Here is a 230686-nt window from a genome sequence, read left to right on the forward strand (position 1 = left end):
TGGCTCTATATCCAAATGACCATTATTCTGATTCTTTCAACATCGTATAATCTTAATCACTTTTATTTAGGCTTTTTTCCGGCTAATTTTATCAGCTGGTATCATGAGAAGCGACTATTCCGGATGGCGATGCTATACTTAGCCTTTTGTATCATCACTCCAATAGTCGTTTTTTATGAAGTAGTAGCGGACACGATTATGTATTTATTACCTTTTCTCATTCTCATTCTTTTTTCCCCATTTGCTTATCGATCCATGTATTCAAAGATGGAGCTTGAAGAACAGCTTAATCAAGCTAATGAACAAATCGAAGAGCTCGTTAAACGAGAAGAGCGCTTAAGAATTGCCCGTGACTTACATGATATACTCGGTCATACCCTTTCTTTGATTACGTTAAAAAGTCAATTAGTTGCAAAATTAGCAGATAAGGATTCTGAGAGGGCCATCAATGAAGCGAAAGAAATCGAAAGAACCTCCAGAGCGGCTTTGTCACAAGTACGTGAACTAATTGATGATATGCGGATGATGACGATTCCAGAGGAATTAATAGAAGCAAAAGCATTATTGGAAGCAGCTAATATATCTTATTCCCATAAGGCAAACGTGAATTTTAACGAGGTACCACTCCTTACCCAAAATATACTCAGCATGTGTATCCGTGAAGCAATCACCAATATCGTAAAGCATAGTCATGCTAACCATTGTGAAATTGAGATTACGGAAACAACGGGGGAAATTCGCTTGAGCGTTAAGGATGATGGGAAGGGCTTTCCCGTCAATGAAGGCAAGGGGAACGGAATAAAGGGCATGGAAGAGAGATTAACCATCATTGAAGGAACATTAAAGAGAATGAATTTGGATGGTGCATACTTGTTCATCTCAGTTCCAGTTATTTCACAAAGTAAGAAGGAGGGATGGGTTCGATGATCAGAGTCATGATTGCGGAAGATCAGCGGATGCTCCGCGGAGCGCTCTCTTCTCTTCTTGATTTAGAGGATGACCTAGAGGTTATTGCACAAGCTGGAAATGGAGAAGAGGCTCTAAAGATGATTTTAGATTTGCGGCCGAATATATGCTTGATGGATATCGAAATGCCAATTAAAAGCGGTATAGAGGTTGCAGAAGAGTTAAAAAGAATCGGTTCTTCTTGTAAGTTGGTTATTCTCACAACCTTTGCCCGGCCTGGTTATTTCGAAAGAGCGGTTCAAGCGGATGTATCTGGATATTTACTGAAAGATGGTTCTAGTGATGATTTAGCCGATTCCATTCGCCAAGTCATGAAAGGGAAGCGGGAATATGCTCCGGAACTGGTACTTGCAAGTATGAAAGCAAGGAATCCCTTAACCGAAAAAGAGAGACAAATCCTCCGGTTAATTGAAGGCGGTATGACATCAAAAGAAATTGCCGCCTTGCTTTTTCTATCACAAGGAACGGTGCGCAATTACACGTCTGAAATCATCAATAAACTATATGCAAAAAATCGAATAGAAGCCATATCAATTGCCAAAGAAAAAGGATGGCTTTAAGCCGATATCTATAGGGAATATTTCATAATCAATGAGAGCTAGAGGTGAATAGATCAATGTTTGATAAATTTCGGAATAAATGGAAGGAATTAAGTGAAAACGGTGTTACCATCCCCATTAAGCCGAGGATGCTTGAACAATTGATTACAAGGCAATCAGAGCTAAAGGATATAAAGGTTGAAATGACATCTGAGCATGTGGTTATTAGAGGCACAACTGATGTGAATAAAGTGATGATAAAAAAGAACATTGCGTTTGAAGTAACGATAAAGCCGGTCCATATTGAAAAAAGAGTTATTGTATTTGAGTTGGTAAAGGTAAAGCCTGTGGATTTACATGTGATCAATACAAGATTATTTAATAAGCCACCTTTTGCCCAATATAGTGAGCGTATGGTTAAGATTGATTTTAACTCTTGGGATATCGTAAAAAAAGTTCCAGTCGGAAATATCAAAAATTATGAGATGGTTAATGGTGCTATTAATCTTACTCTTTCTTTGTAATACCAATCTTCCTTTCTACCATCCTTCCCTGATCATATCATTCCAAAAGGAGTCGAAACGCCAAACTTTTGACCTAAATGGAGCAAATGCAAGAAAAATCCATCCTTTCGACAAAATTAGAGGTTCTCTGCATCAGATTTTTACAGAAAATGTATACTATTTTGTCTATAATAGATGCAAAGGAATAGGAGGGACAGTATGCGCACATATATTATCTATTTAATTGAAAACCAATTCGCCAATCATTTTTATGGCCGTGAATATATGTTTTATAACTTATTCCAGGATTTCGAGGAAGCTGAGGGGGATGACAAACGGATTCTCCGCCGGCAGATCATGTGTGTGACAAAACGAATCCCTGCCAATCTGTTCAACTCTTATATGAATGAAAAAATCAAAAGTAAACAAGGATGTTTTGAAGAAAACGGGGTATATTATATCCGTAAGAATAGAAATGGAGCGTTCAGTGAAGCCTCTCTCGGCTACCGAAACCACTCACTGATTCTGCACGCTTCAGGAAGCTATGAGAGTGAGACGATTTTCTTTGAATGGCTCAGGCAATGGAATCCTTACTTCCTGGCACTCGACACAGGGGAAGGACGCTGCGCATGGCTCAGACCAATCAAGCAGCCGAAATTCATTCTTTCTTGAGCATGGAAGCCATAACCTTTCCTCTCTAGCGCTAAAATTGCTACTTTTCAAGCGATAACAGCATAATACGCCAAAATCTGATAGAAATATCACCCCACATATGGTATTATTACTCTTGGTTTAATAATGTCTGTTAGACAGCACGGAGGAGGTTATTAAGGATTATGTTATACTATATTCTAACAGGAATCATTGCCTTGCTTGCTGGTGTAGCTTTAGGATTCTTCATCGCACGTAAATACATGATGGACTACCTAAAGAAAAACCCGCCAATTAATGAGCAAATGATTAAGATGATGATGACACAAATGGGAATGAAACCTTCCCAAAAGAAAGTAAATCAAATGATGAATGCGATGAACAAGCAACAAGGGAAATAATTCTTTGTTCGTTCTGCGCATGAATCCATCCAACTAGGTTAATGATCGTCTTTTACATAAAAGATTTTCAGGCAATAACCTCGTGAACTTTCATGACTGAAATGACAAAACCACTTTTCTGATTGAACAGAAGAGTGGTTTTTATTTTTATCAGAGGGAATATTGTCGAAAAGTAAAACTCCAAAATTTAACATTTCGATGCTACCATTGGGGTATAGAAAATATACATATTACCAAAGATAAAGAGATGTGGGGGTGATATGTATGAAAAAGGAGGACAAAGAAATGGGTACTCAAATTCAAGATAAAGAAAAAACGCTTGATTTTATGGAGAATATTCAAGACATTATTAATAAAACGATTAAAGAACAAGGATTAACGAAAAGGGAAATTGAAAAAGCATTGAACTATCATAGAAGGTGATATGACTAAAAGATATAAAGTTGTTTTAGACACGAATGTATTTATCCATGGGTGGTTTTATGGGGATGAAGATTGTCAAACAATCCTAAAATTAGTGAAGAAACGAAAAATATATATTGGTTTTTCTCAAGATTCAATTGGAGAACTTATGTATGTCTCAAAAAATTTTGCGAGGAATTTTATACGAAAAGAGCAAGATCGTTTATCTTTTATGTCAGATATAGCTAAGCTCTTTTATTATGGCAGCTCGGCTAATATAAGCCAGATGCCGGATATAGATAAAATTAAAGATAAAACCGATTTAATGTTTGTTAAGTGTGCGTTCGTTTATGAGGCTGATTTTTTAGTATCCAATGATTATAGGAGTGGGATGTTTGATATAGATGGTCAATCATTTCATGTTGTTAATACTTCTGATTTTCTTAAAGTATATAAGGAGAGTTAGAATGAATGACAACAATATATTACATACAAATTTTATAAGATAGATAGATTTTCAGAAGTGACTCTTATAGAAGAGTCTTTTTTATTTATTGTTTTATCAAGATTGTTCTTTGTCTAACCTACTTGAAAAAGGGGGAGTATCGTGAAAAATCTACTGGCCATCATTTCGGTATTTATGATTCTGCTCGCCATCTTTGCCCCAGCAGGAATCATTTATGCGTTCCTTATTCATTTCACAGGGCAGGATTACGCCTCAATCCCATATTTGCTCCTATTTCTCATCTTGTTTTGCGTGATTGATATGGGCGTCGGTACATGGATAGATTCCTTGTTAAATGCGGTGAAGGATCGATACAAAGCGTTTTATACCAATACATTCCTTCGTACATTGCTGGAATGGGGCGGAACGTTGATGGTATTGAGCATGCTTGATTTCTTTATGGATGGAATAGAAATTTCTTTGCTGATGAAAGTGGTGATTACCATTATTCATGGGGTGACAGGCCTTTTCTTAGAGAACATAGAGATGGATGAGGAGGAAGGAAGGGGATTACCTCCGGAGGTTGAGGCAGATATTCAGCGTCTTCTGCAGGAGGAGAGCTGGACGGATTGTGTGAAAAGAATCCAGGCTAAATACCCGGAGATACCAAAAAGTGAGATTATCAAGGCTGTCCGAACGATACATAAACAGAAATAAAGGCTCCAGCTTTTAACAGCTGGAGCTTTGGTTTTTATAGGGCCTTCTTTATCAAATTCTTGTAGTAGAGCACAGAGAGAAGGCCGAATATTGAGTAGAGAACGGTGTAAAGAACCATGACAATCAGCATTGGTGTCCATAGCTCAGTTCCGAATAAGAACCAGCCGGACTGAACGGCAAAATAGCCATGGGAAAGGCCAATGATCAGCGGGATGCCGAAATTGAAGATTTGCTTGGCAATGACGCCTTTTAATAAATCGCCTTCCGTGAAACCGAGCTTGCGCAGGATTGTGTAGTTCGGCAGTTCTTCTTCGCCTTCATCCATTTGCTTGAAATAAAGAATACATCCGGATGTAATCAAGAACGTGAGCCCGAGGAAGGCAACAATAAAGAGCATCAAGCCCATCGTGTTTTTCATATCATGGACAAGCTGTGGGCGGGAGTCATTCATGTACTCTTTATCCGGGAGCTCCATGAACAGGTCATTCGCTTTCTTGAGATTGGCTTCATGATTAATCGTAATACCCGTAAAGATAGTAGCTTCCTGTTGGATAGAGGAATCAGGATTCTCAGCAATCTCGTTAAAAACGGTCTTGTCGATGAGAGCTAGAGGCATATCAACAGTAAAATAACTGGAAACAAGAGATTCTTTCTTCAATCCCGTCAAGGTTTGCTTCATTGAGCCATTTGGCCCTTCAAGGATTAACGTACCTGCTTCATTAAATTGATAAAGGCTGGCATTTGCATCACTGAATCCAGCCATGATGACCTCATCCTTGGCTAAATTTAAGCCTTCCACGGCTGTTTCACTTGCGACGGGTATGGTTTTACGGTTTGGATTATAGTCCATTACTTCAAAAAAACTGCCGTTTACGATATCGCTTAGATCTGCGTAGACATGGATGACTTTAATTTGTTTCTCGGAGTAAGCGATTTGATTTTCTGTTAAAAGATTGATGAATATTTCATAATCATCCTGGTTTGCAAAGGAAAAATCAGCCGCCACTCTATCCTGAGCGCTCTTTTCGATCGAATAATACGAAATATAGCTTAACGATAAGAGGGCGATGGCAAGGGCAGAAACGGTCGTGATGATGGTCAGCAAGAGTGCATTTGACTTCATACGAAACATGATGGAAGACAAGGACAGGACATCATTGATGGTTAGATAGCCATTCTTCTTTTTCCGTATAAGATTGAAGAGGAAGCGGATAGAGCCTTTATAGAAGAAGTAAGTCCCGAGAATGACCGATGCGAGAATAAAGACCATCCCAAACAAAAATTCATTGGCTGTTTGGAAATCTCCCCCGAATAGCTTAGACGAAACATAATAACCACCTGTAATGAACAGGATTCCGATAAGTCCCATTAGGATTTCCCATATGGAGATTTTCCCTGCCTTCATCTCTGTGGTTGTTTCCGTATGGAATAAGGCCAGAATGCCTTTTCTCTTGATATAGAAAAAATTAATCAATAAGGTAAGCAGGAAAATCCCGAAAAAGACGATGAGCGTCTGGATAAGTGCAGCACTGGAAAACCTCAAGGAAGCGATGTCCTCTGTCCCTGTAATATTAAGTAAAATCAGCAGCAATAATTTAGAGGAGGCAAAGCCGAGGAATATCCCTCCAATCAAGGAGCCGAAATAGAGAATGCTGTTTTCGGCAGAAAGGATCCAAAAGACCTTCTGCTTGTTCATTCCGACTAGTTGGTATAAAGCGATTTCTTTGCTGCGCCTTTTCATGAAAAGATTATTCGCATAGGCTAAAAATACGGCAACGATAGCAATCAGCAGGATGGAGCCTGTAAGAATGGCCGATCCCCCTTTAATGCCGCCTTCTACCTCATCCATGGCAGGATCGTATTGGAGCGTGACAAAGGAGAAATATAGAGCCGAACTGAATACGAGAGCAAACACGTACAGATAGTAATTTTTCAGATTCTTTTTAAGGCTTTGCCTAATCAGCTTGCCGATGCTCATACTTGAACACCGCCTAGAATTCCTTGTGTTTTCATCAGATCCTTGAAGAATTGCTGTCGATTCTCATCCCCCTTGTTCAACTGCGTATAAATCTGTCCATCCTTAATAAAGATGACGCGGCTGCAATAGCTTGCTGCAAGCGGGTCATGGGTCACCATGACGATGGTCGCTTTAAGCTCGTCGTTCAGCTGTCCGAGTTTGTGCAGCAGGTCTGACGCTGATTTGGAGTCTAAGGCACCTGTTGGTTCATCCGCAAAGATGATACTTGGTTCATGGATGAAGGCTCTGGCAGCGGCTGTTCGCTGCTTCTGTCCGCCAGATATTTCATTCGGATATTTATCCTTGATATCGTTTATTCCAAGAGTCTCGGCTATTTCCTTGAATCGGCGCTCAGCCTCTTTTTTGTTTGCCTTCTGAACGGAGAGGGGGAGGAGGATATTCTCCTTGACGGTTAAGGTATCCAGTAGATGATAGTCTTGAAAGATAAAGCCTAAATGATTCATGCGAAACTGGGCCAGTTTCTTGTCCTTCATTTTCGTCATTTCTTGTCCTTCGATATAAATGGTTCCACGGCTTGCCTTATCAATGGAGGATAGGACATTAAGAAGGGTGGTCTTCCCTGATCCGGAGGCTCCCATAATGCCGATAAACTCTCCCTTAGCAATGGTTAAATCCACGCCCTGTAACACTTCCTGTTTATTAAACTTATTGCCATACATTTTATGAACTTTCACTGCTTCTAATATATTCATCTGTCCGTCACTCCTTTTATCGATTAATACAAGTGTACAGGAATATTCTGGTTAACCTCCTGTTATTTGGCGAACAAATAAGAAAAGCATGTGACATTATTGTCACTCGAATCAAACGACCAATGTAGGGGGAAGGGGAGGCTCATTCATCCTCGTGAGCGCACATAGAATAAAAAAGCCTCCAGCCATTGAATGACTGGAGACTGCTAAGGATTAAAGGGCCTTCTTAATTAATTTCTTGTAGTACAGCACGGATAGAATGCCGAATATGGAGTAGAGGCCTGTATATAGAACCATCACAATCAGCATCGGCGTCCATAGGTCAGATCCGAAGAAGAACCAGCCGGATTGCACGGCGAAATAGCCGTGGCATAGACCGATAATCAACGGGATGCCGAAGTTGAAGATTTGCTTGGCAATGATGCCTTTTAGTAAATCACCTTCCGTGAAGCCGAGCTTGCGCAAAATCGTATAGTTTGGCAGCTCTTCTTCGCCTTCATCCATTTGCTTGAAATAAAGGATGCAGCCGGAGGTAATCAGGAAGGTGAGTCCTAGGAACGCGACGACAAAGAACAATAATCCCATACTATTTTTTTGATCCAAAATTTGTTGATAACGGGAATCGTTCATGTCACTGTCAAGCGTTTCCAAGAAGACCTCATTCGCCTTTTCCAGATTGGCTTCATTTTTAATCGTAATCCCCGTATGAACGGATGATTCCAATTGAATGGATGGGTCTGGTTTCTTGGCTAGCTTCTCATACACGGACTCGTCCACAATCATGACCGGCATTCCTCCGCCTGTAAAGTAGGAGGAAACAATCGGTTTCTTATCAATACCCACATAGGTTAAGGGAATATGACCGTCTGGACTTTCTAGTTGAACCGTGCCTGAATCCTTAAATTGAACAAGAGTGGCGATCATGTCACTATAGCCAGTAAACTTGATTTCGTCCGGCTTCAAATTCAACCCATCAACGGCTGTGTCACTTACTAGTGGCATAGGCATATGATCAGTCGTGTAGTTGACTTCTTCAAAGCTTTTTGCCGTAATATCTTCGAGGTCAGTATAGACTTGAATCACATTAACTTTTTTCTCCTCGTAGCCAATCTTCTTCTCCTGCAGGGCTTCTTCAAACAAAGGTACTTCCTTCGTGTTGGCGATTGAAAAGTCTGCTGTCACATTTCGCTCAGCCTGCTTCTCAACGGAGTAATAGGCGATATAGCTTAAAGAAAGCAGCCCGATGGACAAAGCCGATACCGTCGTGATGACCGTTAAGAGCATGGCGTTTGATTTCATCCGGAACATAATGGATGAAAGGGAGAGCACATCCTGAATGGTTAGATAGCCATTCTTCTTCCTGCGTATCAGGTTGAATAAGAAGCGGATAGAACCCTTATAGAAAAAGTATGTTCCAATAATGACGGAAGCTAGGATAAAAATCATCGCCATAAATAACTCATTGATTGTGCCGAAATCTCCATCAAACAGCATGGAGGAGACATAATAGCCCGTGATGATCAGAAGGAGGCCAAGCAGCCCAATCAATACCTCCCAAACAGAAATCTTTTTTGTCTTCATTTCGGTTGAGGAGACCGTATGGAATAGATCCAGGATGCCTTTTCGCTTAATGAAGAAGTAATTGACAAGCATCGTAATCAGGAATATTCCGATAAACACCGCAGCCGTTTGAATAAGGGCTTCTGTTGAGAAATTCAGTTTTGCTAAGTTGTCGACATTGGTGATTCTGATAAGAATGAGCATCAATAATTTCGAGAAGGAAAATCCTACGAAAATTCCCGCCAATAAAGAGCCGAAATAGAGAATACTATTTTCGGTGTTCAAAATCGTGAATACCTTCGACTTATTCATCCCAACTAATTGATACATGGCGATTTCCTTGCTGCGTCTTTTCATAAAGATATTATTGGCATACACAAGAAAGATCGTCACAATCGCAATCAAGAGAATGGAGGCTGACCGGATGGACGCTTCTCCCTTAATGGTCCCTTCCATCGGATCCATCGATGGATCGTACTGTAAGGTAACGAATGAAAAATACAAAGCGACACTAAAGACAAGGGCAAAAATGTATAGATAATAGTTTTTAAGATTTTTCTTCAGGCTGCGCCAGATGAGAGAATTGACACTCATACTTGAACACCGCCCACAATGCCCTGCGTTTTCATGAGGGCCTTGAAGAAGGTTTGACGGTCTTCCTCGCCTTTATTCAGCTGTGTATAAATTTGTCCGTCCTTAATGAAAATGACACGGCTGCAATAGCTTGCTGCAAGCGGATCATGAGTGACCATGACGATGGTTGCACCGAGCTGTTCATTGAGCTGGCCCAATTTCCCGAGCAGATCGGAGGCAGATTTCGAATCAAGTGCACCTGTCGGCTCATCGGCGAAAATGATGCTAGGCTCATGGATGAACGCTCTAGCAGCAGCGGTACGCTGTTTTTGCCCGCCAGAGATTTCATTTGGATATTTATTCTGGACCTCAAGTATGCCTAATGTTTCAGCGATTTCATTGAATTTCTGTTCGGCCTCTTTCTTATTCACCTTTTGGACAGAGAGGGGAAGAAGGATATTTTCCTTCACGGTCAATGTGTCAAGCAGGTGATAGTCCTGAAAGATGAAACCTAAATGATTCATGCGGAACTGGGCTATCTTGCGCTCGGACATTTTCGTCAGCTCCTGCCCTTCAATCAGGATGGACCCTCGGCTTGCTTTATCAATGGATGACAGTACATTGAGCAGGGTTGTTTTACCGGAGCCGGAAGCACCCATAATCCCAATGAACTCACCCTTTTGAATCGTGAGGTCAATGCCTTTTAATACTTCCTGCTTATTAAATTTATTCCCGTAGTATTTGTGAATCTTAACTGCTTCAAGAATATTCATCAGTCGTTCACTCCTTTCGTTCTTATTATTAGTCTAGAATAATAGCAGAAAGGATTCCTGCTATTTAGCGAACAAACAAGAAAAGCATGTGACATTATTGTCACACACTTATCACAGACTCAAATTCATTTCGTTTCGGGAAGCGGAGCGTGAAGGTCGTGCCTTCCCCAAGTGTTGATTCCACGCTGATCTTGATGTGCAGGGAAAGGGCTGCCTGCTTCGTTAAATAAAGCCCCATTCCGCTTGAGGAACGATCTTGATGCTCCGTTGTTGATGTGAAGCCTTTATCGAAGATACGGGGCAGGTCCTTCGGGTCAATTCCGCGTCCATTGTCAATGATTTGCACATATGTGTGACTGTCATCCCGAAAGCTTTTCAAGCGAATCTCATCCTGCTCACTGTATTTGACGGCATTGGTTAACAGCTGGCGGATGATAAAGGCGGCCCATTTGGCATCCGTTAAGACGACATCAGCCTCAAGTTCTAAATCAAAGCCAATGCCTTTTTGCAGGCACCAGGACTGGAGCATCTTAATCTCCTGAATCATTAGCGGCTTCAAGCTGACCTGCTCAATGTAGAGATCATTATGCATGAAGGGCATCCGCTTTTGATGGAGCTGTGTATCAAGTAATAAATGAATCCTAAGCCATTCGTACATGAGCTGAGCCTTCATCTCCTCATCCTCGGTACGGTCGATAATCAGCTTCATCGCCGTAAGCGGGGTCTTCACCTCATGAATCCATGCCAGCAAATCATCCTTTTCATATTCAAGCATGGCGGTATTCTCATACGTCTCATTCCGAAGCGAAGTGGTCTGCTGAATGAGTGTATCCGCAACTATTCTCTCAAATGGATTCGTTGGTGTCGGGAGCGTGTCCGTATCAAGATCTGCTGTCCAATTATCCAACTCCTGATAAAACTTCGTCTCCTTTATATAGCGGAAGCAGAGAAAGGCTAGAGAGAGAATTGTTGTTAAGAAAACAGCGTACAGAACAGGTGTAATGGGAATGGAATGATCAAGCCAGGCAATCAAAAGGATAAGTCCCTGTATGGCGACAATCAAGAGGATCCAGCTTAGACGCTCCTTCAGGAATTTTGCCTTCATATAGGTGACTCCTCTTCCTTGGCGATATAGCCTTGTCCAACCTTCGTCTCAATCATGTGGCCAAGACCAAGCTGTTCGAGCTTTTTGCGAAGACGATTGACGTTCACCGTGAGCGTGTTATCGCTGACAAAGCGCTCATCCTCCCATAAAGCACGAATCAAGGCATCCCGGCTGACAATCTTGTCCTTATGCTCAAGCAATTGCTTGAGGATAAAGCATTCATTCTTCGTCAGTTCAATCTCTATCTCATCCTTGCTGATACTATTTCGCTCAAAATCAATCACTGCACCGCACCATGTCTTAAGGGCAGCTGTTTCTGCATTGTAATTATACGTGCGTCTGAGGATTGCTTGAATCTTCGCAAGCAGCACATCGAAATGAAACGGCTTTTGCACAAAATCATCCGCCCCAAGCTGCATAGACATGACCATATCGGTTGGATGGTCCCGTGAGGACAGGAAAATAATCGGCACATTCGAATAGTTACGGATCATTCGGCACCAATGAAATCCATTATATTTAGGAAGCTGAATATCAATGATGACCAAATCAGGCTTCGCTTCTGTGAACTCGGCCAGCACATTGGAAAAGTCAGTAATTCCGTTAACCTCATAAGACCAATTGGAAAGTCGGTCCCGAAGCTCCTGGAACAAGGTCTGGTCATCCTCAATCACTAATAATTTAAACAAGACTCTCACCACACTTACTAGGTATCTATGAATCAAGCGTATCATAAAATAGTGGATTTGAATAAGGAATCGTGAGGAAGGCAGGAGGGATATGAAAAGTTTTGGAGAATAATATATGAACGGATGTCTTTATGAGTATTTTGGACCGGGAGTATAAATGATTAAAGAGAATGATATTGTTTAGACCATAAAGGAGTATGTACATGAAAAAAATGCCATTAACAATTCCGCAGATCTTATTATCTACAGCGGTTATTGTGACAATTACGACAGTGACTGATTCATTCATTGAGTGGGAGAATAAGATTTATGAGTGGATTTTTTCTTTTATTATCGCACTAAGTGTATTTAAGATCGTTAGGCGGCTATTCAAAGATTGGAATTCAGAAAATTCAGATTAATCTGTTGAAGAATAGTACGCGATAAACCAAACGACATAGGAGGAAGTGAAAGATGGACTATACTTTCACGGTTATGACACAAGAACAGGCAGAATGGATTGCCTATTCATGGCATTATGATGGAGAATACAGCTTCTATGACATGGAGGCCGACCCGGAGGATCTGGAGGAGTTCTTAAACGCGGAAACAAGAGGCGATTCGGTATTTGCGGTAACCTATGAAGAGAAATTAGCTGCCTTTTTAACGGTTGAATTGACCGGTAGCCAGACGGCGGATATTGGCTTAGGAATGGAGCCAGGCTTAACCGGTCAAGGGAAAGGAATGGACTTCCTGCAGGCTGTGATTGAATTTGTCACATTTGAATATGAGGTTGAAAGAATGACCTTATCGGTCGCCGCTTTCAATGTCAGAGCGATAAAGGTATACAGGAAAGCCGGGTTTAAGGATGCTGGGACGTTCCTGCAGGAGACAAACGGGCGTACGTATGAGTTTTTGAAAATGGAGTTAGCTGTTTAGAACTCACATGTGACCGGCATCATGAATAATTCATTCTCAACAAGGATATTGCCTCTGACCATTAATTTAGTCTGTGCTTCACATTCAATCGGTCTAAGATTAGGCGATGGAAAGGCTTCTGGATGAAAGTGATATTCGATTGACGTAAATTCATAGGGAATAAAAGAGCATAGCTGTTCGATTGGAGGAATCGTTTCTCCCATTACATCATATAAGTGCAGGATTCCATTGTTTACCTCAAAAACAAGGATTGTATCCAGTTCCTCTATAAGGTAGAGATTCTCGTAGATTGCTGGATTATAGAAATTGAAGTACAGACAATTCAAATAACGAATAGGAAAGAAAGTGGTGGATAAGATTTTACTGTGTTGAGCGATTTCGTTGAGAAGATCTAAATCTGCCGGATTCGTTAATGGCTCGAGTTTACGTAAAGAGGATGATGAAGCGATTGTCGTATGGGCAAAATCCATTTTAAAGGAATACTGGTTAACCGTTTTAAACCCAAAAGGGATGTAAAGCTCGGGACTGCTCGTATAGAGGATGGATCCTTCATACGTTTGATCTGCATCGTCCAGCATTTTTTGAAACAAAGCCTTCATGAGTCCCTTCCTTCGATAGTCCGGATGCGTCATGACCGATTGAATCCCAATACAATGGATGGATGCACCGTTAATCATCATCGGGAGCGGAAAGGCCGAAACATTTGCAATCGCTTGTTCCCCGTCAAAGAAGCTGTAAGGCATATACTCGTCATTCCACAATCCTTTATCAGAGAAATCGGTCATCAAATTCGGACTGATGCCGAAGACTTGCTCAAATAACGGATATAGCTTCTCGCGCATGCGGATATCATGCGTGTATTTTTCGGCAAATAGGAAGCCGTCTTTTTGAATGGACAATTTGGACACATCCTTAAACTAGTCATTTATGAATACGCTTTGATGGATAGTAAGCCTCTTCATCCTCAAAGGCAGGAGATGAATGGTCCCTCGTCACCCGATCCAAATGGTCGGGAGAAGGAGAATAGAACCAATAGGGTGGTTTTATTTGATTATAGCATCTGAAGCCTGATGGTATGGAATTTTATCCCGTTGTGAATGCCATTGGTCAATTCATGGTTAGGGGAGATGTGAAATGAAATCATTTGTTCTACATTTTCAGGAAATCGATTGGACGAAGCTTCCGCTTGTTGGCGGGAAGGGTGTTCATTTGGCGGAGCTATCGAAAATACAAGGATTATCTGTTCCGGCAGGCTTTTGTGTAACGACGGAAGCTTACCAAAAAGCCTTTGAAAATCATGACACTTTCCATCAGTTATTGGAGCAGTTAACAAAGTTGAACGGGGAGGAGCACACGCAAATCCGTACCCTCAGTAATCAAATCCGTCAGCATATAATGAAAGCTGAGATTCCTCCTTATGTTGAAGAGGATGTCACTCATGCTCTTGCCCAGCTTGGAGCTGAACATGCCTATGCGATACGCTCCAGTGCCACGGCGGAGGACCTCCCGTCTGCCTCCTTTGCCGGGCAGCAGGACACGTATTTGAATATCATCGGTGTTTCGTCCATTTTGCGGCATATCCAGAAATGCTGGGCTTCTTTATACACGGAACGCGCCGTTATTTATCGGCTGCAAAATGGGTTTGATCAAAAAGACGTCTCGCTATCTGTAATCGTTCAGCAGATGGTCTTCTCAAATGCTTCAGGCGTTATGTTCACGGCTGACCCGATGACCTCCAATCGAAAGATTCTCTCCATCAATGCGAGCTTTGGAATGGGAGAAGCGCTTGTTTCCGGCATTGTCTCACCTGATTCCTATCAAGTGAGGGGAACCCAACTAATCGACAAGATGATTGCGGACAAAAAGAAAGCGGTCTATTGTTTGGAGGAAGGGGGCACGAAGACACAGCCGATTGAGCCTGATTGGCAAAAAGTGCAAACATTAACGGACAGCCAGATTATCGAATTAGCACAAATCGGAAGGCAGATAGAGGACCACTTCAGCTGTCCTCAGGATATCGAATGGTGTCTTGTAGATAATACCTTTCATATTGTCCAAAGCCGGCCCATTACCACTTTATATCCAATACCTGAAGCAGCAGACCAGGAAAACCATGTGTACGTCTCGGTCGGCCATCAGCAAATGATGACCGCCGCGATGAAGCCGCTCGGCTTATCCTTTTACCTATTAACGACTCCTGCCCCGATGCGAACGGCTGGCGGAAGATTATTTGTCGACGTCACCCAGCAGCTGGCTTCAAAAGAAGGCAGAGTAATGCTGCTAAACACATTAGGAAAGTCTGATCCGCTCATCAAAGATGCCCTCATCACAATCGTTGACAGGGGAGACTTCGTTAAACTGCTCCCGCAAGACTATTCAGCAATAGCTCCGCTTAGAAAAGGCCCTATGCCAGCTGCGCAGCCGCCCATTGAACCTGGCCCCTCCCTTATTTCAGAACTAATCAATAAGAGTCAAGCATCGATCGAATTATTGAAACATCAAATCCGAACAAAATCAGGGATAGATTTGTTTGATTTTATACAAGAGGATCTCAAGGAATTAAGGAGGGAGTTATTCGCTCCAGAAAGCTTGGCGGTGATCAAGGCGGCGATGGATGCTTCGGCATGGCTGAATGAGCATATGGCCAAATGGTTAGGTGAACCGAATGCTGCGGACACCCTTTCACAATCCGTTCCAAACAATATCACATCAGAAATGGGGCTTGCCCTCTTGGATGTGGCTGATGCGATCCGTCCTTATCCAGAGGTGATAGATTACCTGCAGAACGTAAAAGAGGACCGCTTTTTGGATGAGTTGTCGGAGTTTGAAGGAGGGGCAACGATAAAAGAAGTGCTGGATGATTTTCTCCATAAATATGGAATGCGATGCAGCGGCGAAATTGATTTGACAAGGACGCGATGGAGTGAGAAACCAAGTGCCTTAATTCCGCTTATTCTAAGCAATCTCAAAAACTCCGCTCCCCATGCTAGTCAGTTGATGTTTGAACAAGGAAGAAAGGAAGCTGCTCGAAAAGAGAGGGAGTTATTGACGAGACTGCAGTCATTACCTGATGGGGAACAAAAGATGAATGAAACAAAACGAATGATTGATTTGCTGCGGAATACGATCGGCTACCGTGAATATCCGAAATACTTCATGGTTAATCGCTACTTCATTTATAAACAGGCATTGTTGAAAGAGGCGAAAAAGCTTGAACAGGCGAAGGTGATTCATCATCTGGAAGATGTCTATTATCTTACTTTTGATGAACTGCGTGAAGTGGTTCAAACGAAAGAAATGAATGAAGAAATCATCCGGAAGCGGAAAGAGGAATATACGCTATATAAGAAGTTAACGCCACCACGTGTTATTACATCAGATGGAGAAATCATAGCAGGAGCGTACAAGCGGGAAAGCTTCCCGGTCCATTCTATCCCAGGTCTTCCGGTATCTGCTGGAGTCATAGAAGGCCGCGCCCGCGTTATCTTCAGTATAGAAGAAGCTGATTTGGAGGCCGGAGATATATTGGTGACGGCTTATACAGACCCGAGCTGGACTCCTTTATTTGTCTCCATCAAAGGGTTGGTCACCGAAGTAGGCGGGTTGATGACCCATGGCGCGGTGATAGCACGTGAATATGGGCTGCCGGCGGTGGTTGGAGTGGAGAAGGCAACAGCGCTTATTAAAGACGGACAACAAATCCGCTTGAATGGGACCGAAGGGTATATTGAAATCCTATAATAGTATTTTAAATGGTCAAGAGTAGAAAATTCATTTGTTCATTGCAGCTAAAAGCTAAGGAGTTAGTCTATTTCAGGTTAATATGGCCGATTTTCAATAGGGGAAAATCGGCCAGAAATAATGATGATGGATTTAACGGGTAAAGCCTAGTTTGCTTTTCTAATAGGCGTAAGAAAGTTTCAAGCATTTTCATCTCGATCAACTATTTTCCTATATTCCGACTTCGGTTCGCTTTGCTTCCAAATTAGGTTTTGCAAAAGGATTCCGGACAACCCTATACAAAACAATCCAATGCCAATTGCTTGGAAGGTATTCAGGACGCCAAAATGATGAATCATAAGACCACCAAGGAGCGGGCCAGCAATAAAAAGGATGCTTAAAATAGAATCAAGAATACCAGCGACTCTGCCTACAGCATCTTTAGGCGGTTCAATCTGGATAAGAAAATTGATGGCTGTAACAATCATTCCATTTCCTATTCCCCCGATTAAGGCAAGAATGACCGCTAAAAATATCATGTTGTACTCTTGTAGATAGCCATAACCTCCTGTCATAATCCCAATCAGAAGACTGCCTGTTCCAAAGAACCAACCATACTTGCGGATGCGGCTTAATCCATGCAGAAGCATGACAACCAGGAGAGAACCTAATCCGATAGCTGCAATTGCCCATCCCGTAATTTCTGGGGTGTTAGGAAACACGGTGCTAAATAAAGTGACTATTTGTGTATCAATCATTTGAATGGTGAGTGTACTAAAAATACCAAAAAGGATGCTTGCTCTTAAAGTTTGGTTATTGATAACAATCGTCCAGCCCATCTTCCACGATAAGAAAAAACTAGTCTGTTCGGTAACCTCAGACGCTTCATCATTATCGCGTCCTTTTATTTGAACCCGGCTGAGAATAATCCCAGAAATCGTAAAGGACAAGGCGTTCATGAGGATGGAGAGTTTGGGGGAGAAGATTCCAGCTATAGAACCACCTATAAGTGGTCCAACTACCTTCATCAGCTGAAATAGGCTTCCATTAATGGTGATTGCCTTCATTATGTCTGTATCTCCAACAATATTTCTAATCAATCCTTGCTGGGCAGGCAAGCTAATGACTCCTGCAGTGTTACGTAACAAAAGAATGGGCAGAGCAATAAATGGAGAGGGGACGAAAACGAGACATAAAGTGAGCAGCGCCCGAAACCAGTCAGAATAGATTAAGATTTTCCGTTTATCCATGCGATCGGCCAATACACCAGCAAATTGTCCGAACAGAATGCTTGGAATCGCATAGGAGATGGATATAAAAGCAATCAGGAGCGGGTCTGCATTCCAGGAATAGCGGAATAAAATAAGCATCCCCACGTAATCAAACCAATTCCCTAAATTGGCAAGAGCATTTGCCGTAAAAAATTTCATAAAGTTCCTGTTATGCCATATTGATGCGTGCTTGTTCATCGATTTCCCTCCACGTCATGTTATTTCTTTCATCATAACGAGGGAATGTCAGAGGAATATCAGAGGCCAATTTAGGAATCGTTTATTGAAAATGTGATTTTAGCTGGAATTCAATCTTCGTCTTTAAATCAGGTAATTTGTATTCTCTGTGATACTTGGCCAGCATCTCCTGATAATGCGTATATAAACGGCCATATAGATTGAATTCTTCTAAAAAGAAAAGGATAACTTGGAGATTGATTAGTATACCGGGTATATATTTGGCCTTATGGGACAGTTGGAATCCTTTGTCCACATACTTTTCTCCATTGACGAAATCATTCTTAACAAAGCAGAAGATACCTTGTAGAACAGTGCAGCTTGCCTGTTCCCTAGCATACGGATATGTGGAAAGGGTTTTACTGATATCAATCATCGTATCCTCCATCAAACGACTATCCTTCTGCAGAAGGACAAGGTAGCCTTCTAGAAGAGCAAGAATGGGTAGAAAGCCAACTAGTCTTTTTTCATGAATTTCCTGTTTGGATTGGATAAGAAGATGGAGGGCTTCATCTGTTTGTTTTGTGAATATCAAGAAGGATAAGCGATTCAACAGTGTGATCTCCAGCCTATGATGTTCGGGAAGCTCTTTTGATGATAAGGCACGACAAAAGTAATCGAGACATTTCTGCTTATCCAGCTCCGCAAATGAAAAGATATGAAGATAGTAATAGCATTTTTCCCAAAAAGGAATGTTCTCTTTCTCAAGAAACCAGGCGAAATTTCCCTTCATGAACTGCAAATACATCTGACTGGGTAAATCAAGTTCAAAGCCAAGCAGTGTTTGATTATCTTCCAAAAGCTTTAAGGCATCCCCTTGACCATAAAGATGATACTTATGATAGAGACTGAGGAAATGTGAGGTAATGTCTTTTTCGTGGATTAAGGGATTATCCGGTTCCTTTTTGGTTACAAGGCGATATCCTTGTCCCCGCACCGTTTCAATAAGTATAGCCGGTGCAAGAGGCTGGATTTTCTTTCTGACCCTATATATATGATCATCAATTGTTCTGTCAATCGGTGTTTCTAAGGACCAGACAGCATCTAATAGTTCATCTCTTGTAAAAATCCGAGAGGGGTTCTGATATAAAAATTTAAACAATTGAAATTCCTTCGGTAAGAATACGATCACTTCGGAATGATAATTCACTTTATAGTCGTTTGGTGAAAATTTAACTGTATCCATTTTTTAACCTCTTCAGGATGGTATATTTGTACAACGTTCATTATAGCAAAAAATGGGAATGCATTTTCAATCAAGATAGAATATTTGATTGCATTTTTAGTAGAATCTATTTATGAAGGATGGAAGAAAATGTGTATATTGAATGTGAGGTGTAGAAATGGAAATCATTGATTTCGGAAAAGCGAAGGCTAAGGAGATTACAAACTTTCACTCTTTGAAAGCCTTCTATACAAAAATCACGAAAAGCGAAGCTCCAATAACCATAGGGTTTATCCATATAGAGCAAGGTGGGGTTGTTGGTTATCATCTAGCACCAGTACCCCAGTTATTCATTGTGGTGGAAGGAGAAGGCTGGGTTGAGGGGGAAAATCAAAAAAGGGTGAATGTGAAAAGCGGTGAGGGTGTCCTTTGGAAGAAATGGGAAGGTCATACAAGTGGAAGTGATAGCGGTTTGACAGCACTTGTTCTTGAATCGGAAGAATTAAAACTGTAAATAGAATGGGGTAAAAGGAGGGAGGTAGGAGCATAATGTCGAATTAACTAGCTATAAAGAATAATCAAGGGGGAAATAGGATGGAAGAGAAAGAATTTTGGCGGTTAATAGAAGAGGCGAAGGAACAGGGTGAACAAGAGGAACAAGCTGAGTGGTTATCCGAGCTGCTGATGGAAAGGGGCATAGAGGAAATAGTCGATTTCGAGGCTATCCTGCAGCAGTTCATGAATATGAGCTATACATCCCGCCTATGGGGTGCGGCGTTTGTCTTAATGGGCGGCTGCTCGGATGATGCCTTTGATTATTTCCGTGGTTGGTTAATCGGGCAGGGGGAAGAAATCTTTCATAAAGTAATGGAAGACCCTGAATTTCTAGCTGAATACATCGATGATGATCATCTTGATGAAGAAGGATTTCCTCAAAATGAAGAATTGATTTCTCTTGGCCTGAATGCTTATTTCCTGATTAAAACAGGTGACGATGATTGGGATGATGAGGTACATGATGAGTATCTTCAGGCACTAGAAGAAAAGGGAGTCAATCCTATACCTGAAATAGAATTTGATTGGGAAGAAGAAGATTTGGAAGAGTTATTCCCGGCTCTATGGGAACGATTTGGCGAGGATCCGCTGCCACAGGAATAACCGTCAGTTTAGGAGATATTCGCATACATACCGGAGGTGACAGGATGGAAATTACCCAGGAATGGAAGCAGGAAAATCGTGATTTTATCCGTAAGAAACTAATCGAATATAATCTATCAAAGCTTCCTGATGAGATTAAACAAGCGGTGAATACGATCCATTTTATCCTTCGAGATGAAAGCGGAAAAATAGTTGGCGGTATAACGGGAGACATGGTTTGGTACCGACTGCATATTGATTTCTTATGGGTGGATGAATCGATCAGGGGAAAAGGATACGGGAAAGAATTGCTGGATAGCATGGAGAACTTTGCAAGGGAAAACCATTGCAAACTTATTCAACTGGATACATTCAGCTTCCAAGCGCCTGACTTCTATCAAAAGCATGGCTATGAAGTGATAGGTGTCATTGAAGAGTTTCCAACGAAAGAGCATCAGCAGTATTTTTTCATCAAAAGACTAGATTGAAGCCTATCTGCAGAGGTGTTGAGCTTGAAGATTATCGAAACCGAAAGATTATATTTAAGAGAATTAACAATAGAAGATACATATGATTTGTCGAAGGTACTATCTGACCCAGAGTCCATGAAATATTATCCGGCGCCATTCAGCAAGGAAAAAGTGGAGCAGTGGATTCAATGGAATCGGGAAAACTACATCAAATATGGACATGGTTTATGGGCAGTTATCAGAAAAGAGGATGAACGATTTATTGGGGACTGTGGAATCACGATGCAAACGATTGAGAACGAAACAGTGCCTGAGATTGGCTTTCATATCATGAAGGAATTCTGTAATAAAGGCTATGCCACTGAAGCAGCTAATGCCTGTATAAAGTATGCTTTTTCTGTTGTCGGCTACCCGAAAGTATATGTATATGCCGCATTAACAAATCTTCCGTCACGAAGGGTAGCAGAGAAGATGGGAATGCATGTTTACAAGGAATTTCAGAAAAATGGAGCAAAACAAATGGCGTACGTTACCATCAATCAACCTATGTTCCATTAGCAAGATTCTGTAAAAAAGAACCCAGATACTATTAAAAGGACGAAAGTATAGTGAAAAATAAGTTTGTCATCATTTTATTGATTGTCAGCCTAGGGATAAATATGTATCTGCTGGCGAAGTGGCTGCTCATCGACCAATGGTATGAACCGAATGGAGAAGAGAAGATTATTTTAAGCGAAATGGTACAAAAAACGATTGAAAGTGAAGATTATCAAAAAATAGCGGAGCAAGAGAATATTGTGGCAGTGGATACGAGTATGGATAAAAACAAAGGTGGAGTCTTTCCATACTATTTCATGATAAGTGTCCGTACCGATAAGCAAACCTATCTTTTTTCTTGCCGTAATGAACCATGTACACAAATGGAAAATATAGGTGAAACCTATTCGATTTATCAAGATGAAAAACCATATTTGCCTTTCGGGGATTAGCAGGCAGCTGTCTAGCATGAAGGAAAACCGGTGCATGGATTCTTAATCCCATTGCACCGGTTCTTCAGGATTCTTAAGGCTTCTAAAGGCCATCTCTATTTGAGATCTTGTATTTCGAGCAATTGATAATGCGGGCAGCTCATCTTCCGGGAAGAAATCAATGGCACTTGTTTCAATGCCCTCTGTTGGCTTGCCGCCAATGATTTCACATTGAATAAATAGTTTGTACACATGATAAGGGGAAGGGGGATGCGGATGGCACTTCTTGTCTAGTACACCTAACAGCTTGACGGGTTTCACCTCAAATCCCGATTCCTCTTTAACCTCTTTAACCGCAACTTCCCTCGGTGTTAATCCAATATCAGCCCATCCGCCAGGTAATGCCCAGCGGCCATCCGTGTTTTCCTTCACTAATAAAATCCGATTATCTTTAAAAACGACCGCTCTTATGTCCACTTTAGGTGTTGCATAGCCAGTCTCATTGGCAAATAATTCTCTAATGATGGGTGTATCCATTTCAGTATAGGTAGACATCATTTCAATGCTAATTTCCCTGATCTGTTCAAACCGTTCCATATCATAAACATCCTTTGAGTAGGTCAAGCCAGCCTGTGCAATCGATTGAAGCTGCTTGGCCCAATCCAGCCAATTCGAATCCATTTCTAATCACCGCCATCATAGAATAAACGCAATATTAAGTGTAAATCGTGTGCGATTGGGTGTTCGTCCTCCTATGTATCCATTATAAATGAAAAACAGCTAATGATGAATTTTATCCTTCACCCCCAAATTGACTGAAATATGATAAAATTAACTAAATTAAGAAAAAGGAGGTGCGCCTATGTTATCGATCATTGCTGCTGACCTTCACTCACACCTGTTTAAGGCATGTATATAGGGGGAAGCTGCTAGATCTTTATTGCTTGCTGACCCCTAAATAATTATTTTAGGGGGATTAAAAATTGATTGAACCATTTAACGAGAAATGGCTTAAAGGGAGTTTCGTCACCCTTCGCAGGATGGAAAAGGACGATCGTGAGGCATTTATTGAAATGGAAAGCAATATGGAAAATAGATTATTCATGAATGATGCTATCCCATTTCCTCCGACAGATGATGATCATGATCAATTCCTGAATGGAATCAGCGCTGATAAGGAAGAGTATCTATTTGCCATTGAGCGGATGAATGACCAAGCTTTTATAGGCACAATCTCACTCTACGCCATCAATTGGGTGAATGGCACATGTCATGTGGGGATTTCCATTGGCTCTCCACATCAAGGAAAAGGTCTTGGAACAGATGCCATGAATGCCCTGCTTGATTTCATCTTTCATTATCTTCGTATCAATAAAGTAAAGTTAAGTGTCTTTAGCTTTAATCAAAGAGCCATTCGCTCCTACGAGAAATGCGGTTTTCAGCATGAGGGTGTGTTGAGGCAGGAAATCTTTCGTTTTGGCGACTATCATGATTTAAACGTGATGGGGATTCTTCGAGAAGAATGGAAGAAGAAATAAAGTCGATCTGGCGTCTTCTTTACGGTTTTCGCATCGTTTGTCAATAAGCAAAAGCCGCTTCACAAAAAGGAGCGGCTTTGTTTTTATTCCTTATGCCCCTTCGTTCCATGGACTGATTTAACTGTTTATTTCATACACTAACAAATCAAATAACTCTCCGTCTGTATAAAGCAAAATGGCCCATTCTCCTGCCTTAGGTATTTTCACCGTAGAAGGTATATGAGCATCGGCTCCATTATTGGGCCCGCCAAGATTGATAGTCCAGCCATCCTTTAAAATCTTGTGCACCGTTTTGGATTCTTTATGATAACCAACAACAGTCAAGCTGGTATTTGCCTGTTCATTTCCCCAAAGATGCCACATCCACTTTTGGCCATCTAAGCTTGGCATATCAGCTCCAATGACACCAGATTTATTTTCGTTTCCAATGATCCCTTTGTCGCCAAATTCACCCGCTTTTCTTTCCCAATTGATTTGTTCCAGATCGCTTTCTTGGACATAATCGGGCATATCATCCGGTAAGACAGTCTTACTCTCAACCGTTTTATCACTTGAACATCCGACAACCAAAAGAAGAACACTGAACGAAACAATTATCATTGTCCCTATTCTTTTCACGAAATCCCTCCTTGAAATGAGCTTATTGGCTGATTTTCTGGATGAATCCTATTGTGGATTTTTCATCGGTTGACTGATCATAAATCCTTCTTGTTCATAAAAGGAATCGATGTTTTAAGGGGCAAACTCGATTTGGCCGGTAAACAATAAAAGAATCGTTATGATCCAGAATAGTATGAGAGATAACGAGAGAAGTAAGGAAAGAATGAGGATGGCCTTTTTCTCCGTTTTCTTAATCAAACCTATTATGGATAAAACAATGCCTGCACCTGTTAGCAGCATGGTCATATAATCACCGGCCGCATTCCCAATGTTCGCTATTCTTGTCTGCGGGACAAAGACGGATAAGAAGCAAAGGATTCCAATGATAATCGTTATATAGCTAAGGATGCCATACTTCTTCTTCGGCAGTACTGTTTGAATCTCCAACGATTAACCTCCTTTCGGCTATACTGTCGTCATTCCATCCTATTAGTTATTCGCTTTAGTATGTCAAAAACCTCCTGCTTGTGAAGGATTCATGATCGTTAACGGTTACCGAGTATACTTTTTTTAAGAACATATAAAAGAAGGAGAGGATGGAGCTTGAGGAATTGGGTGGTTATTCCGTATGAACCCCAATATGCACACGAGACAATCAGAATGTGGCGAGATAGCAAGGAACGGGCCATAGGCCAGAAGGAGATTCATGATCTTGATAGTCATCTTTATTTCTTGAATCATATTCTAGCCGATCGCTTTCAAATTGAATTGGCTATAGTTGATGGGAAAGTAGCTGGCATGATTGCCTATAATGAACGCGAGGTGAATCAGCTCTATATTCATGTTGATTGTCAAGGAATGGGAATTGGACAGTCCTTGCTTGAAAAAGCGAAGGTGCTATGCTCTGGACGACTTACCTTATCGACATTTGAAGTGAATGAAAAGGCGAGGCGGTTTTATGAACGGAATGGATTTGAGGTGATAGGAAGAGGTTGTGAGAATGAAGAGAATTTACCGGATATCCAATATGAATGGACCGTGCCTTTACACAATGAAGGTACTTAATTGCGACTGTCTTCGATTTCTTTACATGTATCCCTGCCATCCGGAATAGGGTATTCCTAAGAGACATTCAGATGGGGGAGTGGGTATGGGGTACTATGTGACGGTAGAAAGAGATGTCAATTTATATGTGGAGGATTTAAATCCAAGCGGAAACCGGACGATTGTGTTTCTGCATGGCTGGCCATTGAGCCATAAGCAGTTTGAATACCAGTTTACGATCCTCCCTTCGTTGGGCTATCGCTGTATCGGGATTGATTGGCGGGGATTTGGACAGTCGGACAAACCTGTACACGGGTATCATTTCTCCCGATTGGCGGATGATATTCGGGCCGTGGTGGAGGCGCTAGGCTTAGAGAATGTCATCTTGCTAGGGCATTCAACTGGCGGGGCAATCGCCATTCGCTATATGGCGAGGCATCATGGGTATGGTGTGTCAAAGGTCGTGCTGGTCGATGCGGCGGCACCTGTTGGATTTACGGCTGAAACAGCCCATAGCTTCCTGACTTCTGCTTTGAATGATCGGCCAAAAATGATGCGGGAGGTAACGGAAAGCTTTTTCTTTCAATCTATCACGCAGCCATTTGCGGAATGGTTCCTTCATTTAGGACTTGAGGCAGCCGGATGGTCAACGGCGGCAGTCATCCGAATGCTGAGGGATGAGACACTTTATGAGGATTTAACAGCCATCCAGGTACCGACACTAATCATTCATGGGGTTCACGATAAGGTCATTCCGTTTGCTCAAGCTGAGGAAATGGAACGCTCCATCCCCCATTCAACGCTCGCACCACTTTACTACAGCGGACATGGGGGATTCTGGGAGGAGCGTGCCCATTTTAACAGCCTGCTTCATGAGTTTATCGAGAAGTCATACGCATGAATGGCGGCTGGGACATCCGTATTTCAGCCAATGATAAACCCGAATGATTAGATGATAAAGGAATGAATCTATCGTCTAATTATTCGGGGTTTTTAGTGTTTTCCGTGCATTAGTTGATTGTGAATTTCTATGATTGGTGACTGGTGAAAAGGAGCGTAATGCACTCGACTCCTGGGGAAAGTAGAGGAAAGGATGAGACCCCACAGGCGTAAGTGCCGAGGAGACTCAAGCCTTCCTCCCCACGGAATGGAACGTACCTTTATTTCCTACTGCTATTAAATAGGTGGATTAAGTGACCATTATTCGATTTTTTGTTTTTTCCCAGCCTCCATGATCTTACTCATAATTCTTTCTTGTTCCTCTATGCTTCTTAACGGTTTTCTTCCATTCCTTGTATTCCTCATCCATTTCCTCCGTCGTCGGGAGAAAGTTTTCATCGTTATAGTCCACTCGTTTCCCATACCGGAGCATTTCGTAAATAATCATCCCATTATTCGGTTTCCCGTTGATGGTAATCATCGGGATAGCGTCAAATAAGATGTAGTAAAAGGAATAAAAAACAAAGCGGTCCCAGAATGTCTTATACTCAACGATTATGCCATTAGATATCAATAGATTGATTGTGAAGGCAACGGTCACATTGGCAAGAATAGGACCGGCATAAATACAGACGTAGGCAAATTTATTCTTAATTCGTAAATCATCGTACGAAAACCAACTGTACACATGATAATATTTACGGATATCAAACAGGCCAATCTTAACTATCCTTGGTCCTGAGCCAATCGTCAGTCTAGGATTCACAACACCAAAGAATCCGCTGACGACAAAATACCCGCTCTCACGCAGAAAGATGACGACAGGAAGGATGATGAAGGCCGAAATGATCAGTGAAAGTAAATCAGCTATTCCAAACATTCTATTCACATCCCTTTGTTCTATCCTAAGGCTTATCTACTACTACCCTCCTATAAAACCCTTAATCATCCATACGAGTAAGTGTTCTAATCTCTGAACCTTCTTGTCATAAATGATACACTAGTGAAAGAAAGGCCAGAGATTTGACTGGATACATAAGCACGATGGATGGTGGTGAGAGAATGCTGAAAGGACTTACAGCTCTTAGTTTAGCTGCCCTGCTTTTGGCAGGCTGTAACGATCCCCAATCAGAAGGTCGGGAATATCCTGAGTATGAATTTGTGGAGGAGTATATACAGTACGGCGACTATAAAGCAAAGGAACAGGAGGATGGGGATGGCACACGTGTACTCCTATGGACAGATGAAGATGGGGAACCAGGGTATAAAACGATATTGGTGAAAGAGACAAACCGGCTGAAAATTATCGATGTGAAGACAGAAGAAGTATTATTTAATAACGTAGTGAAGATGCCATAAAAAAGAAAGCACCTTTTCCGAGAGGTGCTTTCTTCATGTGGATAGATTAATTTTGTACAGCATCTAATTTTCCGGCGCATAAAAGTCTAGCGCAATTAGGACAATAGACAGATTTATAGATAAATCCAGTAGATTTAATCCATACAGTCTTCTTGCAGTCAGCACAATGAAGCTTGACTAAAAATCTGTTATTCATTTTACCTTCTCCCCTTTAAGATCGTACCTTTTCTCTTTTTAACAAATGTTTATGTCGAGTAAATGTTAGGTTATTTTTGGTAGACTACAGTTAGAACAGAGCAGACAGGGGAAGGTCGTCCTGTGTTTGATCCCCTGCTTGGTGTCGTTCATCTATACCCACATTAACAAGGATTGGAAACGCATTTTAACATTATAGAAATAAAAAATGACTTTTATTGGGAGTTGAGTTTGATCCATGAGAAAGGAGTGACGACTTTGGAGGTTTCGGATGCATCACAGGAGCAAGCGAGGAGAGAATTGAATAAAGAGGCAGCCTATTCTCTATCCTTAAATAGAAAAGAAACAGACCCAGAGGGATATGGGCGAATGGCGGAAAAAATGATACAGGTAAGTGAGCGGGATGCCGATGGAATAGCCGCCCTCGTTCACGTCTTTCTACAGGAAGACCCGACCTTAACGAATGGAGAAGTGGCGGCAAAAGTGTTGAAGGAGCTGGCCAATTCTCATCCAAATCGTTTCATTAAAAAGCTTGCGAAACGGATGGTGCCAAGGAAGCGGGGGACAGAGAGATGAAGGGGAATGACTATTATGAATGGATAAGGTCAATCGTTTTAAAGGTGACAGCAGACCCGCATGTTCAGGAAAAGTTTTGGGCGTTTTTGATGGCAACGGTTGAGAAGGAACGAAATAAATAAGGGGATGCTTTAGTCAAAGAATATGGCGAGAAAGTGGTACCAAAAAGCCGCCTTCGGAATGAAAGCGGCTGACTGTGTAAGAAATGATTGATATGTATGGTCTTAGCGATTAGGAGTCTTCCTAGTCGTTTTTTTATCAATCAAGTCCGATAAAAGATAGGCTAAGGTTGCGATTGATAAAGCCGGCAGCAAGGAAAGGCTAGATCGCAGTTCAAAGAATACCGTTTCTTCACTTGGATGATGGCTCATAAAATCAGGAATATAAAGTGCCGTTAAAACGATCCCTGAAACGAATTCATAGGCTAGATAGAACAGAACAAAGCAAATAAAAAATAGTAGATATTTTTTCAACAATTTCCACCCCTTTCTTATACTCATACGGAATACTAAGCATAATGTTTCACTATGTCTTTTTCATTCATAAGATAGAACCTGATTGTCTGTCTTATGAGCTTAAAGAGGGGGAAGGTTAGCTCAATAAGTTCAGCTGCATATGATTTATTTAGACTACATCTCGAGCAAAACAATATACATCATTATCGCTCTAACTCTATTGAATGAATTTAGCACTTATAACTGTGTTTGCTGTGTCATAAACGTAGATTATGTGTAAGTATATCAATCCTTTTCTTATGTCACGTCTTATTGCGTAGGCGGTTGTTTTCACATCTTTACGATAAAAGCCTATAGAAATAACTTCCTTCACAGGAAGGCGGTTAACACATTGAACAATTGAGAAACAAGCTGACACAGATTAATACGAGATCATCTGTCCTCACGGATGATTTTCTCCATTCGGTCCAGACGCTGTTTAATCTCCTGTATATCGGTTTGTTCCATTTTTAGTTTTTGCTCAGCAATTTTACCGTTAGCTAGATACCGTTTAATAATCTTAACGATAAACACAATCGTAATAATGATGGCAGCCAATATGGCCAAAAGAATAAATGGCAAAACGGTCGTAAAGACCTCTACAAAAAGAGAAGTCTCACCCTTTGTCTCTATTGTTTCCATTTCCATTATACCGTCACTCCTTAAAATGGTTCTATTGAGTTCTGTCATACAAACAAGGGGAGCTTGTTCAATGTCAAGCTAATTCAAATATTGAAGAATGATTTGATAGATTGCTAAGCATAGTCCGAGAATGGATGCTTTCATTTTTGCTGGGTGATATCTATCATGGCGAAACAAATAAAAGAAGATGATAAGAAAACCTAACGGAATCCACAGTTGAAAGAATCCTGTTTGAGTATCCAGCGTTAAAATAGGAGTTATGTAGCTGCCAATCAGAAAGTAAAAGAAGATGGTAAATCGGCGTGTCTTTAATTGCTTGCTCCACTTAACTAAAAGGGCAATAAGAATGATGGCGAAAAGGGTGACAGGCAGGGATGGCAGCATAATAGAAAAAGAGCCAAAATTGAATTCCAATATAAATGAACCTCCTTTATGTTAGTTTATCATTGTTGAATGATTTTTATGGATATTTTTAACAGAAATTCTCCGCGAATATCTCCATGACCAATTCCATTCCCCGCAAGCCCGAAGAAAGGCGTACGATGAATTTTCTTTTGAAGAAGATGTTCCGGTACTCAAAAATGTAAGGGAAGACAATTCACTGGCATAGATAAATTCTGAAGGTTTAAAATAATCTTTATATAGTACATTCTTTTTGCTACACTTATGAGGCTGAAGATAGAGAGAAAAGAGGGGGCGTTTATGGAGATTTTTCGGAAGCTTGGCTGGTTTTTTAAGCAAGAAAAGAAATCCTACATAATCGGAATTATTTTGCTTTTAATCGTCGCATTGTTGCAGCTTGTGCCTCCGCTGGTCATCGGGGTTGTGGTAGATCTCATTAATGATGGGACTGTAACAACACCGCGCTTAGTCCAATGGATTGGCTTCTTAATTATCGCCGCTCTTATCGCGTATGTGTTCCGCTATTTGTGGCGTATCAAAATCTATGGGTCAGCCGTGAAATTATCAAGACAGCTGAGGAGCAGGCTGTATGAGCATTTCACGAATATGCCGACCTCCTTCTATCAACGAAAGAGAATTGGGGATTTGATGGCCCATGCGACGAATGATTTGAGTGCTGTGCAGCAAACCGCAGGCAATGGAGTGCTTTCCTTCGTCGATTCCTTGACGACGGGGGGATTTGTCATCATTGCGATGTCCTTCATTGATTGGCGCCTGACTATTCTGAGCTTGCTTCCGATGCCTTTTATTGCGCTGTCAACGAGTTATTATGGAAAGCTGATTCACAAGCGTTTCAAACGTGCTCAGGCAGTCTTTTCTGACCTGAATGATAAGACACAGGAAAGTGTGACAGGCATAAAGGTTATCAAGACATTCGGCCAAGAAGAGGAGGACATCGAGTCCTTTCGTCAAGCCTCTCATGATGTGGTCAATAAGAATATTGCCGTGGCAAGGATCGATGCCCTTTATGATCCGACAATCGGGCTGATGGCGGGAATCTCCTATTTCATCACCATTGGGGTCGGAGCGACATTTGTTCTGGATGGAAGCCTGACGATTGGTCAGCTCGTATCCTTTACGACCTATTTGGGACTCCTAATTTGGCCAATGCTTGCTTTTGGCTGGCTGTTTAATATTGTTCAGCGGGGAAATGCCTCGTATGACCGGATCATGGAGCTCCTTCAGGAGAAGCCGGAGATTATCGATGAAAGCCAGGCTATCCAGAAACAGGCCTCTGGTGATATTGAGTATGATTTGAAGTCATTTTCCTATCCGAATGAGGATGAACCTGCCTTGCGTGATATTCATTTGACGATTCATAAAGGGGAGACATTAGGGATCGTCGGCAGAACTGGTTCTGGCAAAACGACCTTGCTGAAGCTGTTGATCCGTGAATTTATCCATTTAGAGGGAGATATCCGTATTGGAGGTCATTCAATCGCAGATTATGCGCTCGCTAGTCTCCGAGCGGCAATCGGCTATGTTCCCCAGGACCATTTCTTGTTCTCGGCCACTGTTGGGGAGAACATCGCCTTCGCGACACCGAATGCCAGTCAAAGGGAGATTGAGCGGGCGGCTTATTTGGCGAATATACACGAGGATATTTTAGGTTTCACGAATGGCTATGGAACGATTGTGGGAGAAAGAGGAGTCTCCTTATCAGGCGGGCAGAAGCAAAGACTTAGTATTGCCCGTGCTTTGATCATGGACCCGGAGATTCTCATCCTGGATGACTCCCTTTCAGCGGTGGATGCAAAAACGGAGGAAATCATCCTTCAAAACTTGAAGCAGGAGCGTTCATCAAAGACAACCATTATTACCGCTCATCGGCTCAGTGCCGTCCAGCATGCGGAGCAGATTATTGTGATGGATGAGGGAACGATTATCCAGCACGGAACGCATGAAGAACTGATGAAAGAGGAAGGCTGGTATCGGGATATGTTTAATCAGCAGCAATTAGAGGAGCTTGTTGAGCAGGGGAAAATGGACTAAGCGTGTACGATAAATCAATCTTGTTGGATATCTGACAAAGGGTATAAATCCTCCCACCTAATATCATAATGGAGCTATAGAATCTATTTATAGCTCGGGGGAATTCTTTTTGGATGAGGTGAGTTTTGGGTTAATTGCCCTGAAGATCATTGTTGGATTCATTAGCTTATTTTTTGTCCTGACCATTACAGGAAGAATTGGGGTATCCCAATTAACACCTATCCATTTTGTCTTTGTCTTACTATTGGATGATTTTTTAGGGCACATCATTTATGAAAAAAGCGAAAACATCATGGAGTACTTATTCGCTGTGGGCCTTTGGACACTTTTTATGCTGCTGATCCAGGTAGTCTCAATGAAATTTCCGAAGTTCAGGACCTTTCTGCAAGGGAAACCGATTTTTATTATTCAGAAAGGCCAATTAGATCGGGACGCAATCAGGAAAGCAAAATTAGATGTGAATCAAGTACGAAGTTTATTAAGGCAGCAAGGGATATTTTCCATGCGTGAGGTTGAGTTTGGTATCGTGGAGCCAGATGGGAAGCTAAGTGTCGGGTTAAAAGCACCCTATAAAAACCCAACAATAAAGGACTTGAATGTAACAGGGAAAAATATCACTTTGCCCGCTATCCTCGTTATGGATGGAATCATTATGCGTCCTGCATTGGCTGAGCATGGTCTCGATGAAAAATGGCTTAAACAGGAGTTGGAGCAAAGCGGCTATGGTGATGTGAAAAGGGTGTTTTATGCGGAATGGACAAAGGATGGCGGTTTATACGTAGCGCCTAAATAAGGAATCGGGGCTGTTTGAATGACAGAACGCCCCATTCCTACTATTTGACCAGGAAGCTTTTATGACATCTTCCTGTTCAACAGTTTTCAAGATTAATAGGGCATTCAACTAGGCGGCCATGAAAAAGAGATGAATGTAAAAAAGGGGGGAGCAGGATGGAGGCTAGCAAGGCATTAACTGGCAAGGAGCAGAAGAAGGTCTTATACCGACTGCTATCCTATGCCAAGCCGCATAAAAAAGAAATATCGATTGCATTCTTGCTATTGTTTTTGGCGACTGCTGCAGACATCACAGGCCCTGTGCTGGTGAAGATTTTCATTGATGATTATTTGACAGCAGGAGAGATTGCGGTGAGCCCTGTCATATGGCTTGCCGGAATGTATCTTTTCTTAATTGTGGCGAAAGTTATAATTCAGTATTTCCAATTATTCAGCTTTCACAAAATTGCGCTTGCCATCATTCAGCAGATTCGTGTTGATGTGTTCTCGAAAGTGCATCAGCTCGGGATGCGCTATTTCGACCGGACACCGGCTGGAGCCATTGTTTCCCGTATCACGAATGATACCGAAGCCATTAAAGAGATGTTTGTCGGAGTGATTTCCTCCTTTATCTCTAGTGGATTCTTCATTATCGGGACGATTATCGCGATGTTTATTCTAGATGTAAAGCTCGCCCTCTTTTGTTTGCTCATTCTGCCGATATTATATGGGTTAATGAGATTGTACAGGAAGCTTAGCAGCCGTTTCTACCAAGACCTGCGGGAGCGGCTGAGCCAGCTGAATGCGAACCTAAATGAATCCTTGCAGGGGATGTCGATTATTCAAGTCTTCCGTCAGGAGAAACGGCTGCGGGCAGAGTTTGAGGACATTAATGAAAAGCATTATATGGCTGGGATGAGAAATATCAAGATTGACGGCTTATTATTGCGGCCGGCGATTGATCTGGTATACACCTTTGCCCTTATTCTTATCTTATCGTATTTTGGAGTCTCCTCCATGAACTCACCGATCGAGATTGGGGTCCTGTATGCCTTCGTCAATTACATCGACCGATTCTTTGAGCCGGTCAATGATGTCATGCAAAGACTCTCTATTTATCAACAGGCCATTGTCTCCGGTTCCCGGGTGTTTGCCGTCATGGATGAGGAGGAAACAGCCCCCCATCCAGAGCTGGAGCGGAATGCATCCATCAAAGAAGGGAAAATCGAATTCAGGGATGTCAGCTTCTCCTATGATGGAAAACAAGACGTGCTCAAGCATATTTCCTTTGAGGCAAAAGCAGGAGAGACGGTCGCACTGGTCGGGCATACAGGGAGCGGGAAAAGTTCCATTATCAATCTCCTCATGCGATTTTATGAGTTTGATAGGGGCGATATCCTGATTGATGGGACATCCATTAAGCAATATCCGATGAGGGAGCTGCGTGAGAAGATGGGGCTCGTTCTGCAGGATGCCTTTCTCTTCTATGGCACCGTAAACGATAATGTGCGCCTGCACAGCTCGAGAATCAGTGACGAGGAGATTGTGAAGGCAGCTAAGTTTGTTCAGGCTGATACCTTCATTGAAAAGCTGCCGAATACCTATGAGGATCCTGTCGTTGAACGCGGATCTACCTTCTCAAGCGGACAGCGGCAGCTGATTGGCTTTGCGCGAACGATTGTGAGAAACCCCAAAATTCTAGTGCTGGACGAGGCGACAGCCAATATTGATACGGAAACAGAGGAAGCCATCCAAGCGGGCTTAGCCAAAATGAGAGAGGGCAGGACGACAATTGCCATTGCACACCGGCTTTCAACGATTCAGGATGCGGCGCTTATTCTTGTTCTGCATAGAGGGGAAATTGTTGAGAGGGGGACCCATCAAGAGCTGCTCGCTCAAAAAGGTCTTTATTACAAAATGTACCTTCTCCAAAATGGATTAGGAGAGGAAATTGCCCATGAGGTAAGCTGAGTAAGAAAAAAAGATCACAAAACTACTGTTCGGTTCATTGCAGAGGCTGTGATCTTTTTTGTTTATTCGGCTTTTGATTTAAAGGGTTAGACGATGATTCTAAAGGGAGGCTTCTGGAGTATAAATTACTTAGTTATAAGCAACCTTCTTTTGTACGTAGAATGGAAGAGGAGAATATTCGTTTAAAAGGTTATCAAGCTCTTGGCTATATTTAATCGTGTTTTTGGACGTTAAGCCGTACTTCAAGGCAATGTTGATGAGCTCAGCTCGTTTCAACTCAATTTGATTTTCTAATAGTTCTCTGTCCATCTTCATTGGTCCCTTCCTAAGATATGATTAGAAAATTATAACATAATTTTACAGTTTGGGTATATCTAAATAACGAATCTTTTTATTTAATTGTAAACTTTCCCGTGTTTGTCGTTTAAGGCGGGAAGCTTTTTGAAGAATGGAGGGTAGGGTGATTCCTTGTATTTCACGAGTAGGGTACATGTTTAAGAAAAAACTGTATGACCTAGAAGGGCAGAAATAAGCCGGGGCATATGAAAGAAGAGGACAACTTGAATCCACTTGGTTACCATATGATGGTTTATCTGGTAAAATGGGTACGTGTTCAGCTCAGTTTTAGGGGGGTTATCATTTTTGGAAGATATTAATCTATTTCTTGCCTTCGGAGCAGGCTTTCTAAGCTTCATTTCTCCATGCTGTCTCCCGCTATATCCGGCTTTTCTTTCTTACATAACGGGGATGTCAGTATCTGAAATGAAGAAGGACAATGCGATGCTTCAGAAAAGGAGCATATTCCACACATTATTCTTTCTCGTTGGTTTTTCGAGTATTTTCATTGCTCTGGGCTTTGGCTCCTCTTTCTTCGGCAGCCTGTTTACAACCTATCAGGATACAATCCGGCAGTTAGGAGCTATTGTGATTGTGTTCTTTGGACTGGTTATTATCGGTGTGTTTCGGCCATCGTTCATGATGAAGGAACGACGACTAGAATTTCAGAATAGACCTGGGGGCTATATCGGCTCGATGTTAATCGGAGTAGCCTTTTCTGCTGGCTGGACGCCGTGTACCGGTCCAATCCTCATGGTTGTTCTCGGAATGGCTGCGACAAATCCAAACTCAGCGATGCTTTATATGATTGCCTATATCCTCGGCTTTGCCATTCCATTCTTTTTGATGTCCTTCTTTATTGGGAAAATGGGATGGATCAAGCGCAACTCAGCAAAGGTAATGAAGGTGGGGGGAGTCATTATGATTCTGATGGGGATTGTCCTATTCTTTGATTGGATGACGATGCTTACCTCCTATTTTGTGGCTTTGTTTGGGGGCTGGACAGGATTTTAGAGGGATGAACAGATGAAGCTTTCATTCTGAGGGAAGATGATTTATGATAGAGAAATAACAGGAAGAAAATGGGGTTGTTAACCAATTGAAAATCCTGATTATTGCCGGCTGTTTTAGGACTATGTTTGAATAGGTGGTCCTGTAAAATGAAAATCACCATTAAAGGAATGATCCATTATGATACTAGCTGTATCGACCATTGCTGCTATTGTCATGGCGCTTGCTGTGTTCGCCATACGGATGAAAGCATCTAAGAAGCCAGCAACCTTAAAGAAGATAATTCTGCCGCCGTTTTTTATGAGTACCGGCGCCCTTATGTATGTATTTGAGCCATTTCGTTTGTCAGGAACGGAAATAGTGGAAGCGGTTTTGCTTGGGATGTTTTTCTCGATTTTCCTCATTATGACCTCCCGTTTTGAGATTAAGGAGGAGCAGATCTATATCAAACGCTCAAAGGCATTCGTGTTTGTGCTGCTTGGGTTAATTATTGTTAGGACCTTGCTTAAATTTATTCTTAGCTCGTCCGTTGATGTGGGGGAAATAGGGGGCATGTTCTTCTTGATTGCCTTCTCCATGATTGTTCCTTGGCGTGTGGCGATGTATGTCCAATATAAGAAATTGGAGCGGAATCTTATGAAGCCTAAGGAGACTGTGGCGATGTAATGAAAATGGACCGGAGTGCAAACTCCGGTCTTTTTTGATGAATAAACCAATATGGCAGGTTATCTCCGCATACACTGTTTGTAAAAGGAAGCAGCGAAGGGGTGAGAGAAATGAAAGGGAAATGGATTGTGGCCTGCCTGGCAGTTGTGCTATGCCTGCTTCCGATTGTGATATCTGAGCCCATTAGCGAACAAGAGGCTAATTTAAAGGAAATGGAAGGTATAAAGGAGAGATATGAAAATCATGTTCTTGATATGGCTGAAAAAGGGATGCTTGAGGGCCAGCCATTTCATCTTAGCGGCCTTAGCATAGAGGATGTGATCAATGAATGGGGAGAGCCGAGTGAGAGCGTGTTTGAAGATGGCTCGTTCTATGCATCCTATCCAAGGCGGCATATCGTGATTGGTTATAACCGGGCAGGTGTGTTTGAACTGCGCTCCGAGCACCCTGAACTGCAACAGCTTTCTGGCGCCCTTATCTTATCCGAGTTAGGGCCACCAGCAGAAATTCGGCAAACAAAGCTGCATAGACAATATATTTACCGAGCAGGTGAATATGAATGGACCATTCTCATCGATCAGGAGGATGACCATATCCTCCATCAGGCTGTTTATAACAGTATAAAAAAGGATAGGGGAGAATACCTCCTTGACATTAAGGGTGATTCATCTTCCCTAATGGAATCTGCTCGTATCCAAATGGATAAATGGCGCAAAGAAATACTGCCCTTTATCGAAAAGAATCCTTTCTCTATTTCAGCCAATGGAGAGAATCTTAAGCAGGTCGCTTTAACCTTTGATGATGGCCCTGATGAGCGTGTAACCGAAGAAATCATTGATATACTCCGTGAATATGACGTACCAGGCAACTTTTTCTTCCTCGGCAGCCAAGCTGCCCTTTATCCTCGAATTGTCCAAAAAGCCTATCTTGACGGGCATTTGATTGCCAGCCATTCTGATGAACATCTCGACCTTACCACATTGACCGAGGAACAAATGCAAGCACAAATAGACCGCTCCTCCCGTCAAATTGAGTCGATCATTGGTAAGTACCCCAACTTCTTTCGTCCACCCTATGGAGAAATCAACGCTAAATTATTAAATATCCTTTCAAACGAAGGTAAGCATACAGTCCTTTGGTCCATTGATACGCTGGATTGGTCTGTCCATACAGCTGCTGAAGTGTCGGAAAATGTGAAGCGTTATGTGAGAAACGGTGACATTATCTTAATGCACAGCAATGCTGAACAGGCCAAAACAGCACAAGCGCTTCGAGAGATATTGGATTACTTAATTAATAGGGACTTTGAAATCGTGAAACTTGATGAAATGCTGAATAGAGAGGCTTATGAGAATTGAGTAAAAAAATACATCTCCAGAAGGGGAGATGTATAGGTGCTACAAGGGCACCAAGTTGCTAAGGTTTGAAAAATCAAAATGGCGGAATGATCATTATAACCATTTATAATATTATTCTACCTTTTTCGACTAATTTTTACAAGTATCTTTTTCACATTTTGAGAAAAAATGGGTTGTCAGACAGAAATAATAGGGTAAAGAAAGGGAAAAACATAGGAGCTGCAGACCCATGGGGAAAACAAAGACAGAATTAACATTATCAGAGCGATTTGAAACAGCCTTTAATCGAATTCATAAAGTATTGAAACAGACCGTGAAACAGGCGGATTCAGATAAATTCACAGAACTGGTGTATAAAGGTCATAATCATGTGCTTATTCGCCACTATAAAGAAGATTTATGCCAATATGCTAAATTACGAAATGCCATTGTGCATGAAAAGATTGAGGTGGATTATTATATTGCTGAGCCTCATCTGGATGTGGTGGAAGAAATTGAACGGATTGCGGATGAATTTGAGGAGCCGAGGACGGGTTTATCTATTTCAACCAAGGAAGTCTATTATTTCTATGAGGAAGATCATTTGAAGGACGTTCTATCGTGTATGAAGAAAACCGGTCATACACGGTTTCCTATCTATAATAAAGAGGACAAGTATCGCTGGCTATTGACGACGAAGGAAATAATCAGCTGGCTGACGAATCAATTTGATAATCCGAAGATGGATCTAGAGAAGGTGAAGGTGAAAGAGCTTTATCAGAAAGACGAGAAACGGGTAGTATTTGTTTCGCAGAATACAACCGTGTTTGAAATTGAAGATATTTATGATGAGGACGAGGGAAATACAGATAAGATTGAGGCCATTATTATAACAGCGACAGGGCAAAAGACAGAAAAGCCAAACGGCATCATTACTTCATGGGATTTGCTGGAGGTTGCGCTGGCTGAGGAATAACCCTTTGCTTCATTCATAAATGGTAAGGCAGGAATCATGATTCCTGCCTTTTTTGGTTTGAATTGATAGGAGAATAGATGAAATTCCAAGGGAGGCACCTGCGGCGATCTATCACTCTAATTAAAACATAAGACAATCTTTAATCGTTTGAACACAGTCCAATTCATTGAATAATCAGCTAATGATTACCTGTGGAATGGAAATAATCCACCAATTCTTTTTTGTCCAGCTAGTGTTGACAATCCAGCTTCTGTTCCTAAAATAGTAAGGTAGGCAAAATCATCGCTCCCTTTTTACATATTATCAGTAAACAACACAACAATAAGAAAAATCAGCTCATGTTTAATCTAAGGGAGGATGCATGGATAAAATTAAGCAAACGAATCGTACATTTAGGCATTCACCAACACTGAGAATTATGTTAACTGCTCTCCTATTGGCATTTCTCATTTTCATTCCATTTATGGGAGTTGTTATGTGGGGGAAAATTGCTGCTGATACAGCCTCTGAACGAATTCAGACAGAGAAAATTGTTGACGACATAAAATATATTCTCATAAATACAGCGAATCCCTCTCAAGATGATGAAATTACAAAAGTATTTGCCCATTACGCTGTGTTTGCCGGTGATAATTATGAAATACGCAATCAAAACAGAGAGCCTTATCTCGTTCAGTACAGTAATATACCTTCCTATATTAAGTCACCATGGATCGAAAAAGCTGCTAACCTAGTTGCGCATTTTCAATCTGATCACTATCTCAAGGACTGGGCATCACCTGCTAGGGTTTATGAAAAATCTGAAAATGGTCATCATATTTACGAAACAAAGCATCGAGTAATTCATCATAATCATTCGGATGAAATTATTATTAGAAGGGATTTGACAGAGCTTTATGCGAAAACCGTAAGGAACGGTTTGCAGCATGGGGCAATGACATTAATTCTCTTGTATGTGGTGATTTTTTTATTATATATATTTTTCTCAAGGAAAAATATCGCTCTCATAAAAAACGTGGTTGATGAACAGCAAACGATCATAGCACAGGGCGATTGGAAAACCAACATAGGGAAACGACATAATAAAGAACTTGGTGAAATTAGTGACATCATCATCAAATTACATAAGGAAGCTAATGAAGCATATAGAATCAATAAGAATATTCTTCAAGAGGTCTCTCATGAAACCGCTTCGCGATTAACAGAGATTAAACAGTCGATTGACTTAATAAGGTACTATGGGACTGAAGATAAGGAGAGAGTAATAACCTTACTTGAAAAAGCAGACAAAGCTGTAGCAAGCATTAGCGACACACAAGCAGCGTTTACTGATTTGGCAAGGGTGGATAATTTGAAAACATTAGCTCCTGCCGATAGTTATCCAGTCAAAGAACTAATCAATTACGCCATAAAGCAAGCACAAAATGAGCATCCGGATTACGAGTTTGTTCAGGATGAGCCAGGCTCAGACAAATGTCTATACATTCGCCGGGAGCATTTCTTTATTATTATGCGAATCCTGCTGAATAATGCCGTTAAGTATTCCGAGAATTCACACCTGGTTGTGGTAAGCATTCTGGATGGCGTCTATAAAGATCAGGTAGCCATAAAGGTCACGAATTGGGGGATTCATATACCTGATGATGAAAAAACACGGATATTTGAAAGATACTACAGAGGACGTAACACACGAAACATATCGGGTACTGGTCTTGGTCTTCATATAATCAGCAAAACAATGAAGCTATACAATGGAGAAGTATTTGTTGAAAGTGAGTACACAGGAGAAACAAGTTTCTTTGTAGTCTTTCCGAAAGAAATAGTGTTGGAAAATAACCAATAAGCCATACCATACTGGAAAGGAGAGCCATTTATGACGTACTCCATTTTATTTTTAGATGATGAAAAGGATATAGGAGAGCCGCTCTCTGAGATTTTGCAAAGGGAAGGGTACAATGTGGATTATTTTCAAACAGGAGAGGATGCCGTGAAAGCCGGCATGACAAAGCAGTATGACCTCTTGCTGCTTGACATTATGCTAAAGAACTTCAATGTACCCGCGGTCAATCAAGTTACGAGTGGTATTGAAGTGGCGAGAATCATTAATCAAGTCAATCCAACTCCCTATATCTTTTTAACCGGCCGGGGTGACACATTCGATGTGGTTGCCGGTTTAGAAACTGGAGCTGCCCATTACATTACGAAGCCCTATGATTTGTCCGTATTATTGGCCACATTACGAGCGTTTTTCCGAGAGTATGAGCGTGTACTTTCTATGAAAAAGATGCACGAAATAGCTGAGATTGTTGCTGGAGACATTCGAATTGATCTGATTAATCGTGTGACGTTCTTAAAAGGAGAGAGAGTATTTCTTCCAGATAAGCCATTTGCTATTCTGGCATACTTAGCGAGAAACCAAGATCGTCCTATTAAAAAAGAGGAATTATTGCAAGAAATCTGGGGTTACTCACCCTCGGACGGTATCCCAACAAATACGGTGGAAGTCAATATCAGCCGATTGCGAAGTTCAATTGGCGAACAATATATTCGAACAGCCCGAGGTGAGGGCTATTATCTGCAGACAAAAACAAGCAGGTAGAATCCGGTGTTTTGTCTATTTAATTAGTGATAAGCTTATTTTTTTCCTCCATAACAGACAATCACAGACTGAACATGGAACATATCTACTTTTCTTTAGATAGGAAAGTCATTTTCAATGAATCGCCATAGTGGCGATTCTTTTTTTATGTCAAATGCTTTAAGGTATAGGCTAGCTGCCTTCCTAATCATTAAGGAAAAGAGTAAAAAAGTCGAAAAAGAATGGAATTTTCTGTTTTTTCCCTATATGATAAAAATAGCTTTTAATGAAGATACAGGGGTGTACATACTGATGTTGGAAAATGTAAAAAAATCAATAAGCACGGTGTTTGTAGGTAAAGAAGAGACCATTGACTTACTAATGGTAGCCTTATTAAGCAATGGACATGTCCTATTGGAGGATGTTCCAGGTACGGGGAAAACCTTACTGGCAAAAACGATCGCCAAAAGCATGGGAGGTACATTTTCGAGAATTCAATTTACCCCAGATGTATTGCCAAGTGATGTCATTGGTTTGGAGTATTTCAATCCGAAACATGGAGAGTTCGAAAAGAGAATGGGCCCCATTTATGCCAATATCGTATTGGCAGATGAAATTAATCGGGCCATGCCAAGAACACAATCAAGCCTTTTAGAGGCAATGGAGGAAAGGCAGGTAACGATTGAGAAGCAAACAGATCCATTGCCAACACCATTTTTAGTGATTGCTACTCAAAATCCGGTCGAATCGCATGGTACGTTTCCGTTGCCTGATGCCCAATTAGATCGTTTTCTCCTTAAAATGAATCTAGGCTACCCATCTCGACAGGATGAACGAAAGATCATGAAGCGCTTTCGGGCGGAGGATCCTTTACGTGGTGTTACCCCGGTCATCACGATGGAAGAGGTGCAGCAATTACAGGAAGAGACAAAGCAAGTGCATATTTCAGATTGTATAGAAGATTATGTCCTTGACTTAGTCGAATCAACTAGAAGCCATAAGTGGATTGAGATTGGTTTAAGTCCAAGGGCAACCCTTGCGATGCTCCGGGCTGCACAAGCAAAAGCCAAAATGGAAGGACGTACCTATTGCACACCAGAAGATATTCAATTTGTTTTTCCACCTATCAGTTCACACAGAATGATGCTTTCAATGGAAGGAGCCTTACATATGACAAAGAACGAAGTCATCCGGTCCATCTTAGACAATACGGATGTTCCTGTGGAGATGTCTTATGAAAGGTAGAGAAGGTGTGCCAGTTTACACTTTTCTATTTGATTCCTATTTTTTGAGGATAATCCTGCCGATCTCCATTCTCCTGTTAATTTATATATCCTTTATCCCGATGACGATGATAATCGTCGTCTATTTCTTATATACATCGTCTATTCATTTTTATACGAAGAGAATAGCTAAGCAGGTTTATATCAATCGAGAGAAAGAGAACAGGAAGCTGTTTATCAATGAAACAGATGAATTAGCGATTGACATTCATAATGATGCTCCTGTTACGATTGCCCATGGGAAGCTGCATTTTGTCCTGGATAGAAATATCGAAGTCATGGAATCAGATTTTTTTCATAAAAGCTTAAATGATACTAGGTACACAGTCAATTTCGAACAGAAAAAGAAGACAATTAATCGAATGAGAATTCCTTTTAAAGCTAAAGCGAGAGGCGTTTATTCTATTGAGGAGCTGGACCTTATTATTCATGATTCATTTGGAACCTCCTCTGTACACTTCCCAACAATCAATCATGGTGATACGGAAATCATCGTGTATCCAGAGCGGCTGGAGGTCCAGAATCTCGCTATTCTCAATCTTGATCGAATTGGGGAAGAAGAGGTGCCGCATTCTTATCTGGCTGATGAGACATCTGTTATTGGGATTAAACCATATGAAAAGGAATCATTCCGCCAGATTCATTGGAAGGCAACGGCCAAGATGCAAAGTATGTATGCCAAACAATATCAGCCTATTACAAATAAACGATATACAATCATGTTATACATAACCGAACCGAATGGTCTTACGATTCATCAAAAGGGAGAAAAGCTGATTTCTCATACCGCCTTTTTGTGCAGCTATTTAATTTCGAAGAAGTTCTCCTATGAATTGTATGTGAACGATCTGACCAAGGAAGGTGTTTTTAAATTACCGCTTCATACAGGAATTGACCATTTACAAAAGACACTGGAGAAATTGGCTAGACTGCACGATGATTTGCGGTTCGTAAGAGAGGATTATTTCCTATCCATCGCCAAAGAAAGTATGGAACGTTCTAATGAGCTGATTTATGTGAATGGAGATCAACCGCCTAATATAAGAATGGGAACCAAGTATTTTTATATAGGGGGAGAAGGGGAGCTGAGGAGAGTTGGAGGCATGGAAAAGAAACCTAACTAGCACACTTGTATTAAGTTATCTCTTCTTATTGTTTTTTCCGTTGTCCCAATGGCCCTTGCTAGCTGCATTTATCATTGTAAATGGGGTCCTTGATTCCATTAATCAAAAAAGAAATCTGCACACCTTGGTGATACTAGGTGTCCTTCTTATTATCTCTGCGGGTTTATTTTATCCGAATATCGTGATGATACTGTGCATGTGTTTATGCTCCTTCATCCTTCAGACCCTAAACATGGAACCTGGCAAGAAACTGATCATGGCAAGCGGATTATTGGGAATTCACCTATTGAAAAGTCCTTCTCTAGGGCTGTTGATTGTATTAATGACGCTCTTTCTTTCTCATTTGTTGATCACCATCATGATGACAAGCCGCAATCAGGTTCAGCTGTCTCAGCGTTTGAAGGTGATTGCGGCTTTAGGAATTGGGGGCACTCTGCTAGCAGGGATCATTCCCTATTTGACATATGGAATACGAAACCTGCTAAGTATAGCGGTATTTGGGTTAACGAGCCTATTATCTGAAGGTTTATATAAGGGATTCTCTCTTTTTGAGCCTGATGAGACGAATCCGAAGCAACAAGAACGGATGACGGCCATAACCTCTTCAAAAGGCCAAATGGAAACATTTGAGTATAAAGAATATACGACACCCTCTTATTTTTATCCGATTTTACTATCGATCCTATTGGTTATTTTTATCGGAGCTATTGTTTTTATCGTAAAGAGAAGAAGGGCCATTCAGGCAGAATTGAATCATCATCGATTGAGTGAGTTAACGAAGTCCTCTCGGGAATTGACTAAAGGTCAAAGGGGGCGAAGAGCAATTAACTCCAATCCCCCGTCAAATATGCCGATCAGAATGCTTGTTTATCAATTTGAAAAGGGCATGAAGGGGACGCATGGAAGAAATCCTGAAGAAACCTTCCAGGAGTGGCTTAATCGCATACAACTCGATAGAAATGAGCAGAATAGCAGATTGAGTGAAATCTATGAAAAGGCTCGATATGGGGAAGAAGAGATACCGAAAGACGACGTGAGGTTTTTCAGTGATCGATTAAAGCAAATAAAGAAGCAATTAAAACATCCTAAAAGATAGGTAAATAAAGCAGATTTAGGGGAATAGCTAGTCGTGGATGATGGCAAGTACGCTAGTATCATCCTGTGAATCAGTTGGAATGATACGCAGGAATCAAGACGGCAATAAAAAAGAGGGCAGGGATGGTTGACGTAACAACCAGCTTCTGTCCTCTTTCATAGGATTCTATCTTTACATCATTGATTTATCTTTATCAGCAGGCAATGTATTATGAGTGGATAATGGAGCTGCTTTCAGCATTGGAATGGAGCCTTCGATTGGCGGAGTGGATTCATAACGTAGTTCTCCTTGTCCATCCAGTGCTTGACCATGTGCCCAAGATCCTTCACTGCTATATTCGCCTTCTGAATGATTATAGAGAGAGTAAGCGAGGTCTAGTCTTTCCTTCTCACGCGGGAATGTGCTAGGAACGAGCAAGCCTTCTTTCTCCTCGAGTTCAGCGATAGCGGCAGCCCACAGGTTTTGATGGTAAGAATCACGTGCAATCAAGACGGATAATAAATCTTTGACACCTTTGTCAGTTGTCATCTCATAAATACGGCATGCTTGCAAGCGGCCCTGTGATTCTGCATTAAGGTTTGCACGGAAGTCAGCAAGCAGGTTTCCGCTTGAGATGATATAGCTTCCTTGCCAAGGATTCCCGACACTGTCCGCAGGACGAGCGCCTAAACCGGATACGATTGCATGCTGAGGGTTCATCCCTGATAAGGCAGCTCCAATGACAGGCATTTTTGCTGCTGCTTCTTGATCTTCAACTGGCGCGTCGTCAAGAAGACGAGCAACTAGTGTTGCCAGCATTTCAACATGGCCGATTTCCTCAGTGGCAATATCAAGAATTAAGTCCTTGTACTTTTGATTCCCTTCTCCTCGTACACTCCATCCTTGGAATAAGTACTGCATCATAACGGACATTTCACCGAATTGTCCTCCGATGAGCTCTTGGATTTGTTTGGCTAATAACGGATCTGATTTCTCTGGTTTTGCTTCGAACTGCAATTCTTTCTTGTGTAAAAACATCGACAAATCCCTCCATAAATGGTTTGTGTTGGCGTGAATGGCCTCACAAGCATTAATACCCCTCCATGCTGGTTGGAAACATCCATTTCTGTTATTTCCTTGTTAAAGGAGGGTGATTGGATTTACATTTCATGGTATTTGGTCAATTATTACTACATTTTTTAGAAGGGGTAGAGGAAAAGAGAAAGATGATTTAATGGTCTTTACGGATATCGGCAGCCGCATTGCTGCTTTTAGACAGAAAGGGATTAGTTTAGAGGCAATGGAGCGGAGAGGAAGGTAATCCAGATAAAAAAAGAGGCTTCCGGTTTATCGTGTACCGGAAGCCTCTTTGCTCTGTTAACTTTGCTATAAGCTGATTTTTTCATTCCCTAATGTCGAAATTTGTTCGTTAGGAGAATGTTTTGTAAGAGAATCCATTTTCTTTAATTCTTCCCGCAGTAATCGTCTGACTTCCCGGCGTCTGTGGACTTTTTTACCCATTATTTGTAGCCTCCTTAAAGATAGTGGATTCCAATAATACATTGATACCGACAACCAAAGGCTTCCTTTCCGGTGAAAATCATCCTGTCTGCATATGGTTAGAAAAAATCTACCTTATTTATATCAAAGACAGACCGGATTGACAAAAGGGAGAATGGGCAAGTTTTAGCCGTTTTCTTAGATTAATCATGAAAAATCTTGTCTTTCGTCTTATTTACTGATTATTCCGACAAATTTTACGAAATTTTCACCAAGCTCGCGATTATGCTCTGTTATCAGTCTATGCTAGAGGACTTTGTCTATATGATTCTTTTTCTTTTATATTTCTATCTGCTATTATTTGGTGAATTTAGTTGAAGCTTGCCAATCCTTTGCTATAATAATGGTATCCTATTCAATTTTCTAGAGGTGAATGAACGTGCTTGAGGGATGGTTTCTATGGTTCATCCTGTTTTGGATTGTCTTTATGGTGGTCTTTATGGGCATTGGCGGGTTCTTCATGTTCAGAAAATTCCTGAAGAAGCTTCCCAAGGAAGATGGTAAATCAGACATGGATTGGGAAATTCATTATGTAGAACAAACAAAGCATTTGTGGGGAAGTGACCAAAAAGCGTTTCTTGAGGAGCTTGTTAGTCCCGTACCTGAGCTGTTCCGGGATGTAGCAAGACATAAGATTGCTGGGAAGATTGGGGAAATCGCCTTACAAGAGGGAGCGACTGCCATCACGATGGATATCCTCATTAAAGGGTACATATTAGCCACACCAAAACGGGATCATAAGTTTTTGAAGAAGAAGCTGGCGGAGGAAAAGATTGATATACGCCCATATGAGCAATATTTTCTTATGTCCAATCAGTAAGAGGCAGAACATGAATGTTCTGCCTCTTTATTCATGCATGGACTGAATTAACTGGTTTTCAAGATCGTCATAATTCAGGCCGGTTGAGCGATGAATCGCTTGTTCAAATGAATCGGCCTGGTCTGCTTCTTTAAGAATGGCCAGGATGATTTCATCGCCAAATTCATCAATGATATACGCGATCGCCTCCTGGCTCTGCCGGTAGATATCAATGACCCCAGCTGTTCGTAAATGCTTCCATTGCTCTGATTTCTCGAGGTTATCGAAAGGGATGATGGAACCAGCTGTTTCAGCCGTGTTAAAGGGACTGGAATGAATAAAACTAAGATATTCTGCATAACCTTCTAGGAACCATTCTGGAATGGGATTATTTACGTCCATTGCCTGTATTTTTTGAAGAAGGGCATAATGACTATATTCATGCTTGACCATATAGCGGATTGTCTCTTTACGGTAGTCATCGTTGTCGGTATAGACAGGAAGGATGCCGATAATCTTGTCAAAATCGGAATAATAGCCATTCGTATAGCTAATTTGGGCGTATTGAAGGAATTGCTCCTCATTTTGAAAGAGAATCAAATCAACCGGAGGGGCAGGGTATTGGCCAATCAAACGATTATTATCCATACGTGCTTCTTTAAGAGCAGAAATCGTGTGAGAGAGAAGCGTCTTTTGGTCGGAACCATAATAGATGCGGATATGGTGATAGGCTGATTTCTCTAATTGGTTTTTTAAGACGATTTCCTCTTCAGAATCGTAATTCCTTGTGGTCAATATTTTCAGGGCATCTATATATCCGATCTCCAACTCGTTTCTTGACTCGAGCATATCATGGATTTTCACCGTGAAAACGACTAGGACGATAAAGCAAAGGATGAAAATAGACCCGATGATTCTCCAAATAATATGGTTCATTAGCCACCTCCAAGTAGAGAATGATGATAAAGTGTATATTTCACCTGAAAAGGGACGGTTTTAGGTGAAAAGGATGAAAAAGGTGCTTTGACTATTAAATGGAATAAATATGCCTATTATAGCATAGTAAATGCAGCATTATGAGGAATAATCATAAATATGGATGAGATTATCTATATCATTTATAGAAAAAACAAGGTAAAATTAGATAGAAACTTTCTATAAGAATTATATAAAAGGGGTCACAAACAATATGGAACTTATCAAGGAGATCTATGATGATGGTTTCGAGCAAAATGCGGACCAAGCTTACCGTATTAGAAAAGCAGCTAGAGCAGTAGTCATTAATGACCGTGATGAGATAGCACTTTTATTTGTTTCGAATGGAAATTATCATAAATTGCCGGGCGGCGGTATTGAAAACAACGAGACCATTTATGATGCCCTAAAAAGGGAAGTAGAAGAAGAAGTCGGTGCCATGATTGAGGATATTGAGGAACTCGGGATGACCATGGAATACCGCGGAGAAATCGGACAGCTCCAAATCTCCTACGGATACAAAGCAAAAGCAACAGGAGAGTTAAAGGAACCGATTTATACAGAAGAGGAAATTAATGACGGTTTTGTGCTGAGATGGGTTCCAATGCATATTGCCATTGAAATCCTTAAACAAGACCAGCCTGCCAATTACATTGGGAAGTTCATCCAAAACAGGGATTTAGAGTTTTTGGTAAGAGCAGATGAACTATTCTTCTAGGAACATAAACAATAAGGAAACCGAACCATTAAAGAAGTTCGGTTTTTGCTTATTTTATCGTTAAAAGTGGTGATATAGGTCATCCTTTGTATAGTTTTCCCGCACACCTCTTTTGGTGGTTAAATAATCAATGATCCTCTGCGGCTCTAATTGAAGGGCCAATAACCCTCTATATAGATTCCGGAGGTACGGGATGGACGGGGAAGTAATCTCTTGTTTCTTCATTTCACCATTCGCTGTAAAGGTGAAGATTGGATACCCATCCCTTTCCCCAAGATAAAGAATATTTCCATACCATGAATCATTAAAGGAGTAGGTATGAACCTCCTTGGCCAGGTTAAGGTCAATCATCATGTCATGATGTCCGTTTTCTTGCTGGACGATTTCTTGAAACTGCTCAGATGTAATTAAATACATCTTGCCATATGTTCTGGCAGATGGGTTTCTTACCGTATCTATAAAGGCTACTCCGCCCTTCCATCGTTTTGAACATTTGGAGAAGTACAGCTCATACGGAATTGTAATCGTCTCTGACTTCAAGGGCAGAGCAGGATTGGTGCATCCTTTTTCCGTAAATGTAGAACCCTCAGGCATTCCCCCGCTAATATAACAATGAAATCGGTCCTCAAACAAATTCGAACCATAACTCGCATACCATACATAATCCAATCGTTACACACTCCTATGAAAGATTAGTTGGTATTTAGTTACCACTTTTTCTAACATTTCACACATTAATGCTTGTTGTTTTCATAAAAGGGCAGCCAGATTGAAAAAGGTCCTTTTTGGAGCGGGTTCGTTTGACTGTTTATATATACCTGAACGAGATCTGCCTCCACCTCCACATGGATAGAGAGGTTCTCTAAACAAAACGGGAAAAGAATTTTCCGTTCCTTTCTTCCGGAAGGCTGTTCCAGCACAATAACGCAAAGGTCTTCCTGAATTTGAATGAGGATACCGTTCTTTGGCGTTTGTTTTCTTTCTGCCTCGATTAAATAGCCTTCATCCACCTCAAATAAATCCACTCGAAATTCTGTCTCATCTAAATAGGTCGTGAATGGATCTAAATAAAACAATCCCAAAATAGCTTTTTCTTCTTCATGACCCCAGTCTGAAGAACACATGAAATAACCCCCATTTACACGGTGTTATTTCCAATCTATTCAAGCTGCTTTCAAACGGTGATAGAGAAAAAAAGCCGGAGCAGGGGAACTGCCGGCTTTAAAGGCTACATATCATGATGGGAATGATTCTTCTGGCGACTGTGATTGCGGTTTTTCACCTTATGTGACCCGCTCATTGGTTTTGGCTGGCCTGATTGCTTATCCGGTTCGATGGCATGCTTGCGTTTATTCGTCAATTCTCATCCCTCCTTTTCGTTTTAGTATGAGTTCGAATGGGAAAAACGATTCGACTGGCACATTTCCAAATCCTTCACGAGAATAAGGTGCCTTTAAATAGTGCACCATAAATGTCGAGATAAAGGATTGGAGGACATAAAAATGCCTTATCATAAGAACAAGATGGCTGCCTTCGAAGCTGCCCAAAACGGGATGAGAAAGGTGACCGATGTATACGTGAATCTGCAGGCAATGAAGCATGATCCCGAGTTTGGCAGGGAAGTAAAACGTTTCTGGGAAGAAATCAATGAAGCCTATCAGCAGGTCGAGAATGCAGATGAGGTAGCAAGCGAGCATCAGCGTGAGCAGCTCGTAGAATTTCGTGATACGCTCAAGCAATATGTTTCAGAGCTGAATGCCTATAATGAATTGCGCTGACAAAGCCGGCTGGGAGGTTTTCCTGCCGGCCTTTATTTTAATTTTCTGAAAAAATTATACTGCGATAAGTATAACTTATAACCCTCTATAAATTACTTATATTTTACTTTATGAAAAGGTTATATTACTATTAAATTGTTAGAATATTTGGATTGGAAAAAGTTCATAACCTTTTCTGAGTATGTATTCTTATTATCTTTTACCTAGAGGGGGTAATTTGATTTGGGGAAAAATGATGTGTTTAACTCACGAAAGCATTTTGAAGTAAACGGTAAACGCTATCATTACTACAATCTGAAAGCTTTGGAAGAAGCTGGAGCAGGGGAAGTAACGAAGCTGCCATACTCAATCAAAGTGCTGCTTGAAAGTGTTCTGCGGCAGCTAGATGGAAGAGTCATCACTAAAGAGCATGTGGAAAACTTAGCGAAATGGGGAACAGATCAGCAATCAATCGATGTTGATGTTCCATTCAAACCATCCCGCGTAATCCTACAAGACTTTACAGGTGTTCCTGCGGTTGTTGACTTGGCTTCCTTGCGTAAAGCAATGGCTGATATCGGCGGCAACCCAGATAAGATTAACCCGGAAATTCCGGTTGACCTTGTTATTGACCACTCTGTACAAGTTGATAAATATGGTACAGCTGATTCCCTGCAAGTGAATATGGATCTTGAATTTGAACGAAACGCTGAGCGTTATCAATTCCTAAGCTGGGCTCAAAAGGCATTTGACAATTATCGTGCCGTTCCGCCTGATACGGGAATCGTTCACCAAGTCAACTTAGAATATTTAGCGAATGTGGTACATGCGATTGAAATGCCTGACGGCGATTTCATGGCATTCCCAGATACGCTGGTTGGTACGGACTCTCATACAACCATGATCAACGGACTTGGCGTCCTTGGTTGGGGTGTAGGGGGAATCGAAGCAGAAGCAGGCATGCTTGGCCAGCCTTCTTATTTCCCAGTACCTGAAGTAATCGGTGTCCGCTTTGTTAATTCCTTGCCAAATGGGGCGATGGCGACTGACCTGGCGCTCAAAGTAACAGAAGTTCTTCGTAAGAGCGGTGTTGTTAACAAATTTGTGGAATTCTTCGGTCCAGGAATGAGCGATCTATCCCTTTCAGACCGTGCGACAATTGCCAATATGGCACCTGAGTACGGTGCTACATGCGGATTCTTCCCAATCGATGATGAAGCATTGAAATACATGCGCTTAACTGGCCGTACAGAAGAGCATATTGCGCTAGTTGAGAAATATTGCAAAGAAAATGATTTATTCTATACAAAAGATACACCTGAACCAACCTACACAAAAGTGATTGAAATCGACCTTTCTGAGATTGAAGCCAATCTTTCCGGTCCGAAACGTCCGCAGGATTTGATTCCTCTATCTCATATGCAAAAAGCCTATCGTGAAGCGTTGACTGCACCAGTCGGCAATGCTGGATTTGGCTTAAGCCAAGAGGAAATCGATAAGAAAATCACGGTTGAATTCAAGGACGGCCGTCAAGCGCCGATGAAAACTGGTGATATCGCCATTGCTGCGATTACAAGCTGTACAAATACATCTAACCCATACGTCATGCTTGGGGCAGGTCTTGTTGCGAAGAAAGCAGTTGAGCTCGGTCTTCAGGTTCCTCACCATGTAAAAACATCCTTGGCACCAGGATCCAAGGTCGTAACAGGCTACTTGCGTGATGCCGGCCTGCAAACGTATATGGATGAGCTCGGCTTCAACCTTGTCGGCTATGGCTGTGCTACTTGTATCGGTAACTCCGGTCCATTGATGGAAGAGATTGAAGCAGCTGTTGGCGAAGCTGACTTGCTTGTGACTTCTGTTCTATCTGGTAACCGTAACTTTGAAGGACGTATCCACCCGCTTGTGAAGGCAAACTACCTTGCATCTCCACCGCTTGTAGTGGCTTACGCGCTTGCCGGTACAGTGGATATCGACCTTGAAAACGACCCAATCGGCGTCGGCAAAGACGGCAAAGAAGTGTTCTTCAAGGACATTTGGCCAACTAGTGAAGAGGTTAATAAACTTGTCCAAGAAACCGTTACATCTGACTTGTTCCGCAAAGAGTATGAGCGCGTATTCGATGACAACCTTCGCTGGAATGAGATTCAAACAAGCAATGAACCGTTATATAGCTGGGACTTTGATTCTACTTATATTCAAAACCCTCCTTACTTCGAGAACTTGGATCCAAATCCATCCGAGGTTAAGCCATTATCAGGCTTACGCGTAGTTGGTTTGTTCGGTGACTCTGTCACAACTGACCATATTTCCCCGGCTGGTTCAATTGGCAAAGATACACCAGCAGGTAAATACTTGCGTGAAAATGGTGTTGGAATCCGTGACTTTAACTCTTATGGTTCCCGCCGTGGTAACCATGAGGTCATGATGCGCGGAACTTTCGCTAACATCCGGATCCGTAACCAAATCGCTCCTGGAACAGAGGGCGGATATACGACTTACTGGCCAACAGGCGAAGTCATGTCCATCTATGATGCATGTATGGAATACAAGAAGGATGACACAGGTCTTGTCGTTCTTGCCGGTAAAGACTATGGTATGGGAAGCTCTCGTGACTGGGCTGCGAAAGGGACAAACCTTCTCGGTATCAAAACCGTTATCGCAGAAAGCTTTGAGCGTATTCACCGCTCCAACCTTGCACTTATGGGCGTCCTGCCGCTTCAATTCAAAGAAGGCGAAAACGCGAAGGTACTTGGTCTTACAGGTAAAGAACGAATCTTCGTTCCAATCGATGAAAATATCAAACCTCGTCAGTTGATCACCGTAACAGCTGTAGCTGAGGATGGTACAGAGAAGAAATTTGAAGCACTTGTGCGTTTCGACTCTGAAATTGAAATCGATTATTACCGTCATGGAGGAATCCTGCCAATGGTTCTCCGTGAGAAACTAGAAGAAACAACATCTGCACAATAATAGCGCAGAATAAAGGGCTGGCCGTCTGGTCAGTCCTTTTTCTCTTTCTTGATAGTGGGATCATTGGTACAATTTGAGATAAGAGATGCATGAAAGCAGGAGGACGGGATTGTGAAGAAGACTATAGGCATACTTTTGTTGTTTGGACTGATTGGCGGGGCCTTTTATCAAATCATGAATCAAGAGGAAAAGCCTGTCGGGGCGAAGGTGGGAGCAAGCGCAGCTGATTTCACCCTAGAGGATACGGAAGGGAATAAGGTCACATTATCAGATTATAAAGGAAAGAAGGTCATCTTAAATTTCTGGGCAACCTGGTGCAATCCATGCAAGAAAGAGATGCCTGAGATGGAGAAAATCCATCAGAAATATGAAGATGTCGTTATCCTGGCCATTAATTTGGATACAGAAAATGATATCAAAGGATTCATGAATGAATATGAGTTAACCTTCCAAGCCTTATTAGATACGGAGGAAAAGGTGAATGACCAATATGAGGTAGTTTCCATCCCGACTTCTTTCTTTATTGATGAAGAGGGAATTATTCGCAAAAAGATTGTAGGGATTCTCGATTATGAGAAGATGGAAGACAATTTAGAGGCTTTATAAAGGGACATGTAAGCTTTTAACCAAGGTTGAACCATTATCTTTCTAACCTGATTGTTCATACTCCGTATTATTTTCAAAAAAGTGCTATAAATTCACGAGAGAGTGGGCATGCTAGAGGAGGACAATATTTATAGCGGATGGTGAATGAAGATGAACAAAAGGAAAAGAATGTCTCTGGCTGATTTGATTTTGGAGAACAAGCGTCAGCTATTAAATGATAAACAAGCGATGGAAAAACTTGAGGACCGCATAGACCGCCGTCATATCGAGAAGGCAGAATAGCGTTGGCAGGAATTGCCCTCATAATAAAGCTATCTGATAAGCATCCTAACAAGTATAAGGGAGGATGATAGTAATGGGCAATCCAAAACGAAACTCAAAGCCTTTCCAGCCGAATCATATTGGCACTCAGCCAAGAGCGGCCGGCGGAAATAAAGGCAAGCAAATGCAAGACACATCAGGAAAACACCCTGATGTCATACAAACAAAAGGTGAGTAACTCACCAGAAATAAAAAAGAGCCGAATGATGTTCATTCGGCTCTTTTTATGGTGAATTTAATCGGTATAAAAGACTCCCTAATAAAAGAGTCCATTCTTCTTGAGGAGTGATTCATAAGATATGACAGCGGTTATTCTAGGTACAAGCCAAATTCAGTCTAAATCATTCTTGTATATGATAGGATGGTGGTATTGACTAGAATAAAGGATGAAGGAATAAATGAACCAATCTAATAGCTATCTCCCAGAGCTAATAAGTGAATGGGAGTCATTGTATAAAACAAAAGGAGAGCTTCCCTCACAGGAATCTTTATTGAATGCTCTCTCAGAGGCAGCAAATATGGGGGAGGGCAAGGAAAAATGGAAAGGCATCCTTCTCTATTTTCTTGCCTTGAATCGTGCTAATAAGAAGGAGGAAGACTCCTTCTACTATTTATTACTAGAACAGGCGGCCGTTTTATGGCCAGAAATGACTGATATACACACAAGACTCGAGAAGAAAAGCTTGAATCAGCTCAAAGGACTTCTTGACGGCTTAACCATGCCTGTTTTGCGCGAAACAGATAACAGGACGGCTAAGCGCAATGTCGTGATGGAAATCCTAGAAAAAGCTGAGCGGTATGGGCAAAGAGTTCATGAAGCCATTAAGGGCCTGCCAAAGGAAGAAAATTCCCCTTCGGTTCAGGAGGTCCGGACCGCTCTTGTGGCAGTCGATGAGCACTTGCAGCTTGTGAAGAAACAGGCTCAAGCCTATCAGGATACCTTGAGCGGAAATTTCCATACCATCACGGTTTATGAGGAATTAAAGCGATCCATCCTCCAGCTCAATGAAAGCAGGGACAGCTTTGATGCCATTCTGAGCAAACTGCAGCCATTTCAGGAATGGGAGCTCTCACCACTTGATCAATTAGAGCGAATGGTTGGGCTTAAGGATATTAAGACACGCATTAGTCAGCTGTATGATTTCCTGACCTATCAGAAATCTAGACTTGAAATGGGCTTTACGAAAAGCAGTGATCTTAGCTTGAACATGGTTTTGACCGGAAATCCTGGCACGGGGAAAACAACACTCGCAAGATTATTAGGGAAGATTTATTATGAGCTTGGCATCCTGCCGAAGGAAACCATTATAGAAGCGGATCGCTCCAAGCTCGTTGGTGCCTATGTCGGTCAGACGGAGGAAAATGTCCGCAACCTCGTTGAAGAGGCCATTGGCGGTGTGTTATTTATTGATGAGGCTTATAGTCTAAAACGGGACGGTCAGCAAGGCAGTGATTATGGCCAAACAGTCATTGATACCTTGGTTTCGTTAATGGACAGTGCTGATTATGCAGGGAAATTCGCTGTCATTTTGGCCGGATATCCGGATGAAATGAGACAGTTTCTAGACAGCAATCCTGGACTCAGAAGCCGATTTCCACAGTTCAATTTCATGGAGCTTCCCGATTATTCCATGGAAGAAATGAAGGAAATTGCCTGCCGCTTCGCTGAAGATAACGGCTATTTCATTACGCCGGAAGCTTTTCCTGCTCTGGAGAAGAAGATCGAGCATGAGATGGTCGATCAATCCTTCGGTAATGCCCGAAGCGTTAAGTCAATTGTCACGGATGCTATTTTCCAAAAGGGCTCAAGGCAAATAGCCGATACTGGGCGTTCCTTCATCGATTATCTCCTTTTACAGGCAGAGGATTTTCATGAATCAGATACAAAGGAAGAGTCTAACCCGCCCATTGAAGAGCTGATGAATCTTGTAGGACTTGAATCCATTAAGGATGAAATCAAGAAATTATCAGCCTTTGTCCGCGTGCAGCAAGCTAGAAGGAATGAAGGGAAAAAGGTTGTGCCCATCCAGCTGCATGCAGTTTTTACCGGAAATCCTGGGACTGGGAAGACAACCATCGCCAAGCTGTATTCTGAGATTCTGCGTGATTGCGGGTTGCTGAAGCGGGGACATCTTGTCGTGGCAAGCCGTGCGGATTTTGTCGCGGGATATGTCGGCCAGACGGCTATCAAAACAAAACGGAAGGTCCAGGATGCACTTGGCGGTGTTTTATTCATTGATGAGGCGTACTCCTTATTAAGTCAATCCAACAGTGATTTTGGAGCAGAGGTTGTCAATACATTGGTGGATGAAATGACAAAGCATAATGAAAACCTGGTCATTATTTTGGCCGGATATCCGAAGGAAATGGATGAATTGCTTCAAAGCAATCCTGGCTTCTCTTCACGGTTTAAGAAGTTCATGCATTTCCCTGATTATTCGGTTATGGAGCTCCTGCAAATTATGAAGAACTATCTTGATTCCTACCAATACAGCCTTGATGAAGAGGCAGAGGAGTATTTGAAGGGGCGGTTAGAGGAGATGGAGATTGACGGGAATGGCCGCTTTGCCATCAATCTTGCTGATAATGCCATCCAATACCAGGCCCAGAGGTTGATGAATGCCGGCGAGAATGCAAATGCTTCAAACTTAATAAAAGATGATTTCAAACTTGTGTTAGAATGAATAAGGAATAGGAATTAGGCGCAGCAGGTAAGGAGTGTTTAGCGGAATGTTTATCTCAAAGGAAGAAATTCAACTGTTTTATGCAGACACGGACATGATGGGTGTGATGTATCACGCCAACTATTTAAAATGGTTTGAGCTGGGTAGGGCGGCCCTTATCCGTGATTTAGGATTTTCCTATACCGATATGGAGGATGCGGGCTACTATGCGCCTGTTTACGACATACAGGCTACCTATAAAACACCTCTCCGATATGGCGACCAGGCATTTGTGTATACATGGGTAGAGGAAAACACGGGTTTGAAGACTGTCTATGCGTATGAAATTAAAAATCAGCATGATGAGGTATGTGCTGTTGGGGCAACCACACATATTGTCGTGAAGAAGGAAAATTTCCGTCCGGTTCAATTCAAAAAAGCATTCCCGGAATGGTTTGCTAAATACGAAGAAATTAAAAAGAAATAGCCCAATAGAAAGGAGAAGGGATGTCCCTTCTCCTTTCTTTATTATGGTTATTTATGATAATGGAATGCAGGCTCGGCCTTCTTCTCATCGAATTGAACTTCAAGATCATGTCCGTCAAAATACCACAAATCGTCTTCCTCAACAAAGAACGATAATCCGCCCTTTTCGGTTAAAGCCTTTGCTTCCTTGGCAGGTTCAGGAGAGATGCCGAGGGAAAAACCTGATTGTATGGGGCTGTATCCACCATAACGCGGGAAGAACCGAATGCTATCGCCATCACCTAAATCTAATTCTTCCCGATACCAAGCCACTGATTGTTCATCTATTATTATTTTCATCGCTATTCCTCCTATTTCCATACCGTAAACATGTTGTATCTTTCATTATCGCATAAACATAGGAAAATATCATTTGATTCCGCTTGGATTACATATCGGGAAAGAAAAATAATGGTGGAAGATTTCCACCTCATTTGTCAGCTGATTCAAGCATGAACTCGGTTAACTCATCCAAATCTGTCTTTGGTGAACCGAAAACGGTTGAATCCTCAAATGGCTTGACCTGATAGTTTTGCTCGTTTGAGCTAGTGACATAGGTCGGTGTGAAGCTTGGGTTAAGTACGGTTGTCTCTGTTCCTGCATCGCTCTTTGTCTGTTCGATTTCTATGGTAACCATGCCGCCGATATCCTTATAATCCCTCACCTGCCCAGATAGGAAATTTCCAAGTGAATAGACAACAAGCGTTTCTCCATCATCATGCTCGAGCCACTCAATCGGCTGAAGGACATGGGGGTGATGACCAATGATGATATCCGCTCCATTATCTGCCATCAGCTGGGCGAGGCGCCGCTGTTCGTCTGATGGATTGCGCTCATATTCATTGCCCCAATGTGCATTAATAAGGACGATATCCGCTTTCCCTCTAATGCTCTTTAGGTCAGAAATGATTTTCTGATCCTCAAGGTAATTGACTAAATAATCCTTGCCGTCTGGAATCGGAATGCCGTTTGTTCCATATGTGTAGGATAAGAAGCCAACTTTCATTCCCTCAATCGTTAAGATGCGTTCTTGTTTGGCATCCTCTTGATTCTTATACATGCCGACATAGGGCATCCCGATTTTTTCATAATAGGATAAGGAGCTTAGGATGCCTTTTTCTCCTTTGTCCAAGGAATGGTTATTGGCAAGGGTCACTAAGTCTATGCCTGAATCTTGCAGGGTATCAGAGATCTCATAAGGTGAATTGAAAGCTGGGTAACCGGATAGGCCCAGCTTGCTTCCTCCAGCAATGGATTCCTGATTGGCAATCGTAAAATCAGGCTCCCCAAGCATTTCCTTCACCGGAGCAAACATACGCTCAAAATCATAACCGTCCTTTGTTTTAGCATCCTCATAGACCGGTGTATGAATTAAGATATCACCAATAGCACCAATTGTAATCGTCTTTGTGTACGTTTTGCTGTCTAAAGCTAGAGGTCTCGCGCTTATTGACACACTTTCTTTTGGCTCGGTCGTAGCTGTTTCTATCCCTTGCCAATAGAGTAATCCTGCACCAAGGCTCCCAGTTAATAATAGAATGATTATGACTTGAATAAACGATGGTTTTTTCATGATAACCGCCCTATTCTTATGAATTTTCACTCAATATTATGGTGACATTATCCCGGGATAAATGCAACGGAAAATTTCCTTTTTTACCCTTGTTAAAAATAGGCAAAAACAAAAAACTGCTGATCCCTGTAAGGGAGTCAGCAGCAGCTTATTTCTTGAATATATTGACTTTAGGCTCTGTCTTATTGATAATCCGCTTAATATTTGCCCGATGGCGGTAAAAAATGAAAGCAGCTAAGCAGAAGATCAATAGTTGAAGAGATAAATCATTCGTAAACATAACATAAATAACAGCAACAATGGCAATAATCATCGAAGATAAAGAAACAATGCGCGTCAAATAGAGGGAAAGCAAGAAACAAACTAACAAAATTACGAATAAAGCAGGTTCATACCCTAGTATAATTCCTCCGGAGGTTGCAACGGCTTTTCCGCCTCTGAATCCCGCGAATACAGGATACATATGTCCAACTACAGCCAGTAGTCCGCATACAAGCGGCAAGGCAATCCAATCAGGCCAATTGGGTGTTTGCACCGTGAATATGTATGGAAGAAACGTTGCAGCTGTTCCTTTCAGAATATCCAGTAAGGTCACCACAAATCCTGCTTTTTTGCCCAGTGTCCTGAAAGTATTGGTTCCGCCAAGATTGCCGCTGCCATGTTCACGGATATCAGTGTTGTAAAACACCTTTCCGATAATGAGACCCGAAGGTATGGAACCTAGCAGATAGGCCAATAAAAGCATCAAGTATAACATCATCCAAACCCTTTCTAACCCATAGTGTCACTATATTTTAACACGATTGTCAAAAGGGGCATAGAAATTTAACAAATTAGCACATATATCCATTTCCGGCATGTTCGACTGTTCATTCTGTTGATTTTGATTCGTATATATCAAAAATGTTATGTGGAAGAGTCTATATTAAAGTGCCATCCGGGTATATAATAAGAATGAGTGTATGGAAGGTAAGAGAAGGTGGGAGGAAGAAAGATGATACAGAATCCTAGCAGGGACGAGATCGGAAACATCTTAAAAAACGCAAAGAAAATTGCGGTTGTAGGGCTTTCTGAGAACCCAGAGCGAACTTCTTATATGGTATCGAAAGCGATGCAGGACAGCGGCTATGAGATCATTCCTGTTAATCCGGCTGTCAAGGAAGTGTTAGGTGTCAAAGCGATTGGCTCCTTGAAGGAACTTGATGAGCATGTGGATATTGTGAATGTGTTTAGAAGGCCGGAATTTGTCATGGATTTAGCAAAGGATTTCCTGGATATTGATGCGGATGTATTCTGGACTCAGCTTGGTGTAGTGGATGAAGAAGCTTTTCAGCTGCTGCAAGAGAAGGGCCGGAAGGTAATCATGGACAGATGCATTAAAGTCGAACATGCTTTGACGAAATAAGTCGTTTTAGACTGGCCGCCTGGAAGCAAAGGCGGCTTTTGCGTGCCTGCAGAAAATCCTTTTGAAATGCAAAATTTTGATTTCAAATCCTGCTCATGTGTTACGATATGAAGAAGGGACGATAAATGAATCGCTTTGTTCTGAATGGTTCAGGATTCGGATCCGATTTCCGCGGTCAGGTCAATTGCTATTTGCGAAACGGCCAAGAATCTGTAAGAATAGAGCAATGAACGCACAATCCTATTTGAATGAGAACGTTTGTTCTTAATGATAAAAAAGTATATAATAGTTTTTGGAAAGTATAGAGAGGGGTACATAAGTGGCTAAGAATTTGAATCAATTTGATTATAATGAAGATGCCATCCAGGTACTCGAGGGATTAGAGGCTGTCCGGAAAAGACCGGGCATGTATATTGGCAGCACTGATACTCGAGGCTTGCATCATCTAGTCTATGAGATCGTAGATAATTCAGTCGATGAAGTACTAGCTGGGTACGGTGATGAAATTATCGTAAAGATTCATAAAGATAACAGTATTAGCGTGGTTGATAAAGGACGCGGTATGCCGACAGGGATGCATCGCTCCGGCAAACCAACACCAGAGGTCATTCTCACTGTTCTTCATGCCGGCGGTAAGTTCGGACAAGGCGGCTATAAGACGAGCGGCGGCTTGCATGGGGTTGGGGCTTCTGTCGTGAACGCGCTTTCTGAATGGCTTGTCGTCACCATCAAGCGCGACGGATTTATCTATGAGCAGCGCTTTGAGAATGGAGGAAGACCGGTAACGACGCTTGAGAAGATTGGGAAGACCAATCAAACCGGAACAACCATCCATTTCAAACCAGATCCATCCATTTTCTCCACTGTGGTCTTTAACCGTGAGACATTGAGCGAGCGCTTGCGCGAGTCTGCTTTCCTTCTAAAGGGATTGAAGATTGAGCTGCATGACCTGCGCTCCGATGAGAAGGATGTCTATCATTATGAGAATGGGATTGAGGCCTTTGTCAGCTATTTAAATGAGGAGAAGGATACTCTTCACCCGGTTGTCAGCTTTGAAGGGACCCAATCCGATATTGAGGTCGAGTTTTCCTTCCAATTCAATGATGGGTATTCCGAAAATATCCTATCCTTCGTCAATAATGTCCGGACAAAGGACGGCGGCACACATGAGGTAGGCATGAAAACGGCCATGACACGTGTGTTCAATGATTATGCACGGAAAGCCGGCTTATTGAAGGAAAAAGATAAGAATCTAGACGGTTCAGATATTCGGGAAGGTCTTGCAGGTGTCGTCTCTGTCCGTATTCCTGAGGAGCTTCTTCAATTCGAGGGACAGACAAAGAGCAAGCTTGGAACAAGCGATGCCCGCTCAGCAGTTGATTCGGTCATTTCTGATAAACTAGCTTATTATTTATTGGAGAACACCGATATTGCCACCCTGCTCGTTCGTAAGGCCATTAAAGCGGCACAGGCACGCGAAGCAGCGAGAAAAGCACGTGAGGATGCGAGAAGCGGAAAGAAACGCAAGAAATCAGAGGCGCTTCTCTCCGGTAAGCTTACTCCTGCGCAATCCCGTAATCCGCTGAAAAACGAATTATATCTAGTGGAGGGGGACTCAGCTGGAGGTTCCGCAAAACAGGGGAGAGATAGACGCTTCCAAGCGGTTCTGCCTCTGCGCGGAAAGGTTATCAATACGGAGAAGGCGAAGTTAGAGGATATCTTCAAGAATGAAGAAATCAATACAATTATTCACGCCATTGGCGGCGGAGTCGGTGCGGATTTCTCCATCGAGGACATCAACTATGACAAGATTGTCATCATGACAGATGCCGATACAGACGGTGCTCATATTCAGGTGCTGCTTCTGACGTTCTTCTATCGTTATATGAAGCCTTTAATCGAAAATGGCAAGATCTTCATTGCTCTTCCGCCGCTTTATAAGGTCAGCAAGGGCTCAGGCAAGAGAGAAGTCATTGAGTATGCCTGGGATGATGATGAACTTGACAGTACTATCAAGAAGGTTGGAAAAGGCTATATGCTCCAGCGTTATAAAGGTCTCGGCGAGATGAATGCCGATCAGCTTTGGGAGACGACGATGGACCCGGCTCAGCGTACATTGATTCGTGTGCGCATTGACGATGCTGCAAGGGCTGAACGCCGTGTGACAACATTGATGGGCGATAAAGTCGAGCCGCGCCGAAAATGGATTGAATCCAATGTGGCATTTGGCTTGGATGAAGATAATAATATATTGGAAAATGAGAATATTACAGTCGCCGATGAGGAGGAAGTGATATGACTTCTACAGAAAAATACCGCGATCTTCCCCTTGAGGAGGTTATTGGCGACCGTTTCGGACGCTATAGTAAGTACATCATTCAGGACCGTGCCCTGCCGGATGCAAGGGACGGGCTGAAGCCTGTTCAGCGCAGGATTCTTTATGCGATGCATGCTGACGGGAATACAAATGAAAAGCCATACCGTAAGTCAGCAAAGACGGTCGGTCTCGTTATTGGTAACTACCATCCACATGGTGATAGCTCTGTTTACGAAGCCATGGTTCGGATGAGTCAGGACTGGAAGCTGCGCCGTGAATTAATTCAAATGCACGGAAATAACGGGAGTGTAGACGGCGATCCGCCGGCTGCTATGCGTTACACAGAAGCAAGATTGTCCTCAATCGCAGGTCAATTATTAAGCGACATTGACAAGCATACGGTTGATTTCGTACCGAACTTCGATGACACGGATGAGGAGCCGGTTGTTTTGCCGGCAAAATATCCGAACTTGCTGGTAAATGGTTCTACCGGAATTTCTGCAGGTTATGCTACCGAGATCCCTCCGCATAATCTCGGGGAAATTGTCGATGCGACCATCATGCGTATCGACAAGCCAAATTGTTCGGTTGAGGACTTAATGGAGGTTGTCAAAGGACCTGATTTCCCAACAGGCGGAATCATTCAAGGCGCTGACGGTATTAGGAAGGCCTATGAAACCGGCAAGGGAAAAATCGTTATCCGCAGTAAGACTGAGGTTGAAACTTTGCGCGGGGGGAGACAGCAAATTATCATCACGGAAATTCCGTTTGATGTCAATAAAGCTTCTCTTGTGAAGAAGATTGATGAGCTTCGGTTAGATCGCAAGCTCGAGGGTATATCTGAGGTACGTGATGAAACGGACCGGACAGGTCTTCGTATTGTGATTGAATTGAAGAAGGAAATTGATTCTGAAGTTATCCTTCAATACTTATTTAAGAATACTGATCTTCAGGTTACATATAACTTTAATATGGTCGCTATTTATAAGAAGCGCCCGCAATTAATGGGACTGCGCAGCATGCTGGATGCCTATATCGATCATAGGCGCGAGGTTGTTACGAGACGTTCTGAATTTGAGCTGAAGAAAGCACGTGAAAGAGAGCATATCGTTCAAGGTCTTATCAAGATGATTTCCATTCTTGATCGAGTCATTGCCACTATTCGTGCCTCTCATGACAAGATGGATGCGAAGAAGAATCTCGTGGCTGAATTTGGCTTCTCACAGGCTCAGGCAGAAGCGATTGTTTCCTTGCAATTATACCGTTTAACGAATACGGATATTACAGCGCTGGAAAATGAAGCAGCAGAGCTTCAGACGAAAATCGCCGAATTGACTTCCATTCTTGAAAGCGACAAGAAATTAATGTCTGTTATCAAGAAAGAATTAAAGGAAGTCAAGAAAGTCTATGCAGACGCTCGCCGCTCTCAAATTGAAGCGAAGATAGAAGACATTAAGATTAATCTTGAAGTCTTAATCCCGAGTGAAGATGTCATCGTCACGGTTACGAAGGAAGGATACATTAAACGGACAAGCCTTCGTTCCTATACGGCAAGCGGCGGCCAGGATTTCGGCATGAAGGACGGGGACCGCATCCTGCACAAAATGGATATCAACACGACGGATACCCTCCTGCTATTTACGAACAAGGGAAGCTATATTTACTGCCCGGTTCATCTTCTGCCGGATATCAGGTGGAAGGATGCCGGCCAGCATATTAGCAGCATTGTTCCAATGGATAAAGATGACTGCATCATTAAAGCCATCTCTGTCCGTGATTTTGAAAAACCAGGATACTTATTATTCATCACCAAGAATGGTATGGTAAAGAAATCTGAGCTTGGTTTATATAAAGCAACCCGTTATTCAAAACCATTGGTTGCCTTAAATCTTAAGGGCGATGATTGCGTTGTGGATGTCCATCTTACTGACGGAACATATACAGTCTTCCTGGCGACATCACATGGCTATGGTCTCATGTTCAAAGAGGAGGATGTTCCTGTCATTGGTGCAAGAGCGGCGGGTGTGAAGGGCATCAATCTGAAAGACGATGATCATGTCGTCAGCGGAAAAGTATTCGCAGATGATAGTTCCTCTATGATTGCTCTTGTGACACATCGAGGGGCAGTCAAGAAAATGAAACGCTCTGAATTTGAAGTCGGCTCCCGCGCAAAAAGAGGAGTAGTCATGCTTCGTGAGCTCAAGAAAAATCCTCATAGAGTTGTTGGCATTGAAATGCTTGATGACCTAGATCAGCTATATATTGAATCGGAAAAAGGCAAGATTGAAGAAATTGGCTCCTTCCAGCTTCGTCCGAGTGATCGTTATTCGAATGGTTCCTTCTTTATGGATGAAGCGGAAAACGGTCCAATTATCGACAATTGGATTGTCAAAGCAGAAACAACAGACGAAGCTCCCAACTAAACCTTTTAAGGAAGAGGCTGGGAAATAAGTTTTTCAACCAATGATAAACCCGAATGATTAGACAATAATGGAATGAATCTATCGTCTAATTATTCGGGTCTTTTTTTGTTGTTTTCCATGTATGAATTGATTGTGGCTTTTGGCTATTCGTGTCTAGCGGAATGGAACGGACTTGTCTTTCCAACTGCGATTGAATAGGAAAAATAAGTGAGAATCATTCGTTTTTGAGGATCTTTTATTTCGTCTTTTCCAGCCTCTTTTTCTGTTCTTTTTGAACAAACAGCCCCGCATAAATAACGAATGGCAAGGAAACAGTAAGGGGAGGTATCAAGTGAATAAAGGAGCTGAAATGATGAAGGCCGTAAAATATCTCATTCTTTGCGCTGTTTTATTAGTCATAAATTCCCCCGTGCAGGTGAATGCTGCAAAGAAAAGCGGGGAGGTTAAACTGAAATCCTATTTGATTGATGTCACGGGAGATGGCCAGAAAGATCAGCTGACGTTATACGGAATCCCTTTTGGAGAGAGAACAAAGTATTATAAGGAATTCAAGCTGGTTCTAAATAATCAAAAGGGCAAAGCAGTTTATCAAATCCCTGGGGGATTCAGCCCGGAATTAATGTTAGCCGATGCAAATTCAGACAAAGTACTCGAGGTCATACTGGAGGTTCCGACAGGGGGAAGTGCCGGGGCCTGTGACTACTATGCCTTTAATGTTTATAATCAAGCAATTGAGGAACTGCCGCTGCCTGAGCCGCTTAATTTGAATGGATCGTTCAAAAATAACTATCGTGCGAGTTTCATCATCCCAGAAAATAATCAATCCTTTGTGCTGGACTTGAAAAAGCACAAACCAGTCTATGACAGGCTGGGGATGTATAAAAAAGGCAAATTAAATGAACCGCAGGAAACATTGATTGGAGAATTTTATTCCTTAGCGGTTAAGGATACGAACAAGGATGGGATTAATGAACTGGTTGCAAAGCAAACCATCTCAGGAGCCTCGATATCGGATATCATTGCAGAGGTAAGCTCAATCTGGGTATATCAAGAAGAAAACTGGATCTTAAAAAACGTGGAAGTTGAGACAAAGTAATCACCAAAGCTGGGCTGATGACATAAGATGCCGTATAAGATCACTTTAATGGAGTGAGGGCCTTATGTCAGCTTTGTCAAATCGCTTGACTGTTATATTTATCCCCCCTTATGTTACCGTAGGGCCAGTGGAGGGCCGTACGTATACACTGACCCATTCAGATGAAACAGGCGAGTTATTCCTAAGTGTTGGCGGCGGAATTGACTCCTCGAAAATCGACTGGAAGATGCGTGATGAAGTGATTGGGACCTGGCAAATCAGAGGAGGGCAATACTATCTGGTTTGTTCAGTCCATATTAGCGCAGGGGAATTCGATGAGAATAAAGCGCGTGCACGCTATTCAATCTTTAAAGAGGAGATGCCGCTTGCTTTGAAAGGGATCATCAATGGAGATAAGGGGTTATTTGGATACTATCCTTGGCTTTTGAATGCCCCTGTTCAAGTTGAGTTCTGCTCCATTTACCCTGAATTTAATCAAGTGATGTATTATGGATTGGCAAGGCATTATCAAGAAGGGTAGCTTAGGCTATCCTTTTATGTTTATGAAATTTACTTTACATAACATTATTATGTTACCCCACATGCATAACGTCGTTTATGCTTGGGCAGCCTTTCTCAGCGAAGAAAATCAGGTAAGATTTATGTCTTCTGGCTGCTTGCTTTCTTCTTACTGTTGTAAAATAAAAGGGAGGAGAGCGATTTGTTATGAAATTTCACTACGAGGTAAGGCTTGAGGACATCGTCCAATATTATATACATATGAGTCATACATCACCGCAGTTTAGATTTGTTGTAAAGGGGAGGCAGGTTCGCTTTTTCATCGTGCTCCTCCTGCTGGGAGCTGCAGGATTCTTTGTTTGGCCTCCCTCTAATTGGCTGATTTATTACGGGATCTGGATTATTCTATCTTTCCTTTTGTCTAAGGGTTATTCCTTTTTTATTTATCGCTGGATTGGCAGGAGGCTCCGAAAATTCCACGCTAAGGGAAAAAATGAGGGTGTTTACGGCGAGAAAAAGATAGAAATCAATCAAAATGGAATCACGGAGCAAACGGATGGAATGAAAGACATCACTTATCAATGGAGTGCGGTTAAAGGGGTTTACGTAACTTCTTTATATGTGTTTATTCATGTGAGTGAGTTTACAGCCATTATGATTCCAAGGAGAATCTTTGAAGACAAGGAAGCTTGGGAAAACTTCCAATCTGACCTTAAAGACTATCAAGGGAAGGAGAGGGGAGGCAGGTGAAGGAAATGAAGATCATTGCTCTATCAGACACACATATGCCGAGGATGGCAAAGTCCCTGCCAGGAAGGCTGGTCGAGGAGCTAAAGGATGCTGATTATATTTTGCATGCAGGTGATTGGCAGACGATGGATGTCTATGAGGAGCTGGCGAAATTTGCCCCAGTCGATGGCGTTTGCGGAAATGTGGATAGCGGAGAGCTGGTCGGAAAGTTTGGTCTTCAGAAAGTACGGACGTTTGAAGACTTTCGAATCGGAATCGTTCATGGTCATGGCAAAAAAGGAACAACCGAGCAGCGGGCACTGGCCGCATTCGCAGATGAGGAAGTAGACTTGATTCTATTCGGTCATTCCCATATTCCACTATTAAAAGAGGTCAATGGAATCCTTCTCCTTAATCCAGGTTCTCCTACGGATAAGAGACGGCAGGAGCACTATTCCTTCGCCATAATCCGCCTTGGAAGCGAGATGGCTGTTGAGCATGTTTTTTATTCAAGCAAGCTGTAAACCTTTGAAAATAGGAAGGCCGAGGCGGAGTGGACCATGGAGCATATTAGAGCCGTCATTAAAGGGAGTCAGACCCTAGCAGGACCATTTCCTGAATGTAAGGCCAATGAAGCCGGCGGATGACCGTACATTCTTTTTTTTAGAATGGTTTCAGTCAGCTGTTCAATATGGCATCTATGAGCCGCATGCGATGACATTATCGACCATCGATCAAGATGGGTTTCCTGATACAAGGGTGTTAATCTTGAAGGACGTAGAGGAGGAAGGCTGATATTTTGCCTCTAATTCGTCGAGTAAAAAAGGGCAGCAGATCAGGTAAATCCAAAGGGTTCCTCACCATTTTATTGGTCTGAAATAGGCCGGCAAGTAAGGATACGCGGGAGGATTGAAAGAATGGATGAGGCTATCAATAAGGCACACTTCTTGCATAGGGGAAAGACTGCAAGAGCCGTTCCATTGCTGGATAAACAAAGTGCGCACTTGCATGATCCTCAGCTCCTTAAAGAACTTTTAACAGAAAAGGTAAAATGGCTGGAAGATAATCATGAGGCTATTTCTCCAACTTGGACTGTCTATTCTGGCTAGCTTAAACAGACCGTAAGCATATAAGGCTTACGTTTTATCGACAGAATCATAGCTGGATGAAGAACCAGTTATGGCCTTTAACAGATTTAGTAAACTAGCATTGAGTCTGAAAACCGATTCGTTTGGAATCGGTTTTTCTCTTGTCCAAAAGTATATTATTACACCGATTATATATAATTTACAAGTTTTCACCTTTTATTTAATTCATTGTTATATAGATATATCAGAAAAAACAGATAATAGATTGCCATTAATAAATATTTAGTGATACGCTTATGTTAAAGGTAAATGCAGGTAAAAGTTTTACCTGCACCAAATGAGGTGGTTTTAGGAATGGTGACAATTAAAGGGATTGCCAAGCATGTTGGTGTATCACCTGCAACCGTTTCAAGAGTGTTAAATCACGATCCATCCATCACGGTGAAGGAAGCAACAAGAGAGAAAATATTTCAGGCGGCAAAGGAGCTCGGTTATCGGACGGTTTATGAGCGCCGGGCGCTGGAACAAGAAATAACAGATAGTGAACAAGCAGAGGAAATCATCTTGATTGTGCTCGCCCTCAGTGTAGAGGAAGAGGTTAGAAATCCATTCTATTTATCTGTGCGAAAGGGAATTGAGCAGGAATTAACACGTGTGGGGAAGAAAAAGATGTATATGCTCCGTTATGAGGAGCATATGGATGTTCCTTTCCCTGTTAAAGGGGTTATCGTAATAGGTCCGGTTGCAGAAGAAGAGGCAGCTTATATGAGAGGACGGTTTGAACAGATTGTCTTTGTTAGCGGCTGTCCTGATCAAACGCGTTATGATTGTGTGGATATTGACCATGAGAGAGTCATAGAGTTTGCTGTTACTTCATTCATTACAGCAGGTTTAACCCGTATTGCCTATATGGGAAGCGACGGCTCTCATAAAAGGAGACAGTATTTTCAGGAGACGATGCAAAAGAAGGGACTGCTGGAGTCAAGGACCTATTTATGTGAGGACAGAATAGAGGCAGGATACGAGCAGATGAAGGGCATGATTGGATCTTCTCAGCTTCCGGAAGCGATATTTGCCGATGGAGACCTATTGGCTCTAGGAGTTGTACAAGCCTTGCAGGAAGAGAGGGTATCGGAAGTGTCTGTGTTCTCTTTTCCTGGCCAGCATGAAGCTGCTTATTCCGAAAAACCATTAAGGGTTATTCAAATGCCTGCGGAGGAACTAGGGGAATGGGGGGCGCGATTGCTGATGGAGCGACTTCGCGGAAAGCAGGGAAGTTCGGTCAGGATTTTACTGCCTGTCCATCACTCCGTTTAATTCGATAGTGGAATCAAAAGCTGCCACAGCGGGTAAATAGTATAGCCAAACAAAAAAACAAAAAGTGGGCGGTTCAAAATGAAGAAAAAAGGGCGATACTCAAAAGCCGTGCTTTGGAGCGTTGTCGCGGTTGGGCTGCTCGTTGCCGGGGGAGCAGGAATATATATGTACTTCAATCATATTAAGCCCCAGGAAGACCTGAAGGCCCAATTGGAGAAAGACCCTCCAACAGGTGTGACAGATGATCTTGCTGCCATGATTGCGGATACCCATGAGCAGTACAATAATCTTACCGGCTATGGCAATATTGATGGGTTGGACCAGGACAAGGCGATCACACTCTCTAAACGAGTGTTTAAGGAATCAGAAGAGGCACTTAAGAAAGGCATTGTCGACAAACAGCTTGAAGGCGATATGAAGACGATTCATCAGCTGGCGAAAGAAACATCGACCAATCCGGATAAGGAGCAGGTGCGGCTCCTGCATCGCTATTTTCATGATTTGGACATCGCGGTCAATCAGTATAAGGAAACCGATACAGTCTTCGGTGTAACAGAAACGTTAGGGAAACCGGAATAATGCATGAAGGAAGTGCTGCAGACTATGGCTGCGGCACTTTTTTTGAATCTGGTGAGTTGATAGGCTTACCGGCAGGTCCGATAGAGAATTTTCTCATGTGACTGCCCCATGGAAGACTGAGAGAATAAAGTTTCGGTCAGGAACCTGCAGCTTTTCGTAGGAAGCGAGGAATGTGGTCTTATCGTAAGATACCTCTTCAAATTGGATGCTGAATGGCTTTTTTGTAAAATCGATCACCGCATAACGCGCTGCGGCCTTTTGGCTGCAGCCGAGAGAGCCGGGATTTACGTAACAGGCAAGGTCATTGATTGTCTGTCTATGTGTCCTAGGCAACCCTTTGAGTAATGGGATGAACGATGGGTCAAGATGCTTGGCAATCCACTGATGGTGCAGCTTTGTTTCGGCATGGCTCTTAGGATATTCCGCTCCGGTTAGAAGGGCTAAAACAGCCTCATCATGATTGCCTGTCACCATTGAAACATCCGTTCTTGAGAATAAAAGTCGGAGAACTTCATTTGAATCAGGACCGATGCCAATCATGTCTCCTGCACAATAAATATGGTCAATATCCTTCTGCCCATCGATAGATTTAAGCACCGCTTTTAGTGCGGGAGCGTTTCCATGTACATCTGCAATGACGGCGGCTTTCATTAATCGTTTCTCCTTTTTCGCTATTTTTTCTGCTACCATTATACCTCATTGGATTTTAATCAAGACAAGAGTCTAGCCGATGTTTAGTTATAAATCCGCCAATCCCCGTTTTCTGCTGAATGAAAAGCAAGCGCTTCCCTTCAAGCATATACTGCAAAAAGGAGGCTTGAGAACAATGTCTTTTTTGGGGATTTTATTTGTCGGCGGATTTATTGGCTGGTTTGCGGGCTTGTTAGCTGAAGAGGATATCCCAAATGTTCGGATTGGCAATTTCTTGGCTGGATTGATTGGCGCGTGGTTCGGAAATGGCGTAATGGGGGAATTCGGACCGGAAACGGGCGGATTTTTCATTCTTCCGTCGTTGATCGGAGCGGTTGCCACATGTATATTAGTGAGCTGGATTATGTCTGTAACAAATAGATCTTAGACAGGTATTCCCCTTTAGAGGGGATTTTTTTATATTTTTTTCATTCGTTCAAAGGGTGCTGTAGTCTGCAAAATATACATAAATTCGACATAAAATGACTTTGTGCCTATTTATTCATAGGTATAAAGTCATATGGTAAAAAATACTGCTTCTCCCTTATAATTATAAAATAAAAAATATTCAGACGATAGGGGTGTTAGTTTGGAAGAATTCATTAAGTTTCTAGCAAATGATGTTTTTTGGAGTACGCCGGTTATTTATATTTTATTAGGGGTCGGTCTCATTTTCTCTATTTTAACGAGATTTCTGCAGGTGAGGCATTTGAAGGATATGGTCAAGTTAATGTTTGAGGGCAAAAGCTCAAGCGCTGGGGTGTCCTCCTTTCAGGCGTTAGCCATTTCCCTTTCTGGGCGTGTCGGAACAGGGAATATCGCTGGGGTTGCCTCGGCCATTTATTATGGGGGGCCGGGAGCGGTATTCTGGATGTGGACGATTGCCTTCATTGGCGCCTCGAGTGCCTTTGTGGAATCAACGTTAGCTCAAATCTACAAGGTAAAGAAAGATGGCGTCTATCGCGGGGGGCCAGCTTATTATATTGAAAAAGGCATAGGCTGGAAATGGTTTGCTGTATTATTTGCCGGTGCAGCGATTATCGCTATGGCAATCTTAATGCCGGGTGTTCAATCAAATGCGATTGCAGGCAGCTTTAAGGAAGCCTTCAATATTCCTACATATATTACAGGTGGCGTGATTGTTCTTCTCTTGGGCTTTATCATTCTAGGGGGCATTAAGCGGATTGCCCAAACAGCCCAGCTCGTCGTTCCATTCATGGCTATCGGGTATATTCTCGTATCACTAATTGTTATTGCCTTTAATATCACGGAGGTTCCTGGGGTTATTTCTCTTATCGTCAGCAGTGCCTTCGGAGCGGATTCTGTCTTTGGCGGCCTATTAGGAAGCGCCATTGCATGGGGCGTTAAACGTGGCGTTTATTCCAATGAAGCAGGACAGGGTACAGGTGCCCACCCAGCTGCCGCTGCGGAAGTATCCCATCCAGCTAAACAAGGACTTGTCCAAGCGTTCTCCGTTTACATTGACACCTTATTTGTCTGCTCCGCTACAGCCTTTATGATTCTCTTCACAGGAATGTATAATGTCACGGCAGAGGATGAACAATCCTTGATTGTTAATAATCTTGGAGACACGGCTGAGATTAATGAGAGCCGTCCGTTTACTCAGATGGCAGTCAGTGAGGTTCTGCCTGGATTCGGTTCCGGATTCGTGGCGATTGCTTTGTTCTTCTTCGCTTTCACGACGATCATGGCTTATTACTATATTGCAGAGACCAATATTGCCTACTTGCTGAAGAAGCGTAAAGGGGATGTACCAATCTTCCTGCTGAAGATTGTCATCCTGGCTGCCACCTTCTATGGCGCTGTCAAGACGGCGAACCTTGCTTGGGCATTAGGAGATATCGGCCTAGGAATCATGGTCTGGCTGAATATCATCGCTATCGTGATTTTGGCGAAGCCGGCTTTAATCACACTTAAGGATTATGAGCGCCAGAGGAAAGAAGGCAAGGACCCGGTATTCAATCCAAAGGAGCTTGGCATCAAAAATGCTGATTATTGGGAGCAAGAGGATAAAGAAAAGAAATCGAATATATCCTGACGGTTTGGACCTGACTTTTCGTATGAAAAGTCAGGTTTGTTTTTTGTTGGTGTTTATAAGAAAATAGAGTATGGTGATTTCTGGGTAAGTTACCACATTTTCTGACTACTTTTTTTTATACTGGATTGGTTTAATGGTAGTATCTGTGTGATTTTGCTTCAAAGATCAGAAGGAGGAAGGAATGAAAGACAAACGTTTTAAAATCGCCAACCGGGAAGCCATCATCGGCATCATCCTTGTGTTAATAAACTTTATATGGTGGTATGCCTTTGCCTATGGCATGGGCGGCGGCGATCCGAAATCTTATACATACATATTAGGCATGCCTGCCTGGTTCTTTTACAGCTGTGTCATCGGCTTTATCCTTATGGTTGTGCTGGTTACATGTGTCGTAAAATTTTTATTTAAGGAAGTATCATTTGATGATGAGGAAGGCGGGGAAGAAGAATGAATTGGGAAGTCATCCTGCCGCTCGCCATCTTTTTGGTCATTATCTTTATCATTGGTTTTTATGCGAATAGCCGTGTCAATCATAGCAATTCCTTTCTTCAGGAATACTTTCTTGGCGGCCGCCAGCTAGGAGGATTTGTACTCGCCATGACGATGATGGCGACATATGGAAGTGCTTCTAGCTTTATTGGAGGGCCGGGGGTTGCATACACGAGAGGACTTGGCTGGGTGCTTTTATCGATGGCCCAGCTGGCAGCAGGTTATTTTGTCCTCATGATCCTTGGAAAGAAATTTGCCATTATGGCGCGCAAGTACAAGGCCATTACGATGGTGGATTATTTAAAGGGCCGTTATAAGAGTGATGCTGTTGTCATTATTTCATCGCTCAGTATCATTATCTTCTTATTCGCTTCAATGACCTCTCAATGGGTGGGAGGAGCGCGCTTAATTGAGTCTCTTACTGGACTGCCTTACAGGACAGCGTTATTTATCTTTGCGGCATCGGTCCTTGTTTATGTGATTATCGGGGGCTTCCGAGCGGTTGCTTTGACGGATACGGTGCAAGGAATTGTCATGCTGGTGGGTACCATCATTTTGCTTGTTGCGACAATCATTGCCGGAGGCGGAATGGAAAATATCATGTCAGATCTCGTGGCAGAAAATCCGAATCTCGTCTCACCTTTTGGCGCTGATCAAGACCTGACACCTCTTTATGTATCCTCCTTCTGGATACTGGTCGGGGTAGGTGTTGTCGGTCTCCCGCAAATTAGTATGAGGGCTATGTCATATAAGGACTCAAAAGGCATGCATACAGCAATCATCATCGGTACGATTGTGATTGGTGCGGTCATGCTTGGCATGCATCTGATTGGTGTGCTCGCCCGGGCCGTTCTGCCAGGGATTGAGGTAGCCGATACAGTTATGCCGACGCTCGCGATGGATGTTCTGCCTGCCTTTGTGGCAGGAATTGTCCTTGCTGCTCCAATGGCAGCAATCATGTCGACAGTGGATTCCCTCCTTATCTTAGTGAGTGCGACTGTCGTGAAGGATTTGTATGTCAATTATATAAAACCAGATTCATCTGAGAAACAAATCAAGACCATTAGCTTTTTTGTGACAACCATTGTTGGTTTATCCGTTGTCCTTTTTGCTATGACGCCGCCCGATTTAATTATCTGGCTCAATCTTTTCGCCTTTGGCGGACTTGAATCGGTCTTCATCTGGCCGGTTGTCATGGGATTGTACTGGGAAAAGGGAAATAAATATGGCGCCATTGCTTCAATGATTGTCGGAATGGGATCATTTATTATCATTGATCAATACTATCCAACCCCCTTTGGCATGCATTCCGTTGTCCTGCCAATCGTCTTCTCCTTCTTGGTCTATGTGGCAGCAAGCTTATTGACTGCTCCAAGACAATCGGGGAGATCATTACAGAATCAGTAAGGATCTTATATCAACAGAAACCGTCCTATCTTTATCGATAGGCGGTTTTATTTTTAATTGAGATAATGGATAGAAAGGAGAGGCTGCTATGGAGACAACGCTTATTATCCTTCGAGGAAATTCGGGGAGTGGAAAGACGACCATTGCGAAACATCTTCAAAAGCAATGGGGAGAGGGGACTTTGCTCGTATCACAGGATGTCATTCGACGAGATATGCTGAATGTGCGGGACAGAAAGAAAAATCTTTCGATTGAATTAATCCGTCAAATCACGAAATATGGGAAGGGCCAATGTGAATATGTCATTTTAGAGGGAATTTTGAGCAAGGAACGATATGGAGATATGCTCTGCGATTTGATTGACTATTATCAAGGAAAAGCCCTTATCTATTACTTTGATTTGCCATATGAGGAAACAGTTAAGCGGCATCAAACCCGTTCAAAAAAGTCGGCATTTGGAGAAACGGAATTGAGGAAATGGTGGAATCCACATGATTATCTAGGCGATGAAAGGGAAAGAATCATTACGAAAGAAATGTCAGAGCTTGAGATTGTGAAAACAATCGTAGAAGACAGTTCAGTCATACCAACCAGATAGATTATTCAGCTTCCCTAAACTATGACAAATTTGAATAGTCGAATACCGTTGTATTCATTTATTTCATGAAAGAATAGAAAGTTTATTGTCGAAATAGAAGGAAACGACAAGCCTGCTAAATAAATGCTATAATTAGGCTAGGAATATGGAAAGGGGAAACTCATTATGTTAAAGAAAATCGCTTCTGATGCATTAGGCTTGTCCGATGTTGGTACGATCATTTCAAAGTCGGATTATGACAAGACTGAAGCCGACGATTACGTCATGCATGAGGACGGGGAACAGATTTATTTTCTTATTAAAACGAAGGCAGATGAGTATTGCTTTACGAACTTAGCTGTCATTCATGTGGATGGAGACAGTGCCGTTTCATCGAAGAGAGTACTTAAGCGCTATCCATATGCCCAACACAAGATTTCGAATGTGATGCTTGAGACGGCAGGCAAGATTGACCTTGATGTTGAGATTAAATTTACGATTGGCAATATTCCGTTCGATATTGACGTGAAAAAGAGCCAAATAGAACAACTGAAAGATTTGTACAAGGCACTCGTTCGCATTTCAGAAATCAATTATGAAAACGAGCTTGCCCTTGGATTCTCCAATCAAAGCTTAGACAGAGCGGTGCAATCCATTCAAAGCTCCCGTTCAGAGGAAGCCTCTGTTTTCGAATCCTACAAGGGAATTACGGAGTTTACCTTTGAATGGCTAAAAACGAATAAAGAGAACTATTCTGTAAAAGACTTTGGCGAAGTATATGAGAAGTACATCAATAACTAAATCATAGACGAGATATAGTCAGAGAAACAAAAACTAGTCTTTCTGCAAAGACTAGTTTTATTTATAAATAAGCAGCAATCACGGGACTGGAGAATAAGCACGGTAATGAGGAGGAGTAAAATGGAGGATAACCAAAAGAAAAAGCCGCAGCTTGGTCAGGGCATAACGGTTAAATGGCTGTCCTTGGTTCCAAAAAGGCTACGTTATTTATTGCTGTTTGCCGGATTGTTATTGTTGGTATATATGGCGAACAAAGGGATCTGGTTATGAGGATAGGCCAGAGCGAATGGCAGCAAACCCTTTTTTGGTTTTATGACCAAGTTTCTGATAATTGTAGAATGGGATTAGTATCAGATTAAATGACCATGTTGGCTAGAATTATTAACGCCCTTTTCTGTTAAATTTCTTATATAGGATACAGGATGTACGAAAGGATCAGAGTTGAGAATCATGATACTGAAGGATGAACTGCTTATTCGATTAATGAACTCTAATGATTTCGAGATTATGGTCAAATGGCTAAATGATGAGAAGCTACTAGCATTCTACGAAGAGCCACCGTCAAATATAGATAGAGTCATAACAAAGTATGGCCCAAGAGTCGAAGGAAATCATCCTGTTATTCCCTGTATCATCGAACACAAAGAAAATCCAATCGGTTATATACAGTTTTATGAGATACAAGATAGTGAATTAATAAAATACGGCTATACACCAAACCAAAGTATCTATGGAATAGACCTGTTCATTGGAGAAAGCCAATTATGGGGGAAGGGCATCGGCAGCTCGGTGATTCTAATGATGTTAGATTACCTGAGTATCAATAAAAACGCTTCTAAGGTTTTGTTAGAAGTAAAAAAGACTAATGGTAGAGCGATTTCAAGTTATAAAAAATGTGGCTTTAGGGAAATTAAAGACATTAACAATGAGCTATGCTTAATGGAATGGGAAAGATAATGGACTTATTGTGAAAACAAAAGGTATATCTAGAAGCCAATAGAGGTTACCATCCGGCATCTAAATGATTAAAATGATGAATTGGAGGAAAAAAGAATTCTATCTATTCAATCATTCAAACAGAATAATCGGAAGAACCGGATTTTTATAATCTTTCCGTTGAGGAGGCTCATCTAAAGGCTGTAAAGTATGATAAAAAAGAGGAAAATGAAATTAAAAGAATGTTATACATATCAATTTATACTTCCCTATCAAGAGCTGATTGTTCAGCTCTTTTTTTCATGCGACAAATGGGAAAGGACGGAAGAAAATGAAAGTCCTATTAATATTGAACATCGTATGGCAAAGCGGAAAAAAGAGGATATAAGCAGTTTTATTTGAGGTTAACTTTACAAATCTTCCAAGGGAACAATGTGAAGCCGGATAAGATGGAATAAGCGATAAAAAAAGTATGTGATTACTCACTTTTTTATTGAAAAGGGATTAACATAGACTTATAATAAATCCAGGTGAGTAAACACTCACTTTTTTTGAAGGAGGGACCGTATTATGAGTGAAACGAATACCATTCACGTTCAAAAAGTAACGAAAAGTTTCAGCAAAAAAGTGGTCGTAAAAGATGTCAACATCGATATTAAAGAGGGCAGTATTTATGGTTTTATCGGGCCTTCTGGAGCTGGTAAAACAACTCTAATCAAGATGATGGTTGGAATGGATACCCCAGATGAGGGTTCAATATATTTATTAGGTGAAAAAATGCCTAACTTGAATATCCTGCAGCAGGTCGGATATATGGCACAATCAGATGCTCTATATACGGCTCTTACCGGTAAGGAGAATCTTATGTTTTTTGCATCTCTATTTAAATTAGACAAAACGGAAAAACAGAAGCGTATTGCCTATGTGGCAGAATTAGTCAACTTAACCGAAGATCTTCATAAAAGAGTGTCTGCCTACTCCGGAGGCATGAAGCGCCGGCTATCTCTTGCCATTGCTTTAATTCAAAATCCTCAAGTGTTGATATTGGATGAGCCTACTGTTGGAATAGATCCTGAATTAAGACTGAGTATCTGGAATGAGCTAGTACGATTGAAAAGGGAGGAAGGGAAAACCATCATTGTGACCACTCACGTAATGGATGAAGCAGAAAGATGTGACTGCATCGCAATGGTACGAGATGGGTCCATTATTGCTTCTGGAACCTCTCGTCAATTAAAAGAAAAATACAAGGTTAATAGTTTAGATGAGGCCTTTTTGCAAGCTGGGAGGCAATCAAAATGAGGATAGCAGCACTGGTTAAAAGAATATTCATACAAATCATCCGAGATAAGCGGACAATGGCGCTTTTATTTGTGGCTCCATTATTCGTTTTAACACTGATGAATTATGTCTTTGATGGTAAAACGATTGAACCTACATTGGGAATTGTGGCTGGGGATCAACAACTAATCGAAAAAATGCGGAAGGCAGATATTGAGGTAAAAGAATATGCCAAAGTATCTGATAGAGAGGATACAATCCTAGGGGATGAGTTAGATGGACTTTTACAAGTATCAGATACCAAATCAACCTTAACATTACTTAATAACGATCCATCATTAACAAAAAGTTTAGAAATGAAGGTTAAGCAAGTCTATGGCCAAGAAGTTCAAGCCCAAATGCTAGGACCAGCCAAAACGCCAAGCAACGCCTCTACACAGGACATAATGAAAACAGAGTATGTATACGGGAGCAGCGATACGGCGATTTTTGATACGATTAACCCTGTTTTAGTTGGCTTTTTCGTCTTCTTCTTTGTCTTCTTAATTGCTGGAATTGGGCTGTTAAATGAAAGAACAACCGGTACGTTAGATCGATTATTGACAACTCCTATTCGAAGAGGGGAAGTAGTGACCGCCTATCTCATCGGTTACGGCATTCTAGCCTTGATACAAACGATCATCATGGTATTGTTCGCGATAGCTGTGTTAGATATTGTTATGGTTGGCTCCATATGGACGGTTATTTTAATCAATATCGTTATCGCCCTTGTCGCCTTGTCTCTTGGCATCCTGCTATCCTCCTTTGCGAGTTCTGAATTTCAAATGATTCAATTCATTCCGCTCGTCATCGTGCCGCAAGTATTCTTTTCAGGAATCTTCTCCATTGAGGCGATGGCTGATTGGTTACAAGTATTTGCGAGATTTATGCCGATGTATTATGCAGCGGACGCATTAAAAGGAGTCATGTATCAAGGATTAACATTAGCAGACATTAGTCATGACGTATATATCCTCTTGGCTTTTGCAGCAGTGTTTATCGTATTGAATTTGTTTGCTTTGAAAAAGTATCGTAAGCTATAATACGAAAGCGATATAGTCTTATGCAAAGATGGTGATTTCAATGAAACATAATAATCTACTGGATGAAATGGCTAAAATGCTTGAAAAATCCAATAAACAAACGGTTAAGCAACAGAAAATTATTGAAGTTGCTATTACATCTTTTGCGGAAAAAGGATATTCAAATACATCGACAGCTGAAATAGCTAAAAAAGCAGGCGTAGCTGAAGGGACAATCTTTAAACATTATGGCACGAAGGAAAATCTATTATTGTCGATAATGGTTCCATTTCTAAAAGATTTTTTCCCTTTGAAGGTAGATGAGCTTGTTGGACATCTCATGAATGATAAATGCACATTTGAAGAGTTTTTAAGAGCTTTAATAACGGATCGCAGCGCATTTCTCGCTGAAAACAGAGAAATATTTCAAGTGTTCGTTAAGGAAATGTTTTATAAAGAAGAGCTTAGAAACGAATTACTTCCCTTTGCCGTAGAAGTTGGGTCAAATCATCTAACAAAAGTGATTGAACAATTTAAACAAAGGGATGAAATGAAAGACGTACCGAATGAAATCATTCAAAAAATGCTCATTACCGTCATAGGTGGAATGTTTGTCACAAATTTTGTTTTATTAAATAAACAATCCATAAGCGAAAATGAAATCGAACAAGTGATCACTTTCATTCTAGAGGGACTTGGAAAATCCTCTTGATAGGGTCATTATGGAGAAAAAAGACTGAGAATAAATATATTCTCAGTCCTTTGTTTGATTTTTTGATCGTTCCTTCACAGACAAATCTCTCCTGCTCTCTTTTATAAGCCTTTTCTGCAGGATGGGCGGGACTCTCGGTACGGAGAAGTAGGCAGGCTGAAGGGAGCTCTTGCCGAATGAGAGCTGGCGAAAGCAGCTTCCCCCACGGTTCGCCCGAGTCCATTCTGCCCCTACAAATGAAGCGCAAGATTAAAAAACATTAGAACAAATACTAAATGGATTTTGTATACAATCTGAAGCGGCTATTCTTAGCTGCTTTTCTTTTTAAAGGAATAAGTAATTTTACTGGTATTCATCCATAAAGGACAAAGAAGCGGTCTTAGGAGCACTGTCATGCTTTTGTAAAATTTGTCATAATCGACGGTCATTTCAATAAACAGATATGGATTTAAAAGGGTTTATCAGCTTCATAGAGAAGAATTTGATAAAAAGCATACATTCCCCTTGCCTGTTAGCAAAGAACCCATTTTGGTGTGTGAATGGGTTCCTACGGCTATGTTTTCATCTGTTTTCAGATATGGGTTTACGATTGAAATAATCTATTTTTAATCATCGCTTAACAATGCGTAAAGGAGATATTGATACAATTATGAGGTAGATGAAAAGGGGGATGTTTAATGGAAACGATCCATACTTATGATGACTTATTAATGATGCTGGATCAGTTATTAAAAGAGAATGCCCGCTTTAATTGGGATGATTTTTATTCCAATCGTGATCGAGAGATTCCTTTTTTTCCAAACCATCCGGATGAAAACCTAGTTAAATACTTCAGGAATAAGTGGTTTCAGTCAGGAATGAGAGTGCTTGAATTGGGCTGCGGCCCAGGAAGAAACGCTATTTATTTTGCTGAAAATGGATGTTCAGTTGATGCCGTAGACCTATCAGAAGAGGCATTGAATTGGGGCAGGGAAAGGGTGAAGGAAAATAATTTGCCCGTAACTTTTATCAAGAAAAACCTTTTTGAATTGGACATCGAGGAAGGCTCATATGATATTGTTTATGATTCGGGGTGCTTCCATCATATAGCACCGCACCGCAGAATGAGCTATTTACATTTAGTGAGAAGGGCTTTAAAGCCTAATGGCTTTTATGGATTAACTTGTTTTACTGTGGGAGGAAAGTATGGAGGGGCGGATTTGACAGATTGGGATGTATACAGAATACGCAGTCTTAATGGCGGGCTCGGATTTACCGAGGATAAACTTCGAGCAATCTTTCATGATTTTAAAAAGATTGAGATAAGGAAGATGGAGTCAACAAATCAAAATGATGTCATGGCGATTGAAGGGTTATTGACAGCTTTATTTCGCTTGGAGTATTAGTGAATCCCTTTATAATGGTGAAAAATAAACTGTGCCGCTTTCCTTCTGAAGGTAATACCTATCCTTATATTCCATACCAGCTGCCTGATTGACAGCTGGTATGATGAAATATTCAAGATGTCGGTATCATTTCATCTGATCAATCATAATGCGTTGTGACTTGTTATGATGAATTTACCTAGATCGTTCATCACTTCCAAAGTGAGTCATTGTTGATTTATGTATGTAACACTAAATGTTCAGTTGAAGCAGGCATCTTTAATAGTCCCTCCTGTAGAAATGCTGGATACACGGTTAAAGAGGAAAGCTCCTCAAGCGGTACCCATTGATAGATCAGCCGTTCACCCTCAAGTCCGAAAAAGGGACCATGCTTTAGAATAGAGGATCCTTTTCGCGTGACGGAATAATAAAGGCCTATCTCATGAAAGGGGGCATTTTTGTATACAAAGAAATTCTCTGTAAACCATACCAGTTGATCAACTTCAGCGTCGGCTCCGAGCTCCTCCTTCAATTCTCTTTTCAAGGATGTCATGGAATCCTCTCCAATCTTGACTCTTCCTCCTGGCAATGCCCAATAGTTATCGTCAGCTTGCCGGTGTAATAGTATATGCCCATCCTCAATCCAAACAGCGGCGGTTCGGTAGTTAAAGACAGCTGATTTTGTTTGAAATACGGCATCCATCCTAAAAAGCCTCCTCTATGTATGTATAATCATTCCAATGTTAAAAGTTTATCGTTATTTTTTTCCTTGTCAAGGTTTTCCATTGAGGATGAAAGGGAATCACCATACATATACCCGGTGGATAATTCAAAAGGGTATGGGAGAAACGAATGAAGCTAGTGTACAACTATTTTATCCGAAAGAAAAGGAGAGAATAAACATGGCAAAAATCGTTTACGGAAAATATGATACGCAGGAAGAAGCTTTACAGGCAGTGAATGCTCTTAAGTATAAAGGAGCGGATGGATCTGATATTACCATCTTGGCAGATAAGGCTGACCGCCTTCGCTTTACGAAGGAAGCACCGAATAGTGATGTGGATACCGAAGCAGCTACTGGTGAATCCTTTATGGACAAGATTGCCAGCTTTTTCTCGGTAGATTCAACTGAACGAATTGAGGACAGGTTAATGGCGAAAGGGATTCAAGGTGTAGAGGCAGAGCGCCTTGCGGAAGATGTTGATAATGGCAAGATCCTTATCCTTGTGGATGAAGGGGCTGCAAGCATGATGGAGACAGGTCTGAATGACCAAACGACTCATAATAGCGGCTTATATGCCAATCGAAATGAAGAGAAAGCACGTGAAGAGGAGCGAAAAAGTCAAACAGTCGGGAATATGAGCCGGGCTGATGATCTTTCCGTGACGGCTGATACACGTTTAGATGATTCTAATTTACATGAAAAAGACGATTTGGATAAGAAGAGAACCTATCCAAAAAATCGAATTGACACAGATAATCTATAATAGGTAATTCGCAAAACCCTCGCTGAAAAAATCAGGCGGGGGTTTTGCATGGAGTACATGCCCACACAGACAAAAGCCCCGGTTTCTAGATCATCTAGCAAACCGGGACTTCTATCGTTTGTTAAGCTTCTACTGTGTCAGAGGAAGAAGCATTCTTTTTTTCTTTCTTTCGTTCTTGCTGGTCAATCATCACGGCGCATGCTGCATCACCGGTAATATTGACAGAGGTTCTTGCCATATCAAGCAAACGGTCAATCCCAAGTATCAAGCCGATTCCTTCGACAGGGAGGTTAACCGATGTCAAAACCATCGCAAGCATGATCAGTCCGACACCAGGCACGCCGGCCGTTCCGATACTCGCTAATACAGCCGTAATGACGACGGTAATAAGCGCTGTAAAGGTAAGGTTCACATCATACACTTGTGCAATAAAGATGGTCGCAACCCCTTGCATGATAGCCGTTCCGTCCATATTAATCGTGGCACCTAAAGGCTGAACGAAGCTTGAAATCTCTTTCCTGACTCCAAGATTATCCTGAGCCGTTTCCATTGATACAGGAAGAGTGGCGTTACTGCTGGAGGTACTGAATCCTAATGTCATTGCCGGTGCGAAGCCTTTAAAGAACCAAAGAGGGTTTTTCTTGGCAACAAATAGAATCGTGCCGCCGTAGACAACGATTGTATGAATAACAAGAGCAATCACAACGACAATCATATAAAGACCCATGGCTTTCATTGCACTGTAGCCTTGGCTTCCGACTGCAGTGGCAATCAGACCAAAAGTTCCATATGGCGCCAATTTCATTACCCATGTGACGAGGAACATGACGACATCGTTTCCTTGTTCAATCAGCTTAACAATGCCTTCCGTTTTCTTGCCTAAGGCTGTCAAAGCGAATCCAATCAAGGCGGCGAAGAAGATGATTTGAAGCATATCTCCGTTAACCATGGCTTGAAACGGGTTGCTTGGAATAATTCCGAGCAGGGTCTCTGCGATAGATGGGGCTTCTTCTGCTGAGAACTCAGCTTTAGAAGTATCGAATTCTCCTTTCGTTCCTGGTGAGATGACGGTAGCCAGCATCATCGCACCCATGATGGCCATGGCTGTTGTAATCAAGAAATACGTAATCGTCTTAAGACCGATGGAGCCAAGCTTTTTGGGATCTCCTAAACCGGCTACACCTAAAATGATGGAAAAGAGAACGATTGGAACGACGAGTAATTTAATTAGATTGATGAAGATAGTCCCGAGTGGGCTGAAAAGATACATATCAAGTTGCGTAAATAAGGAAGGGGAGTAAATATTTAGGATGAGACCAACGGCAGCACCCAGTACCAAGCCAATAATAATTTTTTTTGTTAAGTTCATTTTTAACCTCCTAAAATTGATGTCGATTCCTAGAATAATAGCTTTGAGGGGTCAGCCATTTAGGAAAGAACTCTACCATTAAAAGGGGGATAATGATAGTTATTGCTATCTTACCATAAAGTAGGCTGTTGTTTCATATATTAACACTCGAGGATAAAAATGGCTATATGAATATATGACTATTCACATCTACCCATTTTATGGGAGAAGCTAACGCGAAGAGATTATTTTCAAGTGAAAGACTGCAGAAAAAAGAAACACTCCACCGGAAAGTGTATTTCCGGATGGAGTGAATGTTTTGATGCCTTATTTACTATGAGGCAGCTGCTGTTTTTTTAGCGCTTCTTCAATGCCTTGATAATACTGCTTGCTGTAGAAGTTTGCTACAGCCTCTGTCCAAGTACCGCTGCGGCTGCCTTTGGAACGCTCTTCTAAATAGGCGCGATAGGTAGTGTTGTAATTCTCTAGTGCTGGCTTTAGATCCTGCTGATACTGTTCTTCATGAACGACAGCCTCTTCTGGAAGACGCGGTTTAAGACCCGGGTCTTCGGCAGGGTGGCCGATGCAAAGACCTGCTACCGGAAGGACATAAGGGGGCAGATTTAACTCTTCGATGACCTCCTCAAGGTTCCGTCTAATACCGCCGATGGCAACCGTGCCTAAACCAAAGGATTCAGAGGCGGTAACGGCAGTACCTAAGGCAATGCCGACATCTGTTGCCCCGACAAGCAATGTATCGATGTTATTGCTTATTTCAAATGAGGTTCCTTCCATTTGGCTTGCTAAATAGGTACGGTAGAAATCGAGACAGAAGACAAGAAATACAGGTGCCTCCTCGACATATTTCTGGTTACCACATAACATGGCGAGCTTCTGTTTACGCTCAGGTTCTTTAACGGCAATGATAGAAACCTGCTGACCGTTAATCCAGCTAGGTGCCGCTTGAACACATTGGATGATATGTTCTAGCTGACTTTCATCCACTCGCTTGTCTAGATAGGAACGGTAAGAACGATGTGCCTGCATTGTACGTATAACCTCATTCATGGTAAATCCTCCTTATGATGTTATCTAACTAATTATTATATTACAAAAAAGAATATCCATTGTACAAATCGTCTTGCATGACGTATGTAAGGGTTTTTTTATATACCTAGTATGATGGTTCGATGGTTCTATGTGCAAACATTGTGTTTAATAGCGTCGAAATTTATTGATTAATCAGACATTAAACTTGTATTCTGGTGGTAAATGGAAGTTAAGGCGATTTGTACTAAGTTACCGAAACAATCAACGCAAGGAGTGGTGAACGTGACGTATACATTTTCTCCTTTAGGAGACAAGGCTGTCATGATTAAATGCGGCTCTGCAATAGGTCAGCAAGAATATGAAAAGGTCATGAAAGCTTCCAGGCGGCTTGAACAAGTCGAGGAGGATTGGCTGATTGAAATCGTTCCAAGCTTTGCCTCAATCGCCGTTTTCTATGACCCTGTTCAATTAGACTGGCCCCATAATGATGGTCAATCTCCTTATGAAACAGCCAGGATGAGGCTTGAAGATATCCTATCTGACAGACAAGGACCAGAAAGTAAAAAAAAGAGGTTCATGGAGATTCCAGTTTGTTACGGAGGGGAGCTCGGGCCGGACCTTGCTTATGTAGCACACTATCACAAACTATCTGAGGAAGAGGTTATTGAACTGCATGCGAGCGGAGAGTATGTCGTCTATATGCTTGGATTTGCTCCTGGGTTTCCCTATATGGGCGGCATGAAAAAAGAAATCGCAACACCACGCAAAGAAACTCCTAGGCTTAAGATTCCTTCAAGGAGTGTCGGAATAGCCGGTGAGCAGACAGGGATTTATCCGATTGAATCCCCTGGCGGCTGGCAATTAATCGGCAGAACCCCTTATTCTCTTTTTCTCCCTGATAAAGAACCTCCTGCCTTGCTGCAAGCAGGCGACCAAATCAAATTTAACCCCATTAGCTATGAAGAATATCTTTCGTTGGGAGGGGAGCATTCTTGATTATTGAAAAGCCGGGATTATTAACGACGATTCAAGATTTAGGCAGGACTGGCTACAAACAGTATGGGATTATTGCGAGTGGAGCGATGGATCAGACTGCACACCGGATAGCCAATATGCTAGTGCTCAATCCAGAGGAAACAGAAACAGTCGAAATTACGATGGGCGGGCCTGTTATACGCTTTCAGGAAAAGGCAGTCATCGCAATGACTGGCGGTCATTTCTCTCCTGCTGTTAATGGACAGCTGGTTAAGATGTATCGTCCGTTATTGGTGGATGATGGGGATGTACTGTCGTTCGGTCATCCAAAAAACGGGCTGAGATGTTATTTAGCGGTCCATGGCGGATTTTCCATTGAACATGTCATGCATAGCAAGTCCACTTACCTAAGGGCCGGAATTGGGGGCTATAAAGGAAGAGCACTTGAAAAAGGGGACGAAATCCAGCTTAAGGCTGCCAAACCAATCAGATGGACTGGACCAATGAAGTGGTCAGCAGAGTCATTCCGCCTGCATGATGGCGGGACAAGGAAGAATGTTCGGGTCCTTCCTGGTCTCGATTATGATGCCTTTACAGAGGAAAGCAGGGCTGCCTTAATCAAAAAGGAATTCATCGTAAAGCCTGAATCCGATCGCATGGGATACCGGCTTGAAGGGGAGCGTTTAAGCTTGAAAAAGCAAACTGAATTCATCTCAGAGGCCGTATCATTTGGGACGATTCAAGTTCCGGCAGACGGACAGCCGATTATTCTAATGGCTGACAGCCAGACGCTTGGCGGTTATGCGAAGATTGCTCAAGTGGCAACGGTCGATCAGGCGGTTGTCGCCCAAGCAAAGCCAGGAGATCGATTGACCTTCGAGATGATTAGTCTAAAGGAGGCACAGCGACTGTTGCTTGAACAGGAGCGGGAGCTGAAAATTCTAAAGAGGGCCATACAGATGAAGTACTCATAAGGGGGATTTAATGTGTACGTGATTGACATTAATTGTGATATGGGAGAAAGCTTCGGAAATTATCAAATGGGATCAGATGAAGCCATATTAGGATATATTACGTCTGCCAATATTGCTTGCGGCTTTCATGCGGGAGATCCGGCCACGATGAAGAAAACCGTTCGTCTGGCATTAGAGAGGAATGTTGGAATCGGCGCTCATCCGGGTTTTCAAGACCTAGTCGGGTTTGGAAGAAGGGAAATGCAGGTCAGTCCGGAGGAGGTGTATGACCTCGTCATCTATCAGATTGGCGCCTTGAATGCATTTGTCCGCTCAGAGGGCGGGACGCTTCAGCATGTTAAGCCGCATGGGGCATTGTTTAATATGGCCGCTATTGACGCGAAGCTTTCAGAGGCGATTGCTGAAGCGGTGTATAAGGTTGACCCTGAGCTGATTTTATTTGGGTTATCAGGAAGTGAACTGGTTAAAGAGGGTGCGAAAATCGGTCTTCGGACAGCAAGTGAAGTATTTTCAGACCGCACCTATCAGCAGGATGGGTCGTTGACTTCTAGAAGGACGTTTGGCTCGGTCATCGAAAACTCGGATGAGGCGATTGCTCAAGTTGTCCGAATGGTGAAGGAAAAAAAGGTCCAAACCAGGCAGGGATCAGATATTGAGATCATCGCCCAAACGGTTTGCATCCATGGAGATGGAACAAGCGCACTGCGATTTGCGGAGCAAATTAATCAAGCATTGCGAAAAGAGAATATTGAGATTAAGAGAATAGCAGAATTTATCTAATAACGAGCCTAAAGATACTCAGGGGGGTGAGGAATGAATGGAAAAGAAGGAATCACGCTTAAGTATCTTGCTTGGAGCAGCTTTCTTAATGGCCACGTCTGCGATTGGACCAGGCTTTCTTACACAAACAACCGTGTTCACGGAAACCTTGCTAGCAAGCATGGGATTTGTCATCCTTGTTTCTATTATCATTGACCTTGGGGCTCAGGTGAATATATGGCGGATTATTGCCGTATCCAAGAAGCGGGCGCAGGACATAGCGAATGAATTGCTTCCTGGATTAGGTTATTTCCTTGCAGCCATGATTGTTTTGGGCGGCTTGGCATTTAATATCGGCAATATAGCTGGTGCAGGACTTGGTTTACATGTCATCGTTGGTGTTGACCCCCGTTTAGGGGCCGTGTTAAGCGGTTTCGTTGCAGTGGGCATCTTTTTCATTAAGGAAGCGGGCAAAGCAATGGACCGCTTTGCGCAAATCATGGGGTTTGTCATGATTTTCTTAACGCTATATGTGATGTTTACTGCCTCTCCTCCTGTCGGTGAAGCAGCTGCGAGGACCTTCATGCCAGAGGAAATCGATTTATTGGCGATCGTTACCCTTGTGGGCGGAACAGTTGGCGGGTATATCACATTCGCTGGCGGACACCGCTTGATTGATGCAGGGGTGTCGGGAAAGGAACATGTATCAGAAGTGACAAAAGGGGCGGTCAGTGCGATTGGACTCGCCTCTATTATGCGAATCTTTCTATTTCTTTCCGTACTGGGGGTCGTCTCACAAGGATTGGTGTTAGACGCGGAAAATCCCGCCGCTTCCGTCTTCCAGCATGCTGCAGGAGATATTGGCTACAAGATATTCGGGATTATTATGTGGGCGGCAGCTGTGACAAGTGTCATAGGAGCGGCCTATACATCTGTTTCCTTCATTAAGACATTCAGCAGCACTGTATCGCGGAATCAGAATTGGGTTACAATCAGCTTCATTGTCATTTCAACAGGTGTATTCGCTTTAATTGGACAGCCTGTAAAAGTATTAGTCCTTGCCGGGGCACTGAATGGGTTAATTCTGCCGATTGCTCTTGGGGTTATGCTGATTGCCAGCTATCAAAAAAGGATTGTTGGTGATTATCAGCAGCCGATATGGATGACTTTTTTAGGTGGTATAGTTGTGGCGGCTATGTCGGTCATGGGCATTTATACCTTAATAAAGGAGCTTCCTAGATTATTTGTTTAGTTAAGGAGATAGCTATATTACTATTGAAGGGGATAAAAATATGGTACGATACACAAGAAGAGGGAAAAACGACAAAGTTTTACAAAATACTGTATATTTCTTTTCCTGATAACATCTTAGGTGAAATCATCCTTTATAGAAAGGGGGATGCAAATGGATTGGATTGCATTTTTCGCATCAATTGTCATCCCGGTGTTAACTGTTTTACTGCTGGCCCTATGGGCTTCCAATCATCGTGAAGATCCTGCCAAAAAAATCATTTTTGCCGTTGTGATTCTGCAGATACTCTTTATAACTGGATTTGTCGTTGTATTTACAGCAAAAATGATTACATGGCTGGCCATCGCCTCAATCATTTTGATCATTTTCGGTGCATTGACGTATAAATCATTGAGGAATGAGAAATCTATTGCTGGTGTATTGCTGATGCAAGGGATTTTGGTGCTGCTATTACTCGTTGCTTGATAAAGGCTCAGATTACTAGCATGAAGGTAGATTTTGAAACAATTGAAGTAAGCTAACCTAAAGTCTCCTGATCGGGAGGCTTTTTTAGATTCTATTGATTGGCGTGTTTCAGCTAAAGGCTTATCGACTGGTATATAGGAGCAGATTGTACGGGGAATTTCATTATGCTAAGATTATATTGTCTGAATATTTTTATATTGTCCGTTTGCTTGTAAGAGATTTAGTGCAAGGATGAAGATGGTGAATAAAGCGAGAAAGATGACATATAGGGAAACCAGGATTTTGGATGTTTCATGTTTTGATTCATTCCAATAGTCATGTGAACAAGGTTTTTCCTATAAAATGATGTAATGACTGATGAAGCATATGGGGAGGTCAATCATGAGGAGAGTGCGAAAAGCCATCATACCAGCAGCTGGCTTGGGAACCCGTTTCTTACCGGCCACAAAGGCAATGCCAAAGGAAATGCTGCCGATTGTCGATAAACCAACGATTCAATATATCGTAGAGGAAGCAATCTGCTCAGGTATTGAGGATATCATTATCGTTACGGGTAAAGGAAAACGGGCTATTGAAGATCATTTTGACAATGCCTTCGAGCTTGAAGCCAATCTTGAGGAAAAGCAAAAGTATGAATTGCTTGAGAAGGTTCAAGCACCGTCAAAGGTAGACATTTATTATATTCGTCAGAAGGAGCCGAAAGGATTAGGCCATGCCATTTGGTGTGCCCGGAAATTTATTGGGGATGAACCATTTGCCGTCTTACTCGGAGATGATGTAGTCGTTGCTGAGACTCCGTGCTTGAAGCAATTAATTAATCAATATGACCAAACTCTATCCTCCATTATCGGTGTTCAGCATGTCCCGAATTCAGAGACACATCGGTATGGAATCATAGACCCAGGTAAGCAAAGAGGAAACAGGCTATACGAGGTGAATGATTTTATTGAAAAACCAGCCTCGGGCAAGGCACCTTCCAATCTTGCTATCCTAGGCCGATACATATTGATGCCAGAGATCTTCATGTTTCTTGAGAATCAGAAGCCTGGAGCGGGCAGTGAAATTCAATTGACCGATGCGATTCAAAAGCTGAATGAAATCCAGCGTGTATTTGCCTATGATTTTGAAGGAACGCGTTATGATGTCGGGGATAAAATCGGCTTTATTAAGACAACGATTGATTTTGCCTTGAGGAATCCATCATTACGTGGTGATGTTTTGGACTTTATGAAAGAAAAGATTAAATCTTTTGAAGACAAGGAATGATTTAGATGAATCGTTAATCAAATATATTTGACTAAAAAGGTGGTTCAAGAGAGGAAGAATCACCTTTTTACATGCTAAAACAAGGCGTGAATGATTTTTTTATTTGACAATTATCTCGAATTTGAGATAATAAATCCAATAAAAGATTTGATTCAAAGGGAGTTGGCAGGCATGTTTAAAACAATGGGTATCCATCATATTTCTGCTATCGTAGGAAACGTTCAAGAAAATCTTGATTTTTACGGTAGTGTTCTTGGTATGCGGCTAGTGAAAAAAACGGTTAACTTCGATGACCCAGGTACGTATCATCTTTATTTTGGCAATGATCAAGGATCACCAGGGACGGTTATGACCTTCTTTCCTTGGAACAAAGGATTTAAGGGCCGCATTGGCACAGGACAGGTCAGCGTGACAAGCTTTGCGATTCCTAAAGGGGCCATGCCATTCTGGGAGGAGAGATTTCAACGATATCATGTCAAATCCAGGAAGCATGCACGTTTTGGAGAGACTTATCTAGCCTTTCGGGATCCACACGGTCTTCAATTGGAATTGGTCGAGCGCGCAGAAGGGGAGAAATCAATTTGGCATTTCAATGGCGTGGGGCCAGATACAGGAATAAAGGGCTTTGCAGGTGCCATTCTTTTATCAAGTTCTCCAAGTCATACGATGGGGCTGCTTAGGAACGGATTGGGCTTTGAGGTTGTCGGCAAGGAAGGGCATTATGTCCGCTACCGCAGTGAAGCAGAGTATGGAAATACGGTTGATGTGGATGTGTCAGAGCATGAGCGCGGGAGGATGGGAACAGGAACCGTTCATCATATTGCCTGGAGAGCAATGGATAATGAGGACCAATTAAAGGCTCGTGAATCCATTATCAGCAAAGGCTTTGCGGTGACTCCCATCAAGGATCGGAAATATTTCAAGGCTGTTTATTTCCGTGAGCACGGGGACATTCTTTTCGAGATTGCAACCGATTCGCCAGGATTCCTGATTGATGAAGATATACAGCATCTTGGAGAGTCATTGATGCTACCAGAGGAATATGAACCTAGAAGATTAGAGATTGAAGGCAACCTAATGGAGATTCACTTAAGAGAAATGGATTGATGGTCGAGTTGATGCTTGTAAAAGGAAAAAAAGGGTAGATAAATAGGAAAGCAATGGATACACAACCGTATTAAACGGTGGAAAGGAGAAGGTGTCATATGCCTATCAAATTGGCCATTATCTATTACAGCGTGGGCGGAACGAATTATCAGCTTGCCAAATGGGCAGAGGAAGCCGGAATAGAGGCTGGTGCTGAGGTGAAAGTCATGAAGGTGCCTGAGCTTGCTCCGCAGTCGGTCATTGAGGCAAATCAGGAGTGGAAAGCCTTTATCGAATCGACAAAAGAAGTGCCTGAGGTTGCTCTTGATGATTTGGAATGGGCCGATGCCATCATCTTCAGTGTACCGACCCGGTTTGGCAATATGCCATCCCAGATGAAGCAATTCCTTGATACGACAGGAGGGCTTTGGTTTAATGGAAAACTGGTCAATAAGGTGGTCAGTGCCATGTCATCCGCTCAAAACCCTCATGGCGGTCAGGAGGCGACCATCCTATCCTTGTACACTACGATGTATCATTGGGGTGCGATCGTAGCAACACCGGGATATGCCGATCCTTCTACCTTCAAAGCAGGAGGAAATCCGTATGGTACAAGCGTAACGGTCGGACAGGATGGAAAAATGATTGAGGATGTTCAAGAGGCTGTGAAATATCAAGCCAAACGTACCATCACTGTTGCTGAATGGGTGAAAAAAGGAAATGAATAAACGAACGAAAAAGAGCCTGTTTGATTGGGCTCTTTTTTCCTGGTTCATCCTCTTTTCTTGGCAAGCTCGCTGTACACATCGCCTAGATTTTTATATCCCTCATCGATAGCCTTCTGCAAATAATAAGCCCATATAGACCCTGTCATGATGGCATCTCCAAGGGCATGATGCCGGTTCTTTATCTCAATCCCGCATTCCTCGCATAGTTGATCCAATGTACGTATTGTTTGCGGTCCAGGGGTCAGCAGATTGGTCAGAAAGGAGGTGTCAATCATTCGATGCTGAAACCTTTTCTTCATGAGATTCCAAGTGATCTTTTGCATAAACGCCATTTCATGCTTGGAATGGTGGGCAATCAAAATCCTCGATGAGATAAATTGAAAGAATTGCATTAAAACCTCGTGAGCTTCAGGAGCATCCTGCAGCTGCTCATCGGTAATATTAGTTAAAGCACGGATTTCAGGGGAAAGGATGCCATCATTCTTGATTAAGGAATAAAAGGTGTCCTCCTCGCAAAAAGCTGCGCCTTTCATTTTTACAGCACCGATGGATAGGATTTGATCTCCTTTATCCGGATGAAACCCGGTTGTTTCGATATCAAAGACGACGACTTCTAAATCCTTTAGAGGACAGGATAGATCATCCTTTTGACGAACCTCCTTTTCAAGCTGCCGAAGGAAGGAGATGCTTTGTGCGGATGGCTGACCTTGCATGCCGGCCAAGACATTTGAGCTGATCTTTCCGCCCATCCCTCGGAAGAATTGAATAAAATCATTCATCCCCATCGTACTCCTTCCTTTCTGCAAATTTGCGTACATATTCATTCAACAGTTGTCCATCCTTAATGAGTTCCTTTAATTCTTTCCTTTCTGTCTTCGTTAAGCGGTCAATAAATAGATAATGGCCAGATTCATAATCTTTGTGATTCCCAAATTGAATACGGTAATCCTGCAGTCTGATAAATTGCTCGCTGAAAGACTTCTTTCTTTCCTCAGATAGAATGGAAGAAGGGAGTGCCTTTAAACGAATGGATGTGGAGGTTTCCATAAGATGTTCTGATATGGCCAGAATGCGTCCAGCATTAATATAGGGGAATAACCCTGTTTCCTTAATATTTAAAAGACCGGAATAGGCCCCATGTGTCTCGACAAGGAATTGGCCGAGCATATTGACGGCTTTTTTGACATGCATCGTGTTCTCCATCATCCGGCTGATTAACTTTTTATGATGAATAAAGCGGTATGCGGCTGATTTGACATCCATTAGATAGGCTTCTTCCCCAATGAGGCACCGCCCATCGAGAAAGGTTAAAAGATGACGAATAGATTCCCATGATTGATCATTTGTCCATTCTTCCGCCTGTTCCATCCATTCTTTCCTCGAGCGGCACCAAAAAGGATTGCTTGCCATGACCTTGCCGTCACATAGCTTATAGCCGGTTACCGCCAGTCCAGCTGAAATTTCCTCACCCAGAGAAACGAAGTACAGCTTTGTCTCATCGGAAGAGCTATCATAAATGACGCCGTGGTCTTGGTCGCTCCAAACACCTTGTTCCTTCCGACCCGCACTCCCCATCAAAAAGAAGCAAAAGGGTGAGGGAGGGGGGCCATGGATAGAGGAATGAAGCACCATTGATTTATGAATCGTACGCAGCATGATATCGTCATGGCGTTCATTTAATACAGCAGAAGTGAGGGGAAGCTCCCCTATTCGTTGATCCCGGTAGCTGCGTATATCTAAATAATGATTGGTAACAGCGGACATAGAACCCTCCTTAACAGGCATAACCCCTTGGATGAGAACTCAAATCCAAGGGGGTTGCGAAAGTCAGCATTGGAAAGCTGCTATAGGATACTCGTTGTTTGTCTAGACAATAGAGGTTGATTTCTCAGATGGTGTGATGACGGTGTCTGATTTAAGCTGTTCCGGGTATCCATAAACCCCGTGTTCGCTTATATCAAGACCCATGATTTCTTCTTCTTCTGTCACACGAAGGCCTCCCATGACAGATTTCATGATGTATAACAGAATGTAGGAGACGATGAAGGCGAAAGCGCCGCAAACAGCTACACCTAAGGTTTGAACGCCTAATTGTTCGAAACCGCCGCCGTAGAACAATCCCGGCTTTCCGACAGAAGCTAGTTCAGTTGTAGCGAAGAAACCAGTGGATAAGGTACCCCAGATTCCGGCTGCTCCGTGAACGGAAAGGGCATAAATCGGATCATCAATCTTACGGGCTTCAAAGAAACGAATGCTGTAGAATACGAGAATACCAGCGACAAATCCGATGACAAGAGCACCCCATGTATCAACGAATGCACACGAAGCCGTGATAGCAACGAGACCAGCTAAGGCACCATTAAGCATCATGGATACATCAGCCTTTCCAAGAACAATCCAGGATATCATCATCGCGGCAACCGTTCCAGCTGCAGCGGCAAGGTTCGTGTTCAATGCGACAAATCCGAAGAATCCGGCATCGACTGCGACTGTGCTGCCGGCATTGAAGCCAAACCAGCCAACCCATAAAAGCAATACACTAAGTGCCGTATACACTTGGTTATGACCATATAGATTATTGGCAGAGCCGTCTTTATTGAATTTGCCAATCCGCGGTTTCAGTAGAATGGTTGCAGCAAGGGCTGCCATAGCGCCAGTTAAGTGAACGACAGTTGAACCGGCGAAATCCTGTTTCCCATGTTCAGCTAACCATCCGCCGCCCCAAATCCAATGAGCGATTGGCGGGTAAACCAATACGGCGAATAAAACGGCGAATACGAGGTAAACGCCCATCTTCGCTCTTTCAGCGAATCCGCCGAAAGCGATTGTCATGGCAATTCCAGCAAACGCTGTTTGGAAAACAAAGAATACAGATCCATTATAGGCGGCGCCTTCAGCTTCTGCACCAGAGTAGAAGAAGTCAGATAGACCGATAAACTTGCTTAGTCCGCCGCCATCCCCAAAGATTAATCCGTATCCAACTGCCCAGAAGACAATGGAGGAGATACCGAATGTCAGAATGGTCTTGCCGGCGATATGCCCGGCATTCTTCATTCGAGTGGAGCCTGTCTCCAGCAGGATAAAGCCTCCAATCATTAAAATAACTAAAATTGCAGAAATCATAATCCAGAGGCTGTTCATTAAATATAAAGTTTCTTCCATTAGTCCTCACCTTCCAATTCATTATTTTTCCCTTGCTGCAATTGTATTGTCGCATCAAGGAAAATGGATTTCTACAATGATGTTAGAAATCCTTACATGGATTTTGGATTAGGACTAAGGTAATGCTTTTGCAAGCGGTCTTAAATGGTAAGCTTATATTTTTCGAATCCCGAAATGGGCGTTAATTTGACCTTGAAGCATTTTCTTGCGGAGTGCTGCTTCATCTTCTTTCTTCTTCTTACGCACCATTTCCTTCCTGATTTCAAATGTCTGAACTCCGTCTTCGATTTTCTCAGCAATCTCCATGAGCAGCTCGATATCGGTGAACGAGTATTTTCTGCTTCCCCCGGACGTCCGATCAGGAAAAATCAATTTCCGTTCTTCATAATATCGGATCTGCCTTTCTGTCAATCCGGTCAGTTCTCTGACTACACCAATGGTTATGACCTTTTTGTCCTTGTAGGAAGACTCATGTGTCATCTGTATTCACCTCATTCATAAATATAAATATGGAATATTATCTCACATTGATTGGAATAAAAAAACAGAAAATTCTAATAGTTGGTTATCTTCTTGAAGGCCATTCGCAAGGCAAAAAGTCATGCACCTATCTCTCAATAAGATAAAAACATGTGTCAGGACTTCTCCCAAAAATCTTGAGAAAACGCTTCATTGAGAGATAATCATCTATATAGTAAAGACAAAGTGCTTACGTATGAAGGAGGGAGTTATGACATCCTATAAAGAGAAAAAAGTGATTTCGATTGGAATCGTCAGTGAACTTACTGGACTTTCCCTTCGAAAAATTAGATATTACGAAGAGCGCGGGCTGCTTGCTCCAGGACGGACGGAAAAGGGAGTCAGGAAGTATTCTTTTGCTGATGTTGAAACATTAATGAAGATCGCCGAGAAGAGAGAAGAAGGCGTACAAACTTCTGAGATTAAGAAAAAGCTCCTAACAGAAAACAACCGCAAAAAAATCCGCGACGAGATGATCAAAGGTCAGATCAACGCTCAGTTTCAAATGCGAAAATAGGCAAAAACAGCCGTCAGGAAATACCCTGACGGCTGTTCAATGGGGGAATAGAGGGGGAATAGAGATAGCGGTTTATCCTGCCGTTTTCTCGTTTGCGGCAGACATGAATAAGGCTTCTAGGAGCCCAATGTAGGCATCCTTATGGTTAGTGGGGATTTGTCTAGTGAACATATGGCGATGATTCTCGCTGTTTTGCAAAAGACGGAGCAAATCCTCCGCGCGAGATCCGCAATGTCCCAGCAATTCCTCATACAACTCATCCCTTAGTAAATCCAATTGGATGATGAGTTCCGCTAATTGTTCATTTCTTCGATTCTTCATCTCGTTTCACCCTTTCATCCTCAATGATCTTCGCTCCTGAAGAACATGTATTTTCATTAGAATACGAGCATTTTATTCATCTGTCATGTGTTTTGTTAACTTTTCTCACGTATCTTTTTATAAAATGATGAAAGTTATGTTAGATTTACTCACATTTCCTTCCTGGCAGTCTATTCAAAAGGATTTTCTTTTATTTTGCACAAACAGATTTTATATACGATAATAATAGAGAATGAATATGGGCTTGAACGAAACATCAAGGAGGAAAAGCAACATGAATAAACGTTTTACGGCTTTCTTGCTCTTTATTTTGACGGCCACTTTGCTGATTGGCTGCTCAAGTCTTGGAGCAGAGAAGGATGAACGAAAGATTGCGCTGGAAAATGCCCTTGAAGCCATGAAATCTGGAGATTCGGAAAAGATGGAAAAATATGTGGTGGAAGAAGAGGGGGCGGATAGCTCTTCAATGGAAGATACGGTCACGGATTTGGCAGAGGAGAAGAAAGCAGAGGAAGCTCTTGCCTACTTATTTAAGCACTTATCCTATAAGATTGGCGATGTGAAGAAAGAAGAGGAAAATTCAGCAACCATTGCAGTTGAAATGGAGCAAGCTGACTTAAAGGAAGCGACTAGTGCTGCGATGGGCGAGATGTTCATCCAATCAATGTCCTTAGCATTCTCCGATAAAACGGAGGAAGAGATTGATGCGGAAATGGAAGAATTCTTACTCGCCAAATTTAAGAAAATGGTCGATGACAATAAGGACAACCTCATTACAACGAATGTGGATGTGCATATGAAGAAAGTGGACGGCGAATGGAAGGTAGTCGGGGATGAGGCCTTTTATGATGCTGCCACCGGCGGCATGTTAAGCGCAATGGAGGAATTTGCTGACAGCTTTAATATGGAAGAGAACACAGAGGATGCAGCTAAATAAAGGCTTGAAAGGACAACCAGTTTACCTATGCTGGTTGTCCTTTTTTATTTGAACATGATCGAAGTCATTTATCGATCAAAGCAATTTCTCATGGGACAAGATTACAAAAAGGGGTAAATGAAAAAACGTCTAGAGGAAAACCTCTAGGCCAAATGGTATTTTATTTACTTCGTATTCGTAAAACCACCATCAATCCGGATTACTTCCCCGTTAATATACTGAGCCTCTGAGGTAAGAAGGAAGGTGACAAGTTCGGCTACCTCCTCAGGAGTCCCTAACCTTCTTTGAGGAATTCCCTTTGTGGCGTTCTCCTTCATGGAAGGATTTGCTTCATAAAAGGCTTTGACCATCGGCGTTTCTGTTGGACCTGGTGCAATGGCATTGACACGCAGGCCGTCTTTAGCATATTCAGCGACCATGCTCTTAGTCAAACCAATAATCCCATGCTTGGTGGCGGAATAGGTTACGACAGAATCCTGTCCAATAACCCCAGCGCTTGAAGCGGTGTTGACAATAGAGCCGCCGCCGTTTTTAAGCATCGCCTCTGCTACATATCGAACCCCATATAGGGCACCCATTAAATTGATATTGACGATTTGCTGGATCTCTTCAATCTTCGAATCAAGGAAATAAGAACCGCTACCGGAAATCCCTGCATTATTGAAAATATAGTTAATTGATCCAAAGTGTTCGATTGTTTGTTCAACATAATTCTTCACATCTTCTGGATTTGAAACATCAGCTTTAATAAATAGGGCATCCACTCCATTTTGCTTAGCTGTCTCGACTGTTTCATGACCACCCTTTTCATTTATATCAACGGCAGCAATATTAATCCCCTCTTTGGCTAAACGAATGGCTGCAGCTTGTCCTAAGCCGCTCCCTGCTCCAGTGATAATGGCTGTTTTTCTCATGTTATTACCTCCTTAGTTGTCAAGGCACATACATATGGCACCTGCCATTTTTCACCCTAATAAACGGGAAACAAACTCATAAAGCAAGACGGAAGGGGAGCAAGCTGAAATGCGTGTTTATCTGAACGCCAGATTCAGAGTTCCAGAGCTTAAGAAACAAATAATAGGCTTCCCAAACGTAACGGCAGCGGCCGATAAGAGATAGGAATCTATTATTTTTTTCGATTTGCTAGTACAAATGCATTAATTATCGGTAAATCGAAAATATTAATAGGTTAGAGCATGAACAAGCCTTTCGCCTTTTCATAATGTATGAATGTAAGCTTACACAACTAAATAAAAAGGAGTGTTGTAGATTGTCTAACAAGCACTACTATATGAAGGGGTGCAGACAATACTTTCCGGTTCCGGGAAGTATGAATCAGCTAGATAGTCAAATCATTAACCGTAATTTCCCAAGTGGTTCATCAGGGAATACCCCAGTAACCTTTAGAAGGTTCTCAAAGAAGCAAGTAAAGAATTTCTGTAACTATGACCCTGTGAAAGATTTTGATTGCTGCTTGGAAGAGCATATTGATGCTGTCCCATCTAGGTGGACGAGGGAACAATCGGAGCAAATCAGAATTACGTCTACTAATGTCACCAATGTTATTAACGAGCCGTTTCCTAGGATATCTCCAGACTTGTTTATATGGGATATGTGGCCGTTAATGACAAAGGATGGGTCGGTAGCAGAGCTGCCAGGCGGGTGGAGAGTATTGTTTGCCTTATCTGCTCCGAAGAGTGTTCTTCCTGGTAAGCGCCATGATATAGCGAGAATCGCCTACTTCTATTCTCGAAACGGTGCTGATTGGATACAGGGAGGATATGTATTTGCAGAAGGGACTGCTTTTGGTTCAAGACAATGGGCTGGTTCAGCCATGCTTGACGAGGATGGCAGAATCTATTATTTCTATACCGCTACAGGAAGAAGAGGAGAAGCTCAAATCACGTATGAACAACGGATTGCGTTAACGAGCAGTGACTATATTTCCAACTTGGATGGGGTGAGATTAGTCAATTTTGCTCCGCATGAAATTATCTTAGAGCCTGATGGGGTATTATATCAGACACAAGAGCAATCCAGCGGTGGAATCATTTATGCTTTCCGTGACCCATTCTTCTTTAAAGATCCAGCAACAGGCTGTGAGTACTTGTTATTCGAAGGAAATGTCGCCGGAACAGCAAGTGATATTAACTGCGGGCCTAATGTACCGCCTGAAGCAAGATACTATACAGGGAATATTGGTATTGCCCTGCTCCGAAGCGATGATTATTCAGAATGGGAGCTTCTGCCGGCATTGCTTGAGGCAACCTGCAATAATCAGCAAACAGAGCGTCCGCATATCGTTGTAAGAGGAGGAAACTACTATTTATTCACGGATAGTCACAAGTTTACCTTCGCACCTGGACTTGAACCAGGACCTGGACCGGATGGGTTATATGGATTTGTTGCGAGCGGGCTAAGAGGGGATTATGTTCCATTAAATAATGGAGGATTGGTCTTGGCAAACCCTCCGCAGGAGGAGTATCAGGCTTATTCATGGCTTGTTCTTCCTGACTTTTCAGTCCTAAGCTTTATCGATAATTTCAATCTTCAAGGAATTAGTATTGATGAGGTCGGTTTACTGCCGGCAAGATTCCAATTTGCTCACTTTGGAGGGACATTAGCACCGACTGTGCAATTGGAGGTATCAGGTACAGAAACACAGGTTGTGAATGAATTGGATTATGGATTGGTCATGCTTGCTCAATCAGAGAGTCCTAAATGTCACCTGGATTGTGAGGAAGACGATAAAGATTATGAAGATGACTACGAGGACGATTGTGACGGCCGACACTCTCATAGAAGACGCCATAGGAATAATCATGATCACGGAAATGGACATCATGACGGACACTATTGTGATGTAAGACACCCTGAAGATGACTATAGCAGAGACAACGGACACCAAAACAAGCAAAACCATAAGAGAAAGAAAAAGAAAGACTGCGGCTGTAAGTAATGTATAATTGACAAAATGAATCGAAGGAAGGGGTCTTGCAGGGTTGTTTTGCAAGACCTTTTCTCTTTTTAGTGAATAGAGAGACTGATAGATATTATGTTTGTTTTATGGAGATAGCCTTTGAATAATAGATAGCCTTACACCCTTCTAAATCTTCTTCTCGCATGAAGCCTAGTTTAATGGAGGCGTTAATCTTCTCTTCATCAGGGATTTTGATTACCTTAATGAGATCCTTCATTTTCAGCTCCTCTAGTTTCTGCACCGTGGGCTCTGGAAGATATTTTTCTGTCTTTCTAATTTGTCGTTGCAGCTTAAGCCCTTCTTCTATTAACTCTCCTTTTTGATTCACTCCTGCCTGCTTGTCAAAGAATTGATGAAAGACTTCCTTCAAGACGTTCATTTCATCTTCTATCGCCTTTTTTTCTTTGCTTAGAGAATGGTAACGAGCCATCATGTCTGCCGTTATCAGAATATCATTCATGTATTCCCCTCCATATTTATAGCTAGTTTGTACAACATATTTTCTTTTGGCGCATTATATGCCTATCGTGGATATTTCCGATTCCATGTAAGCTATTTCAAAGGGAGCATGGACAGTAGGACTGCTTTTTCTGGTCATGCACCATCCGGTTGGGGGAAGTGATAGGCTTTATGCCTTTGTCTGTGCGGGCTGTTTGTTATTTCGTCTTTTAAGTGGCGATTATATAAAGTTTTTAAAAATATGTATAGATTCTAGGTTAATAACGGAAACAATATTTCCGCACATTCATAAAGTGGTTATTGTCAGCTTGTATTACAAAATCGAAGGGGCGTTTTTTAATGACTAATAATAATCATCATCATATGAAGGGGTGCAGGCAATATTTCCCTGTTCCTGGAAACACGAATCAACCAACAGGAAACATCAGTAACCGGAATTTTCCGAGTGGCTCATCAGGTAATATGCCAGTCACTTTTAGAAGTTTTTCAAAAAAGCAAGTCAGAGATTTTTGTCATTATGACCCGGTTAAAGATTACGAATGCTGTTTAGAAGAACACTTAGATGCCGTTCCATCTTCTTGGACAAGGGAGCAATCGGAACAAATTAGAATCACTTCTACCAATGTATCAAGTGTCATTAATGAACCTTTCCCTCGTATATCGCCGGATTTAAATATATGGGATATGTGGCCGCTGATGACGAAGGATGGTTCTGTTGCAGAACTGCCAGGCGGGTGGAGAGTCTTATTCGCCTTATCAGCACCAAGGAGCGTCCTTCCAGGTAAGCGTCATGATATCGCTCGAATCGCTTATTTCTATTCTCGAAACGGCTATGATTGGATTCAAGGAGGCGCCTTATTTGAGGAAGGGACAGCCTTTGGTTCAAGGCAATGGGCTGGGTCCGCTATGCTTGATGATGATGGCCGTATCTATTATTTCTACACGGCAACAGGAAGAAGAGGAGAAGCACAAATCACGTATGAACAACGCATTGCCTTATCAAGCAGTGATTATATCTCAGACTTAGATGGGGTTAGATTTGTGAACTTTGCTCCTCATGAAATCATTCTTGAGCCGGATGGTGTACTATATCAAACACAAGAGCAATCCAGCGGCGGCATTATTTATGCATTCCGTGACCCATTCTTCTTCAAGGATCCTGCAACTGGATGCGAATATTTATTATTTGAAGGGAATGTAGCGGGGACGGCGAGTGATGTCGATTGCGGTCCTAATGTACCGGAGGAGGCGAGATATTATACCGGTAATATCGGAATCGCACTGCTTCGGAATGATGAGTATTCCGAATGGGAGCTTCTCCCTGCGCTCCTTGAAGCAAGCTGCAATAACCAGCAAACAGAGCGCCCTCATATCGTTGTAAGAGGTGGAAATTACTATTTATTCACGGATAGCCATAAGTTCACTTTTGCTCCTGGACTAGTTCCCGGACCTGGACCGGATGGGTTATATGGGTTTGTTGCAAGCGGCCTGCGCGGAAATTATGTCCCATTAAATAATGGCGGACTTGTCTTAGCGAACCCGCCGCAGGAGGAGTACCAGGCTTATTCCTGGCTTGTTCTTCCGGACTTCTCAGTCTTAAGCTTCATCGATAACTTTAACCTGCAAGGAATCAGCATTGATGAAGTAGGTTTATTGCCGGCCAGCTTCCAATTTGCTCACTTTGGGGGTACGTTAGCGCCGACCATACAATTAGAGGTATCAGGCACCACGACTGCAGTGGTCAATGAATTGCCATATGGCTTAGTCATGCTTGCACAATCAGAAAGCCCTAAATGTAATCTCGATTGTGAGGAAGACAAGAATGATCACGATGATGATTATGATGATTGCAAAGGAAATCACAAGCACGGAAGAAGACATGGTCATAAGCATCACGATGATGTAGACCATCATCACGGACACAATGGAAAAGGCAATAAGAAGGATCAAAAGAAATGTGATTGTCATAAAAAGGACAAGGAATGTGACTGTGATAAAAAGAACAAAAAGAAGAAAAAGAAAAAGAATAAATAAGAAATATGACGGCATTTAAGCTCTGAGCGTTTGAAAGATTCGTTTAATGAGGTCCTGCAAGAAGATTAAATCTTTTGTAGGACCTTTTTATATTTGGATAAATTGATGCTTATCCTCCATTTAACCTCTTCAAGGCCTTCCTCTTTTGAAGATTTCATTGTATAAAGGCAATCATTCACAGCTCATCTAGTTGATTGAAGTTTCGTTTCCATATGCTCCTTTAGAATTGTCACATCATTATGAACCCTCTTTAACCCCCTGTTCCTTTAGGCATAGAATTGCCTTTTCTCCTAATTTCAAGCATTTTTGAGCAGCTCATCGTTAATCAGGGCAATATATAGGTATCATCGTTGTTTTAAAGGGAAAGGTTTATTTCACCTAGATTTAGCTAATGTTGAGGAGAGAATGTAAACCTGAATGGAAGGAGGCTGCATATGATGTGGTCAGCTGCCATGTGGGGAGCTGTTTCTGGTTCAGCAGTATTTGTCGGTGCGATCCTAGCCATGGTGTTTCATTTGTCTGGAAAAATGATTGGGTATGTGATGGCTTTTGGAACAGGGGTATTAATCGGAGCTGCTGCCTATGAATTATTGGGCGATTATGTTGAAAAAGGCGAGATTTTGTCTGTTTCGATTGGATTCATGATTGGTGCTATAACCTTTACACTGCTGAATTCCTATATTTCTAAAAGAGGGGCTGGAGAGCGGAAAAGATCTGGCAGTCAAGGTGAAGGAGGTTTTTCCATTTTTATCGGCACGGTGATGGATGCTATACCGGAGTCCATCATGATTGGAGCAAGTCTGCTTGCGGGGCCTTCAGTCAGTTGGATGCTCGTTGCAGCGATTTTTATTAGCAATATCCCCGAGGGACTTTCCAGCACGACCGGATTGAAGAAGGGCGGTTATCCTGCTTGGAAGATTTATGTCCTGTGGATTGCTGTTATCCTTATATCAGCGCTGGCCTCCTTCTGCGGATATGTCTTTCTGTCTGCAGCACCGGAATCTATTATGGGCGGCATTGCAGCCTTTGCGGCAGGAGGGATTATCGCTATGGTCTCATCGACGATGATGCCGGAAGCCTATGAAAACAGCGGCCCGAGTACTGGGTTGATTACCGCTTTTGGGTTGCTGCTTTCGCTTATCCTTGATTATTTCTCCGGATGAACGGCGCCTCTTTTCAAGCTTGTACTTTCCATTCACATGAATAGAGAGAAAAGGCTCTGTTTTCATTCAGGGCCTTTTTGTAAGCCTTCTTTCTATTGCTCCAAGTAAAAGTGGTTGAAAAGAGGCTGTTTTTTCCTTATTCTAAAATAACAGACTTTAGAATGTTAACAGTGGAGGCAGTGCAATATGTATAGTTTCAAAAATGATTATAGTGAAGTTGCCCATCCAGCCATCTTGAAGGCAATGGCAGAATCAAATTATGAGCAGGAAGAGGGTTATGGGTATGATTCCTATACGCAAGAGGCCATCCGGCTGTTAAAGGAACAAATTCAAAATCCAGCTGTAGATATTCATTTACTGACTGGGGGAACCCAAACAAATCTTACAGCCATTTCTGCCTTTCTAAAACCACATCATGCTGTCATCGCACCGCATACGGGCCATATTTATGTCAATGAAGCGGGTGCTATTGAAGCAACTGGCCATAAAGTGATTACCGTACCGGGAGAAGATGGCAAGCTTAAGCCAAATCAGGTGGAAGCTGTTCTCGCAAAACATCCGGACGAACATACAGTCATGCCTAAGCTCGTTTATATCTCGAATCCAACTGAGCTAGGTACGATTTATACAAAAAAGGAACTGCAGGCTTTAAAAACGGTTTGTGAACAAAACCATCTTTATTTATATGTAGATGGAGCAAGACTAGGCTCCGCCCTCATGTCTTCAAATAACGATATGACATTGGCTGAGTTTGCCGTGTATCCAGATGCCTTTTATATCGGCGGGACGAAAAATGGTGCAATGATGGGAGAGGCTCTTGTGATTCAGCGGGAGGAGCTTAAGGAGGACTTTCGTTATTTAATGAAGCAAAAAGGGGCCATGCTGGCAAAAAGCCGGATCCTTGGCATCCAGTTTTTAGAGCTGTTTAAAGGCCATTTATATTGGGATTTAGCTGATCATGCTAATCACATGGCGATGAAGCTCCAAGAGGGATTGAAGAGAAACGGCATCTCCTTCCTAGCGGAAACTTCAACAAACCAGCTCTTCCCTATTCTTCCAGACAGCGTTATTCTTGAGCTTAAGGAGAACTATTCCTTTTATGTGTGGGAGCAAGTAGACGAGGAATCCTCCGCCATCCGTTTGATAACCTCCTGGGCAACGAGGGAATTGATGGTTGATGCCTTTATTGAGGATGTAAAGTGTCTTATGAAGAATAGGAAGAATAAGAATATTGCCTTTGCGTGAATCGAGAATGCCCCTTCCAATTTATACATTGGAGGGGGTTTTTGTGTGAATGAAAATGATTCATACGTTGAAAATTGATTTAGGAGCTTGTACAGGCAATCCCTTTCTGCACACATAGTATGTAATATAAATCAGAAAGGGGGAATAAGTATGGCTTTGATAAACTATAACCGTAGCATACTAACAAATTTAAGAAATGGCGTATCCATTCCAGTAACGTCAACACCACGGCGTATTATGGAATTCGGCTTATTTATTGATAATCCAGTAAACTTTGTTGAGTTGCTGACAACTGTAGGGTGGGATGTTACGAATGTGGAAACAAGCATGGGCCAACCTAATCAACCAACTCTTCTACTCGAGGTCAGATTGGATGGTACGACGGTCGGAAGCACCACCCAGGAATCCATTTCTAATAATGAGGACGAGCCACTCGAGTGACCACGAAATTTCAAACGGTTCTAACGAATGTATCAGCAGGACATCATGTTTTCCAAGTCTTTGTATCTAACACTCAGCCAGAACAAGGGGATATCGCGATTTCCGGACCGGCAAACGTTTCAGGTAAATTAATACGTAATTCTTAACATAACGACACCAAAATAGGAAAAACCAAAAGAGCTAACGCCTCAAAAAGTCATAGAGGAATTAGCTCTTTCTTTTTTTCTGGGTTTTAGCAGCCCATTTATAGAGATGGTTCCGGTTCATGAGAAACAGGATAAAACACCCGATCCATATGAGACCGAGAATGATGGCGTTCTTGTAATGACCGCGAACGATGAAATGCCCCATAAAATTGCTGAACATGATGCCTGGAAAACCGCCGAAGAAAACAGCCCATGAAAAGCCTTTTGTGGATATGGACGATTTGGCTGCTATGTATGGGATAAAGCCATTGGGCATGATGGGAATCCCATAAGCTAAGATAATCATCAAGGAAGGATGTTCAGATTCACTGATAAACTTCCATTTCGGATTTATCTTACCCTTTGAAGGAATAAAACGCTCCAATAAACCGTGTAATTTTCTGGCCAGTGCAAATACAGCGACATTAGCCGAGACGAATCCTATTGTACAAACAATGGTACCGATGAATCCGCCTAATACAAGTCCCGCGGCAATATTGACCGGTGCCCCTGGTATGATTATGGAGAAGGTTTGGATGTATTCAAGTCCAATCGTAAATAAGACAGCATAAAAGCCGGTTTCATGTTGAATCATCTGCTCAAGCGCATTTCTGTCTCCCGTCAATAGAACCGGAAAGAACTGGGGGTTCCATTTTTGGATAAGCCAGAAGATAAAGGCAGCCATACCTAGAAAAAGGAAAGCTTCCATAGCCAGCTGTCTTAAGGCGGTGAGCTTGCTCCCTGTATGTTTCGCCATGGCTATCAGACCCTTCTTTTTTATATAAATATCGGTCAATGTGAATAAATACACTTACTATTATACAATATGTTCTTTTGGCAACAATCGCAATTTTCCATCATATATCTTTAGTAAACAAACGGATTGACCATATTCTTCCAAGTTTTATACAATAGTAAAAATAGGCAGAGACGAGGATAGATTCCTCGAATAAAAGGGGATAGAGAAAATGAAACAGCTTTGGTACGGGGGGCCCATTTATACAATGGAGCGGGAGATGGAGACGGTGGAAGCCGTTCTAGTGGAAGATGGCATCATTGTTGATGCTGGAAAGCTCATTGATTTGAGGCAAGAGGCTGATGAGTGTGTGGATTTGAATGGAGCGGCTATGTATCCAGGCTTTGTTGACAGTCATATTCACCTGCTCAATCAGGGAGAAAAGCTGATGAGGCTGGATTTATCCCAAGCTAAGTCAGCGGAAGAAATGCTCGAACTTCTTCGGCAAACAGCTAATATTACCCCTGAGGGAGAATGGCTGTTTGGTGATGGATGGAATGAGAATCAGTTCTCAGATAAGCGGATTCCTTCTATTGAAGAACTTGATGCCATTCATGCAGGACCTGTACTGTTGACACGCGTCTGCCGCCATATGACTTTGGCGAATACAGCTGCCTTGAAAGCTGGTGGAATAGATAAACATAGTATAGCACCCCAAGGCGGTGAGATCGGTCGTGATGAGAATGGAAACGTAAATGGTTTATTATATGATCAAGCAATGAACGCTGTTAATGATGCCCAGCCGAAAATGGGAGAGGGGTATCTTGCCTACTTAACCGAAGCACTGGAGCGGGCAATCCGGCAAATGCATAGCTATGGTTTGACAGGTGCCCACACAGAGGATATGGATTATTTCGGTCCATATCAGAATCCATTAACCGCCTTTCAGCGAACAATTGGGAAAGAACATCATTTCCGGGTAACCTTGCTGCGCCATAATGCTGTCTTTGACAAAATGATGAATGATCAGCCCGATTTTGATGAACCGTTCATTGAACCTGGCCCCATGAAAATCTTTGCTGATGGGGCATTTGGAGGATCTACAGCTGCCCTATCAAGCCCGTATGCGGATAATCCGGATCATACAGGACTTCTCATTCAGACAGATGAAGAGCTTGCCAAATTGGTGCAACAGGCAAGGTCGTACAATGAGACCGTCGCTGTCCATATCATCGGGGATATGGCAGCAGAGCAAGTGATCAGTGTCCTTGAGAAATATCCAGCTCCAGCAGGTAAGCGGGACCGCTTGATTCACTGCAGTGTTCTTCGTTCTGATTTAATCGAACGGATGAAGAAGCTTTCTGTTGTTCTTGATCTTCAGCCTGCTTTTGTCCCATCAGATTTCCCTTGGGTTATTGACCGTCTCGGGATTGATCGGCTAGGGTGGTCTTACACTTGCCGCTCGCTCATTAACGAGGGATTCATGTGTGCGGCTGGCACTGATGCACCGGTGGAGGATATCAATCCCCTCTGGACGATTTATGCGGCGGTTGAACGGAAAAATCCGGGTGAGCAACATGAAGGTTATCTGCCTGAAGAGAAAATATCACGCTTCGAGGCCATCCAAATGTATACCGTTGGAAGTGCGCAGGCTATTTGCAAGGAGCATGAGCGCGGCCTGATTAAAAAAGGATATGTGGCTGACTTCTCCATCTTTGATCGTGATCTATTCACTGGAACGACAGAAGATATGTTAAGGGCCTGTGCAGTTAAGACAGTCGTAAACGGAAGAATTGGCTATGAAAGAGCTTAATCATGGGGACAATTCATTTAGGCATGTATAATTAGCCAGAGAGACATATGAATGAGGAGGAACAAGGATGAAAACAGAACAACAGTATTATGATGAATCTCCAAGCATCCAAGAATACATGGAGAAGATGTCACAGCTAAAGGAGCCATCCTTTCAAATTTATCATCAATTCGAGGTTCCTCAGGATGCTTTCATCCAGCAGTTGAAAGCTGCGAATGTACATATCCTCGCCATCACGGAAGATTGGTGCGGAGACGCCATGCTGAATAACCCGATTATCCGAAAGGTTGCTGAAGCCGCTGGTGTAGAGGTGCGAACGGTATTGCGTGATGAGGATACAGACTTGATTGACCGTTATTTAACGAATGGCGGGCGTGCGATTCCTATTTATTTGGTCTTGAACGAATCGGGCGAGGTCATCGCAAAGTGGGGCCCGCGCGCACCTGAATTGGAGAAATACGTGATGGATGGCCGCGCCCAATTACCAGCTAAAGAGGACCCGTCATTTGAAGAGAAATCAAAGGGGTTCTATGATGAATTACGCCGCGCATATACGGAACGGTCAGCTTATTGGATGAATGTGTATGACAGCTTCAAACAGGCAATCTCTCCTAAGCAATCATAAGGAGTTGATCGAACCAAGAGGGGACCTTAGCTCACAACGAGCAAGGTTCTCTCTACCTTTTACACATGTTAGGATCATGATAAATCATCCAATATTTCACCTGATCTTCCCATCTGTTTTATTCGATGTATAATAAGAATCAAAATCCTCGATCACATACCCGCCAACCAGCCAAATCCGTATTTTCTCCGCCTTTGATTTGCCTAAGCTGTCTACAATAGATCGGTTTTCTTTATGAACACAGTTCATAACCTACTTCAATAAGTATTTACTAAGCATTTGGACTAATGCCCTGTATACATTCCTCCGTTAAAGGACATGCTATATGGAAATAGTATCGGCTTCCATCTGGCTTCCACCTATTGCAAGAATAGTCTATCCCTATTAATTCATTGACTTTTTAAGTGTAGATTGTTAGAATACTAATGTTTTTAATATAATAGATAAACCTTGTATAAATTCAAGAATATGGCTTGAACGTTTCTACCAGCTACCGATAATAGCTTGTCTACAAGGGATGAGAAATGATTGATTTTTTTATTCCGTTTTGTAGAAAAGCTTTGGCCAAATAATGGTCAAAGTTTTTTTCATATCTACCGAGAAAGCCAAATGAACGATTTCTTTACTAATCATAGAAGCTTCCTCAATCAATCTAAGGAGACGACAACATGAAAGACTTTTTTAAATTTGCAGAACGGAACACTTCCTATAAGCAGGAAACACTTGCAGGGATAACGACCTTCTTATCGATTGCCTACATATTAGTTGTCAATCCGCTTATTCTAAGTCAATCCGGGATGGATAATGGGGCTGTATTCACGGCAACAGCACTTACTGCAATCATCGGAACCCTACTTATGGGGTTGCTTGCAAACTACCCTATCGCCATTGCACCTAGTATGGGATTGAATTCATTCTTCACCTTTTCTGTATGTATAGGGATGGGGATAGAATGGCAAGTTGCCTTAACGGGTGTTTTTGTCGCAGGCATCATTTTTATGCTATTAAGCTTAATGAAAATCCGAGAAAAGATCATTAATATCATTCCAGCTGATTTAAAATATGCCATCGCTGCTGGGATTGGATTTTTCATCACATTCATAGGGTTAAAAAATGGCGGAATGATTATTGGTAATCCTGATACGTTTGTTTCCATTGGTGATTTAACTTCACCTATGACCCTGCTCGCCATTATTGGTCTTATCACGACCATTATTATGTTAGTACGTGGCATAAACGGCGGGATTTTCTACGGGATGGTCATTACAACGATTGTAGGAATGATAGCTGGATTAATAGAGGTTCCTTCTTCGATTGTTGGAACGATACCGAGCATCAAGCCAACATTCGGTGTTGTATTTTCTCATTTAGATGAGATCTTTACACCGGAAATACTGACCGTTATCTTCACGTTTTTAATTGTTGCCTTCTTTGATACAGCAGGCACCTTGATTGCTTTAACTAGTCAAGCAGGAATGATGAAAAACAACGAGATACCAAATATCGGAAAAGGGTTGCTTGCCGATTCTACGGCTGGTGTAATTGGCGCTATTTTAGGCACATCGACACCCGCTACAAGTGTTGAATCCTCCGCTGGTATTGCTGTCGGAGGAAGAACAGGCTTCACGTCTGTTGTTATTGCCGCTTGTTTTGTGATTGCTTTATTCTTTTCTCCTCTTGTTGCCGTTATATCAGTGGAGGTTACATCGGCTGCATTAATCATTGTCGGTGCATTGATGGCATCGGAAATCAGCAAGATAAACTGGACGAAATTAGAAATTGTCATTCCTTCATTTTTAACCATTATTATGATGCCTCTTACATCTAGTGTGGCAATCGGGATTGGATTAGGTTTTGTTTTTTATCCGATTTGTTTAGCAGCTCAAAAGCGATATAAAGAAATTCACCCAATTATGTATGTGTTATGTTTGTTATTCATCTTATACTTTGCTTTTATATTGTAGGAATGTTGCTGATAGAGAGAATAATGCCTAGAGGGACACACATCAGTACCATTACATTCATGTGATTAAACCATAAAAGACATCGGTTAGGTTCGCTAATCGATGTCTTTTTTCACACTTAGGAATCAGGATGTAAGCATGATGATATTCTTTGGAGTGATTGTTCAATAAAAGATTCATTTATTCGGGTTAATGGCTTAGTACAAATCAAGTGTTGATCGATTTTATGCCGGAACATATAGACGATAATTGTTTATGTATAACACAATTGAAGTGGATTGCTCATGAGTATAGCTGGGGGATTCGTTTTTATCTCCAAACCTTAATGAAATACGCATTTGCAATTATATCCAATATCTGTTAACCTGAGAAGGTATTATTTTTTGTTCTTTCATATAGAATGATGGTTGATTTTCATCTAAGGTTTTGAGCAAGAATAGTAACTATCGTGCTAAGAGCACTAGGAGGCAACACTTAATGGAACAAGGTACAGTAAAATGGTTTAACGCAGAAAAAGGTTTTGGATTTATCGAACGTGAAGCGGGAGAAGATGTATTCGTACATTTTTCAGCAATCCAAAGCGATGGCTTCAAATCTTTAGATGAAGGTCAAAGAGTTTCTTTTGACATCGAACAAGGCGCTCGTGGAGCTCAAGCATCTAACGTACAAAAAGCCTAATAAGTGAATCTAACAAGATCCTGATTTATATTGGGGTCTTTTTTTATTGCTGTATAAAACATTTCTTTCTCAAGAAGGATTACCATCTTTTATGTGGAACAAGTATGTAGAAGCTGGATCCATTTAATGAGGGAGGTATGTTAAATGACGAGGAAGATTAATTATGGTAAATATACAAATTTGCCCCTAACTCTTATGCACTTATCCGAATTGGATAGAAGGCTCGAGAAAGAAGGCTATTCACTCGACATGGATCTATCACTAATATTGGATACAGAGCGGATTGCATATGATTGTACACCATGTGATGTCATTACCTTTGCGAGTATTGGAGCTGATGGAATTCACTATGGCTTATTAACCGACTTTGGAACAGTAGAAAATCTAGAGGAGGCATTTGTCATCTGTATCAGTCCTATGGACTATGACAATCCTTTCAAGATTGTCGCGCGAAACTTGCGGGAGTTTGTAAGGTTGGTTTGTACACTGAGAGATGCATCTATCATATCGAACTTCCAATACTTTGAGGAAGAAGAGGATTACCATGAATGCTTAGAAGAATTCGCCGACGAAATAGATGAGGAGTATGCGGCTAGAAACAGCTTTATTATTAATCAACTGAAAACAGCAGTGGAGGGTCCGCTAATTGAGGATATTTATGATTATGTTCAAAGACAAGTGAAAAAGGAGAGAGAGAACCAAATTATTCTGCATACGATGGGTGGACTGGGTATCAGATCAAATCAGCCTAAAATAACTAAACACAGGCTTTACAAGCTTGAAAAAGATATGAATGTCAATCTGCCTGATGTGAGAAATTTCTTTGGTTCAGCCTCTCTTGAAAGCAAGCTTGCCTTTATAAGAGAAGCCCAATTTACGTATTTATTGATGGATGAACCTGAATTAAAAAAATTTTTGATTAAAGAGATGCAGTCTATTGGATTGACTGATGAAGCGGAGCGCCTGAAGTATACATACTAGATGAAATGATAAAGAAATGGTAAACGACTTTACATAGAAGCCTTTAATAGAAAAGAGGTCTAAACATGAGGTACAGTTATACAGAACGTGAAAGAGATCAAGTGATGGCGAACTTCGTGAAAAACGGAAAAGTAGTGACGGTTCCTTCCAAGGAGAAGAAGAAATATATTCTATTACATACATTCATCCAAACGTTCGAGGAAGGAAAAACGTATTCAGAACAGGACATAAATGCTGAGCTTCTCTCGATGTATTCAAAAGCCGATTATGTAGAACAAAGAAGATATCTTATCACTTTCGGACTCATGAATAGAACGACAGATGGAAGTCAATATTGGCTGAATACTACAACTAGATAAGCGCAAATATCTGCAATACGCGTCATAAGTGTTTAAGATTTATTGAAGATGAAATCTAGCCTAAATTGAAAAATCACGATTGGCCATTTTCGTGTTTATTATCGGAGAAATTATTTGTTTGAAGATGTAGTTAGAGGCTACTAGGTAAAAGGTGACTCAACAGTAGCTTCCGTAGAATCAAGCGGTATAAGGATGTCATTAGAGGTGAAATATGGTGGTTAAATAGATTTTTCGACAGATAGAAAGTCATTTCTGACACTCCTATCTGTCTGTTTTAATTTAAGACATCTTAATCAATAAATTATGGGAATAGGTTTATACTAATAAAAGAAGTGAATGGTAGGAAGAGAACGGACATATATCTCTACCGGAAAGGAGTGATGACTAAATGAGTGGAAATTCGAAGTCAAACAGGCTAATCAACGAAAAATCCCCCTATCTTCTCCAGCATGCTCATAACCCAGTTGACTGGTACCCATGGGGAGCGGAGGCTTTCGAGAAGGCAAAGCGGGAAAATAAGCCTGTATTTGTGTCCATCGGGTATTCTACCTGTCATTGGTGTCATGTTATGGAGAGGGAAAGCTTTGAGGATCCGGAAATTGCTGTTCTCTTAAATGAGCGTTTTGTCTCTATTAAGGTAGACCGGGAGGAGCGCCCGGACATTGATTCGATTTATATGAATGTGTGCCAGATTATGACTGGTCAGGGCGGCTGGCCGCTGAATGTGTTTTTGACGCCTGATCAGGTTCCGTTCTATGCAGGGACATATTTTCCAAAGAATAGCCGATATGGTCTTCCTGGAATGAAGGATATCGTGCTGCAGCTTTATGATGTGTATTTGAATGATCCAGAAAAGATTACAAAGACAGGCGAGCGGCTCCATAAGGCGCTGGAATCAGCTCCATCCACTAGTGGTGAGGCATTGACGCTCGTTGCGGTTGATGCGGCTGTTAAGCAATTTAAGAGTATGTTTGATGAACAGTATGGCGGCTTTGGAGCGGCACCTAAGTTTCCGACACCGCATAATTTGCTGTTCCTGCTTCGTTATTATCAGTTCAGCAAGGATGAGAAGGCCCTGCAGATGGTACAGAAAACATTAGACGGACTGCGTCGAGGTGGAATTTACGATCATATTGGCTATGGATTCTCCCGCTATTCTACCGATGAGCTTTACCTCGTTCCTCATTTTGAAAAGATGCTTTATGACAATGCGATGCTGCTCATGGCCTATACAGAGGCGTACCAGGTGACGAAGGATGAGCAGTATAAGGAGACGGCTGAGCAAATTATCACATATGTGCTGCGTGATATGCGTCATCCAGAAGGAGGCTTCTATTCAGCGGAGGATGCTGATTCGGAAGGCGTAGAAGGAAAGTTCTATGTGTGGGACTATGAAGACGTTCTTGATCTTTTAGGTGAAGAGCTTGGCGACCTTTACTGCGCCGTCTTTGATATAACACCAGAAGGGAATTTTGAAGGGGCATCTATTCCGAATCTTATTCGCGAGCCAATTGAGTCATTTGCCGCTCATAATGACTTGGATGCTGACGAAGTGAAGCGTGACCTGGAGGAAGCTCGTCAAAAGCTATTTACGGCAAGAGAGGAACGAATTCATCCGCATAAGGATGATAAGATTCTGACTGCATGGAACGGCTTGATGATTGCTGGTTTGGCAAAGGCAGGACGTGTTTTTGACCATAAGGAAGCTATTGGAGCGGCGGAGCAGGCCATTCAGTTTATCGAGAGGGAACTTATGGTGAATGGACGTGTAATGGTTCGGTACCGAGATGGGGAGGTTAAGCAGGAAGGCTTTATAGATGATTATGCCTACCTGAAATGGTCGTATATTGAGCTTTATGAGACGACGTTAAATATAGCCTATCTTGAGCAAGCGAAAAAACTGGCTTCAGAAATGACTCGCCTTTTCTGGGATGATGAGCATGGCGGATTTTATTTCTATGGGATAGATAATGAAGCACTCCTCATACGGTCAAAGGAATATTATGATGGGGCTCTTCCATCCGGCAATAGCGTTGCTGCACTGCAGCTATTAAGACTTTCTCGTCTTACGGGAGACTTTCAGCTTGAAGAGAAGGTTGAAGAGCTTTTCAGGACGAGCGGAGCGGATGTAACCCACTATCCAATGGGCCACACATACATGCTGATGGCGTATTTGACAACAGCAATGAAGATGAAGGAAGCAGTTGTGTTTGCCAAGCCTTATCTTGACGACCCATTCCTGGATTACCTACAGAAGGAGTTTCTTCCGGAAGTCACCTATTTGGCAGGGACGGATAGCTCTAAATTAAAAAACGCGGCGCCATTTACGGAGGGTTATCGCGTATTAGATAAACAAACGTATTATATATGTGAAAACTTTGTTTGTCATGCACCTGTAACAGACTTAGAAGAGGCTATAAGGCAATTAAGGACAGACCGGTGATAAATAACCGGTCTTTCTTATATGTTGGTTTGTAACCATATAGAAAAGTCATGTTCGGAGGGTACGAATGGATGAAAATAACCCCTGCTAATAGCAGCAAATCCCTTTTTCTTGGTGTCATCTAGCTAATGGACACGTTAGATGAAGAAAATGAGAGTGATAACATCGCCGCAATTATGGAAGAATCATGGAAAGAGGAAAATAAGGAGCAAACCGTATTTATCGAATGACTCAATCAAACTACATTAGAATAATTCAATTATCGACCCTTACACAAGATTAGTCATCACTTCTATGTGTTTACAAGAGCTAAAGGAAAGGAATAGAGGAGGAAAAAGGGAGGAAAAGTGGAAACGATGAGAAACCTTACACGAATCCTTTATAGCTTTGTTTTACTAATAGCAGGAATCCTGCATTTTACCCGCAAAAGGAATTTTATCTATATCATGCCGAAAGTGATTCCATTTCGGCCCTTCTTCGTGCTTTTTACAGGGATTTGTGAGCTCATGGCGGGTATTGCCCTCTTTTTTAATCTATTCAAAAGGCTGACTGGTATGCTTTTAACCATCTTTATGATTCTCATCTATCCTGTCAATATTTATATGACGCTCAAGAAGAAACCGCTCGGGCCTAAACAGAAGGCACATCCAGTTGCTCTATGGCTACGGCTTCCCCTCCAAATACCTTTCATAGTCGGTGCTTATCGGTGGAGCAAAGAAGGAAAGAAAGCCGCTAGAGAAATGGTCCAACATGTACATTAGTTTTTTATGGACAGTTTTTTAATTCCTCTGTTAAAATGAGTCGAACCCAAGATGAAGGGTCAGAGGAGGATAAAGCTGTTGTCAAAACTGTCGAAAAAAACGAAGTTTGCTCTTTTGGGAGCGGGACTGTATATTATTATGCCAGTAGATGTTATCCCGGATTTTTTTGTTGGATTTGGACAGGTGGATGATCTTGCTGTTGCAACATACCTGATTAAATGCCTATATGAAGACTTGAAAAAACCAAAAAAAGAAGCGAGCCTTTCATAAATCAACCCTTAAACCGAATCTGCCGCAGATTCGGTTTTTATGTTGGCTTAATCCCCATATGATGCCGGTGGCAGGTTTCTTGCATTATAGTTCTTTTATAACCATGTTCCAAATCTTCATAATCAGTTACTAAAATAGGCAATCAAGTGAAAGAAAAACATGATATTTTAAGGACCTTTTAAGCACAAGTGATCTAAATAAACTATGTTTTAAATCTTCATAGTATAAAAAGACATAGCAGCAAGATATAGTTATTTGAGAATAATTATTACTTTAACAAGCAATAAGCTGCTTATTCAAAAAGGACGAACCACTGCGAATACAATGTTTTGTAAACAGAATAATCTTTAGTAGCTTAACTACAATGTATATGGAATTCGTGAGGTATCGGCGAATACTATTTGGGGCAGACAAGGTTTTTTGATTCGTTGTATCTTCTCAATGGTGAGTGAAGAAGAAGGAGTCCAGTTATCTACTGAAAGATAAAAGCGACCACTTATTAGTTTAATAAATATTCTTAATAATCGATTTCAAAAAATATCGTGATATAATAAGTAGTCTTTTTGAGTTGTTTAATTTAGTTTAAATACATAGTAATAGAATGGACGGAGATTAATGGTTAAATGGATAAGTAAATCAAAAATAACTATTTTCTTTTCATTTTTTATGCTCATTCTGCTGATATGCAGTACAATTATTCTTTATACTTACACAAGAACATCCGCCTTGATGAGGAAAGAAGCTTTTGAACTATTTCCCATTCATATGCATGTGGAGCAACTAATTAGTAATAAAGACCTGTCTGATGCTGATTTAGAAAAAGCTTTCCTAGATCTTCCTAAAGGTTCGCAAATCATCTTTGTAAAGAATAAAGAAAACGGATTAAAAAATATCTTTTACAACGAAATAGACTCCATGATTGATAAAGGCATCAATCAATTATTTATTCCGTTATTAAACACCATGCTTAAGCAAATAAACATTGATGATGTGGTAAATTCATTTTATGATGAGCATGTCACGATCAATTTTAGAGAGACTAGCGATGGATTTTATTTTCAAGTCGTTCATGCGATTGATACAGAACACTTTAAAGGCGATATTTATGTGATGGATAACCTCACGGCTAATCTCCTCGACCGATTTAAAGGTCTTATTTATCACTCTTTGTTTATAGCCTGCTGTGCCATCCTATTCACGATGATTAATTACATCGTCATCAATAAGTTACTCTTTATCCCCTTTAAAAAAATGAGACAACACTATGCTTCACATACAAAGTTTAATATGAAATTATTTGATTATGAAAGAATGGCTTTATCAGAAGTGAAAGAGACGATTGATGTTGTCAATAATACGATATTAGAAATGCAGGAAGGCATTATCGAGACAAAATCCTTTCTTGATGAGATGGTCCATGAAATTAAAAATCCAGCCCATAATATTAAAAATGAAATTGAATTCATTAATGATAGCATTGATGACCAGGATATTAAGCTAAATCTCTCTTCCGTTACAAAGGAAACGGAAAATATCATCTCCTTGCTTTCAAGTATTAAGATTCTTTATGACATTTATTACTTAGGAGGAGAACCGCCAAATATCTGGATTGAACCCATAATAAATATAGAGAATATTGTCAATGAGTATAGGGCCAAGCAACAAAATCGAATTTTCTATTTTAAACATCATCTGAAGAAAAAAACGAAAATATGGATGGATGAAGGTTCTATCGAATTAATCATCCGAAACCTTCTGGATAACGCCATCAAATATTCGAGAGATGGCTCATCCATTTTTATTGGCATCCGAGAGGACGATAACGGAAACAAGGTTCTAATAGATATCGTCAATACAGATTCAAGCATTGAATATAATAAGATTGGGAAAATATTCGATAAATATTACCGCACGAATGATGCAAAAGAGAGTACAGTTGGTGCAGGTATCGGTCTTTGGCTAGTAAAAAACATTGTAGAGATCTATGAAGCTGAAGTATCGGTTCAAAGCACCCATAATACAACAGGGTTCATCCTTACCTTTGAACATGTGAAACATGACTAATATTGAGAATGGTGCCATATAAGAATAGAGCTTGAAATATGGAAGATGGAACTCTGCTAAAATCACATACGTTCTTTTATAACTATGTGCTAAATCTTCATTGTTTATCAATAATAAGTAAGCAAGGTGAATTTTACATGAAATTAGCCTTTATTCAAGTTGTTTTTTCCAATAAGTAGTATAATGAGAGGGAAGAACGGCTTGGCAAAAGAGAGGGTGACTTTCATGAGCAGGGGATTCTTATTAAAACAAAAAGCATTCTTAAAGCTATATTTACTTGAAATTGCCGCAAGACCGAAAGACTATGGATCAGTTGTACTAGACGACCTGAGAGCGAAATTTAAGCCATACGGATATTCTCCGTCTCATACCGAATTATACAAAACCTATAAAGAGTTATATAAACAAGGCTTCGTCAAACGGAGAAGTGAGATAAAAGGAGACCCCCATGAAAACATTCAAGAAGTTTTCATTTATTACTTAACAGAGAAGGGGAAAGAGGAACTGGAGGCTTATCGTAAGCTCATGAAGATAGAAATTGAAAGGTCAATCGGCATCTTGCAGACAGCGCTCGAAGACCATTATGGACCAATAAAAAAATAAAAGGATTTAGGAAAACATCCTTCTTTAAAGGAGGGCACTGAAAAACTTCGTTTTTTTCATAAGTTAAGTCGACAAACATAAAAAAGACGGCTCAAGTTCAGAATATGAATTTTTGAGCCGTCTTTTATTATTTTTAAGGGATATATTCCATCCCTTTTAGTTCAATAGGGTCAATATCCGTTTCACATTTACGGCGAAAATAGCCATAGCCCCTTGTAATTGCATACCAATCAGACCCGAGGAATTGGCTACATCATACCCGTGTCTGTGTTTTAATTCACTATTCTTTGCCTCAATTTTATACCGTTCTTTCGATTTCTCTTTAAAATACTCACTTTCTTGGAATTGTATCTGTTCCGTGTGTACATTTGATTTGATGCTTACGGAATAACTCTTGGTTTTGGCTCCTTCCTTATAGCACCCGTCTCTAAAAGGACAGACTTTACATTTTTCCACATCAAAATAATAGGTATCAACTTGATTTTTGCTGCCCCCTTTTTTTCCTTGCCGAGCCTTTCGTATGGCCATATGACCAGCTTTACAGACATACATTCCAGCGTCTTTATTAAAATCAAAAACATCTTCGCTTTTACGCGTCCCTTGCGTTACCGCTGGATTTAACTTAGCCACAAGCATCATTTCACTTTTATTCGCATACTCGATATTTCCCTTTTCAGAATAGGCGGCATCACCAATGACGGTTTGAATGTCCATGCCGGCTTTTTGACTCTTCTCAATAAGCGATTTCAATTGCTTTCCATCGTTCTTTTCGCCAGTTGTAATAACGGCGGCCGTAATAATACGTTCTTCGCTCATGGCAAGATGTGTTTTGTAACCGAAAAAGGAAGAGTCAGCTGATTTATGCCCAACTCGTGCGTCTGGATCCTTGGATAATTGGAGCTGGTCATTTATATCCTCAATGGTTTCCTTCAGTACATTTATTTTTTCCTTGACTTTAGGATACTCTTGTAGGACTTCATTCTTTTCAATCACCTCGATAAGCTTTTGGCTATAGCTCACCTCATCCTCTAAGACCTCTGTCTTGGACTTGGCTGGCAGTTGATTTTTTATCTGTTCATCCACTTGATAAACGGCTTTTCGAAGCAGCTTTGATTTCTCTGCCAACAGCTCTTTAGGCGTCTTTTGGTTATATCTAGCCTTGGAATGGGTGGAATCAACGATGATAGAATGGCTTTTAATGATTTCCTTTTCAATGGCGATTTCGACCGTTTTATTGATAAGCAAGTCCAAAAGATTAAGATCTTTTAAACGGAGCTTACGGAATTTCGTTAAAGAACTAGGATCTATGACATCATCCTCAGGAGACAGGTCTAAAAAATATTTGAACGACATATCGTACCGTGAGCGTTCCACGATGTCCACATCTGATAAGTCATAAATGGCTTTTAGCAATAGATACTTAAACATTCGGATGGGGTGAACGGCATTCCGTCCATTGTCATGACAATAATGGTCTTTCAGTTCATCATATACGAAGGAAAAATCAATAAGCTCATTGATTCTTCGAAGAATATTATCGTTAGGAACTATTAAATCGTAAAGAGCCGAATAAGGACTTAAGTTCATAGACAGTTGACGTTGAATCATCGTTACACCCACTTTTTTGTGATAAGGTAAGAATTCGACAAAAAAGCCCCTGTTCCTTCCATAGATTGAAGGAACAGGGGCTTTAGTAAGATTTAAGGACTTTTTCAGTGCCCTCCTTTAAAGAGGGGTGTTTTTTATATGAAATTTTCCCAACCATTCTGTTTTTTGATGGATATGAATAAATATTTTTTAAGAAAGTCTTTTTAAATTATTGTGGTATAATAAATTAGATATAGAAACAATAAAAGTGAAAGTGGATTGTCCATGTTTAAATGGACAAAAAAACGAACTATTATATTCATTTTCTTTTCTCATTGTATTAATTAGCAGTGTGTTTGTTATCTATTCTTATACTATATTGATGTATTATTCAACAAAGATAAGAACATCAGCGCCACTTTATTCGAGAATAAAGATGGACTCTTTTTTCAAAGTTACCCAAACAATTGATTTGGATGTTTTAATGGTGATGTACTGTTTCGATAAAATCTTCAAAAGGAAAGGTGTCTACAGTATTGATTTCGATAAAAAAGTGGAAAAATAATCCTCAGATTTACATGCTTACTGCTTATGTTTTGCTCGTGATACTTGTATTTAGTATTGTCTTTTTATACGGATATATAAGGGTAGAGAACCTACTAATGAAAGAAGCATATGAGATGTTACCGACACATATACAGATTGAACATTTATTTATGGAAAATCAGGATTCTGATAACATTATAGACATTCTAAGAGATATTCCAGTTGGCAACGAGTTTGTCTCTGTAAATAATAACGATGCTAAGTCAAGTGCCTTTTATTATAATACAAATACCGAATATAAAAAAAATTATATTTATCAAGGAGTTGATGCCATTCTCGTTCCATTATTAAATAAGTTCCTGATGAATAGTAAATTAGAAAATGTTTATAATATTTACTCGCAAGAAAATATCGGGATTCAGATAGGGGAGGGAGAGGGAAGAGCCTTTCTTAGGATTGACCACCATATTGAGAGTGATCTATTTACTGGGGATATTACTTTATATCGCGTAGTCAGTACGACATTATTAGATGAATTTAAAACCATTCTTTCTCATTGCCTATTCTTTTTTGCCATATTATCTATGATGATTTTTATTAATCTTAAGTTAATGAGAAAGCTTTATTATGGCCCACTAGATAAGATGAGAAAGCATTTCCTGGGCATGACGAAATTTAACATGAAGGTATTCACCTATGATGGACCAATGATTCCAAAGGTTCGAAATACGATTGATGTCGTGAACCAGACGGTTTTGGAGCTACAGGATGGTGTGCAGGAAAGTAAAGCCTTCCTTGATGAAATGGTTCATGAAATTAAGAATCCAGCTCATAATATTAAAAATGAAATAGAGCTAATAGAGGATACAATCGATGATGAAGAGCTTAAGAAAAACCTTTATTCCGTTGTAAATGAAACAGAGAATATTACTTCTTTATTGTCTAGTATTAAAGTGACCTATGATATTTATTACTTAGGGGGTTCACCTCCAGACAGCTGGATCAAGCCAATAGTAGAAATTGAGCCTATCTACATAGAATATCAATCGAAATATCCTGAATGGACATTTAGCTTTGAACATTGTGTCAATCCAAACCGTTTAATATGGATTGATAAAGGCTCGATTGAATTAATCATTCGGAACCTGCTCGATAATGCCATTAAGTATTCAAAAGAGGGGGCGTCCATATTCATTGGAATCAGAGAGCAGCAGGATGAGGAGAATCGAATACTCATTGATGTTGTCAATACAAATTCCAGCATTGAATACCATAAAATGGGCAAAATATTTGATAAATATTATCGGACTAATAAAGCAAAGGAACAAACGGTTGGGGCAGGAATTGGCTTATGGCTTATCAAAAATCTAACGGACATCTATGATGCAGATGTGAGTGTACAAAGCTCTAAAGATACAACTGGATTTGTCATTTCCTTTAAACATATAAAAGAATCAGAGATGATATAAAACAATAAAAGAGGCCCGAGTGATTAGACGATAAGGGAGAATGAATCGATCATCTAATCATTCGGGTCTTTATTGGTTGTTTCCATGCATGAATTAGTGACTAGTGGAATAGAACGAACTTAACTTGTATTCCCAACTGCTATTGAAGTAGAAGAATAAGTGCCAATCATTCGTTTTTAAAGAACATTTTTTTGTCCCATCCTCTTTTATCTAGAAAAGATGATAATTTCATACCTCCTTTCAGGTATTATTGATATGATAATAATAAAATGAAATTAAGTGTTAGGGGGTCCATCTATGAAAACAGATACATTCAAATGGGGAATCATCGGGGCAGGCAATATTGCCCATCGTTTCGCCGCAGCTGTTAAGCAGCTAGAAGGCATGGAGCTTGCTGGTATCGCGGCTAGAGATAAAGAGAGGGCAGAACAATTTGGCAGGCAGTATGATGTTCAGGAGGCACAATGCTACGGATCCTATGAAGAGCTCGTTGCGAACGAGCAGATTGATGCGGTCTATGTCGCTACTCTACATCCATTCCATAAAGATCAGGCAATTCTTGCACTCGAACATGGGAAAGGCGTTTTATGTGAAAAACCTGTCACGATGACAAAAGCTGAAATTGAAGAGGTTGTTGCGATTGCGAAACGCGAGAACATTTTCTTCATGGAGGCGATGAAAACTCGTTTTCTTCCGGTTAATATTCAGCTGCGCAAGCTCCTTGCTGAGGGAATAATTGGAGAGATTAAGTCACTTCGTGCTGAGCTGGGCTTCAAGGCTGAGTTTGATCCTAAAGGACGTTTATATGATATCGAGAAAGGCGGCGGTGCGTTACTTGATATTGGCATTTACCCAGTGTCCTATGCAGCCTACTTCTTAGGCAATCAGCCTAAATATGTACAGAGTCAACTAACTTATGGCGTTACCGGTGTTGATGAAAGTGATGCCATTTTACTCGGGTATGAAAATGGCGCAACTGCACAGATTTATTCCACGATTCAGGCCAATACCCATAAGGAAGCTAGCATACTCGGAACAAAAGGTCGAATACATATCCCACTCTTCTCAAATGCGCAGTCAGCTACCATCATTTTAGACTCTGGAAAGGAAAGAACACTAGCAGAGCCCTATGAAATCAATGGGTTTGAATATGAAATTCGTGAAGCTGTCAGATGCATGAAGGAAGGTTTAGTTGAATCACCATTAATGACATGGAAGGATTCCATTGAAATCATGGGAATGATTGACCAAATCTTTGCTGCTAATCAGCTGAAATAAAGGAGCCTTTATGGCTTCTTTTTTTATTGTGAAATAATTCCAGTTGAAAAGGGGATGGGGGAGGGAAAAAAAGAATGAAGATGTTTGTAAGGAGGCATGACAGCAATGAAAATACTTCAAGGAAAGCATAAGAAGGATTTATCTAAGCTGACAAAAGACAAAAAGAAAGAAAAGAAGCTGCCACAGGATTCAGAGCATGACATTGAGGAAGTATACGAAGAACCAGCCGATCCTTATTTAAAAACACGCTTGAATCACGAAAAGATTTAATTAACCTCCAATGATCTGGAGGTTTTTTTATGAGGAATCATGAATACAGCCATGAATCCAGGAGAACATAATTTGTATAGTAAAGGAGGAATGATACCATGAAAAAGAAAGAAAATCACACGAATGCAGAAGAAAGAAAAACGAAAAATCCACAGCAAGATTCATCATTTAATATAGATGATATGGAAGATGTACCGCCATATGAGCCATATGATAAAAACCGTATTGATACAACGAATTTATAGCCATCAAACACATGCTGATTAGGAAAATAGAGTGTAATCACATAAATATATTATGTTAACTAGGGTGTTGAGAAATAAAATGAGATGGAGAGTTGTTCACTAAAGAAACGTTCGTTTCGTCTGAGAGCCAATCTCAAGCAACCTAATTAATGGAACAATAATGTGAATGATTGAATATTGCTTGTAGATCAGCAGCATATTAAATCTAATACCAATCGAAAGAATATTTCGTTGGTTTCATATTAAAATGAATTAGCTGCGTGTAATAAAATAATTTAATAATAGATGAAAATACATAAAAATCGATATGTGTTAATGAATGCCTAATTTTCTTTGTTTTGTCTCAATTGCTTGAGTAATCTTCTCAAATGAGACATTTGAAACGTTTCAATCATTAACTTCCTATAATACATATTATGTTCGGGGCGTTGATTTCAAAAACTTAATTAGAACGGTAACTTGCCCTTTCCCCTCACCATTCACAGCTTTACATAAATGAATGGTATGCTTTCAGCCTTAGCTCATTCATCCCGATAAGTTCATCACTAATCTCTATCCACTCATTGCTTCCACACGCCGATTTCGAAATTTGAATCTAAATCATGTCATTAGCATAGCCAGTGGTAAAATAAAATATGAATGACAAGCTGTAATTTAAGCTTAAATGATTGGTTTAGTCATAATTCCTATCTGACAGCTTTTTACTTATATTGGTCAGTTTTTGTATATGACGGTTAACTTACAACCCTTTGGCGGTATTAACCTAGATACAAACAAACGGCCTTTTTAGTGATAAACGTAAAACAGACAGAAAAAGTAAATCTTTTCTGTCTGTTTAATAAAGCTCTATATATTAGCGTTCTATTCGGTTTTTATAGTCTCGATCCTTGCTTTTATCGATATCAATATAGCTTACGCTGTACTCAATGACATCGTTCATGAAGAGATCATGCTGCTTAGCAAACTCCTTCACCTTAGCTAATAATTCTTTATCATAGGTTGTTTTATATTGGACGCGGTCCTTTGGACGAGTCTCCTTATTGTAAATGATCTCCCCTCTTGATAGCACATTTTCTAAGCCAGTCTCCAATAAATAATTAATGTATGTATCATTTTCATCCGCCATAATAGCGAGTCGATCGAGTATAGCCTTGCTAATATTCGTTCTAAATTTGACTCGTGATGTGTCTGTCGCCTGAATTAAGCGTCCGTCTACTTTTTTCCACATATCTATCATTCCTTAGTGTTTTCTTATATGAGTAGTATAAAGGATTTGATAAAGTTCTGACAGATAATTTTCGTAGAATAGCCATCATGCCTTCCTTCCAACAGGAACACATGTTCTAAATTGGCGAAATGAACACCGCCCCATTTCCTCCCCTTTTTGGCTACATAATTCCAACATATGTTAAAAACATCGCATCATTCAATATTGTTCGTTTTTTCAGCAAATCGTGTTGTATCCAGCCTGTGAGTGATTGGCATTTTGGTTGGTTAAGTACGAACTAAATATCGATATTATATTTAATTGTTCGTATTTAAGCGGATTATTTTTACTTGATGATGATGTTTCGATTAGTATATGAAGATTTGGCACATAGTTCTTTGAAAGGAATGTTGCTTAACAATGTTTTATAGAATGGTTAAGGGTTGTAAAACCCCTTCAGAAAGGATTAAATAAATATAATGAACATGAAGGAGGATTGCTATGTTTTTGAAGAAAGTTACACTCCTGCCTGACCGTATTCAACATCATGATCAATATCCTTTCTCCATCCCCGCTATTCGGAATTTGGATTCGATTACGTTTAAGAAACCCGTTACGTTTTTCGTCGGTGAGAATGGCACCGGAAAGTCTACCTTATTAGAAGGGATTGCAGCAAATATAGGGTTTAATACAGCTGGGGGCAGTCGCAGCAATCTATACGATGTGGACAAAGCTGATGCTCCTCTTAGTGATTATTTGCGTTTATCCTGGCTGCCGAAAATTTCAAATGGATTCTTTTTTCGCGCTGAAACATTTTATCATTTTGCTACGTACATAGATGAAGTTGATGATGATGGTTATCAAAGCTATGGAGGAAAGTCTCTTCATCAACAATCCCATGGAGAGTCCTTTCTCGCATTATTCTCGAACCGTTTCTACAAGAAGGCCATCTATCTGTTAGATGAGCCGGAAGCTGCCCTCTCTCCCGCTCGCCAATTAACGTTTTTACGAGTGATTCATGACTTGACGAAGAATCGTAATGTTCAACTGATCATTGCGACCCACTCTCCTATTCTGCTTGGCTATCCAGATGCACAAATAGTTAGTTTCGATGAAGATCAATTAAATGAAATCACCTACGAAATGACGGATCATTACTTGATTACGAAGTATTTCTTAGATAACCGCGGGAAGATGCTTGATGAGCTGTTGAAGGAGCATGATTGATTTACTTTTTTTTCCGTCTAAGGTGTATCTTCTTTTGCCTACATGATGATTCATACACTATGAAGATTAAGAACATCGTTTTTTAAAAAGGTTGTTGGAACTGTTAGTCGATAATTATAAAGAAACCCTCTTTGCTTTCATTTGCATGAGAGGGTTGAACAGTAAAAAGGATGAATAATAGACAACCGAGAACATCTCCAATCATCTACTATTCCTCCATTTATGTAAGGAAAATCATTTATGAATTCCTTTTTAATTTGCCTGTATAAAACCTAACCTCGGGAGTAAAAGAAAGCCCAATAACCAGCCAAAGGAATGGGTTTTGTAAGCTGATATCGTTCGATGATTGAAGGCCTGTAATCTTAAAGGTCATCAGCAAGCCAAGACTATACATAATGACAATCAATCTTGAATGGACCGATGAAATAGTCCCTTGTTTTCTTGCTGACATTAGCCAATTAATTGGTGAAAAAAGGATAAACAGAATGAGAATGAAACCTGCAGACATCCATTGATTATCAATTTGCGGCAGGATTGAGTAATCATAGAATAATAAAAAGGTGATAAAGAGTATTTCAATAAAAAGTCTCGTGTATTCCCTCATTTATTCACCTTCCATCAGGATGTATAGTTGATCATATATGGTATTCTAACATGTAAGATTTGGAACAATGGTTAAGATTGACGATCATATGCATGTGTAGATGATTCGTTTCTTTTTAACTCAGCAAAAAAGAAGCCTGTCTTCTGCTCCGTAATGACAGAAAACAGGCTTCCCATCCTCACTATTCATTTGACCCTTACACATTCGCTTTATCCCTAAGTGTATGCTTCAGCACCTTCCCGCTCGCATTGCGCGGAAGCTCATCAATAAATTCAACCTCTGTTGGAACTTTATATTTTGCGAGATTCTGCCCGCAATAATGAGTAATATCCTCTTTTGTCAGTGATTTAGCTTCCTTTAAAACAACATAGGCTTTCGGAACTTCCCCATAGACCTCATGCGGTATGCCTACAACGGCTGCCTCGAGAATTTCCTCCATCTGATATAACACTTCTTCGACTTCAATCGGATACACATTTTCTCCGCCGCGAATCAGCATGTCTTTCTTTCGGTCCACAATATAAAGCAAACCATCTTCATCCAGCTTTCCAAGATCCCCGCTGTATAGCCATCCGTCTTTCAAAGCAGCCGCTGTTGCTTGTTCATTCTTTAGATACCCTTTCATTACCTGTGGTCCCTTTACAATGATTTCCCCTACTTCACCAGGCGTAACATCACGTCCGGAAGGATCAACCACACGTACCTCTGTATTTGGGAGAGGTTCACCTACTGATCCAATTTTCTCTAAGGCATATTCATCCTTTAATGTCGTTGCCCCTGGAGAGTTTTCTGTCTGTCCGTAAAGATTTTGAAGCTTAACATTCGGAAAGTGTGCTTTGAGCCGTTTGACTAGCTCATATGGCATCGGTGCTGCCCCATAAGCAAACAGACGAAGATGGCTTAAATCCTTCGATTTCATCAATGGCGTATGAAGTAGAGTGCTATAAATGGCTGGAACACCAAAGAAAAGGGTTACCTTTTCCTTCTCCATCGTATGAAGGGTCTCGGCTGGAGAAAATTGTTCTTCAATGATGACCGTCCCGCCTCGTTGAATGGTTGGAATGGAGAAACAATGGCTTGCTGCACAATGAAAGAGCGGCGTAACGATGTGCATCCGGTCTGTTGCGCCAAGTTCCAGAGAGTCTGCCCATATTTCCGCAATAGACTCGACATTCCTGACAGATAGCATGACCCCTTTAGGACGTCCGGTGGTTCCGGATGTATAAAAGATAACCGCTGTATCATCTGGATGTAAGGATGGAAGCTCAGTATTTGACTTTGATGAGCTTGTAACGGCCTCAAAGGTATTCTTTCCACCTAATTCAAGGACATCTTGGAATAAATCAAGAGAAACATTCTGCAAGCCCGCAGCAAGCTTTATATCATAGATCAGCATCCTTGCCTCTGAATGCTTGATAATATATTCGACCTCTGGAGGAGCAAGCTTTGTATTGATTGGCAGCACAGGCACTCCAGCTAGCTGGCAGGCATAATAGGCAATCAGAAACGAATCAGAGTTAGGCAAATATAGGGCGATAATGTCTTCATTTGTATATCCCTTATCCTTCAGGAAGTGGGCCAGGCTGCAAGCCTTCTCGAAAAATGTACGATAGGTTGTTTCACGTCCTTTAAAGGATGTGATGACGTTGTCTGGATATCTTTCTGCATGCTCTTGTAATTGCTTGGATATAAACATCATTATGACCCCCCTGTCTTCTTAATGAATTGGCTCTTCCTTTAACAATCTTCTTAATACTTTACCTGAGCTTGTTGCTGGGAGCTTATGAATCCATTCAATATGGCTGGGTACCTTAAAAGCAGCCATTTTACTCTTTGCCCATTCTTTTAATTCATTCATTGTCGGTGCTTCTTTGATTCCTGGCTGAAGGACGATAAAGGCTTTTACGACCTCTCCCTTCATTGGATCAGGAACACCAATGACCGCGCTTTGCCATATGGCCGGATGCTCATTCAGCATGGCTTCCACATCCTCTGGAAACACACTAAAGCCAGATGTCTTAATCATTTCCTTCAATCTTCCATGGAAATACAGATAACCATCCTCGTCTATGCTTCCAATATCGCCTGTATGAACCCAGCCATCCTTTATCGTTTCAGCTGTTGCTTTCTCGTTCTTATAGTAGCCCTTAAAGACGGCAGGACTTTGAATGAGAATTTCTCCCTTTTCGCCTGTGAGCATTCCTTCACCTGTTTCAATATCGATGATTTTCATCTTTGTCTCATATGTGGGAATACCGAAGCTTCCCCATTTCACCTTGTCTTTTGGCATGAAGGTATCGCAAGTATGTGTCTCACTCAACCCGTATGCGGCTTCATACAGCCGGGACTCATTCGTCAATTCGGCCCATTGAAAAGCTAATGTCTCTGTAACAGATGCGCCAAAGCTCGTAGATGGATTCTGTTTTAAGGAGGATAAATCTCTTTTCTTACTATCCTCAAGTTTCAGGATGGCAAGATTCATGGGAGCGGTACTATACCAATGAGTGATTTTGTATTGTTCGATGGCTTGTACAGTTGCCTCTACATCAAAGCGGGTCAGCATCACGCATGGCTGGCCGCTGTAGATTGGCAGGTACACCCCCATTACCATACCGGCGATATGACAAAGCGGTGCAATCGAAAGGAACGAGCCTTCCTCAAATTGATTGGCTGTCCACGTCGCTGCAGTCTTGAATAAGCTGCTCCCATAGGGCAACATCGCTGCTTTAGAACGTCCAGTGGTACCTGATGTAAAGACCATCATACCGATGTCTGTCCATAGATCAAGTTTCACATTCCCTTTATAGGGAGTGGAGTAGTATAAAATCCTTTTGAAATCAATCGCATCAGGATGTGTGATTTTTTTGTCCTTTAATTCTTCTGGAATCGGCAAGGTTGGTTTTTTGGGGAGATAATCTGCATAATGAGCAGTGATGGCTAAATCGATGGATGGGATGCTCGAGCGAATGGATGACACTCTCCTATATAGCTCTGTCCCGGCAATGATGGCCTTTGCTTCCACTATATTTAGGAGGTGTTGAAGTTCCGCTTCTTTATACATCGGATTTAAAGGAACAACGATCCCGCCAATAAGCTGAATAGCATAATGAGCGATGATATATTGGGGACAATTCTGCATGTAGAGTGCCACCCGGTCTCCCTTTTTGATTTGCTGATTATGCAGAAACTGAGCAAAGCGATCTACGGAATGATCAAGCTCCTTATAGGAAATGGTATTCCCATAGAATAGATAGGCTGCTTTATCGGGATGTGCTCCAGCATTCAGTTTGAGGTATTCATGGAGCGGTTTTTCACCACATTTGTATGTAAGCTTTGTTGGTACTCCGCTTGGCCAAAAGGATTGATCCTTCACCTCTTCCATCTCCCTGTTCCTCCTTTATGGAATGAATCATAGCTTGCTTATCGCATGTCCCGCGGTTCGTCCCGTAAATAGACATCCCCCTAGAAAGGTTCCTTCAAGCGAACGATACCCATGTATTCCACCGCCGCCGAATCCGGATGCTTCTCCAGCGGCATACAGGCCTGGAATCAGCTGTTGATTCATATCCAGCACCTGGCCATTTAAATCCGTTTGTAGTCCGCCCAGCGTCTTTCTGCTGACGATATGCAGCCTTACAGCTATGAGAGGGCCATTCTTCGGATCGAGCAGCTTATGTGGCTTTGCTACCCTGATTAATTTATCACCCATAAACTTTCGAGAGCTCCTAATGGCGGCAAGCTGCAAATCCTTGCCGAAGGAATTCTCTAAATCACGATCACGGGCTTCGATTTGTGTGCGAATATCGTCAAGATTGATTAAGTCTTCTCCTGTAAGCTCATTCATGCCATTAACAAGCTCCTCTAATGAATGCTTAATGATGAAATCCTCTCCATGGTCTAAAAACGACTGAATAGGCTCTGGTGGTCCCGGTAATACTCGTTTCAGGATTTTTGCAATTGACTTATCCGTTAAATCTGGATTTTGTTCCGATCCAGATAAAGCGAATTCCTTCTCAATAATACTTTGTGTCAGAATAAACCATGAGTAGTCATATCCAGTACTTTGAATCAACTCAAGCGTTCCTAAAGTATCGAACCCTGGCAAACCCGGCAAAGGAAAACGCTTTCCTTTTGCATCAAACCACATCGAAGAAGGACCAGGCAATATACGAATCCCATGATTATCCCAAATAGAGTTCCAGTTATGAATTCCCTCTGTATAATGCCACATGCGGTCCCGGTTGACGATACGGCCTCCTGCCTGTTCCGCTATCGCTAGCATTCTTCCATCAACATGGGCGGGTACACCGGAGATCATCTTTTGCGGCGCTTTTCCCAGGCGTTTTGGCCAGTTTTTACGGACTAATTCATGATTGCCGCCAATCCCTCCGCTTGCAATGAGGATGGCATGTCCGCTATAGTCGAATCCACCAACGACAGTTCGGTTGCTCGGTTCACCCCGCTTTGACGAGCTCGGTGCTAATATGGCACCACTGACCCCGCCGACCCGTCCCTTATCCGTCAGCAATTGATCGACACGATGTCTCGGCTTGTAATCGATTAACCCTCTATCCATGTATTGACGCACCTGATGTTCGAATGGGGCAACGATAGCCGGACCAGTACCCCAAACGATATGAAAGCGGGGGACAGAATTGCCATGTCCGTTTGCTAAATGGCCGCCTCTTTCAGCCCATCCGACAATCGGGAAGAAACGGATGCCTAATTCATGGAGCCATTGACGTTTCTCTCCTGCCGCAAATTCAATATAGGCTTTTGCCCATTTCATTCCCCAATCATCTTCCTCACGGTCATATCCGGCCGAGCCTTGCCAGTCCTGCCAGGCAAGTGCCTTAGAATCATGAATACCGAGCCTGCGCTGTTCGGGTGAATCAACAAGAAAGAGACCGCCGAAAGACCACCAGGCTTGTCCACCCATATTGGTCTCAGGCTCTTGATCTAACAGCAGAACCTTCTTTCCTGCCCTTGCTATCTCGCATGCCGCAACAAGACCGGCAAGTCCTGCTCCAATAATAATTACTTCGTGGTCCATATCTAATGTCCAGCCCTTCCTATGACCTCTATGTACATTTTCTATATGCTGTCATTGCTATAAGTATAGCTACATGCTAAAATACGGTCAATAAGATATGTGAATTGTTTGAAAATTTATACTGCGAATAGCCATTTTTTCCTCTTTACTCAGGGAGAAGGGCCTGATGCCTTGTATAAAAGGTCCCGTATCGATAAAGTACTTTCACTTGCAGTTCCCTGTCCTCCATGCAAAAACGATAGATTGTGTTCGTTGGCTTCCGCTCCTTCTTATAATCCACATTTAAATAGGTTGCTATATTCTCAATATAAAGCTCCAGCTCAATTCGTAAAATCATATTAGGCTTATTCTTTGAATGATTTAATATTGATTGTTGTTTTTTGTATCTTTCAATACTGGTCAACAACTCCTTTTCTTTCTGGGAATACTCGGTTTTATTAATATCGGCTTCCTCCTTTCATGATTTGCTTTCACAAAACCAATAAAAAAAGTCAGAAAAGGTGTGTAAAACATCCTTCTCTGACTTATGATTGGTTCCATGCCCACTCATTGCGATCAGATTTCCTATTATTCGCTTAATATCCTTATCATACCATTATCCAGATTGCTTTTCAATGTGACAATAATTTTCCCAATAGGTCGATTCTCTTATGCTTCCAAAATGAAAATAATATAACTTGAATCTCTTTCAAAATTCCAGAAGGTGAATTCATCAATCACTTTTTTGTTCAAGTGGGCTTCAAAATCCCTTCTGCGTTCTTTGAGAAGTCTCTTCTCAAGATTTCGTTTGGCAATCATTAAATTCTCCTTAAAGCCCAGCTTGATAAATTCTTTCTCGATATTGATCAGTATGCCTTTTCTGACAAGAATCAACTGTCTTTTGTTCAGCAAGTGAGAATAGATGGATTCAGGCTCCTTTTGAGCGATTGCGCTGACCTCAATCATGACCTCCTCCACCTTCTCTTTATTTGGATATGGAACAATTTCACAATCATGACCCTTCATGCGGATGATAAACATCCCTGTCATATGGTCAAGATTCCAGTCATAATTAAATTCGGAAACCGTTTGATTGAGCGTTAGCTCAATGTAGGACGTTATGTCTTTCATAAGCGTTTCCATCATGAGATCCCTCGTTTTATGAACATAGATGCTTTTATTGTTGGCCATTAAGGATTTCTCCATGGGGGAAAGGAAATTTGATAAATGAACGGAGAGGAACGGATGGGACCATGTAGCCAATACATGACCCGGACCCCGGCCGAAATTCTCCCGCAAGAGACGGCCAATATAACTGCTGATTTCTTTCTCTACAGATAATTTATTCATCGTACACCTCAGACTATGAGACTTTCTAAACATTTATCCTCCAATTAATGGATTAAAACATCTAAATGGCGCATTTGCCTGGGAAAATTTATCGAGGAAATTAGCCTAATTGGATGATTGCTAGCTTAGAGATTCTTTCTTTCCTTTAAATAATTCTACATAAGATAGAAAAAAGCCTGCTAATCAGTGCATAAGCACATCTTCAGCAGGCTTCCCTTGATTAATAGATGAGTGTGACTCCCTCTCAATAATTCTTGTCGGAATAAGCACATTTTTTTCAATCACTTGAGGATTCATGATGAGTTCAATCACATATTTGGCTGCTTCAATCCCCAATTCATATGTATGAATATCCATTGTCGTTAAAGAAGGGGTCGTATAGTCAGCAACCTCATAATTATTGAAGCACACGATGGAGGCATCATCGGGTATGCGCATATTCTTTCCTAAAAGCAAACCAGTCAGAATAATGGCGTAATCAATATCAAGCGCCACATAGGCAGTAGGTGGCTCACGTAAAGCATACAGCTCCTCAAGAGCGGTCAATCCTTCCACGCGGCTATATGGCAGCGGCTTGATATAATCAGGTGAAAACGATAATCCAGCACTCTTAAGTGCTTCCTTGTATCCCCTCAATCGATCCCGAACGACGTCATATTCAAGTGCTCCGCCAAAAAATGCGATTTGACGATGTCCAAGTTGAAGAAGGAATTCTGTCAAATCCTTTGCAGCCTTTTGGTTATCATTATCCACATAGGTAATTCCGCTGCAGTCTTTTCCTGGATGGCCGACGACGACAAATGGAAAGTTCTTCTTAAGCAAATAATGGAGTATTTTATCTCCCTTTCGTGAATACAAAATAACTAATCCGTCAACCTGCCTTCCTTCAACCATCTGAATGACATCCTCAAAAATGGCCTTCTCTGAATCTCCCGTTGTAATGGAGAGACTGTATCCCTCCTCCCTGCAATAAGAGCCGATTCCCCTCATGACTTCCTGGAAGAATGGATTATGCAGGGAGTATTTGGCGGAATGCTTTAACACAATCCCAATCGTCTTCGTTGTCTTCGTTACGAGATTCCTGGCATTGGCATTCAAATGATAGCCAAGTTCTTTCATGACTTTCCGAACTTTCTTTTTTGTCTTATCACTGATGCTAGGACTGTCAGCAATGACTCGAGACACGGTGGAGGGTGCCACATTTGCCTTTTTGGCAACATCTTTTATCGTAACGGTCATGTAAACGATCCCACCTCTATTTTGATGCGGCTATTTAACCGCTCCATCTGAAATTCCTTTAATAATTTGTTTTTGAGCAAAGAAATAGGCAATGATGACAGGAATAATGGATAAGGTTAAACCTGCGAGAGCCAAATGCCATTGCTTCGTATATTGACCAAAGAAATAGAACAATTTAAGCGGAATGGTTTCTGTTCCTGCTTCACCAAGCACCAAGGATGGGAGCAGGTAATCATTCCAAATCCAGATAACATTCAATATTCCCACCGTAATGGACATCGGCTTCAGTAATGGGAAGATGATATACCAAAATACTTGAAAGCGGTTCGCACCATCGATGGTTGCTGCCTCATCCAATGATTGAGGGATTCCCTTTAATGTACCGTGATATAAGAAAATGGACAGACTGCATCCGAATCCAAGATACATGAAAATCAACCCGGCTCTGTTCAGCATACCGAACTGGCCAAATTGAGAAATGAGCGGAATCATAACCGATTGGAACGGAATCAGCATGGCTGCGACAAAGACAAAGAAAATGACAGAGCTCATCTTGCTCTTATTCCTTGAAAGTGCATAAGCGGCCATTGCCGAAAAGACGATAATAATCCCGACACTGACGGCAGAGATCAGCAAGGAATTAAACAAAGTTCTGAGAAAATCGAGCTGTTCAAACGCTTGCAGAAAATTGTCACTCGTAAATTCACCTGGAAGGCCTAGTGTATCAGCAAAGATATCGCGCTTTGTCTTAAAGGCGTTGACGATCATTAAGTAAAAAGGGCTGAGCCATAACAAAGCGAGCAGGATGCCGATAACGCCAATGATGCGTAAATGCCATTTCTTTCTCTTCATTATAGTTCAACCTCCCGTTTCTTATTAAAGTACACCTGCAGTAGCGATACAATCGCCACAATGATAAAGAAGATGACGGCCTTTGATTGCGCATAGGCCATTTCATTATCTGTGAAGGCCGAACGAATGATATTCATAGCCACCATTTCTGTTGAATTATAGGGGGCCCCTCCTGTTAAACTTAAGTTTTGATCATAAATCTTAAAGGAATGGGACAATGTCAGGAATAAGCTGACGGTGAATGCTGGAGCAACGAGCGGGAATGTAATATGACGGAATCGCTGAAATGCATTGGCCCCGTCGATTTCAGCCGCTTCTAGTAAATCACCCGGTACTGCCTGCAAATAGGCAATGTAGATAATCATGATATATCCAGCCATTTGCCAGGCCGTCAGGATGACCATTCCCCAAAACCCAGTCTCAGTTGTTGAAAGCCATCCATTTAAAGCTTCAATGCCAAAAAGATCGCCAATGCTTCCAAACACCTTAATGAAGATAAACTGCCAAATGAACCCGAGAATCAATCCGCCTATCAAGTTCGGCATAAAGAATACGGTACGGAGTAAGTTACTCGATTTTAATTTGGTTGTCACTAGTAGAGCAAGACCTAGGCCAATGATGTTAATTAGCACAATTGAGGCAATCGAAAACTTAACCGTGAACCAAAACGCACTTATAAACGCATCATCATTAAATAGATTGATATAGTTTTTCAACCCAATAAAGTCCAATCTCCCGAGTCCATTCCAGTTAGTGAAAGAATAATAGAATCCGAACAGTAACGGAATGATGACGACAATGACGAGAGCAGCAAGGACAGGTGTCAAGAATAGCCAAAAGGCCCAGTCACGATTTCGAATAGGAATCGCCCTCCTTATAATGAATGTGTGAGGAAAAGACAGCCATGCCACGGCAGCCAAGAGAATGTCGTCCCTCTGCTTTAAGAGCGGCTGGCTGTCTTCATTTGATGAAAGGATTAATTATCAGCTTTTTCTTCCCAGATTTTCTGAGTTTCTTTCACAAGCTCTTCCCATGTTTGATCACCAGAGACATATTTTTGCACGCTTGCTCCAAGATCCTCATTCCATCCGACCGGATAGCCCATGAAGACCCATCCAAGCGTATTTCCGGCTTCTGCATATTTGTAAATTTCCTGTGAAAGCGGATCGGCGATTTTTTCCGTATCATAGCCTTCATAAGCTGGAATAAACTTGAACTCTTCTAAGACAGCTGTTTTACCTTCATCAGAAGTATAAAGCCAATCTAAGAATTTCTTTGCTTCCTCTTGTACGTCTTCATCCACTTTGCTGTTTACAGCCCAGTAGTTTGGTACGCCTACAGGCATTTTCGCTTCATCACCGTTTGGAATAGGAATGATGCCGATTCCTTTTTCAGCTAACTCAGGGTCCATTTCATAAACCGTATTGTAAACCCAGTTCCCTTGCTGAATGAAGGCCACTTTCTCGAGGGAGAAAAGCTCCTCCACTTGCTGCGAGTAGTCAAGACTCGTTGTCGGCTGAACAGAGTATTCATTTTGCAAATCAATCATTTGCTTGAATGTTTCTCCGTCATCAAACTTGATTGACTTTGATTCACTAGCCTTCAAGATATCACCGTCGAATTCATTCGCAAGGAATACATTGGATAAGTGGTTGCCTGTTACCCATTTCTCCTTCACCGGATAAGCGAATACCGCATCAATGTCTAATTTATCTTTCTCTGAATCTAGTTTCTTAACGGCTTCTTCTAATTTGTCATAAGATGTCAAGCTGGCTGCATCAATCCCGGCTTCTTTCAAAATACGTTTATTGTAAATGAAACCATAGCCCTCTTGGTTATATGGCACACCAAGAACTTCACCATCAACTGTGACACCATCAAGCGTACCATCAAGGGCAGCTTCAGCAGCTTTTGTATCACTCAAGTCAGTTAACCGGTCTTTAAATTGCTTCACATCTGTCGGTCCGCCGATATTGAAGATGGCAGGCTCCTCACCGGAAGAAAACTTGGAGGTGATAGCCGACTTATAATCATTCCCTCCGCCGACTGTCGTGATTTTTAAATCTACATCTGGATTTTCCTTTTCATACTGTTCAGCAACCTGTTCAAACTGCTGCTTGAATTCTACTTTGAACTGAAAAATCTCAACTGTTGTTTTATCCCCGCCATCGCCGCCGCTCGATGATGAGCATCCTGCTAAGACAAGACTTGATAAAAGTAATCCAGATAGTGTTCCCTTGACGATTTTACTTTTTAACATAGAGCCACTCTCCTTATGATTTTGTTTAAAAACTTTCGAAAACGTTTGCATTGATAAGTAAAAAAAGAAACTTCTATCACGCTATTAAGTAAGTATTCTAGGGAGTTCAAAAGAATAGTAAACATCTCATAGCAAGCGCTTTCAAAGTTTTTATATCCTAATATTACCATTAATATACATTGTATACAAATGGTAAGTTTGTAAAATATATTCATTTTGATAGAATAGATAATTTTGGTGAAAACATTTGCACAATGAAGGGGATTATCTTCATTTGCTATCGAAGCTGTACGGAGATGATAAAGGGATATGGTATGGATTATTATCTACCCTCTTATCGCTTCTTTTATGTGCCTTTCAAGAAATTTATGTACGCCAGTATAGGCAAATGAGAAAACCACCCCATCTTCAATTTCATAAGCTAAACCGAGTTGTCAGAAATATACCTTAGTGGGACATGCCATCTTCTTTCGTTTTCTGAGTTGTATTGGATCCTATTTACGAAGGTTGACTGGACTCCATATGATTAGATGAAAAATCATGAAGAAAGGATGATGTACGTAACGTGAAAATCGCCCTTATATGTACAGAAAAGTTACCGGTCCCCCCCATTAGAGGCGGGGCTATACAAGTGTTGATTGACGGTGTGCTGCCCTATTTAAACGAGCGGAACGATGTAACGGTGTTTGGAATTGCTGACCCTGACCTTGACCCGGCGGAAATCAAAAATGGCATTGAGTATATTCGGGTTCCTCAGGAGAATTATGTAAGTCATATTCATAATGCATTAGCTCAGAAATTCGCTGACAGAGTCTCCTATGACCTTGTCCATGTATTTAATCGGCCGCTTGATGTCCTGACCTATAAATTAGCTCAGCCGAATAGCCGCTTTGTCTTAAGCCTGCATAACGAAATGTTTAAGGACACGAAGATTACACAAGAAGCTGGTGAGGCCGTTATCCAATCGGTCGAACGAATTATGACGGTGAGTGCCTTCATTGCTAAGACGATAACTAATCGCTTCCCGATAGCTATCGGGAAAGTACAGCCGGTTTATTCTGGAATGGACCTTATGAAATATACCCCTATATGGGATGAGAATGTTCAGAGCCTAAGAGCAGAACTCAGAGGAAAATATAAGGTTGATGGGAAAAAGGTTATCTTATTTGTCGGTCGTCTTAGCAAAGTGAAAGGACCTGAGATACTGCTGGAGGCGATGAAGGACGTTCTTGTCGTTCACCCAGATGCCGTTGTCGTCATTGTTGGGAGTAAATGGTTCAGCGATGAAACCATCGATGATTATGGCAAAATGCTCAGGAGTCTTGCTAAATCATTAGGTAGTAATAAAGTAATCTTTACTGGCTTTGTTCCGCCGATTCAAATTCCTACCATGTATTTATTAGGCGATTTGTTTGTTTGCAGCTCTCAATGGGAGGAGCCGCTCGCACGAGTCCACTACGAAGCAATGGGAGCTGGCCTGCCTATCATCACAACCAATCGCGGAGGAAATGCTGAAGTCGTTCATCATAACCTAAATGGCATCGTTTTGGATGATTACACGAATTCGAAAGCTTTCTCAGAGGCCATTATCGATTTATTGTCGAATGCGGACAAAGCAAACGCTCTTTCAAGAGAAGGCCGGAAACACGCAGAGAACACCTTCGGATTTGAACAAGTATATGAACGTTTAGAGAATTTTTATTTGACAGCCATGAATGCAGAAAAGGCAGAAATCATGCCAAGGAGACAGGTCGAACGATTCATAAATTCCATGAATAAACAAAAGAAAAAGAAAAAAAGAAAAGCAGATGGCCGAAAGAGGACGAGAAAAAGAAATGATGATCGGAAGCGGAATAAAAGAAAGAGTCATAAGCATCGGGAGGAAAAGAAATGAGTCACACCTCCTTAAAGAATGCCCATTTAGCCTTATCAGCCTATCCGATCAATAGTACCATGGTGAAATTCCGGCCCCTGAAGAAAAAGACAACCAAAAAAGCTGTCTGGGAAATACGAACGAACAAAGGGACGTATATCTTAAAAAAAGTACCTTTGGATAAAGACCGAATTCAGTTCATGGCACATGCCATAGACTATTTAAGGACAAACGGAGTGAAAACCCCTCAGGTTATTCGTACAAAGACAGGAGAAGTTTTCACGAATGTCCATGATGAGTACTATATCGTTTTTGAAGCGGTACATGGGAGGAGCCCCGATTATAAAAAAAAGCATGATTTAAAAAAAATCATGGAAGGTATCGGCCATTTCCATAAAGGGTCCTCCGGATTTAGGTCGCCAATCGGATATTATCCCTCCTTCCTGCTGGATGAACGAAAATCCAATTACGAGAAGCGATATAAAAGATTGCTTGAATTAAAAAAGATCCGTTTAGAATCGCTATCCTTAAATGAATTCGATCGTCTTTTTCTAAAAACTGTCGATACATTCTTAAAACAATGTAAATCCTCCCTATCCCTTTTCGATAAAGAATCGTATGATACATGGGCAGAAACCATACACAAAAACATCAATTTATGTCATCAGGATTATGCTGAAAATAACCTCCTGATTACCCCTGATTCAGATTTGTATGTGTTTGACATGGATTCTCTGACTGTTGATCTGCCAATCCGTGATATTCGTAAAATCCTCAATAAAGTAATGAGGAAAGAGGCAGAATGGAACCTTGATATAATGCTTAGAATGTTAAAAGATTACCAGCGTGTCAATCCTTTATCAAAGGAACAGTATGAAATATTAGGTGCAGAGCTCATGTTCCCTCATCTATTCTACGACCAAGCCACCACATATTACTACAAAAGGCAGAATAATTGGTCCGAAGAAAAACATGTAATGAAGTTGAAAAACGTGATTTCTACAGAGATGAGCAAAGATAAAGTGCTTCCCGCCTTTCTTCAACGAATGAATGAGGTGATCGATTAAGTCATCAGGATTAAGGGAGGGTAAACATACCGCATACGATAATGGGGGCTATATTCAAGCGTGGAATTGGAAAGAGCTTGAACAACTCATTTCCCATTAACCGATAAACAAATGAATCTCTTATATACTTCTTTTCTATCTTCATTTTGTCTATTCCAGTGTCAAATACCGCTACAAAAAAGAGACAAGTGCTTCATGAAAGAAATTAGCTGCAGCTAATCAATTCGAAACAGAAAAATGAGCAAGATTAGAAAGCTAAGGAAAAACCCTCAATTTTCTATCATCAGCCATCTCCTCTTATGAAGAGATGGCTGATTTTATGCAGGATATTAAACACTTGCATTCTGAAGATAGGAGAATTCTTCACTTGGCAGTATAGCATGATAGGTTTGCTGCACGAACAATTGATCTTCCTTTTCGTATCAGAACAGCTTTTTTTGCTAAACCTAAAGAATCACTATATTTGAGAGACAAGCATTCCTTTATAGCATACGGGCAGCCATAGTAGGAGCGCTCCCGACTTGTTTTCGAAAGGAGGAATAGAAATGACACGAGGTCAAAACGCTTATATGGACAATTCAATTGTCATTAAACGAGCGAAATCAGGACCTTTGGATGGGCTCAGTTTTTCCGTAAAGGATGTATTTGAAGTTAAGGGGCATACGAACAGCGCCGGTAATCCAGATTGGCTGCGAACCCATGAAAAAGCCTCTTCCCACTCTCCTGTTATAGAAAAATTGCTTAATAATGGAGCAATCATGAAAGGGATAACGATCACAGATGAATTAATGTACAGCCTTGATGGAATCAATGCTCATTACGGTACACCGAGAAATCCTAAAGCACCAAACCATATTCCCGGCGGTTCATCAAGCGGCTCTGCTGTTTCGGTTGCAAGCGGAGATGTGGATTTCTCCATCGGAACAGATACAGGCGGTTCCATGCGGATTCCTGCATCCTATTGCGGTATTTATGGATTCCGGCCAAGCCATGGCATCATTTCAACAGCTGGTTGCATTCCTATGGCCAAAAGCTTCGATACAGTTGGCTGGATGGCAAGAAATCCAGATGTTTTAAGAAGAGTTGGTGAAGTCTTTCTAGGAGAGCGCCAATTGAATAGGAAACCCTTTACGACCATTTATTTTCCGGAGCAGATATGGAATGGCCTGCTTGATAAGAGTATCGTGGAAATCGTGAAAGGTAAGACAAACGCACTTCTTTCAAATCAATTTCAAGAGACGTTTATCAACTGGCAGAAAGCCGGCTTTTCACAATGGCCGGAGATCTTTAGAGTCATACAGGGATATGAAGTATGGCAGGAACATGGGGATTGGGTTGAGCGTGTGAATCCTTCCTTCGGACCAGGGATTTCTGACCGGATGAAAATGGCCGCGACCATCACGGAATTTGAAATGAAGCAAACATGGAAAAAAAGAACGGTCATTGAACAAATGATTACTAACCTTCTTCAAGAAGATAGCCTGCTTATCATCCCGACAGCCGTACAAGGTCCCCCTTCTCTTCAATCCTCTCAAGAGGAATTGAAACAGATTCGCTCAAAAAATCTCCAGTTGACCTGTATTGCATCATTATGCGGCCTCCCGCAATTGAGCATTCCTCTTTTTGAATATAAAGGATGCCCAATTGGTCTCTCTTTTGTGGCCAACCGAAGGGAAGATTTACGCTTATTGAAGCTTGGGGAAGAATTGGCTAACCAATAGGGGAATCGCAAGCCGGTATTGCCGGCTGATTATTTGTTTATAGGAGTAATTAGTAAGATTAATACATAGGACCGTAATGGAGAAACACCCATCATCAGCAAGTTCATTCTTTACTGAGCTTCATGAACATCTCATGTTCTCGTGTTACCGACTTCCCTTCATTCCCTTCACAAACCAATATATTTTGTAAAGATTACCCAGTCGCATTTCCTTCGCATCTTGTTGGATGACAGACTCTTGATTAGTAACAGGATGAATCATGCAATCACTTCCTCCTAAAAATTTTTTAATGCCAAGTGCCATGACTGGAGCCAGCCAGCCTTTGTGCAGGCTCTGGTCGCTCCTGCGATATGGTCACAGCTAATGCCCGCTCGATATGTTCCTTTGAAGGTGGTGGATTGATCTCTAGCATGCTCCTTTCATCTATCATGAATCTTTTATTTTCATTTTCTCTCTGTGCCACATTTTTTATGGTAGTGATTGACTTCCCATTTACTTGATGTGCCAGAAGGAGACATGATTTAAGCATTTCTCCCTCTATAAGAACCGTACATGCTTGGCATTGACCGCTTCCGCAAGGTCCAAGAGTTCCAAAAAGGAGAAGCCTTTCACGCAAAAGAGTCATGACCTTTTCCATCGGATTCACCAATAAAAGATACCGAATGCCGTTCACTGTAATGGATAAGGTTATTTTACGTTTTTGATTGAATGGCAAAACATCAGCTTTTTTAGCCTTCATTCCACCTACTCCTTTCTTTCAAATCCTGTTTTCTATCAAAATTAAGATTTTATCATTCAAATACGCTAAATCGTTTATAACAAAAGAACCATTTCTTTGTTCATTCCAAAAAAGTAACAGATTGAGGTTATAATTTATTTCATTTTGAATGAAGTTATAACATTTTGCACGATAATTGACAGGGAATCTCACATAGAATTTTTTTCAGCAAAAGAATAACGGCTCCAAGCATGGGAACCGTTTTAAAAATGAATGTGTCATTCTCCTTCACATGCTTACCCGACCATCATAAGCAATTGCTTATACCTGTGTAATCCTTGTGTTCTTCTCATATTCCTTATGAAGCTGAGCAGCGATAATGTTTTTCTGAATTTCAGAGGTTCCTTCATAAATTTTCGTGATGCGGGCGTCACGGTAATAGCGTTCAATCGGGAATTCCTTGATATACCCAATACCCCCATGGATTTGAACGGCTTTGTCAGCAATACGGTTATAGATTTCTGAGCCGAGGAGCTTTGCCATGGCCGCCTCCTTAATCACATTCATCCCTTGGTCAACCATCCAGGCAACCCTGTATGTCATGGAGCGGAGTGTTTCCGTATCAAGGGCAATTTCAGCGAGATAATGCTGAATGATTTGCTGCTCAAAAATCGGTTTTCCGAACTGTTCGCGCTCATGTGCATATTTAGTGGAAAGCTCAAGCAGCTTTTGGCAGGAGCCAAGATTTCGGGCGGCAAGCCCCGCTCGTCCGTTAGCCAAAATTTTCAGCGCATTTATGTAGCCAAGCCCCTCTGTTCCAAGCACGTTTTCAACGGGGACCTCACAATCCTCAAAGAAAATTTCAGACGAATGCGAACCGCGCAGTCCCATCTTCTCTTCTGTTTTGCCGACGACAAACCCAGGAAAATCCTTTTCAATGATAAAGGACGTAATCCCTTTTGCGCCTTTGTCCCGGTCTGTGACAGCCATAACTGTGAACACATCTGCAATTGGGCCGTTTGTGATGTAATGCTTAGAGCCGTTTAAGATATACTTATCCCCTTTTTTGACCGCGGTGGTTTTTAAGGCCGCTGCATTTGAACCTGCGCTAGGCTCTGTCAGGGCAAAGGCACCGATTCGGTCTCCTTGCGCCATGTCCGGCAAATACTGCTTCTTCTGCTGCTCAGTTCCCATTTCAACAATCCCCACTGACCCGATGCCTGTATGGGCACCAATAACCGTTGTATAGCCGTTCGAGGTACGCCCTATCTCTTCATAGAGGGCACATTTACCGACCATATCTATCCCAATGCCGCCGTATTCTTCAGGGATGCTGAGTCCGAATAGCCCCAGCTCCTTGCTCATGCTCAAGATCTTCTCTGGTATCTCGTCATCCTGTTCAATTTGCTGAGCGAGCGGATCTACCGTATGGTCAATAAAATCCCGTATGGACTTCTTCATTTCAATCAGTTCATCGCTTAGAGAAAAATTCATGTATATCTCCCTTTCTTGGGTATTGTATAAATTTGATATTCTTCAACCATTCTTCTAAAAATGTACCACTATCTGAAATATCTTCTCATTTACGTCAAACGCCTATTGATTACCTGAAACTGTCCGACTGTGTATCCTAACGAAGTCAACTTCCTCCATGAGTGAATTTGCTAAGGCATTCTTTTGTGTGTGCTCCTAGAGCAGGAGGTTCCGTATCACGAGTTGATTCTGACAAACCGGTAAACTGATGGGCCATAAAACGATAGGAGCCATTGTCACTGATCAGGTTCCATTCCTTTAATCCATCCGCAGATGCAAGATCATCCGATTCAAGGACAGGCGCCATGCAGCAATCCACCTTAAAGGCAAATTGAGACCATTCCTTTAGCGTTTTCTCTTTAATGACCGCGGAGATTTCTTCATAGACTGGATCTCCGAATGTGGCCTTTGAGAATTGTTTGCTCTTCCATTCTTCGCGTCCTAGGGCATCACAAAAGTTATGCCAGAATTTCTGCTCAAGTGCTCCAAGCGAGATATAGCGATGGTCAGCTGTTTCGTACAGGGTATAACAAACAAACACGCTGTTTAACTTCTCCACCCCATGTTTTTCACCGGTCAAACTTTCAATTAGAACATGATTGGACATAAGCGGAAGCAGTGATTTCGTTATAGCCAGGTCAATATAGGAGCCAGCCCCGGTCTGCATTTTCTTCACTAAAGCTGCTAATATCGCTTCACTGGCACTGATTCCCCCAATAAAATCAGCCAGTGTATTGCTAGGAAGATGAGGCTTGCCGTTTTCGTCTTTCATTTGAGCGAGCATACCGCTTAAGGCCATATAGTTGATATCATGGCCTCCAAGATGACTGAGGGGGCCGGTTTGACCATACCCAGTCAAAGAGCAGTAAATAATTTTGGGATTCACCTGCTTGATTTCGTCATATCCGATACCGATTCGTGATGCCACACCAGGTCTGAATCCTTCAATAAGTATATCTGCCTCTCGTGCTAGCTCGAGCGCTGATTCCCGGTCAGATGAATCCTTCAAGTTTAAGACAACACTTTTCTTTTTCCGATTTTGGGCAAGAAATACCGGGCTTTGTTCATTTTCATCCAAGGAGAAACGAGCCGGGTCACCAAATGGAGCCTCTATCTTGATCACTTCCGCTCCCATGTCCGCCAGCCGGTGCGTGGCATGCGGGCCGGGTAAATATTGCGTGAAATCCAATATACGAATTCCCTGTAGCATAGTAATCAACTGCCTTTCAGATTTTTTACTGGTTATCATTCACAATAGCTGAATACAGTATTTTATATATAGGCTTTCCACATAATCTCTTAGACTTTCATTCAGGAGACTATTTGATTCAGCTGCCATTGTAGATCCTCCTTGAAGGCCGGATGAACAATCGCAAGCAGTTCTGTACATCTTTCTTTAACTGTTTTCCCGAATAAACTAGCAATCCCATATTCTGTCACAACAAAATCAATCTCTGATTTGACTGATGTAATAGATGAGGCAGTAAGCTTGATTCTTGATTCCGTTCCTCCCCTGGCAGTTGAAGGCAGCGCAATAATAGAACGACCGCCCTTCGAAAGACGGGAACCTATGATGAAATCCATTTGCCCGCCGACTCCTCCGACAGGATATTTTCCGACCTGCTCAGCATTGACATTGCCTAAAAGATCTACCTCCAGTGCTGAGTTGATGGAGCAAAACTGACTGATTTGGGCAATGACAGCCGGATTATGAGTGTACTCTACCCCTTTAAGCTGAATGGCTTCATTATGATGAGCAAAATCATATAATCTCTTCGTTCCCGTCAAGGTTGTGCAAATGGTTTCGTTTTGGTCTATTTCTTTATAGGCATTTGTCACAACACCTGATTCGATAAGGTCCACAACCTTGTCTGTAATGGAGCCGGAGTGGATGCCAAGATGGTTCTTGCCTTCTAAAGAGCTGAGAATACGATCTGCAAGGCATCCTACTCCTACCTGGATAGTGGCCTGATTAGGGATTAATTCAGCTACATATTTCCCTATGATGATTTCTTCTTTTCTCCCCTCTGCTGATTGAACTTCAAGCATTGGCCGATTAGATAAAACAAAATAGTCGATTTCGCAAACATTAACGGTGCCATCCCCATTTGTAATAGGCAGCATCTCATTCACTTGTGCGATAACGACCTTCGCATGTTTAATGAGGGAATGGATAATATCTACTGAAATGCCTAAATGACAGCTGCCATGCTCATCAGGCGGTGTCACTTGAATAAGCGCAGCATCAACAGGATTTTCTTCGAGCCATATTGGAATCTGAGATAAATTTACAGGCAGGTATTCACAGAAGTTATGAGAATGGGCTTTTTGAAGCTTTGCTGAATGCAGAAAGCTATGAATGATAAAATGAGACTGACATTCCGGCTCTGCATAAAGACAGGGACTGCCGATATTGAGTGTATAAAGAACGGTTTCTTCGAATCGGTCCTTTTGGCGGACCAATTCTTCCACTAGTGTTTGAGGTTCATTGCAAAAGGGAGCAAGAAAGACTCTATCATGTGATTGGATAACAGAAATAGCTTCGTCAGCCCTAAGCTGCCGCCTCGTATATTCACTAAGCCAATTTGAGAGAGTCATCCCCTTACACCTGCATGTTTTCTATGATGGTCGTTATACCGAGGCCTCCGCCGATACATAGAGTCACCATACCGTATTTTTCTCCTCTTCGCTCCATTTCGTGAAGAAGCTTCGTCATAAGTACCCCTCCAGTTCCGCCTAATGGATGGCCAAGTGCAATAGCGCCGCCATTTACGTTTACCTTCTCGATATCAAGGGAAAGCTCCTTGATTACCGCAAGAGATTGTGCCGCAAATGCTTCATTTAGTTCAATTAAGCCGATTTCCTCAAGCTTAAGGTCCGCTTGCTTCAACGCCTTTCTTGTCGAGGGAGCAGGACCAATTCCCATGATCTCAGGAGAGACGCCGGCAGTCGCCTGGGCGATTATTCTCGCTTTTGGCTTCAGCTCATACTTCACACTAGCTTCTTCAGACATCATCAAGATGACACCTGCTCCGTCATTTCTTCCGCTTGAGTTGCCGGCAGTTACGGTTCCATTCTCTTTAAAAACAGCTGTTAAAGAGGATAGTTTCTCTAGTGTTGTTTCACGAGGATGCTCATCCACCTTGAACTCGACAATTCCGGTTTTTGTCTTCAGCTCATAAGGAACTATTTGCTCTTCAAATAATCCGCTCACAATGGCCTTCTTGGCATTTTCCTGACTCCTTAGGGCAAATTCATCTTGTTCGGTCCTTGATATTTGATAATGCTCAGCCAAGTTTTCAGCAGTCATTCCCATTGTAAGAGGGCCATATGTTTCCATCGGCTGTGCTCTTGGCTGGCTTTCCGTATTAGGGTCAAGGAGCAGCCCATTTCCCGCCCCATAGCCATAGCGGGCATTCCGCAAATAAAACGGTGCCGTACTCATACTCTCCGCACCGCCAGCAATAATGACATCCGCAAACTCGCACATGATTTGCTGATGGGCATTGTTCATTGACTGGAGCCCGGAGCCGCATTGACGATGAACCGTGTAGCCTGATACTTCTATTGGCAGGCCTGCTCTTAATAGGGCAAGCCTCGCGAGATTAGGAGAATCCGTGCTTTGCTTTGCCTGTCCAAGGATGACCTCATCGACCGTATTAGCATCAATCCCTGTTCGAGCGACAATCTCATTGATGACCTTCGCGGCTAAATAATCTACTTCTACATCCTTTAACGCACCGCCCATTCGACCGACAGCCGTTCGGACAGAATCAATAATGACAGGGTTTTTCAAATTATTTCCTCCTTCAGCTGGGTGCTCGACAACCCTTTTGCAAATCGAGCCGCTTCTCGGAGTTTTAGCGGATTAATGCCTGTTGCACAGCCCATTTCCTCCACCATGTGCACAATTCTCTCACTGGCTATATTGCCGGTAGCACCTGGAGAATATGGACAGCCTCCAAGCCCGCCTGCCGAGCTGTCAAACTTCGTAATTCCCGCTTGCATGGAAGCGATTACATTTGCAAGCGCCATTTTGTTCGTATCGTGGAAATGGGCCACAAATGTCTGGTCAGGATATTGATCTGTTAATCTGGCAAAGCGTTCATAGACAAACTTTGGATCAGCCTGACCGTTTGTATCCCCGATGTCGACCTCATCAACACCTAAATCAACGAACCGGCTGCAAACTCGGTCAACCTCTTCAAAGGAAACATAGCCTTGGAATGGACACTTAAAAGCCATCGAAATATAAGCCCTGACAAATTTCCCCTCCTGTTTGGCTCCCTTGATCAGCCTTTCTGCCTCTTTGAGCGATTCGTCTGTTGTCCGGTTTACATTTCGTTTATTGAATTCATTGCTTGCTCCGATAAAGACAGCAACTTGAGGAACATCCATAGCCAGAGCTCTCTCCAAAGCTATCATATTTGGGGTTAGTGCAATATACGTCAGACCAAGCTCATTGCAGTAGGCGGCTATTTCCTCGGAATCAGCCATTTGCGGCACCCATTTTGGATGGACAAAGGAAGCCGTCTCTATTCGTTTAAAGCCTGATTCAGCTAATCGATTAATCAATTCTTTCTTCTCGTCAGTCGTAATGGGATTTGGTTCATTCTGCAGGCCGTCTCTCGGACCAACCTCAATAATCTCGACATCTTTTGGAAAAATCATTGTATTTCCTCCCGTTTAATAAGATCTTGGCATGCCTAGTACATGTTCCGATACATAGGACAAAATGAGGTTTGTAGATATCGGAGCAACCTGATAAAGTCTTGTTTCCCTGAATTTCCGTTCAATATCATATTCCTCCGTGAATCCAAAACCTCCATGTGTCTGCATGGCTACATTGGCTGCTTCCCATGAGGCATCAGCCGCAAGCAATTTCGCCATATTCGCCTCAGCACCGCATGATTCACCTCGGTCGAATAATTCCGCTGCCTTTATTCTCATAAGGTCAGCCGCTTCTATTTGAATATGAGATTTGGCAATAGGAAATTGAATACCTTGGTTTTGTCCAATAGGCCGATTAAAGACTATTCTTTGCTTTGAGTAATCAGCCGCTCGGTCAATAAACCATCTTCCATCTCCGATACACTCAGCCGCAATCAAGATTCTTTCCGCATTCATGCCATCAAGTATATAGCGGAAGCCTCTTCCTTCTTCACCGATTAAGTTCTCTGCCGGAACCTCCATGTCTTCCATGAAGAGCTCTGTCGTTGCATGATTCATCATGGTACGGATTGGTTTGATGGTCAGACCATTACCTATTGCTTCTTTTAAATCTACTAATAAGACGGATAGACCATCCGTTTTCTTTTTGACTTGCTCCAATGGTGTTGTGCGGACCAAGAGAATCATCAGATCAGAATGCTCTGCGCGCGAAATAAATACCTTCTGTCCATTGACGATATATTTATCTCCGACTCTTTCAGCAAAGGTTCGAAGCTTTGTCGTGTCCGTGCCTGTGTTAGGCTCCGTTACCCCAAAGGCCTGCAGCCGAAGGGTACCATCGGCAATCTTAGGGAGGTATTGACGCTTTTGTGCTAAACTTCCATGACGAAGCAGTGTTCCCATCGTATACATTTGTGCATGGCAGGCACCTGCGTTTCCACCAGAGCGGTTAATCTCCTCCAGAATAATGGAAGCCTCCATAATTCCGAGTCCTGAGCCGCCGTACTCCTCTGGAATAAGAGCTGCGAGGAAGCCATTCTTCGTAATATCATCCACAAATTCTTCAGGGTAGGCTAATTCAGCGTCTAATTTCCGCCAATACTCATCTGGGTATTTAGCGCATATGCTGCGCACACTTTGACGTAGTTCATCATGAAATTTGGCCTGTTCCTTATGCTCTGATGCATTCATCCTCATTCCTCCACCCTTAACCGGAAATTTGGTTTTCTCTTCTCAAAAAAGGCATTCCTTCCTTCGCTAAAGTCATCTGAATGAAAACAGATTCCTTGGGCCAATCCTTCCTCCTCTAATGTGTGTTCAAGATCAGCAAGAATGCTCCTATTGACGAGCTTTTTTGTTAACCCGATGGAATGGGCTGGCCCGTCAGCAAGTCTTCGCGCGAGCTTTTGTGCTTCCTCCATCAACATTTTATCATTAACCACCCGGTTAATCAGACCTAGCCTATGAGCTTCATCCGCTGAAATTCTCTCGCCAGTCATCATCAGTTCCATGGCCTTATGTCTGCCAATCAACCTCGGCAGAAAATAGATTGACCCTAAATCTGGGATAAGACCTACCTTGACAAAGCTTTGAATATAGACAGCACTGCTGCAAGAAAGAATCATGTCACAGGCAAGAGCCATACTGACGCCCGCTCCCGCTGCAGCCCCATTGACTGCTGCAATAATCGGTTTCTCCAGCTGAATCATTGATTGTATCATGGCATGGCCGCTTTGGAGCCTCTTCCTGCCCTTGAATGGATCCAGTCCCTCCATTTGACTTAAATCTCCCCCTGCCGAAAAGGCTGGACCATTGCCAGTGAGAATGATGCAGCGGATTGATTCATCCTCACCTGCTTTCGTGAAAAAATCCCTTAATTCATAACGGGTCTCAAGACCAAGAGAATTTCTCACTTCAGGCCGGTTCAGCCTGACGGTACAAACGCCACCCGACGGGTCTATCGTTATCGTTTCATACCCCATGAAATTCGTTCCGCCTTTCTTCTTTACTCACCGATAAATTGCGGCTGCCTTTTCTCCACAAATGCCCTGACACCCTCAAGACGGTCCTTTGTATTTACACAGCGGTTGTAAAAATCAATTTCAACCTCACGTGCCTCTTTTTCATTCATGCTGTAAAGTTCATCAATGGAGGCTTTGCAATATTGAACGGCAAGCGGAGCATTCAAAGCGATTTTCTCGGCAAAGGCAACGGATTCCTCTTTCATTTTTTCTCTTGTCGTAAGGAGATTGATTAATCCGCATGCTTCAGCTTCTCGTGCAGGGACTTTTTTTCCGGTCAAAATCCATTCCTTCGCCTTATGAATCGGAATTCTTCTCGATAGAAGTCTTGTTCCTCCACCGCCCGGCATGATTCCCCTTGTGACCTCCGGCAGGCCAAAAACAGCATGCTTTGTGGCAATAATAAAATCACAGTTAAGGACAATTTCAAAGCCTCCCGCAAGTGCGTAGCCGTCAACAACGGCGATGACAGGCTGCTTCATATCCTGTATTTGATGAAACATAGCCTCAAACAGCTCATGCTGTTCCTTCCACTCCTCCTCACTCATCCCATTCCGTTCCTTTAGGTCAGCCCCGGAACAGAAGGCCCCTTCAGTTGATGAGCGGATGAGGACCACTCTTGCCTCGCTATGATGAATCGTTTGGCAAAGTTCAAGAATTTCTTTCGCCATATCTGTCGTAAAGGCATTTCGCGCTTTCGGGCGGTCAAGAATGATTTCTGCAATGTTCTGATTGGTTCCTAATCGGTTATAATGGACATGATTCAACGACTATTCCTCCCTTATGATTGTTGGATAGATGGGTGGCTCCCTATGACATTCTCGCGCTGGAGCTCCCTTATTTCCTCCTCTGTATATCCTAAGCTGGTCAAGTATTCAGCCGTATGTTCTCCGAGGATAGGTGCATGGGCATACAGTTTGCCAGGTGTTTCAGAGAATTTAATCGGAAAACCAATCTGTTTGGTCACACCCGCAATAGGATGATCTTGCTCTGTCAGCATTTCTCTTGCTTGGATATGCGGGTCGGAGAAGGCCTCCCTCATGTCATTAACCGGTCCAATACATGTATCCTCCATAGATAACAGTTCCATCCATTGCTCCTTCGTTCTTTCTAGGAATAAAGCAGTCAAATCCTCTATTAATTGTGTTTGAACGTGCTCATCCCCTTCGTGAAGCGGCTTCCAGTCTGGCCTTTCTACCAGCTCGCAGAAGCGATCCCAAAACTTCTTTTCCGATGCGCCTACTGATAGGTATTGACCGTCCTTCGTCTCATAGAGCTGATAGTAGGCAAATTGGCCATCAAGCCGGTTTTTGCCTCTTTCCGGAACATCATCCGTGACAAAATAATCGGAGGCTGCTGCATACAGCCAGGTGACAGCCCCGTCTGCCATGGATATATCAATGTATTGCCCCTTGCCTGTTTTTTCTTTATGTAATAAAGCCATCAGAATGCCGGATAAGGCCATGAGCGACCCGCCTCCGATATCAGCTATTTGAACGCCAGGTATCACAGGCTTTCCATCCTTCTCACCATTAAGAGAGAGGATTCCGGTGTATCCTGCATAATTGATGTCATGGCCTGGGAGTAAACGATAAGGCCCTGTTTGTCCATACCCTGTCAAGGAACAATACACAATTCCTGGATTAATCTTTGCGATTCCTTCATAGCCGATTCCGAGTCTGTCCATGACACCCGGCCTGAAGCCCTCGATTATGACATCAGCTTCTCTTGCCATTTTGTTAAATATAGCAATTCCAGCTTCTGTTTTCAGATTCAGCTCCACACTTCGTTTATTGCGGTTGACTGTCAAGTGTCTAGCCCCAATGCCATTGACAGCTGGTTTTCTGGAGCGTATGTAATCTCCTCTTCCAGGCTCTTCGATTTTGATGACTTCTGCTCCGTAATCAGCAAGCATGAGCGTACAATAAGGACCTGGAAGAAGTCTCGTTAAATCTAATACCTTAATACCGGTTAGAGCTCCCATTTTGCCGTCTCCTTTTCATTCATCTCCCTTTAGCTTCCGGCTGATTTCCATTGCCGCTTCCTTGATCAATAATCCCTTTCCCTCTAAATCTGCCTTATCGTGCCGAGAGGTAAAGCCAATCAGTTCAATCGACATTTCAACCTTATCTCCATGTGTCAAGAGTGGCGCCGCTATCCCGCATAACCCTTTTACATACTCCCCGTATGTGATGTGGTATCCGCGTTTTTTTAGCGTATCTAACTCCTTTTCCATTGCTTCGATTTCTGTCTCGGTATAGGTTTTAAGCCCCGTACCTGCATGCAGAATGTCTTTCCTCTTTTCCTTATCCAGATAGGCTAAAAGGCAAAGTCCGAAAGATCCGTCAGAAATCGAAAAGTGCCGGCCGACTGAAACCGTAACACCGAAATCGCTTGCCTCAGCCTTGCTGACGATGGCAAGCTTTCGGTCGTTAATCTTATTGACGAGGATTGCGGTCATCTGTGTGTCCTTTGCCAGTCTTTCAAGATAAGGCTGAATGATAAGGAGGTAATCAAGATGTTCTTTTGCACGCTCACCCAAAACAACGAGATACGGCCCAAGCGTATAGCGCTTTTTATCCTCCATGTAACGCACAACAGCCATCTCCTCCATGACACGGAGCAATCGATAACAGGTCGCTGGGTTCAAATGTAGGGCATTTGATATTTCTGTAATGGTTGATTCCTTGAAGCGGTTTCGGCTAAGCAGGCGGAGAATGGAAAAAGCATTTTCAAGGGCGGGAACATTATATTTTTGTTTTTCCTTTGCTTGATTCAAATGAGTACACCCCAAATTGAAAATATTGGTAATACCAAAATTTTATAGGCGAAAAAACTTTTCGTCAATAAAATTTCCCATTATTTAGATAATTAGTGCATTCCTCATAGAAAAGGTCTCGATTATGATAATCTCAAAAGCTTAAAGGTTCCAATCGTTTTAGCTTTTAGCGCCCCATCCTCATCCTCTAGAAAACCTTCAGCCGTAACGATGCTTTTCCCTGAATGGATGATTGCGGCTCTAGCTATGATATTCTCTCCTGCTTGAACCGCAGCTAGATAATGGATGGACATATTGACGGTGACTAACGGCGTCCCGCTCACAGACCTGATTGCAGCTCCCATAACCGAATCAAGCAGGCTGAACAATACCCCGCCATGTACAGCTTGATTGACATTAAGATGATGGTTTTGCACCTGCAGCGTGCAGCGCACATTTCCCTCTTCAAAAATATCTGTATGAATATTCAAGTGCTTATTGAAGGCACTATTCTCAAAAATTCTTCTGACATCATCCAATGATTCCATTCATGCGGCCTCCTTCTATGAAACTATACATTCATTTTTTTACCGTAAATTCTGCCACAAGCTTGACCTCTCCTTGGTCATTCACCGCTTCTGCTGTACAAGTAAAATAATCGGCATTCTCTTGAAGGATTTGTCCATTAACGGTTATTCTTTCACCAGGTCGAGTCATGGCTTTAAAACGTGCTTTATAGGACCTGAGGTCATCAACAGAAACCCATTGGCCAATCGCCTGACCGACAAACCCCATGATCAGCATGCCGTGTGCGATCACTCCGCCAAGTCCTGCCTCCTCTGCAAAGGGAACAACCGTATGAATAGGGTTAAAGTCACCTGAGGCTCCTGCATAGCGGACAAGCTGTGTATGGGTTACCGGTTCCTTGATTAATGATTCAAATATGGTTTCCTTGTTCATCCTTTTCTCTCCTTTTGCCTCTCGATTACGGTCGAACGACTGATTAGGATAAGTTCATCATGTTGATTCCGATATTCCTTTTTCAATACGACAAAGTTCATGGAGGATTTCTCATAGACATCCTCAACAATGGTTGAAACCGTAATCTGGTCACCAGGATGAATGGTCCCTGTATACTCATATGCCTGTTCCCCGTGAAGCACCCGCTTCACATCCAAATTTAAAAGGTCAGCTGTAGAAGACCCGCCTCCCCAGAAGTCAATGACCGTAGGAAATGTCGGAAGAATCTTCGTACCATTTAAATATTCCTTCCGCTCATCCCCAATAGCGATGGCAAATTCGCGAATTTTTCCTTTTTCTACCTCAAATGTATACGTTTCAAGCTTAAGTCCCTTTTTCTCGAGTAATTGTGCATCCATTTTGATTCACTCCTATCGAAATTCATTCATTTACGAATCAAGGAAATCCTCCTAAAAGGCTTCTTCCTTGTACTTAATACATGCAAGATTTATGCCAATCAAATAGACAGACATTCTTCGACGACTTTTGCCCTCGGATTGTTTGAAATACGGACATTTGTATAGATGGATGCGATAGAATAATGAATTGTTTCCTCCACCTAAAACATTTTTGACGAAATCAAAAAAAGAATCCATTGTCATCAATGGATTCTAAGTAAACTCAAGAAAATTCCGGTTTTCTTTTTTCTACGAGCGCTTGAACACCTTCTTCATAATCTTTGAGCTCTGTAATGATGCCCATGGCAGATGAAATCATATCAAGAGAAGTCCTTAAGTCAAGCTGTCTGCTTTGATAAACTGCCCGTTTCATGAACCGCATCGTTTCCTTAGGGCCATTTTTCAATCTTTCTACATAATGATCCGTAAAGGATTGTAGTTCTGAATCATCGATGACATAGGTCAGTAGACCGAGCTGATGCGCTTCCTCTGCGGTCAGTACTTGTCCGTTCCATAATAAGTCCAGTGCTTTATCTGTCCCAATCAGCCGCGGCAAAAACCATGCTGCCCCATCTCCAGGTACTATTCCTGCCTTCACATAGCTTTCCGCAATTTTGGTGCTTTTTGCGGCGATTCGGATATCACAGGCGAGTGCCATATCAAAACCTGCACCAAAGGCAGCCCCATGCAGCATAGCAATCACAGGAATATCAATTTCTTGGAGCAGGAGTGGAATGCGCTGGACATTCTTCCATAAGGAATTCTTTCTAGCGAGAGCGGTTGACGAATAATCATTCGATCCATCATGATTCAAAAATCCATCCCCTCTAGCCATTGCTTTAATGTCTCCTCCAGAGCAAAAGGCACGGCCATTCCCTGAAATCACCAAAACATGTATCTCATCCGAATCACGTACTTCCTCTAAAGCCTTGATCCAAGAATGAATCATATCCTCACTAAAGGCATTCATTTGCTCAGGTCGATTCAAAGTGATACGGGCGATATTATTCGTAACGGTAAATTGTAAATCGTTCATGTTCTTCCCCTTTCCCTTCCCTTTGCTTGGTTAAATAATTCCATAAACCGTTCGCTCCCCATTTTTGTAAGTGATGAGCGAATGTATTCGACCAGTCTGCTTCTGTGCCAAATTCATCCCGATATGACCACAGTCGCCTTGTAGAGTAATGAAGGCTGTGCTCATGCGTAAAGCCGATAGCCGCCAGGATTTGGTGGGCAATTTTTGCAAATTGGCCAGCGCCCTCATTCAAGCGTATCTTGGCTAAGGCGATTTCAGGAGCAAAACGGGTGTCATGTACCCTGGAAACGGCATTTTGCAAGGCGGTCTTCGCGGCGGCAAGCTCTCCGGCAAGGGAAGCGATATGATGCTGTATGGCTTGCTGGCGGGAAAGCGGCCGGCCAAATTGATAGCGTGTTTCCACATGCTCAATCACTAACTCCATGATTCTCTCCATCGCTCCTGTCATTTGCGCTACCCTTGCTCCTGCTCCAAGAAAAGCAGCCCTCTCATAAACGGCAGTTGGAATGGACATATGCTCTAATTGATGGAGCGCGAGCTGATTGATATAAAGGGTATCCCTTGGTTCTCCCGCAAGATTTGCCGTTTTCTCAATCATCGTTAAGCTGACAGGAATCTTTAGTAATTCGATTTCTTGTTCAACTTTTAGAAAGGCAATCACATATTCTGCATGTCTTCCATATGGAACGGATGGAATCTTACCGGAAACGCAGATTCCGTCAAAGGTTAATCCATTTTTCGCAGGCTTAAACAAGCAGGATAGACTCTTAACCGCATCATTCGCCTCCATGCCCACCTCAGCCAGCACCCAATTACTGATCAGTGTTTCAGCCAACGGAATCGGAGCCGAATATTTACCGGCAAGCTGAATCAGCCTAAAGCCATCAGTCCAATCTCCTCCATGACCTCCTTGTTCCTCACTAACACCCATTAAGAGAAGGCCGGATTCCTGCAAGCCTTTCCAAAGGTCAGCAGGAAAATGGCCTTTCTCTGCATCGTCTATGATTTCTTTTTCTGTATGCTTAGACAATATCTTTTCTGCACTCTGCAGAATAATGGCTTGCATATCACTCATGCCTTCAGCACCCCCTTCCCAATGATTCCCCGCAGGATTTCAGTCGTTCCGCCCCTTAGCGTAAATCCTGGGGATTGCAGGATAGATTCAGCCATCAGCCTGCTCAGGCGGTTTGTGGAATGAACAGACGGGATAACCGACGTATAATCCCTGGCAAATTCCGCTATTTCCTGTTCAAACTGAGTACCCATATCCTTAACGAGTGATGCGGTGAGATTAGAGGGGACATCCTTCTCCAATTGGACAGCAATTCCGAGGGATAAATTTCTTAGGCTCCATAGCCTTGCCGCGAGCCTGCTTACGGCCATCAGCCCATGATGATCTCCGCACTCAAGCAGGGAATTGATTAATTCATTGAGCAAAGGGAAGGTGCTGAGAAAGCGTTCTGGCCCGCTTCTTTCATAGGCGAGCTCTGCCATTCCTTGTGCCCAGCCATCTCCTTCCTTGCCAATCAATCGCTCGTCGGGAATGAATACATCCTCGAAAAACACTTCATTAAAATGATGCTCCCCTGTCATGAGAATAATGGGACGGATGGTAACTCCCTTTGCGGATAAGTCAACAATCAATTGACTCATGCCTGCATGCCTGTCATTAGGGTCTTGGTCAGCGGTGCGGCAAAGGGTAATCATATAATGCGAGAAATGTGCCCCGCTCGTCCATATCTTACTCCCGTTTAAAAGCCAGCCGCCATCTGTTTTACGGGCCCTGGTTTGAATGGCTGCAAGGTCAGAGCCTGCATTCGGCTCACTCAAGCCGATGCAAAAGAAGCTTTCACCAGTTGCGATCCTCGGAAGGAAGAATTGCTTCTGCTCCTCTGTCCCAAACTTCAAAAGAAGCGGTCCTGATTGCCTGTCTGCGATCCAATGTCCGGCAACCGGTGCTCCGAAAGCCAGCAATTCCTCCATAACAATATAACGCTCCAAGGAAGTCCGCTCATGTCCCCCATATTGTCTCGGCCATGTCATGCCAATCCAGCCCTTTTCCCCTAACCTTTTGGAAAAATCGGCTGAAAACCCACTGAGCCAGCAGTCGCATTTGGATTTAATTCGTCCCTCCCTTTGTTCAGCTTCCAAAAATACCCGCACCTCTCGGCGAAGCTCGTTTGCCTCATTAGGCAAAACAACGACAGGCACATCTAATGCTTTCATGATCCTTCACCAGCCTTTCTCATATTCTCGTTTCCAGAGCATCCTTTAACTGCGATGCCTTTACAGGATGCTGTTTATCCGGCTTAGCAAACAACAAAAATAACACGCCTCCTATTAACGCTAAGCCAAAGGCCTCGAGCGGTATGTATTATCCAAATAAACGAGTAGCGGAGCATATATATATCCTCCTAAGCCTCTCCAGAACGCCACATCCCATCTGCTTACCCGGCCTTTCCTCTCTATGAAGCTATCCGCTTTTTTACTATGCAATTTGCATGCCAATCCCCATAGGTATAAGGAAAGGAATTTGGAATAAATTAAGGGGAATAGGCACTTTTTGTTCATGAAAGGAGGCCGTTTCTGATTTTTCTACATACCAAAAAAATACCGAAAAAATATAAGAAGCTTCAAAAGGATTTAAAGGAACGTCTTCATACTACAATTCCGCCTCTCCCTCTCTCACTCTCAGCTAAAGAAGAAAAGCTGGTTGAGGATATTCAAGCGGAAACGAAACGGCATAATCGGAATAATATCAGTCGCACCACAGCCTACCTCGACTATTATCGAAGAAATCCTGAGATTCATTGGTCCCTTTTAGCCCATATGGTTTCTCGAAATACTGGCTGGAATATGACTGATTTAAGGGGCTCATTTCTTCCGCGAATAATGAGCAGCCAAGAATGTGATGATTTCTATGCCTTATTAGAAAGGGGGAACTGGATTATCTTCGAGGATGCATACCCTCAGTTACTGCTATATGAGAAAGGAAAACAGCATCGAAAAAATTATTTCCATCTGCTTCCTGCCTTTCATGTATCTGTCTTCATGCAGGTGCTTTGGCCTTTCTTTCTTGATGGAAATGATTCAGAATTGATTACTCTGGCATTAGTCGTGAATGAACAAAACCATTTGGAGCAAACCGTTATGAAGAATGGGTCATTCAAGAAAACGGTCTTTGACAAAATTGAATTCATGCTGCAGGATCTCCTGTCCATGAATCAAATAATCTTCCCCTTAGTAATAGAAGGTGAACGCATAAAACTGCGGGGTATAACGATTCATCAGTTTGAAGAGCTTCATCAGCGAATTCAAATTGGCCGCGATTTGTATGCCCTTTTATTCCACGAAAAAACGCTGAACAGGACCATTCACTGGGCTTGCCAAACTCCCCATACTGGCTCACGAATGGATTTTTGGTCTCATTTGTTCAATCTTGTTAATGAGGAGGTTCCTGGTAGGAAGCGAATGCACAGCCGATTCAAAAATGGTTCACTTAAGGAAGGGGAGGCTCGGATATATAGCCCCATATGGCAAAATGTCTGGAAGGATACGCCTCATTCTTCACCAGCACAACGGGATTGGTTCCAAGATACAGATGTCCTTTCCTACCTGGAAAAACCGAAGATTAATTTAGAGGGCGACATTGGGAAAGAGTATTGCCGTACACTTGAGAAGCTTGAATACGCCGTTATGGCTAAAAGTGTATCCACTCTTTTTTAAAATTGAGATTCAAAATATTTAATTATTCAAATATTTGATATTTTTACACAAAAATAGGAAAATAGAAGAGCACCAAAAAGATTTTGAGCAAACGGGGGGAATTTATGCACGCACAACAAACAAATTGGCAGCCTGAAGCACCTGTCTCGAAGAAATCGGTCATTGGGCCAGGGTTAATCGTTGCTGCCACAGGGGTAGGAGCCGGTGATCTAGTCGCTGCTCTTGTTGCCGGGACGAATTATGGTCTCGTCTTCTTATGGGCGATTATCATTGGCTCCATATTAAAGTTCGCGTTAAATGAAGGGGTTGGCCGCTGGCATGTGACAAGCGGCAAAACAATCTTAGAAGGCTGGCACATGATGGGGAAATGGGCCACCGGATACTTCGGCGTCTATTCAATCATTTGGGGATTCGTCTATGGAGCAGCAGGAACAGCGTCTTGCGCGCTTGCAATGTCGGCACTCTTCCCGCAATTATCATTGACTCAATGGGCCATCATCCATGGTATTGCCGCTTTCTTGCTTGTCTGGTCTGGCAAATATAAGATCTTTGAATCTGCGATGAACGTATTAATCGGGATTATGTTCGTCACAGTCGTCGGCTGTGCAATCATTATCATTCCTCAGCTGGGAGGCGTTATAGGGACAGCGGTTCCTGCGTTGCCAGAAGGCTCGCTTCTTTATGCACTTGGTCTTATCGGAGGAGTAGGCGGATCACTGACCATGGCTTCCTACGGATACTGGCTTCAGGAAAAGAAATGGACTACGCCATCATTTATCCGAGTCATCCGGGCGGATTCAGCTGTAGCTTATATCGCAACCGCCATCTTTACGCTATCCTTATTAATTATGGGGGCAGGTTTATTATATGGAACGGATGTTAATATTGCCGGTGAAACCGGATTAGTAGATTTCGCTGGAATTATCGGAAATGAGCTGCATCCTGTTGTGAAATATTTATTCTTAATAGGTTTCTGGTCTGCTTCCTTCACATCTGTATTGGGTGTATGGAATGGAGTTCCTTATCTATTCTCCGATTTCATTCGTACCATCACCCATAGTAAGATTAGTAAGGATGAATTAAGCCATACAAAATCTTATCGTTTCTTTGTTCTTTGGCTCACATTCCCGCCTATGCTTCTCCATTTCCTTGGGAAGCCGGTTGGATTAATCATCGCTTATGGAGCACTTGGAGCGATCTTCATGCCGTTTTTGGCTATCACATTGATCTACCTTCTTAACAAAAAAGAGTATGTCGGTACAGTCGACCGTTCCCAAAAGCTTTCCAATGTTGTTTTATCGGTCAGTATCCTTCTCTTCCTCGTTCTCGCTGTAAATGAGTTAATCAATATTTTCTTTTGAGTAAACGTTTACACGACATCTGCTTGACTCTTTTAGAGTTAAGCAGATTTTTTTATTTTTGCTCGTAAAAACCAAAGAAAACCCTGTGTATCAGGGTCTTCTAAAAGTTAAATGGATTATTGTCGATCACCTGTTGGATTTCCTTATCCTCGAGATGTGTATAGATTTGGGTCGTGGATATATTGGAGTGGCCAAGAATTTGCTGCAAGCTGCGAATGTCCGCCCCGCTCTTATACATGATAGTCGCAGAGGTATGCCGCAGTTTATGGGGAGTCAGCTTATCCTTTCGCAGACCAGACTGCTCATTGATTTTCTTCACGATCCTTGCCACCTGCTGACGTGTTAATTTCGTTCCCTTTTGAGAGAGGAATAAATAATCCAATGTCTCTGCCTTCTGAACCTTGATTCGCTCATTCTTCAGATAATCCGAAAGTGAATCTCGGCATGCCTTATTCAAGTATACCGTCCGTTCCTTATCCCCTTTACCTGTAATCCGGAGCGCTTGGCCTTGAATAGAATTCATTTTCAGACTGCACAGCTCTGAAACCCGTAATCCTAAGTTCAAAAAGAACATCATCATGCAGTAGTTACGGTAATAATGATGATTACGCTCAATTCCTCCAAGGAAGCATTTTGCCTCCTCTAGATTCATATAAATCGGATTTCGCTTACTCAGCTTCGGACTTTCTAGCTCTTCTGCGATATTATCCGAAATCAGTCTTCTCTTCCCCTTCAAATACTTAAAAAATGACTTCAGCGTCGCCACCTTCCTAGCCCGTGCTGACGCGCTATTATCTCGAACAGACTCACAATACTCGATAAACAGATAAATATCCTCCAATGATATCTCTCTAATCGTTTCAATCGTAAGGTCATGAATGGACACTTCACTTATCTGTTCAACCTCTAGGCCTTCATATGTAACTTTCAAAAACTTGAAAAAGAGCATTAAATCGTACTCATACTCTTTTCTAGTCCTCATCGACTTCCCTTTAATCGTGGTCAAATAAATAAGGAAATCTCTCACAATCTTAGGCTGTTGTCCCTGCAATGCCCCCACCTCTCTCTATATGCCCCATATTATAGCATAAAAATGTTCCCAAATTCATATTTGGGAACATTTTAAGTGATGCAGCTTCTTTATAACCTAGAATATGGATAAAATCCTCCTTTAATGATAGAAGCCATCTCAGAATCTTTTTTCAAATCGATTTAATGTTTATTATTGGCTTTGATAATTCTGTACAAAAGACACCTTTTCACTAAAATATGGATGTTGCTGAGAGGCTCTCAGACGAAATTAACTTTCGCTAGACGAATGTATGTCCGATTAGATTCATTTCAGCTTACCCTTTTTTTATTGATTGAATGGAATCTTTCTTTAAAAGATATCTTTGAATTTTCCCGCTTGCCGTTTTCGGTAATTCCTCAATAAAGTCAATTTCTCTAGGATATTGATGCTTCGATAAGCGGCTCTTCACATAGTCAATTAATTCATGGGCCAGCTCCTCTGTTTATTGATATACAGGAATTAAAACACCAAAAGCCTTAACCACTTTTCCTTTATGGGCATCCGGCTTTCCAATTACGGGTGCTTCTGACACCGCTTCATGTTCAAGCAAACTGCTTTCCACCTCGAAAGGTCCAATTCTGTAACCCGCACTCGAAATAATATCATCCAATCTTCCTTGGAACCAATAGTAACCATCCTTATCAATGGCAGCTAAGTCACCTGTTTTAAACCATTTACCGATTATTTTTTCCTTCGTCTTTTCAGGTTGGTTCCAATAACCTACGAAGAAGAAAGGGAAAGAATGAGCATTCACAGAGATTTCACCCACTTGTCCTCTTTCCACTCTATTCCCCTCGCTGTCGAGTAAGGCGATATCAAAACCTGGAGACGGCTTACCCATAGAACCTGGTTTAATGTACAAAATGATTGATAATCTTCACTGTTTCAGTAGACCCAGGGAAATAAAGATGTGAAAATTCACTTGTAAATATATTTTACGTTATTTTTTATGTCCACTTTCCATACAACATATATGCCCCACTGTCTGCTTATTCGTCTTTTATCCTAGCAGCATTTTTTAAGCCATAAAAAAAAGACAGCGGATAGCCGCTGTCTTCTCTACACTGCTCTACTTAAGCAGCTGTATTCATTTCAGTTTGCTTTGGCATAGTTAATTTTCTATAACGATAGAAAACAATCGATGCCAATACAATGCCTAATGCATTAATGCATAGGGAAAACATAAATACTCCTGTTACATCAACATAACGTGTGATCAAGCCTGTTACAAAAGGAATACCGGCTGTTGCCAAGCTTGTTGCCGTGCAGTGGATACCGGTCATTCTTCCTTTGTTCTTCCAGAAGAAATCACATAAAACACCTAGTGCTAATTGCATAACGCCAGCTAGTGAGAATCCGATGACAAAAGCCAGAATGGCTACTAGCAACGGTGATTTTGCATTCATAAGCAGGATGGTACCTGCCATTGTCATGATTGGGTAAGCTAAAATGACATGTGTTGGCTTCAACCATTTACGCAGGGCGATTGCGACAAGGATGACGGATATGAACGCACCAATATTATAGTAGCTGAGGAGCTTTAAGGAGCTCGTCAATGACATGCCGATCACTTCTTCTGCGTAGGTCGGCATCCAGATGTTCATCAAATACAATAAAGCTGGAGCTGTAAAGCCTATTCCAATCAAAGCAAGACCTTCGATTTGAAACTTCGGTGCTTCCGTAAATTGGTTAAGGGCTGCTTGAGTAGCTTCTGCATTTGCATTTGTTTCCTTAGAGTATGGAAATTTTGCTCTTGACAGGAACAATGCACTTCCGATAAAGATCATAGCCGGAACAAAGAAGGACCAGCCAAAGAAAATGCCGTGGTTCAAGAAAAATGTAATCATGAACGGCAGAATCAATGATCCGACGGAAATAAACGCCTTAACAGAAACGGTTGCTGTACCAGTGTGTTTCGGGAATGATTCCATCACAGTTGGATAGGTTCCAGCATCTAGGAAGGCATTTGATAAACCGCCTAGGACGGCAAACATAAGGGCAACCTCATAATGGGTTGTTAATGGAATTCCAATCAAAAAGGCAGCACAAAGCAAAGCACCTGTAATGACAAATGGCTTTCTTCCGATCTTATCGGAAAGATGCCCGGATATATATAATGAAGCTAATCTACCAATACCATAGGCGGAGACGAGAAAAGAAACACCAGCATTATCGGTTCCGAGCCTTTCAGTCAAGAAGCTCATATTTTGAGCAATCATGATGTAGGCCATACCGAATGCGAAGTAGTTTATATAACTGCCAATGGCTGCAGCGTATTTGCTATTCATTGATAGACCTCCTATTTCTTATAGGCAATGCCTATTAATTTGGCCGAGGAATAGATATTCCTGTGGTTTTTTGTCAAAAATATATCTACTAGACATTAGGCCTAGTAGATATATTTCATTCAGTAAACAGTATAGGGTTAATTATGCAGCTGTACTAGCTGTAGTATTTTCCACTTTCATGACTTTACGGTAACGAACAAGCACGACAAGTGATAAAAGAACACCTGCAGCTGCTACTGCTGCACCGAAAAGAATAACGTTTGTAATGTTTGTATTAGCAATTTTACCTGTGATGGCAGGAACAGCCGCACTTGCCACAGCAGACATAGTCATAAAGATACCTGTTAGTGTACCTTTGTTGCCGCGGAAGAATTCAGCCATAACAACAAGGGCTAATTGAAGCACACCGCCTGCTGCGAAGAAACCGATTAGGAATGCGCCGCTGATAACCATTGCTGGTGTTTGAACAAAAGCAATGCCAAGGAAAACAAGCAATGACATTAATGGATAAGCAAATACAACATAGACAGGCTTGATTATGCTTTTTACAAGATAAGATGTAATAAACACAGAAGCTAGTGAACCAGCACTATAGTAAGAAACCAATTTCAAAGAAGAAGCATTAGCCATGCCGATGACTTCTTCACCATACGTTGGCAGCCAAGTTTGAACAATCAAGAATGTTGCTGTAGCTGTGAAAGCGATAAAGATGATCGCAAGTCCTTCAACCCAGAAGTTAGGTTTTGAAGCAAATACTTGTTCAGCAACTGTTTCTTCAGCTGATTCTTCTTTTTGGTTTGCTTTCGGGAATGGCAATTTGATCATGAAGATACCATTCAATACAAAGATGGCAACAGGGATTAAGAATGAAATTCCATAGTACCAGTCATTAGCAATGATCATACCGATGATAACCGGTAATGTGAATTGACCTGCAGAGATAAATGCTTTAAGCAAGATATTCGCTGTTCCAGCGGATTTAGGGAATGATTCCATTAATGCAGGGTACGTACCTGCATCCAATACAGAGTTTGCAATACCTGCTAATAGGGCAAACATGAATGCGATTTGTACGTTTGGTGCAAATAGAATGGATACAAAGAATCCAATATACACGAGCATACCCGCATAGATGATTGGTTTTCGACCGAGTTTATCAGATAAAACACCTGAGATTGCCAAAGCGATTAAACGACCGATACCTAGAGCAGAGATTACATACGCTACTCCCGCTTTATCAGTGTTTAATTGATCCATAAGGAATGTCATGTTTTGCGCAAGGATAATTGCGCCCATACCATGGATGAAATAGTTGATATACATAGCCATTGCAGCTGGCATATAACGATTTTTAAACATTTTTTCAACTCCAAAATTTCATTTTTATATAAGCTTGCCATGAAGGCAAACTAATTAAAACATTTGTTCTTTCACATACTCAACAGGCATTTCTTGTCCTGTCCACATTTCGAACGCTTTTGCACCTTGATAAAGCATCATGCCAAGACCGTTAATTGTGCGGCATCCAGCTTCTTCTGCCATTTCAAGAAGTCTTGTTTTACGCGGGATGTAAACAACGTCAGAAACGATTAATTCTGGACGCAGCCAAGAAGCATCAGGAATCAAGCTTTGTCCTTCAAGCGGCTTCATACCAACGCCTGTTCCGTTCGTAAGGATGTCTGCCTCAGCGATTGCCGCTTTAAGCGCGTCTAAATCCTCTAAACGATGAACGGTTGCTTTGCAAGTTACGCCTTCCATTTGGTTGTTGATGATGTCCACGTTTTTCTCAGCGCGTGCATAGTACTCATCATCGCGGTTGAAGATTGCAATTTCTGCTACTCCATCAAGAGCTGCTTGGATTGCGATAGCTGTTGCGGCACCGCCTGCACCCATAAGGACCATTTTCTTACCGATGATATTGATGCCAGCTTCTTTCAAAGCACGCATATAGCCTGTTCCATCAGTGATATGGCCGATCAATTTGCCATTTTCATTGACAACTGTATTAACCGCACCAGTGAATTGGGCTGCTGGAGAAAGCTCATCCAATAATGGACCGATTTTTGTTTTGTTCGGCATAGAAACATTGAAACCGCGAACGTTTAGGGCACGCATGCCTGTTACAACGTCTTCAAGCTGTTCATTGCCCACTTCAAATGCCATGTATGCATAGTTAAGTCCTAGTTTACGCAAAGACATATTGTGCATAGCTGGGGATAAGGAGTGGCCAATTGGCGTTGCCAATAATCCCAATAGTTTTGTTCTTCCGTCGATTCTTCCTAAATCTGACATGTTGTTTTACCTCCAAGGTGTTTATATATTATAATTTGCCGACTTGATGTCATTCATGTAAGGAATGGTTGGTAATCAACTAATGTGAATGATTTCACATACAATGACACAAATTACCCCTTTAACATTTCATCAAAGGCAATTATACACATATGATTCTTTTATCATCCGGCCGTAAATGACTATACAGCCGGATGATCAACAATAATTAAAGACTTTTGTGTAAAATATCTAATACTGTACGCAATTCTGCTACCGGGATTTGACCTGGTGCAGATGCTTCTTTTCCTGCTCCAAAAGTGAAGGCAGAACCGAATACTTCACCAGCAAGACGGCTGATTACACCTGTTCCAGCCATAGACATCGTGATCAATGGGCGGTCGGCATGTTCTGTTTTCATTGTGTAGGTTGCATCAAGCAATGTAAGTACATCACCAACATTTTGCGGCATAACTGCAATTTTCGGGATGTGGGCACCATACTCTTGCATTTTGCAAAGACGGCTGATGATTTCTTCCTTCGCTGGTGTTTTGAAGAAATCGTGGTTAGACATGATGACAAATACGCCATTTTCGTTTGCTGCTGCCACAAGTTTTTCCACGTTTTCTTTCTCGTTGAACAATTCAACATCCACTAAGTCAATTTGCTTTGTGCGGATAGCTGTTTCATTTAATTCCACATAGAAAGCATCACTGATTTCTTTATTTCCGCCTTCTTTATGGCTTCTGAATGTGAAGAGCAATAATTCTTGATTGAATGCCGCTCTTAATTTGCTGATCATTTCCTTTACAGCTTCTAGATCTTCAACATGCTCGTATATATCAACGCGCCATTCAACGACATCTGGAGCAAGCTCTTTCACAAGGGCTGCTTCTTTTAGAATTTCTTCTTCTGTTTTTCCAACGAGCGGCACGATGATTTTTGGTGTGCCTTCGCCGATGACCACGTTTTTAATTTTCAATGTACTCATTGTGGTACTCCCTTCTTCTCTATATCTTCATTATGCCTTCATACTGCCTTCTTGATTAAATATCCGGTTTCGGATTAGAGCAACGGGCATTTTTTCCCCTGTCCAAATCTCAAATGCCTCAGCACCCTGCCAAAGCATCATGCCTAATCCATTAACCGTCTTACACCCTGCTCCTTCTGCCATCGTCAACATCTTTGTTTTCAAAGGGTTATAAACGATGTCTGAAACAGTCACTTCTGGACGAAGCCAGCTGGTATCCTTCACAATGCTCTCCTGCTCCATTGGTTTCATTCCGGCACCCGTTGCATTCGTGATGAGGTCACTATTCATGATTTCATGCTTCAGTCGTTTCTCATCACCGAGATCATATACATTAGCCAGACATGAAAGATGCTGCAAAGAATCATTGATAATCTCTGCATTTCTTTCTGCACGGGAGAAGAACTCATCCTTGTGATTGAAAATGGATATCTCGCTTGCGCCATCCATTGCTGCTTGAATAGCAATGGCAGTAGCAGCGCCTCCAGCTCCAAAAATCGTCATCTTCTTGCCTTTAATAGAGACGCCGGCCTCCTTCAAGGCTCGCATATAGCCAGTCCCATCTGTTAAGTGACCAATCAGCCTGCCGTTTTCATTGACGACTGTGTTGACTGCACCAGCGAATTTCGCCGCGGGAGCAAGTTCATCCAATAAAGGTAGTATTTTTGTTTTATTTGGCATTGATACATTAAATCCACGCACATCCATCGCCTTAAACCCTTTGACGATTTCGTCAAGCTCTTGATTGCCAGCATCAAAGGCCAAATAGGCATAATTCAATCCAAGCTCCTGACATGCCATATTATGCATGGCTGGGGATAAAGAGTGGCTTATCGGTGTAGCAATCAAACCTAACAGTTTTGTCTTGCCATTTATATAACCTGAACCAACCAATTGAGTGCCCTCCTTTTATCATCAGACCGTGCTTTTCATCCCACGATCCCCCCCTGCCAGCTGCGCTAGTACTGCCCTGCATGAGGTTAATATCTAGTGCATATAGCATGGTTTGAATATGTAGTAATTTCTTTGACTTCTTGAGTATATAGGAGAATGTTCGGAAAATCTAATTGGTTTTTCCAGTTGATTTAATAGATTTTATCTATAGATATATACTGGTTAATTCTATAGATAAAAGTATAGTAATAATTCTTGATTTATAGTCATTTACCTATGTATTCATAAAAAAAACTATCGTTTTCCTGCAAATTTCGCAGAAAACGATAGTTAAAAGGAATAGATTAATTAAATAGCACCGATTTTTTTCAATGTATCTGTGATGTTTCTTCCTTCACGTACGCCGTCCATGATTTTGCGGGCACGCTGACTGTCACCGATATTGACAAATTCAACGCCTTTTTTAGCAAAATGTTTTTGTAAGAAAGATACATTCTCATTTACAGGCTTCATACCTAGGCAAACGAAACCATAATCAAACTCAAGATTGCTGTCGACACCTTCATATTGAAGCTTGAAGTGGTCAGAAGCAACTTCCATAAGAGAAGTATTCGTATGAACTGTGACATTCTTCTCTTTGATCATGCTCATCATGGAAATACGAGTGATATGATCCAAATCACGGCCGAGCATCGGCAATCTCTCAACGATTGTCACGTCTGCTCCTCTTTCAGAGAAGTATTCGACAACATCAAGACCAACGGCACCTCCGCCGATAACGCCGATTTTCTTGCCTTCAACATCTAATTCATTGAACTCATCTAATTTATTCAATAAGCCCATGATGGAGTAAATTTTCTCGCCATCTTTATCAATGCGGTCTAGAAGACCAGGGATTGGCGGAAGTAATGGCTGCGAACCTGTTGCATTCACAACTACATCCGGCTTGAATTGTTCAATCAGCTCGATGTCAGCTTTCGTATTTGTGAATGTAATCAAGTTTTTCAATTTCTCCGCACGTTTCACTAAATAATTAGGGAAGTCAGAGATACGGTTTTTCGCTGGTAGTGTAGCAATTTCTCTAGCCAAGCCGCCAAGATATGGCTTTTGCTCGAACAAGTAAACTGTGCAGCCAACTTCTGCAGCTGTACAAGCAGCTTCAAGACCAGCAGTACCGCCGCCGATGACAACAACATTTGTCGTATCTTTAATGCGGTTTTCTTTATGAGAATCTTCCACATAAAGGTTCGGGTTAATCGTACATCTAATTGGCCGGTTTAAACCGATGCGGTGACCAGCACATCCAATGTTACATGAGATACATTTACGAATTAATTCTTCGTTCTGCTGTTCTACTTTATTCACCCAGCTAGGGTCGGCAATCAATCCACGGCCCATCCCAATTAAGTCAGCATGTCCATTTGCAAGGATATCATCAGCGATTTGCGGGTTACGGATGTTACCAGTTGTCATCGTTACTTTGCCGAATTTTTCTTTAACGGCTTTCGCCATGTATGAACGCCATCCGTCAGGTAGGTTCATTTGGTCGATTTGGTAATGTACAGAGTCATTGACAGCAGCGGATACGTCGAAGATATCCACTTCGTCGTTTAAGTATTCAAGGATATTAAGCGTGTCTTCCAATGTGTTACCGCCAGCTAATAGGTCATCGGCGCTGAAACGAAGCATGATTGGGAAGAACGGACCAACCTCAGCACGAACGCGGTCGATAACCATACGAGCGAAACGAGCTCTATTTTCATAGCTTCCGCCAAACTCATCTGTACGGTTATTATATAAAGGAGATAAGAATTGGCATAATAAGTAAGAGTGACCCGCATGAATTTCAACAGCATCAAAGCCAGCTGCTTGTGCACGTTTAGCCGCTTGTCCGTATTTCTCTACGATTTCAAGAATTTCTTCCTTTGTAAGTGGTCTAGGAATGGCACCGCCAGTCTTAGAAGGAATATTGGATGCAGAAACCGGTTGAAGTCCCTCAATACGTGCTGGAACGGCAGAAGCCCCGGCATGGTTAATTTGAATGGCTACATTCGTACCATATTTATGAAGAGTTTCAGTTAGATTATAAAGTCCAGGAATATATTTGTCGTGATCGATACGGATTTGTGTTGTTCCGTTGGATCCGAGCGGGAAGTCGACATTTGCATTTTCTACGATAATAAGGCCTGTTCCGCCTTTTGCTCTTTGCTCGTAGTAGCTGATGTGATCTTCATTAAATTCCCCGTGCTGCCCGCCGAAGTTTGTACCCATTGGCGGCATAACGATACGGTTCTTCAATGTCATCATTTTCACTTGAAGCGGTTCAAAAATGTGCTGATAGTTCGTCATGATTTTATCCTTTCTCAGTTGAATTCAACTTGCTCTAATCGAGCATAGTAGTATAAAGGTGAATTCAAAATTAATTCAATTCCCTGTTAGTGAAACTTCCTATACAGAGACAAAGCAGGTGTTAATACAGAATGTGTTTTGTTTCACAAAAAATCTCGACACCTCTATACACCTATGATATATTCGTCATTACCGATTATATCCCCGGTTATTTTAATAATCTAATTGATTTTTTAAAGAGAATTAATAGATGTTTTCTATAAGAAAGGACAAAGAATATTTATGAATTTACGCCAACTGCATTATTTCCGAACCTTGGCCAAGATTGAACACTATACACAGGCAGCGGCCCAATTATCCATCACTCAGCCCAGTCTAAGCCACGCGATTACAGAGCTGGAAAAGGAATTAGGCGTTTTTTTGTTTGAAAAGCAAGGTAGAAACATCCGTCTGACTAAGTACGGGAAAATATTCTTAACCTATGTCGATTCCGCCCTTTGTGAATTGGAAAAAGGCGAAAAGAAAATCAAGAAGTTAATGAATCCTGAACAAGGACAGATTGACTTAGCATTTATCTATACGCTTGGTTCCCGGTTCATTCCAACATCAATTGAAGCATTCGTGAAAGAAACAGAATATAAGGACATTACCTTTTCTTTCGCTCAAGGAACAACCAAAAGTATTATCCAGGGACTTAAGGATGAAAAATACGATCTCGCTTTTTGCTCGTATATGGAGAATGAGAAAGAAATTGATTTCACACCAGTAGCAGAGCAGGAATTAGTACTGGCCGTTCATCCTGATCATCCATTAGCTCAAAAAGTGACCGTTGATATTGGGGAGACGGTACCCTACCCCTATATTTTCTACTCAAAAGAAAGCGGCCTAAGGCCTTTAATTGATAAAATTTTCAAAGAGGAGAATCTCAAACCCGAAATCGTGTGCGAGGTTGAAGAGGACTCCGCAGTCGCAGGGCTGGTCTCTGTCAATTATGGAATCGCCATTATGCCAAGGCTATCAACCATTGAGAATCAAGCAACGATTAAATTGATTAAGATCTCCAATCCAATACATAAGCGATTTATTTATCTTGCCAGTATGAAAAATTACTTTCTTTCCCCATCTGTCAGGCTATTTCGAGATTTCATCATTGAATTTGCGAAGGATCAATCTCATCAGTTGTTCTAAAAAAAGGCGGAGTGCTTGCTCCGCCTTTTCCTTTTTGTTTTTAAATGCCTGGTATATACTCTTACCTCTTTCCGTCCCCTTCAATATCTTCTTATTTTCCACCCTCAATTTGATCTCTTACCAGGATAAAAGTCATCTTAATGCCAAAATGGTTGAAACTATGAAGATTTGGCACATAGTAATAATATTTCATATATTAGAAAACTGACCTCACAATTTCTCTGCATAATAAGAAATACGGCTTGAGGATGACTTCTAAACAGGTTGATGCATGAAACATTATAAAGAATTAGAAAGAGCCGAAGATTATTCACTATGTATAAACAGAAATAGTTTATCGTTCGGCTTTACTAATTGCTGGATATCTTTTTTCCAACCTTAGTTCTATAGACTGTTATAACAAAGATTCGAACTTCCTTTGGACAAATGTCATCTTAGAGCTGAACTTTTTTCATCGTTGAAGATTTAGCACATAGTTATTGTCTTTCATCTAACTCCATTTTTTAAATAGGCGCTAACGAAAAAAAGCCTGTTTTAATAAACAGGCTTCAAAACATCAAAACTCCGGCATTTGATCCAGATTATTTTCCTTTGTTCCATCAGGCTCACTTCTGATAATATCCCGGCCGTATTTATGAAACACATCAATATGAGCGAGCTTGCCACCTTTAGCTTCATCTAAGGCGGTTAAGTAATCAAGCTCCCTTCCGCTTTCTGTTTTGAAGGCAATGATATCACCATCATCATTTTTTTGGACGGCGATAATGCGTTCCTTGCCTGGAATCATCTCTTCCTTATTTGCTGAAACATCGGCAGAGTTCAGGTACTCTTCATAGATGGAATTAAACAATTCATTATTATTATTCATATAGCATCCCTCCGCTCTTAGTATGTGCAAGAAGATAACATGCATGTATAAAAGGATGCAGCTTTAGGAAAAATGAAAAAGGATGCAGCCAGTCCGGCATACACCCTTTACGCATTTAAGTTCAATTCAGCTTCACTATCAATTACTTGTAATTCATATGTCTTAATAATATTTATGAGCATGCTGCTATAGATTTTTTCTCCATTTTCATCAGTGGCAGTACTATAGCCAGCATCCTCAAGAGCCTTTGCCTGCTCCTGATAAGTTTCTCCATCAAAGAGCCCATTCTTCTCATAACGCTTATTCTCGACTAGAAATTGACCATGGTCCTTGATGGAATCCTCTAACGAACCATACACACGAAAATCACTTGTAATCTGATCATCATAGTTTTCTTTCGTCTCTAGATTAGCGGTAGCACCATCCCAGTTATGACCCTTGATCCCGAATAAATTATTATATTCCTTTGTAAGTCCCGAATTGCCCCAGTTTGATTCAAGGACAGCCTGGGCAATCGTGATGGAGGGCAGGATGCCATACCTCTCGTAGTTGGCCATTGCCCCATCTTTCATTTTATTAATAAATGCCCGCTGACTGCTGCGGTCACTTTTTTGCTCATTCAGGGCTGTTATCTCATTATTCGCTTTATCGATTTCCTCTTTCGTAAAATGCAGATCATCCATAACAGACTTCATGGTTTTCAATGTATACTCTCCATTATCCCGTTCAATGAAGTGCTTCGCTGTTCGTTGGATTTGACTTGTTGTCACGGTATCCATTGAATACTTAACCTGAAGAACGGCCGCAACCTCCCGCCAATTAACCTGCACCTTTCCGAAGCTAACCTCATCGACCAGCTCCTGGATTTCCTTCGAATTATCCAATGATACAGGCACAGGCTCATAAGCATCAATCAATTTCCACAAGCCTAAGAATAACAGGGCAAATATGATTAAAGGACCTGCGATATTGGGTCGTTTTTTCTTACGTGTCATTGAATGCTCCTTTATGATTGTTATTTATATCATTGATGTCGGTGTTGTCTCCTATTATAAAACTCTATGTGAGGATGAATCCAATATAAATGTTTTTCACCATTGTAACAGATTGTAAGAGTTATGGAACTGTTAGATTATGTAACTTCCAATGACTTTTGCAGAGCCAATGATTTAACGATTCTTCACCTCCAATTTTGTATATCATGCAGCTTTCCGACAATTTTTGGCATGAAAAAGACGCAGAATTGTTCATCCTGCGTCATCATAAATTGATCATGAAGTACTTGCTTGGCGAAGTTTATGATGCTTATATTTTTTCCAAAGCATCCCGTGCGTTGGTGAGAGGAAGAAAACAATCAGAAACTGAATCCCAGCAGCGGTAATCATGCATCCGGCTATCGAAGCATCTAGAACCATCGCCATATAGTAGCCGGCTATTGAACTAATTCCTCCTGAAACAACACTAATGACAATCATCATGCTCATACGATCGGTTAGTAAGTAGGCAGTTGCGGCTGGTACAATCAGCATGCCAACAACCAGAATGGCACCGACACTTTCAAAAGAAGCAATCGTCGTCACCGATACTAAACCCATCAATAAATAATGAAAGAAAAGTACCGGAATACCGAGAGCAAGTGCCATGGCAGGATCAAAACTGCAGATTTTGAACTGCTTATAAAATACAGTGACAATCAGTATGTTCAATAAGAAAGCAAAGCCTGTCACCCAAACTGCCATCGGCCCCATATTCACCCCGCGTGCACTCCAAGTATCCCAAGGAGCAAAAGCAATCTCTCCGTAAAGGACACAATCAAGATCCAAATCGACCTGACGGGTAAACATCGATATAAGCAGTACCCCTATAGAAAACAGGGCAGTAAAAGTCACGCCAATAGCTGCATCCGTCTGAACGCCGCCTTGTTGGAATTTTTGAATTAAATACACGCATAATAGTCCGAATACCGCTGCTCCGAACATCATCCAAACAGAATCACGGGAACCGGTAAATAAGAAGACTAGCACAATGCCGGGCAATACGGAATGGCTGATGGCATCTCCAACAAGAGCCATCTTGCGGAGAATGAGGAAGCAGCCAAGAATGCTGCAAGAGCCTGCGACAAAAAAGCCAATGAGGATGATCCAGAACGCATTCATACAGACTTTCTCCCTTCTGCCATAATGGTTTGTTGGCTTCGGAGGTACTCCCGTTTAATCTTCTTCTTTCTCACAAGCTTCATAAGCACACCTCGTTTAGGAGCAAAAATGACGGAGATTAGAAACCAAAAGCTTGCCGAGAGGACTGTCAATGGCCCGGTTGGGAGATTATTGGCTACTGTACTAAGGAGTGTACCGGATATGCCGCTCATCATTCCAAAGAAACCGGATAGAACAATCATCACCCGTAAATCCTCCGTCCAATATCTCGCTGACACAGCAGGTGTGATTAACAGCGCGACCATCAATACGACACCAACCGCTTGGATACCTGTGACAACGGATATAACAATCAAAAACATCATCCAATATTCCAGCCAGCTCACAGGATAACCAATCCCACTAGCAAATCCAGGGTCAAACGACACAAGCTTAAATTCCTTAAAGCACAATGCCGTAACGGTTATCAAAAATAACGATATGATTACCATTGTAATGACATCACTCATGAGCATGGACGCAGTCTGGCCAAATAGAAACTTATCTAGACCAGACTGGTTCCCCGCACCTCCCTGCTGGATACGGGTGAGCATCACAATTCCAGCGCCAAAAAATACACTTAAAACAATCCCAAATGCACTATCCTGCTTGATTCTAGATTTTCGCGTGAACAAACCAATCAAGAAGATGGCCATTAGCCCAGATATAGCAGCCCCAATCAAAAAGAAGATGATTGATTTAGTTCCCGTGATTAGAAAAGCGATACAGATACCTGGCAGAGCAGCATGTGATAAGGCATCTCCAATTAAAGCCTGCTTGCGCAAATAAGCAAATGTGCCAATAACACCACTTGATAAACCTAAAAGCATTGAGCCAAGTAAGATCCACATTGTATTGGGATCATTTAAAACGGCCGTTAAATTCATGCCATCCCCTCACTTTACTTGTATGAGGGCATTTGACTGTCCATCCAGGACAGTCAAACTCCCGCCATATGTTTTATGCAGATTATCTACCGTAAAGATTTCTTCTGTCTCCCCATATCCAATCAAATGTTTATTGATCAGAATCGTCCAATCAAAGTATTCCTTCACAGTGGATAAGTCATGATGCACGACAAGTACTGTTTTCCCTTGCTGCTTTAACTCATTCAACAAGGTAATAATGGCTTTTTCAGTGGCGGCATCCACTGCGGCAAATGGTTCATCCATCAGATACAAATCAGCCTCTTGTGCAAGTGCTCTGGCTAAGAATACTCTTTGCTGCTGTCCGCCTGATAATTGGCTGATCTGCCTTTTCGAAAAATCCTCCATCCCCACTTTCTTCAAACACCGCATAGCGATTTCCCGCTCTCTTGAACCTGGCCGCTTAAACCATCCTAAATGTCCGTATCGTCCCATCATGACAACGTCTAGAGCATTCGTCGGGAAATCCCAGTCGACTGATTCCCTCTGCGGAACATAGCCAAGACGTTTTTTAGCAGATTTATAATCGCTCCCAAGTATAGTGATATCGCCTGATATTCTTGGCAGCAATTCGAGGATGCCTTTTAATAATGTGGACTTTCCAGCCCCATTCGGCCCAATAATTCCGACAAGCTTCCCTTTTGGGATCATAAATGAAATATCCTCAATGACCGGTTTATCATGATAGGCAATTGTTACATGATCGACCTTTAATGCTTCCATCACTATCTCCCCCTATCGTAATGCGTTCGTAATTGTATCGACATTATGCTTAACCATTCCAATATAGGTGCCTTCCTCTGTCCCGTTTTCTCCCATCGCATCTGAGAACAGCTCACCACCGACCTCTACGGTATGGCCTTTCCTTTCCGCTCCTTCAATGACAGCTTGAATGGCTTTTTGCGGAACGCTTGATTCCACGAAGATTGCTTTGATTTTCTTCTCCACAATGAAATCCCTTAATTCTGATACATCCTTTGAGCCATATTCAGACAAAGTGCTGATCCCTTGCAAGCCCCTTACCTCAAGTCCGTACGCTTCTCCAAAATATCCGAAAGCATCATGGGCTGTGATCAGTACCCGTTGTTCCACAGGGATGCTTGATAATTGTTCAGCTGCATATTGATCAAGCTTCATCAACTCTTGCTTGTATGCCTTATAATTCTCCTCATAGGTTCCCTTGTTTTCTTTATCCTCCGCAATCAGGGCATCCTTCACAACATCCAGTGTTTCTATCCAAAGCTCAACGTCAAACCAGATATGAGGGTCAAATGTGTTATCTTCGACAGTCTGAAGTTTCCCTTTCTCAATATCTTTCGTGACAGCAATAACCGGTTTCTTCTTTTCCATCTTTTCCAGGATATCCTGCATTTTCCCCTCAAGATGCAAGCCATTATAAAAAATCATCTCAGCCTGATCAATCTTCTCCATATCCCCTTGAGTGGCCTTGTATAGATGCGGGTCAACACCAGGACCCATCAATCCCTCCACCTCTACGAGATCACCGCCAATATTAGCTGCCAAATCGGCAATCATCCCAGTTGTGGCAACAATCTGAATCTTACCGTCATTATCGCCAGAAGCAGCATTCTCCTCTCCGCAGCCGCTTAGTAACACAAGCGACAAAATAAATACCATCATGCTCCATAACCTTGTTTTCTTCATTCTTTCAACCTCCTAAAATATATAAATGATAAATTGCAAACCTATCAATTGATAATCATTCTCACTAGATGATACAAAAGGATAACAACCCCCTTAAGCGTGAGGTTACTCGCTTTTCAATTGATAATTATTCTCACTTATGGTCACAAAAGTGGGAATAATATTATTTTCAATAGGACAATTGATAATAATTCTCATTGCGAAATAAAAAGAAAAGGCCTGACTCTATCATCCTCTTATTAATAATAATTATAAACAATATACCTAATATAACTTTTAACCAGGCGTCTAATAATAATTATTATAATAATTGATTCTCAGAAAAATGACAAACAAAATTTTGATTTATTAAAAAACAGGTATAAATACCCACAAATACTTGTATATCCTATACGTTTTTTCTATAATTCAAAATTCATTTAATAATAATTATAAATAAGCTTGTCCTTTGATTAAAGTTTATATAAAAAACAGGTGAAAACCCGTATTGGTTTCCACCCGTTTCGATTCATGTATCTCTTAGTGTTTTTATTGTACCGCTTCCCCCTGATAAATCCGGTAAGCCGGAACAACGGTATCTGTTACAATTTCTTTTCCTTTGCTGCGTATGAAATCAAGCTTATAGTACGCGTCAAAGCGCTGGCTGATTTCTGTTTTGACAAGCTCTGGCGGTGTGACAATGATCAATTGGAATTTCAGCTTTTCTGCTACGGCAAAGATTGGGTCTAGAACATGAGCAGATGCGGCCTGTCCAAATGGATTGTCACAGACGAGCGGTACCCATGAGTTATCTGCTTCTGTTTTGACAGAAAGAAGCATCATCATCATGACCATTCTCGCAGATAGCTTTTGACCGCCGCTTCCATCTGATTTCGTACGAGAGCCTTGGTTAATGGTTCTCCATGTAGAATAATGCTCTTTTTGCGGCTTGCCATACATGAACGCATTATCGGTTCTCATATTGTAAACAAGCAGTTCTGGATACCGGTTACGAAGGGCTACGAACAGGATTTGTTCATCCCCGATGAGCTGCTTAATTTCCTGGTCAAGCTGCTTATTATTCTCGTCAATGGAGTCGAACTGAGCACTGATTTTGTCAATGGCTGTGACGAAATACTGCTTTAAGAGCGGTTCGATGTCCTCCACACGCCTTGGGAGAATATCCTCCTTCAATTGTACAAGCGGGAAGGTGCCGCGCTCATTCTTGATTTTCATTTTTGCGAGCATCGAACGTATGGCATCCGTCATGCTCATCACCTTCATGCTTGCGCGGTTCGTCCATACATCCCTCGCCTTTTCAGCTCGTTCTTTATCCAAGTCTAGCTGTTCAAGACCGCTGCGAGAGAAGCGTTTCATATTTTGGATGATGGTCAGCATATGGGCGTAATGTCTCGTATCCATATGGTCAAGTGAGGTCAAGACTTCGTTTTTGAAGCGGATTTCCCAATCCTTTTCCTCAATTGCCAGCTTCAGCTTCCGTAAGGCTTGTTCCAGCTTCGCGTGCTTCACCTGCTTCTCTTCCTGCATACCTTGATGCTCATCACACCAGGAGAGGATACAGGATTTCCCCTGATTCTTAATTGTCTCAAGATCCTCATTCGCAAATGGAGCTGCTTCATCCTTTAAAATGACGGATAAGGTTAATTGATCTCCTTCATACCCAGTGATACGGGCATCTGTTTCCTTTTGACCCTTTTCGGCTTTTTTAAGCCGGTCTTTGGCAATCTTTGTGCGGTCCTTGATTTCAAGCTCTTTAACATCCAGGTCCTGACCTTCCCATGTCTCCGGCTCTTTCTCATGCTTGCTCAGCTTCTTCTCAGCTTTCTTCCTTTGGTCAAGAGCATGCTTTAAGGTCGTTTCCGCAACGGTGACTTCCTTTTCCTGTTTTCGCTCTTCTTTATCAGCTTCCCTTGCTTCCTTTTGCGCTGATTGGAAGAGACCCTCAAGGATGCTAAGCGGTTCTTCCGGCTTCGGTTTTTCACGCCAGTTTTCATCCTGCTTTGTAAGCTTTTTCTCAAGCTTCACAGCCTGCGCCTGTTCAGCTTCCTTTTTCGCCTTCAGCAAGGTCAATTCCTGTGATTGCTCCTCCTTGGAACGCTGCAGCTGCTTAAGCTCGGTCACATGCCCAATCATGGCATCGAGAAGATGGGAGGGAAGACTTGGTGCCTCTTCGCTCGGCTCGGTCTTTTCAAGTGTTGGGAAAACGGCATCTTCGACAAATGCGCCAATTTCCTTCAAATCTTGCTCCATCGCCATTTTCCACTCAAGATGCGTATGATTCCATTGTGCCAATCTTACGGTATAATCATCGAGCAATTTTCCTAATTCCTGCTGCTCTGTCGTTAATTTGTCTCTTCGTTTCTCTTTCTCTGCCAAGACCGTTTTATTGTCTTCTGACTGATGCTTTTCCTCAACAAAGGCAGTGACTTCAGCAAGATCCTTCTCCGTCTCATCGATTCGCCTTTGTTTCTGGTTCATCTGTTCCTGGAGCCCGGTTTGAAGTTCTCTCTCCTTCTCAAGTGTCTTGACAGTATGGGTCAATTCCCTCTGAGCGGAATCAATCAAGGCTTCCTGCTTTTCCATCTGCCTTAAGAGGTCCGTGCATAAATCCGCATCGGTCATTCGATCGATATCCTTCGTGAGTCGACGGATAGCTTGCTCTGTTTTTGCAAATTCCTGGATAGCTTCCTTCTTCTCCTCAATCTGCTTGGCCATACTGGTTTTCCATTTGGCGAAGCTTTGACGGTCCATCAGAAGGTCTCTTTCCTCTCCATCAATAATGACAAAGGAGTCCGTGCCTCCATCCTTCATTTCCTCCCTGAGGAAAATAGGTACAGGACTGCGAAAAATCTTTCCTTGAAGAAGGTGGTGATTGATTTTCTCCCATTGAATTTGGCTGACGACCAGGCCAAAAGGAAGAAGGGGATAGGATTTCAAGTGCTGTCTTTTCGCCTCGTCATCCAGGGATTGTACATATTGTGACCCGTAGAAGACATCAATGCCGGTCTTCTCGTCAATCCATTCCTTCATTTGCTTTACATCTTGGTTGGCAATCCAGAATGATTCATCATTTAAATATTGATCTGTTTGTACTTCCCACAGTTCTTTCTTAATCTGTTCAGTTTCTTCCTCATTTTTCTGGAGTATATCCTCTAGAGCATGTCCATACTTGGAAAGCATCGCATGAGAAAGCGGTGCAGACACATCATCAAGGAAAGCATGCATCCTTTCGATAAGTGCTGTTTCTTTCTTTTCTTGCTTTTCATATGCTTGCTTCCATTCATCAAGCCTTTCCTTCATATGTTTCAATGACTCCGTCAAGGTTCCAACCGTATTGGATAACTCCCCTTGAAATTGCTGGGATTGCTTTTCTTTCCCTTTAAGGTCATTCATCTCATCAGCTAATCTAGTCTGATCGTTTTTCAGCTTACCGACTAAACCATCCAAATCATACGCCGCACGGTCCCCGTATGCCTTGACCATGTCACTAGCCTTTATTTCAAAGCGCTGCAGCTCTTCGGTAAGAGTGCGAATATCGGTTTTGATTTGGGTAATTTCAATCGTTTTTTGTTTATCATCCTTTGTTAACGAACGGATGGATTTCTCTAAATGGAGCTTAAAGGCGTGGTAACGATCATTTTCTTCCTTCAGCTTTTCGGAAACCTCTGTCCATTGGCTTTGAACGGCGTGCTTGATTTCCTCCATCCTTGTATTGACTTGCTCTAAACCACTATTACGCTCAAGACTGCCCATTTGCTGATTTAGATTGGCAATGGTATTCTCAAATTCACTCCATTCCTTGAGCAATAGCGAGAAGGCCGCTTCATCTTTTTCAGCTTGTTTCTCCACAGCAAGCTTCTGAAGCTGTTCAAGTTTTTCTTTTTCTTCGGCAAGCTTTTTCTCCCATGTAACGGCTTCCTCGTGAGCTCTTGCATACTCAAGATTGTCCTTCTCAAACCGTAGTAAGGACAACTCCTCTGTCAATTTCTCCATCTCTTTGGCAAGAGAGGTCAGCTCCTCTTTATCCTGCTTGATGAGATGCTCAAGGGCACCAAGTAAGGCCTGTCCCTTTTTCTTGCTCTCGACCACAATCTCTTCCTGCTTAACTCCTGCCTCGATATGCTCCTCAAATGGAATCACATCTTCCAAGAATTCCTTGTGAGCCTGTTCACGCTTTAATAATACTGGCAGGTCGCGGGCGATGCTCGCCTGGCTTTTGAAGATTTCGATCAAGTCATTCTTCTGATGCTCGGACTTGTTTAAGACTTGGCTCACCGTCGGAATGATGCGCTTCTGAAAGAGGGAATGGTCGTCCTCTGCTCCTTCAAAGAATTTGCCTACGCCACCTTCATCACGGTTGATTTCCTTCATGATATCCCAGTCTTTACGGTTGATGCCGTATGTATCGAGAATGCGGTAATGCTTCTTAACATCCTTATAAACGTCAAAGCCATTCCACTTGAAATAATCCTTCAATTCCTCCGTATCAGCAACCTCTCCGTTTTCAAAGAGCGGGATATGCTCTAAGGCCACGTCTTCCTTGCGGTCAAACTCACGGGCATAGAAGGTGATGTTTGGAACAATTTTCGCCTCCCGTTCCATACTATCTGCATCTTGTGCCTCCTCGTTCATCGACATGCGCTGTTCAGCAGAGAACATTCCTCCTGTAACAAGATGGCGCTTGTCTGATCCATCAAGCTCCCATTGAATCAACACATGGAAGGTATACGGGGCAAACTGCTCTTTTTTGTTGAAGAAGAATTGCTGGTAAAAGCGGTTATTCTGCTTACCCCATGATGTACCAGGCTTCAACACCTGAAAGATTGTTTGCAGGAACACCCCTTTCCCGCCGCCGTTCATCATGGCAATCAAGCCATTTGTGGACGTTTCTTCATTATGGAAATCAAAGGTTGTATCTTCGTATTGCTTTTGCATTCCGTCGTATCGGAGACCGACGATTCTAATTCGATGGATCTTCGGCATGCTCTTCCTCCTTGCTCGCCATCAAACGTTTCATTTGCTCATAGCGGTCATAATCGTGATAAAGGAACTCGATTCGCTCGAAAAGCTCTGTCTTCGGCAGAGCTTTCGGTATATCCTCTCGGTCAAGGATGATAATCAAGCCTTCTGTCTCAAGAAGCTTCATCGCTCCGGCAATTAAGCCGATTCTCGTACGGCGGTTCCCTTTACGCAGGCTGAATTCATCCGTATCCACTTCCATATGGGTCCATGTTGTCACGATTTCCTGCATATCAATCATTTCATCGAGGGCAACAGACGGGTTTTCCTTCAGCATGACGGTCCATTTGTTCATTAGCTCATTCACATGGCGTTCAAGTGCATAGAAAGTAATGCCTTCCCGCTTTGTTCTGATTTTTGCCGCCTGATTCTTATCAATCATGGCCATGAAGCTCATGATGATGACACTCATCAAGTGGAAATGCTTCTTATTTTCGATATGACGGTGTCTATCCTTCATATGTGTAAAGTTTGTCGCAAACACCGAGCCTGTCGGCTGCACAACTAGATGAATCCTTTTTGGTGATTCAATAATAAAGGTTCCTGACTCATCTGCCAGGATCATGACAGCCTGACGGACATCAGGCTCATAATAGGATTGAAAATATTCGCTAGTCTCATCGATGACTTTATCTTTTAATAGAGTAAAGTATACGGAGGACGCCTTTTTCAGGATTTCTGCATTCATTTAGATTCCTTCCTCCTGTATGCATATTTTAAATGGGGTCATTTTTGTCCGGTACCAAATTAATGGTTCAGCACTTGAATCAAATTTCGTGTAGATTTGTCTGCCTTCGAGTGCGAGGAATTGCGGATGACCGTTCATTAATTTATGTAACAGCTTCTCCCGTTCATCGCTTAATGCCTCTTCCTGACGGTTCGGCGATTGGACAGTGAGCGGCTTTTTATCAAACATCATCCAAAGATCAAGGGTCTCGCTTTCCTCAAACCACTCATCCTGCACTTCAAGCGGGAGTTCCTTTAAGTCTGCAAGCGAGAATTCCCCATGCTGTAATAAATGCTCGAACACATAGCTCCATGCTCTAACGACAGAAGACCAATCCGTGATTCTTCTCTCCATCCAGTCCTCTTCCATTTCCTCCTGCTCTGTATCCTCAGTCCCCTGAATGGATGCCAGCTCCTGCTCTCCCCAAACCCATTCAAGCGGCAGGATGAATTCGTTTTTCGGTGAGAATAAAGGTCCGATCAATTTCTCGACAAGCCCGAAGTCCCGTATTCCTTCTTTTAGAATCCAATCCTCGTAAATCTGTTCGCGGAAGGAGACGAGACTGTTCTCCCAGAAGAGGGAAGGGTTCTCCGCCTTCAGCTTCATCTCATGGGAGATATTTTGAATCACTAATTTCGCGAATCGGTCATGCAGCTGTCTTGTGTGCTCTATCTTCTCATGGAGAAGCATAAGCTCGCCTTGCACGACTTCATCCTCCTCCGTTCGTTTCGCCTTCTCGATCATCGAAGTAATCGTCCGGAAATGATTCTTTTCTTCCTCGAATTGCTGCTCAATTTCCCAGCGATTATCCTCGCGTCTTTTTTCCTGTTCGATCAGGAGTATCTTCGGGTTATTCATCATTTCCTTTTGGAAGCTGTACTCCTTTGTCATTAAGCGATTAACTCTGGAAATCAAGTGATCAAGGTTTCTTGCTGCCTTGCGGAAGTTTCCATTCTTGATAAGCTTCATGCTATACAGCTGCTCAATCGTTATCGAGAATTCCTCCGCCATCTCGCGGCTCATGAAGATCATTTCCTGTGCCACATCTGTCAGCTTATAGACAATTGACCCGCCGAGTTCAAGATTCGTGTACAGTTCGTCCATTGCTACATAGCGGAAGGTCTGCGTTTCCCAAGCTTGCCGAATTTCATCAAAGTACAGGGATTCAAACGGCTTGGAGTATTCCTCTCTGCCCTGGTATAGAAGACCGCTCGCAATCCTTTCAATCTGACGCGTATCAGCGGTTAATTTCATCTGTTTGATCGTCTCATCGACCATATGGAGAATATCGCTCTTTCTTCTGCCATCATCATCATTCAACTCACGATAAAAAATGGTCAAAAGTACCTGCATGAGAATGGTCTGCAAATAAGGCTTCAATTCGCCTACCTCCATGCCTCGTCCCAGCTCAAACAGAGGATTTAACCGTTTCATCCGCTCCCCAAAGCCTTCCCAAGATTCATTCATAGCCATTTCCTCCAGCTTTCTATCGTTAATACTTCCTGCGGTATTCGTTTTTGCGTCACCCATAAGCTCTCCAATAATGCCTGCTCCCCCTCAGTAAACCAGGAAAAGAACGCATTCTTATGGAGCTCATTCCGAACTTGTTTCCGCTCTTCATTAGCGAATTCCCTGCATTCGAGCATTTTTCGATAAATCTTCAAGGCCGGCTGGATGGAGCAGTCGTCAAAACGTTCCTTAAGGCGGACAAAAATACTGTATCCCTCTGCATCCAAATCACCTGCATAGTAAAATAAATACGGCTGTTCAGGGAACATGCGGAAGAAGAACGAAAAGCTGCTTTCTATCTTTTTCCCTTCGCCATATATGATCATTTCAGGTTCATAATCTAGTAAATCCTCTTCAAGCAGTTTCACACTTGTATGGAAAAAGGAGAGATTCTCAACAATTAAAATTCGCTTAATGGAGGTGAGATCACAGCCCCTTTTCAGCCAATAGACAAAGGGCTCGCCGTATTTCACGGTCTTGAGCTTCTCCTTATTCACGCCTATTCGCTGCAGGAAACCTTTTCCCTCAGGAAAAAGCTTCTCATCAGAAAGGAATTTCTCATGCCCGAATAATTCAAGGCTCCGCTCTTCTAGAGAGACAAGCTCCCGTTCCTCTTCTTTTTTCAAAAAATCATATACATTTAAGATTCTTTCCCATTCATCGTCTGTCTGCCACTCAGGATGTTGGTTATAGTAGGTGAAATCGAGAAGATCATTACGCTTCAGCATCTCGAGGCGGTCCCATTTCGTTTCCTGCTTCTTCACATTGACCCAATAAAAGAGGGGAAGTCCGGGGGAACGGCCATTTGTCTGTTTATTCATGATCGGGCTGAGCACTTGTTCCTCCGCCATCTTCTGAATTGTCTCATAGAATAAAGTATAGCCGTCCATATCATAGTAATCTTCAATCTGCTGGCGCAGCTGGTATTCCAAATCATTAATGTTTAGCTTCTTTTTCTGTCTCGGATGCTGTATATCTTCTATAAATCCTCGCATCCTTGTTTCAATAATATTGATGTTGCCCACCTTCTTCTAAAAACAAATACACTATTGGATTATAACAAATCAACGGGTTTAAGAGTATCTTATTTTGCGAGAGAATATCGATTATAAAGAAGCCTGAATAAAGATTTACCCCCTGATCAATCTAAGCTTCATTCAAATAAAGGGTAAACAAGGTTTATGTATGACAAAGAGAGAGAATAATGAAATAAACAGGAAAAATGAAGAGGAGGTTGTATAATTTTATGCAAATCAAGCAGGAGGACCATTTATTTTATATGGTAGATTCAGATGGAAATAAAGTAGGTGAAATCACCTTTGTACCAGATGGTGAGGAAAGAATCATCATTGACCATACTTTCGTCTCCCCAGAGCATAGGGGCCAAGGGCTAGCCAACAAACTTGTGAAGGAAGTTGTGCAATACGCACGGTCTAATGAAAAAAAGATTGTTCCTGCCTGTTCATTTGCCCAAGTTGAATTCCAACGGGTCAAAGATTATTCCGACGTACTAGCAAAATAATGATAAAGAAAAGCGGATGTCATAATAATTATTAGACATCCGCTTTTCCGTCACCTCCATGTTTCACGAAATAAAGGTCCTATCATTACTTGCCGTCAAAAAACTCAAGCAAGAAATCGATTTTTTCCTGGTCGATTCCATTGGCAAAAGAGCCTTCTTTCCGGACGCCTGACCCAAAATGGTATTCCTTCGCATGCAGGAATGAATGAAGCTCTGGAATATTCTCTGTACTGAGGCCGCTTCCGACCAAAATCTCAGGTCCTGACCAGACATCAGATAAAACAATCAGCTGCTGCAGTTTTTCCCTTCCCTCGTAAGCGGTTCCTTTCCCTCCAGAGGTAAGAATCCGCCTTACATGCTTAGAGTACTGACATAGAACTTCGAGTCCATTCCCCTGACTCTTGAGTTCATCAAACGCCCTATGGAACGTAATATCAAATGTCGGTATTTCCTCGATCACTTTCTCTAAAAGTGCTTGGTCAATTTCACCATTTCTTAGACAGCCAAACACGATTCCTTTTACACCTAAATCGGAAAACACTTTAAGGTCTTCTTTCATAGAGAGCCAATCAAACTCATCATATTCAAATGAATAACTATGAGGGCGCAGCATCACCTGAACCGGGATATTCACACTTTCGATGACACGTTTTACCGTTCCATAGCTTGGTGTTAACCCGCCTTCTGCCATAGCAGACACTAATTCAAGCCGGCTAACGCCCATCTTTTCTGCTTGAATCGCATCTCTTTCATTTTCAACAATGCATTCTAAAATCATCTAATCACCTGCTTCTCATTCATACTCTCTTCATCTACAGAATGACATTCCTATGAGGCTATTATATACAAGACAACGTGATAAAAAAATGAACGATTCCTTTCTTTACTCAAGAAATATGTGCCAATCAGGAAGAAAAGAACCTCGCTTCCTCTCCAAATCTGTACCTTTTCATTTCGTCATTTGATAAAGGCATTGGTGAGGGTGAAGAATAAATCAAAACCACCCTATGCTGGGTGGTTTTCTAACTGAACGTTCAAACACAAGATAAAGTTCTCCCTATCTTTGCCGTTGAATAAGAAACAACAAATATTCATCCTTATTCAGCAATTGTGAGCCTTCCTTTTCTTTTCCATCCAAATGCAAGCAATAGCGTGATGAGTAGAATCGTGAATCCCATGATAAAAGGATAAATGATGTTAATGTCATACAAGGTGCCTGCCAAGGTTGGTCCGAGCACATTTCCAATGCTCATATACGCATTATTCATCCCCATCGCAAATCCTTGTTCCGACCCGGCCATCTTGGATACGAGTGTATTTAAGACAGGCCGCAAGATGCTTGTCCCTAGGAAGATAATCAAGGTGATAGCGAAGAACGCGCCATAGCTTCCAGCGAAGATGGACAATAAATAGCCGCTCGCAGTCAGCATAATAAACAAGATTAACACGGAGCTTTCACCGAATTTATTCACAATCTTGTCTACGATGAATAATTGGGCAACAACACTGACGATTCCTGTTGCTGTGACCATATTGGCGATATCCTGCGGGCTCGCTCCATACTGGTCATTTACGAATAAGCCAAGCACAGACTCATAGGCCATAAGACCAAGACTCATAATTAAGGTAATCAGCAAAACAACAAAGTAAGGCTTTTTCACAGAATTCGCGAGACTGACCAAGAAGGATGGCTGATCCATTGGTCCTGCTGCAGCATCCTGCTCATTGCGGCTTTCCTTCAGCAAGAATACGGAGAAAATCACCGCAAAGAAGGCAACGATGGCTGAGATCAGCAACGGCAGCTTCAAATCAATCTCCGCTAAATATCCCCCAATCCCAGGTCCGATGACTATACCAAGCGACATTGCCGCAGAAATGAGACTATTCCCCTTCGCCCTTTGCTCGAAGGTTGTTATATCAGCCACATAGGCAAAGATGGCTGGAACCAGCAAGGCAGCACCTACACCGCCTAACAGTCTGGAGAAATAAAGAATCCAAATAGAATTGGACAAATAGAATACAAGGGCTGAAAGCGAAAGCCCGATAAGCCCATATATAATCATTTTTCGCCTTCCATATTGATCCGCCCATCTGCCTGCAATCGGCGACATGACGAGCTGAGCCCCGGCAAATACGGCAATCATCAGCCCTGCCGCTGTACCGCCCTCACCGATGGATGCCAAGTAATCCGGCAAGATGGGGATGACGATGCCGAAGCTGGCAATGGCAATAAACATATTCACCATTAATACCAGCATTTTTTTATTTAATATCTTCACGTTAAGCCACGTTCCTCCCCAACAATTTGCACAGTACGCTGAAAGTGAATCCATTCCACCAAACGACTATACAACCATTCTACCTTGCAGAATACATTTCTAGCAATTTATGGGTACCGACAGGGAGGAATCTCTTAGAAACCAGTTGATACTATTGTTGCATGTTTTCTCTATTTCACATGAATTATAATGGATGGAAGGTGGTGATATTCATGAAGTTAAACTATACAACCCTGTTTCTCTTGTTATTTGTCGCATCTATAGCCGGCGGAATGGCCTTCATTGAAACCTATGAATATTCCATGCTTGTCGGTCTCGGATTGGGATTAGTATTCTTGTTTTGTGCAGCGACAGCACTGAGGAAAGACGTCTCAGAATATCGATAACAGAAGCCCAACATCGTTAAAGGGAGCATCTCCTGAATGTTCCCTTCTCTCACCTCTTACATTTCGATAGACATATCCTTCAAACTACCCATCTGTACATATTTAATTAGCTTTGAACATTCTGCTTGTACCCGTTTTCTGCCTAACTCAGTCAAGAACCAATTATCCTTTACCGTGTTATCATCTTCAGCCAGGCATAAAGAGTACTCAATCCAATCTGGCATATAGGTTTGAAAAGAAAGATGCAGCCGTCTCATATGATAAGACGTCGTGACAACAAGTATTCGCCGGACCTTGTACAAAGGAATCTCCCTGTTAAGGACAAACATCGAAGCTAACACATTCTCAACGGTATGCAAGGATTGTTTCTCCACTAAAATCGCATCCTCAGGAATGCCGGAAGTGATTGCCTCTTTCTGTAGGGATTCAGCCTCTGTGAATACACTTCCCTTCCACGTTACTCCCCCGGAGAACAGCAGCCTGTCCGCCCTTCCCTGCTTATATAACTCTACCGCTTTTGGGAGACGGTATAGGACCGCCTTACTGCTGCCTGCCACAAATATGCAATCTCCCTGTTGGCCATCATCCTGTATATCGGAGAATAACAGCTTGGTCATTTGATCATCAGAAAGCTTGTCTGCATCTAAATCAGATATATACATATCGCACCCCTTTATGACATTGCGTTTTCCTAAGACTCCTCCTAATAGTGTACGACGATTACAGCCAAATGGTAACGTTATCTTGAATATTAGGGTGAATAAAAAAGAAGTCAAACTTTCCTAGAAGTTCGACTTCTTTTAAATACGTGATGAATAAAGATCCTAAGCTTTCTTAAAAGAGTGAATCCACGGCATATTCTCCTGCCCCCGTTAAAATGAGGCAAAGCAGAATGGCAATCAAGACAAGATTATACTCATATCCATTGTCTGTGTTCCACAGACCATTTCTCCAATGGACCTTGACGACAGCTGACAGCATTGTGACCGCTAATAAGGTAGCTGCAAACGGTGTAAGAAGGCCAATTATTAAGAAGAGACCACCGAGAAATTCGATTCCCCCTACCATGAATGCCATGAACATTCCTGGTTTAATATCAATGGCTTCCAACCACCCTGCGGTGCCCCTTAATCCTGCACCGCCAAACCACCCGAACCATTTCTGTGCTCCATGTGCAAGGAATAATCCGCCTACAATCAGCCTTACTATAAGGAGCCCCATGTCTTCCATTCATCCTTCCCCCTTGCATTTAGGAGATAGGAGCCGTGCAGCAACGAAAACAGAGATAGCCCTACCGTTTATCTCTATCCTAATTGTCCAAATGAATGAATGTCAACAGGCGTTAGTCCTTATTCTACAGACAATCAGCCGCAAACATAAAACGCAAGCAATTGCTGTACTTCCGTGATGCTGGCTCCCTTTTTAAAGGTCTTTTCTATTGGAAGATCAGCTCCGGACAGCCAAATTTTCAATTCGGCATCAAGGTCAAAGGTGCCCGCTGTCTCTGTACTGAAATGTGTAATACTTTTGTAGGGAATTGAATGGTACTCAATCTTCTTTCCTGTCATCCCTTGAACATCCACAAGAATCAAGCGATGCTCCGTGAAGACGAGCATATCCCTAATTAATTTATAGGCTTGATTCACTTTTTCTTCCGGAAACAGAATATCCTTTAATTTTTCCTCTGCCTCTTCTGTCTTCATGTTGGATGAATTCCCTAAGAATGCGTCTAAATAACCCATCAATGTTCACTCCTTTTTCCTTTATTTTAACATAATCTATATGAACCCATGCATTGGCGAGGATTGATGATAAAGCAGGTGAAGATGAGCTATTTACCATGTTTTATATCTCATTCTGGTGGAAAAGTTACTCAATCAAATGAATGCTTTAAAGAGGTGAAGCTTAATGGATAGGCAGCCTAACAGAGAATAGCTCCTCCAATACGCCAAGGAACAATACAGAACAGACCCGGAATATTTATGGAAGAAATCCCCCCATCATGCTGTTTTAAGATGACAAGACAATCAAAAGTGGTATGCTGTCGTGATGCAAGTACCAAAGAACAATTTGGGACTTAACATCGATGAAATCAATGATATTCTTACTATAAAGGTCAAACCTTTTTTACTTGGATCCCTGCAGCAAAAGCCAGGATTCCTGGCAGCTTACCATATTAACAAGGAAAATTGGACCACCATCCTTCTTGATGGCTCTGTTTCCTACAATGAAATAATTAGGCTTATCGATATGAGTTATGATTTAGTGAAAAAACATAAATGAGCGATGGTACCAATTATATTAAAGGATAGAAATAAAGGGAATATTCAACATGATATAATGATATTGGAAAGGATTAATGTTTTCATTTGGGGGTTATGTATATTGAAAAGAATTTGTCAACAATGTCATGCTGAAATGGTAAATGACTGTGCCGTAACGGTTCAAGGAGGAATGTACGGGATAAAAATTAGCAGAAAAGGCAATGGATTATTCAATAAAGCTTCGGCCATTCCAAAAGCAGCGGTTTGCCCCAATTGCGGAGGTGTCGCTTTTTATATTGACGAATACAAACAATTTAAGAAATAAACCAACACGATAGAGAAGTCTTTGATTTTGTTAACCTCTAAGCAATTTAACGGTGATTAAATCTATTATCTAATGGCAGCGAGATTAGCATTGAAGTGTACCTTCATGAATTCTCATAGATATCCAGCTATATAACTGAAACGCCTTTAAAACGGTTCTTTTTCAAGTGTTGGGGTAGAGTCTTTTTGCTCTATCCCTTATCCTAATGAATCGCCGATGTTTTTATATTGATGATGGAGAAGGATTCTCGCGCGGAATCGGGTGAAATTCCGATAGCCAAATCCATTCCGTTTCATGACCTTTGTCAAATTGTTTAAGCCTTCCACAAACCCATTCGAGTAATTGAACTCGAAGCGATTTAAGATTTCTCTTTCCCAGTTTCGATACGTTTGGACTGTCTTGCTCAATTCAGGAATGCCACTCTCTTCTACCTTCTGATAGAACTTGCGAAGTTCTTTCTGCGTCTCCACAATCCCATTTTCTCCATTTTCTTTTGCCTTATAAAACCAAGTATAAAAGGCTTCCTTGAGCTCATACGCTTTCTGGAGCTCAGGGGAAAAGCTGAAGTATCGCTGAAGAAGCCATTGGTCTTTCTCCGTTAATTTATGAGCAGCTTTATGAAAGATATAGCGGGCTTTCTTGCATTTCTTTCGGTCATATTCATGCCACCTGGCCTGTTCCCTCACTCGAACCCGATCCAGCGCCCAATTCATATATCGCACAAAGTGAAAGCTATCCGCCACAATGATGGGACGATCCAACGCCTGTTGAACCGCCGCTTTAAAGGCCTGGCTCATGTCCATGACCACCACTTTCACCTTCGCGCCGTATTGGCGCAAATAGTCCTTGATGGTGTCCTTTCGCCGGTTTGGTAGGATGTCAATTGGCTCGCGAGTCTCGGCATTTGCGATGATGAGCTGGTACTTTTCCTTGCCTGTATTCCCCTTGAATTCATCAATGGCAATCACTTCTGGTAAGGCTGACTTCCCCTTCATGGAGGACGGGACAATGGCATCAAACCGCCGGATGATGGTACTGACGGATGTGTGGTATTGAGCGGCGATTTCCTTGAATGTCTTCGCTTTGATGGCTCGTATTTGTACTTGTTGGTTCCATTCTTTTGAGAAGCGTTGATACCGATCGACAAACGGATTCTGTTCGGCAAACCTTTTCCCGCATTGACAGGCATACCGGCGTTTACGATACTGGAGAATCGTTGGTCGTTCCGCCATTTTCAGATGTCGAACGGACTGGATGCGATAATCATGAACCTTCCCTGTTTTCTCGCCGCATCTTGGACAAATATGCGGGGTCAGGGGCATCTCCACGGTCATTTCAAAAACACCATGATCATTTACCTTGGACTTTATCACCTTAACGTCTTCTAAACCTGGCAATGTTATGTTAAAATTCAAGAGCACACATCTCCTTTTCGACTTGTTTCTCGACAATTCAAGTATAAGAAAAGTGGAGCATGTGTGCTCTTTTTTTATGTCCGTTTTTTGTGGACACCCCAACATTTAGTATAGAACCTTTAAAACTACATAAGTAACAAAATAAAGCCGGTTTGTTTTACTCTTCGTAAAACAAACCGGCTTTCAATAGTCTTGATAAGATTATCTCATCACTCTACGTCATTAAACCATGACCTTGCAAATATCATTCGTAAATGCTACAGGGTCTTCAATCGTAAGTCCTTCAATCAATAAGGCTTGGTTATACAAAAGCTTTGTATATAAGTCCAGCTTTTCCTTGTCATGCTTATACGCATTGACCAAGGATGTGAACACCTCATGATTTGGATTGATTTCAAGAATTTTTTCCGCCTTAACACCCGGATTATCCGGCATCATATTTAGCACCTTTTCCATCTCAATCGTGATTTCTCCTTCGGTTGAGAGGCATACAGGATGAGATTTCAAGCGCTTAGAGGCACGGACATCCTTGACGCTTCCCGCAAGTGCTTTAGCCATGTGAGCGAATAAGTCCTTATGCTCGTTAACATCCGATTCTGAAGCGTCCTCCTTACTGTCCTCAATACCTAAATCCCCGCTTGAGACTGATTTAAATTCCTTCTCTTTGAACGTCATCAGCATTTTGATGGCAAATTCATCGATATCATCTGTAAGGTAGAGAATTTCATAGCCCTTGTCCGCTACCATTTCTGTTTGCGGCAGTTTATCAATACGCTCGATGGATTCTCCAGTGGCATAGTAAATATATTTTTGTTCCTCACTCATTCGTTCCATATACTCATCAAGAGTGACCATTTTCTTCTCCTTGGATGAATAGAACATGAGCAAGTCTTTGAGCATATCCTTATTGGCACCGAATTCATTGTATACACCAAATTTGATTTGGCGGCCAAATGATTTATAGAAGAGCTCATATTTTTCACGGTCATTTTTCAGAAGGGACAGCAATTCATTCTTAATTTTTTTATGGATATTCTTCGCGATTAGTTTCAACTGGCGGTCATGTTGAAGCATCTCACGAGAAATATTGAGCGAAAGGTCCTCTGAATCGACCATTCCTTTCACAAAGCTGAAGTGATCCGGCAGAAGATCTGCGCATTTTTCCATGATCAGTACTCCATTAGAATACAGCTCAAGCCCTTTTTCAAATTCCTTAGAATAGTAATCAAACGGAATATTTTCCGGAATGTAGAGAATCGCATTGTAGCGGATCGTTCCATCGACATTAATGTGAATATGTTTCAGCGGCTTATCAAATCCGTAATGCTTCTCATGATAGAACTGCTCATAATCCTCATCCGTCAGCTCGCTTTTATTCTTCTTCCAGATTGGCACCATGCTATTAATGATCTTTTCTTCGGTCACTTGCTCAAATTCATCTGTTGAGCCTTCTTTCAGCTTGCTTTCCGTTACATCCATCTTGATTGGATAGCGGATAAAATCGGAATATTTCTTGATGATTTCTTTAAGACGATATTCCTCCAGGAACTGATCGTAATCTTCTTCTTCTGTGTTGTCCTTAATCGTTAAGATAATTTCCGTACCAACGCTATTCTTCTCACAAGGAGTGATCGTATAACCATCTGTTCCTTTCGATTCCCAGCGGTATGCCTGATCTGTACCAAAGGCCTTGCTGACCACTGTAACGATATCGGCCACCATAAAGGCCGCATAGAAGCCTACACCGAATTGTCCGATGATATCATGGCCGTCCTTGCTTTCATTTTCCTTTTTGAAGGCTAATGAGCCGCTTTTAGCGATGACCCCAAGATTTGTCTCTAACTCATCTTGTGTCATTCCAATCCCTGTATCAGTAATAGTCAGTGTGCGGTTCTCCTTGTCGGCACTCACTTTTATGTAATAATCATCCTTATGAAACGTTAAATTTTCATCTGTTAACGCCTTATAATACAGCTTATCAATCGCATCACTCGCATTTGAAAGCAGTTCTCTCAAGAAAACTTCCCGTTGTGAATAGATAGAATTAATCATCATTTCGAGCAATCGCTTTGATTCGGCTTGAAATTGCTTCATTGCCATGATTTTATGCACCCTTTCCACATTCTTTTTAGCACTCAACTCATACAAGTGCTAACATTTTTTAATTATCACAAATTTCATCGATTTGTCAATACGCATTAGTCGTATAATGCCCGTCAGAATACAAATACTATCCGTGAATTCTTTATAGGGGGTGCTTTATTTATGCCGAATTTGAATGAACTAGAGCTGCAGAACCTTCGCCATCTTATTGGGGGTCATGGGACAATTGCCAATAAACTTGACTATTATGCCCAGCAGGTAACCGATTCTGCCATTGCAGACCAGCTCCGAAATGACGCTCAGGATGCACGCAAAAACAAACAAAATCTTATGACCTTTTTATAGAAAGAGAGGCTATGACACATGCAGGAAAAAGATATTGTCAGTGATTATTTATCTTGTTTGAATGGAAGCTTAGCTGGCTATGCCGGCATCATCGCGCAAACGGAAAATGAAGAGCTGCGCAAGACCATTCAGCAAATGCGCGACCAGGACGAAGCGCGCCAATATAAAATTTTCAGCATAGCTAAACAAAAGGGTTATTATATCCCCGCCGAACAAGCCACACAGGAAGAAATCAATACGGTGAAAAACCAATTTGCACAAGGGTAAGACGAAAAGGACAGCCGACAGCTGTCCTTTTTTGTTTTGTTCAAGTCTAATTCTTAGTAATTTTATCTGTTTTATAATATATTCTCCTTATACCGACAAGACTGGAGTGAAATACCTTTGGATAAAATTCCATTAATCGTTACAACTGAATGGCTTGAAGAACATCTTGACGACCCAAACCTGCGGGTAATCGATGCCACAACCTTTATGAAGCCTTTGCAAAATGGACAAATAACGCTGACATCTGGCAGAGACTCCTACAATCTAGGCCATATTCCTGGTGCCGTTTATGCTGATTTATTACATGAGCTCTCCAATCCTGAATCCCCCCTCCCATTTACATTGCCTGAACGTGAGGTATTTACTCAACATATGGAGAATCTCGGTATTGGAGATGAGGATACCTATACAGTTATATATGATCAAGGAGCGCTTGTCGGCGTATCTGTTACCGCCCCGCAATGGGCAGCCAGGTTACGATGGCAGTTAAAGTATGAAGGATTGGAAAATATCGCTGTCCTTGAAGGCGGATTACAAAAGTGGAAGGAAGAAGGACGCTCGCTTACCAGCGAATCAAGCTCGTACCCGAAGGCTGATTTCTCGGGGAAACGGAAGGAAGAAATGCTCGCGACAATGGAGGATGTTCTTAAAGCCATTGAAGATGATTCTGTTGTGCTGATCAACAGCCTCTCTCCAGAGGATTTCAGAGGAGAAACAGATACATATCCACGGAAAGGCCATATCCCAAGCAGTGTGAATGTCTTCTTTGGGTGTCATGCGAATCCGCAGACAAAGACCATTCTTCCGACTGATGAGTTGAAGAGAAATTTCGAGAAAACGGGTGCCCTTGATCCGGATAAAAAGGTCATCACTTATTGTGGCGGCGGTATTGCCGCCACTTGGAATGCGTTAGTGTTAGAGCAGATTGGCGTGAAAAATGTGTCCGTCTATGATGGGTCGATGAATGAATGGGCTTCGAATGAAGATCTTCCTCTTATAACGGGAGACAAATAATAAAAACAAGAGATGGAAAAAACAGCTATCTCTTGTTTTTATCCGATTGTTTACATAATATTTTTATGTTATACCTATTATTCATGACTCCATAGGAATGGGGCGTTTATCCCCTTCATTTCCCCCGCCATTTCTTCAATTTCAAAAGAAAGAGACCGATCAGAGGCAGCAAAAGGAATCCTATTGCGTAAGTAATCATACAGTTTTTTCGTAGAAGGAGCTAATTTATCCGCTCCCCTGAAGTCTATCGCTTGTGCGGCACAAATCCATTCAATCGCCAGAACCTTTCTAGCGTTATCAAGAATGCTTAAGGCATGTCTCGCTGCAGCGGCTCCCATGCTGACATGATCCTCCTGATTGGCGGAGGAGGGAATCGAATCAACACTTGAAGGATGGGAGAGAACCTTATTCTCTGACACGAGCGATGCAGCGACATATTGGGTAATCATCATACCAGATTCGAGTCCAGGGTTCGCACTCAAAAATGGCGGCAAATCATTTAATTGAGGATTCACCAGCCTCTCAATGCGTCTTTCAGAAATATTTGCAAGCTCCGAAACAGCAATCCCAAGGAAATCCATGGCAAAAGCAAGCGGCTGCCCGTGAAAATTCCCGCCTGAGATCACTTGATCAGTCTCCGGAAAGATTAAAGGGTTATCGGTTGCGGCATTGATTTCAATGGACAGCTTGTCCCGTACATAGCTTAGTACCTGCCGGATGGCGCCATGAACCTGCGGGATGCAGCGCAGTGAATAAGCATCTTGAATGCGGAGCTCGCCTTGCCTTGTTGTCAACTGGCTATTCTCCAAATAGGTAAAGATGCGTTCAGCTACCTCCTGCTGTTCCTTAAATCCTCTCACCTCATGGGTCAGCGGCAAAAAAGCATCCACCACACCGCGCAGGCCTTCAAGTGTCAATGATGCAATCCCGTCTGCCATATCTGCAAGCCTCTTGCCCTCCATGTAGGCGATTATCCCGCTCGCGGCCATAGCTTGCGTACCGTTGATTAATGCGAGCCCTTCCTTCGCTTCAAGCTGGATTGGCTTTAGCCCAGCTTTTTGCAAAGCAACTATTCCCGGGTATCGCCTCCCTTGGTAGATGGCCTCTCCCTCTCCTATCAAAACAAGCGCCAAATGGGCCAGCGGTGCTAAATCTCCACTTGCCCCTAGAGAGCCCTTGCCAGGGATGATTGGACACACTCCCCTGTTCAGACAATCGACCAATAATTGAATAAGTTCCATCCTTATGCCTGAATAGCCTTTTGCCAGTGCGTTTGCTCGCAGCAGTAGCATCAGCCTGGAAATGGGCTCTGAAAAAGGCTCTCCCACTGCGCAGGCATGGGAGCGAATTAAGTTAATCTGAAGCTCGCGTACATGGTCAGATGAAATGGTCGTTTCACTCAGCTTGCCAAAGCCCGTATTCAGCCCATACACAATCTTACCTTCCGCCAGCTTTCTTTCAACAAGCTCCCTCGCATCCAAAATCCCTTTCTCGGCTTCCTTGCATATGGCGACTTGCTCGGAATGATCGAGCACCCTTTCAATATCCTGCAGTGTTAAAGATTTTCCATCTATGAGAATCAACTCGTAACCCCCTCAGCTTTTCATCTCCTGGCATATAAAAGGCCATATCAGAGACAAGTCATGATATAGCCCAAAATTGTTGGCTTGTAAATGAGAGAGCATGATTCCTATTCGTATACCCTCCATATATCTTTATGCGCAATCATGGAGAAAAATGGCTCCCGATAAGGAAAACAGCTTATATCCCCGTTCTTTTTGCCATCAATCGTCCCGTCATAAACTGAAGCCAAGCATGAACCCCGATCCGGCAAGTCTCTTCAATTCTTGAATCTCGTGTCGGGTCTAAACAAACAAAATCGATATGATGAACAGCAGCCGATTTCCCGATTGCAAGCAAAGCTTCAAATAATTCTTCTGTCCGCATACCGCCAGGAGTTGCCGCAGGAACACCCGGCGCAAAGGAAATGTCAAGTACGTCCATATCAATCGTGACATAGATGAGATCGGCCCTTTTAGATAAATGATGCAGCTCTCGTTCAATGAGAGTAGAAATCCCTTCCTGCCTCGCCTTTTTAAGAGAGTGCATCCGAATATGATGCCTTCTCGCATATTCGACTAGTGATTTCGTATTGTAATAACCGTGTAGGCCGATATTCACGATATTCTCGCCATAAACGATATTCGCATCAATGAGCTGACGGATTGGCGTACCATTCGCCGGGCCAAATTCAGCAGGGTCTCGTACATCCAGATGGGTATCAAGCTGAAGAATAGCTATCGTTTGATTTGGTTCGTTGCTTTTCAATCCGCGGATGGCACAGGCCGTTGTGGAGTGATCGCCGCCAATCATGCAAAGGGTTTGTTTCGGAAAGTATTGTTTCAGCGCCTTCGTGGCTTCCTCAATTCTGCGATGTGATTCAGCAACATTCGTTGTATGCATTACGATATCACCTGCATCTGCTACCAAATATGAAGAGAGGTCAATCTCCTCCTCAAAATGATAGACTGCAAACTGCTTCCAAAGCTTACGGAACACATCCGGATAAAGAGATGCACCAGAAACACTGATGGATGCTTTGGACAAAGGGGCTCCATAAAGTATGCAATCCGGCGGTGAATGAACGCTGCCAATCTTTTGAACCCAATCATGTACATAGCCAGACGGTTCACCGGAAGAATTCCAGGACCAGCTCGGCTCACGAAGCCAGTGATCAGCTAAATCCATTGACAACCAGCTCCCCTTTCTTCCAAACAGAATGCGTATGATTGACACCGAAAAGATATTGAAGCTCTTGATAGGAGCCAATCTTCCAGAGAACGAGGTCAGCCTGTTTTCCGATTTCAAGGCTGCCGAGCTGCGCCTCACGATTGATGGCGCAAGCAGCATTATAAGTCGCTGCAGTTAATGCTTCAGCTGGAGTCATCTTCATCATCAAACAGGCCAGATTCATCACAAGCGGCATGGAAACGGTCGGAGATGAACCTGGATTGCAATCTGTTGACACCGCAATTGGTACGCCCATATCAATCATTTTCCGGGCATTTGCGGGTTCCTCTCCCAAGAATAAGGCGGTTGCAGGAAGCAAGCAGGCGATAACTCCGGCATCTGCCATCGCCTTAATCCCGTCAATACTTGTCTTTAATAAATGCTCAGCTGAAATGGCGCCAATTTGGGCGGAGAGCTCGGCTCCTCCTGTCGAGACAATTTCATCTGCATGTATTTTCGGAATCAAGCCAGCAGCCTTCCCAGCCTCGAGAATTTGTTTTGAATGTTCGATGGAGAAAACATCCTTCTCACAGAATACATCAATGAATTCAGCGAGGCCTTCCTCTTGGACAGCGGGTATCATGCTCTCGATGATTTCTTCCACAAACTCCTCTTCCCTGCCGGTATACGATTTCGGAATGGCATGTGCTCCCATGAAGGTGGGGACAATATCGATTGGATGGTTTTCATTTAATTCCCGCATGACGCGTAATTGCTTCAATTCTGTTTCAAGGCTCATGCCGTAGCCGCTCTTTCCCTCAATCGTTGTAACCCCATGCTGTAAGAATTGATTCAAACGATTTTTTGCCTCGTTTAACAGAGTCGTTAAGGAAGCGGCTGCTGTTTTCTTTGCCGTCGCGTGAATACCGCCGCCGGCATTCATGATCTCCATATAGCTGGCACCTTGGAGGCGCATTTCAAATTCCTCTTCCCTGGTTCCGCCATAGACGAGATGAGTATGGGGATCGATTAAGCCGGGTGTCATCAGCCTCCCGCCTGCATCAATGACCTCAGCCTCACTCATCCTTCCGGCATATACTCGTTTTAATTGAGCCGTTTTGCCGACCGCCTCAATCTTCCCCTTTTCTATCCATAGACTGCCGTCTTCTATTAATCCAAGATCGCTCATATCCATTCCTATTTTCGGGCCTGTCCGTAATGGCTTCAACGTGGCAAGCTGACCAATATGATGAATCCATATCGGCCGGCTATTCATGATGGAGTGCTCCTCTATCCAGCATAGGCATTTGGATTCCTTTTTCTCGGGCCGTCTTTACTGCCCTTTCATATCCAGCATCCGCATGCCTCACAACTCCGAGCCCCGGGTCTGTCGTGAGTACCCGCTCAAGCTGATTACGAGCCTGTTTGGTTCCATCTGCCACAATCACCATCCCCGCATGAATGGAATAGCCCATTCCAACACCCCCGCCATGGTGGACTGATACCCATGAAGCCCCGCCGGAAGCATTGATAAGAGCATTTAAGATAGGCCAATCAGCTACGGCATCAGAACCATCCTTCATCGCTTCTGTTTCACGGTTGGGAGATGCCACTGAGCCGGTATCCAAATGGTCTCGTCCAATGACAATCGGGGCTTTTAATTCACCGTTTGCGACCATGTCATTAATGAGGCGTCCAAATTTAGCCCTTTCCCCGTAGCCAAGCCATGCGATGCGGGCAGGAAGCCCTTGGAACTGGATATGCTTCCGGGCAAGCTGGATCCATCGGCAGAGTGCTTTGTTGTCTTTAAATTCTCGAAGGATTAACTCATCTGTCTTGTCAATATCATTTGGATCTCCTGATAAGGCGACCCAGCGGAAAGGACCTCGTCCTTCGCAAAATTGCGGGCGAATATACGCGGGCACAAAGCCGGGAATATCAAATGCATTTCTAACGCCTGCATCTTTGGCAGCCTGCCGGATATTATTTCCGTAATCAAAGGCAATGGCCCCCTTCTCCTTCATATCCAGCATGCTCTGGACATGAACAGCCATGGAAGCAATGGATTTGGATTGATATTTCTCGGGATTTCCCCTGCGAAGCTGATCAGCTTCCTCTAATGTCATGCCGGACGGGATATAGCCATACAAGGGATCATGGGCAGACGTTTGATCGGTAATCACATCAGGAATAAAACCTTCTTTAATCATTTTCGGCAATAATTCTGCTGCATTTCCGCATAGTCCAATGGAGAGAGAGACTCCTTTTTTCTTTGCTTCAAGGGCCATTTTTACAGCCTCCTCCAGGGAAGAAGCTTTATAATCGGCATATCTTGTCTCTATTCTCCGGTCAATTCTCTTTTCATCAGCCTCAATGGCTACACAAACACCACCGTTCATCGTCACGGCAAGCGGTTGTGCACCTCCCATTCCTCCGAGGCCTGCCGTAACCGTAATCGTCCCTGCCAGCGTCCCGCCAAAATGCTGTCGCGCACATTCCGCAAATGTCTCATATGTCCCCTGAACAATTCCTTGTGAGCCTATGTAAATCCAGCTTCCTGCTGTCATCTGGCCATACATGATAAGCCCTTTTCGCTCAAGATCATGAAATACCTCCCATTTTGCATATGCCGGAACTAGATTAGAATTAGCCAGCAGCACACGAGGTGCAAACTCATGACTTCGGAAGACGGCGACCGGCTTTCCCGATTGAACTAACAGGGTCTCGTCATTTTCCAAGGCATTCAACGAATGAATGATGGTATGAAACGCTTCCCAGTTTCTCGCTGCTTTTCCCGTCCCGCCGTATACAATGAGATTCTCCGGATTCTCTGCAACATCTTCATGTAAATTATTCAAAAGCATTCGAATAGCAGCCTCTTGCTGCCAGCCTTTTGCATGTAATTCCGTTCCGCTATAGTGGTGATATAAAGCTAAATGCTTATTCAACTTCTTCCTACCTCCCTCGTATATTTCCGGGATACTACGCCCGTGACCTTTCTAAACTATCTATATTCAAAGAGTGGAAGAAATAGATTCTATATTTGTAGACACTTAAATAAAAGGTTTTTCAATAGCTAGATTAACTGCTCGTTTTCTACATACGAAAAGACATTCGGCAGACGAGAGGTGAGACAGGAACTAGAATTAGATTCCCGATTTACAGATGCTGTGGGAAGAGTGCTTTCACAAAAAAACAGTCATCGAACATGTTCTTACCTCATCATTCAGATACCAGGTTCCTGAAGTTCGGTCAAAAATAGTTTATCTTTCGTTTCTCCCCTGATTATGAACTTCCTTCTATTTTGTTTAAGTCAATCTATACTGGTTTACACTACTGTTAGGCAGAACTTCTGGGTGGATGTGGATAGTCTCTTGGTTATATAGTTATGTCGAAAATCGCGGCTGCTTGCTTCTTACTCCCCTAAATAAATTTCTTTTTTCATTCACTTAAATAGGTTATAGAAATCATAATAGTAAGAGGTAAACGATGGTTAATCATATACGCTCTCAGTATGAATCATTTTCGGAAAATCGCGATAGGATCCTCCTTATCGTGGGAACTATCACGGCTTTTAGGTTCTGAACACCCTTACTTAGCGCCTTTATCCGTTATTATATGTATTCAGGCAACAACAGATTAAACGATTAAATTAGCGATTCAGCGTGTAATTGGGACAATTCTCGGGATTCCAATCGTGGTTTTAATTGCTAACCATTTAACGATAAATGGATTAAGTTTAGGTCTATTAATACTATTAGGCGGCTATATGACAAAATGGTTAAAATTGAGCCAACAGATTATGCATCAGGTAGCATTAACGATTTTATTAGTATTTGTTTTCGAGAAACGAACAGAGAATTACGCTTTCGATCGAATGAACGATACTCTTATTGGTGTAATGGTAGCGGTTCTTCTTCAATTTATTTGGTCTTACTTTAAGAGAAAACAAAAGAATGCATCCAATAAAGAATGATGTCTATCATGAATTGCCCCTTTCACAGAAAAAAGGCTATGTAAGGGTCCGTCTTCGGATTCGAGAAGGAATTCTTTCATCCTTTTCATCAAGGCTATTTTCGAGTGCCGCCGTCAAGTCCCAAAAGAACACCAAATAATTCTCGAAATACGACAATGAGGCTTTGACAAAAGATTTCCAACAAAAAACGCCGAACTATTTTAAACTGCACTTTAAAATAATTCGGCGTTCTTTCGTGATATTGTTAGTAGAATACGCTTGATTAATGTTTCAGACCGTTGACTCCTTGCAAAGGTTACGGACAGGGGGAGATCCCGCAGATGCGACAAAGCACTCGAGGAGGCTCCCGGCTTCTCCGCCGCCTGCAACGTAAATCAACACTTTAGATTAACTAAACCTAAATTTCAGTTCAACATTCGATTTTAAACACGTCAAATTTATCTATGTCCAAACCTCACTTGGAATTCTTCTTATTAACCCTGCATGAAATCGATTGGCTGCTTTTCTTCAAAGAAAACATTCGTTTGCTTTGGCTCTGTTTTAGCAATAATGCGGCCGGAACGTACAGAATATAGTACTTCTGCCTGCAGTCGAACAGCATGATAGCCATCCTCTGCATTCAATACGATGAAGTTAGCTTCATTTCCTTCTTCAATCCCATAGCCTTCCAAATGCAAGGTTTTCGCACTGTTAGAAGTAATATACTTTAAGCTGTCCTTTATTTCGCTGTAACCCATCAGCTGAGATACATGCAGACCCATGTGAAGAACCTGCAGCATATTTCCATTACCGATTGGATACCAAGGGTCCATGATATCATCGTGACCAAAGCACACGTTTAATCCGTTTTGGCCAAGCTCTTTTACACGAGTTAATCCGCGGCGCTTTGGATACGTATCAAAACGGCCCTGCAAATGAATATTCACAAGCGGATTGGCAACAAAGTTAAGCTCAGCAAGACGCAGCACACGCATAAGCTTATAGGCATAGGCATCATTATAAGACCCCATTGCTGTTGTGTGGCTAGCTGTTACTCTACCTTGATAATCATGATGAATCGTCTCTCTTGCGACTACCTCCACGAATCGGGATTGTTCATCATCAATTTCATCGCAGTGAACATCAATCGGCTTATCATATTTCTTCGCCAACTTAAATAATTCACGAATGGAGTCTACTCCATCCTCACGTGTGAATTCGAAATGCGGGATCCCGCCAATAACATCTGCCCCCATCTTCATGGATTCCTCCAGAAGCTCAAGCCCATTAGGATAGGAGAGAATGCCTTCTTGCGGGAACGCCACGATTTGAAGGTCCACATACGGCTTCATTTCTTCTTTCACTTCAAGCATGGCTTCAAGAGCAACGAGAGATGGATCAGTTGTATCAACATGAGTGCGTACATGGCCAATCCCGCCGGCAATCTGCCAGGACAACGCCTTCTTCGCACGGGCCTTCACATCTTCCTTCGTCAAGAATTCCTTCCGTTCAGACCATCTTTGGATACCTTCAAATAATGTGCCGCTCTCGTTCCAGCGGGGCTGTCCGGCAGTCAATGTCGTATCCAAGTGAATATGCGGCTCGATGAATGGAGCGGAAATCAGCCGACCCTTTACATCAACAGTTTCCAATCCCTCTGTCTGCTCTTGCCCGGCAGGGAGAATTTTCGTGAATTTTCCATCCTCAATGAATAGATCCCATAGTCCTTCTCTTCCAAGTATTTTTGCATTAGACCACTTGTTCATAAATAATCTCTTCCTCTTCTATATTTTCGGTTACGGTTGTTGTTTTCATTACTTTAACAAGGATAAAGTAACTGATTCCTGTTACTAGCAAGGAATTTAAGGATGATACGCCCGGCAATGTTAACCCTGCAATTACTCCCGCTGCCCAGGCAATGACCGCAGCCTGGTTGACATCTTTTATCTTAGCCTTTCCATAGGCAATATACTGACGTTTCTTCAAGAAGAAATAATCAACAATGATAATCGAACCGATTGCCGGTAGTGTAGACCCTAAGAAGGTCAGCCAGGTTGTGAAATGATTGTATAAGAAAAGGGCGAACACTATACTGATTGTCCCATTAATCAGAACCATCATAACTTTCGGTCTTTTAAACATAGTTGCAAACCCTAAAGCTGAAGCATATAAAGAGTTATCATTTGTTGTCCAAATGTTTAATCCAAGAACGAAGATGGCCGGCAGGATGATTCCCTGACTAATCATCACATCTGAAATATCATTATGTCCGGTGGCGATAACACCAATAGCTCCGAACAGGAACATCAGTGTATTCCCTAAGAAGAAAGCAATGACTGTCGTGCTCACCGCATGCCTGCTATTTTTAGCATAGCGTGTAAAGTCAGGCGTCAAAGTACCTCCGCTGATGAAAGATCCAATGGTAATGGTTAAAGCTGCCGCGATTCCAAGTGATGTTTCTGGTGTATAAGCGAATAATTGTTCCACTCCACCCATGTCTGTAATAGCTTTACCAGCACTAAAGCTTCCAAGAATTGCAATGGATGGAACAGCTACAAAGCTGATAATCGTTAATGCTTTCATTCCAAAGAAGGCTGTTGATGTCATGAGAATTCCAGAGATGACGATTAGCGGAACTAGCGGCATCCCAGTAACTTTATGAACGGGATAGGCAAACATCCCTAAGCCGACCCCAAACCAGCCAATCTGTGTAATGGATAGCATGAATGAACTAATATAAGCACCCTTTTGTCCAAATGAATACTGGGCAAGCAAGTGGGTAGATAAACCTGTTCTTGCCGCGATATAGGCTAATGAGCCGGTAAAAGCTCCAAGAATTAAGTTTCCAAGCATGACGACACCAATCATCTGAGCGAACGTTAAGCCTTCTCCAAGTGAACCTCCAGCCCACATGCTCGCTGAATAAAAGGAGAAACCAAGCATAACAACAAGCATTTTCCAAAAATTATTCCGTTTCTCCTGCGGAACCGGTTCAAACGAATATTCCTTATCTTCTATTTTCATGGTTGATGTATCCTCCTCATAATTTATGGCATAAAAAAAGCACCTGCCCATTTGAGGCAAGTGCTGATTGTATGACTAATAGTATACACCTATAGTATATACCTATACTACGGGTCTATATCTCTCAATTCATTCACGCGCACCTTGTCAGCCTCTCTGGACTACTCTTAAAGGTAACCATATTCATTTAACAAGTACTTTATCAGATTTAACTCTATATGACAATATCAATATTTGGTAAAACGACCAACTATTCTTCTGACATGATAAAGGATCCAGGTAAATGGACACAAAAAGTGGTCCATTCCGGGGTAGATGTGCATAGTAAATAGCCATCATAGCTTTCGGTTATTTTCCGGCAGACATAAAGCCCAATTCCTGTACCTAATTCCTTCGTCGTAAAAAACGGTTCAAAAATCGATTCAATATACTCCTTTTCAATCATCGGTCCATTATTAGAAATACAGATCATCAGCTGATTATCCTTGACTCCTGCCTTTACTTTAATGATACGCTCAGAGGGAACATTTTTTAAGGCATCAATAGAATTAACAAATAAATTCAAAATGACCTGTTTCAAACCGTTTCTGCTAGCCTTGATAATAAGATGATCGGGCACATCAATCTCCACATAAACGTTTGTATCAATAATACTCGCATAGCTCAATTGCTTGATTTCCTCTATGAGCTGCTTAATAGAGATGACGACCACTAAATCTTCGTTTAGTTCTGCCTTTGAGGTATGAAGGAACTGGGTAATACGGAAATTCAGCTGATTCAATTCATAATCCATGATATCCAAATACTTCATATTCGGATATTCCTTTTTCAAGATCTTATTGAACCCCATCACAGCTGTCAACGGATTGCGGAATTCATGGACAAAACTGGAGGAGATTTGACCGAGCAGTGCTAGTTTATCCTTATGGTTTTCGTTGATGAACGACGTCTTTTCATCAATAACCTTATTTGCCAGATGCGAATAGGTAGATACCAGTTCATAGCTGAAGATATCAAATTGCTTGTTCACGTTATTGATGACGATTTGAAGTGCGGCAACAGGTATGTCGATTGTCATGATTGAATTGACAATAACACGTCTTCCTTGGTTGATATTATACAAAACCTCGCCAATATTGATATCATCCATCCGCTCCGAGGCAACCTTTCTGGCCATCTCTTTTATCGCTTTTTCAGAGATTGTTCCTTTAATTGTATCGACCAATTGACTGAACATCATTCTACGGGGAATCTCCCACTGGCTGATTAACTCTCCCTTTCTATCCTGATCCATCTTGATAGAATTCAAGTATTCCTTGTAAAGGTAAGGTTCTTCCTTAGTCAGCCACGTTTCAATAAGCTCTATATATTCATCATGTTCCATTAATATGGGCTTCATTGCTTTCTGACCACCATTTCAATTCGCATTTAATATTTGTTTTATAATTCGACATAGCCAAAAAATATCCTCTACAAAACAAGAAATATTTTGAAATTGAAATATTGTCATGGCTCAGTAAACAACAGAGGCACCCAGCATTATCTCAGCAAAACAATTGACATATTTATGCAAAGGCGTAATATCAATTTATAGCATAAAAGGCAGGTGACAACCGTTCTTGGCTAATTCAACCATTTAACCACCCTCTTTAAAACATGTATTCTCGTTGAGTTGAAGCCGAACGATTAAACAATGAAAATAGTTAAGCTGCTCTTTCAAACGGGTCTTTTATTCATTTTTTATTACATAGGAGAATGGCTCCAGCAAACGCTGAATTTTATGATTCCCGGCAGTGTGGTTGGGATGCTTCTTTTGTTTGCTTTACTGGTCATCGGCATCATTCCCCCAACATGGGTGAATGTGGGATCAAATTTTCTGTTAGGTATTCTGCCTCTTTTATTTGTACCTGTATGTGTCGGCATCATGAAGTATGGAAATCTATTTTCGCTAAAAGGGGCCATTATTATTGCTGTCATTTTCATCAGTACACTGATGACACTCGCCATTACCGGCGCTATCAGTGAGGTTGCTTCCCGGAAGCAAGAAGGGAGAATCCATGAGTGATTAATCATATCCTATCAGCACTTATTATCATACTCTTTACCATTATCGTCTTTCTATATATGAGAAAGCTGTATATATCCTATCCATATACCTTTCTCATACCGATTCTAACGACAACAATCATCATTGTTATTCTCTTAAATCTATTTAATATTAGCTATGATACGTATATGATTGGCGGTGCGTGGATCAATCAGTTCCTTGGTCCTGCCATCGTTGCGCTTGCCTATCCTTTATACAGGCAAAGGAAGGTATTGGCCGATTATAAATATGTCATTTTAAGCGGTGTTTTTTGCGGGGTTCTGGCAGGTATGGTGAGCGGTATTCTGCTCGCGATGGCAGCGGGAATAAATGAGCGGATTTTGTATTCAATTATGCCAAAATCGTTTACTACGCCGATTGCCATTGAACTTTCAAGCCAGGCGGGCGGCATTCCGAGCATGACTGCCATATTTGTCATGTTTGCCGGTTTTTCAGGAGCTATTTTAGGGCCGCAATTCTTACGCCTCATAAAGATTACAAGCCCTATCAGCCTTGGAATAGCCATGGGTTGTGCCTCCCATGCAATCGGCACTTCAAAAACAGCCGAAATCGGTGAGACAGCCTTTTCTATGAGCTCAGTATCCATGACCTTGAGCGCCGTATTTGGTTCCTTACTCAGTCCTGTTATTCTGCAGCTCTATCATTCTTTTGTTATCTAGTAAATAGGAAAAGGGCTTGGTTGTAGTAACCCAAGCCTTTTTCTATTGCTTTTCCCCAACGGTCAGCCATTCCTTAAGCCCTTTATTGGTTTTTTCCAATGTTTGAAGCTTTTTCATGACTCCTTCTTGCTGGTTCTCAATCCTGCTAAGCTTTGCTCTGCAGCGCTCCTTTTCCTTGAAAACAGTCCGTTTCATTTCAGCAAGCCTATCAATGGTTGCAGTGCTTCTCTTAATATTTGCCTTTTCAGCATCTTTGAAGTCGTTCGCCGAAGTGATCACCTCTTCAACCATCAAACTTAATAAATAATCACTTTTTCTCTTTTCAGATAGGATGTCCAGTGAAGCAGTCATATTCATCAATTTAGTGGATACCTGTTTCATCACGCTCGTTTCTAATCGATCAGAACGTTTTAGGGACTCGATATCCCGAATCGTTCTTTGACTGTTTTCATATTGCTCTGACAGTCGTGTAAAAGCATCTGATATCTTCAAGGCACGTATATCGATATACGTTAAAGCCCCCTTAATCTTCTCCTTTTCTTCCAATATAAGCTTTTTCTCCTGGTTCATTCTATTCTCAATCTCTGTTAGTTTATTCTCCGCCTTATTCAATGAATCGCTTGTTTCAATATGCTGCATTTCCAGCAGATTGGAATGATAATGCAAATCCTTATAGGCAGTTGATCGGCTCATCCATAAGTGAATCAAGCTGTCCTCTTCTTCCACTTCCTCCGATTCAGCATAGGATAGGAACGTAATTTGAAAGAGAAAGTAGGGCAATAACCTTTTCTTTATGGATTTATGATGATAATTAACAAGCAAGGCTCTTCCTTTCAGAATAAAAGGATTGATCAATAAAGGAGACAGAAGAAAATCAGGCAGAGGGTTTGCCACCTCTGTCCGGTTACCGGACGATTGAGTCTGCTTTTTCGTAAGAAAGAACAGAATGGATGGGATGGCTTCATATATCTTGGGTCCAGCAATCCTCCGCAGAATCTCAATGCTCTCTTTCAAGCCTTTATCTACGAAGATTGGCATGAGACTTTCAGGAGTAACATCATTGATTTGTAAGCTATTCTTTAGGTTATCCTGCTGGTCGGTCGAAAGGGATTGGAGGCCGGAATAAAGCAGAGCGTAAATGGTCGCTTGTCTATTCTTCGGTTCCTCCTTCAAATATAAGTCCATTTCATCCATTAAGCGTTCCAGCTGATAGTGGACCAAATGTTCTAGTCTAGATTCAGACGGCATTTTCTTGATGAATGCTGCAAATAGCTTGTCCTGTTTCACTAGTTGCTTATGAGTTTCCAAAACAATTTCTTCACATTGCTTTCTTAATTGACTAATATTCTGGATATACATATCGTGTCTTCCTATCAACTGACATAGTTCTTGAAAAAGATCTAGTTGAATGTCTGTATCGCTCCGTTTGTCAAGAGAGGCAGACACGGATGCGACTTTGCTTGTCAAATACGTACAATCATCCTTTGACAGAATCGTTTTAGACAAAGTGGACAATAAATGGGGAAGCGAAGTCTTCGCTAAGAATGCGTATATGATTCGGAGTTCTCTTCCTTTTAACCTGAGAAGATTGTTCAGTAATCGTTCACCATCCATATGGCATTCCTCCTCCTTAACGACCATAAATATGGTTAAGCGTACCATAAGATTCATAAAAAACATGGAGGTTGATGAAGCTTATATAGAATAATGACAAGTATTTATCTATTTTTTCTGACAAATTTCATCGTATATATTGATAGACTGTAGTTATCTGACAAAAAAGAAAGGACAGATACATTTATGCCATGATGTATCTATCCTTTAATACCGCACAATGTAATGGATTCTAGATGGAGTAGTCATGAAACATTTTGACTGATTTTGGCGTCACAAATACATGCTCGCCAACTTGAATGGCCATGGATTGATAGAGGCTTTTAGGTATCTCTGCCTCAATCATTTCCCCGTTATCTCTTCGGAGCATTTCTATCCTGACAACCGAACCAACTGGATGGATATGCTCAACAATGGATTCAATCGAATTCTCCGTCAAACGATCCTTATCAATATCCAGATCGTGCGGACGAACATAGCCAATCCCCTCTGTTTCATTTACTTTCTTATAATCAGGCAGTTCAATCCGATAGCTCCCTGTTTCTAAAATCCCGCCGTTCACCTTTCCGCTCAAAGAATTCACATTGCCCAGGAAGTCCAGCACAAAAGCGGAAGCAGGTTGTTCATATACTTCAAGCGGTGTTCCAACCTGTTCCACACGTCCATTGTTCATAATGACGATTCTGTCCGCCACCTCCATGGCCTCTTCCTGATCATGAGTGACGAAAACACTTGTGATATCAAAGTCGTTGTGCAAATTCCGCAGCCACCTTCGTAACTCTTTACGTACCTTCGCGTCTAATGCGCCGAAAGGTTCATCCAGAAGAAGCACTTCCGGCTCCACAGCAAGCGACCGGGCGAGCGCTACCCGCTGTCTTTGTCCCCCAGATAGCTGCGCTGGGTAATGGCGGGCATAATTCTCCAGCTTGATCAAGTCCAAAAGCTCGTGCACCTTATCATCAATCTGCTGCTTTGAAGGCCTGCTCTTCCTTGGTTTAACCTTTAGGCCATAAGCAATATTTTCATAGATGGTCATATTTCTGAACAGCGCATAGTGCTGAAAAACGAATCCGAGATTTCTCTCCTTTGCATGCCGCTCCGTATAATCCTCCCCATTGAATTTGATTCTTCCTCCGTCCGGACTCTCCAATCCCGCGATGATTCTAAGCAAGGACGTCTTTCCTGAACCAGAAGGACCTAATAAGGCAATTAATTCACCGCTATTTATAGCTAAATCGATATCGTGAAGAATAGCGGCATCCCCAAATGATTTGCTAACCCCTTCAATCGTAATTTTCATCTCGATTCCTCCTAGCCTGCCTTAGTTGAGCGATACCCTGATTTCCACTCAATCAAGTTCTTTACGATCAAAGTGATGATGGCGATCAGTGACATGATGGATGCGACAGCAAAAGCTGCCGAAAATTGATATTCATTATAAAGAATTTCGATATGGAGCGGCATTGTATTTGTCAGGCCGCGAATATGTCCTGATACGACTGAAACAGCTCCAAACTCGCCTACAGCACGGGCATTACAAAGGATAATTCCATAAAGAAGTCCCCATTTGATGTTTGGCAAGGTAATCCTCCAAAATGTCTTAAACCCTCCAGCCCCCAAGATTAGTGAGGCTTCCTCCTCCGCCGTCCCCTGTGCCTGCATCAAGGGAATAAGCTCTCTTGCCACGAATGGAAAGGTGACAAACAATGTTGCCAGTACAATGCCAGGGAGCGCAAAGACAATTTTTATGTCATTGTTAAAAAGAAACTCTCCAAAAAGACCGCTTGTGCCAAACAATAAAATAAAGACCAATCCCGCAATGACAGGCGAGACAGCAAAAGGAATATCAATTAACGTAATCAGGAGATTCTTTCCCTTAAACTGATACTTGGAAATTGCCCAAGCTGCACATATTCCAAATAACGCATTTAACGGAACGGCAATAAATGCAACGATGAGCGTCAGCTTAATGGCAGCAACCGCATCAGGATGAGTAATAGAGGCTATGTAAACAGACATCCCTTTTTCAAAGGCCTTCAGGAAGATGGCTGCCAATGGCAGTAACAAAAATAAGGCAAGAAATAAGACCGTAATGCCTATCAAGATATATTTAACCCAGGAGGACTCCCCCCTCTCCCGGCGTGCAGTTGTATTAGTGTGTAAATCTGTTTGTGGAATCCCCATTATTCAACCCCCTTAACCATTCATAAACTTCCTTCCGGACCACCATTGCAGCATATTGATCAGCAGCAAAATAAGAAAGGTAAAAAGCAGCATAACCGATGCAATAGCTGTCGCGCCCGCATAATCATATTGCTCAAGCTTTGTCATAATCACGAGGGGAGCAATCTCAGTCTTAAAAGGCATATTGCCAGAAATAAAGACAACAGATCCATACTCTCCCAGTGCCCTCGCAAAAGAAAGGGAAAAGCCGGTTATTAAGGCAGGTATAATCTCCGGAAAGATGACATAACGAAATGTCTTCCATTTGCTCGCGCCGAGGATGGTGGATACTTCTTCCACCTCTTTATCGATATTCGCCAAAACCGGCTGTACCATTCGAATGACAAACGGCAATCCAATAAAGACAAGAGCCATGATGATACCAATTGGTGTATAGGCAATCTTGAAGGAAAAGAATTGTCCAACCCATCCTTCTGATGCATACAGGGTAGTTAATGAAATCCCCGCCACAGCTGTCGGCAAGGCAAAAGGCAAATCTACCAAACTATCAAGAAGCTTCCTTCCGGGAAACGTATAACGAGTCAGAACCCATGCAATCAGCACGCCAAAAATGGCATTGACACAAGCGGCTGCAAAGGCGGTGCCAAAGCTGACCTTGTAGGCCGCAATTGCTCGTGGATCACTAATTGTATCAATGAATCCCGAAAAGCCGAGAGTGGTTGATTTAAGCAATACCATCGATAAGGGCAGCAGGACTAGCACACCTAAATACAAAACGGTAAATCCCATTGTCAATCCAAAACCAGGCAGTACAGGCTTGGCTTTAATTCGTTTAATCGCCAATTCAGCATCCCCTACTTTTCCATTAAATAAAGGCAAAGACAGTCCGCCTTATTTATTTTGTATAAATATCATCAAATGTACCGCCATCATTGAAATGGACCTTCTGGGCATTTTCCCAGCCGCCAAATCGCTCATCAACTGTCACTAATTCAACATCAGGAAATTGGTCCGTATATTTCTTCATAATGTCCTCATTCCTTGGACGGTAGTAGTTCTTCGCGGCAATTTCCTGTCCCTTATCACTATATAAGTATTCTAAATAAGCTTCAGCCACTTTCTTCGTGCCTTTTTTCTTGACAATCTTATCGACAGCAGCGACCGGCGGTTCAGCAAGAATACTAATGGATGGCGCCACGATTTCAAATTCGTCCTCACCTAGCTCATTCAATGAAAGGAAGGCTTCATTCTCCCAGGCAATCAGCACATCTCCTATCCCTCTTTCGACGAATGTCGTCGTTGCCCCGCGTGCACCGGAATCAAGCACCTCAACATGTTGATAAATATCCTTCATAAATTGCTTAACCTTTTTTTCATCTTTATTATAGGTTTCTTCTGCATACGCCCAGGCAGCGAGGTAATTCCACCTTGCACCCCCTGATGTTTTCGGATTAGGCGTAATGATAGACACATCTCCTTTAACGAGGTCATCCCAGTCTTCAATATTTTTTGGATTTCCTTTCCGAACAAGGAATACAATCGTCGATGTATAAGGAGTTGAATTACTGTCCAATCTGGATTGCCAATCCTTCTCAATCAGTCCATTCGCAGCGATTTCATCGATATCATAGGCCAAAGCAAGTGTCACTACATCTGCCTCTAATCCATCAATGACTGATCGTCCTTGCTTCCCAGAGCCTCCATGTGATTGCTGAATGGTGACTTCCTCACCTGTTTCTTCCTTCCAATGCTTAATAAACTCTTCATTGAATTCTTGATATAATTCACGTGTTGGATCATAGGAAACATTCAAAAGCTCTACCTTGCCTCCTCCTTCTCCACTCGAAGCACCATCCCCGCAGCCGGCTAATAACAGCCCTACGCATAATACCCCTAAAAGGATCTTTGACATTTTCAATGTGAATTCCCCCATTCTTTTCTTTTGCTCTTCATTCATACTGTTTTAATCCCGATAGGCAAACCAGCCCATACAAAAAGGCATACCGGTATAGAAATCCGGTATGCCTTCGGTTGTCCGATCAGCTAGATGTATGAATGTACTCACATCATAATATCAAGTAATCCTACATGTCAACTATGAATTTAGAATAATCAATCACTTTTTCAAAAAAAAAGAAGCCACCATGCGCCATAACGCTTGATTGCTTCTTTCTCCCTTATAATTCATCATTCATTTTCTTTGATTGCCGTGCACATACTTCCATTGCTTGGATAACGGCTGAGCGGAAACCCCGCTCCTCGAGTGCAGATACAGCTGCAATGGTTGAGCCTCCTGGCGAGCAAACCATATCTTTCAGCTCAGCCGGATGTATGCCGGTATCCATCGCAAGCTTAGCTGAACCAAGAATCGCTTGTTCCGCCATCTTAATCGCCTGCTTTCTCGGGATTCCTAGCTTAACGGCTCCATCTGCCATTGCTTCAATCAGCATGAAAATATAAGCAGGGGATGAACCGCAAAGGGCGATAAACGCATCAAACTGCTCTTCCTCCATCACTTCTACTTCTCCGAATAATTGAAAATACTCCCGCATTAGCTCCATCTCTGTATCAAGTACATGCTCATTAGAACAAATGGCGGTCATTCCTTCCTGAACGAGAACAGGCGTATTCGGCATCGTTTTGATGATTTTTGACGATTTCCCAATCCACACATCCATTTGCTCAAGCTTGATGCCAGCAGCAATCGAGACGATGATTTGATCAAACGTAATCACTTCTCTTATTTCCTTTAAGACACTCTCATATTGAGCCGGATTGACTGCCATAATGATAATATCGGATTGCTGAGCAACTTCAAGATTGTTTAAGGTTGTCCGAATGGGCCATTTCTCTTTCAATTCATGAAGCGAGGATTCCGTTCGGACGGATGCCATGATGGAATCCGGGCTGATTTGTTCACTTTTCATCAGTGAACCAAGCATAGCTCTGCCCATGTTTCCGCAGCCGATAAATCCTATTTTCTTATCCATAAATCCACACCTATCCAAAAATTTTAGTCCCGCATGAACGGACAGTATGACTCCCACCAAAATATTGCAAGATTTCCGAGAAGCTTAGGCGGGAGGTTAACTGTCCGTACATGCCCGATTGGGTCAACTAACCATCAGCGGAAGTAGCAAGACCCCGCCGATGGAAGTTTCACTTTACCCCGCATTAACGGACAGTATGACTCCAACAAAAAAACGCAAGATTTCCGAGAAGCTTAGGCGGGAGGTTAACTGTCCGTACATGCCCGATTGGGTCAACTAACCATCAGCGGAAGTAGCAAGACCCCGCTGATGGAAGTTTCACTTTATCCCGCATTAACGGACAGTATGACTCCCACCAAAAATGCAAGATTACCGAGAAGCTTAGGGGGGAGATTAACTGTCCGTAAATGCCCGATTGGGTCAACTAACCATCAGCGGAAGTAGCAAGACCCCGCTGATGGAAGTTTCACTTTATCCTTATCGTACCATATTTAGCAGATTGTTCGCTTTTCATACGTCTTCAGATGTTTCCAGCCCTTGACCTTTGAAGCGTGAGAGGGCAATAAGAGGGAATATATAATTATAGCTCTCATAAAGAATATAAAAGCCTCCCGGCAGACCAATCCCTGTCGGATAGCGGGAAGCCTCTTCATCGTAATTCTTCTCATCTAGGAGAAAGCGAGCCGCTTTCATTGCGGCATCCCTTTTATTCCTGCCTCCAGCTACGAGGGCGTCAAGGGCCCAGGCGGTTTGTGAGGGGGTTGAGTAAGCTAAGGGGATATATTTCTTTTCTTCACAGCTTTGGCAAGACTCCCCAAATCCGCCGTCCTTTTGCTGGATAGATTCAAGCCAGTCCAGCGCCTTTTGCACAGCAGGATGCTTAGAGCTGATTCCAACTGCGCATAATCCCGTAACAGCTGCCCATGTACCATAAATGTAGCAAACACCCCATTTCCCGTACCAGCTGCCATTCCTCTCCTGATGCAGGAATAGCCATTTTACAGCTTTCTTCACCATCTCGTCATTATAGGTCATTCCGGCATAGTTACCTAGAAACTCCAAAACTCTTCCCGTTAAATCAGCCGTTGAATCATCAATAAGAGCATCTGCTGCATTCTCAATCGGCAAGTGAGCAAAGAGAGGATCGTATGCATCTTTCTCAAAAGCGCCATATCCCCCATCCTTATTCTGCAGCTTTTTTAAATAGGCCGTCCCTCTGCTCCATGACTGCCGAAAGGGATGTCCAAGCTCTTGGCTCTTCGTCAAGGCTCTCAGTGCCGCCGATGTATCGTCATTGTCTGGATTGAAATGATTGCTGTCTGAAAAACCCCAACCGCCCGGAGAAGCACTCGGTGCATGAATAGACCAATCCCCCCTCTTTATGTGCTGCTTTCGCAATAAATACTCATTAGCCTTCTTGACCATTGGATGAGAGATATCCACACCAGCCGTTTGCAATGAATAGGAAAGGAGAGCGGTATCCCATACCTCTGAAGGTGAATTTTGAATATGCAGCCCTTCTGCAGTTTGAATGGCATAGCTCTTCAACCCTTCAACGGCCTTTTGCAGAATAGGGCTGTCCTTTGGATAGCCCATTGCCATCAAACCGTAAATCATATAAAAGGTTGATGAGGCATAGCTGTATAAAGTCCCATTCTCCTCAATCCGGTCAATCATCAGCTTTTCTGCTGCCTGATAGCCTATTTTACGGTAATACAGCGGATTTAGGTGAAGTGATTTGATTGATTGTACTAAGGTATCTGCTAACCCACGTTCCTCCCTGAACCAGCCGCCCTTCTTATCCTCAAAATAATGTTGTTCAACGTTGTGGTGAATGGAAAAACGTTTATTCATACAGAGGATCATCGGGGTCAGGTGAACTCTCGCATAATTGCTGCAATGATACATACTGAATGGGAAATACGAGGGCAACAGAAAATAGGCTGTCGGAAAATTGAAATAGGAGGGATATGAATACATCCCATTCATCGCAAGAAAGAGTTTAATCATAAAGTGAGCCTTCTTTGGACCGCCATGCCGATCCATGAAATGCTCCGCCCTTTTCATCTCCTCATCATCCGAGTTAAATTCACCTGAAATTAGCAGGGATGCATAAGCCAGCACAGTAGCTGATAGATTTCCGTCCAACTCATCAGGATAAAGCTTCCACGAGCCGTTATCCTGCTGCGATCGCAACAGCTTATTCACCAGCCCTGCCATTAAATCAGGCTCATTTAATCCTAATGTACGGATAATCGCAATCATGAAACAATCGGTTAAAATCGGACCTTGAAACGGGAACGTCCACTTCCCATCCTCATCCTGCAGTCTTTCCAATTCTGCTTTCTTTACAAGAATATATTTATGTATCACATCCATAATGGCCTTATCTTCCTCCATTCATATAACCGATGGGCAAAATAGCCAGCTGGTCCTTGATTGAGAAATCACGATAATACCGCATGAAACCTGCATAGATGAGAGCATCATCCTCTGTGCTTTTAATAAAGCGTGCTTCAAGCGCTCTTAAGGCTTGGCTGATTTCACTCTGTGCCACCGTCATTCTTTTTCCTTTTGTGATTGCAAGAATCTTCTCTATATACTCATTCGCAAATGTCGAATCATTCTCGTTCTTAACACAGTCCCGCTCAACAAGAAGAAAGGCAGGATACTCTTCAATTTCTTCCGATTCCATCAACTGCTTAAACCCTAGGAACGCTCCTATAATAAATGCCGGGGCAACAGCCGGGAATACAATATATTCGAGTTTCTTTCCTGTAAGCTGTTCACCTATTTCATAAGCAAATGTTTGAATACCCGCGAGGAAAAAAGGATGATAATAATAGGAATCCTCCAATTTCCCGCCGTCGGTTACAGCTTCTTTTATCCGAGCTCTATGCGTATAAGCCCTCCATGCCAAACGCTCCTTATGTGGCATAGGAGAGACTTCTTTTTCTATCATATCTCTATCCTTCAGCATAGCCGCCATAGCGGCAAAGCCCCTGTCATAAACGCCTGAAAAGGGAGCAAAATATTCTAGTTTCAGCATGATGGACGGATTATCAGCGTCAAGAGGAATCAATGGCGTAAACCCTTCCCCCATGGTTATTTCTTTCCAATCCTCATTGCCCTTTGGAAAGAAGTGATTCTTGTACCTCCATAGACTGGCGGCTTCAAAATCAATACCGGCTGCATCCATCTTCTCTCCACTTGCAGGTATGTGTAGAAGTCCACCGCATTGACAAAGACTTGAGAATTCATCCAGCTCATAAACTTCATGACAGCTTAAGCACTCCAATGGTTCAATCATCCCGTCCCCCCTTGTTTCTCTTTGTCCAAAAACACGAAAAAGGAAAATATGGTATAATAAGCATATGATAGAAATGCTAAAAACATTATCGGAGGTGACGCAATATTATTGCCTATCATGGAACGACCAAGCTTAGCCATGAAAGCATTCTGGATAATGGTCTTAATCTGAACACGAATTTTCATTTTGGAAAACAAAACGGTGATGCCATATATGCGACAACAAGAAAGACGCTCGCAAAGAAATTTGGAGGGAGCATCGTCACATTTAAGGTCAATACAGATGAGTTTTTTCATGTAACGAATGATGAATATCAAAAGCTATACAACTCCATGGCAGAGGATCTTATTTTTCCTCACAAAACCATTAAAGAATATATGTATGATGCTTTATACGAGAAGATTCATAACTTGGATAATAAAAATCGAGTTTTTATGAAGAAGTATATCCGAGATTTAGAATACCGAATTGGCAATGTCCTGCAGGAACTCTTGATGATTAAAGGGTACAAGGGAATCGTTATTTCCCATTCGGATCACAAGGGATATTATGAAGAGGTCACGATCTATGATTTGGCAAGCATCACGTATCTCTCTTAATCGATGCAATCATTAGAAATCCAAAACGCTTCTCAAAACTACACCCTTCCAATCATCTGCTCCAATACTTTTATCTGCATATGGCTAGTACTATCCTCAAGGTCATGAATGACGCTCACATCAGCCATCCTTATGAATAAATCCCCTCAAAAGCACTTTTCCAGTGTTTTTTTGGTGAATGATTGTGTAACCAACAAAAACAGCTATCTAAAAACCAGATAGCTGCTCACATACTGCTATAGTCAATCTAAGAGATTTAACACAGTCACTTTCTCGCGTGTCATCGATTCAATGCTTGAGCGAATCCCCTGCGTCCCAGTACCTGAACCCTTCACTCCGATAAACGGAAAATGATCGGGTCCCCGCTCAGTGCGACCATTGATTTGTACGGTTCCGGTTTCCAGCTTCTCAGCAATCTTAAAACCCGCATTTAAATCAGCTGTAAAAATACTCGCCTGCAGCCCGAATTCAGATTGATTGGACAGTTTTACCGCCTCTTCATCTGAATGAATACGAATCACGGGCAGGACGGGTCCAAACGGTTCCTCCCAAGCTACCCTCATTTTCTCTGTTACATGATCAAGCAATGTCGGATAAATCAAATTTCCGACACGCTTATTTCCCGTAACCGTAACGGCTCCATTAAGCACGGCATCATCAATCAATGATTGAACAAAATCTGCTGATGAGTCGTCAATAAGGGGAACAATCGTATGATTGTCCTTTGGGGAACCGACAGATAATCCTTCAACCTCTTCTTTTAACAGGCGGACAAATTCATCTCCAATTTCCTCATGCACAAGAACTCTTTTAATAGCCGTACAACGCTGCCCTGAATAGGAATAGGCTCCAGCGATGATTTGCTTAACAGCATAGGGAAGATTGGCATCCCTCCGGACAATGGCTGGATCTTTCCCTCCTAGCTCCATAACGAGCGGAACCATTTTGGCCTTCTGGGCAATATGAATACCGTTTTGCGTTCCGCCAGTGAAAGAAATCATATTAATATCAGGATGTTCAACTAAATAATCACCGATGACCGCTCCTCTTCCTGTTACTAAATTTAAAACTCCTTTTGGAAGTCCAGCCTTATCCAGCGCTTCAACCATGAGGGTTCCGCTCATCGCTCCTTGTGTAGCCGGCTTGAAAACGACAGCATTTCCACTGATCAAAGCAGGGGCTATTTTAGCTGCTGCTAGGTTGACAGGATAATTAAATGGAGATATAGCAAGGACAACGCCAAGCGGAACCCGATGAATGATGGCGACCTTAGAACGCGTTCCTCCCGGGAAGTTTTCACCAAGCATACTTTCTCCATGCATATGTGTGGCCTCTTCAATTGTATAACGGATAAAATCTGCCGTTCTCTCCACTTCTTTTATGGCATCATTATAGGATTTTCCGACTTCCTTCATCACGGTTTCCGCTAATTCTTTTTTTATTTTCAATAATTCATCAATCCAGCTTAGCAGGCATTTGGCCCTGTCAAGGATTGGGGTACCAGCCCAGTCTTTTTGTGATTGCTTTGCATTCTGGATGGATTCTTCAATTTCATCCTGAAGCATGGCTTGCACCTTTCCGACTTCCTTTTGCATATATGGTGATATGATACTGATTGTCTCGTTAGATTTACTCCTTCTCCACTCACCATCGAGATAAAACTCATAGGTTTTCGTCATATCTAATCCCTCCGAAGCTAAGCCAATAGTCTTTGCTTTATCTTTTGCACGAGAGATTTTTCTATACATTGTTTGAATGGAATAGCAGCGAATGAGGGAAAATGAAGGTATCTCATTTGAAAGAGGCGGTTTATATGAGAACTTCACGGCCGATTTGGCGAAAAATCCTCTGGTCGCTTATAGTCGTTCTGGTTAATCTCCTAGCAGCACCGATTGGAATCTATTTTCTTTTTGCTTTTAGTCCAGGTACGGTGATCTCGAATTTGGATATTGTGCGGGCCGCAAGCTTTCTACTCCTATGCAACATCATTAGTCTTCAGCTCTTTATCGCCATTAGAAAGCGTCCGAACCCGTACACATACAGCGGTTTACTCCTTGCTATATTACAGCTGGCAGCTTGCTGCCTTTATATGAGTCTTTATACAAAAACCGCCTATGCCCTTTTTGCAGCAGCTATCATTCTTTCCACCGTCCTTCTCATCAAGACGATTAAACAGAAAGACCCAGCTATCATCTGACAGCTGGGTCTTTGCATTTTATTATTGAACGGCTTCAATGATCTCATTAATTTTCTTCGCTCCGAAAACCACATCCTGATCATTGATAATCATGGCTGGAACACTCATGACTTTGTATTTCGTTTTCAATTCAGGGAACTGGCTGATATCAACCATTTCTGCTTCAACGTGCCTATTCAAAATCGCGATTCTTTGTGCACCGACTACAACATCCGGGCAATAATGACAAGCAAGAGAGACCATGACTTTAATGTTAACGTCTTTATCAATCGCCTTAATGGATTCAACAATTTCCGCATCAAGAGCTTGACCTGGTCCCGCTTGGTTATAAATCGCTAAGATAAAGGAATTTAGCTCATGACCACCAGGAACACCGTGGAATTTCACGCCGCTGTATTCACCTGCGTGATTCAATAAAGCGACTACTGGATATTTATCTGCATGAATCATTTCTTCCACTTTCGTATTTTCGCCTCTTTTATGAAGCTCTAAATGCACTTTATCGCCTAGCTCAGCGATTTCTGAGAGAAAATCACGCAGTTCAACGGATTTTGGCATACTTTCATCCACGATGGATACGAGTGTAACATCCTGTTCCATCCGTTCAAATATACCCTTCAATTGGCCGCGAATCGCATCATTCAGAAGAGATGATTTTGACCCAGTTGAGGAAGCTTCTTTTGTTTCCTCTTTCTTGGCTGGTTTTTCATCCTCTGGTTCACCAACAATTCCTAAGCGTTCCTTCTCTTTAGCCACATATTTTTGAACATCTGTACCAGCAATGGCTCCATCAGCTACCGCTGTAATGACTTGGCGTAAGGATTTTGGACGAAGATCGCCAACTGCGTAAACACCCTTTACATTTGTACGCATTTCCTCGTCTGTCACAATATAACCGTGACGGTCCATCTCGATAATGCCTTTAAAAAGCTCTGTCTTAGGGGCATAGCCGACAAATACGAAAACGCCGAATGTGCTGTCTTTCTCATTTGCCTCGTATTCCCATTCTTCTTTCGTTACATTATTAATGAAACGAGCACGCTGAATCATGCCCTCACCTGAGACCTCAAGAAGTTCCGTATTGAATTTCACTTCAATTTGGTCATGGGCAAGCACTTTATCAGCAATGGATGGTGCACATGTAAATTCAGGTTCACGCGCAATTACAGTTACTTTGCTTGCAAAACGTGTCAAGTAGATTGCTTCTTCCGCTGCAGCGAAGCCCGCTCCGATTACGAAGACTTCTAAGCCTTCGAAGAATTCTCCGTCACAAGTGGAGCAATACGCAACACCGCGTCCGGTAAATTCAGCTTCACCAGGGAAACCAAGTTTACGAGGGCCTGCGCCTGTAGCAATGATAACCGCACGTGCTTCAAATTCACCATTCACTGTTTTTACTTTTTTGACATCACCATCAAAATCAACGCCGATGACGTCTGTTTTAACAAACTCAGCACCAAAATCCTCACATTGAAGCTTCATTTCCTCTGTTAAGGCTGGTCCTGTTGTTTTGCGAATGCCTGGATAGTTAACGATTTCATTCGTCGTTGCAGCTTGTCCGCCTGTATTGCCTTTTTCGAGGATTAAGGTTTTTAATTTCCCGCGGCCAGCATATACACCAGCTGACAATCCTGCCGGTCCTCCACCGATGATGATTAAATCATATATTTTCTTTGTCATTCATTCTCACCCTACTCTTTGTATTGAAAAGAGGCACTAATAGTTCCTGAGCGCCTCTTTCATTTCTCTCATTTATCTAATTAGATTTTTCCGATTAGGTCCAAGCTTGGTTCTAATGTTTCTTCACCTGGTGTCCATTTTGCCGGGCATACTTTATCACCGTGCTCTGCCACGAATTGAGCAGCCTGTACTTTACGCACAGTTTCTTCAGCTGTACGGCCGATTCCAAGGTCATGAATTTCATATGCCTTAATTTCGCCTTCAGGGTTCACGATGAATGTACCGCGGAGTGCTTGTCCTGCTTCTTCAATTAACACCTCAAATTGACGTGATAGTACATGCGCTGGGTCAGCGAGCATCGGGTACTTGATTTTGCCAATTGTGTCTGTCGCATCCGCCCACGCCTTATGTACGAAGTGAGAATCAGTTGACACAGAGTACACTTCACAATTGATTTCTTGAAGTTTCGCATAATTATCTTGAAGGTCAGCTAGTTCAGTCGGGCAGACAAAAGTGAAATCTGCTGGATAGAAGAAGAAGATAGACCATTTGCCTTTTACATCTTCCAAAGTAACCTCTTTAAAATCACCATCATGGTAAGCTTGCACGGTAAAATCTTCTAATTTCTTGTTGATTAATGACATATCGTAATTCCTCCTGATGAATCTGTTGAATGATTCTTACGTGTTACTTAATACTATTTTATAATAATTATTATCAAATAGTTTGTCAATCGTTTTTCTAGAATAATTATTAAAAACCCTATCATTATCCTCAATTACGATAGTTGATTGATAACGAAATAATTATTCAAATATAATTAATGGTTGGCTTTATCATTTCTAATCTGCCCAATCATCTGCAGTAATATGTCAAAATCTTTATCAGATATTGTTTCAATCCGATCAATTTGATTCTTTATATATTCCTTATGAGGATTCTTGTCCCCGCTTCTAATCAGATATGTTGCTACTGTCCCAGTAATCGTACCAATACAGCCGATTCCAAAGAACATAAGAAGTACGGCAACCACCCGGCCTCCAATCGTTACAGGGGCAATATCGCCGTATCCGACAGTGGTCGTTGTCACAATCGCCCACCAAATCCCTTCTGCAAAGCTTGTGATCCCCTCCTCCAAATAGGTGATTGGAATAGCAGAAATCAAAATCATGCCTCCGGTGATCTTCAGCATCTTGCTTAATCCATTCATCGTCAAAATCGCCATTAACTCTGGGAAATGGGTCCGGAGAATTTTCCATAGAACGACAAGGCGTAATAATCTGACAATCATAACCCCTTGGAAAACGCCGCTGACAGGGATTAGAGCAATGAGTTCAAACGGATGCCTTTTCACATAATCCCATTTGTTTTTCGATTTGAAAAATTCAAACGAAATGAGGATAACGAAGATCAGCCAAATGAACCGTCTTAGCCAACTGTAAATATGATGGGTATCTAACAGCAAAAACAGCGAAATAATTGCCAATGCGGCCATAAAAATGTCCTTTATGTATGATGTTTGTTCCTTCTTCATTGGCCACCTCCTACCATTTAAGCGTATAAAATCAAACCTTAACGATACAATGGAAATAGTATCTATTGCTGGGACAGATAGAAAAAAACCATCCCTGTTACAGGATGGTTTTAAGCAATCAAAGATCTTTCTCCATATAAAGGCGGTGTTCTCCTTCTCCGAATTCATGATGCCGGTATTCTACCTGGACAAACCCGCATTTTTGATACAGTTTAACGGCTGCCGTATTCGTTTCACTCACCGTGAGAGTCACCTTCTTGAATCCGTCATTTCGAAGCTCCTTCAGCACCTCTTCAAGAAAAACCGTACCGAGACCCTTTCCGTTCTGGTCAGAACGAACATAATACCCGAAAATATAGGCTTTCTCTGGATTTTCAAAATCACGGAGGCATTCACATACCGCTACCGGACGATCATCCCCGCTCTTCCGGTATAAAATCAGCTTGCCATATCTTGCGATAGGAACCAATGTCTGTTCATCCACCGCACCTAGCCCCGGAAAGGCATCCTTTTCTAACTCAATCATCATTTGCTGCTGCTCCGGCGTCAAATGACGCGGGATCTCTATATAATATTCGGACTGTTCAAAAGCCATCCGGCTCCCTCTTTTCTATTAAAAATATCAACACTTCATTGGCCACATGCCTTTTGGTATCCTCTTTAAAGGCAAATGATTAATTTGATTGGTCGCCACCCCTGGCGCATCCACATAAATGACCTGACTAATGAGTGGGTCAAAGGCTGCACGGAAATGATTTTTAGCCTTAAGGACTAAATACCGGTAATCCATCGGCTCAATTCCAATATGCCGAAACAACTCAGGATCATTAGCTGACAATGGACGACCAATGATGAGATAATCAATCTCCCCCGAACGGATGAAAGCCGCCCCTTGAGCATCCACCTTCAACCCATGATTAAATGGACCGCTATTATAAAATATACCGTTCGAGACTGCTATGACCTCTGCTGAAACCTTAATCGGGCTCCCGTATTCCGGGTATGTCTTACCACCGATCGATAGATTTAAATGGCTTCCCGTGCCTGCTTTAAGACATTGTTCCAACGTTCCGCTATCTGCGATTGGCCCGACAAGCGCTTTGCCGGGATTCTCCTTCAGGAAAGCTTCAATCAATAGAGTAGTATCCCCACTACCACAGCTTAATGGATTATCCGCTATATCTGCAAGTACAATTGGCTTATCTTCATCAAGGGCAAGTGCACTATGGATAGCTTCTTTAATAGAAGGAAGATTGACTAAAAACTCATAACGAATATCCCAATAATAGTCACTTATGCTTTTTGCCACAGTCCATGCTCGTTCCCTCTCTTTGGCGATGACCAAGACGGATGCTCCCGCATCTGCGACATCCCCATATGGAAATCCGCCAAACACAGACACAGCCAGGATATCCGGCTCTTTTTCATACTGCCTTGCAATGGTCATCATTCGCTGCATCGGTCCTTCGTCTGTCCTCATATTGATAGAAGGCAAAAGCATGGGGAGCTTTACACATACCGCCTCATACCGTTTCCTCTCTGCCAAGTGGCGGATCAGGGACATGGCCGCATTTCTCCCCTGTTCATACATATCGATATGCGGATAGGTTTTAAAACCGAAATGGTAAGGAGTCCAATTGGTCATCATTGGGCTGATATTCGCATGCATATCAAGGGTAGTAGCAATCGGCATTTCCCAGCCAGTCTCCATCCTAATTTCCTCAAGCAAGCTCAGTTCAGCATTTTCACCCCCCTCAACGACCATTGCTCCATGCAGGGCAAGCAAGATTCCGTCGAGTTCACCTGCCTTCTTGATTTCCTCAAGCAAACCCTCTTTGATTTGCTGATAGGTTTCATTCGTCACCACGCCAGATGGAACAGCGGCAGTACATTGCAGGGGAACGAGCATAAATCGGTTATCCTCCTGTAACACATCAATGAAACCGCCCACCTCAGTCTTCGTTCCGGTATAAGCATGAAGAATATCCTCTCCGGTGAAAAATCCCTCGCGTCTAAAGTCCTCCATAGTCGTTTTTTCCTTCGTGAAGCTATGGGACTCATGATAAAAAAAGGCAATGCCAATTCTCCATTTCCTCATCAAGAAGCCCCCTTTCATTCATAAGATACATAGATAGATTTCCACTCTGTCATACTATCAAGAGCATGATGCGATACTTCCCGTGCACCATTGCCAGATTGCTTCAATCCGCCAAAGGCTACGCCGATTTCCGCATTTGCTGTACCATTATTGATAT

231 protein-coding genes, 1 pseudogene and 1 riboswitch (2 of these 233 cut by a window edge) are annotated in these 230686 nt (G+C 42.1%); of the genes and pseudogenes, 117 read left to right on the plus strand and 115 right to left on the minus strand.

The genetic code is table 11. The annotated features are described in order from the left end of the window. The 8 genes from ACY8DX_RS10130 to ACY8DX_RS10165 all read left to right on the plus strand — a co-directional run. A protein-coding gene (locus ACY8DX_RS10130) for a sensor histidine kinase (protein ID WP_462406772.1) crosses the window boundary here: on the plus strand, nt 1-927 show its 3' portion. It extends 195 nt beyond the left edge of the window; 927 of the gene's 1122 nt are visible here — the last part of the coding sequence; the start codon falls outside the window, past its left edge; the stop codon is at nt 925-927. Then, complete coding sequence (locus tag ACY8DX_RS10135) at nt 924-1526, plus strand: response regulator transcription factor (protein WP_462406773.1); 603 nt, start codon at nt 924-926, stop codon at nt 1524-1526. Before ACY8DX_RS10130 ends, ACY8DX_RS10135 begins: the two co-directional genes overlap by 4 nt. A gap of 56 nt (nt 1527-1582) precedes the next feature. Beyond that, a complete protein-coding gene (locus ACY8DX_RS10140) occupies nt 1583-2029 on the plus strand; it encodes a hypothetical protein (RefSeq protein ID WP_462406774.1) in 447 nt (148 codons plus the stop codon). Between the two features lie 198 nt (nt 2030-2227). Then, nucleotides 2228-2680: a sporulation inhibitor of replication protein SirA gene (gene sirA / locus ACY8DX_RS10145; RefSeq protein ID WP_049671033.1), complete on the plus strand. Its 453-nt coding sequence runs from the start codon at nt 2228-2230 to the stop codon at nt 2678-2680. A gap of 164 nt (nt 2681-2844) precedes the next feature. Next, nucleotides 2845-3060 carry a YneF family protein gene (locus tag ACY8DX_RS10150; protein ID WP_049671032.1) on the plus strand — a complete coding sequence of 72 codons (216 nt, stop codon included), beginning with the start codon at nt 2845-2847 and terminating at the stop codon, nt 3058-3060. Nucleotides 3061-3324: 264 nt separating this feature from the next. Then, entirely contained in the window at nt 3325-3483 is a 159-nt protein-coding gene (locus tag ACY8DX_RS10155; protein ID WP_156185610.1) for a hypothetical protein, read from the plus strand. Between the two features lies 1 nt (nt 3484). Beyond that, nucleotides 3485-3928, plus strand: coding sequence for a putative toxin-antitoxin system toxin component, PIN family (locus ACY8DX_RS10160; protein ID WP_462406775.1), 444 nt, complete (start codon nt 3485-3487; stop codon nt 3926-3928). A 141-nt stretch (nt 3929-4069) separates the two neighbouring features. Then, nucleotides 4070-4624 (plus strand): YrvL family regulatory protein, encoded by a 555-nt coding sequence (locus tag ACY8DX_RS10165; RefSeq protein WP_462406776.1) that lies wholly within the window; start codon nt 4070-4072, stop codon nt 4622-4624. Between the two features lie 34 nt (nt 4625-4658). On the opposite strand, the gene ACY8DX_RS10170 is transcribed toward ACY8DX_RS10165, so the two are convergent. The 6 genes from ACY8DX_RS10170 to ACY8DX_RS10195 form a co-directional block, all read right to left on the minus strand. Next, nucleotides 4659-6602 carry an ABC transporter permease gene (locus ACY8DX_RS10170; protein ID WP_462406777.1) on the minus strand — a complete coding sequence of 648 codons (1944 nt, stop codon included), beginning with the start codon at nt 6600-6602 and terminating at the stop codon, nt 4659-4661. After that, nucleotides 6599-7354 carry an ABC transporter ATP-binding protein gene (locus ACY8DX_RS10175; protein ID WP_439802884.1) on the minus strand — a complete coding sequence of 252 codons (756 nt, stop codon included), beginning with the start codon at nt 7352-7354 and terminating at the stop codon, nt 6599-6601. Before ACY8DX_RS10175 ends, ACY8DX_RS10170 begins: the two co-directional genes overlap by 4 nt. Nucleotides 7355-7567: 213 nt before the next feature. Then, nucleotides 7568-9508 carry an ABC transporter permease gene (locus ACY8DX_RS10180; protein ID WP_462406778.1) on the minus strand — a complete coding sequence of 647 codons (1941 nt, stop codon included), beginning with the start codon at nt 9506-9508 and terminating at the stop codon, nt 7568-7570. Further along, nucleotides 9505-10260: an ABC transporter ATP-binding protein gene (locus ACY8DX_RS10185; RefSeq protein WP_049671026.1), complete on the minus strand. Its 756-nt coding sequence runs from the start codon at nt 10258-10260 to the stop codon at nt 9505-9507. The genes ACY8DX_RS10180 and ACY8DX_RS10185 overlap by 4 nt, the downstream gene beginning before the upstream one ends. A gap of 100 nt (nt 10261-10360) precedes the next feature. Beyond that, on the minus strand, nt 10361-11365 hold the full coding sequence (locus tag ACY8DX_RS10190) for a sensor histidine kinase (RefSeq protein ID WP_462406779.1): 1005 nt from the start codon (nt 11363-11365) through the stop codon (nt 10361-10363). Then, nucleotides 11362-12054 (minus strand): response regulator transcription factor, encoded by a 693-nt coding sequence (locus tag ACY8DX_RS10195; RefSeq protein WP_462406780.1) that lies wholly within the window; start codon nt 12052-12054, stop codon nt 11362-11364. The genes ACY8DX_RS10190 and ACY8DX_RS10195 overlap by 4 nt, the downstream gene beginning before the upstream one ends. Nucleotides 12055-12507: 453 nt before the next feature. Between ACY8DX_RS10195 and ACY8DX_RS10200 the strand changes: the two genes are divergently transcribed. After that, on the plus strand, nt 12508-12972 hold the full coding sequence (locus ACY8DX_RS10200) for a GNAT family N-acetyltransferase (RefSeq protein ID WP_462406781.1): 465 nt from the start codon (nt 12508-12510) through the stop codon (nt 12970-12972). Here ACY8DX_RS10200 and ACY8DX_RS10205 read toward each other — a convergent pair. Next, nucleotides 12969-13871 carry a GNAT family N-acetyltransferase gene (locus ACY8DX_RS10205; protein ID WP_462406782.1) on the minus strand — a complete coding sequence of 301 codons (903 nt, stop codon included), beginning with the start codon at nt 13869-13871 and terminating at the stop codon, nt 12969-12971. The genes ACY8DX_RS10200 and ACY8DX_RS10205 overlap by 4 nt on opposite strands. Before the next feature lie 235 nt (nt 13872-14106). On the opposite strand from ACY8DX_RS10205, the gene ppsA reads away from it, so the two are divergent. Beyond that, nucleotides 14107-16713: a phosphoenolpyruvate synthase gene (gene ppsA, locus ACY8DX_RS10210; RefSeq protein WP_462406783.1), complete on the plus strand. Its 2607-nt coding sequence runs from the start codon at nt 14107-14109 to the stop codon at nt 16711-16713. A gap of 179 nt (nt 16714-16892) precedes the next feature. Here the strand turns inward: ppsA and ACY8DX_RS10215 are convergent, their stop codons facing one another. After that, nucleotides 16893-18122, minus strand: coding sequence for an MFS transporter (locus ACY8DX_RS10215; RefSeq protein ID WP_462406784.1), 1230 nt, complete (start codon nt 18120-18122; stop codon nt 16893-16895). A gap of 121 nt (nt 18123-18243) precedes the next feature. Continuing rightward, nucleotides 18244-19386 (minus strand): winged helix-turn-helix domain-containing protein, encoded by a 1143-nt coding sequence (locus ACY8DX_RS10220; protein WP_462406785.1) that lies wholly within the window; start codon nt 19384-19386, stop codon nt 18244-18246. A gap of 157 nt (nt 19387-19543) precedes the next feature. Between ACY8DX_RS10220 and ACY8DX_RS10225 the strand changes: the two genes are divergently transcribed. The 5 genes from ACY8DX_RS10225 (at nt 19544) to ACY8DX_RS10245 (ending at nt 21961) form a co-directional block, all read left to right on the plus strand. Further along, complete coding sequence (locus ACY8DX_RS10225; protein WP_462406786.1) at nt 19544-19879, plus strand: cupin domain-containing protein; 336 nt, start codon at nt 19544-19546, stop codon at nt 19877-19879. 80 nt (nt 19880-19959) lie between these two features. After that, nucleotides 19960-20523 carry a DUF4240 domain-containing protein gene (locus tag ACY8DX_RS10230; protein ID WP_049671016.1) on the plus strand — a complete coding sequence of 188 codons (564 nt, stop codon included), beginning with the start codon at nt 19960-19962 and terminating at the stop codon, nt 20521-20523. Nucleotides 20524-20567: 44 nt separating this feature from the next. Then, nucleotides 20568-20990: a GNAT family N-acetyltransferase gene (locus ACY8DX_RS10235; RefSeq protein WP_049671015.1), complete on the plus strand. Its 423-nt coding sequence runs from the start codon at nt 20568-20570 to the stop codon at nt 20988-20990. Nucleotides 20991-21014: 24 nt separating this feature from the next. Beyond that, nucleotides 21015-21530 (plus strand): GNAT family N-acetyltransferase, encoded by a 516-nt coding sequence (locus ACY8DX_RS10240; RefSeq protein ID WP_462406787.1) that lies wholly within the window; start codon nt 21015-21017, stop codon nt 21528-21530. Between the two features lie 50 nt (nt 21531-21580). Further along, complete coding sequence (locus ACY8DX_RS10245) at nt 21581-21961, plus strand: hypothetical protein (RefSeq protein WP_462406788.1); 381 nt, start codon at nt 21581-21583, stop codon at nt 21959-21961. A 42-nt stretch (nt 21962-22003) separates the two neighbouring features. Here the strand turns inward: ACY8DX_RS10245 and ACY8DX_RS10250 are convergent, their stop codons facing one another. Continuing rightward, nucleotides 22004-22621: an NUDIX hydrolase gene (locus tag ACY8DX_RS10250; protein WP_462406789.1), complete on the minus strand. Its 618-nt coding sequence runs from the start codon at nt 22619-22621 to the stop codon at nt 22004-22006. A 302-nt stretch (nt 22622-22923) separates the two neighbouring features. Between ACY8DX_RS10250 and ACY8DX_RS10255 the strand changes: the two genes are divergently transcribed. Continuing rightward, nucleotides 22924-23478, plus strand: coding sequence for a GNAT family N-acetyltransferase (locus tag ACY8DX_RS10255; protein WP_462406790.1), 555 nt, complete (start codon nt 22924-22926; stop codon nt 23476-23478). Nucleotides 23479-23595: 117 nt separating this feature from the next. On the opposite strand, the gene ACY8DX_RS10260 is transcribed toward ACY8DX_RS10255, so the two are convergent. Both ACY8DX_RS10260 and ACY8DX_RS10265 read right to left on the minus strand, forming a co-directional pair. Next, entirely contained in the window at nt 23596-24096 is a 501-nt protein-coding gene (locus ACY8DX_RS10260) for a hypothetical protein (RefSeq protein ID WP_462406791.1), read from the minus strand. 114 nt (nt 24097-24210) lie between these two features. Next, on the minus strand, nt 24211-24525 hold the full coding sequence (locus ACY8DX_RS10265) for a hypothetical protein (RefSeq protein WP_462406792.1): 315 nt from the start codon (nt 24523-24525) through the stop codon (nt 24211-24213). A 213-nt stretch (nt 24526-24738) separates the two neighbouring features. Here ACY8DX_RS10265 and ACY8DX_RS10270 point away from each other — a divergent pair, with 213 nt between their 5' ends. Both ACY8DX_RS10270 and ACY8DX_RS10275 read left to right on the plus strand, forming a co-directional pair. Then, entirely contained in the window at nt 24739-25143 is a 405-nt protein-coding gene (locus ACY8DX_RS10270; protein ID WP_462406923.1) for a GNAT family N-acetyltransferase, read from the plus strand. Nucleotides 25144-25228: 85 nt separating this feature from the next. Next, nucleotides 25229-26023: an alpha/beta fold hydrolase gene (locus tag ACY8DX_RS10275; protein ID WP_462406793.1), complete on the plus strand. Its 795-nt coding sequence runs from the start codon at nt 25229-25231 to the stop codon at nt 26021-26023. 336 nt (nt 26024-26359) lie between these two features. Here the strand turns inward: ACY8DX_RS10275 and ACY8DX_RS10280 are convergent, their stop codons facing one another. Beyond that, nucleotides 26360-26941 (minus strand): hypothetical protein, encoded by a 582-nt coding sequence (locus tag ACY8DX_RS10280; protein WP_462406794.1) that lies wholly within the window; start codon nt 26939-26941, stop codon nt 26360-26362. Nucleotides 26942-27123: 182 nt separating this feature from the next. On the opposite strand from ACY8DX_RS10280, the gene ACY8DX_RS10285 reads away from it, so the two are divergent. From ACY8DX_RS10285 to ACY8DX_RS10295, 3 genes are all read left to right on the plus strand, one after another. Then, the gene (locus ACY8DX_RS10285; RefSeq protein WP_462406795.1) at nt 27124-27420 is read left to right on the plus strand and encodes a hypothetical protein; all 297 of its coding nucleotides are present in this window, start codon (nt 27124-27126) and stop codon (nt 27418-27420) included. A gap of 426 nt (nt 27421-27846) precedes the next feature. Next, entirely contained in the window at nt 27847-28191 is a 345-nt protein-coding gene (locus ACY8DX_RS10290; RefSeq protein ID WP_462406796.1) for a hypothetical protein, read from the plus strand. Continuing rightward, entirely contained in the window at nt 28188-28313 is a 126-nt protein-coding gene (locus ACY8DX_RS10295) for a hypothetical protein (protein WP_462406797.1), read from the plus strand. Before ACY8DX_RS10290 ends, ACY8DX_RS10295 begins: the two co-directional genes overlap by 4 nt. 102 nt (nt 28314-28415) lie before the next feature. Here the strand turns inward: ACY8DX_RS10295 and ACY8DX_RS10300 are convergent, their stop codons facing one another. From ACY8DX_RS10300 to ACY8DX_RS10310, 3 genes are all read right to left on the minus strand, one after another. Beyond that, nucleotides 28416-28664, minus strand: a complete 249-nt coding sequence (locus ACY8DX_RS10300) for a hypothetical protein (RefSeq protein WP_462406798.1) — start codon at nt 28662-28664, stop codon at nt 28416-28418. Between the two features lie 414 nt (nt 28665-29078). Continuing rightward, on the minus strand, nt 29079-29333 hold the full coding sequence (locus ACY8DX_RS10305; protein WP_462406799.1) for a hypothetical protein: 255 nt from the start codon (nt 29331-29333) through the stop codon (nt 29079-29081). Nucleotides 29334-29405: 72 nt separating this feature from the next. Next, the gene (locus ACY8DX_RS10310) at nt 29406-29741 is read right to left on the minus strand and encodes a hypothetical protein (RefSeq protein ID WP_462406800.1); all 336 of its coding nucleotides are present in this window, start codon (nt 29739-29741) and stop codon (nt 29406-29408) included. Nucleotides 29742-30029: 288 nt separating this feature from the next. On the opposite strand from ACY8DX_RS10310, the gene ACY8DX_RS10315 reads away from it, so the two are divergent. From ACY8DX_RS10315 to ACY8DX_RS10325, 3 genes are all read left to right on the plus strand, one after another. Beyond that, entirely contained in the window at nt 30030-31781 is a 1752-nt protein-coding gene (locus tag ACY8DX_RS10315) for an ABC transporter ATP-binding protein (RefSeq protein WP_462406801.1), read from the plus strand. Between the two features lie 118 nt (nt 31782-31899). Then, the gene (locus tag ACY8DX_RS10320) at nt 31900-32574 is read left to right on the plus strand and encodes a DUF421 domain-containing protein (protein ID WP_231589599.1); all 675 of its coding nucleotides are present in this window, start codon (nt 31900-31902) and stop codon (nt 32572-32574) included. Nucleotides 32575-32729: 155 nt separating this feature from the next. After that, a complete protein-coding gene (locus ACY8DX_RS10325; protein WP_462406802.1) occupies nt 32730-34523 on the plus strand; it encodes an ABC transporter ATP-binding protein in 1794 nt (597 codons plus the stop codon). Between the two features lie 129 nt (nt 34524-34652). On the opposite strand, the gene ACY8DX_RS10330 is transcribed toward ACY8DX_RS10325, so the two are convergent. Beyond that, nucleotides 34653-34838, minus strand: coding sequence for an aspartyl-phosphate phosphatase Spo0E family protein (locus ACY8DX_RS10330; protein ID WP_331456706.1), 186 nt, complete (start codon nt 34836-34838; stop codon nt 34653-34655). A 327-nt stretch (nt 34839-35165) separates the two neighbouring features. Between ACY8DX_RS10330 and ACY8DX_RS10335 the strand changes: the two genes are divergently transcribed. The 9 genes from ACY8DX_RS10335 to ACY8DX_RS10375 all read left to right on the plus strand — a co-directional run bounded on the left by ACY8DX_RS10335 (nt 35166) and on the right by ACY8DX_RS10375 (nt 44930). Then, entirely contained in the window at nt 35166-35873 is a 708-nt protein-coding gene (locus ACY8DX_RS10335; protein ID WP_462406803.1) for a cytochrome c biogenesis CcdA family protein, read from the plus strand. A gap of 174 nt (nt 35874-36047) precedes the next feature. After that, nucleotides 36048-36536, plus strand: a complete 489-nt coding sequence (locus ACY8DX_RS10340; protein ID WP_439802801.1) for a CcdC family protein — start codon at nt 36048-36050, stop codon at nt 36534-36536. A 110-nt stretch (nt 36537-36646) separates the two neighbouring features. Further along, a complete protein-coding gene (locus ACY8DX_RS10345) occupies nt 36647-37894 on the plus strand; it encodes a polysaccharide deacetylase family protein (RefSeq protein ID WP_462406804.1) in 1248 nt (415 codons plus the stop codon). A 229-nt stretch (nt 37895-38123) separates the two neighbouring features. Beyond that, the gene (locus tag ACY8DX_RS10350; RefSeq protein WP_462406805.1) at nt 38124-38849 is read left to right on the plus strand and encodes a CBS domain-containing protein; all 726 of its coding nucleotides are present in this window, start codon (nt 38124-38126) and stop codon (nt 38847-38849) included. Between the two features lie 361 nt (nt 38850-39210). Next, on the plus strand, nt 39211-40692 hold the full coding sequence (locus tag ACY8DX_RS10355; protein WP_462406806.1) for a sensor histidine kinase: 1482 nt from the start codon (nt 39211-39213) through the stop codon (nt 40690-40692). A 30-nt stretch (nt 40693-40722) separates the two neighbouring features. Beyond that, nucleotides 40723-41448, plus strand: coding sequence for a response regulator transcription factor (locus ACY8DX_RS10360; RefSeq protein WP_462406807.1), 726 nt, complete (start codon nt 40723-40725; stop codon nt 41446-41448). A gap of 291 nt (nt 41449-41739) precedes the next feature. After that, entirely contained in the window at nt 41740-42672 is a 933-nt protein-coding gene (locus ACY8DX_RS10365; protein WP_049670991.1) for an AAA family ATPase, read from the plus strand. Beyond that, the gene (locus ACY8DX_RS10370) at nt 42662-43834 is read left to right on the plus strand and encodes a DUF58 domain-containing protein (protein WP_462406808.1); all 1173 of its coding nucleotides are present in this window, start codon (nt 42662-42664) and stop codon (nt 43832-43834) included. The genes ACY8DX_RS10365 and ACY8DX_RS10370 overlap by 11 nt, the downstream gene beginning before the upstream one ends. 232 nt (nt 43835-44066) lie before the next feature. After that, complete coding sequence (locus ACY8DX_RS10375) at nt 44067-44930, plus strand: hypothetical protein (RefSeq protein WP_462406809.1); 864 nt, start codon at nt 44067-44069, stop codon at nt 44928-44930. A 171-nt stretch (nt 44931-45101) separates the two neighbouring features. Here ACY8DX_RS10375 and ACY8DX_RS10380 read toward each other — a convergent pair whose 3' ends face one another. Further along, nucleotides 45102-45947, minus strand: coding sequence for a manganese catalase (locus ACY8DX_RS10380; RefSeq protein ID WP_049670988.1), 846 nt, complete (start codon nt 45945-45947; stop codon nt 45102-45104). Nucleotides 45948-46059: 112 nt separating this feature from the next. On the opposite strand from ACY8DX_RS10380, the gene ACY8DX_RS10385 reads away from it, so the two are divergent. Further along, a complete protein-coding gene (locus ACY8DX_RS10385) occupies nt 46060-46230 on the plus strand; it encodes a hypothetical protein (RefSeq protein ID WP_462406810.1) in 171 nt (56 codons plus the stop codon). A 65-nt stretch (nt 46231-46295) separates the two neighbouring features. On the opposite strand, the gene ACY8DX_RS10390 is transcribed toward ACY8DX_RS10385, so the two are convergent. Next, a complete protein-coding gene (locus tag ACY8DX_RS10390; RefSeq protein ID WP_462406811.1) occupies nt 46296-46430 on the minus strand; it encodes a hypothetical protein in 135 nt (44 codons plus the stop codon). Nucleotides 46431-46848: 418 nt separating this feature from the next. Between ACY8DX_RS10390 and ACY8DX_RS10395 the strand changes: the two genes are divergently transcribed. Continuing rightward, nucleotides 46849-47289: a DUF2621 domain-containing protein gene (locus ACY8DX_RS10395; protein WP_049670986.1), complete on the plus strand. Its 441-nt coding sequence runs from the start codon at nt 46849-46851 to the stop codon at nt 47287-47289. 27 nt (nt 47290-47316) lie between these two features. Here ACY8DX_RS10395 and ACY8DX_RS10400 read toward each other — a convergent pair whose 3' ends face one another. Then, the gene (locus tag ACY8DX_RS10400) at nt 47317-48204 is read right to left on the minus strand and encodes a hypothetical protein (RefSeq protein ID WP_439802795.1); all 888 of its coding nucleotides are present in this window, start codon (nt 48202-48204) and stop codon (nt 47317-47319) included. A 253-nt stretch (nt 48205-48457) separates the two neighbouring features. On the opposite strand from ACY8DX_RS10400, the gene ACY8DX_RS10405 reads away from it, so the two are divergent. Then, the gene (locus ACY8DX_RS10405) at nt 48458-48961 is read left to right on the plus strand and encodes an NUDIX domain-containing protein (RefSeq protein WP_049670984.1); all 504 of its coding nucleotides are present in this window, start codon (nt 48458-48460) and stop codon (nt 48959-48961) included. A gap of 60 nt (nt 48962-49021) precedes the next feature. On the opposite strand, the gene ACY8DX_RS10410 is transcribed toward ACY8DX_RS10405, so the two are convergent. The 3 genes from ACY8DX_RS10410 to ACY8DX_RS10420 form a co-directional block, all read right to left on the minus strand. Further along, a complete protein-coding gene (locus tag ACY8DX_RS10410) occupies nt 49022-49630 on the minus strand; it encodes a hypothetical protein (RefSeq protein WP_439802796.1) in 609 nt (202 codons plus the stop codon). A 65-nt stretch (nt 49631-49695) separates the two neighbouring features. Beyond that, nucleotides 49696-50085, minus strand: coding sequence for a hypothetical protein (locus ACY8DX_RS10415; RefSeq protein ID WP_462406812.1), 390 nt, complete (start codon nt 50083-50085; stop codon nt 49696-49698). A gap of 104 nt (nt 50086-50189) precedes the next feature. Beyond that, entirely contained in the window at nt 50190-50297 is a 108-nt protein-coding gene (locus ACY8DX_RS10420; protein WP_049672896.1) for a small acid-soluble spore protein P, read from the minus strand. Between the two features lie 166 nt (nt 50298-50463). Between ACY8DX_RS10420 and ACY8DX_RS10425 the strand changes: the two genes are divergently transcribed. The 7 genes from ACY8DX_RS10425 (at nt 50464) to ACY8DX_RS10455 (ending at nt 57768) form a co-directional block, all read left to right on the plus strand. Continuing rightward, entirely contained in the window at nt 50464-50739 is a 276-nt protein-coding gene (locus tag ACY8DX_RS10425; RefSeq protein ID WP_049670981.1) for a hypothetical protein, read from the plus strand. 222 nt (nt 50740-50961) lie between these two features. Beyond that, complete coding sequence (gene acnA, locus ACY8DX_RS10430; protein WP_439802797.1) at nt 50962-53691, plus strand: aconitate hydratase AcnA; 2730 nt, start codon at nt 50962-50964, stop codon at nt 53689-53691. A gap of 111 nt (nt 53692-53802) precedes the next feature. Beyond that, complete coding sequence (locus ACY8DX_RS10435; RefSeq protein WP_439802798.1) at nt 53803-54297, plus strand: TlpA family protein disulfide reductase; 495 nt, start codon at nt 53803-53805, stop codon at nt 54295-54297. Between the two features lie 144 nt (nt 54298-54441). Beyond that, the gene (locus ACY8DX_RS10440) at nt 54442-54579 is read left to right on the plus strand and encodes an FbpB family small basic protein (RefSeq protein WP_462406813.1); all 138 of its coding nucleotides are present in this window, start codon (nt 54442-54444) and stop codon (nt 54577-54579) included. A gap of 73 nt (nt 54580-54652) precedes the next feature. Next, nucleotides 54653-54796: an acid-soluble spore protein N gene (locus ACY8DX_RS10445; protein WP_049670978.1), complete on the plus strand. Its 144-nt coding sequence runs from the start codon at nt 54653-54655 to the stop codon at nt 54794-54796. 220 nt (nt 54797-55016) lie between these two features. Further along, nucleotides 55017-57302 (plus strand): AAA family ATPase, encoded by a 2286-nt coding sequence (locus ACY8DX_RS10450; RefSeq protein WP_462406814.1) that lies wholly within the window; start codon nt 55017-55019, stop codon nt 57300-57302. Between the two features lie 46 nt (nt 57303-57348). Beyond that, the gene (locus tag ACY8DX_RS10455; protein ID WP_462406815.1) at nt 57349-57768 is read left to right on the plus strand and encodes an acyl-CoA thioesterase; all 420 of its coding nucleotides are present in this window, start codon (nt 57349-57351) and stop codon (nt 57766-57768) included. 47 nt (nt 57769-57815) lie between these two features. On the opposite strand, the gene ACY8DX_RS10460 is transcribed toward ACY8DX_RS10455, so the two are convergent. The 3 genes from ACY8DX_RS10460 to plsY form a co-directional block, all read right to left on the minus strand. Beyond that, nucleotides 57816-58106, minus strand: coding sequence for a HesB/YadR/YfhF family protein (locus tag ACY8DX_RS10460; protein WP_462406816.1), 291 nt, complete (start codon nt 58104-58106; stop codon nt 57816-57818). Nucleotides 58107-58236: 130 nt separating this feature from the next. Continuing rightward, complete coding sequence (locus ACY8DX_RS10465) at nt 58237-59379, minus strand: CapA family protein (protein WP_053103745.1); 1143 nt, start codon at nt 59377-59379, stop codon at nt 58237-58239. Nucleotides 59380-59527: 148 nt separating this feature from the next. Continuing rightward, nucleotides 59528-60139, minus strand: coding sequence for a glycerol-3-phosphate 1-O-acyltransferase PlsY (gene plsY, locus ACY8DX_RS10470; RefSeq protein ID WP_049670974.1), 612 nt, complete (start codon nt 60137-60139; stop codon nt 59528-59530). A 234-nt stretch (nt 60140-60373) separates the two neighbouring features. On the opposite strand from plsY, the gene ACY8DX_RS10475 reads away from it, so the two are divergent. From ACY8DX_RS10475 to ACY8DX_RS10525, 11 genes are all read left to right on the plus strand, one after another. Then, entirely contained in the window at nt 60374-60784 is a 411-nt protein-coding gene (locus tag ACY8DX_RS10475; RefSeq protein ID WP_049670973.1) for a CoA-binding protein, read from the plus strand. Nucleotides 60785-61115: 331 nt separating this feature from the next. Next, nucleotides 61116-63083, plus strand: a complete 1968-nt coding sequence (gene parE / locus ACY8DX_RS10480; protein ID WP_439802760.1) for a DNA topoisomerase IV subunit B — start codon at nt 61116-61118, stop codon at nt 63081-63083. Then, complete coding sequence (gene parC, locus ACY8DX_RS10485) at nt 63080-65524, plus strand: DNA topoisomerase IV subunit A (protein WP_462406817.1); 2445 nt, start codon at nt 63080-63082, stop codon at nt 65522-65524. Before parE ends, parC begins: the two co-directional genes overlap by 4 nt. Nucleotides 65525-65855: 331 nt before the next feature. Then, nucleotides 65856-66620 carry a hypothetical protein gene (locus tag ACY8DX_RS10490; RefSeq protein WP_462406818.1) on the plus strand — a complete coding sequence of 255 codons (765 nt, stop codon included), beginning with the start codon at nt 65856-65858 and terminating at the stop codon, nt 66618-66620. Between the two features lie 64 nt (nt 66621-66684). Next, on the plus strand, nt 66685-67140 hold the full coding sequence (locus tag ACY8DX_RS10495) for a staygreen family protein (protein WP_439802757.1): 456 nt from the start codon (nt 66685-66687) through the stop codon (nt 67138-67140). Between the two features lie 185 nt (nt 67141-67325). Next, nucleotides 67326-67868: a YcxB family protein gene (locus tag ACY8DX_RS10500; protein WP_462406819.1), complete on the plus strand. Its 543-nt coding sequence runs from the start codon at nt 67326-67328 to the stop codon at nt 67866-67868. 5 nt (nt 67869-67873) lie between these two features. Beyond that, on the plus strand, nt 67874-68371 hold the full coding sequence (locus ACY8DX_RS10505; protein WP_462406924.1) for a metallophosphoesterase family protein: 498 nt from the start codon (nt 67874-67876) through the stop codon (nt 68369-68371). Between the two features lie 106 nt (nt 68372-68477). Next, entirely contained in the window at nt 68478-68642 is a 165-nt protein-coding gene (locus ACY8DX_RS10510; RefSeq protein ID WP_462406820.1) for a hypothetical protein, read from the plus strand. A 122-nt stretch (nt 68643-68764) separates the two neighbouring features. Further along, nucleotides 68765-68956 (plus strand): hypothetical protein, encoded by a 192-nt coding sequence (locus ACY8DX_RS10515; RefSeq protein WP_462406821.1) that lies wholly within the window; start codon nt 68765-68767, stop codon nt 68954-68956. A 333-nt stretch (nt 68957-69289) separates the two neighbouring features. Then, nucleotides 69290-70252 carry a LacI family DNA-binding transcriptional regulator gene (locus ACY8DX_RS10520; protein WP_462406822.1) on the plus strand — a complete coding sequence of 321 codons (963 nt, stop codon included), beginning with the start codon at nt 69290-69292 and terminating at the stop codon, nt 70250-70252. 78 nt (nt 70253-70330) lie between these two features. Next, on the plus strand, nt 70331-70831 hold the full coding sequence (locus tag ACY8DX_RS10525) for a hypothetical protein (RefSeq protein ID WP_462406823.1): 501 nt from the start codon (nt 70331-70333) through the stop codon (nt 70829-70831). A gap of 93 nt (nt 70832-70924) precedes the next feature. Here ACY8DX_RS10525 and ACY8DX_RS10530 read toward each other — a convergent pair whose 3' ends face one another. Then, on the minus strand, nt 70925-71521 hold the full coding sequence (locus tag ACY8DX_RS10530) for a metallophosphoesterase family protein (RefSeq protein ID WP_462406824.1): 597 nt from the start codon (nt 71519-71521) through the stop codon (nt 70925-70927). 40 nt (nt 71522-71561) lie between these two features. Here ACY8DX_RS10530 and ACY8DX_RS10535 point away from each other — a divergent pair, with 40 nt between their 5' ends. From ACY8DX_RS10535 to ACY8DX_RS10590, 12 genes are all read left to right on the plus strand, one after another. Continuing rightward, a complete protein-coding gene (locus ACY8DX_RS10535; protein ID WP_462406825.1) occupies nt 71562-71909 on the plus strand; it encodes a GlsB/YeaQ/YmgE family stress response membrane protein in 348 nt (115 codons plus the stop codon). 201 nt (nt 71910-72110) lie between these two features. Beyond that, complete coding sequence (locus ACY8DX_RS10540) at nt 72111-73580, plus strand: alanine/glycine:cation symporter family protein (protein WP_462406826.1); 1470 nt, start codon at nt 72111-72113, stop codon at nt 73578-73580. Between the two features lie 181 nt (nt 73581-73761). After that, complete coding sequence (locus ACY8DX_RS10545) at nt 73762-74031, plus strand: YhdT family protein (protein ID WP_049670961.1); 270 nt, start codon at nt 73762-73764, stop codon at nt 74029-74031. Next, complete coding sequence (panF, locus tag ACY8DX_RS10550; protein ID WP_462406827.1) at nt 74028-75476, plus strand: sodium/pantothenate symporter; 1449 nt, start codon at nt 74028-74030, stop codon at nt 75474-75476. Before ACY8DX_RS10545 ends, panF begins: the two co-directional genes overlap by 4 nt. Nucleotides 75477-75564: 88 nt before the next feature. Next, the gene (locus tag ACY8DX_RS10555) at nt 75565-76074 is read left to right on the plus strand and encodes a kinase (protein WP_462406828.1); all 510 of its coding nucleotides are present in this window, start codon (nt 75565-75567) and stop codon (nt 76072-76074) included. A 165-nt stretch (nt 76075-76239) separates the two neighbouring features. After that, the gene (locus ACY8DX_RS10560) at nt 76240-76854 is read left to right on the plus strand and encodes a PH domain-containing protein (protein ID WP_462406829.1); all 615 of its coding nucleotides are present in this window, start codon (nt 76240-76242) and stop codon (nt 76852-76854) included. A gap of 120 nt (nt 76855-76974) precedes the next feature. After that, nucleotides 76975-77124 (plus strand): hypothetical protein, encoded by a 150-nt coding sequence (locus ACY8DX_RS10565; protein WP_462406830.1) that lies wholly within the window; start codon nt 76975-76977, stop codon nt 77122-77124. A 237-nt stretch (nt 77125-77361) separates the two neighbouring features. Further along, nucleotides 77362-77811: a GNAT family N-acetyltransferase gene (locus ACY8DX_RS10570; protein ID WP_462406831.1), complete on the plus strand. Its 450-nt coding sequence runs from the start codon at nt 77362-77364 to the stop codon at nt 77809-77811. A 549-nt stretch (nt 77812-78360) separates the two neighbouring features. After that, nucleotides 78361-79092, plus strand: coding sequence for an ABC transporter ATP-binding protein (locus ACY8DX_RS10575; protein ID WP_462406832.1), 732 nt, complete (start codon nt 78361-78363; stop codon nt 79090-79092). Beyond that, nucleotides 79089-80153, plus strand: coding sequence for an ABC transporter permease (locus ACY8DX_RS10580; protein ID WP_462406833.1), 1065 nt, complete (start codon nt 79089-79091; stop codon nt 80151-80153). The genes ACY8DX_RS10575 and ACY8DX_RS10580 overlap by 4 nt, the downstream gene beginning before the upstream one ends. 40 nt (nt 80154-80193) lie before the next feature. After that, nucleotides 80194-80844, plus strand: coding sequence for a TetR/AcrR family transcriptional regulator (locus ACY8DX_RS10585; RefSeq protein ID WP_462406834.1), 651 nt, complete (start codon nt 80194-80196; stop codon nt 80842-80844). A 677-nt stretch (nt 80845-81521) separates the two neighbouring features. Further along, nucleotides 81522-82229, plus strand: coding sequence for a class I SAM-dependent methyltransferase (locus tag ACY8DX_RS10590; protein ID WP_049670953.1), 708 nt, complete (start codon nt 81522-81524; stop codon nt 82227-82229). A gap of 217 nt (nt 82230-82446) precedes the next feature. Here the strand turns inward: ACY8DX_RS10590 and ACY8DX_RS10595 are convergent, their stop codons facing one another. Next, nucleotides 82447-82911, minus strand: coding sequence for an NUDIX hydrolase (locus ACY8DX_RS10595; protein WP_462406835.1), 465 nt, complete (start codon nt 82909-82911; stop codon nt 82447-82449). 199 nt (nt 82912-83110) lie between these two features. Here ACY8DX_RS10595 and ACY8DX_RS10600 point away from each other — a divergent pair, with 199 nt between their 5' ends. Continuing rightward, entirely contained in the window at nt 83111-83695 is a 585-nt protein-coding gene (locus ACY8DX_RS10600) for a general stress protein (RefSeq protein WP_462406836.1), read from the plus strand. A gap of 121 nt (nt 83696-83816) precedes the next feature. Here the strand turns inward: ACY8DX_RS10600 and ACY8DX_RS10605 are convergent, their stop codons facing one another. After that, nucleotides 83817-85064 (minus strand): dicarboxylate/amino acid:cation symporter, encoded by a 1248-nt coding sequence (locus ACY8DX_RS10605; RefSeq protein ID WP_462406837.1) that lies wholly within the window; start codon nt 85062-85064, stop codon nt 83817-83819. A gap of 306 nt (nt 85065-85370) precedes the next feature. Continuing rightward, a complete protein-coding gene (locus ACY8DX_RS10610) occupies nt 85371-86111 on the minus strand; it encodes an NADPH-dependent oxidoreductase (protein ID WP_439802767.1) in 741 nt (246 codons plus the stop codon). Nucleotides 86112-86375: 264 nt separating this feature from the next. On the opposite strand from ACY8DX_RS10610, the gene pxpB reads away from it, so the two are divergent. The 8 genes from pxpB (at nt 86376) to wrbA (ending at nt 93598) form a co-directional block, all read left to right on the plus strand. Then, nucleotides 86376-87089 (plus strand): 5-oxoprolinase subunit PxpB, encoded by a 714-nt coding sequence (pxpB, locus tag ACY8DX_RS10615; protein ID WP_462406838.1) that lies wholly within the window; start codon nt 86376-86378, stop codon nt 87087-87089. After that, complete coding sequence (locus tag ACY8DX_RS10620) at nt 87086-88042, plus strand: 5-oxoprolinase subunit C family protein (RefSeq protein ID WP_462406839.1); 957 nt, start codon at nt 87086-87088, stop codon at nt 88040-88042. Before pxpB ends, ACY8DX_RS10620 begins: the two co-directional genes overlap by 4 nt. Nucleotides 88043-88054: 12 nt before the next feature. Next, complete coding sequence (locus tag ACY8DX_RS10625; RefSeq protein ID WP_462406840.1) at nt 88055-88822, plus strand: LamB/YcsF family protein; 768 nt, start codon at nt 88055-88057, stop codon at nt 88820-88822. Nucleotides 88823-88859: 37 nt separating this feature from the next. Then, nucleotides 88860-90053 carry an NRAMP family divalent metal transporter gene (locus tag ACY8DX_RS10630; RefSeq protein ID WP_462406841.1) on the plus strand — a complete coding sequence of 398 codons (1194 nt, stop codon included), beginning with the start codon at nt 88860-88862 and terminating at the stop codon, nt 90051-90053. Nucleotides 90054-90206: 153 nt separating this feature from the next. Then, on the plus strand, nt 90207-90518 hold the full coding sequence (locus ACY8DX_RS10635; protein ID WP_049670945.1) for a hypothetical protein: 312 nt from the start codon (nt 90207-90209) through the stop codon (nt 90516-90518). A 381-nt stretch (nt 90519-90899) separates the two neighbouring features. Then, the gene (gene galU, locus ACY8DX_RS10640; RefSeq protein WP_462406842.1) at nt 90900-91784 is read left to right on the plus strand and encodes a UTP--glucose-1-phosphate uridylyltransferase GalU; all 885 of its coding nucleotides are present in this window, start codon (nt 90900-90902) and stop codon (nt 91782-91784) included. Nucleotides 91785-91955: 171 nt separating this feature from the next. After that, entirely contained in the window at nt 91956-92891 is a 936-nt protein-coding gene (locus ACY8DX_RS10645) for a ring-cleaving dioxygenase (protein ID WP_462406843.1), read from the plus strand. 98 nt (nt 92892-92989) lie between these two features. After that, nucleotides 92990-93598, plus strand: coding sequence for an NAD(P)H:quinone oxidoreductase (gene wrbA / locus ACY8DX_RS10650; protein ID WP_462406844.1), 609 nt, complete (start codon nt 92990-92992; stop codon nt 93596-93598). 44 nt (nt 93599-93642) lie between these two features. Here the strand turns inward: wrbA and ACY8DX_RS10655 are convergent, their stop codons facing one another. The 4 genes from ACY8DX_RS10655 to ACY8DX_RS10670 form a co-directional block, all read right to left on the minus strand. Continuing rightward, nucleotides 93643-94377 carry an exonuclease domain-containing protein gene (locus ACY8DX_RS10655; protein WP_462406845.1) on the minus strand — a complete coding sequence of 245 codons (735 nt, stop codon included), beginning with the start codon at nt 94375-94377 and terminating at the stop codon, nt 93643-93645. After that, nucleotides 94370-95362 carry a DUF294 nucleotidyltransferase-like domain-containing protein gene (locus ACY8DX_RS10660; protein ID WP_462406846.1) on the minus strand — a complete coding sequence of 331 codons (993 nt, stop codon included), beginning with the start codon at nt 95360-95362 and terminating at the stop codon, nt 94370-94372. Before ACY8DX_RS10660 ends, ACY8DX_RS10655 begins: the two co-directional genes overlap by 8 nt. 102 nt (nt 95363-95464) lie before the next feature. Then, on the minus strand, nt 95465-96760 hold the full coding sequence (locus tag ACY8DX_RS10665; protein ID WP_462406847.1) for an ammonium transporter: 1296 nt from the start codon (nt 96758-96760) through the stop codon (nt 95465-95467). Nucleotides 96761-96913: 153 nt separating this feature from the next. Continuing rightward, the gene (locus ACY8DX_RS10670) at nt 96914-97240 is read right to left on the minus strand and encodes a MerR family transcriptional regulator (RefSeq protein WP_462406848.1); all 327 of its coding nucleotides are present in this window, start codon (nt 97238-97240) and stop codon (nt 96914-96916) included. A gap of 250 nt (nt 97241-97490) precedes the next feature. Here ACY8DX_RS10670 and ACY8DX_RS10675 point away from each other — a divergent pair, with 250 nt between their 5' ends. Next, entirely contained in the window at nt 97491-97796 is a 306-nt protein-coding gene (locus ACY8DX_RS10675) for a MerR family transcriptional regulator (RefSeq protein WP_049670939.1), read from the plus strand. Nucleotides 97797-97868: 72 nt separating this feature from the next. On the opposite strand, the gene ACY8DX_RS10680 is transcribed toward ACY8DX_RS10675, so the two are convergent. Then, nucleotides 97869-98117 carry a hypothetical protein gene (locus ACY8DX_RS10680; protein ID WP_462406849.1) on the minus strand — a complete coding sequence of 83 codons (249 nt, stop codon included), beginning with the start codon at nt 98115-98117 and terminating at the stop codon, nt 97869-97871. A 274-nt stretch (nt 98118-98391) separates the two neighbouring features. On the opposite strand from ACY8DX_RS10680, the gene ACY8DX_RS10685 reads away from it, so the two are divergent. Continuing rightward, the gene (locus tag ACY8DX_RS10685) at nt 98392-99054 is read left to right on the plus strand and encodes a hypothetical protein (RefSeq protein ID WP_462406850.1); all 663 of its coding nucleotides are present in this window, start codon (nt 98392-98394) and stop codon (nt 99052-99054) included. 164 nt (nt 99055-99218) lie between these two features. Here ACY8DX_RS10685 and ACY8DX_RS10690 read toward each other — a convergent pair whose 3' ends face one another. After that, nucleotides 99219-99968, minus strand: a complete 750-nt coding sequence (locus tag ACY8DX_RS10690) for an SDR family NAD(P)-dependent oxidoreductase (RefSeq protein WP_462406851.1) — start codon at nt 99966-99968, stop codon at nt 99219-99221. Nucleotides 99969-100324: 356 nt separating this feature from the next. On the opposite strand from ACY8DX_RS10690, the gene ACY8DX_RS10695 reads away from it, so the two are divergent. Then, nucleotides 100325-102013 (plus strand): glycoside hydrolase family 68 protein, encoded by a 1689-nt coding sequence (locus tag ACY8DX_RS10695; protein ID WP_462406852.1) that lies wholly within the window; start codon nt 100325-100327, stop codon nt 102011-102013. A 94-nt stretch (nt 102014-102107) separates the two neighbouring features. Here the strand turns inward: ACY8DX_RS10695 and ACY8DX_RS10700 are convergent, their stop codons facing one another. Beyond that, nucleotides 102108-102494, minus strand: a complete 387-nt coding sequence (locus tag ACY8DX_RS10700) for a hypothetical protein (protein WP_049670935.1) — start codon at nt 102492-102494, stop codon at nt 102108-102110. Nucleotides 102495-102832: 338 nt separating this feature from the next. Between ACY8DX_RS10700 and ACY8DX_RS10705 the strand changes: the two genes are divergently transcribed. The 5 genes from ACY8DX_RS10705 (at nt 102833) to ACY8DX_RS10725 (ending at nt 107522) form a co-directional block, all read left to right on the plus strand. Then, nucleotides 102833-104527 (plus strand): glycoside hydrolase family 68 protein, encoded by a 1695-nt coding sequence (locus ACY8DX_RS10705; protein WP_462406853.1) that lies wholly within the window; start codon nt 102833-102835, stop codon nt 104525-104527. 437 nt (nt 104528-104964) lie between these two features. Further along, nucleotides 104965-105690, plus strand: a complete 726-nt coding sequence (locus ACY8DX_RS10710) for a ZIP family metal transporter (RefSeq protein ID WP_462406925.1) — start codon at nt 104965-104967, stop codon at nt 105688-105690. Nucleotides 105691-105876: 186 nt separating this feature from the next. Next, a complete protein-coding gene (locus ACY8DX_RS10715; RefSeq protein ID WP_462406854.1) occupies nt 105877-106935 on the plus strand; it encodes a threonine aldolase family protein in 1059 nt (352 codons plus the stop codon). A 237-nt stretch (nt 106936-107172) separates the two neighbouring features. Further along, nucleotides 107173-107376: a hypothetical protein gene (locus ACY8DX_RS10720; RefSeq protein WP_462406855.1), complete on the plus strand. Its 204-nt coding sequence runs from the start codon at nt 107173-107175 to the stop codon at nt 107374-107376. Then, nucleotides 107373-107522: a hypothetical protein gene (locus ACY8DX_RS10725; protein ID WP_462406856.1), complete on the plus strand. Its 150-nt coding sequence runs from the start codon at nt 107373-107375 to the stop codon at nt 107520-107522. Before ACY8DX_RS10720 ends, ACY8DX_RS10725 begins: the two co-directional genes overlap by 4 nt. A gap of 61 nt (nt 107523-107583) precedes the next feature. Here the strand turns inward: ACY8DX_RS10725 and ACY8DX_RS10730 are convergent, their stop codons facing one another. Further along, nucleotides 107584-108318, minus strand: coding sequence for a TVP38/TMEM64 family protein (locus ACY8DX_RS10730; RefSeq protein WP_462406857.1), 735 nt, complete (start codon nt 108316-108318; stop codon nt 107584-107586). Between the two features lie 211 nt (nt 108319-108529). Here ACY8DX_RS10730 and ACY8DX_RS10735 point away from each other — a divergent pair, with 211 nt between their 5' ends. Together ACY8DX_RS10735 and ACY8DX_RS10740 are read left to right on the plus strand one after the other, a co-directional pair. Beyond that, nucleotides 108530-110110: an amidohydrolase gene (locus ACY8DX_RS10735; RefSeq protein WP_462406858.1), complete on the plus strand. Its 1581-nt coding sequence runs from the start codon at nt 108530-108532 to the stop codon at nt 110108-110110. Between the two features lie 67 nt (nt 110111-110177). Continuing rightward, nucleotides 110178-110735 carry a thioredoxin family protein gene (locus ACY8DX_RS10740; RefSeq protein WP_462406859.1) on the plus strand — a complete coding sequence of 186 codons (558 nt, stop codon included), beginning with the start codon at nt 110178-110180 and terminating at the stop codon, nt 110733-110735. Between the two features lie 96 nt (nt 110736-110831). Here the strand turns inward: ACY8DX_RS10740 and ACY8DX_RS10745 are convergent, their stop codons facing one another. Continuing rightward, nucleotides 110832-110984: a hypothetical protein gene (locus ACY8DX_RS10745; protein ID WP_462406860.1), complete on the minus strand. Its 153-nt coding sequence runs from the start codon at nt 110982-110984 to the stop codon at nt 110832-110834. 181 nt (nt 110985-111165) lie between these two features. Continuing rightward, nucleotides 111166-111266, plus strand: a riboswitch (purine riboswitch). Nucleotides 111267-111403: 137 nt separating this feature from the next. On the opposite strand from ACY8DX_RS10745, the gene ACY8DX_RS10750 reads away from it, so the two are divergent. The 9 genes from ACY8DX_RS10750 (at nt 111404) to ACY8DX_RS10790 (ending at nt 120858) form a co-directional block, all read left to right on the plus strand. Beyond that, nucleotides 111404-112699, plus strand: a complete 1296-nt coding sequence (locus ACY8DX_RS10750; protein ID WP_462406861.1) for an NCS2 family permease — start codon at nt 111404-111406, stop codon at nt 112697-112699. A 477-nt stretch (nt 112700-113176) separates the two neighbouring features. Next, nucleotides 113177-113377, plus strand: coding sequence for a cold-shock protein (locus ACY8DX_RS10755; RefSeq protein WP_049670927.1), 201 nt, complete (start codon nt 113177-113179; stop codon nt 113375-113377). A 144-nt stretch (nt 113378-113521) separates the two neighbouring features. Continuing rightward, nucleotides 113522-114358: a hypothetical protein gene (locus ACY8DX_RS10760; RefSeq protein WP_462406862.1), complete on the plus strand. Its 837-nt coding sequence runs from the start codon at nt 113522-113524 to the stop codon at nt 114356-114358. 65 nt (nt 114359-114423) lie between these two features. Continuing rightward, nucleotides 114424-114717, plus strand: a complete 294-nt coding sequence (locus ACY8DX_RS10765) for a DUF2087 domain-containing protein (protein ID WP_462406863.1) — start codon at nt 114424-114426, stop codon at nt 114715-114717. Between the two features lie 388 nt (nt 114718-115105). Continuing rightward, complete coding sequence (locus tag ACY8DX_RS10770; protein ID WP_462406864.1) at nt 115106-117160, plus strand: thioredoxin domain-containing protein; 2055 nt, start codon at nt 115106-115108, stop codon at nt 117158-117160. A gap of 356 nt (nt 117161-117516) precedes the next feature. Next, the gene (locus tag ACY8DX_RS10775) at nt 117517-117921 is read left to right on the plus strand and encodes a DoxX family protein (protein WP_462406926.1); all 405 of its coding nucleotides are present in this window, start codon (nt 117517-117519) and stop codon (nt 117919-117921) included. Between the two features lie 78 nt (nt 117922-117999). After that, nucleotides 118000-118191 carry a YkvA family protein gene (locus tag ACY8DX_RS10780; protein WP_462406865.1) on the plus strand — a complete coding sequence of 64 codons (192 nt, stop codon included), beginning with the start codon at nt 118000-118002 and terminating at the stop codon, nt 118189-118191. A gap of 729 nt (nt 118192-118920) precedes the next feature. After that, the gene (locus tag ACY8DX_RS10785) at nt 118921-120255 is read left to right on the plus strand and encodes a sensor histidine kinase (RefSeq protein ID WP_462406866.1); all 1335 of its coding nucleotides are present in this window, start codon (nt 118921-118923) and stop codon (nt 120253-120255) included. Between the two features lie 225 nt (nt 120256-120480). Beyond that, nucleotides 120481-120858, plus strand: a complete 378-nt coding sequence (locus ACY8DX_RS10790; protein WP_231589506.1) for a helix-turn-helix transcriptional regulator — start codon at nt 120481-120483, stop codon at nt 120856-120858. A gap of 156 nt (nt 120859-121014) precedes the next feature. On the opposite strand, the gene ACY8DX_RS10795 is transcribed toward ACY8DX_RS10790, so the two are convergent. Then, nucleotides 121015-122466: an IS1182 family transposase gene (locus ACY8DX_RS10795; RefSeq protein WP_049669787.1), complete on the minus strand. Its 1452-nt coding sequence runs from the start codon at nt 122464-122466 to the stop codon at nt 121015-121017. 641 nt (nt 122467-123107) lie between these two features. Here ACY8DX_RS10795 and ACY8DX_RS10800 point away from each other — a divergent pair. From ACY8DX_RS10800 to ACY8DX_RS10815, 4 genes are all read left to right on the plus strand, one after another. Further along, the gene (locus ACY8DX_RS10800; protein ID WP_462406867.1) at nt 123108-124460 is read left to right on the plus strand and encodes a sensor histidine kinase; all 1353 of its coding nucleotides are present in this window, start codon (nt 123108-123110) and stop codon (nt 124458-124460) included. A 297-nt stretch (nt 124461-124757) separates the two neighbouring features. Further along, nucleotides 124758-125738 (plus strand): Gfo/Idh/MocA family protein, encoded by a 981-nt coding sequence (locus ACY8DX_RS10805; RefSeq protein ID WP_462406868.1) that lies wholly within the window; start codon nt 124758-124760, stop codon nt 125736-125738. 105 nt (nt 125739-125843) lie between these two features. Beyond that, nucleotides 125844-126008 carry a hypothetical protein gene (locus tag ACY8DX_RS10810; protein WP_462406869.1) on the plus strand — a complete coding sequence of 55 codons (165 nt, stop codon included), beginning with the start codon at nt 125844-125846 and terminating at the stop codon, nt 126006-126008. Between the two features lie 98 nt (nt 126009-126106). After that, complete coding sequence (locus ACY8DX_RS10815; RefSeq protein WP_156185605.1) at nt 126107-126253, plus strand: hypothetical protein; 147 nt, start codon at nt 126107-126109, stop codon at nt 126251-126253. Between the two features lie 853 nt (nt 126254-127106). On the opposite strand, the gene ACY8DX_RS10820 is transcribed toward ACY8DX_RS10815, so the two are convergent. After that, on the minus strand, nt 127107-127481 hold the full coding sequence (locus ACY8DX_RS10820; RefSeq protein WP_462406870.1) for an rRNA methyltransferase: 375 nt from the start codon (nt 127479-127481) through the stop codon (nt 127107-127109). A 480-nt stretch (nt 127482-127961) separates the two neighbouring features. Between ACY8DX_RS10820 and ACY8DX_RS10825 the strand changes: the two genes are divergently transcribed. Continuing rightward, the gene (locus tag ACY8DX_RS10825) at nt 127962-128687 is read left to right on the plus strand and encodes an AAA family ATPase (RefSeq protein WP_462406871.1); all 726 of its coding nucleotides are present in this window, start codon (nt 127962-127964) and stop codon (nt 128685-128687) included. Nucleotides 128688-128925: 238 nt separating this feature from the next. Here the strand turns inward: ACY8DX_RS10825 and ACY8DX_RS10830 are convergent, their stop codons facing one another. The 10 genes from ACY8DX_RS10830 to ACY8DX_RS10875 all read right to left on the minus strand — a co-directional run bounded on the left by ACY8DX_RS10830 (nt 128926) and on the right by ACY8DX_RS10875 (nt 140024). After that, the gene (locus ACY8DX_RS10830) at nt 128926-129291 is read right to left on the minus strand and encodes a hypothetical protein (protein ID WP_462406872.1); all 366 of its coding nucleotides are present in this window, start codon (nt 129289-129291) and stop codon (nt 128926-128928) included. A gap of 196 nt (nt 129292-129487) precedes the next feature. After that, entirely contained in the window at nt 129488-130987 is a 1500-nt protein-coding gene (locus ACY8DX_RS10835; protein ID WP_049670915.1) for a class I adenylate-forming enzyme family protein, read from the minus strand. Nucleotides 130988-131008: 21 nt separating this feature from the next. Continuing rightward, entirely contained in the window at nt 131009-132673 is a 1665-nt protein-coding gene (locus tag ACY8DX_RS10840) for an AMP-binding protein (RefSeq protein ID WP_049670914.1), read from the minus strand. Nucleotides 132674-132700: 27 nt separating this feature from the next. Then, nucleotides 132701-134344, minus strand: coding sequence for an FAD-binding dehydrogenase (locus ACY8DX_RS10845; RefSeq protein WP_462406873.1), 1644 nt, complete (start codon nt 134342-134344; stop codon nt 132701-132703). 145 nt (nt 134345-134489) lie between these two features. Then, entirely contained in the window at nt 134490-134747 is a 258-nt protein-coding gene (locus ACY8DX_RS10850; protein WP_049670912.1) for a hypothetical protein, read from the minus strand. 245 nt (nt 134748-134992) lie between these two features. Next, entirely contained in the window at nt 134993-135673 is a 681-nt protein-coding gene (locus tag ACY8DX_RS10855) for a Na-translocating system protein MpsC family protein (RefSeq protein ID WP_049670911.1), read from the minus strand. A 183-nt stretch (nt 135674-135856) separates the two neighbouring features. Further along, a complete protein-coding gene (locus ACY8DX_RS10860) occupies nt 135857-136912 on the minus strand; it encodes a LacI family DNA-binding transcriptional regulator (RefSeq protein ID WP_462405105.1) in 1056 nt (351 codons plus the stop codon). Nucleotides 136913-136942: 30 nt separating this feature from the next. Next, the gene (locus ACY8DX_RS10865) at nt 136943-137764 is read right to left on the minus strand and encodes a carbohydrate ABC transporter permease (protein WP_049670909.1); all 822 of its coding nucleotides are present in this window, start codon (nt 137762-137764) and stop codon (nt 136943-136945) included. Beyond that, nucleotides 137764-138624, minus strand: coding sequence for a carbohydrate ABC transporter permease (locus ACY8DX_RS10870; protein ID WP_049672885.1), 861 nt, complete (start codon nt 138622-138624; stop codon nt 137764-137766). Before ACY8DX_RS10870 ends, ACY8DX_RS10865 begins: the two co-directional genes overlap by 1 nt. Nucleotides 138625-138740: 116 nt before the next feature. Next, nucleotides 138741-140024, minus strand: coding sequence for an ABC transporter substrate-binding protein (locus ACY8DX_RS10875; RefSeq protein ID WP_462405106.1), 1284 nt, complete (start codon nt 140022-140024; stop codon nt 138741-138743). Nucleotides 140025-140655: 631 nt separating this feature from the next. Between ACY8DX_RS10875 and ACY8DX_RS10880 the strand changes: the two genes are divergently transcribed. From ACY8DX_RS10880 to ACY8DX_RS10890, 3 genes are all read left to right on the plus strand, one after another. Then, nucleotides 140656-141918: a glycosyltransferase family 4 protein gene (locus ACY8DX_RS10880; RefSeq protein ID WP_462405107.1), complete on the plus strand. Its 1263-nt coding sequence runs from the start codon at nt 140656-140658 to the stop codon at nt 141916-141918. Then, nucleotides 141915-142964 carry a CotS family spore coat protein gene (locus tag ACY8DX_RS10885; RefSeq protein ID WP_462405108.1) on the plus strand — a complete coding sequence of 350 codons (1050 nt, stop codon included), beginning with the start codon at nt 141915-141917 and terminating at the stop codon, nt 142962-142964. Before ACY8DX_RS10880 ends, ACY8DX_RS10885 begins: the two co-directional genes overlap by 4 nt. A 545-nt stretch (nt 142965-143509) precedes the next feature. Further along, nucleotides 143510-144685, plus strand: coding sequence for an amidase (locus ACY8DX_RS10890; protein WP_462405109.1), 1176 nt, complete (start codon nt 143510-143512; stop codon nt 144683-144685). A 286-nt stretch (nt 144686-144971) separates the two neighbouring features. On the opposite strand, the gene ACY8DX_RS10895 is transcribed toward ACY8DX_RS10890, so the two are convergent. The 17 genes from ACY8DX_RS10895 to ACY8DX_RS10975 all read right to left on the minus strand — a co-directional run bounded on the left by ACY8DX_RS10895 (nt 144972) and on the right by ACY8DX_RS10975 (nt 161066). Beyond that, on the minus strand, nt 144972-145424 hold the full coding sequence (locus ACY8DX_RS10895) for a (2Fe-2S)-binding protein (RefSeq protein WP_462405110.1): 453 nt from the start codon (nt 145422-145424) through the stop codon (nt 144972-144974). Between the two features lie 300 nt (nt 145425-145724). Continuing rightward, nucleotides 145725-146897: an acyl-CoA dehydrogenase family protein gene (locus ACY8DX_RS10900; RefSeq protein WP_462405111.1), complete on the minus strand. Its 1173-nt coding sequence runs from the start codon at nt 146895-146897 to the stop codon at nt 145725-145727. A 145-nt stretch (nt 146898-147042) separates the two neighbouring features. Beyond that, a complete protein-coding gene (locus ACY8DX_RS10905; protein ID WP_462405112.1) occupies nt 147043-148146 on the minus strand; it encodes a CaiB/BaiF CoA transferase family protein in 1104 nt (367 codons plus the stop codon). 101 nt (nt 148147-148247) lie between these two features. Further along, nucleotides 148248-149534, minus strand: a complete 1287-nt coding sequence (locus ACY8DX_RS10910; protein ID WP_462405113.1) for an acetyl-CoA hydrolase/transferase family protein — start codon at nt 149532-149534, stop codon at nt 148248-148250. A 4-nt stretch (nt 149535-149538) separates the two neighbouring features. After that, complete coding sequence (locus tag ACY8DX_RS10915) at nt 149539-150732, minus strand: thiolase family protein (protein WP_462405114.1); 1194 nt, start codon at nt 150730-150732, stop codon at nt 149539-149541. Then, the gene (locus tag ACY8DX_RS10920) at nt 150729-151607 is read right to left on the minus strand and encodes a hydroxymethylglutaryl-CoA lyase (RefSeq protein WP_462405115.1); all 879 of its coding nucleotides are present in this window, start codon (nt 151605-151607) and stop codon (nt 150729-150731) included. Before ACY8DX_RS10920 ends, ACY8DX_RS10915 begins: the two co-directional genes overlap by 4 nt. 15 nt (nt 151608-151622) lie before the next feature. Beyond that, on the minus strand, nt 151623-152798 hold the full coding sequence (locus ACY8DX_RS10925; RefSeq protein WP_439802012.1) for an acyl-CoA dehydrogenase family protein: 1176 nt from the start codon (nt 152796-152798) through the stop codon (nt 151623-151625). Between the two features lie 2 nt (nt 152799-152800). Beyond that, nucleotides 152801-153589: an enoyl-CoA hydratase/isomerase family protein gene (locus ACY8DX_RS10930; RefSeq protein ID WP_462405116.1), complete on the minus strand. Its 789-nt coding sequence runs from the start codon at nt 153587-153589 to the stop codon at nt 152801-152803. Between the two features lie 23 nt (nt 153590-153612). Further along, complete coding sequence (locus tag ACY8DX_RS10935) at nt 153613-154395, minus strand: enoyl-CoA hydratase/isomerase family protein (protein WP_462405117.1); 783 nt, start codon at nt 154393-154395, stop codon at nt 153613-153615. Nucleotides 154396-154409: 14 nt separating this feature from the next. Next, nucleotides 154410-155612 (minus strand): CaiB/BaiF CoA transferase family protein, encoded by a 1203-nt coding sequence (locus tag ACY8DX_RS10940; protein ID WP_462405118.1) that lies wholly within the window; start codon nt 155610-155612, stop codon nt 154410-154412. A 15-nt stretch (nt 155613-155627) separates the two neighbouring features. After that, nucleotides 155628-156407, minus strand: a complete 780-nt coding sequence (locus ACY8DX_RS10945; protein WP_439802016.1) for an IclR family transcriptional regulator — start codon at nt 156405-156407, stop codon at nt 155628-155630. 122 nt (nt 156408-156529) lie between these two features. Continuing rightward, the gene (locus ACY8DX_RS10950) at nt 156530-156934 is read right to left on the minus strand and encodes a PaaI family thioesterase (protein WP_462405119.1); all 405 of its coding nucleotides are present in this window, start codon (nt 156932-156934) and stop codon (nt 156530-156532) included. A gap of 31 nt (nt 156935-156965) precedes the next feature. Continuing rightward, on the minus strand, nt 156966-157346 hold the full coding sequence (locus ACY8DX_RS10955) for a MaoC/PaaZ C-terminal domain-containing protein (RefSeq protein ID WP_439802018.1): 381 nt from the start codon (nt 157344-157346) through the stop codon (nt 156966-156968). Then, the gene (locus ACY8DX_RS10960; protein WP_439802019.1) at nt 157343-157765 is read right to left on the minus strand and encodes an FAS1-like dehydratase domain-containing protein; all 423 of its coding nucleotides are present in this window, start codon (nt 157763-157765) and stop codon (nt 157343-157345) included. Before ACY8DX_RS10960 ends, ACY8DX_RS10955 begins: the two co-directional genes overlap by 4 nt. Before the next feature lie 262 nt (nt 157766-158027). Beyond that, nucleotides 158028-158840, minus strand: a complete 813-nt coding sequence (locus tag ACY8DX_RS10965; protein ID WP_462405120.1) for an enoyl-CoA hydratase/isomerase family protein — start codon at nt 158838-158840, stop codon at nt 158028-158030. Next, nucleotides 158809-159915, minus strand: a complete 1107-nt coding sequence (locus ACY8DX_RS10970; protein WP_462405121.1) for an acyl-CoA dehydrogenase family protein — start codon at nt 159913-159915, stop codon at nt 158809-158811. The genes ACY8DX_RS10965 and ACY8DX_RS10970 overlap by 32 nt, the downstream gene beginning before the upstream one ends. Further along, nucleotides 159912-161066, minus strand: a complete 1155-nt coding sequence (locus ACY8DX_RS10975) for an acyl-CoA dehydrogenase family protein (RefSeq protein WP_462405122.1) — start codon at nt 161064-161066, stop codon at nt 159912-159914. The genes ACY8DX_RS10970 and ACY8DX_RS10975 overlap by 4 nt, the downstream gene beginning before the upstream one ends. 531 nt (nt 161067-161597) lie before the next feature. Between ACY8DX_RS10975 and ACY8DX_RS10980 the strand changes: the two genes are divergently transcribed. Together ACY8DX_RS10980 and ACY8DX_RS10985 are read left to right on the plus strand one after the other, a co-directional pair. After that, nucleotides 161598-162566 carry a DUF2515 family protein gene (locus ACY8DX_RS10980; RefSeq protein ID WP_462406927.1) on the plus strand — a complete coding sequence of 323 codons (969 nt, stop codon included), beginning with the start codon at nt 161598-161600 and terminating at the stop codon, nt 162564-162566. A gap of 104 nt (nt 162567-162670) precedes the next feature. Further along, a complete protein-coding gene (locus tag ACY8DX_RS10985) occupies nt 162671-163927 on the plus strand; it encodes an Nramp family divalent metal transporter (protein WP_439802023.1) in 1257 nt (418 codons plus the stop codon). 100 nt (nt 163928-164027) lie between these two features. On the opposite strand, the gene ACY8DX_RS10990 is transcribed toward ACY8DX_RS10985, so the two are convergent. The 8 genes and pseudogenes from ACY8DX_RS10990 to ACY8DX_RS11025 all read right to left on the minus strand — a co-directional run bounded on the left by ACY8DX_RS10990 (nt 164028) and on the right by ACY8DX_RS11025 (nt 173831). Then, nucleotides 164028-164978: a tyrosine recombinase XerC gene (locus ACY8DX_RS10990; RefSeq protein ID WP_462405123.1), complete on the minus strand. Its 951-nt coding sequence runs from the start codon at nt 164976-164978 to the stop codon at nt 164028-164030. Between the two features lie 295 nt (nt 164979-165273). Further along, nucleotides 165274-165840 (minus strand): annotated as a pseudogene (locus ACY8DX_RS10995) (AMP-binding enzyme). Nucleotides 165841-166072: 232 nt separating this feature from the next. Next, nucleotides 166073-167287, minus strand: coding sequence for an MFS transporter (locus tag ACY8DX_RS11000; protein WP_439802026.1), 1215 nt, complete (start codon nt 167285-167287; stop codon nt 166073-166075). Nucleotides 167288-167428: 141 nt separating this feature from the next. Beyond that, nucleotides 167429-168646 carry an MFS transporter gene (locus tag ACY8DX_RS11005; protein ID WP_049670885.1) on the minus strand — a complete coding sequence of 406 codons (1218 nt, stop codon included), beginning with the start codon at nt 168644-168646 and terminating at the stop codon, nt 167429-167431. Between the two features lie 54 nt (nt 168647-168700). After that, nucleotides 168701-169579 carry a shikimate dehydrogenase gene (locus ACY8DX_RS11010; RefSeq protein ID WP_049670884.1) on the minus strand — a complete coding sequence of 293 codons (879 nt, stop codon included), beginning with the start codon at nt 169577-169579 and terminating at the stop codon, nt 168701-168703. Nucleotides 169580-169787: 208 nt separating this feature from the next. Beyond that, nucleotides 169788-170549 carry a type I 3-dehydroquinate dehydratase gene (gene aroD, locus ACY8DX_RS11015; RefSeq protein ID WP_049670883.1) on the minus strand — a complete coding sequence of 254 codons (762 nt, stop codon included), beginning with the start codon at nt 170547-170549 and terminating at the stop codon, nt 169788-169790. A gap of 30 nt (nt 170550-170579) precedes the next feature. Next, complete coding sequence (locus tag ACY8DX_RS11020) at nt 170580-171482, minus strand: shikimate dehydrogenase (RefSeq protein WP_462405124.1); 903 nt, start codon at nt 171480-171482, stop codon at nt 170580-170582. 348 nt (nt 171483-171830) lie between these two features. After that, nucleotides 171831-173831, minus strand: a complete 2001-nt coding sequence (locus ACY8DX_RS11025; RefSeq protein ID WP_049670881.1) for an oxidoreductase — start codon at nt 173829-173831, stop codon at nt 171831-171833. Nucleotides 173832-174113: 282 nt separating this feature from the next. Here ACY8DX_RS11025 and ACY8DX_RS11030 point away from each other — a divergent pair, with 282 nt between their 5' ends. After that, complete coding sequence (locus ACY8DX_RS11030) at nt 174114-175019, plus strand: LysR family transcriptional regulator (protein ID WP_049670880.1); 906 nt, start codon at nt 174114-174116, stop codon at nt 175017-175019. Between the two features lie 556 nt (nt 175020-175575). Here ACY8DX_RS11030 and ACY8DX_RS11035 read toward each other — a convergent pair. From ACY8DX_RS11035 to ACY8DX_RS11080, 10 genes are all read right to left on the minus strand, one after another. Beyond that, the gene (locus ACY8DX_RS11035; RefSeq protein WP_462405125.1) at nt 175576-175887 is read right to left on the minus strand and encodes a DUF3892 domain-containing protein; all 312 of its coding nucleotides are present in this window, start codon (nt 175885-175887) and stop codon (nt 175576-175578) included. Nucleotides 175888-175994: 107 nt separating this feature from the next. Beyond that, the gene (locus ACY8DX_RS11040) at nt 175995-176882 is read right to left on the minus strand and encodes a glycoside hydrolase family 73 protein (RefSeq protein WP_462405126.1); all 888 of its coding nucleotides are present in this window, start codon (nt 176880-176882) and stop codon (nt 175995-175997) included. A gap of 276 nt (nt 176883-177158) precedes the next feature. After that, on the minus strand, nt 177159-178043 hold the full coding sequence (locus ACY8DX_RS11045) for a metal ABC transporter permease (protein WP_462405127.1): 885 nt from the start codon (nt 178041-178043) through the stop codon (nt 177159-177161). Next, entirely contained in the window at nt 178040-178969 is a 930-nt protein-coding gene (locus tag ACY8DX_RS11050; RefSeq protein ID WP_462405128.1) for a metal ABC transporter permease, read from the minus strand. Before ACY8DX_RS11050 ends, ACY8DX_RS11045 begins: the two co-directional genes overlap by 4 nt. Nucleotides 178970-178978: 9 nt before the next feature. Next, nucleotides 178979-179731: a metal ABC transporter ATP-binding protein gene (locus ACY8DX_RS11055; RefSeq protein ID WP_049670875.1), complete on the minus strand. Its 753-nt coding sequence runs from the start codon at nt 179729-179731 to the stop codon at nt 178979-178981. 12 nt (nt 179732-179743) lie between these two features. Beyond that, nucleotides 179744-180673, minus strand: coding sequence for a metal ABC transporter solute-binding protein, Zn/Mn family (locus ACY8DX_RS11060; RefSeq protein ID WP_462405129.1), 930 nt, complete (start codon nt 180671-180673; stop codon nt 179744-179746). A gap of 528 nt (nt 180674-181201) precedes the next feature. Beyond that, nucleotides 181202-185656, minus strand: coding sequence for a coiled-coil domain-containing protein (locus tag ACY8DX_RS11065; protein WP_462405130.1), 4455 nt, complete (start codon nt 185654-185656; stop codon nt 181202-181204). Continuing rightward, the gene (locus ACY8DX_RS11070) at nt 185634-186380 is read right to left on the minus strand and encodes a DUF6063 family protein (protein WP_049670872.1); all 747 of its coding nucleotides are present in this window, start codon (nt 186378-186380) and stop codon (nt 185634-185636) included. Before ACY8DX_RS11070 ends, ACY8DX_RS11065 begins: the two co-directional genes overlap by 23 nt. Continuing rightward, the gene (locus ACY8DX_RS11075; RefSeq protein ID WP_049670871.1) at nt 186381-187886 is read right to left on the minus strand and encodes a hypothetical protein; all 1506 of its coding nucleotides are present in this window, start codon (nt 187884-187886) and stop codon (nt 186381-186383) included. After that, on the minus strand, nt 187883-188953 hold the full coding sequence (locus ACY8DX_RS11080; protein WP_462405131.1) for a Wadjet anti-phage system protein JetD domain-containing protein: 1071 nt from the start codon (nt 188951-188953) through the stop codon (nt 187883-187885). The genes ACY8DX_RS11075 and ACY8DX_RS11080 overlap by 4 nt, the downstream gene beginning before the upstream one ends. A gap of 221 nt (nt 188954-189174) precedes the next feature. Between ACY8DX_RS11080 and ACY8DX_RS11085 the strand changes: the two genes are divergently transcribed. After that, entirely contained in the window at nt 189175-189450 is a 276-nt protein-coding gene (locus ACY8DX_RS11085; protein WP_462405132.1) for a GNAT family N-acetyltransferase, read from the plus strand. An 85-nt stretch (nt 189451-189535) separates the two neighbouring features. Here ACY8DX_RS11085 and ACY8DX_RS11090 read toward each other — a convergent pair whose 3' ends face one another. Both ACY8DX_RS11090 and ACY8DX_RS11095 read right to left on the minus strand, forming a co-directional pair. Beyond that, complete coding sequence (locus tag ACY8DX_RS11090; RefSeq protein WP_049670868.1) at nt 189536-190228, minus strand: copper homeostasis protein CutC; 693 nt, start codon at nt 190226-190228, stop codon at nt 189536-189538. Between the two features lie 319 nt (nt 190229-190547). Continuing rightward, nucleotides 190548-191708: an MFS transporter gene (locus ACY8DX_RS11095; protein WP_439802051.1), complete on the minus strand. Its 1161-nt coding sequence runs from the start codon at nt 191706-191708 to the stop codon at nt 190548-190550. Between the two features lie 233 nt (nt 191709-191941). Between ACY8DX_RS11095 and ACY8DX_RS11100 the strand changes: the two genes are divergently transcribed. Then, nucleotides 191942-192115 carry a hypothetical protein gene (locus ACY8DX_RS11100; protein ID WP_197089923.1) on the plus strand — a complete coding sequence of 58 codons (174 nt, stop codon included), beginning with the start codon at nt 191942-191944 and terminating at the stop codon, nt 192113-192115. Nucleotides 192116-192171: 56 nt separating this feature from the next. Here the strand turns inward: ACY8DX_RS11100 and ACY8DX_RS11105 are convergent, their stop codons facing one another. The 3 genes from ACY8DX_RS11105 to ACY8DX_RS11115 all read right to left on the minus strand — a co-directional run bounded on the left by ACY8DX_RS11105 (nt 192172) and on the right by ACY8DX_RS11115 (nt 193857). Next, on the minus strand, nt 192172-192777 hold the full coding sequence (locus ACY8DX_RS11105) for a YdcF family protein (protein ID WP_462405133.1): 606 nt from the start codon (nt 192775-192777) through the stop codon (nt 192172-192174). 172 nt (nt 192778-192949) lie between these two features. Beyond that, complete coding sequence (locus ACY8DX_RS11110) at nt 192950-193345, minus strand: DoxX family protein (RefSeq protein ID WP_439802036.1); 396 nt, start codon at nt 193343-193345, stop codon at nt 192950-192952. 134 nt (nt 193346-193479) lie between these two features. Beyond that, nucleotides 193480-193857 (minus strand): PH domain-containing protein, encoded by a 378-nt coding sequence (locus ACY8DX_RS11115; protein WP_049670865.1) that lies wholly within the window; start codon nt 193855-193857, stop codon nt 193480-193482. A gap of 307 nt (nt 193858-194164) precedes the next feature. Here ACY8DX_RS11115 and ACY8DX_RS11120 point away from each other — a divergent pair, with 307 nt between their 5' ends. Both ACY8DX_RS11120 and ACY8DX_RS11125 read left to right on the plus strand, forming a co-directional pair. Then, the gene (locus tag ACY8DX_RS11120) at nt 194165-194398 is read left to right on the plus strand and encodes an MmcQ/YjbR family DNA-binding protein (RefSeq protein ID WP_462406928.1); all 234 of its coding nucleotides are present in this window, start codon (nt 194165-194167) and stop codon (nt 194396-194398) included. A 102-nt stretch (nt 194399-194500) separates the two neighbouring features. Further along, complete coding sequence (locus ACY8DX_RS11125; protein WP_156185604.1) at nt 194501-194704, plus strand: nucleic acid-binding protein; 204 nt, start codon at nt 194501-194503, stop codon at nt 194702-194704. A 197-nt stretch (nt 194705-194901) separates the two neighbouring features. Here ACY8DX_RS11125 and ACY8DX_RS11130 read toward each other — a convergent pair whose 3' ends face one another. Both ACY8DX_RS11130 and htpG read right to left on the minus strand, forming a co-directional pair. Continuing rightward, nucleotides 194902-196125, minus strand: a complete 1224-nt coding sequence (locus tag ACY8DX_RS11130) for an ISL3 family transposase (protein ID WP_462406874.1) — start codon at nt 196123-196125, stop codon at nt 194902-194904. 216 nt (nt 196126-196341) lie between these two features. Next, on the minus strand, nt 196342-198219 hold the full coding sequence (gene htpG / locus ACY8DX_RS11135; protein WP_462405134.1) for a molecular chaperone HtpG: 1878 nt from the start codon (nt 198217-198219) through the stop codon (nt 196342-196344). A 165-nt stretch (nt 198220-198384) separates the two neighbouring features. Between htpG and ACY8DX_RS11140 the strand changes: the two genes are divergently transcribed. The 3 genes from ACY8DX_RS11140 to ACY8DX_RS11150 all read left to right on the plus strand — a co-directional run bounded on the left by ACY8DX_RS11140 (nt 198385) and on the right by ACY8DX_RS11150 (nt 199848). Next, on the plus strand, nt 198385-198567 hold the full coding sequence (locus ACY8DX_RS11140) for a hypothetical protein (RefSeq protein ID WP_049670862.1): 183 nt from the start codon (nt 198385-198387) through the stop codon (nt 198565-198567). Nucleotides 198568-198585: 18 nt separating this feature from the next. Further along, nucleotides 198586-198834 carry a spore coat protein gene (locus ACY8DX_RS11145; protein WP_462405135.1) on the plus strand — a complete coding sequence of 83 codons (249 nt, stop codon included), beginning with the start codon at nt 198586-198588 and terminating at the stop codon, nt 198832-198834. A gap of 117 nt (nt 198835-198951) precedes the next feature. Continuing rightward, complete coding sequence (locus tag ACY8DX_RS11150) at nt 198952-199848, plus strand: sulfurtransferase (RefSeq protein ID WP_049670860.1); 897 nt, start codon at nt 198952-198954, stop codon at nt 199846-199848. 77 nt (nt 199849-199925) lie between these two features. On the opposite strand, the gene hutH is transcribed toward ACY8DX_RS11150, so the two are convergent. The 4 genes from hutH to hutU all read right to left on the minus strand — a co-directional run bounded on the left by hutH (nt 199926) and on the right by hutU (nt 205526). After that, a complete protein-coding gene (gene hutH, locus ACY8DX_RS11155; RefSeq protein ID WP_462405136.1) occupies nt 199926-201431 on the minus strand; it encodes a histidine ammonia-lyase in 1506 nt (501 codons plus the stop codon). 178 nt (nt 201432-201609) lie between these two features. Beyond that, on the minus strand, nt 201610-202596 hold the full coding sequence (locus ACY8DX_RS11160) for an agmatinase family protein (RefSeq protein ID WP_462405137.1): 987 nt from the start codon (nt 202594-202596) through the stop codon (nt 201610-201612). Further along, complete coding sequence (hutI, locus tag ACY8DX_RS11165) at nt 202583-203854, minus strand: imidazolonepropionase (protein ID WP_462405138.1); 1272 nt, start codon at nt 203852-203854, stop codon at nt 202583-202585. The genes ACY8DX_RS11160 and hutI overlap by 14 nt, the downstream gene beginning before the upstream one ends. Then, the gene (gene hutU / locus ACY8DX_RS11170) at nt 203847-205526 is read right to left on the minus strand and encodes a urocanate hydratase (protein WP_462405139.1); all 1680 of its coding nucleotides are present in this window, start codon (nt 205524-205526) and stop codon (nt 203847-203849) included. Before hutU ends, hutI begins: the two co-directional genes overlap by 8 nt. 749 nt (nt 205527-206275) lie before the next feature. Here hutU and ACY8DX_RS11175 point away from each other — a divergent pair. Next, a complete protein-coding gene (locus ACY8DX_RS11175) occupies nt 206276-206554 on the plus strand; it encodes a hypothetical protein (RefSeq protein ID WP_462405140.1) in 279 nt (92 codons plus the stop codon). 473 nt (nt 206555-207027) lie between these two features. On the opposite strand, the gene codA is transcribed toward ACY8DX_RS11175, so the two are convergent. From codA to ACY8DX_RS11190, 3 genes are all read right to left on the minus strand, one after another. Further along, a complete protein-coding gene (gene codA, locus ACY8DX_RS11180; RefSeq protein WP_462405141.1) occupies nt 207028-208299 on the minus strand; it encodes a cytosine deaminase in 1272 nt (423 codons plus the stop codon). Then, the gene (gene codB, locus ACY8DX_RS11185; protein WP_462405142.1) at nt 208283-209557 is read right to left on the minus strand and encodes a cytosine permease; all 1275 of its coding nucleotides are present in this window, start codon (nt 209555-209557) and stop codon (nt 208283-208285) included. The genes codA and codB overlap by 17 nt, the downstream gene beginning before the upstream one ends. A 250-nt stretch (nt 209558-209807) precedes the next feature. Continuing rightward, nucleotides 209808-210956 carry a histidine kinase N-terminal domain-containing protein gene (locus ACY8DX_RS11190; RefSeq protein ID WP_462405143.1) on the minus strand — a complete coding sequence of 383 codons (1149 nt, stop codon included), beginning with the start codon at nt 210954-210956 and terminating at the stop codon, nt 209808-209810. A 294-nt stretch (nt 210957-211250) separates the two neighbouring features. On the opposite strand from ACY8DX_RS11190, the gene ACY8DX_RS11195 reads away from it, so the two are divergent. Further along, nucleotides 211251-211622 (plus strand): CidA/LrgA family protein, encoded by a 372-nt coding sequence (locus tag ACY8DX_RS11195; RefSeq protein ID WP_082197103.1) that lies wholly within the window; start codon nt 211251-211253, stop codon nt 211620-211622. 59 nt (nt 211623-211681) lie between these two features. Beyond that, a complete protein-coding gene (locus ACY8DX_RS11200; protein WP_462406929.1) occupies nt 211682-212323 on the plus strand; it encodes an LrgB family protein in 642 nt (213 codons plus the stop codon). 42 nt (nt 212324-212365) lie between these two features. Here ACY8DX_RS11200 and ACY8DX_RS11205 read toward each other — a convergent pair whose 3' ends face one another. From ACY8DX_RS11205 to ACY8DX_RS11240, 8 genes are all read right to left on the minus strand, one after another. Continuing rightward, entirely contained in the window at nt 212366-213937 is a 1572-nt protein-coding gene (locus ACY8DX_RS11205) for a hypothetical protein (protein ID WP_462405144.1), read from the minus strand. Nucleotides 213938-214169: 232 nt separating this feature from the next. After that, nucleotides 214170-215237: a sulfate/molybdate ABC transporter ATP-binding protein gene (locus ACY8DX_RS11210; protein ID WP_462405145.1), complete on the minus strand. Its 1068-nt coding sequence runs from the start codon at nt 215235-215237 to the stop codon at nt 214170-214172. Nucleotides 215238-215248: 11 nt separating this feature from the next. After that, on the minus strand, nt 215249-216121 hold the full coding sequence (gene cysW, locus ACY8DX_RS11215; protein WP_462405146.1) for a sulfate ABC transporter permease subunit CysW: 873 nt from the start codon (nt 216119-216121) through the stop codon (nt 215249-215251). Between the two features lie 12 nt (nt 216122-216133). Next, complete coding sequence (cysT, locus tag ACY8DX_RS11220) at nt 216134-216910, minus strand: sulfate ABC transporter permease subunit CysT (RefSeq protein ID WP_049672877.1); 777 nt, start codon at nt 216908-216910, stop codon at nt 216134-216136. 106 nt (nt 216911-217016) lie between these two features. After that, the gene (locus ACY8DX_RS11225; protein ID WP_462406930.1) at nt 217017-218033 is read right to left on the minus strand and encodes a sulfate ABC transporter substrate-binding protein; all 1017 of its coding nucleotides are present in this window, start codon (nt 218031-218033) and stop codon (nt 217017-217019) included. 265 nt (nt 218034-218298) lie between these two features. Continuing rightward, nucleotides 218299-219111: a pyrroline-5-carboxylate reductase gene (gene proC / locus ACY8DX_RS11230; RefSeq protein WP_049670849.1), complete on the minus strand. Its 813-nt coding sequence runs from the start codon at nt 219109-219111 to the stop codon at nt 218299-218301. A 510-nt stretch (nt 219112-219621) separates the two neighbouring features. Then, complete coding sequence (locus tag ACY8DX_RS11235) at nt 219622-221511, minus strand: terpene cyclase/mutase family protein (protein WP_462405147.1); 1890 nt, start codon at nt 221509-221511, stop codon at nt 219622-219624. Then, complete coding sequence (locus ACY8DX_RS11240) at nt 221498-222421, minus strand: hypothetical protein (protein WP_462405148.1); 924 nt, start codon at nt 222419-222421, stop codon at nt 221498-221500. The genes ACY8DX_RS11235 and ACY8DX_RS11240 overlap by 14 nt, the downstream gene beginning before the upstream one ends. 332 nt (nt 222422-222753) lie before the next feature. Between ACY8DX_RS11240 and ACY8DX_RS11245 the strand changes: the two genes are divergently transcribed. Continuing rightward, nucleotides 222754-223020 carry a hypothetical protein gene (locus ACY8DX_RS11245; protein WP_462405149.1) on the plus strand — a complete coding sequence of 89 codons (267 nt, stop codon included), beginning with the start codon at nt 222754-222756 and terminating at the stop codon, nt 223018-223020. Nucleotides 223021-223262: 242 nt separating this feature from the next. Here ACY8DX_RS11245 and ACY8DX_RS11250 read toward each other — a convergent pair whose 3' ends face one another. After that, entirely contained in the window at nt 223263-224699 is a 1437-nt protein-coding gene (locus tag ACY8DX_RS11250; RefSeq protein ID WP_049670844.1) for an NADP-dependent glyceraldehyde-3-phosphate dehydrogenase, read from the minus strand. Between the two features lie 134 nt (nt 224700-224833). Here ACY8DX_RS11250 and ACY8DX_RS11255 point away from each other — a divergent pair, with 134 nt between their 5' ends. After that, nucleotides 224834-225217, plus strand: coding sequence for a hypothetical protein (locus tag ACY8DX_RS11255; RefSeq protein WP_462405150.1), 384 nt, complete (start codon nt 224834-224836; stop codon nt 225215-225217). A gap of 21 nt (nt 225218-225238) precedes the next feature. Here the strand turns inward: ACY8DX_RS11255 and ACY8DX_RS11260 are convergent, their stop codons facing one another. The 6 genes from ACY8DX_RS11260 to ACY8DX_RS11285 form a co-directional block, all read right to left on the minus strand. Then, complete coding sequence (locus ACY8DX_RS11260; protein WP_462405151.1) at nt 225239-226897, minus strand: FAD-dependent oxidoreductase; 1659 nt, start codon at nt 226895-226897, stop codon at nt 225239-225241. A gap of 80 nt (nt 226898-226977) precedes the next feature. Continuing rightward, nucleotides 226978-227541 carry an alkyl hydroperoxide reductase subunit C gene (gene ahpC / locus ACY8DX_RS11265; protein ID WP_049670841.1) on the minus strand — a complete coding sequence of 188 codons (564 nt, stop codon included), beginning with the start codon at nt 227539-227541 and terminating at the stop codon, nt 226978-226980. Nucleotides 227542-227717: 176 nt separating this feature from the next. Then, the gene (locus tag ACY8DX_RS11270) at nt 227718-228431 is read right to left on the minus strand and encodes a potassium channel family protein (protein ID WP_462405152.1); all 714 of its coding nucleotides are present in this window, start codon (nt 228429-228431) and stop codon (nt 227718-227720) included. 118 nt (nt 228432-228549) lie between these two features. After that, nucleotides 228550-229026: a GNAT family N-acetyltransferase gene (locus ACY8DX_RS11275; protein WP_049670839.1), complete on the minus strand. Its 477-nt coding sequence runs from the start codon at nt 229024-229026 to the stop codon at nt 228550-228552. A 27-nt stretch (nt 229027-229053) separates the two neighbouring features. Further along, entirely contained in the window at nt 229054-230529 is a 1476-nt protein-coding gene (locus tag ACY8DX_RS11280; protein WP_462405153.1) for a M81 family metallopeptidase, read from the minus strand. A 14-nt stretch (nt 230530-230543) separates the two neighbouring features. Next, on the minus strand, nt 230544-230686 hold the 3' portion of the coding sequence (locus ACY8DX_RS11285; protein ID WP_462405154.1) for an aldehyde dehydrogenase family protein. Its footprint extends 1303 nt past the window's final position; 143 of the gene's 1446 nt are visible here — the last part of the coding sequence; its start codon lies off the right edge, out of view; its stop codon occupies nt 230544-230546.

Source organism: Gracilibacillus sp. Marseille-QA3620 (assembly GCF_054950035.1).

Excerpts from the sequence above, each read along its gene's own strand:
- ACY8DX_RS10135 (WP_462406773.1), top strand. The coding sequence starts at position 924 with ATGATCAGAGTCATGATTGCGGAAGATCAGCGGATGCTCCGCGGAGCG.
- ACY8DX_RS10140 (WP_462406774.1), top strand. The coding sequence starts at position 1,583 with ATGTTTGATAAATTTCGGAATAAATGGAAGGAATTAAGTGAAAACGGT.
- sirA (WP_049671033.1), top strand. The coding sequence starts at position 2,228 with ATGCGCACATATATTATCTATTTAATTGAAAACCAATTCGCCAATCAT.
- ACY8DX_RS10150 (WP_049671032.1), top strand. The coding sequence starts at position 2,845 with ATGTTATACTATATTCTAACAGGAATCATTGCCTTGCTTGCTGGTGTA.
- ACY8DX_RS10155 (WP_156185610.1), top strand. The coding sequence starts at position 3,325 with ATGAAAAAGGAGGACAAAGAAATGGGTACTCAAATTCAAGATAAAGAA.
- ACY8DX_RS10160 (WP_462406775.1), top strand. The coding sequence starts at position 3,485 with ATGACTAAAAGATATAAAGTTGTTTTAGACACGAATGTATTTATCCAT.
- ACY8DX_RS10170 (WP_462406777.1), bottom strand. The coding sequence starts at position 6,602 with ATGAGCATCGGCAAGCTGATTAGGCAAAGCCTTAAAAAGAATCTGAAA.
- ACY8DX_RS10175 (WP_439802884.1), bottom strand. The coding sequence starts at position 7,354 with ATGAATATATTAGAAGCAGTGAAAGTTCATAAAATGTATGGCAATAAG.
- ACY8DX_RS10180 (WP_462406778.1), bottom strand. The coding sequence starts at position 9,508 with ATGAGTGTCAATTCTCTCATCTGGCGCAGCCTGAAGAAAAATCTTAAA.
- ACY8DX_RS10185 (WP_049671026.1), bottom strand. The coding sequence starts at position 10,260 with ATGAATATTCTTGAAGCAGTTAAGATTCACAAATACTACGGGAATAAA.
- ACY8DX_RS10190 (WP_462406779.1), bottom strand. The coding sequence starts at position 11,365 with ATGAAGGCAAAATTCCTGAAGGAGCGTCTAAGCTGGATCCTCTTGATT.
- ACY8DX_RS10200 (WP_462406781.1), top strand. The coding sequence starts at position 12,508 with ATGGACTATACTTTCACGGTTATGACACAAGAACAGGCAGAATGGATT.
- ppsA (WP_462406783.1), top strand. The coding sequence starts at position 14,107 with ATGAAATCATTTGTTCTACATTTTCAGGAAATCGATTGGACGAAGCTT.
- ACY8DX_RS10215 (WP_462406784.1), bottom strand. The coding sequence starts at position 18,122 with ATGAAATTTTTTACGGCAAATGCTCTTGCCAATTTAGGGAATTGGTTT.
- ACY8DX_RS10220 (WP_462406785.1), bottom strand. The coding sequence starts at position 19,386 with ATGGATACAGTTAAATTTTCACCAAACGACTATAAAGTGAATTATCAT.
- ACY8DX_RS10225 (WP_462406786.1), top strand. The coding sequence starts at position 19,544 with ATGGAAATCATTGATTTCGGAAAAGCGAAGGCTAAGGAGATTACAAAC.
- ACY8DX_RS10230 (WP_049671016.1), top strand. The coding sequence starts at position 19,960 with ATGGAAGAGAAAGAATTTTGGCGGTTAATAGAAGAGGCGAAGGAACAG.
- ACY8DX_RS10235 (WP_049671015.1), top strand. The coding sequence starts at position 20,568 with ATGGAAATTACCCAGGAATGGAAGCAGGAAAATCGTGATTTTATCCGT.
- ACY8DX_RS10250 (WP_462406789.1), bottom strand. The coding sequence starts at position 22,621 with ATGGATTCGAATTGGCTGGATTGGGCCAAGCAGCTTCAATCGATTGCA.
- ACY8DX_RS10270 (WP_462406923.1), top strand. The coding sequence starts at position 24,739 with ATGTGGCGAGATAGCAAGGAACGGGCCATAGGCCAGAAGGAGATTCAT.
- ACY8DX_RS10275 (WP_462406793.1), top strand. The coding sequence starts at position 25,229 with ATGGGGTACTATGTGACGGTAGAAAGAGATGTCAATTTATATGTGGAG.
- ACY8DX_RS10280 (WP_462406794.1), bottom strand. The coding sequence starts at position 26,941 with ATGTTTGGAATAGCTGATTTACTTTCACTGATCATTTCGGCCTTCATC.
- ACY8DX_RS10285 (WP_462406795.1), top strand. The coding sequence starts at position 27,124 with ATGCTGAAAGGACTTACAGCTCTTAGTTTAGCTGCCCTGCTTTTGGCA.
- ACY8DX_RS10295 (WP_462406797.1), top strand. The coding sequence starts at position 28,188 with ATGAAGGGGAATGACTATTATGAATGGATAAGGTCAATCGTTTTAAAG.
- ACY8DX_RS10305 (WP_462406799.1), bottom strand. The coding sequence starts at position 29,333 with ATGGAAATGGAAACAATAGAGACAAAGGGTGAGACTTCTCTTTTTGTA.
- ACY8DX_RS10315 (WP_462406801.1), top strand. The coding sequence starts at position 30,030 with ATGGAGATTTTTCGGAAGCTTGGCTGGTTTTTTAAGCAAGAAAAGAAA.
- ACY8DX_RS10325 (WP_462406802.1), top strand. The coding sequence starts at position 32,730 with ATGGAGGCTAGCAAGGCATTAACTGGCAAGGAGCAGAAGAAGGTCTTA.
- ACY8DX_RS10330 (WP_331456706.1), bottom strand. The coding sequence starts at position 34,838 with ATGAAGATGGACAGAGAACTATTAGAAAATCAAATTGAGTTGAAACGA.
- ACY8DX_RS10345 (WP_462406804.1), top strand. The coding sequence starts at position 36,647 with ATGAAAGGGAAATGGATTGTGGCCTGCCTGGCAGTTGTGCTATGCCTG.
- ACY8DX_RS10350 (WP_462406805.1), top strand. The coding sequence starts at position 38,124 with ATGGGGAAAACAAAGACAGAATTAACATTATCAGAGCGATTTGAAACA.
- ACY8DX_RS10355 (WP_462406806.1), top strand. The coding sequence starts at position 39,211 with ATGGATAAAATTAAGCAAACGAATCGTACATTTAGGCATTCACCAACA.
- ACY8DX_RS10360 (WP_462406807.1), top strand. The coding sequence starts at position 40,723 with ATGACGTACTCCATTTTATTTTTAGATGATGAAAAGGATATAGGAGAG.
- ACY8DX_RS10365 (WP_049670991.1), top strand. The coding sequence starts at position 41,740 with ATGTTGGAAAATGTAAAAAAATCAATAAGCACGGTGTTTGTAGGTAAA.
- ACY8DX_RS10370 (WP_462406808.1), top strand. The coding sequence starts at position 42,662 with ATGAAAGGTAGAGAAGGTGTGCCAGTTTACACTTTTCTATTTGATTCC.
- ACY8DX_RS10375 (WP_462406809.1), top strand. The coding sequence starts at position 44,067 with ATGGAACCTGGCAAGAAACTGATCATGGCAAGCGGATTATTGGGAATT.
- ACY8DX_RS10380 (WP_049670988.1), bottom strand. The coding sequence starts at position 45,947 with ATGTTTTTACACAAGAAAGAATTGCAGTTCGAAGCAAAACCAGAGAAA.
- ACY8DX_RS10390 (WP_462406811.1), bottom strand. The coding sequence starts at position 46,430 with ATGGGTAAAAAAGTCCACAGACGCCGGGAAGTCAGACGATTACTGCGG.
- ACY8DX_RS10400 (WP_439802795.1), bottom strand. The coding sequence starts at position 48,204 with ATGAACCATATTATTTGGAGAATCATCGGGTCTATTTTCATCCTTTGC.
- ACY8DX_RS10405 (WP_049670984.1), top strand. The coding sequence starts at position 48,458 with ATGGAACTTATCAAGGAGATCTATGATGATGGTTTCGAGCAAAATGCG.
- ACY8DX_RS10415 (WP_462406812.1), bottom strand. The coding sequence starts at position 50,085 with ATGTGTTCTTCAGACTGGGGTCATGAAGAAGAAAAAGCTATTTTGGGA.
- ACY8DX_RS10425 (WP_049670981.1), top strand. The coding sequence starts at position 50,464 with ATGCCTTATCATAAGAACAAGATGGCTGCCTTCGAAGCTGCCCAAAAC.
- ACY8DX_RS10440 (WP_462406813.1), top strand. The coding sequence starts at position 54,442 with ATGAAGATGAACAAAAGGAAAAGAATGTCTCTGGCTGATTTGATTTTG.
- ACY8DX_RS10445 (WP_049670978.1), top strand. The coding sequence starts at position 54,653 with ATGGGCAATCCAAAACGAAACTCAAAGCCTTTCCAGCCGAATCATATT.
- ACY8DX_RS10450 (WP_462406814.1), top strand. The coding sequence starts at position 55,017 with ATGAACCAATCTAATAGCTATCTCCCAGAGCTAATAAGTGAATGGGAG.
- ACY8DX_RS10455 (WP_462406815.1), top strand. The coding sequence starts at position 57,349 with ATGTTTATCTCAAAGGAAGAAATTCAACTGTTTTATGCAGACACGGAC.
- ACY8DX_RS10460 (WP_462406816.1), bottom strand. The coding sequence starts at position 58,106 with ATGAAAATAATAATAGATGAACAATCAGTGGCTTGGTATCGGGAAGAA.
- ACY8DX_RS10465 (WP_053103745.1), bottom strand. The coding sequence starts at position 59,379 with ATGAAAAAACCATCGTTTATTCAAGTCATAATCATTCTATTATTAACT.
- plsY (WP_049670974.1), bottom strand. The coding sequence starts at position 60,139 with ATGATGTTATACTTGATGCTTTTATTGGCCTATCTGCTAGGTTCCATA.
- ACY8DX_RS10475 (WP_049670973.1), top strand. The coding sequence starts at position 60,374 with ATGATACAGAATCCTAGCAGGGACGAGATCGGAAACATCTTAAAAAAC.
- parC (WP_462406817.1), top strand. The coding sequence starts at position 63,080 with ATGACTTCTACAGAAAAATACCGCGATCTTCCCCTTGAGGAGGTTATT.
- ACY8DX_RS10495 (WP_439802757.1), top strand. The coding sequence starts at position 66,685 with ATGTCAGCTTTGTCAAATCGCTTGACTGTTATATTTATCCCCCCTTAT.
- ACY8DX_RS10500 (WP_462406819.1), top strand. The coding sequence starts at position 67,326 with ATGAAATTTCACTACGAGGTAAGGCTTGAGGACATCGTCCAATATTAT.
- ACY8DX_RS10505 (WP_462406924.1), top strand. The coding sequence starts at position 67,874 with ATGAAGATCATTGCTCTATCAGACACACATATGCCGAGGATGGCAAAG.
- ACY8DX_RS10510 (WP_462406820.1), top strand. The coding sequence starts at position 68,478 with ATGAAGCCGGCGGATGACCGTACATTCTTTTTTTTAGAATGGTTTCAG.
- ACY8DX_RS10515 (WP_462406821.1), top strand. The coding sequence starts at position 68,765 with ATGGATGAGGCTATCAATAAGGCACACTTCTTGCATAGGGGAAAGACT.
- ACY8DX_RS10520 (WP_462406822.1), top strand. The coding sequence starts at position 69,290 with ATGGTGACAATTAAAGGGATTGCCAAGCATGTTGGTGTATCACCTGCA.
- ACY8DX_RS10525 (WP_462406823.1), top strand. The coding sequence starts at position 70,331 with ATGAAGAAAAAAGGGCGATACTCAAAAGCCGTGCTTTGGAGCGTTGTC.
- ACY8DX_RS10530 (WP_462406824.1), bottom strand. The coding sequence starts at position 71,521 with ATGGTAGCAGAAAAAATAGCGAAAAAGGAGAAACGATTAATGAAAGCC.
- ACY8DX_RS10535 (WP_462406825.1), top strand. The coding sequence starts at position 71,562 with ATGTTTAGTTATAAATCCGCCAATCCCCGTTTTCTGCTGAATGAAAAG.
- ACY8DX_RS10545 (WP_049670961.1), top strand. The coding sequence starts at position 73,762 with ATGAAAGACAAACGTTTTAAAATCGCCAACCGGGAAGCCATCATCGGC.
- panF (WP_462406827.1), top strand. The coding sequence starts at position 74,028 with ATGAATTGGGAAGTCATCCTGCCGCTCGCCATCTTTTTGGTCATTATC.
- ACY8DX_RS10555 (WP_462406828.1), top strand. The coding sequence starts at position 75,565 with ATGGAGACAACGCTTATTATCCTTCGAGGAAATTCGGGGAGTGGAAAG.
- ACY8DX_RS10560 (WP_462406829.1), top strand. The coding sequence starts at position 76,240 with ATGTTAAAGAAAATCGCTTCTGATGCATTAGGCTTGTCCGATGTTGGT.
- ACY8DX_RS10565 (WP_462406830.1), top strand. The coding sequence starts at position 76,975 with ATGGAGGATAACCAAAAGAAAAAGCCGCAGCTTGGTCAGGGCATAACG.
- ACY8DX_RS10570 (WP_462406831.1), top strand. The coding sequence starts at position 77,362 with ATGGTCAAATGGCTAAATGATGAGAAGCTACTAGCATTCTACGAAGAG.
- ACY8DX_RS10575 (WP_462406832.1), top strand. The coding sequence starts at position 78,361 with ATGAGTGAAACGAATACCATTCACGTTCAAAAAGTAACGAAAAGTTTC.
- ACY8DX_RS10580 (WP_462406833.1), top strand. The coding sequence starts at position 79,089 with ATGAGGATAGCAGCACTGGTTAAAAGAATATTCATACAAATCATCCGA.
- ACY8DX_RS10585 (WP_462406834.1), top strand. The coding sequence starts at position 80,194 with ATGAAACATAATAATCTACTGGATGAAATGGCTAAAATGCTTGAAAAA.
- ACY8DX_RS10590 (WP_049670953.1), top strand. The coding sequence starts at position 81,522 with ATGGAAACGATCCATACTTATGATGACTTATTAATGATGCTGGATCAG.
- ACY8DX_RS10595 (WP_462406835.1), bottom strand. The coding sequence starts at position 82,911 with ATGGATGCCGTATTTCAAACAAAATCAGCTGTCTTTAACTACCGAACC.
- ACY8DX_RS10600 (WP_462406836.1), top strand. The coding sequence starts at position 83,111 with ATGGCAAAAATCGTTTACGGAAAATATGATACGCAGGAAGAAGCTTTA.
- ACY8DX_RS10605 (WP_462406837.1), bottom strand. The coding sequence starts at position 85,064 with ATGAACTTAACAAAAAAAATTATTATTGGCTTGGTACTGGGTGCTGCC.
- ACY8DX_RS10610 (WP_439802767.1), bottom strand. The coding sequence starts at position 86,111 with ATGAATGAGGTTATACGTACAATGCAGGCACATCGTTCTTACCGTTCC.
- ACY8DX_RS10630 (WP_462406841.1), top strand. The coding sequence starts at position 88,860 with ATGGAAAAGAAGGAATCACGCTTAAGTATCTTGCTTGGAGCAGCTTTC.
- ACY8DX_RS10635 (WP_049670945.1), top strand. The coding sequence starts at position 90,207 with ATGGATTGGATTGCATTTTTCGCATCAATTGTCATCCCGGTGTTAACT.
- galU (WP_462406842.1), top strand. The coding sequence starts at position 90,900 with ATGAGGAGAGTGCGAAAAGCCATCATACCAGCAGCTGGCTTGGGAACC.
- ACY8DX_RS10645 (WP_462406843.1), top strand. The coding sequence starts at position 91,956 with ATGTTTAAAACAATGGGTATCCATCATATTTCTGCTATCGTAGGAAAC.
- wrbA (WP_462406844.1), top strand. The coding sequence starts at position 92,990 with ATGCCTATCAAATTGGCCATTATCTATTACAGCGTGGGCGGAACGAAT.
- ACY8DX_RS10655 (WP_462406845.1), bottom strand. The coding sequence starts at position 94,377 with ATGAATGATTTTATTCAATTCTTCCGAGGGATGGGCGGAAAGATCAGC.
- ACY8DX_RS10660 (WP_462406846.1), bottom strand. The coding sequence starts at position 95,362 with ATGTCCGCTGTTACCAATCATTATTTAGATATACGCAGCTACCGGGAT.
- ACY8DX_RS10665 (WP_462406847.1), bottom strand. The coding sequence starts at position 96,760 with ATGGAAGAAACTTTATATTTAATGAACAGCCTCTGGATTATGATTTCT.
- ACY8DX_RS10670 (WP_462406848.1), bottom strand. The coding sequence starts at position 97,240 with ATGACACATGAGTCTTCCTACAAGGACAAAAAGGTCATAACCATTGGT.
- ACY8DX_RS10675 (WP_049670939.1), top strand. The coding sequence starts at position 97,491 with ATGACATCCTATAAAGAGAAAAAAGTGATTTCGATTGGAATCGTCAGT.
- ACY8DX_RS10680 (WP_462406849.1), bottom strand. The coding sequence starts at position 98,117 with ATGAAGAATCGAAGAAATGAACAATTAGCGGAACTCATCATCCAATTG.
- ACY8DX_RS10685 (WP_462406850.1), top strand. The coding sequence starts at position 98,392 with ATGAATAAACGTTTTACGGCTTTCTTGCTCTTTATTTTGACGGCCACT.
- ACY8DX_RS10690 (WP_462406851.1), bottom strand. The coding sequence starts at position 99,968 with ATGAGAAAAACAGCCATTATCACTGGAGCAGGGAGCGGCTTAGGACAA.
- ACY8DX_RS10700 (WP_049670935.1), bottom strand. The coding sequence starts at position 102,494 with ATGAATGATATTCTGATAACGGCAGACATGATGGCTCGTTACCATTCT.
- ACY8DX_RS10705 (WP_462406853.1), top strand. The coding sequence starts at position 102,833 with ATGACTAATAATAATCATCATCATATGAAGGGGTGCAGGCAATATTTC.
- ACY8DX_RS10710 (WP_462406925.1), top strand. The coding sequence starts at position 104,965 with ATGTGGTCAGCTGCCATGTGGGGAGCTGTTTCTGGTTCAGCAGTATTT.
- ACY8DX_RS10715 (WP_462406854.1), top strand. The coding sequence starts at position 105,877 with ATGTATAGTTTCAAAAATGATTATAGTGAAGTTGCCCATCCAGCCATC.
- ACY8DX_RS10720 (WP_462406855.1), top strand. The coding sequence starts at position 107,173 with ATGGAATTCGGCTTATTTATTGATAATCCAGTAAACTTTGTTGAGTTG.
- ACY8DX_RS10730 (WP_462406857.1), bottom strand. The coding sequence starts at position 108,318 with ATGGCGAAACATACAGGGAGCAAGCTCACCGCCTTAAGACAGCTGGCT.
- ACY8DX_RS10735 (WP_462406858.1), top strand. The coding sequence starts at position 108,530 with ATGAAACAGCTTTGGTACGGGGGGCCCATTTATACAATGGAGCGGGAG.
- ACY8DX_RS10740 (WP_462406859.1), top strand. The coding sequence starts at position 110,178 with ATGAAAACAGAACAACAGTATTATGATGAATCTCCAAGCATCCAAGAA.
- ACY8DX_RS10745 (WP_462406860.1), bottom strand. The coding sequence starts at position 110,984 with ATGAACTGTGTTCATAAAGAAAACCGATCTATTGTAGACAGCTTAGGC.
- ACY8DX_RS10750 (WP_462406861.1), top strand. The coding sequence starts at position 111,404 with ATGAAAGACTTTTTTAAATTTGCAGAACGGAACACTTCCTATAAGCAG.
- ACY8DX_RS10755 (WP_049670927.1), top strand. The coding sequence starts at position 113,177 with ATGGAACAAGGTACAGTAAAATGGTTTAACGCAGAAAAAGGTTTTGGA.
- ACY8DX_RS10760 (WP_462406862.1), top strand. The coding sequence starts at position 113,522 with ATGACGAGGAAGATTAATTATGGTAAATATACAAATTTGCCCCTAACT.
- ACY8DX_RS10765 (WP_462406863.1), top strand. The coding sequence starts at position 114,424 with ATGAGGTACAGTTATACAGAACGTGAAAGAGATCAAGTGATGGCGAAC.
- ACY8DX_RS10770 (WP_462406864.1), top strand. The coding sequence starts at position 115,106 with ATGAGTGGAAATTCGAAGTCAAACAGGCTAATCAACGAAAAATCCCCC.
- ACY8DX_RS10775 (WP_462406926.1), top strand. The coding sequence starts at position 117,517 with ATGAGAAACCTTACACGAATCCTTTATAGCTTTGTTTTACTAATAGCA.
- ACY8DX_RS10785 (WP_462406866.1), top strand. The coding sequence starts at position 118,921 with ATGAGGAAAGAAGCTTTTGAACTATTTCCCATTCATATGCATGTGGAG.
- ACY8DX_RS10790 (WP_231589506.1), top strand. The coding sequence starts at position 120,481 with ATGAGCAGGGGATTCTTATTAAAACAAAAAGCATTCTTAAAGCTATAT.
- ACY8DX_RS10795 (WP_049669787.1), bottom strand. The coding sequence starts at position 122,466 with ATGATTCAACGTCAACTGTCTATGAACTTAAGTCCTTATTCGGCTCTT.
- ACY8DX_RS10800 (WP_462406867.1), top strand. The coding sequence starts at position 123,108 with ATGAAAGAAGCATATGAGATGTTACCGACACATATACAGATTGAACAT.
- ACY8DX_RS10805 (WP_462406868.1), top strand. The coding sequence starts at position 124,758 with ATGAAAACAGATACATTCAAATGGGGAATCATCGGGGCAGGCAATATT.
- ACY8DX_RS10810 (WP_462406869.1), top strand. The coding sequence starts at position 125,844 with ATGAAAATACTTCAAGGAAAGCATAAGAAGGATTTATCTAAGCTGACA.
- ACY8DX_RS10815 (WP_156185605.1), top strand. The coding sequence starts at position 126,107 with ATGAAAAAGAAAGAAAATCACACGAATGCAGAAGAAAGAAAAACGAAA.
- ACY8DX_RS10820 (WP_462406870.1), bottom strand. The coding sequence starts at position 127,481 with ATGTGGAAAAAAGTAGACGGACGCTTAATTCAGGCGACAGACACATCA.
- ACY8DX_RS10825 (WP_462406871.1), top strand. The coding sequence starts at position 127,962 with ATGTTTTTGAAGAAAGTTACACTCCTGCCTGACCGTATTCAACATCAT.
- ACY8DX_RS10830 (WP_462406872.1), bottom strand. The coding sequence starts at position 129,291 with ATGAGGGAATACACGAGACTTTTTATTGAAATACTCTTTATCACCTTT.
- ACY8DX_RS10835 (WP_049670915.1), bottom strand. The coding sequence starts at position 130,987 with ATGTTTATATCCAAGCAATTACAAGAGCATGCAGAAAGATATCCAGAC.
- ACY8DX_RS10840 (WP_049670914.1), bottom strand. The coding sequence starts at position 132,673 with ATGGAAGAGGTGAAGGATCAATCCTTTTGGCCAAGCGGAGTACCAACA.
- ACY8DX_RS10845 (WP_462406873.1), bottom strand. The coding sequence starts at position 134,344 with ATGGACCACGAAGTAATTATTATTGGAGCAGGACTTGCCGGTCTTGTT.
- ACY8DX_RS10855 (WP_049670911.1), bottom strand. The coding sequence starts at position 135,673 with ATGAATAAATTATCTGTAGAGAAAGAAATCAGCAGTTATATTGGCCGT.
- ACY8DX_RS10860 (WP_462405105.1), bottom strand. The coding sequence starts at position 136,912 with ATGACCGTTACGATAAAAGATGTTGCCAAAAAGGCAAATGTGGCACCC.
- ACY8DX_RS10865 (WP_049670909.1), bottom strand. The coding sequence starts at position 137,764 with ATGAAGAGAAAGAAATGGCATTTACGCATCATTGGCGTTATCGGCATC.
- ACY8DX_RS10875 (WP_462405106.1), bottom strand. The coding sequence starts at position 140,024 with ATGTTAAAAAGTAAAATCGTCAAGGGAACACTATCTGGATTACTTTTA.
- ACY8DX_RS10885 (WP_462405108.1), top strand. The coding sequence starts at position 141,915 with ATGAGTCACACCTCCTTAAAGAATGCCCATTTAGCCTTATCAGCCTAT.
- ACY8DX_RS10890 (WP_462405109.1), top strand. The coding sequence starts at position 143,510 with ATGACACGAGGTCAAAACGCTTATATGGACAATTCAATTGTCATTAAA.
- ACY8DX_RS10895 (WP_462405110.1), bottom strand. The coding sequence starts at position 145,424 with ATGAAGGCTAAAAAAGCTGATGTTTTGCCATTCAATCAAAAACGTAAA.
- ACY8DX_RS10900 (WP_462405111.1), bottom strand. The coding sequence starts at position 146,897 with ATGAATTTTTCTCTAAGCGATGAACTGATTGAAATGAAGAAGTCCATA.
- ACY8DX_RS10905 (WP_462405112.1), bottom strand. The coding sequence starts at position 148,146 with ATGCTACAGGGAATTCGTATATTGGATTTCACGCAATATTTACCCGGC.
- ACY8DX_RS10910 (WP_462405113.1), bottom strand. The coding sequence starts at position 149,534 with ATGACTCTCTCAAATTGGCTTAGTGAATATACGAGGCGGCAGCTTAGG.
- ACY8DX_RS10920 (WP_462405115.1), bottom strand. The coding sequence starts at position 151,607 with ATGATTTTTCCAAAAGATGTCGAGATTATTGAGGTTGGTCCGAGAGAC.
- ACY8DX_RS10925 (WP_439802012.1), bottom strand. The coding sequence starts at position 152,798 with ATGAATGCATCAGAGCATAAGGAACAGGCCAAATTTCATGATGAACTA.
- ACY8DX_RS10930 (WP_462405116.1), bottom strand. The coding sequence starts at position 153,589 with ATGGGGTATGAAACGATAACGATAGACCCGTCGGGTGGCGTTTGTACC.
- ACY8DX_RS10940 (WP_462405118.1), bottom strand. The coding sequence starts at position 155,612 with ATGGGAGCTCTAACCGGTATTAAGGTATTAGATTTAACGAGACTTCTT.
- ACY8DX_RS10950 (WP_462405119.1), bottom strand. The coding sequence starts at position 156,934 with ATGGAATCATTGGATGATGTCAGAAGAATTTTTGAGAATAGTGCCTTC.
- ACY8DX_RS10955 (WP_439802018.1), bottom strand. The coding sequence starts at position 157,346 with ATGAACAAGGAAACCATATTTGAATCATTAATCAAGGAACCGGTAACC.
- ACY8DX_RS10960 (WP_439802019.1), bottom strand. The coding sequence starts at position 157,765 with ATGGATGCACAATTACTCGAGAAAAAGGGACTTAAGCTTGAAACGTAT.
- ACY8DX_RS10965 (WP_462405120.1), bottom strand. The coding sequence starts at position 158,840 with ATGAACGATTTACAATTTACCGTTACGAATAATATCGCCCGTATCACT.
- ACY8DX_RS10970 (WP_462405121.1), bottom strand. The coding sequence starts at position 159,915 with ATGAGTGATATGCAAGCCATTATTCTGCAGAGTGCAGAAAAGATATTG.
- ACY8DX_RS10975 (WP_462405122.1), bottom strand. The coding sequence starts at position 161,066 with ATGAAAGCATTAGATGTGCCTGTCGTTGTTTTGCCTAATGAGGCAAAC.
- ACY8DX_RS10985 (WP_439802023.1), top strand. The coding sequence starts at position 162,671 with ATGCACGCACAACAAACAAATTGGCAGCCTGAAGCACCTGTCTCGAAG.
- ACY8DX_RS11000 (WP_439802026.1), bottom strand. The coding sequence starts at position 167,287 with ATGAATAGCAAATACGCTGCAGCCATTGGCAGTTATATAAACTACTTC.
- ACY8DX_RS11005 (WP_049670885.1), bottom strand. The coding sequence starts at position 168,646 with ATGTTTAAAAATCGTTATATGCCAGCTGCAATGGCTATGTATATCAAC.
- ACY8DX_RS11010 (WP_049670884.1), bottom strand. The coding sequence starts at position 169,579 with ATGTCAGATTTAGGAAGAATCGACGGAAGAACAAAACTATTGGGATTA.
- aroD (WP_049670883.1), bottom strand. The coding sequence starts at position 170,549 with ATGAGTACATTGAAAATTAAAAACGTGGTCATCGGCGAAGGCACACCA.
- ACY8DX_RS11025 (WP_049670881.1), bottom strand. The coding sequence starts at position 173,831 with ATGACGAACTATCAGCACATTTTTGAACCGCTTCAAGTGAAAATGATG.
- ACY8DX_RS11030 (WP_049670880.1), top strand. The coding sequence starts at position 174,114 with ATGAATTTACGCCAACTGCATTATTTCCGAACCTTGGCCAAGATTGAA.
- ACY8DX_RS11035 (WP_462405125.1), bottom strand. The coding sequence starts at position 175,887 with ATGAATAATAATAATGAATTGTTTAATTCCATCTATGAAGAGTACCTG.
- ACY8DX_RS11040 (WP_462405126.1), bottom strand. The coding sequence starts at position 176,882 with ATGACACGTAAGAAAAAACGACCCAATATCGCAGGTCCTTTAATCATA.
- ACY8DX_RS11045 (WP_462405127.1), bottom strand. The coding sequence starts at position 178,043 with ATGAATGCGTTCTGGATCATCCTCATTGGCTTTTTTGTCGCAGGCTCT.
- ACY8DX_RS11050 (WP_462405128.1), bottom strand. The coding sequence starts at position 178,969 with ATGAATTTAACGGCCGTTTTAAATGATCCCAATACAATGTGGATCTTA.
- ACY8DX_RS11055 (WP_049670875.1), bottom strand. The coding sequence starts at position 179,731 with ATGGAAGCATTAAAGGTCGATCATGTAACAATTGCCTATCATGATAAA.
- ACY8DX_RS11060 (WP_462405129.1), bottom strand. The coding sequence starts at position 180,673 with ATGAAGAAAACAAGGTTATGGAGCATGATGGTATTTATTTTGTCGCTT.
- ACY8DX_RS11065 (WP_462405130.1), bottom strand. The coding sequence starts at position 185,656 with ATGCCGAAGATCCATCGAATTAGAATCGTCGGTCTCCGATACGACGGA.
- ACY8DX_RS11070 (WP_049670872.1), bottom strand. The coding sequence starts at position 186,380 with ATGAATGCAGAAATCCTGAAAAAGGCGTCCTCCGTATACTTTACTCTA.
- ACY8DX_RS11075 (WP_049670871.1), bottom strand. The coding sequence starts at position 187,886 with ATGAATGAATCTTGGGAAGGCTTTGGGGAGCGGATGAAACGGTTAAAT.
- ACY8DX_RS11085 (WP_462405132.1), top strand. The coding sequence starts at position 189,175 with ATGCAAATCAAGCAGGAGGACCATTTATTTTATATGGTAGATTCAGAT.
- ACY8DX_RS11090 (WP_049670868.1), bottom strand. The coding sequence starts at position 190,228 with ATGATTTTAGAATGCATTGTTGAAAATGAAAGAGATGCGATTCAAGCA.
- ACY8DX_RS11095 (WP_439802051.1), bottom strand. The coding sequence starts at position 191,708 with ATGCTGGTATTAATGGTGAATATGTTTATTGCCATTGCCAGCTTCGGC.
- ACY8DX_RS11100 (WP_197089923.1), top strand. The coding sequence starts at position 191,942 with ATGAAGTTAAACTATACAACCCTGTTTCTCTTGTTATTTGTCGCATCT.
- ACY8DX_RS11105 (WP_462405133.1), bottom strand. The coding sequence starts at position 192,777 with ATGTATATATCTGATTTAGATGCAGACAAGCTTTCTGATGATCAAATG.
- ACY8DX_RS11110 (WP_439802036.1), bottom strand. The coding sequence starts at position 193,345 with ATGGAAGACATGGGGCTCCTTATAGTAAGGCTGATTGTAGGCGGATTA.
- ACY8DX_RS11115 (WP_049670865.1), bottom strand. The coding sequence starts at position 193,857 with ATGGGTTATTTAGACGCATTCTTAGGGAATTCATCCAACATGAAGACA.
- ACY8DX_RS11120 (WP_462406928.1), top strand. The coding sequence starts at position 194,165 with ATGCAAGTACCAAAGAACAATTTGGGACTTAACATCGATGAAATCAAT.
- htpG (WP_462405134.1), bottom strand. The coding sequence starts at position 198,219 with ATGGCAATGAAGCAATTTCAAGCCGAATCAAAGCGATTGCTCGAAATG.
- ACY8DX_RS11140 (WP_049670862.1), top strand. The coding sequence starts at position 198,385 with ATGCCGAATTTGAATGAACTAGAGCTGCAGAACCTTCGCCATCTTATT.
- ACY8DX_RS11145 (WP_462405135.1), top strand. The coding sequence starts at position 198,586 with ATGCAGGAAAAAGATATTGTCAGTGATTATTTATCTTGTTTGAATGGA.
- ACY8DX_RS11160 (WP_462405137.1), bottom strand. The coding sequence starts at position 202,596 with ATGGATTTAGCTGATCACTGGCTTCGTGAGCCGAGCTGGTCCTGGAAT.
- hutI (WP_462405138.1), bottom strand. The coding sequence starts at position 203,854 with ATGAATAGCCGGCCGATATGGATTCATCATATTGGTCAGCTTGCCACG.
- codA (WP_462405141.1), bottom strand. The coding sequence starts at position 208,299 with ATGAACAAGTGGTCTAATGCAAAAATACTTGGAAGAGAAGGACTATGG.
- codB (WP_462405142.1), bottom strand. The coding sequence starts at position 209,557 with ATGAAAATAGAAGATAAGGAATATTCGTTTGAACCGGTTCCGCAGGAG.
- ACY8DX_RS11190 (WP_462405143.1), bottom strand. The coding sequence starts at position 210,956 with ATGAAGCCCATATTAATGGAACATGATGAATATATAGAGCTTATTGAA.
- ACY8DX_RS11195 (WP_082197103.1), top strand. The coding sequence starts at position 211,251 with ATGAAAATAGTTAAGCTGCTCTTTCAAACGGGTCTTTTATTCATTTTT.
- ACY8DX_RS11200 (WP_462406929.1), top strand. The coding sequence starts at position 211,682 with ATGAGAAAGCTGTATATATCCTATCCATATACCTTTCTCATACCGATT.
- ACY8DX_RS11205 (WP_462405144.1), bottom strand. The coding sequence starts at position 213,937 with ATGGATGGTGAACGATTACTGAACAATCTTCTCAGGTTAAAAGGAAGA.
- ACY8DX_RS11210 (WP_462405145.1), bottom strand. The coding sequence starts at position 215,237 with ATGAAAATTACGATTGAAGGGGTTAGCAAATCATTTGGGGATGCCGCT.
- cysW (WP_462405146.1), bottom strand. The coding sequence starts at position 216,121 with ATGGGGATTCCACAAACAGATTTACACACTAATACAACTGCACGCCGG.
- cysT (WP_049672877.1), bottom strand. The coding sequence starts at position 216,910 with ATGGGATTTACCGTTTTGTATTTAGGTGTGCTAGTCCTGCTGCCCTTA.
- ACY8DX_RS11225 (WP_462406930.1), bottom strand. The coding sequence starts at position 218,033 with ATGTCAAAGATCCTTTTAGGGGTATTATGCGTAGGGCTGTTATTAGCC.
- proC (WP_049670849.1), bottom strand. The coding sequence starts at position 219,111 with ATGGATAAGAAAATAGGATTTATCGGCTGCGGAAACATGGGCAGAGCT.
- ACY8DX_RS11235 (WP_462405147.1), bottom strand. The coding sequence starts at position 221,511 with ATGGAGGAAGATAAGGCCATTATGGATGTGATACATAAATATATTCTT.
- ACY8DX_RS11240 (WP_462405148.1), bottom strand. The coding sequence starts at position 222,421 with ATGATTGAACCATTGGAGTGCTTAAGCTGTCATGAAGTTTATGAGCTG.
- ACY8DX_RS11245 (WP_462405149.1), top strand. The coding sequence starts at position 222,754 with ATGGCAGAGGATCTTATTTTTCCTCACAAAACCATTAAAGAATATATG.
- ACY8DX_RS11250 (WP_049670844.1), bottom strand. The coding sequence starts at position 224,699 with ATGACGAAAACCTATGAGTTTTATCTCGATGGTGAGTGGAGAAGGAGT.
- ACY8DX_RS11255 (WP_462405150.1), top strand. The coding sequence starts at position 224,834 with ATGAGAACTTCACGGCCGATTTGGCGAAAAATCCTCTGGTCGCTTATA.
- ACY8DX_RS11260 (WP_462405151.1), bottom strand. The coding sequence starts at position 226,897 with ATGACAAAGAAAATATATGATTTAATCATCATCGGTGGAGGACCGGCA.
- ahpC (WP_049670841.1), bottom strand. The coding sequence starts at position 227,541 with ATGTCATTAATCAACAAGAAATTAGAAGATTTTACCGTGCAAGCTTAC.
- ACY8DX_RS11270 (WP_462405152.1), bottom strand. The coding sequence starts at position 228,431 with ATGAAGAAGGAACAAACATCATACATAAAGGACATTTTTATGGCCGCA.
- ACY8DX_RS11275 (WP_049670839.1), bottom strand. The coding sequence starts at position 229,026 with ATGGCTTTTGAACAGTCCGAATATTATATAGAGATCCCGCGTCATTTG.
- ACY8DX_RS11280 (WP_462405153.1), bottom strand. The coding sequence starts at position 230,529 with ATGAGGAAATGGAGAATTGGCATTGCCTTTTTTTATCATGAGTCCCAT.